The sequence below is a fragment of the Thauera mechernichensis genome (assembly GCF_029588855.1).
GTDB classification, from domain to species: domain Bacteria; phylum Pseudomonadota; class Gammaproteobacteria; order Burkholderiales; family Rhodocyclaceae; genus Thauera; species Thauera mechernichensis.
On record NZ_JARQZE010000003.1, the window covers coordinates 59,184 to 289,044 of the forward strand.

The 229,861-nt window shown below is 67.0% G+C and carries 203 protein-coding genes and 1 tRNA gene (2 of these 204 only partly in view); 100 read left to right on the forward strand and 104 right to left on the reverse strand.

Annotated features, from left to right (window positions below; genetic code table 11):
* From P7F68_RS05305 to P7F68_RS05365, 13 genes are all read right to left on the reverse strand, one after another.
* A protein-coding gene (locus P7F68_RS05305; RefSeq protein WP_002925759.1) for an NADH:ubiquinone reductase (Na(+)-transporting) subunit B crosses the window boundary here: on the reverse strand, positions 1-725 show its 5' portion. Its footprint begins 490 nt before the window's first position; the window shows 725 of its 1,215 coding nt (coding positions 1-725); its start codon is at positions 723-725; its stop codon lies beyond the left edge, outside the window.
* Between the two features lie 2 nt (positions 726-727).
* Positions 728-2,080 carry a Na(+)-translocating NADH-quinone reductase subunit A gene (locus P7F68_RS05310; RefSeq protein ID WP_002943124.1) on the reverse strand — a complete coding sequence of 451 codons (1,353 nt, stop codon included), beginning with the start codon at positions 2,078-2,080 and terminating at the stop codon, positions 728-730.
* 207 nt (positions 2,081-2,287) lie between these two features.
* Positions 2,288-3,487: an acetyl-CoA C-acyltransferase gene (locus P7F68_RS05315; RefSeq protein WP_002925752.1), complete on the reverse strand. Its 1,200-nt coding sequence runs from the start codon at positions 3,485-3,487 to the stop codon at positions 2,288-2,290.
* Between the two features lie 14 nt (positions 3,488-3,501).
* On the reverse strand, positions 3,502-5,883 hold the full coding sequence (locus P7F68_RS05320; RefSeq protein ID WP_277831320.1) for a 3-hydroxyacyl-CoA dehydrogenase/enoyl-CoA hydratase family protein: 2,382 nt from the start codon (positions 5,881-5,883) through the stop codon (positions 3,502-3,504).
* 85 nt (positions 5,884-5,968) lie between these two features.
* On the reverse strand, positions 5,969-6,376 hold the full coding sequence (locus P7F68_RS05325; RefSeq protein ID WP_002943131.1) for an acyl-CoA thioesterase: 408 nt from the start codon (positions 6,374-6,376) through the stop codon (positions 5,969-5,971).
* Between the two features lie 17 nt (positions 6,377-6,393).
* A complete protein-coding gene (locus P7F68_RS05330) occupies positions 6,394-8,400 on the reverse strand; it encodes a 3-hydroxyacyl-CoA dehydrogenase NAD-binding domain-containing protein (protein ID WP_002943134.1) in 2,007 nt (668 codons plus the stop codon).
* On the reverse strand, positions 8,400-9,680 hold the full coding sequence (locus tag P7F68_RS05335) for an acetyl-CoA C-acetyltransferase (RefSeq protein ID WP_002943147.1): 1,281 nt from the start codon (positions 9,678-9,680) through the stop codon (positions 8,400-8,402). Before P7F68_RS05335 ends, P7F68_RS05330 begins: the two co-directional genes overlap by 1 nt.
* Positions 9,677-12,163: an acyl-CoA dehydrogenase gene (locus P7F68_RS05340; RefSeq protein WP_002925745.1), complete on the reverse strand. Its 2,487-nt coding sequence runs from the start codon at positions 12,161-12,163 to the stop codon at positions 9,677-9,679. Before P7F68_RS05340 ends, P7F68_RS05335 begins: the two co-directional genes overlap by 4 nt.
* A gap of 60 nt (positions 12,164-12,223) precedes the next feature.
* Positions 12,224-12,922 carry a TetR/AcrR family transcriptional regulator gene (locus P7F68_RS05345; RefSeq protein WP_002943150.1) on the reverse strand — a complete coding sequence of 233 codons (699 nt, stop codon included), beginning with the start codon at positions 12,920-12,922 and terminating at the stop codon, positions 12,224-12,226.
* Between the two features lie 107 nt (positions 12,923-13,029).
* Positions 13,030-15,369 carry an efflux RND transporter permease subunit gene (locus tag P7F68_RS05350; protein ID WP_002943151.1) on the reverse strand — a complete coding sequence of 780 codons (2,340 nt, stop codon included), beginning with the start codon at positions 15,367-15,369 and terminating at the stop codon, positions 13,030-13,032.
* Complete coding sequence (locus P7F68_RS05355) at positions 15,369-16,346, reverse strand: WD40/YVTN/BNR-like repeat-containing protein (protein WP_277831328.1); 978 nt, start codon at positions 16,344-16,346, stop codon at positions 15,369-15,371. Before P7F68_RS05355 ends, P7F68_RS05350 begins: the two co-directional genes overlap by 1 nt.
* A gap of 84 nt (positions 16,347-16,430) precedes the next feature.
* Positions 16,431-17,762, reverse strand: coding sequence for a DUF1329 domain-containing protein (locus P7F68_RS05360; RefSeq protein ID WP_002925730.1), 1,332 nt, complete (start codon positions 17,760-17,762; stop codon positions 16,431-16,433).
* 29 nt (positions 17,763-17,791) lie between these two features.
* Positions 17,792-19,747: a DUF1302 domain-containing protein gene (locus tag P7F68_RS05365; RefSeq protein ID WP_002943155.1), complete on the reverse strand. Its 1,956-nt coding sequence runs from the start codon at positions 19,745-19,747 to the stop codon at positions 17,792-17,794.
* A 409-nt stretch (positions 19,748-20,156) separates the two neighbouring features.
* Here P7F68_RS05365 and P7F68_RS05370 point away from each other — a divergent pair, with 409 nt between their 5' ends.
* Positions 20,157-21,962: an ABCB family ABC transporter ATP-binding protein/permease gene (locus tag P7F68_RS05370; RefSeq protein ID WP_002943158.1), complete on the forward strand. Its 1,806-nt coding sequence runs from the start codon at positions 20,157-20,159 to the stop codon at positions 21,960-21,962.
* A 67-nt stretch (positions 21,963-22,029) separates the two neighbouring features.
* On the opposite strand, the gene xdp1 is transcribed toward P7F68_RS05370, so the two are convergent.
* Positions 22,030-22,773, reverse strand: a complete 744-nt coding sequence (gene xdp1, locus P7F68_RS05375) for an exosortase-dependent surface protein XDP1 (RefSeq protein WP_002943160.1) — start codon at positions 22,771-22,773, stop codon at positions 22,030-22,032.
* A 143-nt stretch (positions 22,774-22,916) separates the two neighbouring features.
* The gene (gene prsT / locus P7F68_RS05380; RefSeq protein ID WP_002943162.1) at positions 22,917-25,730 is read right to left on the reverse strand and encodes an XrtA/PEP-CTERM system TPR-repeat protein PrsT; all 2,814 of its coding nucleotides are present in this window, start codon (positions 25,728-25,730) and stop codon (positions 22,917-22,919) included.
* 189 nt (positions 25,731-25,919) lie between these two features.
* On the opposite strand from prsT, the gene P7F68_RS05385 reads away from it, so the two are divergent.
* On the forward strand, positions 25,920-26,930 hold the full coding sequence (locus tag P7F68_RS05385; RefSeq protein ID WP_277831330.1) for an asparaginase: 1,011 nt from the start codon (positions 25,920-25,922) through the stop codon (positions 26,928-26,930).
* Between the two features lie 20 nt (positions 26,931-26,950).
* On the opposite strand, the gene cysB is transcribed toward P7F68_RS05385, so the two are convergent.
* Positions 26,951-27,892: an HTH-type transcriptional regulator CysB gene (gene cysB, locus P7F68_RS05390; RefSeq protein ID WP_002940427.1), complete on the reverse strand. Its 942-nt coding sequence runs from the start codon at positions 27,890-27,892 to the stop codon at positions 26,951-26,953.
* 127 nt (positions 27,893-28,019) lie between these two features.
* Here cysB and P7F68_RS05395 point away from each other — a divergent pair, with 127 nt between their 5' ends.
* The 9 genes from P7F68_RS05395 to P7F68_RS05435 all read left to right on the forward strand — a co-directional run bounded on the left by P7F68_RS05395 (position 28,020) and on the right by P7F68_RS05435 (position 36,400).
* Positions 28,020-29,708, forward strand: coding sequence for a nitrite/sulfite reductase (locus P7F68_RS05395; protein ID WP_002940423.1), 1,689 nt, complete (start codon positions 28,020-28,022; stop codon positions 29,706-29,708).
* Positions 29,701-30,252: a DUF934 domain-containing protein gene (locus P7F68_RS05400; protein ID WP_002940420.1), complete on the forward strand. Its 552-nt coding sequence runs from the start codon at positions 29,701-29,703 to the stop codon at positions 30,250-30,252. The genes P7F68_RS05395 and P7F68_RS05400 overlap by 8 nt, the downstream gene beginning before the upstream one ends.
* Entirely contained in the window at positions 30,252-31,022 is a 771-nt protein-coding gene (locus P7F68_RS05405; protein ID WP_277831331.1) for a phosphoadenylyl-sulfate reductase, read from the forward strand. Before P7F68_RS05400 ends, P7F68_RS05405 begins: the two co-directional genes overlap by 1 nt.
* Before the next feature lie 4 nt (positions 31,023-31,026).
* Positions 31,027-31,179 carry a hypothetical protein gene (locus P7F68_RS05410; RefSeq protein ID WP_002925707.1) on the forward strand — a complete coding sequence of 51 codons (153 nt, stop codon included), beginning with the start codon at positions 31,027-31,029 and terminating at the stop codon, positions 31,177-31,179.
* 7 nt (positions 31,180-31,186) lie between these two features.
* On the forward strand, positions 31,187-32,101 hold the full coding sequence (gene cysD, locus P7F68_RS05415) for a sulfate adenylyltransferase subunit CysD (protein ID WP_002925704.1): 915 nt from the start codon (positions 31,187-31,189) through the stop codon (positions 32,099-32,101).
* A 38-nt stretch (positions 32,102-32,139) separates the two neighbouring features.
* A complete protein-coding gene (cysN, locus tag P7F68_RS05420) occupies positions 32,140-33,420 on the forward strand; it encodes a sulfate adenylyltransferase subunit CysN (RefSeq protein ID WP_002925703.1) in 1,281 nt (426 codons plus the stop codon).
* A gap of 82 nt (positions 33,421-33,502) precedes the next feature.
* A complete protein-coding gene (locus P7F68_RS05425; protein ID WP_277831332.1) occupies positions 33,503-33,910 on the forward strand; it encodes an RNA-binding S4 domain-containing protein in 408 nt (135 codons plus the stop codon).
* Between the two features lie 172 nt (positions 33,911-34,082).
* Complete coding sequence (locus tag P7F68_RS05430; RefSeq protein WP_277831333.1) at positions 34,083-35,627, forward strand: NfeD family protein; 1,545 nt, start codon at positions 34,083-34,085, stop codon at positions 35,625-35,627.
* A complete protein-coding gene (locus P7F68_RS05435) occupies positions 35,624-36,400 on the forward strand; it encodes a slipin family protein (RefSeq protein ID WP_277831334.1) in 777 nt (258 codons plus the stop codon). The genes P7F68_RS05430 and P7F68_RS05435 overlap by 4 nt, the downstream gene beginning before the upstream one ends.
* 205 nt (positions 36,401-36,605) lie before the next feature.
* Here P7F68_RS05435 and P7F68_RS05440 read toward each other — a convergent pair whose 3' ends face one another.
* Genes P7F68_RS05440 through P7F68_RS05455 form a run of 4 tightly spaced genes read right to left on the reverse strand, consistent with a single transcriptional unit; the run spans position 36,606 to position 40,590 of the window.
* Positions 36,606-37,487 carry an AEC family transporter gene (locus tag P7F68_RS05440; RefSeq protein WP_002925696.1) on the reverse strand — a complete coding sequence of 294 codons (882 nt, stop codon included), beginning with the start codon at positions 37,485-37,487 and terminating at the stop codon, positions 36,606-36,608.
* 18 nt (positions 37,488-37,505) lie between these two features.
* Positions 37,506-38,834, reverse strand: a complete 1,329-nt coding sequence (gene hslU / locus P7F68_RS05445) for an ATP-dependent protease ATPase subunit HslU (protein ID WP_277831335.1) — start codon at positions 38,832-38,834, stop codon at positions 37,506-37,508.
* Between the two features lie 10 nt (positions 38,835-38,844).
* Entirely contained in the window at positions 38,845-39,381 is a 537-nt protein-coding gene (hslV, locus tag P7F68_RS05450) for an ATP-dependent protease subunit HslV (RefSeq protein ID WP_002925693.1), read from the reverse strand.
* A 39-nt stretch (positions 39,382-39,420) separates the two neighbouring features.
* The gene (locus P7F68_RS05455; protein ID WP_277831337.1) at positions 39,421-40,590 is read right to left on the reverse strand and encodes an STAS domain-containing protein; all 1,170 of its coding nucleotides are present in this window, start codon (positions 40,588-40,590) and stop codon (positions 39,421-39,423) included.
* A 188-nt stretch (positions 40,591-40,778) separates the two neighbouring features.
* Here P7F68_RS05455 and ybgC point away from each other — a divergent pair, with 188 nt between their 5' ends.
* The 14 genes from ybgC to P7F68_RS05525 all read left to right on the forward strand — a co-directional run bounded on the left by ybgC (position 40,779) and on the right by P7F68_RS05525 (position 50,903).
* On the forward strand, positions 40,779-41,237 hold the full coding sequence (ybgC, locus tag P7F68_RS05460) for a tol-pal system-associated acyl-CoA thioesterase (protein WP_232431618.1): 459 nt from the start codon (positions 40,779-40,781) through the stop codon (positions 41,235-41,237).
* Positions 41,234-41,902 (forward strand): protein TolQ, encoded by a 669-nt coding sequence (gene tolQ, locus P7F68_RS05465; protein WP_277831340.1) that lies wholly within the window; start codon positions 41,234-41,236, stop codon positions 41,900-41,902. Before ybgC ends, tolQ begins: the two co-directional genes overlap by 4 nt.
* A 20-nt stretch (positions 41,903-41,922) precedes the next feature.
* Complete coding sequence (locus tag P7F68_RS05470) at positions 41,923-42,336, forward strand: ExbD/TolR family protein (RefSeq protein ID WP_002940407.1); 414 nt, start codon at positions 41,923-41,925, stop codon at positions 42,334-42,336.
* Positions 42,333-43,247, forward strand: coding sequence for an energy transducer TonB (locus tag P7F68_RS05475; RefSeq protein WP_277831342.1), 915 nt, complete (start codon positions 42,333-42,335; stop codon positions 43,245-43,247). Before P7F68_RS05470 ends, P7F68_RS05475 begins: the two co-directional genes overlap by 4 nt.
* A gap of 40 nt (positions 43,248-43,287) precedes the next feature.
* On the forward strand, positions 43,288-44,565 hold the full coding sequence (gene tolB, locus P7F68_RS05480) for a Tol-Pal system beta propeller repeat protein TolB (protein WP_002925684.1): 1,278 nt from the start codon (positions 43,288-43,290) through the stop codon (positions 44,563-44,565).
* Between the two features lie 66 nt (positions 44,566-44,631).
* The gene (gene pal, locus P7F68_RS05485; RefSeq protein WP_002925683.1) at positions 44,632-45,144 is read left to right on the forward strand and encodes a peptidoglycan-associated lipoprotein Pal; all 513 of its coding nucleotides are present in this window, start codon (positions 44,632-44,634) and stop codon (positions 45,142-45,144) included.
* 12 nt (positions 45,145-45,156) lie between these two features.
* A complete protein-coding gene (gene ybgF / locus P7F68_RS05490) occupies positions 45,157-45,876 on the forward strand; it encodes a tol-pal system protein YbgF (protein WP_277831345.1) in 720 nt (239 codons plus the stop codon).
* 5 nt (positions 45,877-45,881) lie between these two features.
* The gene (gene queE / locus P7F68_RS05495; RefSeq protein WP_277831346.1) at positions 45,882-46,553 is read left to right on the forward strand and encodes a 7-carboxy-7-deazaguanine synthase QueE; all 672 of its coding nucleotides are present in this window, start codon (positions 45,882-45,884) and stop codon (positions 46,551-46,553) included.
* A gap of 44 nt (positions 46,554-46,597) precedes the next feature.
* Positions 46,598-47,290 (forward strand): 7-cyano-7-deazaguanine synthase QueC, encoded by a 693-nt coding sequence (gene queC / locus P7F68_RS05500; protein ID WP_002925677.1) that lies wholly within the window; start codon positions 46,598-46,600, stop codon positions 47,288-47,290.
* Positions 47,291-47,369: 79 nt separating this feature from the next.
* Positions 47,370-48,479 (forward strand): YeeE/YedE family protein, encoded by a 1,110-nt coding sequence (locus P7F68_RS05505; RefSeq protein WP_002940402.1) that lies wholly within the window; start codon positions 47,370-47,372, stop codon positions 48,477-48,479.
* 88 nt (positions 48,480-48,567) lie between these two features.
* Positions 48,568-48,643 (forward strand) — tRNA-Lys (locus P7F68_RS05510).
* 62 nt (positions 48,644-48,705) lie between these two features.
* Positions 48,706-49,152, forward strand: coding sequence for a YaiI/YqxD family protein (locus tag P7F68_RS05515; RefSeq protein ID WP_002925673.1), 447 nt, complete (start codon positions 48,706-48,708; stop codon positions 49,150-49,152).
* A gap of 397 nt (positions 49,153-49,549) precedes the next feature.
* The gene (infA, locus tag P7F68_RS05520; protein ID WP_002925671.1) at positions 49,550-49,816 is read left to right on the forward strand and encodes a translation initiation factor IF-1; all 267 of its coding nucleotides are present in this window, start codon (positions 49,550-49,552) and stop codon (positions 49,814-49,816) included.
* 196 nt (positions 49,817-50,012) lie between these two features.
* Positions 50,013-50,903: a dienelactone hydrolase family protein gene (locus P7F68_RS05525; RefSeq protein WP_277831347.1), complete on the forward strand. Its 891-nt coding sequence runs from the start codon at positions 50,013-50,015 to the stop codon at positions 50,901-50,903.
* Positions 50,904-51,158: 255 nt separating this feature from the next.
* Here P7F68_RS05525 and P7F68_RS05530 read toward each other — a convergent pair whose 3' ends face one another.
* The 13 genes from P7F68_RS05530 to peaA form a co-directional block, all read right to left on the reverse strand.
* Positions 51,159-51,725, reverse strand: a complete 567-nt coding sequence (locus tag P7F68_RS05530) for a Gx transporter family protein (protein WP_232431617.1) — start codon at positions 51,723-51,725, stop codon at positions 51,159-51,161.
* Entirely contained in the window at positions 51,706-52,095 is a 390-nt protein-coding gene (locus tag P7F68_RS05535; protein ID WP_002925657.1) for a NusG domain II-containing protein, read from the reverse strand. The genes P7F68_RS05530 and P7F68_RS05535 overlap by 20 nt, the downstream gene beginning before the upstream one ends.
* Positions 52,092-53,036, reverse strand: coding sequence for an RNase adapter RapZ (rapZ, locus tag P7F68_RS05540; protein ID WP_277831348.1), 945 nt, complete (start codon positions 53,034-53,036; stop codon positions 52,092-52,094). Before rapZ ends, P7F68_RS05535 begins: the two co-directional genes overlap by 4 nt.
* A gap of 72 nt (positions 53,037-53,108) precedes the next feature.
* Complete coding sequence (locus P7F68_RS05545; RefSeq protein WP_002925655.1) at positions 53,109-54,563, reverse strand: alanine/glycine:cation symporter family protein; 1,455 nt, start codon at positions 54,561-54,563, stop codon at positions 53,109-53,111.
* A 93-nt stretch (positions 54,564-54,656) separates the two neighbouring features.
* Entirely contained in the window at positions 54,657-56,861 is a 2,205-nt protein-coding gene (gene ccsA, locus P7F68_RS05550) for a cytochrome c biogenesis protein CcsA (protein ID WP_277831351.1), read from the reverse strand.
* 1 nt (position 56,862) lies between these two features.
* Positions 56,863-57,876, reverse strand: a complete 1,014-nt coding sequence (locus tag P7F68_RS05555) for a U32 family peptidase (RefSeq protein WP_277831353.1) — start codon at positions 57,874-57,876, stop codon at positions 56,863-56,865.
* On the reverse strand, positions 57,873-58,739 hold the full coding sequence (locus P7F68_RS05560; RefSeq protein ID WP_277831355.1) for a hypothetical protein: 867 nt from the start codon (positions 58,737-58,739) through the stop codon (positions 57,873-57,875). The genes P7F68_RS05555 and P7F68_RS05560 overlap by 4 nt, the downstream gene beginning before the upstream one ends.
* Before the next feature lie 94 nt (positions 58,740-58,833).
* Positions 58,834-60,336 carry an aldehyde dehydrogenase family protein gene (locus P7F68_RS05565; protein WP_277831357.1) on the reverse strand — a complete coding sequence of 501 codons (1,503 nt, stop codon included), beginning with the start codon at positions 60,334-60,336 and terminating at the stop codon, positions 58,834-58,836.
* Positions 60,337-60,406: 70 nt separating this feature from the next.
* Positions 60,407-61,723 carry an alginate export family protein gene (locus P7F68_RS05570; RefSeq protein ID WP_277831359.1) on the reverse strand — a complete coding sequence of 439 codons (1,317 nt, stop codon included), beginning with the start codon at positions 61,721-61,723 and terminating at the stop codon, positions 60,407-60,409.
* Positions 61,724-61,835: 112 nt separating this feature from the next.
* Positions 61,836-62,972, reverse strand: coding sequence for a quinohemoprotein amine dehydrogenase subunit beta (gene peaD, locus P7F68_RS05575; protein ID WP_277831361.1), 1,137 nt, complete (start codon positions 62,970-62,972; stop codon positions 61,836-61,838).
* A gap of 10 nt (positions 62,973-62,982) precedes the next feature.
* Positions 62,983-63,309 carry a quinohemoprotein amine dehydrogenase subunit gamma gene (gene qhpC, locus P7F68_RS05580; protein ID WP_002925648.1) on the reverse strand — a complete coding sequence of 109 codons (327 nt, stop codon included), beginning with the start codon at positions 63,307-63,309 and terminating at the stop codon, positions 62,983-62,985.
* Entirely contained in the window at positions 63,306-64,736 is a 1,431-nt protein-coding gene (gene peaB / locus P7F68_RS05585; protein WP_002925647.1) for a quinohemoprotein amine dehydrogenase maturation protein, read from the reverse strand. Before peaB ends, qhpC begins: the two co-directional genes overlap by 4 nt.
* 70 nt (positions 64,737-64,806) lie before the next feature.
* Positions 64,807-66,390, reverse strand: coding sequence for a quinohemoprotein amine dehydrogenase subunit alpha (gene peaA / locus P7F68_RS05590; RefSeq protein ID WP_277831365.1), 1,584 nt, complete (start codon positions 66,388-66,390; stop codon positions 64,807-64,809).
* 322 nt (positions 66,391-66,712) lie between these two features.
* Here peaA and P7F68_RS05595 point away from each other — a divergent pair, with 322 nt between their 5' ends.
* Positions 66,713-67,699 (forward strand): helix-turn-helix domain-containing protein, encoded by a 987-nt coding sequence (locus P7F68_RS05595; protein ID WP_277831367.1) that lies wholly within the window; start codon positions 66,713-66,715, stop codon positions 67,697-67,699.
* Positions 67,700-67,763: 64 nt separating this feature from the next.
* Here the strand turns inward: P7F68_RS05595 and qhpG are convergent, their stop codons facing one another.
* From qhpG to P7F68_RS05655, 12 genes are all read right to left on the reverse strand, one after another.
* Complete coding sequence (gene qhpG / locus P7F68_RS05600) at positions 67,764-69,095, reverse strand: flavin-dependent monooxygenase QhpG (protein ID WP_277831369.1); 1,332 nt, start codon at positions 69,093-69,095, stop codon at positions 67,764-67,766.
* Positions 69,085-69,777, reverse strand: coding sequence for a subtilisin-like serine protease QhpE (qhpE, locus tag P7F68_RS05605; RefSeq protein ID WP_277831371.1), 693 nt, complete (start codon positions 69,775-69,777; stop codon positions 69,085-69,087). Before qhpE ends, qhpG begins: the two co-directional genes overlap by 11 nt.
* On the reverse strand, positions 69,778-71,499 hold the full coding sequence (locus P7F68_RS05610; RefSeq protein WP_277831373.1) for an ABC transporter ATP-binding protein: 1,722 nt from the start codon (positions 71,497-71,499) through the stop codon (positions 69,778-69,780).
* A gap of 3 nt (positions 71,500-71,502) precedes the next feature.
* The gene (locus P7F68_RS05615) at positions 71,503-72,423 is read right to left on the reverse strand and encodes an MBL fold metallo-hydrolase (protein WP_002925637.1); all 921 of its coding nucleotides are present in this window, start codon (positions 72,421-72,423) and stop codon (positions 71,503-71,505) included.
* Entirely contained in the window at positions 72,420-72,614 is a 195-nt protein-coding gene (locus P7F68_RS05620) for a DUF1289 domain-containing protein (RefSeq protein WP_277831376.1), read from the reverse strand. Before P7F68_RS05620 ends, P7F68_RS05615 begins: the two co-directional genes overlap by 4 nt.
* Positions 72,611-72,811: a DUF1289 domain-containing protein gene (locus tag P7F68_RS05625; RefSeq protein WP_083485734.1), complete on the reverse strand. Its 201-nt coding sequence runs from the start codon at positions 72,809-72,811 to the stop codon at positions 72,611-72,613. Before P7F68_RS05625 ends, P7F68_RS05620 begins: the two co-directional genes overlap by 4 nt.
* A 66-nt stretch (positions 72,812-72,877) precedes the next feature.
* Positions 72,878-73,819, reverse strand: a complete 942-nt coding sequence (locus P7F68_RS05630; RefSeq protein WP_277831378.1) for a hydroxymethylglutaryl-CoA lyase — start codon at positions 73,817-73,819, stop codon at positions 72,878-72,880.
* Positions 73,820-73,835: 16 nt separating this feature from the next.
* A complete protein-coding gene (locus tag P7F68_RS05635) occupies positions 73,836-75,527 on the reverse strand; it encodes an AMP-binding protein (protein ID WP_277831380.1) in 1,692 nt (563 codons plus the stop codon).
* A 210-nt stretch (positions 75,528-75,737) separates the two neighbouring features.
* Positions 75,738-77,741, reverse strand: a complete 2,004-nt coding sequence (locus P7F68_RS05640; protein ID WP_277831382.1) for an acetyl/propionyl/methylcrotonyl-CoA carboxylase subunit alpha — start codon at positions 77,739-77,741, stop codon at positions 75,738-75,740.
* 68 nt (positions 77,742-77,809) lie between these two features.
* Positions 77,810-78,601, reverse strand: coding sequence for an enoyl-CoA hydratase/isomerase family protein (locus tag P7F68_RS05645; RefSeq protein ID WP_002931260.1), 792 nt, complete (start codon positions 78,599-78,601; stop codon positions 77,810-77,812).
* Positions 78,602-78,610: 9 nt separating this feature from the next.
* Positions 78,611-80,218, reverse strand: a complete 1,608-nt coding sequence (locus tag P7F68_RS05650; protein ID WP_277831384.1) for a carboxyl transferase domain-containing protein — start codon at positions 80,216-80,218, stop codon at positions 78,611-78,613.
* A 14-nt stretch (positions 80,219-80,232) separates the two neighbouring features.
* On the reverse strand, positions 80,233-81,414 hold the full coding sequence (locus tag P7F68_RS05655; protein WP_002931264.1) for an isovaleryl-CoA dehydrogenase: 1,182 nt from the start codon (positions 81,412-81,414) through the stop codon (positions 80,233-80,235).
* A gap of 159 nt (positions 81,415-81,573) precedes the next feature.
* On the opposite strand from P7F68_RS05655, the gene P7F68_RS05660 reads away from it, so the two are divergent.
* Positions 81,574-82,620 (forward strand): AraC family transcriptional regulator, encoded by a 1,047-nt coding sequence (locus tag P7F68_RS05660; RefSeq protein ID WP_277831385.1) that lies wholly within the window; start codon positions 81,574-81,576, stop codon positions 82,618-82,620.
* A gap of 191 nt (positions 82,621-82,811) precedes the next feature.
* A complete protein-coding gene (locus P7F68_RS05665; protein ID WP_002931268.1) occupies positions 82,812-83,294 on the forward strand; it encodes an acyl-CoA thioesterase in 483 nt (160 codons plus the stop codon).
* A gap of 29 nt (positions 83,295-83,323) precedes the next feature.
* Here the strand turns inward: P7F68_RS05665 and P7F68_RS05670 are convergent, their stop codons facing one another.
* From P7F68_RS05670 to P7F68_RS05680, 3 genes are all read right to left on the reverse strand, one after another.
* Positions 83,324-84,439: a ComEC/Rec2 family competence protein gene (locus tag P7F68_RS05670; RefSeq protein ID WP_277831387.1), complete on the reverse strand. Its 1,116-nt coding sequence runs from the start codon at positions 84,437-84,439 to the stop codon at positions 83,324-83,326.
* Between the two features lie 11 nt (positions 84,440-84,450).
* On the reverse strand, positions 84,451-87,426 hold the full coding sequence (locus P7F68_RS05675) for a hypothetical protein (protein WP_277831389.1): 2,976 nt from the start codon (positions 87,424-87,426) through the stop codon (positions 84,451-84,453).
* A gap of 64 nt (positions 87,427-87,490) precedes the next feature.
* On the reverse strand, positions 87,491-88,606 hold the full coding sequence (locus P7F68_RS05680; protein ID WP_277831391.1) for a patatin-like phospholipase family protein: 1,116 nt from the start codon (positions 88,604-88,606) through the stop codon (positions 87,491-87,493).
* 255 nt (positions 88,607-88,861) lie between these two features.
* On the opposite strand from P7F68_RS05680, the gene P7F68_RS05685 reads away from it, so the two are divergent.
* Positions 88,862-89,245: a hypothetical protein gene (locus tag P7F68_RS05685; RefSeq protein ID WP_277831393.1), complete on the forward strand. Its 384-nt coding sequence runs from the start codon at positions 88,862-88,864 to the stop codon at positions 89,243-89,245.
* Between the two features lie 128 nt (positions 89,246-89,373).
* Here P7F68_RS05685 and P7F68_RS05690 read toward each other — a convergent pair whose 3' ends face one another.
* Together P7F68_RS05690 and P7F68_RS05695 are read right to left on the reverse strand one after the other, a co-directional pair.
* Entirely contained in the window at positions 89,374-89,796 is a 423-nt protein-coding gene (locus P7F68_RS05690; protein WP_277831395.1) for a hypothetical protein, read from the reverse strand.
* A gap of 142 nt (positions 89,797-89,938) precedes the next feature.
* Positions 89,939-90,619 (reverse strand): DUF3334 family protein, encoded by a 681-nt coding sequence (locus tag P7F68_RS05695; RefSeq protein WP_002931285.1) that lies wholly within the window; start codon positions 90,617-90,619, stop codon positions 89,939-89,941.
* A 309-nt stretch (positions 90,620-90,928) separates the two neighbouring features.
* On the opposite strand from P7F68_RS05695, the gene P7F68_RS05700 reads away from it, so the two are divergent.
* Positions 90,929-91,780 (forward strand): tetratricopeptide repeat protein, encoded by an 852-nt coding sequence (locus P7F68_RS05700; RefSeq protein WP_277831397.1) that lies wholly within the window; start codon positions 90,929-90,931, stop codon positions 91,778-91,780.
* Positions 91,777-92,271: a tetratricopeptide repeat protein gene (locus tag P7F68_RS05705; protein WP_277831400.1), complete on the forward strand. Its 495-nt coding sequence runs from the start codon at positions 91,777-91,779 to the stop codon at positions 92,269-92,271. The genes P7F68_RS05700 and P7F68_RS05705 overlap by 4 nt, the downstream gene beginning before the upstream one ends.
* A 34-nt stretch (positions 92,272-92,305) precedes the next feature.
* Here P7F68_RS05705 and P7F68_RS05710 read toward each other — a convergent pair whose 3' ends face one another.
* Positions 92,306-92,935 (reverse strand): response regulator, encoded by a 630-nt coding sequence (locus P7F68_RS05710; RefSeq protein ID WP_277831402.1) that lies wholly within the window; start codon positions 92,933-92,935, stop codon positions 92,306-92,308.
* On the reverse strand, positions 92,932-94,383 hold the full coding sequence (locus tag P7F68_RS05715) for a sensor histidine kinase (protein ID WP_277831404.1): 1,452 nt from the start codon (positions 94,381-94,383) through the stop codon (positions 92,932-92,934). Before P7F68_RS05715 ends, P7F68_RS05710 begins: the two co-directional genes overlap by 4 nt.
* 168 nt (positions 94,384-94,551) lie before the next feature.
* On the opposite strand from P7F68_RS05715, the gene P7F68_RS05720 reads away from it, so the two are divergent.
* A complete protein-coding gene (locus tag P7F68_RS05720) occupies positions 94,552-95,835 on the forward strand; it encodes a DUF3047 domain-containing protein (RefSeq protein ID WP_277831406.1) in 1,284 nt (427 codons plus the stop codon).
* Positions 95,836-95,916: 81 nt separating this feature from the next.
* Here the strand turns inward: P7F68_RS05720 and P7F68_RS05725 are convergent, their stop codons facing one another.
* From P7F68_RS05725 to P7F68_RS05745, 5 genes are all read right to left on the reverse strand, one after another.
* Complete coding sequence (locus P7F68_RS05725) at positions 95,917-97,050, reverse strand: acyl-CoA dehydrogenase (RefSeq protein WP_277831408.1); 1,134 nt, start codon at positions 97,048-97,050, stop codon at positions 95,917-95,919.
* A gap of 81 nt (positions 97,051-97,131) precedes the next feature.
* On the reverse strand, positions 97,132-98,340 hold the full coding sequence (locus P7F68_RS05730; RefSeq protein WP_277831410.1) for an acetyl-CoA C-acetyltransferase: 1,209 nt from the start codon (positions 98,338-98,340) through the stop codon (positions 97,132-97,134).
* 43 nt (positions 98,341-98,383) lie between these two features.
* Positions 98,384-99,526, reverse strand: a complete 1,143-nt coding sequence (gene can / locus P7F68_RS05735; RefSeq protein WP_002931298.1) for a carbonate dehydratase — start codon at positions 99,524-99,526, stop codon at positions 98,384-98,386.
* A 48-nt stretch (positions 99,527-99,574) separates the two neighbouring features.
* Complete coding sequence (locus P7F68_RS05740; protein WP_198291784.1) at positions 99,575-100,042, reverse strand: PaaI family thioesterase; 468 nt, start codon at positions 100,040-100,042, stop codon at positions 99,575-99,577.
* 91 nt (positions 100,043-100,133) lie between these two features.
* Positions 100,134-100,577, reverse strand: coding sequence for a MerR family transcriptional regulator (locus P7F68_RS05745; protein ID WP_002931301.1), 444 nt, complete (start codon positions 100,575-100,577; stop codon positions 100,134-100,136).
* Between the two features lie 171 nt (positions 100,578-100,748).
* Between P7F68_RS05745 and P7F68_RS05750 the strand changes: the two genes are divergently transcribed.
* Genes P7F68_RS05750 through P7F68_RS05760 form a run of 3 tightly spaced genes read left to right on the forward strand, consistent with a single transcriptional unit; the run spans position 100,749 to position 104,117 of the window.
* Positions 100,749-101,762, forward strand: a complete 1,014-nt coding sequence (locus tag P7F68_RS05750; RefSeq protein WP_002931305.1) for an MBL fold metallo-hydrolase — start codon at positions 100,749-100,751, stop codon at positions 101,760-101,762.
* Between the two features lie 33 nt (positions 101,763-101,795).
* Positions 101,796-103,619, forward strand: coding sequence for a class I poly(R)-hydroxyalkanoic acid synthase (gene phaC / locus P7F68_RS05755; protein ID WP_277831431.1), 1,824 nt, complete (start codon positions 101,796-101,798; stop codon positions 103,617-103,619).
* 60 nt (positions 103,620-103,679) lie between these two features.
* Positions 103,680-104,117: a putative toxin-antitoxin system toxin component, PIN family gene (locus P7F68_RS05760; RefSeq protein WP_277831433.1), complete on the forward strand. Its 438-nt coding sequence runs from the start codon at positions 103,680-103,682 to the stop codon at positions 104,115-104,117.
* On the opposite strand, the gene P7F68_RS05765 is transcribed toward P7F68_RS05760, so the two are convergent.
* Positions 104,095-104,931, reverse strand: coding sequence for a helical backbone metal receptor (locus tag P7F68_RS05765; RefSeq protein ID WP_277831829.1), 837 nt, complete (start codon positions 104,929-104,931; stop codon positions 104,095-104,097). The genes P7F68_RS05760 and P7F68_RS05765 overlap by 23 nt on opposite strands.
* 266 nt (positions 104,932-105,197) lie before the next feature.
* Between P7F68_RS05765 and P7F68_RS05770 the strand changes: the two genes are divergently transcribed.
* Together P7F68_RS05770 and P7F68_RS05775 are read left to right on the forward strand one after the other, a co-directional pair.
* Complete coding sequence (locus tag P7F68_RS05770; RefSeq protein WP_002931309.1) at positions 105,198-106,166, forward strand: TAXI family TRAP transporter solute-binding subunit; 969 nt, start codon at positions 105,198-105,200, stop codon at positions 106,164-106,166.
* A gap of 111 nt (positions 106,167-106,277) precedes the next feature.
* Complete coding sequence (locus tag P7F68_RS05775; RefSeq protein ID WP_277831436.1) at positions 106,278-108,884, forward strand: TRAP transporter permease; 2,607 nt, start codon at positions 106,278-106,280, stop codon at positions 108,882-108,884.
* 80 nt (positions 108,885-108,964) lie between these two features.
* Here P7F68_RS05775 and P7F68_RS05780 read toward each other — a convergent pair whose 3' ends face one another.
* The 4 genes from P7F68_RS05780 to argS form a co-directional block, all read right to left on the reverse strand.
* Complete coding sequence (locus P7F68_RS05780; RefSeq protein WP_277831438.1) at positions 108,965-109,420, reverse strand: PilZ domain-containing protein; 456 nt, start codon at positions 109,418-109,420, stop codon at positions 108,965-108,967.
* Positions 109,417-110,049, reverse strand: a complete 633-nt coding sequence (locus P7F68_RS05785) for a thiol:disulfide interchange protein DsbA/DsbL (RefSeq protein WP_002931313.1) — start codon at positions 110,047-110,049, stop codon at positions 109,417-109,419. Before P7F68_RS05785 ends, P7F68_RS05780 begins: the two co-directional genes overlap by 4 nt.
* A 74-nt stretch (positions 110,050-110,123) precedes the next feature.
* Entirely contained in the window at positions 110,124-110,723 is a 600-nt protein-coding gene (locus tag P7F68_RS05790) for an SPOR domain-containing protein (protein ID WP_277831442.1), read from the reverse strand.
* A 16-nt stretch (positions 110,724-110,739) separates the two neighbouring features.
* The gene (argS, locus tag P7F68_RS05795; RefSeq protein WP_277831444.1) at positions 110,740-112,503 is read right to left on the reverse strand and encodes an arginine--tRNA ligase; all 1,764 of its coding nucleotides are present in this window, start codon (positions 112,501-112,503) and stop codon (positions 110,740-110,742) included.
* A gap of 170 nt (positions 112,504-112,673) precedes the next feature.
* Between argS and ubiB the strand changes: the two genes are divergently transcribed.
* The 4 genes from ubiB (at position 112,674) to P7F68_RS05815 (ending at position 119,841) form a co-directional block, all read left to right on the forward strand.
* Positions 112,674-114,203: a ubiquinone biosynthesis regulatory protein kinase UbiB gene (gene ubiB, locus P7F68_RS05800; protein WP_270068563.1), complete on the forward strand. Its 1,530-nt coding sequence runs from the start codon at positions 112,674-112,676 to the stop codon at positions 114,201-114,203.
* A gap of 104 nt (positions 114,204-114,307) precedes the next feature.
* Positions 114,308-116,527, forward strand: a complete 2,220-nt coding sequence (gene rocD, locus P7F68_RS05805; RefSeq protein WP_277831448.1) for an ornithine--oxo-acid transaminase — start codon at positions 114,308-114,310, stop codon at positions 116,525-116,527.
* A 121-nt stretch (positions 116,528-116,648) separates the two neighbouring features.
* Positions 116,649-118,109 (forward strand): high affinity choline transporter 1, encoded by a 1,461-nt coding sequence (locus P7F68_RS05810; protein WP_002939799.1) that lies wholly within the window; start codon positions 116,649-116,651, stop codon positions 118,107-118,109.
* 46 nt (positions 118,110-118,155) lie between these two features.
* Complete coding sequence (locus P7F68_RS05815; protein WP_277831451.1) at positions 118,156-119,841, forward strand: hypothetical protein; 1,686 nt, start codon at positions 118,156-118,158, stop codon at positions 119,839-119,841.
* A 24-nt stretch (positions 119,842-119,865) separates the two neighbouring features.
* Here P7F68_RS05815 and P7F68_RS05820 read toward each other — a convergent pair whose 3' ends face one another.
* Both P7F68_RS05820 and pomA read right to left on the reverse strand, forming a co-directional pair.
* Positions 119,866-120,759, reverse strand: a complete 894-nt coding sequence (locus P7F68_RS05820; RefSeq protein ID WP_277831453.1) for a flagellar motor protein MotB — start codon at positions 120,757-120,759, stop codon at positions 119,866-119,868.
* Between the two features lie 10 nt (positions 120,760-120,769).
* Positions 120,770-121,528, reverse strand: a complete 759-nt coding sequence (gene pomA, locus P7F68_RS05825; RefSeq protein WP_002931341.1) for a flagellar motor protein PomA — start codon at positions 121,526-121,528, stop codon at positions 120,770-120,772.
* Between the two features lie 204 nt (positions 121,529-121,732).
* Between pomA and ubiU the strand changes: the two genes are divergently transcribed.
* The 15 genes from ubiU to ilvA all read left to right on the forward strand — a co-directional run bounded on the left by ubiU (position 121,733) and on the right by ilvA (position 135,555).
* Positions 121,733-122,749 carry a ubiquinone anaerobic biosynthesis protein UbiU gene (gene ubiU / locus P7F68_RS05830; protein WP_277831455.1) on the forward strand — a complete coding sequence of 339 codons (1,017 nt, stop codon included), beginning with the start codon at positions 121,733-121,735 and terminating at the stop codon, positions 122,747-122,749.
* A gap of 54 nt (positions 122,750-122,803) precedes the next feature.
* Entirely contained in the window at positions 122,804-123,715 is a 912-nt protein-coding gene (locus P7F68_RS05835) for a U32 family peptidase (protein WP_002939802.1), read from the forward strand.
* 31 nt (positions 123,716-123,746) lie between these two features.
* Complete coding sequence (gene ubiT / locus P7F68_RS05840; protein WP_002939806.1) at positions 123,747-124,283, forward strand: ubiquinone anaerobic biosynthesis accessory factor UbiT; 537 nt, start codon at positions 123,747-123,749, stop codon at positions 124,281-124,283.
* A gap of 81 nt (positions 124,284-124,364) precedes the next feature.
* Positions 124,365-125,324, forward strand: a complete 960-nt coding sequence (gene thiL, locus P7F68_RS05845; RefSeq protein ID WP_198291785.1) for a thiamine-phosphate kinase — start codon at positions 124,365-124,367, stop codon at positions 125,322-125,324.
* A gap of 79 nt (positions 125,325-125,403) precedes the next feature.
* Entirely contained in the window at positions 125,404-125,886 is a 483-nt protein-coding gene (locus P7F68_RS05850) for a phosphatidylglycerophosphatase A family protein (protein ID WP_198291786.1), read from the forward strand.
* A gap of 4 nt (positions 125,887-125,890) precedes the next feature.
* Positions 125,891-126,379 (forward strand): nicotinamide-nucleotide amidase, encoded by a 489-nt coding sequence (gene pncC / locus P7F68_RS05855; protein ID WP_277831459.1) that lies wholly within the window; start codon positions 125,891-125,893, stop codon positions 126,377-126,379.
* A gap of 142 nt (positions 126,380-126,521) precedes the next feature.
* Complete coding sequence (recA, locus tag P7F68_RS05860) at positions 126,522-127,553, forward strand: recombinase RecA (RefSeq protein WP_002939814.1); 1,032 nt, start codon at positions 126,522-126,524, stop codon at positions 127,551-127,553.
* A gap of 16 nt (positions 127,554-127,569) precedes the next feature.
* Positions 127,570-128,019 (forward strand): recombination regulator RecX, encoded by a 450-nt coding sequence (gene recX / locus P7F68_RS05865; RefSeq protein WP_002939817.1) that lies wholly within the window; start codon positions 127,570-127,572, stop codon positions 128,017-128,019.
* Positions 128,006-128,728, forward strand: coding sequence for an LPS export ABC transporter ATP-binding protein (gene lptB / locus P7F68_RS05870; protein ID WP_277831463.1), 723 nt, complete (start codon positions 128,006-128,008; stop codon positions 128,726-128,728). The genes recX and lptB overlap by 14 nt, the downstream gene beginning before the upstream one ends.
* A gap of 22 nt (positions 128,729-128,750) precedes the next feature.
* The gene (locus P7F68_RS05875) at positions 128,751-130,217 is read left to right on the forward strand and encodes an RNA polymerase factor sigma-54 (protein ID WP_277831465.1); all 1,467 of its coding nucleotides are present in this window, start codon (positions 128,751-128,753) and stop codon (positions 130,215-130,217) included.
* Positions 130,218-130,234: 17 nt separating this feature from the next.
* Positions 130,235-130,558 carry a ribosome hibernation-promoting factor, HPF/YfiA family gene (gene hpf, locus P7F68_RS05880; RefSeq protein ID WP_002933639.1) on the forward strand — a complete coding sequence of 108 codons (324 nt, stop codon included), beginning with the start codon at positions 130,235-130,237 and terminating at the stop codon, positions 130,556-130,558.
* Between the two features lie 136 nt (positions 130,559-130,694).
* A complete protein-coding gene (ptsN, locus tag P7F68_RS05885) occupies positions 130,695-131,180 on the forward strand; it encodes a PTS IIA-like nitrogen regulatory protein PtsN (RefSeq protein ID WP_002933632.1) in 486 nt (161 codons plus the stop codon).
* On the forward strand, positions 131,149-132,084 hold the full coding sequence (gene hprK / locus P7F68_RS05890; protein WP_002933626.1) for an HPr(Ser) kinase/phosphatase: 936 nt from the start codon (positions 131,149-131,151) through the stop codon (positions 132,082-132,084). Before ptsN ends, hprK begins: the two co-directional genes overlap by 32 nt.
* Positions 132,085-132,097: 13 nt before the next feature.
* Positions 132,098-133,951 (forward strand): AsmA family protein, encoded by a 1,854-nt coding sequence (locus P7F68_RS05895; protein WP_277831472.1) that lies wholly within the window; start codon positions 132,098-132,100, stop codon positions 133,949-133,951.
* Between the two features lie 74 nt (positions 133,952-134,025).
* Positions 134,026-135,555: a threonine ammonia-lyase, biosynthetic gene (gene ilvA / locus P7F68_RS05900; protein ID WP_002931530.1), complete on the forward strand. Its 1,530-nt coding sequence runs from the start codon at positions 134,026-134,028 to the stop codon at positions 135,553-135,555.
* Positions 135,556-135,572: 17 nt separating this feature from the next.
* Here the strand turns inward: ilvA and P7F68_RS05905 are convergent, their stop codons facing one another.
* Positions 135,573-136,166: a 5-formyltetrahydrofolate cyclo-ligase gene (locus P7F68_RS05905; RefSeq protein ID WP_277831474.1), complete on the reverse strand. Its 594-nt coding sequence runs from the start codon at positions 136,164-136,166 to the stop codon at positions 135,573-135,575.
* Between the two features lie 54 nt (positions 136,167-136,220).
* Here P7F68_RS05905 and P7F68_RS05910 point away from each other — a divergent pair, with 54 nt between their 5' ends.
* The 5 genes from P7F68_RS05910 to P7F68_RS05930 all read left to right on the forward strand — a co-directional run bounded on the left by P7F68_RS05910 (position 136,221) and on the right by P7F68_RS05930 (position 141,918).
* Positions 136,221-138,161, forward strand: a complete 1,941-nt coding sequence (locus P7F68_RS05910) for a lytic transglycosylase domain-containing protein (RefSeq protein ID WP_277831476.1) — start codon at positions 136,221-136,223, stop codon at positions 138,159-138,161.
* 51 nt (positions 138,162-138,212) lie between these two features.
* A complete protein-coding gene (locus tag P7F68_RS05915) occupies positions 138,213-139,169 on the forward strand; it encodes a complex I NDUFA9 subunit family protein (RefSeq protein WP_002931527.1) in 957 nt (318 codons plus the stop codon).
* A 66-nt stretch (positions 139,170-139,235) separates the two neighbouring features.
* Entirely contained in the window at positions 139,236-139,880 is a 645-nt protein-coding gene (locus tag P7F68_RS05920; protein ID WP_002939834.1) for a glutathione S-transferase family protein, read from the forward strand.
* A complete protein-coding gene (locus P7F68_RS05925) occupies positions 139,880-141,118 on the forward strand; it encodes a multifunctional CCA addition/repair protein (protein ID WP_002931524.1) in 1,239 nt (412 codons plus the stop codon). The genes P7F68_RS05920 and P7F68_RS05925 overlap by 1 nt, the downstream gene beginning before the upstream one ends.
* Positions 141,115-141,918 carry an alpha/beta hydrolase gene (locus P7F68_RS05930; RefSeq protein WP_002931523.1) on the forward strand — a complete coding sequence of 268 codons (804 nt, stop codon included), beginning with the start codon at positions 141,115-141,117 and terminating at the stop codon, positions 141,916-141,918. Before P7F68_RS05925 ends, P7F68_RS05930 begins: the two co-directional genes overlap by 4 nt.
* 13 nt (positions 141,919-141,931) lie before the next feature.
* On the opposite strand, the gene P7F68_RS05935 is transcribed toward P7F68_RS05930, so the two are convergent.
* On the reverse strand, positions 141,932-143,107 hold the full coding sequence (locus P7F68_RS05935; protein WP_277831482.1) for a class I SAM-dependent methyltransferase: 1,176 nt from the start codon (positions 143,105-143,107) through the stop codon (positions 141,932-141,934).
* A gap of 71 nt (positions 143,108-143,178) precedes the next feature.
* Between P7F68_RS05935 and P7F68_RS05940 the strand changes: the two genes are divergently transcribed.
* Genes P7F68_RS05940 through P7F68_RS05950 form a run of 3 tightly spaced genes read left to right on the forward strand, consistent with a single transcriptional unit; the run spans position 143,179 to position 145,817 of the window.
* Complete coding sequence (locus tag P7F68_RS05940) at positions 143,179-143,949, forward strand: pteridine reductase (protein ID WP_277831484.1); 771 nt, start codon at positions 143,179-143,181, stop codon at positions 143,947-143,949.
* 60 nt (positions 143,950-144,009) lie between these two features.
* Positions 144,010-144,945: a tRNA 2-thiocytidine(32) synthetase TtcA gene (ttcA, locus tag P7F68_RS05945; protein WP_002939848.1), complete on the forward strand. Its 936-nt coding sequence runs from the start codon at positions 144,010-144,012 to the stop codon at positions 144,943-144,945.
* Positions 144,945-145,817 (forward strand): FHA domain-containing protein, encoded by an 873-nt coding sequence (locus tag P7F68_RS05950; protein WP_002939853.1) that lies wholly within the window; start codon positions 144,945-144,947, stop codon positions 145,815-145,817. Before ttcA ends, P7F68_RS05950 begins: the two co-directional genes overlap by 1 nt.
* Before the next feature lie 48 nt (positions 145,818-145,865).
* Here the strand turns inward: P7F68_RS05950 and P7F68_RS05955 are convergent, their stop codons facing one another.
* Positions 145,866-146,264: a PsiF family protein gene (locus P7F68_RS05955; protein ID WP_002931518.1), complete on the reverse strand. Its 399-nt coding sequence runs from the start codon at positions 146,262-146,264 to the stop codon at positions 145,866-145,868.
* 141 nt (positions 146,265-146,405) lie between these two features.
* On the opposite strand from P7F68_RS05955, the gene P7F68_RS05960 reads away from it, so the two are divergent.
* Both P7F68_RS05960 and P7F68_RS05965 read left to right on the forward strand, forming a co-directional pair.
* Positions 146,406-146,759, forward strand: coding sequence for a RidA family protein (locus tag P7F68_RS05960; RefSeq protein WP_002931516.1), 354 nt, complete (start codon positions 146,406-146,408; stop codon positions 146,757-146,759).
* A 155-nt stretch (positions 146,760-146,914) separates the two neighbouring features.
* Entirely contained in the window at positions 146,915-150,796 is a 3,882-nt protein-coding gene (locus tag P7F68_RS05965; RefSeq protein WP_002931515.1) for a DUF3683 domain-containing protein, read from the forward strand.
* 67 nt (positions 150,797-150,863) lie between these two features.
* On the opposite strand, the gene P7F68_RS05970 is transcribed toward P7F68_RS05965, so the two are convergent.
* The 4 genes from P7F68_RS05970 to pyrE are packed head-to-tail and all read right to left on the reverse strand — an operon-like array spanning position 150,864 to position 155,083.
* Positions 150,864-151,649 carry an NAD-dependent deacylase gene (locus P7F68_RS05970; RefSeq protein WP_002939857.1) on the reverse strand — a complete coding sequence of 262 codons (786 nt, stop codon included), beginning with the start codon at positions 151,647-151,649 and terminating at the stop codon, positions 150,864-150,866.
* Positions 151,646-153,727 (reverse strand): molybdopterin-containing oxidoreductase family protein, encoded by a 2,082-nt coding sequence (locus P7F68_RS05975; protein ID WP_277831491.1) that lies wholly within the window; start codon positions 153,725-153,727, stop codon positions 151,646-151,648. Before P7F68_RS05975 ends, P7F68_RS05970 begins: the two co-directional genes overlap by 4 nt.
* A gap of 38 nt (positions 153,728-153,765) precedes the next feature.
* Entirely contained in the window at positions 153,766-154,458 is a 693-nt protein-coding gene (locus tag P7F68_RS05980) for a hypothetical protein (RefSeq protein ID WP_037982718.1), read from the reverse strand.
* Positions 154,439-155,083, reverse strand: coding sequence for an orotate phosphoribosyltransferase (pyrE, locus tag P7F68_RS05985; protein ID WP_002931511.1), 645 nt, complete (start codon positions 155,081-155,083; stop codon positions 154,439-154,441). Before pyrE ends, P7F68_RS05980 begins: the two co-directional genes overlap by 20 nt.
* 41 nt (positions 155,084-155,124) lie before the next feature.
* Here pyrE and P7F68_RS05990 point away from each other — a divergent pair, with 41 nt between their 5' ends.
* Positions 155,125-155,907, forward strand: coding sequence for an exodeoxyribonuclease III (locus tag P7F68_RS05990; RefSeq protein ID WP_277831499.1), 783 nt, complete (start codon positions 155,125-155,127; stop codon positions 155,905-155,907).
* A gap of 12 nt (positions 155,908-155,919) precedes the next feature.
* On the opposite strand, the gene rquA is transcribed toward P7F68_RS05990, so the two are convergent.
* Positions 155,920-156,624 (reverse strand): rhodoquinone biosynthesis methyltransferase RquA, encoded by a 705-nt coding sequence (rquA, locus tag P7F68_RS05995; RefSeq protein ID WP_277831501.1) that lies wholly within the window; start codon positions 156,622-156,624, stop codon positions 155,920-155,922.
* A gap of 269 nt (positions 156,625-156,893) precedes the next feature.
* On the opposite strand from rquA, the gene P7F68_RS06000 reads away from it, so the two are divergent.
* From P7F68_RS06000 to P7F68_RS06010, 3 genes are read left to right on the forward strand one after another with little or no spacing between them, the layout of a single operon-like run.
* Positions 156,894-157,205 (forward strand): ElaB/YgaM/YqjD family protein, encoded by a 312-nt coding sequence (locus tag P7F68_RS06000; protein ID WP_002931507.1) that lies wholly within the window; start codon positions 156,894-156,896, stop codon positions 157,203-157,205.
* Between the two features lie 11 nt (positions 157,206-157,216).
* A complete protein-coding gene (locus P7F68_RS06005) occupies positions 157,217-157,609 on the forward strand; it encodes a phage holin family protein (protein WP_002931506.1) in 393 nt (130 codons plus the stop codon).
* A 7-nt stretch (positions 157,610-157,616) separates the two neighbouring features.
* Positions 157,617-158,021, forward strand: a complete 405-nt coding sequence (locus P7F68_RS06010) for a YqjK family protein (RefSeq protein WP_002939868.1) — start codon at positions 157,617-157,619, stop codon at positions 158,019-158,021.
* On the opposite strand, the gene P7F68_RS06015 is transcribed toward P7F68_RS06010, so the two are convergent.
* Positions 157,954-159,201, reverse strand: coding sequence for a uracil-xanthine permease family protein (locus tag P7F68_RS06015; protein ID WP_270068578.1), 1,248 nt, complete (start codon positions 159,199-159,201; stop codon positions 157,954-157,956). The genes P7F68_RS06010 and P7F68_RS06015 overlap by 68 nt on opposite strands.
* A 106-nt stretch (positions 159,202-159,307) precedes the next feature.
* Positions 159,308-159,940, reverse strand: a complete 633-nt coding sequence (gene upp, locus P7F68_RS06020) for a uracil phosphoribosyltransferase (RefSeq protein WP_002931503.1) — start codon at positions 159,938-159,940, stop codon at positions 159,308-159,310.
* A 135-nt stretch (positions 159,941-160,075) separates the two neighbouring features.
* Here upp and P7F68_RS06025 point away from each other — a divergent pair, with 135 nt between their 5' ends.
* Both P7F68_RS06025 and P7F68_RS06030 read left to right on the forward strand, forming a co-directional pair.
* A complete protein-coding gene (locus P7F68_RS06025; RefSeq protein ID WP_002931502.1) occupies positions 160,076-160,633 on the forward strand; it encodes a hypoxanthine-guanine phosphoribosyltransferase in 558 nt (185 codons plus the stop codon).
* 21 nt (positions 160,634-160,654) lie between these two features.
* Complete coding sequence (locus P7F68_RS06030; protein ID WP_002939873.1) at positions 160,655-161,002, forward strand: DUF1840 domain-containing protein; 348 nt, start codon at positions 160,655-160,657, stop codon at positions 161,000-161,002.
* An 8-nt stretch (positions 161,003-161,010) separates the two neighbouring features.
* On the opposite strand, the gene P7F68_RS06035 is transcribed toward P7F68_RS06030, so the two are convergent.
* A complete protein-coding gene (locus tag P7F68_RS06035; protein ID WP_198291788.1) occupies positions 161,011-162,183 on the reverse strand; it encodes an alpha-hydroxy acid oxidase in 1,173 nt (390 codons plus the stop codon).
* A 149-nt stretch (positions 162,184-162,332) separates the two neighbouring features.
* Between P7F68_RS06035 and P7F68_RS06040 the strand changes: the two genes are divergently transcribed.
* Positions 162,333-162,728 carry a putative zinc-binding protein gene (locus tag P7F68_RS06040; protein WP_277831513.1) on the forward strand — a complete coding sequence of 132 codons (396 nt, stop codon included), beginning with the start codon at positions 162,333-162,335 and terminating at the stop codon, positions 162,726-162,728.
* On the opposite strand, the gene P7F68_RS06045 is transcribed toward P7F68_RS06040, so the two are convergent.
* From P7F68_RS06045 to P7F68_RS06110, 14 genes are all read right to left on the reverse strand, one after another.
* Positions 162,717-163,304 (reverse strand): NADPH-dependent FMN reductase, encoded by a 588-nt coding sequence (locus tag P7F68_RS06045; RefSeq protein ID WP_002939882.1) that lies wholly within the window; start codon positions 163,302-163,304, stop codon positions 162,717-162,719. The genes P7F68_RS06040 and P7F68_RS06045 overlap by 12 nt on opposite strands.
* Before the next feature lie 83 nt (positions 163,305-163,387).
* On the reverse strand, positions 163,388-164,029 hold the full coding sequence (locus P7F68_RS06050) for a cytochrome b/b6 domain-containing protein (protein ID WP_277831516.1): 642 nt from the start codon (positions 164,027-164,029) through the stop codon (positions 163,388-163,390).
* Between the two features lies 1 nt (position 164,030).
* A complete protein-coding gene (locus P7F68_RS06055; RefSeq protein WP_277831518.1) occupies positions 164,031-165,626 on the reverse strand; it encodes a tetrathionate reductase family octaheme c-type cytochrome in 1,596 nt (531 codons plus the stop codon).
* 88 nt (positions 165,627-165,714) lie between these two features.
* Positions 165,715-168,537, reverse strand: a complete 2,823-nt coding sequence (locus tag P7F68_RS06060) for a bacteriohemerythrin (protein WP_277831520.1) — start codon at positions 168,535-168,537, stop codon at positions 165,715-165,717.
* A gap of 131 nt (positions 168,538-168,668) precedes the next feature.
* A complete protein-coding gene (locus P7F68_RS06065; protein WP_277831523.1) occupies positions 168,669-169,673 on the reverse strand; it encodes an adenosine deaminase in 1,005 nt (334 codons plus the stop codon).
* A 122-nt stretch (positions 169,674-169,795) separates the two neighbouring features.
* Positions 169,796-170,380 (reverse strand): HupE/UreJ family protein, encoded by a 585-nt coding sequence (locus P7F68_RS06070; RefSeq protein WP_002939893.1) that lies wholly within the window; start codon positions 170,378-170,380, stop codon positions 169,796-169,798.
* A gap of 82 nt (positions 170,381-170,462) precedes the next feature.
* Positions 170,463-171,113, reverse strand: coding sequence for an urease accessory protein UreG (ureG, locus tag P7F68_RS06075; protein ID WP_002931490.1), 651 nt, complete (start codon positions 171,111-171,113; stop codon positions 170,463-170,465).
* 2 nt (positions 171,114-171,115) lie between these two features.
* Positions 171,116-171,814 carry an urease accessory protein UreF gene (locus tag P7F68_RS06080; RefSeq protein WP_277831831.1) on the reverse strand — a complete coding sequence of 233 codons (699 nt, stop codon included), beginning with the start codon at positions 171,812-171,814 and terminating at the stop codon, positions 171,116-171,118.
* 2 nt (positions 171,815-171,816) lie between these two features.
* Entirely contained in the window at positions 171,817-172,374 is a 558-nt protein-coding gene (gene ureE, locus P7F68_RS06085; protein ID WP_002939919.1) for an urease accessory protein UreE, read from the reverse strand.
* Between the two features lie 9 nt (positions 172,375-172,383).
* Positions 172,384-174,135 carry an urease subunit alpha gene (ureC, locus tag P7F68_RS06090; protein WP_002931487.1) on the reverse strand — a complete coding sequence of 584 codons (1,752 nt, stop codon included), beginning with the start codon at positions 174,133-174,135 and terminating at the stop codon, positions 172,384-172,386.
* Positions 174,135-174,440: an urease subunit beta gene (locus tag P7F68_RS06095; protein WP_002939921.1), complete on the reverse strand. Its 306-nt coding sequence runs from the start codon at positions 174,438-174,440 to the stop codon at positions 174,135-174,137. The genes ureC and P7F68_RS06095 overlap by 1 nt, the downstream gene beginning before the upstream one ends.
* Positions 174,441-174,450: 10 nt before the next feature.
* Entirely contained in the window at positions 174,451-174,753 is a 303-nt protein-coding gene (gene ureA / locus P7F68_RS06100) for an urease subunit gamma (protein ID WP_002939924.1), read from the reverse strand.
* Between the two features lie 66 nt (positions 174,754-174,819).
* A complete protein-coding gene (locus tag P7F68_RS06105; RefSeq protein WP_277831534.1) occupies positions 174,820-175,698 on the reverse strand; it encodes an urease accessory protein UreD in 879 nt (292 codons plus the stop codon).
* 265 nt (positions 175,699-175,963) lie between these two features.
* On the reverse strand, positions 175,964-177,553 hold the full coding sequence (locus P7F68_RS06110; RefSeq protein WP_277831555.1) for a sulfatase-like hydrolase/transferase: 1,590 nt from the start codon (positions 177,551-177,553) through the stop codon (positions 175,964-175,966).
* Positions 177,554-177,995: 442 nt separating this feature from the next.
* On the opposite strand from P7F68_RS06110, the gene P7F68_RS06115 reads away from it, so the two are divergent.
* From P7F68_RS06115 to P7F68_RS06135, 5 genes are all read left to right on the forward strand, one after another.
* The gene (locus P7F68_RS06115; RefSeq protein ID WP_002931482.1) at positions 177,996-179,456 is read left to right on the forward strand and encodes a 2-hydroxymuconic semialdehyde dehydrogenase; all 1,461 of its coding nucleotides are present in this window, start codon (positions 177,996-177,998) and stop codon (positions 179,454-179,456) included.
* A 40-nt stretch (positions 179,457-179,496) separates the two neighbouring features.
* Positions 179,497-180,279, forward strand: coding sequence for a 2-oxopent-4-enoate hydratase (gene dmpE, locus P7F68_RS06120; RefSeq protein WP_270068585.1), 783 nt, complete (start codon positions 179,497-179,499; stop codon positions 180,277-180,279).
* Positions 180,280-180,295: 16 nt separating this feature from the next.
* Positions 180,296-181,090, forward strand: a complete 795-nt coding sequence (dmpH, locus tag P7F68_RS06125; RefSeq protein ID WP_277831559.1) for a 2-oxo-3-hexenedioate decarboxylase — start codon at positions 180,296-180,298, stop codon at positions 181,088-181,090.
* Positions 181,091-181,195: 105 nt separating this feature from the next.
* A complete protein-coding gene (locus tag P7F68_RS06130) occupies positions 181,196-184,750 on the forward strand; it encodes an indolepyruvate ferredoxin oxidoreductase family protein (RefSeq protein WP_277831561.1) in 3,555 nt (1,184 codons plus the stop codon).
* A gap of 328 nt (positions 184,751-185,078) precedes the next feature.
* A complete protein-coding gene (locus P7F68_RS06135) occupies positions 185,079-186,542 on the forward strand; it encodes a diguanylate cyclase domain-containing protein (RefSeq protein WP_277831563.1) in 1,464 nt (487 codons plus the stop codon).
* 45 nt (positions 186,543-186,587) lie between these two features.
* Here the strand turns inward: P7F68_RS06135 and P7F68_RS06140 are convergent, their stop codons facing one another.
* The 4 genes from P7F68_RS06140 to P7F68_RS06155 all read right to left on the reverse strand — a co-directional run bounded on the left by P7F68_RS06140 (position 186,588) and on the right by P7F68_RS06155 (position 191,366).
* Positions 186,588-188,768: an acetate--CoA ligase family protein gene (locus P7F68_RS06140; RefSeq protein ID WP_277831565.1), complete on the reverse strand. Its 2,181-nt coding sequence runs from the start codon at positions 188,766-188,768 to the stop codon at positions 186,588-186,590.
* 4 nt (positions 188,769-188,772) lie between these two features.
* Positions 188,773-189,555, reverse strand: coding sequence for an enoyl-CoA hydratase/isomerase family protein (locus P7F68_RS06145; RefSeq protein ID WP_002928899.1), 783 nt, complete (start codon positions 189,553-189,555; stop codon positions 188,773-188,775).
* The gene (locus P7F68_RS06150; RefSeq protein WP_277831569.1) at positions 189,552-190,271 is read right to left on the reverse strand and encodes a class I SAM-dependent methyltransferase; all 720 of its coding nucleotides are present in this window, start codon (positions 190,269-190,271) and stop codon (positions 189,552-189,554) included. The genes P7F68_RS06145 and P7F68_RS06150 overlap by 4 nt, the downstream gene beginning before the upstream one ends.
* Positions 190,272-190,493: 222 nt before the next feature.
* Positions 190,494-191,366 (reverse strand): outer membrane protein OmpK, encoded by an 873-nt coding sequence (locus P7F68_RS06155; protein ID WP_277831571.1) that lies wholly within the window; start codon positions 191,364-191,366, stop codon positions 190,494-190,496.
* A 249-nt stretch (positions 191,367-191,615) separates the two neighbouring features.
* Between P7F68_RS06155 and dksA the strand changes: the two genes are divergently transcribed.
* Positions 191,616-192,050: an RNA polymerase-binding protein DksA gene (gene dksA, locus P7F68_RS06160; RefSeq protein ID WP_002937822.1), complete on the forward strand. Its 435-nt coding sequence runs from the start codon at positions 191,616-191,618 to the stop codon at positions 192,048-192,050.
* Positions 192,051-192,098: 48 nt separating this feature from the next.
* Positions 192,099-192,830, forward strand: coding sequence for a S1 family peptidase (locus tag P7F68_RS06165; protein ID WP_002937825.1), 732 nt, complete (start codon positions 192,099-192,101; stop codon positions 192,828-192,830).
* 30 nt (positions 192,831-192,860) lie between these two features.
* Here the strand turns inward: P7F68_RS06165 and P7F68_RS06170 are convergent, their stop codons facing one another.
* Positions 192,861-193,514, reverse strand: coding sequence for a response regulator (locus P7F68_RS06170; protein WP_002937826.1), 654 nt, complete (start codon positions 193,512-193,514; stop codon positions 192,861-192,863).
* Positions 193,486-196,956 carry an ATP-binding protein gene (locus tag P7F68_RS06175; protein ID WP_277831576.1) on the reverse strand — a complete coding sequence of 1,157 codons (3,471 nt, stop codon included), beginning with the start codon at positions 196,954-196,956 and terminating at the stop codon, positions 193,486-193,488. Before P7F68_RS06175 ends, P7F68_RS06170 begins: the two co-directional genes overlap by 29 nt.
* A 337-nt stretch (positions 196,957-197,293) precedes the next feature.
* Here P7F68_RS06175 and urtA point away from each other — a divergent pair, with 337 nt between their 5' ends.
* The 16 genes from urtA (at position 197,294) to P7F68_RS06255 (ending at position 211,472) form a co-directional block, all read left to right on the forward strand.
* The gene (gene urtA, locus P7F68_RS06180; RefSeq protein ID WP_002937837.1) at positions 197,294-198,544 is read left to right on the forward strand and encodes an urea ABC transporter substrate-binding protein; all 1,251 of its coding nucleotides are present in this window, start codon (positions 197,294-197,296) and stop codon (positions 198,542-198,544) included.
* A gap of 108 nt (positions 198,545-198,652) precedes the next feature.
* Complete coding sequence (gene urtB, locus P7F68_RS06185) at positions 198,653-199,567, forward strand: urea ABC transporter permease subunit UrtB (protein WP_002928878.1); 915 nt, start codon at positions 198,653-198,655, stop codon at positions 199,565-199,567.
* A 41-nt stretch (positions 199,568-199,608) separates the two neighbouring features.
* Complete coding sequence (urtC, locus tag P7F68_RS06190) at positions 199,609-200,826, forward strand: urea ABC transporter permease subunit UrtC (RefSeq protein WP_277831580.1); 1,218 nt, start codon at positions 199,609-199,611, stop codon at positions 200,824-200,826.
* 21 nt (positions 200,827-200,847) lie between these two features.
* On the forward strand, positions 200,848-201,591 hold the full coding sequence (gene urtD / locus P7F68_RS06195; protein ID WP_002928874.1) for an urea ABC transporter ATP-binding protein UrtD: 744 nt from the start codon (positions 200,848-200,850) through the stop codon (positions 201,589-201,591).
* 18 nt (positions 201,592-201,609) lie between these two features.
* Positions 201,610-202,299, forward strand: coding sequence for an urea ABC transporter ATP-binding subunit UrtE (gene urtE, locus P7F68_RS06200; protein ID WP_002928872.1), 690 nt, complete (start codon positions 201,610-201,612; stop codon positions 202,297-202,299).
* Between the two features lie 21 nt (positions 202,300-202,320).
* Complete coding sequence (gene fmdA / locus P7F68_RS06205) at positions 202,321-203,553, forward strand: formamidase (protein ID WP_002928869.1); 1,233 nt, start codon at positions 202,321-202,323, stop codon at positions 203,551-203,553.
* Positions 203,554-203,636: 83 nt separating this feature from the next.
* On the forward strand, positions 203,637-203,981 hold the full coding sequence (locus tag P7F68_RS06210) for an FmdB family zinc ribbon protein (protein WP_277831584.1): 345 nt from the start codon (positions 203,637-203,639) through the stop codon (positions 203,979-203,981).
* Between the two features lie 92 nt (positions 203,982-204,073).
* Complete coding sequence (locus P7F68_RS06215) at positions 204,074-204,325, forward strand: ribbon-helix-helix domain-containing protein (RefSeq protein WP_277831586.1); 252 nt, start codon at positions 204,074-204,076, stop codon at positions 204,323-204,325.
* Positions 204,322-204,654 carry a type II toxin-antitoxin system RelE/ParE family toxin gene (locus P7F68_RS06220; RefSeq protein ID WP_277831588.1) on the forward strand — a complete coding sequence of 111 codons (333 nt, stop codon included), beginning with the start codon at positions 204,322-204,324 and terminating at the stop codon, positions 204,652-204,654. The genes P7F68_RS06215 and P7F68_RS06220 overlap by 4 nt, the downstream gene beginning before the upstream one ends.
* A 696-nt stretch (positions 204,655-205,350) precedes the next feature.
* The gene (locus P7F68_RS06225) at positions 205,351-205,734 is read left to right on the forward strand and encodes a hypothetical protein (RefSeq protein ID WP_277831590.1); all 384 of its coding nucleotides are present in this window, start codon (positions 205,351-205,353) and stop codon (positions 205,732-205,734) included.
* 499 nt (positions 205,735-206,233) lie between these two features.
* A complete protein-coding gene (locus P7F68_RS06230; protein ID WP_002928853.1) occupies positions 206,234-206,482 on the forward strand; it encodes a type II toxin-antitoxin system Phd/YefM family antitoxin in 249 nt (82 codons plus the stop codon).
* Positions 206,479-206,892: a type II toxin-antitoxin system VapC family toxin gene (locus P7F68_RS06235; RefSeq protein WP_277831594.1), complete on the forward strand. Its 414-nt coding sequence runs from the start codon at positions 206,479-206,481 to the stop codon at positions 206,890-206,892. Before P7F68_RS06230 ends, P7F68_RS06235 begins: the two co-directional genes overlap by 4 nt.
* A 130-nt stretch (positions 206,893-207,022) precedes the next feature.
* Entirely contained in the window at positions 207,023-208,060 is a 1,038-nt protein-coding gene (locus P7F68_RS06240; protein ID WP_002928849.1) for an aliphatic amidase, read from the forward strand.
* Between the two features lie 84 nt (positions 208,061-208,144).
* Positions 208,145-208,942, forward strand: coding sequence for a CbbQ/NirQ/NorQ/GpvN family protein (locus P7F68_RS06245; protein WP_277831597.1), 798 nt, complete (start codon positions 208,145-208,147; stop codon positions 208,940-208,942).
* Positions 208,926-210,596: a nitric oxide reductase activation protein NorD gene (locus P7F68_RS06250; RefSeq protein ID WP_277831599.1), complete on the forward strand. Its 1,671-nt coding sequence runs from the start codon at positions 208,926-208,928 to the stop codon at positions 210,594-210,596. The genes P7F68_RS06245 and P7F68_RS06250 overlap by 17 nt, the downstream gene beginning before the upstream one ends.
* Positions 210,597-210,719: 123 nt before the next feature.
* Complete coding sequence (locus P7F68_RS06255) at positions 210,720-211,472, forward strand: flagellar brake protein (protein WP_277831601.1); 753 nt, start codon at positions 210,720-210,722, stop codon at positions 211,470-211,472.
* Positions 211,473-211,486: 14 nt separating this feature from the next.
* On the opposite strand, the gene P7F68_RS06260 is transcribed toward P7F68_RS06255, so the two are convergent.
* From P7F68_RS06260 to P7F68_RS06270, 3 genes are all read right to left on the reverse strand, one after another.
* Positions 211,487-212,884: an FAD-binding oxidoreductase gene (locus P7F68_RS06260; protein WP_277831603.1), complete on the reverse strand. Its 1,398-nt coding sequence runs from the start codon at positions 212,882-212,884 to the stop codon at positions 211,487-211,489.
* A 169-nt stretch (positions 212,885-213,053) separates the two neighbouring features.
* Entirely contained in the window at positions 213,054-214,076 is a 1,023-nt protein-coding gene (gene murB / locus P7F68_RS06265; protein ID WP_277831605.1) for a UDP-N-acetylmuramate dehydrogenase, read from the reverse strand.
* Position 214,077: 1 nt separating this feature from the next.
* A complete protein-coding gene (locus P7F68_RS06270) occupies positions 214,078-214,572 on the reverse strand; it encodes a PACE efflux transporter (RefSeq protein ID WP_002928841.1) in 495 nt (164 codons plus the stop codon).
* A 320-nt stretch (positions 214,573-214,892) separates the two neighbouring features.
* On the opposite strand from P7F68_RS06270, the gene P7F68_RS06275 reads away from it, so the two are divergent.
* Positions 214,893-216,275 (forward strand): MFS transporter, encoded by a 1,383-nt coding sequence (locus P7F68_RS06275; RefSeq protein WP_277831608.1) that lies wholly within the window; start codon positions 214,893-214,895, stop codon positions 216,273-216,275.
* Here the strand turns inward: P7F68_RS06275 and P7F68_RS06280 are convergent.
* Complete coding sequence (locus tag P7F68_RS06280) at positions 216,220-217,155, reverse strand: sodium-dependent bicarbonate transport family permease (RefSeq protein ID WP_002928837.1); 936 nt, start codon at positions 217,153-217,155, stop codon at positions 216,220-216,222. The genes P7F68_RS06275 and P7F68_RS06280 overlap by 56 nt on opposite strands.
* A gap of 184 nt (positions 217,156-217,339) precedes the next feature.
* Here P7F68_RS06280 and P7F68_RS06285 point away from each other — a divergent pair, with 184 nt between their 5' ends.
* Entirely contained in the window at positions 217,340-218,269 is a 930-nt protein-coding gene (locus P7F68_RS06285; RefSeq protein ID WP_002937887.1) for a LysR family transcriptional regulator, read from the forward strand.
* On the opposite strand, the gene P7F68_RS06290 is transcribed toward P7F68_RS06285, so the two are convergent.
* From P7F68_RS06290 to P7F68_RS06310, 5 genes are all read right to left on the reverse strand, one after another.
* Positions 218,172-221,621, reverse strand: a complete 3,450-nt coding sequence (locus tag P7F68_RS06290) for a transglycosylase domain-containing protein (RefSeq protein WP_277831615.1) — start codon at positions 221,619-221,621, stop codon at positions 218,172-218,174. The two genes, P7F68_RS06285 and P7F68_RS06290, sit on opposite strands and share 98 nt — an antisense overlap.
* 218 nt (positions 221,622-221,839) lie before the next feature.
* On the reverse strand, positions 221,840-223,150 hold the full coding sequence (locus tag P7F68_RS06295) for a tryptophan--tRNA ligase (protein ID WP_002937891.1): 1,311 nt from the start codon (positions 223,148-223,150) through the stop codon (positions 221,840-221,842).
* 282 nt (positions 223,151-223,432) lie between these two features.
* On the reverse strand, positions 223,433-223,840 hold the full coding sequence (locus tag P7F68_RS06300) for a hypothetical protein (protein WP_277831618.1): 408 nt from the start codon (positions 223,838-223,840) through the stop codon (positions 223,433-223,435).
* Between the two features lie 43 nt (positions 223,841-223,883).
* Positions 223,884-226,658 carry a bifunctional diguanylate cyclase/phosphodiesterase gene (locus P7F68_RS06305; protein ID WP_277831620.1) on the reverse strand — a complete coding sequence of 925 codons (2,775 nt, stop codon included), beginning with the start codon at positions 226,656-226,658 and terminating at the stop codon, positions 223,884-223,886.
* 82 nt (positions 226,659-226,740) lie between these two features.
* Positions 226,741-227,907, reverse strand: coding sequence for an MFS transporter (locus P7F68_RS06310; RefSeq protein ID WP_277831622.1), 1,167 nt, complete (start codon positions 227,905-227,907; stop codon positions 226,741-226,743).
* 282 nt (positions 227,908-228,189) lie between these two features.
* Here P7F68_RS06310 and P7F68_RS06315 point away from each other — a divergent pair, with 282 nt between their 5' ends.
* Together P7F68_RS06315 and P7F68_RS06320 are read left to right on the forward strand one after the other, a co-directional pair.
* Complete coding sequence (locus P7F68_RS06315) at positions 228,190-228,810, forward strand: DOMON-like domain-containing protein (protein ID WP_277831624.1); 621 nt, start codon at positions 228,190-228,192, stop codon at positions 228,808-228,810.
* A gap of 5 nt (positions 228,811-228,815) precedes the next feature.
* Positions 228,816-229,861, forward strand: partial view of an exo-beta-N-acetylmuramidase NamZ family protein gene (locus P7F68_RS06320; RefSeq protein WP_277831626.1) — the 5' portion only. 178 nt of this gene lie beyond the right edge of the window; 1,046 of the gene's 1,224 nt are visible here — the first part of the coding sequence; it begins with the start codon at positions 228,816-228,818; its stop codon lies beyond the right edge, outside the window.

The window sequence follows — 229,861 nt, forward strand, 5'->3', positions numbered from 1 at the left end:
GCCTCCAGGCCACCCGAGGCGCCGAAGGACAGCATGGTTGCGCCGGTGTAGCCATCGACCGCCGTCCATACCGCATCACCCGACATCTGCGCCGGGTAGGCGAAGTACAGGAAGGCACGACCGGTCAGCGCCGGATTGAGGAAGTTCTTGCCCGTACCGCCGAAGACCTCCTTGCCGACGACCACGCCGAAACTGATGCCGAGCGCGACCTGCCAGAGCGGCATGTCGGGCGGACAGATCAGCGCGAACAGCACCGAGGTGACGAAGAAGCCCTCGTTGACCTCGTGCTTGCGGATGGAGGCGAACAGCACCTCCCAGAAGCCGCCGACGATGAAGGTGGTGAGGTAGATCGGCAGGAAGTAGGCCGCGCCATGCAGGAAATTCGCCCACAGGCTGCCAGGGTCGAAGCCGGCAATGCCGCCCAGCAGCGCGAAGCGCCAGCCCTCCTGGGCCGCCATCAGTTCGGCGTTGGCCGCAAGGATGGTGTTGGCCTGGTAGCCGACGTTCCACATGCCGAAGAACATGGCCGGAAAGGTGCACAGCCACACCGTGATCATCATGCGCTTGAGGTCTAGACCGTCGCGCACGTGAGCGGTGGTGCGGGTGACACTGCCGGGCTTGAACAAGCCGGTGTCGATGGCTTCGTACAAGGCGTAGAACTTCTCGTACTTGCCGCCCTTTTCGAAATGATGCTCGATGCTGTCGAGCCAGGAGCGCAGACCCATTCTCAACCCTCCTTCTCGATGCGTGTGAGGTTATCCCGCAGGATGGGACCGTATTCGTACTTGCCCGCGCACACATAGGTGCACAGCGCGAGATCTTCCTCGTCGAGCTCCAGCGCGCCGAGCTTCTGCGCCGTATCGGTGTCGCCGACGATGAGCGCACGCAACAGCTGAGTGGGCAGTACGTCGAGCGGCATCACCTCTTCGTAGTTGCCGACCGGCACCATCGCGCGCGGACTGCCGTTGGTCGACGTCGTGAAGTCGAACAGCTTGCCCGCCGACAGTTTGGATATGTAGAGGTTGAGCACCGAATGCTTCTCCGCACCGGCGCGCAGGTAGTGCAGCATCTCGCGCTGCGTACCTTCCTCCAGGCAGGAGGCCTGCAGGTGATAGCGGCCGAGGTAAGCACAGGCGCCGCGCGAAGTGCGACCACCGAACACCGAGCCGGAAATCACGCGCACCTTCTTGCCGACCTTGACCTCGCCAGCGGTGAGCTCATCCAGGCTGGCGCCCAGGCGCGTACGCACCAGGCGCGGGTTCGAAACCATCGGCCCGCCAAGCGCGATCACACGCTCGGTCCACAGCCGGCCGGTGGCGAACAGCTTGCCGATCGCGATCACGTCCTGGTAGTTGAGGTACCACACGCTCTTGTGCGCACTGACCGGATCGATGAAATGGATGTGCGTGCCCGCCAGCCCCGCAGGGTGCGGACCGTCGAAAGTCTCGCCAGTGATGCCGCCCTGGCCCACGCCAGGCACCTGCGTGCCCTCGGCATGACAGACGACAACGCGGGCGATGCGCGCCAGCACGCGCAGGCCGCGCGCGAAGTCTTCCTTGTACTCGGCGATGACCACGGTGGGGTCGGCCGCGAGCGGGTGGGTGTCGATGGCGGTGACGAAGATCGACCGCGGCTTGGCGTCGATCGCCGGCACCTTGCTGTACGGACGCGTGCGCAGTGCGGTCCACAAACCGGATTCAATCAGGCTTTCGCGCACCTTGGCGTCGTCGAGGGCATCGATCTGCGCATCGCTGTAGCGTGCGAACTCGACGGCGCTGTCGGCAGCGTCCTCGCCCTCCAGGTCGATCACCACCGATTGCAGCACGCGCTGCTCACCGCGATGAATCGCACTGATCGTGCCGGCACCGGGCGCGGTAAACACCACGCCTGGCGTCTTCTTGTCGGAAAAAAGGACCTGCCCCAGCTTCACCCGGTCGCCGACCTGAACCGCCATGGTCGGCTTCATACCGTGGTAGTCGAAGCCGATGACGGCCACGCTGCGCACGGGACGACCGTCCTCGATACGCTGCGCAGGTGCGCCGGTGATGGGCAGGTCCAGACCGCGTTTGATTCTTATCATGCGCCTCTCGCCCAAAGACTCGTGGGAATGGACGAGACCGCCGTCTGGCCGTCACCGGGCCCCTCAGCCCGGCGACGTCGGGCCGGTCCCGCGTCTACAAACGCACGGATTATAAAAGATTGTTACCGCCCGATCACGCCGAACGATCAACAACTTGCTACCAATCCGTAGTTTCCACAACGCGAACCGGCCCGGTCGGAATGGGCATCACACGCGTTCGAACACCCCCGCGGCCCCCATACCCGTGCCAATGCACATGCTGATCATGCCGTAGCGCAACGCCGGATCGCGCTGCATCGCCGACATCAGCGTCGCGGTGCGGATCGCTCCGGTGGCGCCCAGGGGATGACCGAGCGCGATCGCCCCACCGAGCGGATTCACCCTTGCCGGGTCCATATCGAGCTGACGCATCACGGCCAGCGCCTGGGCGGCAAAAGCCTCGTTGAGCTCGGTCCAGGCGATGTCGCCAAGGCTGACACCGGCCAGGGCGAGCGCGCGCGGGATGGCCTCGACGGGGCCGATGCCCATCACCTGGGGGGGCACGCCGGCCACCGCATAACCGGCGAAGCGTGCAATGGGTTTGACGTCGTAGCGCTTGACCGCAGCCTCGCTCATCAGCAGCACGGCCCCAGCGCCGTCCGACATCTGGGAGCTGTTGCCAGCGGTCACCGAGCCACGCGCTGCAAACACCGGACGCAGCTTGGCAAGTCGCTCGAGGCTGGCGTCGGCGCGTGGCCCTTCGTCGTTCTCGAGCACACGCTCGACCATGCGCACCGTACCCGCCTCGCCCGGCACATGCGCACGCACGGCATAGGGCGCGATCTCGTCGGCAAAGTGCCCTGCCGCAATCGCCGCGCACGCGCGCCGGTGCGACTCGACCGCGAAGGCGTCCTGGTCCTCACGGCTCACCTGCCACTGCTGGGCAACCTTCTCCGCGGTCAGACCCATGCCGTAGGCAATGGCGAGATTTTCGTCGCGTGCGAAGATGTCCGGATTGAGGCTGACCTTGTTGCCCATGATCTGCGGCATCGCGCTCATGCTCTCGGTGCCGGCGGCGATCATCACGTCCGCCTCGCCGAGGCGGATGCGGCTGGCAGCGTCGGCCACCGCCTGCAGGCCGGAGGCGCAGAAGCGGTTGATGGTAATCCCCGGCACCGCATCGGGCAGGCCGGCCAGCAGCGCGCCGATGCGCGCCACGTTCATGCCCTGCTCGGCCTCGGGCATCGCGCAGCCGGTGACGACGTCACCGATCTGGCTGGCATCGAGGTTGGGCACCTTGGCCACCAGCGCGCGCAGCACCGTTGCCAGCATGTCGTCGGGGCGCACGTGGCGGAAGGCGCCATTGCGCTTGGCCACCGGCGTACGCACCGCGGCGACGACGTAGGCGTCCTGAATCTGCTTGCTCATTCTCATGTCCTCAATCAGTTACGCAGGGGCTTGCCGGTCTCGAGCATGTGCGCGATGCGCTGCTGGGTCTTCTCGGTCTTGAGCAGCTCGACGAACTGGGCACGCTCGACATCCAGAATCCACTGCTCGCTGACCCGGCTGCCCGAGTCCACCTCGCCGCCGCACAGCGCAGTTGCCGCTGCACGCGCGACACGATAGTCGTGCGCCGAGATGAAACCGCCTTCCGCCATGTTGATCAGCATCATCTCGCAGGTGGCAACGCCGTTGCGCCCTGCCACGGTGACCTGGGGATCGAGCAACGCCGGGCGCCAGGCAGACTCCGCCATCGCCCGCGCACGCCGGATCGCGGCAAACAGGATCTCGTTGGCGTTGAACAGCACGTCGTCGCTGCCGCGGCCGAAGCCCAGCTGTACCGCTTCCAGCGCGCTCTTGGCGACCGTCGCCATGGCGATGGTCTGGAAGGCGTTCTGGATGTAGGGGAACACGTCGCCGCCTGCCGCGCGCTGGGCCATGGCGTGCGCCTGCAAGGCGAATTCCTTGCAGCCGCCGCCCGCCGGAATGAGGCCCACGCCCGCCTCGACCAGGCCGACGTAGCTTTCGAGCGCGAACACACGATGCGCCGCATGCATGACGAACTCGCAGCCACCACCGAGCGCCATGCCCTGCACGGCCGCCACCACCGGCACCTGGGCATGCTTGATCGCCATCGAGGTGCGCTGGAACTTGGCCACCATCTTCTCCAGCAGGTCGAACTCGCCCGCACGGCAGGCCTCGCCGACCTGTTGCAGGTTGGCGCCGACCGCGAACGGCGCCGGCTGCCAGATCACCAGGCCGTCGAGTTCGCACTCTGCGCGCGCGACCGCCTCGAGCAAGCCGTCCATGACCTCGTCGCCGATCGCATGCATCTTCGAGGTGATCGACACGATGCCGATACGCGCATCCTGGTCCGCACGCCGCCACAAGCGCACACCGGCGTTTTCCCACAGCGTTTCGCCGCGGTCGTCGGGCGCCTCGCCGAGCACGCGATCGGGGTAGAGCTGACGCCGGTACACCGGCAGTGCTGCGCGGGCCTTCAGCGAGTTCTCGGCAGCGCTGTAGGAGCCAGCTGGTGCATGCACGCCCTCGCGCTCGAACACCCAGGCCGGCAGCGCCACCGCGGCCATTGCACGGCCATGGGCGATGTCGTCGCGGATCATCTCGGCCACCGCCTGCCAGCCTGCGGCCTGCCAGGTCTCGAACGGCCCCTGCGCCCAACCGAAGCCCCAGCGCATGGCGAGGTCGATGTCACGTGCGTTGTCGGCGATGTCGCCCAGGTGAACCGCGCAGTAGTGGAACACGTCACGGAAGATCGACCACAGGAACTGCGCCTGGGGGTGCGGGTGCGCTGCAAGCTGGGCGAACTTCTCCGCCGGGTTCTTCAGCTTGAGGATCGCCTCGACCTCGGGGAACACCTCACCGCCGCTGTCGCGATAGTCCTGCAGCTGCAGGTCGAGCACCTGGATCTGCTTGCCCTGCTTGCGGTAGATACCGCACTTGGTCTTCTGCCCGAGCGCGCCGCGGGCGATCAGCGCCTGCAGCCAATCGGGCGTGCGGAAGTGCGCGCTCCACGGGTCATCGGGCAGTGTCGCCTGCATGGTGCCCACGACATGAGCCAGCGTGTCCAGCCCAACGACGTCGCCGGTGCGGAAGGTGGCGCTCTTGGGACGACCGATGCGCGGCCCGGTGAGCAGGTCGACCTCGTCGAAGGCCAGGCCGAGGCGCTGCGTATGGTGCAGGACCGCGAGGATGGAGAACACACCGACGCGGTTGGCGACGAAGTTGGGCGTGTCCTTGGCGCGCACGATGCTCTTGCCCAGGCGGGTGGTGAGCCAGCCCTCCAGGCCGTCCACCAGCGCCGGTTCGGTGGCTGCCGTCGGGATGAGCTCCACCAGCGGCATGTAGCGCGGGGGGTTGAAGAAGTGGATGCCGCAGAACTGGCTGCGGCGCTCTGCCGGCATGCCCGCCGCCAGCGCCTCGATCGACAGGCCCGAGGTGTTCGAGGCGAAGATCGCCCCAGCCTTAAGATGCGGCGCCACCTTGGCGTACAGATCCAGCTTCCACTCCATCTTCTCGGCGATGGCCTCGATGACGAGGTCGCACTCGCCAAGCCGTGCAAGGTCGCTGCCGTAGTTGGCGGCCTCGACATGACGGACCCGGTCCTTGGCCGCGAACGGCGCCGGATCAAGCTTCTTCATGCCAGCGACCGCTTTGGCGACCACCCCATTGGCGTCACCTTCCTTCGCCGGCAGATCGAACAGGATCACCGGCACATCGGCGTTGGCGCAGTGGGCAGCGATCTGCGCCCCCATCACACCGGCGCCGAGCACGGCGACCTTGCGAATAATCAGTCTGCTCACTTCCACCTCCCTGAAGAGTCCATTCAATGCATCGGACCGGCCGCACGCGTGTCGCGCGACCAGCAAAACGGGGCCCCGCAGCCGCTCACTCGGGCGGGATCGGGCGCTTGCGGCCACGGTCATCGAGCGCGACATAGGTCAGACGCGCCTCGGTAACCTTCACCACTACCGGATTCTCCGGGTCGCGCTCGGCGTAAACCTCCACATCCACCGTCACCGAGCTCACGCCGACCGACACGATCTCGGCGTAGAAGCTGACCAGGTCGCCCACCGAAACCGGCTGCTTGAACGTGAATGAGTTCACCGCCACCGTGGCCACCCGGCTGCGTGCGCGCCGACGCGCGGGGATCGCGCCGGCGATGTCCACCATGGACATGATCCAACCGCCGAACACGTCACCGGCGGGATTGAGGTCTGCCGGCATCGGCATCACACGCAGCGCGGGCTGCTTGTGTTCGGGCAGCGCGCAAGGTGCGTTCGTGGTCTGTGACATCAGTCTTTCCTCCGTGGTCAGCCAGGCAAGGCCGACGCTTTCCCGCGCATGGCGAGCAGGTTGAGCGGGCCGCCGGTGTGAGGAGCGAAACCCGTCCCGAAGATGACACCCGCGTCGGCGAGATCCGTATCGCCCACCACCCCCTCGCGCACGCAGCGCTCGGTCGCCGCGAGCAGGGGTGCGAGCACGCGCTCGGCCAGGCCAGCAGGCACCGCAGGCGCGGGCGCGCCAGCGCGCTTGCCGCCCTCGGCAGCCGCCTTGACGACCTTGCCATCCTGCCAGCGGTAGTAGCCCTCGCCCGACTTGCGTCCAAGCTTGCCCGCAGCAACCAGCTTCAGCAGGCGCGCGGGTGGCTCCGCCCCGCTGCCGGCGAGCGCCTTGCCGGCAGCAACCGCTATATCCAGGCCGACGGTATCAACCAGCTCGACCGGCCCCATCGGCATGCCGAAGGCCGTGAGCGCGGCGTCCACCGCCTCGGGCGCAATGCCCTCCTCGACGCAGCGCAGGGCCTCAAGCATGTAAGGCCCGAGCACCGCATTGACGAGGAAGCCCGGCGCGCTCTTCACGGGCAGCGGCAGCTTGTCGATGCGGCGCACGAAACCGGTCGCACGGCGCAGCACCTCGGCCGAGGTGGCCTCACCTTCCACGACCTCGACCAGCGGCAGCATCGGCACCGGGTTGAAAAAGTGGATGCCGACCAGTCGCGACGGGTCCTGCAACGCACTGGCGATATCCTCCAGACGCAGGCTGGAGGTGTTGGTCGCGAGAACGGCCTCGGGCCGGGCGCGGCGTTCGAGCTCGGCGAACAGGCTGCGCTTGACCGCCAGATCCTCGAAGATGGCCTCGATGATGACGTCGGCGCGCGCCGCGCCATGGCCTTCGGGGTCGGCAATCAGGCGGTCCAGGGTGAAGCGCACCTGGCGTGCATCGCCCTTGTGGCGGCGCTCGAAGAGTCTGGCCGCACGCTGGATGGCCGGTGCGATGCGCTCGACGGACTGATCCTGCAGCGTAACCTTCATGCCGCGCAGCGCACACACCGCAGCGATGTCTCCGCCCATCACGCCTGCGCCGACGACATGCACATGGCGGGGCGCGAAGTCGCTCTCCTTGCCGAAGGCCTTCAGGCGCTCCTGCAGGAAGAACACCCGCACCAGGTTCTTGGCGGTGGGCGAATCGAAAATGGCCTCGAGCGAAGCAGGATCGCCCGCAGGCACGGCGAGTGCGTTGCCGCCATGCTTTTCCCAGATGTCGACGATGGCGAAGGGCGCCGGGTAGTGCTCGCGGCTGACCTTGGCTGCCGCCTGCTTGCGCGCCTTGTCGGCCACGACACGACGCAGCGGACCGTTCATCGCCAGGCGCAGCAAGCGCTCCTGCAGCGGCGGCCGGCGCGCCGGGGCCGCCGCCAGTGCCATGATGCGGGCCGCAGATTCCATCACCCGCGCCGGCACGCAGTCGTCGGCCAGCCCGATGCGCTTGGCCTTCCTCGCATCCACCGCCTTGCCGGTGAGCATGAGATCGAGCGCCGTCGCCGGCCCTACCGCCTGCGGCAGACGCAGCATGCCGCCCCAGGCCGGGACAATGCCGAGCATGACCTCGGGCAGGGCGAGCCGCGTGCCGGGCTCATCGACCACCAGCCGGTAACGGCAGGCCAGCGCGAGCTCGAGCCCGCCGCCCATGCAATGCCCGCGGATGAGCGCGAGCGTGGGGTAGCGCACCGCAGCCAGGCGGTTGAACAAGCCCCAGCCGCGCTCGACCAGCGCACGCGCGGCGGCCGGCGAGGCAATGCGGGAAAACTCCTCGATGTCGGCGCCGGCGATGAAGCCCGCAGGCTTGGCCGATGCGATCACGAGCGCCTTGGGCGGCGCCGCATCGAGGGCATCGAGCACGCGGCCGAACTCGGTCATCACCTCGGCCGACAGCACATTGGTACTCGCGTCCGCCTTGTCCAGCTCGAGCCAGGCCAGCCCGCCGTCTTCCCGGCGCAGACGCCAGTGTTTCCAGTCGTGTTGCATGTTCTCGCTCATCAAACCGTCTCCACCAGCATGGCGCCGCCCTGGCCGCCGCCGATGCAGATCGACGCCAGCCCACGCCCGCCGCCCTTGCGGCGCAGCACATGGAGCAGATGCAGGACGATGCGCGCACCGCTCGCGCCCACCGGATGTCCGAGTGCCACCGCGCCACCATCGAGGTTGAGGTGTCCGGCATCAGGGGCGCCGGGCGCGTCGACACCGAAGTGCTCGCGGCAGTAGGCGTCGTCGGCGAGCGCACGCAGGCAGGCGATGACCTGGGCGGCAAAGGCCTCGTTGATCTCCCAGGCATCCAGCGCCTGCGGCGCCAGGCCGTGACGCTGCAGGATCGGCATCGCCGCATGCACCGGCCCCAGGCCCATCTGGTCGGGCGCGAGGCCGGCCCACTGGCTATCAACGATGCGCCCGATCGGCTGCAGGCCATGGCGCGTCACCGCCTCCTCGGAGGCCAGCACCAGCCAGGCAGCACCATCGGTGATCTGGGAGCTGTTGCCCGGCGTCACGCGGCCGTATTTCTTGTCGAAGAAGGGCTTGAGGCGGGCGAGGTTGTCCATCGACGAATCGCGCCGCACGCCGTCGTCGGCCGAGTACACGGTGCCGTCGCGATCGATCAGCGGCACGATCTCGGCGCGCAGGTGGCCGGCATCCTGCGCCGCACACACGCGGCGGTGGCTTTCGACCGCGAAAGCATCCATGTCGGCGCGGGTGATGCCGAATTTCCAGGCCAGGTTCTCGGCCGTCTGACCCATCAGCTGGCCCACGATCGGGTCGGTGAGCCCCTTCATGATGCCGATCACCGGCGCGAGATATCCCAGGCGCAGCGCCTTCAGCGCGGCAAGCTTCTGGCCCACGCTGCGGGCGGCATACCAGCCCGCCAGCCAGCGCACCATCTTGTCCGAGAACAGCAGCGGCGCATGCGAGAGCGCATCGACACCACCGGCAAGAACGAGCTCGCTGCGGCCGCTGCGGATGTTGGTGAGCGCGGAATCGAGCGCCTGCATGCCCGAGGCGCAGTTGCGCATCACCGTCCAGCCTGGCACTGCGTTGCCGCAGCCCATGCGCAGCGCAACCACGCGGCCGATGTTGACCTCATCGGCCGACGGGCTGGCGCAGCCCAGGATGACCTCGTCAAGTTGGTCGGGCGCGAAGGGCTGGCGCACCAGCAGCGCACTGCCCGCCGCGGTGGCGAGGTCGGCGGCGGTGAAGGGGCCGGGTGCGTTCTTCGCCTTCAGGAAAGGCGTACGCGCACCATCGACGACATAGACCGTCCGGCTCATGCAGCCACCTTCAACGCAGGCGCCGAGCGCGGCGCCTCCTCGAGCGCGGCGCGCAGGCCGAAGTCATAAGGGAAGTCATCGACGCGGATCACCTTGTTGCGCAGCATGTTGCGGCGCTCGACGAGGCGGAACTCCTCATCGCTGATCACGCCGGCTTCGCGTGCGCGGCGCCACACCTCGTCGACATCGCCGCCAGTCATCAACCCGGGGGCGAAGCGGCCGTCGCGCTGCAGTTGCCTGAGCTTGGCCTCGACCGGCTCGGCGGCGATCGTCGCCGCGAGCGCGGCCTCGAGCGCGCCCACCGGCTCCTCGATGTCCTCCGGCAGGTAGACGTCCGCGGTGAGACGGTCGCGGGTGGCCGAAGGCTCGATGAGCAGCGCGGCAACCTGGTGGCCGAGCTTGTCCGAAGGCACGACATAGGGACGACCAAGCGGGAACACGACCAAGCGACGCAGCAGGAAGGCGAAGAGCTTGTTCGGGAAATTGGCGATCACGCCTTCGAAGGCGAGCTGGATGCGGAACATGCAGTCCCAGATCGCCCAGTGCATCAGCGGTGCATCCGCCGCCTGTCGGCCCTCGGCCTCGTAACGCTTGAGGGTCGCCGTGGCCAGGTACATCAGCGACAGGATGTCGCCCAGGCGCGCCGACAGCTTCTCCTTGCGCTTGAGCGCACCGCCCAGGGTGCCCATGGAGATGTCCGAGATGAAGGCGAAGGCGGCCGAGAAGCGGGTCAGCTGCTGGTAGTAGCGCCGCGTCTCGGGCGCCACGTCCGCCGGCACCTTGACGAAGTGCGAGCCGGTCAGCCCCATCGCCACCGCACGCGCGGCATTGGACACCGTGAAGCCGACGTGGCCCCACAGCGCCTTGTCGAAAGCCTCGAGGTCGTTCTTCTGCGCCGAGTGCATCTCGTCGAGCACGTAGGGGTGGCAGCGGATCGCGCCCTGGCCGAACAGGATCAGGCTGCGGGTGAGGATGTTCGCACCCTCGACCGTGATGCCGACCGGAATCTGCTGGTAGGCGCGACCGAGGAAGTTCTGCGGCCCCAGGCAGATGCCCTTGCCGCCAATGACGTCCATGCCGTCATTGACGACCTGGCGTGCACGTTCGGTAACGTGGTACTTGACGATCGCCGACACCACCGAGGGCTTCTCGCCGAGATCGATCGCACCGGCCGTCATCACCCGCGCGGCATCGCACAGGTAGGTGTTGGCACCGATCCGGGTCAGCGCCTCCTCGACGCCTTCGAAGCGGCCGATCGCGGTCTTGAACTGGTAACGCACACGGGCATAGGCGCCGACAGCGCGCGCAGTGAGCTTCTGCATGCCGGTGTTGGAACCGGGCAGCGAGATGCTGCGCCCGGCCGCCAGGCACTCCATGAGCATGCGCCAGCCCTGCCCCGCCATGCGCGGGCCGCCGATGATGAAGTCGAGCGGCATGAACACGTCCTTGCCGCGCACCGGCCCGTTCATCCACACCGCGTTGAGCGGGAAGTGGCGGTTGCCGATGTCCACCCCCGGGTGGTCGTGCGGCACCAGCGCGCAGGTAATGCCCAGATCCTCGTCGCCCCCCAGCAGGCGCTCGGGGTCATAGAGGCGGAAAGCGAGGCCGAACACGGTGCATACCGGCGCGAGCGTGATGTAGCGCTTGTCGAAGGAGACGCGCATGCCCAGCACCTCTTCGCCGTTCCATTCGCCCTTGCACACCACGCCCGCATCGGGGATGGAGGCTGCGTCCGAGCCCGCCCACGGGCTAGTGAGCGCAAAGGCGGGGATCTCGCGGCCGCTGGCCAGGCCGGGCAGGTAGTGCTGCTTCTGCTCCGGCGTGCCGTAGTGCAGCAGCAGCTCCGCCGGACCGAGCGAATTGGGCACCATCACCGTCACCGCCGGTGCCGAAGATCGCGTCGACAGCTTGGTGATGACCTGCGAGTGAGCGTAGGCCGAGAAGCCCTTGCCGCCATATTCCCTGGGGATGATCATGCCCAGGAAGCCTTTGTCCTTGATGTACTGCCAGACCTCGGCGGGCATGTCCTGCTGCTGGGTGCACGCCCAGTCGTTGGTGAGGCGGCACAGCGCCTCGGTCTCGTTGTCGAGGAAGGCCTGCTCCTCGGCGCTTAGCTTTGGCCAGGGGTAGGCACCGAGCTTGTTCCAGTCCGGGCGGCCGGCGAAGAGCTCGCCTTCCCACCACACCGTACCGGCCTCGAGCGCGTCGCGCTCGGTCTGTGACATCGCGGGCAGGGCCCCGCGGAAGGCCTTCAGGATCGGTGCGGTCACGCGCTGGCGCCGCAGGCCATCATGCATGAACACCCCCAGCACGGCAGCCAGCACCGCCATCGCGAGCAGGGTCCAGCCCACTGCCCAACCGGCCGCCCAGCCCATCGCCGCAAGCCAGGCCAGCCCTGCCCAGAGCCAGGCAAAAAGTGGCGCTCGCCCGTAGGCGAGCGCACCTGCCAAGGGAGGGAGGGAAAGCAGTAGCAACCAGGTCATCTCTGTCTCCAGAACAACATCAATCAGGTGTTGCAGCCGCGCCGAGACGCAGCTGCAGATTCATTCGGCATCCCGCGCCGCAGACTCCGCGCCAGTGACGAAGTCGGGGAGCGGTGCGCGCAAGCCGCCAAGCAGGAAGGACATCAGGCGCGGCAGCATGTGCGCGGGGTCCTCGTCGTCGAAGCGCCCGGCAAACAGCTGCAGGGCGTCGGTCCCGGCAATCGCGTACGAGGTCGCCCCCATCATGAAATGGAAGCGCCACAGGATTTCCTCGCGCGGCACGCCGGGCAGCGAGTCGTACAGCGCCTGCAGGAATCGCTGCAGGGTCTGCGCATACTCCTCGGCCAGGAACTTGCGCACGAAAGCGTTCGGCTCGGTATAGGTCCGACCGAGCAATTGCATGAAGGTGCGGCCGCCATGCACGGTATCGGTCGCCATCTCCAGCGAAGGGGTGAAGAAGGCCTCCAGCACCTGGCTCGGCTTGATCTGTGCCCCGTTCGCTCGCGCGCGCTGCTCGGCACGCTCGAGGGCAGCGAGGCGGGACTGGTTGAGCTCGCCGAGGCGGCGCCTGAAAACCTCGTGGATCAGGCTGTCCTTGGAGCCGAAGTGGTAGTTGACCGCGGCCAGGTTGACCCCCGCCTCAGTGGTGATCATGCGCATCGAGGTGGCATCCAGACCATGCTCGACAAACAGCGCCTCGGCCGCATCAAGGATGCGACCGCGTGTCTCGGGGCCCGACCGCGCTGAAGGACTGCTCATCATCATTCTCCTGAACGAGCACTGGATGGATCGAAGTTAACTCATTCAAACGTTCGTTTGAATTCTACGGCGATTACCGCCCGTGTCAAGAATATTGATGGATCGATTCAGGAAATCTTCTTTTCCTGTGCGGGCCCTGCCTTGAGCAGCAGGGCCGCAAGCGCCGGCAGCAGGAGCAGCGCACCGAGCATGTTCACGATGAACATGAACGCCATCAGCAACCCCATGTCGGCCTGGAACTTGAGCGCGGAAAAGACCCAGGTGCCCACGCCTACGCTCATCGTGGTGGCGGTGAACATCACCGCGGTGCCACGCTGGCAGAGTGCCTGATAGAAGGCGTCCGGCAACGCATCGCCTTTGCGGAAGCGGTCGGACATGCGTTCGTAGAAGTAGATCCCGTAGTCGACGCCAATACCGACCGCAATCGCGACGACAGGCAAGGTGGACACCTTCAGGCCGATGCCCAGCAGCGCCATCAGCGCATTGCAGAACACCGCGGCGATCATCAGCGGCAGGATGATGCAGAGTGTTGCGCGCCAGGAGCGGAACTCGAGGAAGAACAGTACGCTGATCACCCCGAACACCAGCACCAGGATGGTTACCGAGGCGGCATCGACGGCCTCGTTGGTCGCCGCCATCACGCCGACGTTACCGGAGGCGAGCAGAAAGTCGAGATGCTCGCTGCGGTTGGCATCGCGGAAGGCCTTGACCTCGCGGATGACGTGCGAAATCGTCGCCCCCTCGTGATCGCGGGTGAAGATGAGCACCTGCATCGCGCTGCAATCGGTGTTGAGCAGGCCGGTGCTGGTATCAACCGGGGTGACCGACTGCGCCAGTACCGTGGGGTTTCGCGACAGCACTCGCCAGGCCGGGTTACCCTCGTTCCAGCCGGCGTTGACCGTCTTCGCCACGCCGGGCAGGCCAACCACGCTCTGCACCCCGTGCACACCGCGCATGGTGGTCTCGAAGCGGTCGATCGTGTCCATGATGTCGAAGTTGGTGCAGGCACCATCGACGCCCCTGGACTGCACGATGACCGACAGCACATCGACGCCGATCGAGAACGACTCGACGATCGCGGCTGCATCCTGGTTGTAGCGCGCATCCTCGTGCAGCTCAGGAATGCCGTGGCCAAGATCGCCGGTGCGCAGATCACGCGACAACCACGTCGCGATGCCCAGCAGCAGCGCAGTGACCATCAGCACCACCGTCGCGCGCCGGGGTTCGGCCAGCGTGCGCAGGCGCGACCACAGCCAGTGGTCCTTCGACTCTGCGCCCATTGTGCGTCGCATCTCCGCCGCGTCGAGCCGCGTCCATGACAGCAGCAGCGGCAACAGCAACATGTTGGTGAGCAGGATCAGGGCGACACCGAGGCCGGCGGTGAGCGCGAGCTCGCGCACCATGTCGATCTCGATGCGCATGATCACCAGAAAACCGACCACCGTCGTGGTAAGCGCCATCGACCCGGGCAGGAACAGCCGCCTGAAAGCGTTCTGCGCGCCCGTCAGCGGTCCCGCCCCCTCCATGATCTCCAGACGCCAGGCGTGAGTCATCTGCACCGCGTGACTGACGCCGATGGCAAAGATCAGGAAGGGCACCAGGATCGACATCGGATCGATGCCGAAGCCGATGAGCGGCAGCAGACCCATCAGCCACACCACCGGCACCATCGCGCACAACAGCGTGAGCGCGGCCAGCTTTGCCGACCCGGAGTAGAAATACAGCAGCACCGCGGTGATCAGGAACGCCACCACGAAGAACATCAGCACGCCGCGTGCACCGTCGGTAATGTCGCCCACGGCCTTCGCGAAGCCGATGATGTGCACGTCCAGGCCATCGCCGGCATGACGCGTGCGCAGATCTTCAAGCTGCTTCGCCACCGCCAGGTAGTCCAGGCGGGCGCCGGTGTTGGGGTCGATCTCGAGCAGCTCTGCACTGATCATCGCCGCGCGATGGTCGTTCGACACCAGTCGCCCCACCCGCCCCGACTTGAGCACGTTCTCGCGCACGGTCTCGAGGTCTTCCGGCGTGCCCTCGAAGTCGGCCGGGATGACGTTGCCGCCGGCGAAGCCAGCCTCGACCACCTCGATGAAGCGCACATTGGGGGTGAACAGCGAGGTCACCGTGGCGCGATCCACCCCCGGAATGAAGAAGACCTCGTCCGTGGCGGCCTTCAGCTTGCTCATGAAGGCCTCGTTGTAGATGTCACCCTCATGCTGGCGCAGGGCGACGAGCACGCGATTGGCCCCACCGAAGGTGTTGCGGTAGGCCATGAAGGTCTGCATGTACTCGTGTTCGAGCGGGATCATCTTCTCGAAGCCCGCATCGACCTGCAGGCGCGAGGCCGAGGCGCCGAGCAGCAGCGTGATCACCACGAACAGCCCGAGGAAGACGCGCCGGCGGCGGAACAGCAGCAGGCCGAGAAACTCCACAAAGGCCTTCAGCATCAGGAACGTCCTCCCGCAGCGGGCACCAGCGACAGGCGCTCCACCCCCTCCTCACCCACCAGCAGCAGCGCATCCGGCTGTTCGCCCTGGGCAACCGCCGCGCGCGTGCGGCGGTCATCGTTGTCGACTCGCACGAAACTGTGCGCACCATCCTCGCTGATCAGCACGACGCCCGCCTGGCCCGCCAGTACCACACGCCCATCAGCGAGCACACGGCCACCGAAGAGCGAACTGGGAACACCCGGACCGACCTCCTGCCAGCTGTCGCCGCCATCATCCGAGCGGAACACATGGCCACGCATGCCGAACACCAGCGCCCCGCCGTCGGCCAAGGCCAGCGCACCAAAGAACGAACCTGCGTAAGGCGACTCGAGCGCTTCCCAGGAGTCGCCGTCGTCCCGCGAGCGCAGCAGCAGGCCGGCTTCCCCGGCGATCAGCAGGTCCCCGCCAGCCAGGCGGACCACCGCGTTCAGGTGAAGTCCGTCCTCATTGGCCTCGACCTCCTGACGCGCCCAGCTCGCTCCGCCGTCGGCCGTACGCTCCAGGCGCCCATAGGCGCCAACCGCAATCCCTTGGCCATCGGCATCGAACCAGGCGCCCAGCAGCGGCTCCTCGGCTTCGGGGTCGGACTGCACCTTAACCCAATGCTCGCCGCCATCCTCGCTGCGCACGATCACCGCGTCGTGACCCACAGCGACAACGCGCTGCGCATCCACAAAGCGCACCGCGACCAGCGTGGCACCCGCCGGCGATGCCACTGCGCGCCAGGCACCGCCATGGTCATCGGACACGAAGATGCGGCCGCGCTCGCCGACCGCGATCAGGCGACCGTCATCGCGCACGGCAAGGTCGAGCATCTGCAGGTGGTCGATACGCGTCTGCGTCGCCGGCATCGGCGGATCGCTGCGTTCGGAGAACGCAAACGCCACCGCTGCCAGTACGACGACGACGAAGAGGTTGCCGATCGCGCGTTTCATGGAACCCTGGGGAAAGGAGGAAAATGCGGGTATTGGCTCGGCCTCGCGCCCCGGAGGCGCAAGGCCGAGCCCTCATCTACAGGATCAGCGCGTACCGACGCCGCGCAGGCCCGAAGGCGTGAAGTCGGCCGGACGGGCGTCGATCACGCTATACACGCGAGGCTCGTCATTGCGCAGGCCCATGGCGATGTAGCGGCCGGACTGCAGGTCGTGGTGCACCTCGAGGCTGGGGTACAGCATCGGAATGTCGAACCAGTTGATGGTGTGCAGCTCGGAGACGCGCCACAGCTGGTCGCGGGCGTCGTACTTGTCGATGGCGAGAATCGACCACGAGTCCTCGTCGAGATAGAAGGTGCGGCGCTTGTAGCTGTGGCTGGTGCCGTCCTTGAGGGTCGCATCGACCACCCACACACGGTGCAGCTCGTAACGCGCCAGCTCCGGGTTGAGGTGCCCGGCCTGCAGCACATCGGCCATCTTCACCGTGTTGCCGACCAGCTTGTAGGCGTTGTAGGGGACGTAGATCTCCTTCTTGCCCACCAGCTTCCAGTCGTAACGGTCGATGGCGCCGTTGTACATGTCGAAGTCGTCGTTGGTACGCAGGCCATCGGCCGCCGTGCCCGGGTTGTCGTAGGCCACGTTCGGTGCCAGGCGCACACGGCGCTGGCCCGGGTTGTAGGTCCACGCCTGGCGGCGGTCGAGGAACTCATGCACGAGCAGGATCTGCCCCGCCAGGCGAGCGGGTGCGGTCACCGTCTGCAGGAAGTTGAACAGCTTGCCCTGCTCGATCTGCTCCGGCGACTTGCTCAGGCTGCCATAGTGGAAGTCGTACTGGTACTCGAAGCGCACCGGCGTGTAGGTGCCCTGTCGCGTCACCGCGGCCTGGCTCCAGTTCATCGCGTAGGACTCGCCGCGGTAGCGTGCAAGGTGGTTCCAGATCGCCTCGGCGCCATCCTGCGGAATCGGGAAAGGGATGCCGCCGGTCGTGCCTTCGATCGTGCGCCCACCATCGACCAGCTTGGCGCGACTGGCATTGGCGATGGTCTGGTCGTAGTGCCCCTGCGGGAAGGCCGCGCTGCGCCGCGTGGGGTAGACGTTCATCTTCCACGTCGAGTAGGTCTTGAGCATCGCCACCTGGCCCGGGGTGAGCTTGTCGGCGTGCTGATCGACGTTGGCCGCATCGATGGTGAATAGCGGCTTGTCAGCGGCGAAGGGGTCGGCATAGTGTCCGCCCGCCTGATGCCCGGCCGGCGCCGAGGCGAGGCCGCCGTCCCAGGCGGGGATGGTGCCCGCCGCGTTGCCCGCACGCTCCGCGCCCATCGGCGTCAGGTCCTTGCCCAGTCGTGAAGCGTCGGCCAATGCCGGCGCGGACAGCGCCACCGCGAGCGCCGCGCCGAGAATCGTGAAAGTCTTGCGCATGTCGTTTGTCTCCAGATCCGGTGTGGTGCTCAGAACGAATAGCTGACGCTGATCGACAGGAAGTCGCGGTCGTAGAGGGGGTTGGTGTGACTGGCGTAGGTACGGGGTTGACCAAGGGGGTTCGGGCTCGGGTCGACGCCTGTGACCTTCTTGCCGCCAAAGAAGGTGCTGTAGGCGATGTCGGCCTGCCAGCTCTGACGGTAGTTCATGCCGAGACCCAGCGTGACCGCTTTCGCACCTTCGTTGAAGGAAGGACCACGACCACTGACATCATGCGAGAACGCAATGCGCGGCGAAAGATTTACCCCGGCAACGGCATTCGGATATTCGAAACGGGCAAGCAGGCGATAGCCCCACGAGTTCTCGGTCAGGAAGCAGCCGGAGCTGGTCGCTCCGAACGACGTCGCCGTCGACGAGCCAACCTGTGGCAGATGGCAGCCGGACGCGGCGAACTTGAGGTTCGAAGGCAGATCCAGGTGCGTGTAGCCGATCTCGCCGATGACGACCATCTGCTCGGCCCCCATGACCTGAGGTACTGCCTTGGTACCCGTCAGCTGGACCTGATGCATCTTGACTCTGCGGTAGCCCGTGATTTCCTTGCCATAGGGCTGCTCGAGGAAAGCATTCGGAACAAACACACCCGGGGCAACCTGCGTCACACCGGTCCCGGTGATCTGGTTTGGCGCCCCTAGAGCAGCAAGGAGCAACTCTGCCGAGGGCAGCTGCACCGGCTGATTCTTCCGATACGAATATTCACCCTGCAGCGCAATGCCAGCGGGGCCCGCGGTATTGAAACTCAGGCCGAAGAGCTTGATGTTCTTCGGATAATCGACGAAGTACTCCCCACCCCGGCCGGCGGCATAAGCGCACCCACCGGCCAAGCCCGCAGCCCCTGCGGCGACAACGGGGTCGAACACCGTGCACCCGAAGGCCGGGTGCCCCGACGGGAACGGAGTGCCATAGGTGGTGTACCCGCCCCGATAGCCAGAGACAAACGGCGTCCGGCTGTGATAATTCACGTGGTAGAAGCCGAACTCGGTGTAGTTCCATTCCGGAAGCAGCATCCGCAGAGCGAGACCATACTCACCGCCATTCCCCGGCTCTCGATCCTTGGCCCGCGGGGCAAAAAGCTGAGCCGTGGTGCTCAAGGGCCCGAACGGACCGACCGCGAGAGGCGGCTTGTTCCCGTCGTCAAGCCTGCCGAAACCGGTGTACGCAATGTTCCCACCCGCGGACACAAAGTCATTCGTGCTGAAGAAGGTCCCCGCGGGCTCGATCTTGGTCTTCTCCCACTCCGCCATCCACACCACCTCGGCGGTGACGTTGTCGGTCAGCTCCTGCGACGCCCAAAGCATGCCGATCGGCGTCAGGCCTTCCTTGAGCTCGGAGCCCGGCACGCGCAGGCGGCTGACATTGACCGGGTTCAGGATGTTGATGCCGTTCTGGATGAAGGTACTTTCACCCCAGCTCACCACCTGGCGACCGGCGCGTACATTGAGCGCACGACCACCGACGTCGAAACGGCCACGCACATAGGCGTCGAGCAGTTCCGCATCGCGGCCGAGCTCGCTGCGCGCGGCGTTGGTCATGCCGCCCTTGTGCATGAAGGCATGGTCGTAAAAGTAAGTGCCGCGGAAGAAGGCGCCGAAATTCTGGTAGTTCAACTCGAGGTCGTGCGTGGCCTTGAACGCCAGCGAGACCATGTCGCCCTTGTCATACTTGAGGTTGCCGTCGTCAGAGTTGGGGTCACGCGAAGTGCCACCGTTGGCGATACTGATCAGCGAGGCTTCGCGGTTCTGCATCCGCCACAGCCCACCCACCGACAGGGTGGTATCGAAGCTGCCTGTCACCTCGCCGCTGGCGCTGGTGAATTCGAAGGCGTGCACGCTGGCAGGCGCAGCGAAGGCGAGCACGACGGCTGAGGCCAGCGTGCTCAGTGCCAGTGCGGGGCGATGCGATGCTGCTCGATGCTTGATCCGACTCATTTGACTCCTCCTCGGTGGCAACCCCGCACTCTGTAGCGGGCGGGTGTATCTGGGTGCTGCAATCAAATGCATCCGCAGACGGCATCCGGCCGTCTGCGGCGCCCAAGGGCAGAGCATGCGCAGAGGCAACCGCGCTGTCTCCTCGGGATAAACACTTATCTCTTTGGGGAAAGACCGCATCAACCGATTGATACCTGCTGATGGGCGCATCCATTTTTCTAATTCAAACGTTTGTTTGAATACTACAAACTCCTGCGCTCAAGTCAAGCGGGGAGAAGGAAATTTTCCACATGGCACGATCTGCTCAGGCACTCAAACCGCTGCGGATTTGACGCCGGCCGGCCCTGCCAACAGAATCCGCTGCCGGCATCCGCCCTTGCCCTGCGCCCAAGCCGAACTGGACCCCCTGATGAGACGCGCCCCCTCCGCCGCCCTGCCCGGCCCCGAACCCACCGAACGCCGCGACTGGCAGACCCTCAAGAGCCTGATCCCCTTCATCTGGGCCTACAAGGGCCGGGTGCTGTTCGCGCTCGCCTGCCTGATCGCCGCCAAGGGCGCCAACGTGTCGGTGCCGCTGGTCTTCAAGCACCTGATCGACGGCCTCACGATCACGCCCGAGCAGGCCTTCATCGTCGTGCCGGCCACGCTCCTGCTGGCCTACGGCGTACTACGCTTCTCGACCTCGCTGCTCACCGAGTTGCGCGAGGTGGTGTTCGCGCGCGTGACCCAGCAGGCGGTGCGCGAGATTTCGCTGCGCGTATTCCGCCATCTGCACGCGCTGTCGCTGCGCTTTCATCTGGAACGCCAGACGGGCGGGCTGACGCGGGACATCGAGCGCGGCACACGCTCGATCGGCTCACTGATCAGCTACACGCTGTACTCCATCCTGCCCACGCTGATCGAGATCGGCATGGTGATCGGCATCCTGCTGGTGAGCTACGACGCCGTGTTCGCGCTCATCACGCTCAGCGCGCTGACGATCTACATCACCTTCACCGTGAAGGTAACCAACTGGCGCACCGCGCTGCGACGCCAGGCCAACGAGCTCGACTCCGCCGCCAACGCGCGCGCGATCGACAGCCTGATCAACTACGAGACCGTCAAGTACTTCAACAACGAGGAATTCGAGGCCAGACGCTACGACGAGCAGCTGCAGAAATGGACCAAGGCCCAGGTCACCAACCAGTATTCGCTGTCGGCGCTCAACGTCGGCCAGGCGGCGATCATCGCGGTCGCGGTGACGGCGATGATGTGGCAGGCGGCGATCCGGGTGGCCAGCGGCGAGATGACGATCGGCGACATCGTGCTGGTGAATGCCTTCATGATCCAGCTCTACATCCCGCTCAACTTCCTCGGCGTGCTCTACCGCGAGATCCGCCAGGCGCTCACCGATATCGAGCGCATGTTCGGCCTCATGCACACCCAGCGCGAGATCGCGGACGCGCCCGACGCGCGCACGCTGCCAGCGGGCCCGGCGAGCGTGCGCTTCGAGAACGTGAGCTTCGCCTACGACGCCAAGCGGCCGATCCTGTTCGACGTCGATTTCGGCATCCCGGCCGGGCACACGGTGGCGGTGGTGGGGCACTCGGGCTCGGGCAAGTCCACCCTCGCCCGCCTGCTCTACCGCTTCTACGACGTACAGGGCGGCGCCATCCGCATCAACGGCCACGACCTGCGCAACCTCAGCCAGGACAGCCTGCGCGCAGCGATCGGCATCGTCCCGCAGGACACGGTGCTGTTCAACGACACCCTGTACTACAACATCCAGTACGGCCGTCCCGGCGCCAGTCGCGAAGAGGTCGAGGCCGCCGCACGTGCGGCACAGCTGGAAGACTTCATCCACCAGCTGCCCGACGGCTACGAGACGCGGGTCGGCGAGCGCGGCCTGAAACTGTCCGGCGGCGAAAAGCAGCGCGTGGCGATCGCGCGCGCGCTATTGAAGAACCCCGCCATCCTGATCTTCGACGAGGCCACCTCCGCGCTCGACTCGCGGACCGAAAAGGCGATCCAGGCGCAGATCGAGCTCGCCGCCCAGGGCCGCACCGCGCTGGTGATCGCCCACCGCCTGTCGACGATCATGGACGCCGACGAAATCATCGTGCTCGACAAGGGCCGCATCGTCGAGCGCGGTCGCCATACGCCGCTGCTCGCCAAGGGCGGCGCCTATGCGCAGATGTGGCTGCTGCAGCAGCAGGAGGACGCCGCACAGGATTGAGCGCGGCGCACCGCCAAACAAAAGAGGCGCCCGCGGGCGCCTCTTTTGTTTGTTGCTTGCAGACCGATCAGGCCGACTTCCAGCGCCGGCGCGTCGCGACCAGGCCAAGCAGACCCAGGCCGGCGAGGGCCAGCGAGCCGGGCTCGGGGACGCCCGGCGGCGGAGGCGGGGGCGGGATCTTGGTGACACCTGCAACGGATGCGATCTTGATGTAGTCGTGCCTGCCGTCACCGTTGGTGACGCCCGAAGCCGAGATCGCACCGGCACCGATGAGCCAGAAGCTCGAATACACCGAGGCGCCGGTGTTGTAAGTCCCGGTGGACGCACCGTTGGCATAGTTGCCAACCAGCGACCAGCCGCTACTCAAGAGATTCGCGTACGTGTTGTTGGCGAGACTACCGGAGAAAGGCGTGGCGCCAGTGTAGGCGAGCAGGAAGAAATCCGAGTCGTTCTGGACCCAGCCAATGCTCACCTTGTCGAGCTTGACCTCCTGCGGCCCGAAATTGAGCAGCAGGGACTCGAAGCGCCCATCAGTGTCCATCGCGTGCTGCGGGGAAGAGAGCGGTTCGTCGACGTTTCCGCTGCTACCACCGACTTTGCCGTCTGCGCCGAGATGCTGCACGCCGACACCGCCGTCCCACTTGGTAACCGCGCCGGAGCCGAGCTTTCCATCGTTCAAGTTGTACCACGCGCTCATTGCGGGCACGGTGGTCGACGTATTCAGATTCCACGTCGTCGAGGCGCTTGCCGCGCCCGAACCCAAGGCCAGGCCTGCAGTCACCAACGCACATGCGAGCTGTTTGTGATTCATCTTTTTTACCTTCTCACGTAGTTCTTTTCTACTGCTTTCACAACACTTAAGCACACTTCATGCCATAAAAAATAATTCCTTTAAAAACAATAACATGCTAAAAAACATTTGGCCTTACCGAGAGCAAGTGTAAAAACTTCCGACTATTTTGCGCCCAGTTCCGCAAGCAGTGCCCGCGCCTCGCCACGCCAGGAAAACTCACCCGGCATGGCAAGCGCAGCCTTCAGCTCATCCGCTGCCTCTCCCCGACGCCCCATCTTCGCCAGCACGTAGGCCAGGTGCCAGCGAATCTCGGCATTGTTCGGCGCGCGCAGGCGGGCATCGCGCAGGTAGCGCATCGATTCCTCGTAGCGCTGCAGCGAGGCCAGGACCCACCCCATGGTGTCCATCACCGCGGCGTCGCCCGGCGCAAGGCGCAGCGCCTCGCTGGCATGGGCGAGCGGATCGCCTTCGCCCAGCTCCAGCAGCACGATGGCGAGGTTGTTGCGCACGGCAGCGCTGGTACGGCCCGCCGCAACCAAGGCTTCATAGGTTTCGCGGGCCTCGCGCAGCTGGCCGCCGCGCATCAGCAGCTCGGCCAGCAGCTCGCGTGCGGCGATGTCGCCCGGCGCCTGCTGCACGCGCGCGCGCACCGGGGCAAGCGCCTGCGCCGGCTCACCCTGACGGACATGGACGTCCGCAAGCCGGTACAGCAATGCCGTGGATGGAGCACGCGCCATCGCCTCACGGAACAGGCGCGCAGCCTCTGCATGATCGCCACGCTCGCGGGCGAGATCACCCGCCAGGCGATAGCGCTCGAAGTGGTTCGGGTGCGCTGCAAGCACGCGCTCAAGATAGCCCGCTGCAAGCACGATGTTGCGCTCGGCGACCGCCGCCTCAACGGCAAGCACGAGCGCATCGAGATCATCTGGCCGGCCTTGCAGCGCCTTGTCGGCCGAGTAGCGCGCGGCAACAGGATCGGCCGCAGCCAGTTGCATGTACCCGATGCGTACCAGGTGTGCGGTATCGAAGCCGGCAGCGCGCACCATCTCGCGCAGCACCTGCTGAGCGGCGCGCTTGTCCCCGGCGTCGATCTCGGTCTGCGCGAGCGCCGCTAGCGCGACCAGGTCGCCCGCACGCCGCGCCGCCAGTGCTCGCGCCACCTCACGCGCGCCGTCGCGGTTACCGGCCGCCGAGCGCAGTTCGATCAGGGTGAGGCCGTACTGAAGGTTGTCGCTTGCCTCGGCAAGCGCCTTCTCCGCCCAGCGCTCGGCCTCTGCCAGCCGCCCCGCCCTGCGCTCGAGCAGCACATACTCGTACATCAGCCCGGCGTCGTGGCGATGCTTGCGCAACAAGGGGTCGAGCGCGCGCCGCGCCTGATCGAATGCGCCCGCACGCACATCCAGCCGCAAGAGGCCAACCTGCGCAGGCAGGAAATCGCCTTGCGACAACAAGGCAGACTCGAAGGACTTGCGCGCCGCAACCACATCACCGCTGGCCGCCTGCATCTGCCCGAGCAGGTGCAACGCCTCCGCCCCCTGCGCACCTGCGGCGACATGGCGACCAGCGACATCAAGCGCCCCCGCCACATCGCCGCTGCGCAGGCGCAGCGTGGCCAGCCCGGAAGCAAGGCCGAAGTCGGCAGGCAGCTTGTCGAAAGCCTGCGTGAGGGCTTCCAGCGCCGCCGCACGCTCGCCGGTGCGCAACAGCCCTTGACTGAGCGAAGCCAGCGCCCCTGCCCCCTGCTCGCCACCGGCGACAGCGCGCTCGAGCGCCTCCACCGCGCGCGCATTGCGCCCGAGTGCGAGATGGACACGTCCGATCAGGAACAAGGCTTGCGCATCGGCCGGACTGTCGCGCAGCACACTCTCGAGCAAGAGCTGGGCGCGCGCGTAGTCCTCGCCATCCATATGCACGGCAGCAAGCAGCTTGCGGGCGCCAGCGTTGCGCGGATAGCGCGCGACCAGCACTTCGAGGTACTTGCGCGCCTTCTCGAGCTGGCCGCTCGAGTAATGCGCGAGGCCACCGGCCATCAGCAGCTGCTCCTGGCTCGCCAGCCACTCGGCAGGCAAGGTATCGACGACACGCGCGACCTCTGTCAGCAGTGCAGCCTCGGCCTGACGATCGCCCCGTCGTCCCGCGAGCAGCGCACGCAGGAAGTTCGAGCGCGGCTCGGTGGGCACATCGACCGCCAGGCGCGCGAGATCTTCGGCCGCCGCCGCTTCATTGCCGAGGTCGATCTGGATGCCGGCACGTGCGATGCGTGCATCCACATGTTTCGGATCGAGTTCGAGCGCACGGCTGTAGTCGGCCAGCGCCTCAGCCAGGGCGCCGGTCGCGTGCGCCACCGATGCACGCATGTTGAAGGCCGCCGCGCTGCCCGGCGCAAGCGCGACTGCCGCATTGGCGAGCTCGCGCGCCTGATCGACGCGGCCAGCCGCGATCAGGACCGGCACTTCGGCGATGAGCGGCGCCGGCGACGCAGGATCGAGCGTACGCGCCTCGGCAAAGCTGCGCTGGGCCTCTGCGAACGAGCCTGTTGCCGCCAGCGCCCTGCCGCGCATGCTCAGCACCCGCACCTGGGCCTCACCGATCACGCGATCCGCACGCACACGCTCGAGCAACTCGGCGTGGCGCCCTTGCAGCAGATAGATCTCGCCCAGCGGAACCGTGACCTCGGCCGGATCGACCCCCAGACGCAGCGCTTCGTTGAAGGCGACCTCGGCCGGCCCGAGTTCGCCCTGGATCAGGTAGGCGCGGCCGAGCAGCAACTGCGCCGCAAGCATGTTGCGGTCCTGCTGCAACGCGTTCTTGAGCTGGATCACCGCACCGGCAACATCATCCTTTTCGAAGCGCTTGAGACCATCCTCGTAATAGCGGCTGGCCGCCGCCGGGTCTGCATGGGCCGGTGTCAGCGGCAGGGCGAGGGCAAGGGCGAGGGCAAGACAGCGGGCGAGCGGGCGGAGAGCGGGTGTCATCTGGGACCGGGACGGATAAGTGAATCGTAACTGGCACGAGTATACGAGCGCATTGCCGGGGCAAGCGTGCACTGCGTCATCCTCAGGGGCAGGTTGCCAGGCCACATCCGAGCGACCACCGTGCGCAAACCTGCAGATGTCTGCGATCCCGTAGAATCGCGCCTGTTCCCCACTCGCGCCGAGACTGCATTGAGCACAGCCCTCAGCCCCCGCAGACCCCGTATCGTCCTGCTCGCCACCGGCGGCACGATCGCCGGCACCGCCAGTTCGGCAACCGACACCCATGGCTACACCGCCGGCCAGCTCGGCGCCGAGGCCCTGGTGGCGGCGGTGCCGCAGCTCGCACGCCTGGCCGAGCTGACCTTCGAGCAGCTGTTCAATATCGACAGCAAGGACATGACGCCGCAGCACTGGCTGGTGCTGTCGCGCCGGGTACAGATGCTCGCTGCGCTCCCGGGGGTGGACGGGATCGTGATCACCCACGGCACCGACACCCTGGAAGAGACCGCCTACTTTCTCCAGATCACGGTGAATGCAGCCAAGCCGGTGGTGATGACCGCCGCGATGCGGCCGGCGACGGCACTGTCAGCGGACGGGCCGCTCAACCTCTACCAGGCGGTCGAACTGGCCTGTCGCCCGGCCGCGGCACGCGCGGGCGTGCTGGCCGTACTCGGCGACCGCATCCTGCCCGCGGCCAGTCTCGCCAAGCGCCACCCGACAGCGGTGGATGCCTTCAGCACGCCCGAGTCGCTCAGCGTACTGGCCAGCGACGCAGCGCTGCAGGCGCTCACGCCCAACCGCTACAGCCGCGTCGCCCTGCCCGCCGAGGTCGCCACCCTGCCGCCGGTCGAACTCCTGACCGTAGGTGCAGGGAGCTCGCCAGCGCTGGCCTCCGCCGTCGCGCGCGCGCTGGCGCGCGCCAGCCTGCTCACCGGCGGCGCCGGTCTGGTGCTGGGCCTGCCCGGCAATGCGAGCCTGCCCGAGAGCTGGAGACCGGCCCTCGATGCACTGCCCAGCGCAGTGCCCGTGGTGCTGGCCAGCCGCTGTGGCGGCGGCGTCAGCGCGCAGCGCGCCGGCACGCCCGGCAACTGGCTGAACGCAGGCGGGCTCGATCCGCTCAAGGCGCGCGTCCGCCTCATCGCGGGGCTGGCGGCAGGACTGCGCGGCGCCCGCCTGCGGCGCTGGTTCGAACGCGGCTGATGCGGCGCCAGCGCCGCAGTTCATAACCCCGGATCGGTCCCGCCGCCAGCCACGGCAGTCTCGACCATGCGTCGGGTCAGGTGCGGCGCGAAGCCTTCGATGAAGGCATAGACGTAAGCTCGCAGCCACGCACGCCTGCGCAGGCCAATGCGGGTGGTGCTCGACTCGAACAGATGCGAGGCGTCCGCCATGCCGAGCTTGCGATCCTCTTCGGGGTCATAGGCCATGCGCGCCAGGATGCCGACACCCAGGTCGAGCTCGACATACTTCTTGATCACATCCGAGTCGATCGCCGTGAGCACCACATTGGGCTTCAGCCCACGCCCGAGGAAGGCCTTGTTGATGTGGCTGCGGCCGGTGAAGGCGTCGTCATAGGTGATGATCGGATAGCGCGCGATGGCCTCGAGGGTGAGCGGCGACTCGCGCAGGATCGGGTGGCGCGGCGTCGCCACCACGCAGCGGTTCCACTGGTAGCAGGGCAGCATGACGAGGTCGTCGTAGTCGGCGATGGCCTCGGTGGCGATGGCGATGTCGGCCGTGCCGTCGAGCACCATCTCGCACACCTGGCGCGGATTGCCCTGGTGCAGCGACAGCCTGACCTGCGGATAGCGCTGCATGAAGTCGCGCACCACCCGGGGCAGCACGTAGCGCGCCTGCGTGTGGGTGGTGGCGATCGACAGGCTGCCGCTGGCCTCGTTGGCGAACTCCTCGCCCACCTGCTGAAGGTTGCCGAGGTCGTGCAGCACGCGCTCGGCAATGGCGAGCACCGCCCGCCCCGGCTCGGTGATATCGACCAGGCGCTTGCCGTGGCGCACGAAGATCTCGATACCCAGCTCGGACTCGAGCAGGCGGATCTGCTTGGACACGCCGGGCTGCGAGGTGAACAAGGCGTCGGCCGCATCGGACACGTTGAGCCCGCGCCGGGCAACTTCCTGGATATAGCGCAGCTGCTGGATGTTCATCGCGCACCTATATAACCAAATCTTCTTGAATACTAACTCAAAATGTCTTTTTGAAACTAAACGACAAAGATACGATGCAGCGCACAACGAACACGCCCCTCCGCACCCCCATATCGAGAGTCCAGCCATGTACCAGTACGACGAATACGACCAGCGCATCGTCGATGAGCGCGTCGCCCAGTTCGCCGACCAGACCCGCCGCTACCTGGCCGGGGAGCTCAGCGAGGACGAGTTCCGCCCCCTGCGCCTGCAGAACGGTCTCTACATCCAGCGCCACGCGCCGATGCTGCGCATCGCCGTCCCCTATGGCAACCTGAACTCGACGCAGCTGCGCACCCTGGGCCATATCGCCCGCACCTACGACCGCGGCTACGGCCACATCACCACGCGCCAGAACATCCAGTTCAACTGGCCGCGCCTGGAAGACGTGCCCGAGATCCTCGACCTGCTGGCAAAAGTGCAGATGCACGCCATCCAGACCTCGGGCAACTGCATCCGCAACGTCACCTCCGACCCCTTCGCCGGTGTCGCCCCCGACGAACACGTCGACCCGCGGCCGTGGTGCGAGATCCTTCGCCAGTGGAGCACCTTCCACCCCGAATTCGCCTTCCTGCCGCGCAAGTTCAAGATCGCGGTCAACGGCGCACGTGAGGACCGCGCCGTGATCCAGGTGCACGACATCGGGCTGGACATCGTACGCAACGCTGCCGGCGAGCTGGGCTTCCGCGTGCTGGTGGGGGGCGGCCTGGGACGCACGCCGATCATCGGCGAGGAAGTCGCCGCCTTCGTGCCCTGGCAGCAGATCCTCAACTACTGCGAGGCCGTCCTGCGCGTCTACAACCTGCACGGCCGGCGCGACAACGCCTACAAGGCACGCATCAAGATTCTGGTGAAGGCGCTCGGCGTGACCGAGTTCGCACGCCAGGTCGAGGAAGAGTTCGCCCACCTCAAGGACGGCCCGTCGACGCTGACCCAGGCCGAGATCGACCGTGTCGCCAGCCGCTTCAACGACCCGGTGCTGAGCGCGCTGGAGGCGGACGCCGGCTACCGCGCACAGCTCGTCGCGGACAAGGCCTTCGCCGCCTGGGCGCGGCGCAGCGTGCGCGGACACCGTGTGGCGGGCTACGCCAGCGTGGTGCTGTCGCTCAAGCCCTATGGCGTGGCACCGGGCGACCTCACGGCCGAGCAGTTCGACGCCGTTGCCGATCTCGCCGACCGCTACGCCTTCGGCGAGGTGCGCAGCACCCACGAGCAGAACATCGTGCTCGCCAGCGTGCGCGAGGCCGACCTGCATCAACTGTGGCAGGACGCCCGCGCGATCGGCCTGGCAACGCCCAACATCGGCCTGCTCACCGACATCATCGCCTGCCCGGGGGGTGACTTCTGTGCGCTCGCCAACGCCAAGTCGATCCCGATCGCCAACGCCATCCAGGACCGATTCGACGACCTCGACCATCTGTTCGACATCGGCGAACTGGAGATCAACATTTCGGGCTGCATGAACGCCTGTGGCCACCATCACGTCGGCCACATCGGCATCCTCGGCGTGGACAAGAACGGCGCCGAGTTCTATCAGGTGACCGTCGGCGGCGAACAGGGCAACCAGGCCGCGCTCGGCAAGGTGATCGGCCCCTCCTTTGCCGCAGCCGAGATGCCCGACGTGATCAGCTCGCTGATCAACAACTACATCGACAACCGCCAGGATGACGAGCGCTTCATCGACACCGTGCGCCGCATCGGGGTGGAATCCTTCAAGACCCGTGTGTATGCCGAACGCAGCGCACGCCAGCAAGCCGGAGAAAGCGCTCATGTCTGAGATCATCAAGAATGGCCGCGTCCAGGCCGACGAATGGACGGTACTGCGCCTGGCCGAGGGCGATGACCCCGCTGCCGTCGCCCTGCCCGCCGGTCGTGTGATCGTGCCGCTGGCGGTGTGGCTGGCGCGCCGCGACGCACTGCACGCCCAGGCCGAAGCCGGCGTGCTCGGCGTATGGCTGGCCGGCGACGAGGATCCGGCTGTCCTCGCCGGCGACCTGTCCGCACTGGCGCTGATTGCAGTCGACTTCCCCAAGTTTGCCGACGGGCGCGGCTACTCCATCGCCACGCTGCTGCGCACCCGCCATGGCTATGGCGGCGAATTGCGCGCGATCGGCGACGTGCTGCGCGACCAGTTCTTCTTCCTGCTGCGCTGCGGCTTCTCGGTGCTGCAGCCGCGCGAAGGCAAGTACAGCGCCGCCCAGCTCGAGGCAGCGCTCGCCAGCCTGCGCGACTTCTCCGAGCCCTACCAGGGCGCGGTCGATCGCCCGGAACCGCTGTTCCGCCGCCAGCCGCGCACCCCTTTGCACAAGGAAGCCGCCTGATGAACGCCAGCGTGTCCCTGTTGCGCCCGGCCGCCGCCAACCCGGCGACCCGCCCCGAGCTCACCGACGCGCTGCGTGCCACCGTAGGCGCCAAGGCCGCAGCAGCACAGGCCTTTCTGCGCGAGGCGGTGGCCGAGTTCGGTGCCGGCGGCGAGCTCGCCTTCGCCAACAGCTTCGGCGCCGAGGACATGGTGCTGACTGACCTGATCCTGGCGAACGCGCTGCCGATCGAGATCTTCTCGCTCGACACTGGCCGCCTGCCCGCCGAGACCTACACCCTGATCGGCGAGGTCGAGCAGCGCTACGACACCAGGCTCAAGATCTACTTCCCGGACGCGAGCGCAGTCGAGACCTTCGTGCGCAGCCAGGGCATCAACGCCTTCTACGACTCGGTCGAGCTGCGCAAGGCCTGCTGCGGCGTGCGCAAGATGGAACCGCTGCGCCGCGCGCTCGCCGGCAAGAAGGCCTGGATCACCGGCCTGCGCGCCGCCCAGTCGGTGACCCGCACGGGCCTGCCGGTGCGCGAGTTCGACAGCGCCAACGGCCTGGACAAGCTCAACCCGCTGTCGGACTGGAGCGAGACGGAAGTCTGGGCCTACATTCGCCTTCACGAGGTGCCCTACAACGCGCTGCACGACCAGTTCTACCCCAGCATCGGCTGTGCGCCCTGCACGCGCGCCGTCGCCGTGGGCGAGGACGTGCGCGCCGGGCGCTGGTGGTGGGAAGACCCCGCCTCCAAGGAGTGCGGCCTCCACGTCAAGAAGGGCTGAAGCGATGAACGGCAAGCACCCCGCCCAGGCCCCGCACGCGCCGGTCGTCGGCGCCGGTCGCCGCAGCCTGCAACACCGCCTCGGCGCCCTGCGCGCCGGCCTCAAGGCCGCCCTGCGCGCCTTGCGCTCGCACCCGATCAAGCATCCGCAACGGTAACCAAATCATGTCGACGCTCACCAAACAGACGCTGTCCCACCTCGACTGGCTCGAGGCCGAAGCCATCCACATCCTGCGCGAGGTCGCAGGCCAGTGCGCCAACCCGGTGCTGCTGTTCTCCGGCGGCAAGGACTCCATCTGCCTGCTGCGCCTGGCCGAGAAGGCGTTCCGCCCCGGCCGCTTCCCCTTCCCGCTGATGCACATCGACACCGGCCACAACTACAAGGAAGTGACCGACTTCCGCGACAAGCGCGCCGCCGAGCTGGGCGAACGCCTGATCGTGCGCTCGGTGGAAGACTCGATGGCGCGCGGCACCGTGGTGCTCAAGCACCCGGGCGAGTCGCGCAACAAGCACCAGTCGGTGACGCTGCTCGAGGCGATCGAGGAATTCGGCTTCGACGCCTGCATCGGCGGCGCCCGCCGCGACGAGGAGAAGGCGCGCGCCAAGGAGCGCATCATGAGCTTCCGCGACGAGTTCGGTCAGTGGGACCCGAAGAACCAGCGCCCCGAGCTGTGGAACCTCTACAACGCACGTTCGCACAAGGGCGAGAACATCCGGGCGTTTCCGATCAGCAACTGGACCGAGCTCGACGTGTGGCAGTACATCCAGCGCGAGCAGCTCGAGCTGCCGTCGATCTACTTCGCCCACACCCGCCCGGTGGTGCGCAAGAACGGCCTGCTGCAGCCGGTAACCGAGCTGACGCCGGCCAGGGACGGCGACGTGGTCGAGGACGTGCTGGTGCGCTTCCGCACCGTCGGCGACATCACCTGCACGGCGCCGGTGGAGTCCGACGCCGACACGGTCGAGAAGATCCTCGCCGAGACGGCAACGACGACGATCACCGAGCGCGGCGCGACGCGGATGGACGACCAGACCTCGGAAGCGTCGATGGAGCAGCGCAAGAAAGAAGGCTACTTCTGACCTGCACCCGAACACAGAGCATTGAAGGAATCATGACCATGTCCGCCCTTGAACACCTGCCCGAGATCGACAACGGCCTGCTGCGCTTCCTCACCTGCGGCAGCGTCGACGACGGCAAGAGCACCCTGATCGGTCGTCTGCTGTTCGACACCAAGACCATCCTCGCCGACACGCTGAACGCCATCGAGAAGACCTCGGCCAAGCGTGGCATGAGCGCGGTCGACCTGTCCCTGCTCACCGACGGCCTGCAGGCCGAGCGCGAGCAAGGCATCACCATCGACGTCGCCTATCGCTACTTCTCGACCGGCCGGCGCAAGTACATCATCGCCGACGCCCCCGGCCACGAGCAGTACACCCGCAACATGGTCACCGCGGCCTCCACCGCCAACCTGGCCATCATCCTCATCGACGCGCGCAAGGGCGTGCTCACCCAGACCCGCCGCCACTCCTACCTCGCCAGCCTGGTCGGTATCCCCCACCTGGTGGTCGCGGTCAACAAGATGGACCTGGTCGACTACGACCAGGCTGTGTTCGAGCGCATCAAGGCCGAATACCTCGCCTTCGCCGCCAAGCTCGGCATCAAGGACCTGCGCTTCATCCCGATCTCGGCACTCGAGGGCGACATGATCGTCGACCGTGGCGAGCGCCTGTCCTGGTACGACGGCCCGACCCTGCTCGACGTCCTCGAGAACGCACCCGCAGCCCACACCGAGCAGGCCGAGGACTTCCGCTTCCCGGTACAGTTCGTGTGTCGCCCGCAGGATTCCGCCAACCCCGAGCTGCACGACTACCGCGGCTTCATGGGCCGGGTGGAGTCGGGCGAGATCGCCGTCGGCGATGCGGTGACGGTACTGCCCTCGGGCGCCAGCAGCCGGGTGAAGGCGATCGAACTCGGCGGCGAGCGCCTGCCGCGCGCGATCCACGAGCAGTCGGTGACCTTGCTGCTGGAGGACGAGATCGACATCTCGCGCGGCGACCTCATCGTCAAGTCCGCGGAGGCGCCGGAGCCGGTCAAGCAGATCGACGCCACCGTGTGCTGGCTGGCGGAGACGCCGCTGTCACCCGCGCGCACCTACCTGCTGCGCCACACCACGCGCGAGGTGAAGGCCAAGGTCGCCCGGATCGACTACCGGCTGGATGTGAATACCCTGGCGCAGGAGGAGACCGCAGGCCTGGCCATGAACGACATCGCCCGCGTCAGCCTCAAGCTCGCGCAGCCGATCGTCGCCGACCGCTACGCCGACAACCGCGCAACCGGCGCCTTCATCATCATCGACGAAAGCACCAACAACACCGTGGGCGCGGGGATGATCGGCTGAGCGGATTGCCGGCCGACCCGCTTTGCGCACACTCGCGGCGCTGCCGATAATGTCGGCAGCGCCGTTTCCTTTTTGTCCGCCCATGCCCCAGACCACCACCAACCCTGCCGAAACTGCCCGTACCCGCCTCGACAAGTGGCTGTGGGCCGCTCGCTTCTTCAAGCATCGTACCGGTGCGACCGAGGCAGTCGAGGGCGGCAAGGTCAAGCTCAACGGCATCGCGGTGAAGCCCGCGCGTGACGTGAAGGCTGGCGACCGGCTCGACATCACCATCGGCGAGGACATCCGCACGGTCATCGTGCGGGCGATCGCGGACAAACGCGGCTCGGCCACCGTTGCGCAGACGCTCTACGAAGAGACGGCCGAGAGCGTCGCCGCCCGCGAGCGCGCCCGCGAGCTGCGCACGGTCGCAGCGGCCCCCGGAGCCGATCTGCATGGCCGCCCCACCAAGCGCGACCGCCGGCGCATGGACCGTTTCGGCGCGCGCTGAAGCCTGCGGCAGCCTTCCCTGCCGGCTGGCCACGAACGAGGCCGGCGTCGCCACCCGCTGCAAATGCTCCGTGCAAGGACGTTGATCGAGCGAACTTGTTCGGACCATCTACACTCGGACTGACACGGCCCACCGCACAAGCGCGCGGCACTGGACGACGGAGGACACGAGGATGGGTGCAAGTGCTCGCGGACATGCGCGCAGGCTGTTCGGACTTATGCTGGTCGTCCTTGCCCTGGCAATGACACTGGCAGGCACGCTGACCGCCCAGCAGGGCGGCGCTGCGCTGGTACTGCGTGTCGATGGTGCGATCGGCCCGGCGAGCGCGGACTACATCCACAAGGGCCTGGCGCGTGCGGCCGCGACCGGCGCGCAGCTGGTGGTGATCGAGCTCGATACGCCGGGCGGGCTCGACAGCTCGATGCGCACGATCATCAAGGATATCCTCGCCTCACCGGTACCGGTGGCGACCTTCGTAGCCCCCGAGGGCGCACGCGCAGCAAGCGCGGGCACCTACATCCTTTACGCCAGCCACATCGCGGCAATGGCGCCCGCCACCAACCTGGGGGCGGCCACGCCGGTGGCGATCGGCGTGGGCGGCCCTCAACCAGGCAGGACCGCGCCGCGCGAGGACTCGCCTGCGGCGGGAGCAGAAGCCGAGGAGCGTTCGCAGCGGGCCCCAGCCTCCGGCAAGGAAGCGGGCACGGCGGGTGATGACCAGGACGCCGACGCCCCCTCCCCAGCCCCGCCTGCGGCATCCGCACGCCCGCAGGCCGCCACGCCCGCCGACGCCATGGCAGCCAAGTCGATGTCCGACGCCACCGCCTACATCCGCAGCCTGGCACAGCTACGCGGGCGTGACGTGGATTTCGCCGAACGCGCGGTACGCGAGGCGGCCAGCCTGTCGGCGGAGGAAGCGCTCGCCCAGGGTGTGATCGACCTCATCGCCTTCGACACCACCGAACTGCTCAAGCAGCTCGACGGCCGCGAGGTCGCCGTTCTCGACGGCACACGCACGCTGGCCACCGCCAGCATCGCGCTCGAACGCCTGGAGCCCGACTGGCGCAACCGGGTGCTGGCTGCGCTCGCCAACCCGCAGGTGGCGCTGATCCTGATGATGATCGGCATGTACGGACTGTTCTTCGAATTCACCTCACCCGGCTTCGGCGTACCCGGCGTGGCGGGCGCGATCTCGCTTCTGATCGCCCTCTACGCCTTCCAGCTCCTGCCGGTGAACTGGGCCGGCGTGTTGCTGCTGGCGGTGGGCGCGGCCTTGATGCTGGCCGAGGCTTTCCTGCCCAGCTTCGGCGTCCTCGGCGTCGGCGGCATCATCGCTTTCGTGGTCGGCGGCGTGTTCCTGATGGATGCGGACGTGCCCGGCTTCGGCCTGCCCCTCGCGCTCGTGATCGGCATGGCACTGGCGAGCGCAGCCATCATCATCGCCATTGGTACCTTTGCCGCACGCAGCCACCGCCGCCCGGTGGTAAGTGGCAGCGAGGAAATGCTCGGCGCACTGGGCACCGTCGGCGCCGCGGCCGAAGGTGGCGGCTGGTGGATCCATGTGCACGGCGAGACGTGGCGGGCACGCTGCGCGCAGCCACTGGCCTCCGGCAGCCACGTCCGCATCGTGGCGATGGACGGGCTCATCCTCGACGTCACCCCCGCCTCCGCCCAATCCGATCCGTTCCAACCCCAACCAGGGAGCCTCCCGCCATGATCGACCTTCAACTCGGGCTCGGCCCGCTGATCCTGCTGCTGCTCTTCCTCGTCATTGCCGCGCTCAAGGTGCTGCGCGAGTACGAGCGTGGTGTCATTTTCATGCTCGGCCGCTTCTGGCGGGTCAAGGGCCCGGGCCTGGTGATCGTGATTCCTGGCCTGCAGCAGATGGTCAAGGTGGATCTGCGCGTGGTGACGATGGACGTACCCTCGCAGGACGTCATCTCGCGTGACAACGTCTCGGTCAAGGTGAATGCGGTGGTGTATTTCCGCGTGGTCGACCCACAGAAGGCCATCATCCAGGTCGAGGACTACTTCAACGCCACCAGCCAGCTCGCCCAGACCACGTTGCGCGCCGTACTCGGCAAGCACGAGCTCGACGAGATGCTGTCGGAGCGCGAGAAGCTCAACGCCGATGTACAGCAGATCCTGGACGCCCAGACCGATGCATGGGGCATCAAGGTGGCCAACGTCGAGATCAAGCATGTGGATCTCAACGAGACCATGGTGCGCGCCATCGCCCGCCAGGCCGAGGCCGAGCGCGAGCGGCGCGCCAAGGTGATCCACGCCGAGGGTGAAAAGCAGGCCGCGGAAACGCTGCTCGAGGCCGCGCAGATGCTGTCCCGCGACCCCGCCGCAATGCAGCTGCGCTACCTGCAGACGCTGACCCAGGTGGCAGGCGACAAGAGCTCGACGCTGGTGTTTCCGGTGCCGGTGGACCTGCTGGGCAAGCTGATGGGTGCGCCAGGCACAGCAAGACCGCCCCAGGGCTGAGCAAGCTCAGCCACGAGGGGCTAAAGGTGATCAGGCTTGGCGGGCATGCGATCAATGCTCGCGGCTGGCGCCGCTCCTACAGCGGGGGAAACGCGCACAGGGGGTGCTGCAGGAGCGGCACCAGCCGCGAGGGATTGAGGGCGAGTACGCCCTTGCACCGGAGGCACTCAAAAAGCAGCCACCATGGATTTTGCAGGCCCGGAGCTCAGGCCCAATCCAGCACCAACGCAAGCGCGAGTGGCAGGAAAACCACCGCGGCCACGTTGCCGATCAGCACCATCGAGGCGACCTTGTCCGGCTCCTGGTTGTAGCGCTCGGCAAACATGAAGTTGAGCACCGCTGGCGGCAACGCACCGAACACCAGCACCAGCGCCGCCTCACGAGGCGGCAGTTCGATGAGCTGCAGCACCATCCACGACAGCGCGAGCCCGACCAGAGGCCGCGCCACGGCGCCGAACACGCCCACGCCGATCGCGCCGATGCGTGCGTTCGCAAGCCGCACTCCAAGGCCAAAGAGCATGAGCGGGATTGCGATCTCGCCCAGCATCCGGATCGCGGTCAGCAATGGCGGCCAGACCTCGAAATGCGTCAGGCTGACACCAAGGCCGAGTGCAGTGGCAAGCACGGACGGCACACGCCACACCGTCAGCACGCTCACGCGGTGGTCCAGCAACCAGGCCCCGAAGGAGAAGTGAAGCAGGTTCGACACCATGAACATCACCACCATGGGCGCCAGCGCCAGCTCCCCGAACGCGAGCACGGCCAGCGGCAGGCCAAGGTTGCCGCAGTTGTTGAACATCATCGGCGGCACCAGCGTCTTGGGCTGCATGCCGGTGACGCGCGCCAGCACCCAAGCCGCCACCCCCGAGCCCACCACCATCACGATCGAGGCGGCGATGAGCGGCAGGAAGGCGCTGATGTCGAAGGCCTTGTTGGCCAGCGCGGCGAACACCAGCGCGGGCACGAACACGTCCATGTTGAGCTTGTTGGCCTGCGACAGGTCGGGCTTGACACGGCGACCGACGAAGTAGCCAAGCGCCGTGATCGAGAACAGCGGAAAGAGGATTTCGACGATGCGGATCAGCATGCTGGGCGCGGACGCGGATCAGAGCACGTAGCGCGCCAGATCCTCGCGCTGTGCGAGCATGTCGAGGCGGCCGTCAACATACGGCGCATCGACGACGACCGCTTCGAGCGTACCCTTGCCGGCCTCGAACGAGACCTCCTCGAGCAGCTTCTCCATCACGGTGTACAAACGTCGGGCGCCGATGTTCTCGGTCTTCTCGTTGACCTGGTAGGCGATCTCGGCGAGGCGGCGGATGCCGTCGGCGGTGAAGCTGAGCGTCACGCCATCGGTGGCCAGCAGCGCTTCGTACTGGCGGGTGAGGCAGGCGTCGGTGCTGGTGAGGATGCGCTCGAAGTCCTCCACCGACAGCGACTCGAGCTCGACGCGGATCGGGAAGCGGCCCTGCAGTTCGGGGATGAGGTCGCTGGGCTTGGAAAGGTGGAACGCACCGCTGGCGATGAACAGGACATGATCGGTCTTGATCATGCCGTACTTGGTCGAGATCGTCGTACCTTCCACCAACGGCAGCAGGTCGCGCTGCACGCCCTGGCGGGACACGTCGGCGCCATGCGCATCAGTACGCGCCGCAATCTTGTCGACCTCGTCGAGGAAGACGATGCCGTTCTGCTCGACAGCGCGCACGGCCTCGAGCTTGACCTCCTCGTCATTGACCATGCGCGCGGCCTCCTCGTCGGCGAGCAGCTTCAGCGCCTCTCGGATCTTGAGCTTGCGCTGCTTCTTCTTGCCACCGCCCAGGTTCTGGAACATGCCCTGGATCTGCTGGGTAAGCTCCTCCATGCCGGGGGGGGCGAAGATCTCGGCCTGCATCGAGGGCGCGGCAAGCTCGATCTCGATCTCCTTGTCGTCGAGCTCGCCCTCGCGCAGCTTCTTGCGGAATTTCTGCCGGGTGGCGGAGTCCTGCGGCTCGGCCTCGGCCAAGCCCACCGGGCGTGCCGGCGGCAGCAGGGCATCGAGCACGCGATCCTCGGCGGCATCGAGGGCGCGGTCGCGCACCCGCTTCATCGCGCGCTCGCGGCCGTCCTTGATGGCGATCTCCATGAGGTCGCGGATGATGGTGTCGACATCGCGCCCGACATAGCCCACCTCGGTGAACTTGGTTGCCTCGATCTTGATGAAGGGCGCGTTGGCCAGGCGCGCCAGGCGGCGGGCGATCTCGGTCTTGCCGACCCCCGTGGGGCCGATCATGAGGATGTTCTTGGGCGTGATCTCGCTGCGCAGCGGCTCATCGACCTGCGCGCGCCGCCAGCGGTTGCGCAGCGCGATCGCGACCGCCTTCTTGGCCTTGTCCTGGCCGACGATATGCTTGTCGAGTTCGGAGACGATCTCCGGCGGGGTCATCTGGGTCATGCGTTCGCTCTCAATCCAGCACTTCGATGGTGTGGTGGTGATTGGTGTAGATGCACAGGTCGCCGGCAATCGACAGCGCCTTGGAGACGACCTCCTTCGGGTCGAGCTCGGTGTTCTCGATCAGGGCCCGCGCCGCCGACTGCGCATAGGCGCCGCCGCTGCCGATGGCGACGATGCCCTGCTCGGGCTCGAGCACGTCGCCGTTGCCGGTGATGACCAGCGAATGATCGCGATCGGCCACCGCCAGCATGGCCTCCAGACGGCGCAGCATGCGGTCCGTACGCCAGTCCTTGGCGAGCTCGACCGCGCTGCGCAGCAGGTTGCCCTGGTGCTTGTCGAGCTTGGCCTCGAAGCGTTCGAACAGGGTGAAGGCATCGGCCGTGCCACCTGCAAAACCGGCGAGGATCTGGCCGTTGTAAAGCGTACGCACCTTGCGCGCCGAGGCCTTGATGACGATGTTGCCCAGGGTGACCTGGCCGTCCCCGCCGAGGGCGACGCGATTGCCGCGCCGCACCGACAGGATGGTAGTGCCGCGATATTGTTCCATGACGATTCCTCGCCGGCGCAGGGCCGGCGTTTCAAGTAATCACTGACGCAGGGTGACGTGCGCAACCTGATCCACGCTCATGACGCGCAGCAGCGCGCCGACCATGGCGTTGACGTCGAACAGGCTGACGAGTGTACCCTGAGCCTGCAGGTTGGCGAGAATGTTGAACAGTGTCCCGGCGCAGACGAAGTCGATTCGACGCAGGCGCGCGCAATCGACCTTGAGCACCCGGCGCTCGGTCGCAAACGCTGCCAGCCGCTTGATCGCATCATTGGCCGCGCCGCTCAACTCCCCTTCGAGCACCAGCACATCCGGATCGGTGACCGACGCCGGCGCCGAGGCCGCCTGGGGCAATGCGGCACGCGGCTCTGCGCCGCGGCACTCCCAGGACGGCGGCGACTCCTCGAAGGTCACGGCGTAGTCGACGGCGATGTCCTCGAAGCGTGCCTGGTCCCCGGCGTACTGCAGCAACTCGAGCATCATCAGCCAGGTATCGCGCTCCTCGGCCTTGCCCGGCGCCAGACGCCCCCCCAGGATGTCTGCCAGCGCAGCCACATTGAGCAGGGTGACCTTGACCCGATCTGCGGCCAGTTCGGCGAGCAGGCGCCGCCACACGCCACAGCCCGCGTCATCCACACCGCGGACGCGGCCGACGTCGATACGCACGGCGCCCGCCCTGCGCGCGATCGCCGCCACCTGCTCGAACTGCTTGCCGGCCTGGGCGCCAAGCTGGCCCGTGAGATTGACCAGAGGCGGCAGAGGCTGCCCGGGACGCACCAGCCGACCCGACAGGTCAAGCCACGCAGGCGGCGAGCGCTCGAAGCGGGTCGCGTAGTCGAGCACACTCGACTCGAAGCGCTGTTTGTGCCCCCCCAGGCGATAGAGATCGAGCAGCATCAGCCAGATGCCCTCGCCGACATTGGCGCGCTCATCGCCCACGGTGGCCTCGAGCAGAGCCAGCGCTTCGGCATCGCTGCCATTGGCGTAGAGCACTGCCGCCTCCTCGTAGGCAGCACCAATTCCCGCCCCCACTTCCTGCACTTCGACCAGGCCTGCGGCGCGCCCGAGCGCGCGACCGTGATCTGTTGCCGAAAAATCCAGGCCGGACAGCTCCGTCGGCGGCGGCAACTCGACCGCAGCCGGCGCCCGCTCGATCTCTGGCACAGGAGTCACGGACGGCACTTTCTTGCCGAAGAAGGAGAGAGCCACGTGCGGATTTCCTGCATTTCCGGAGCGCCCGCTCCACGCCCGAAAGGGTGCAAACGACGCGTCACCGGCAAAAACAATATTTAGGTAAAAAAGCTTTTCAAACAACTATTAAGGAGCACCTGCAGCGACAATCGCCAACATTTGCAACAGGCGCGCACCGTACGCTCGGGCTCGGCTAGAATGCTGCAATGCAACCGAATATCACTTGCAGCCCCGGCAGCTCAAGCGCGCCAGCCCGGGCACAGGCAAGCCATGTCCTACCCATCAGAGTCTATTACGAAGACACCGACGCCGGGGGCGTCGTGTACTACGCAAACTATCTCAAATTCTGCGAGCGCGGCCGCACGGAGTGGCTGCGCGCGCTCGGCGTCGGGCAACAGGCCTTGCTCGAAGAGAGCGGCATTGCCTTCATGGTGCGCTCGCTGCAGGCCGACTACCGCGGCTCGGCCAGGCTCGACGACACGCTGCAGATCGTCAGCCGCATCGGCACACTGCGCCGTGCCAGCATCCAGTTCGAGCAACAAGCGCTGCGCGACGGTGAACTTCTGTTCTCGAGCAGTGTCATCGTCGCCTGCGTAGACGTAAACCGCCACAAACCCACCGCCATTCCGGCTCCCCTGTACGCTCTCCTCGAAAGCCAAGCATGACCGTCACCCAAGACCTTTCCATCATCAGCCTCATCGCCGAGGCCAGCATCCTGGTGCAGCTCGTCATGGCGCTGCTCGCCGGCCTGTCGGTCATGTCGTGGTACTGGATTTTCCGCAAGCGCTTCCAGATTCGCCAGGCACGCATCGCCACCGACAACTTCGAGCGCGACTTCTGGAGCGGCGGCGACCTCAACAAGCTCTACGACTCGGCAAGCCGCGGTCAGGCCGAAGGCATGGAGCGCATCTTCGAGGCCGGATACCGCGAGTTTACCAAGCTGCGCGCCAAGGGCCACGACCACGGCGCCACCCTTGACGGCGCTCGCCGTGCAATGCGCGCGACCTACCAGCGCGAGGTGGACGACCTCGAGGCTCACCTGGCCTTCCTCGCCTCGGTGGGCTCGGTGTCGCCCTATATCGGCCTGCTCGGTACGGTCTGGGGCATCATGAACTCCTTCCGCGGCCTGGCCAGCGTCGGCTCGGCCACGCTCGCACAGGTGGCGCCCGGCATCGCTGAGGCCTTGGTCGCCACCGCGATCGGCCTGTTCGCCGCGATCCCGGCGGTCGTCGCCTACAACCGCTTCGCGCACGACATCGACCGCGTCGGCATCCGCTTCGAGAGCTTCATGGAAGAGTTCTCCAACATCCTGCAGCGCAACCTGCGCTGAACGGACCGGAGCAGCCTGCCATGCGCCAACGCCGCCTGATGAACCAGATCAACGTCGTGCCCTACATCGACGTGATGCTGGTCCTTCTGGTGATCTTCATGGTCACCGCCCCCATGGTCCAGACCGGAAACATCAACGTACCCTCGGCAGCCCCGGTGGCTGCACCGCTGAGCGAGGCCGTGGTGATCCAGGTGGACGACAAGGGCGCCTACTCGATCATCCGCACCGCCGGCGCCAAGCCTGAGGACGTACCCGCTGTACGTCTGCAAACGACACTGGCCGACCTGCTTGCCCAGAACCCGGAGCAGACCTTCCTCGTTGCCGCTCACCGCAGCCTGAACTACCAACAGGTGATCGACGTGCTCGAGACCGCACGCATCGCCGGCGTGCAGAAGATCAGCCTGCAGACCCAGTCGGGCACCAGCGGCCGATGAACGAACGCGTCGTCCGCACTCGCGAGCTCCCGGGCAAGTGGGCATCGCTGGCCCTGACGGTGGCCGTCCACCTCGGGCTGGCGCTGTTCCTGTTCTTCGGCGTGCGCTGGCAAAGCAGCCCGCCGGCCGCGCTTGAAGTTCAACTCGCCGCCGCGCCTGCGCCGGCTCCCCAGCCCAGGCCTGCGCCGCCGAAGCCTGAGCCTCCCAAACCGCAGCCGGCTCCCGAGCCGCCCAAGCCACAACCCGCTCCCGAGCCGCCCAAACCTCAGCCGGCTCCTGAGCCGCCCAAGCCGCAACCGGCCCCCAAGCCGGAGATCGCCACCAAGGCGCCGGAGAAGAAGCCCGAGCCCCCCAAGCCGGAACCCAAGCCGGAACCCAAGCCCGCGCCGAAGCCCGAGCCGAAGCCCGAGCCAAAACCGGAACCCAAACCTGAACCGCCAAAGCCGCAACCGAAGCCCGAGCCCCCGAAGCCCGCCCCCAAGCCCGAGCCGAAGCCTCAGCCAAAGCCGGAACCCAAGCCGGTGCAGGATGACTACATGGCCCAGCGCCTGGCGCAGGAAACCCGGCGCGCAGAGCAGGCGCAGCTGGACAACCTGTTGCGCCAGGAAGGCGCACGCGCGGCGGCAGCAGGCGATGTGGATCGCTACCGCGCAGCCATCGCGGCCAAGGTGCGCGGCAACCTCCTGCGTCCGCCCGGCCTGATCGGAAACCCCGAGGCGGTATTCGAGGTCGACCAACTGCCCAGCGGCGAGGTGCTGAACGTGCGCCTGAAGCGCTCGTCCGGCGTACCCGCGCTCGACGACGCCATCGAGCGTGCAATCCGGCGCTCGAGCCCCTTGCCTCTGCCCGACAACCGCAGTCTGTTCCAACGCTCGCTCGAACTGAAATTCCGCCCGCTGGCCGACGATTGAGCCCGCCTTGTCTATAATCCGCGGCTGGAGTCCGCCCGCCATGACGAAACTGCTTACCGCCTTCCGCCTCTTCCTCGCCGCCGCGCTGTCCAGCCTCGCGCTGGGCGCGCACGCCCAGCTCTCGATCGAGATCACCGGAGCCGGTGCCACGCGCTTTCCGGTGATCATCCCGATCTTCGAGAACGAAGGCCGGCTGCCGCAGAGCGTCACAGACGTCGTGCGCGCCAACCTCGAACGCAGCGGCCTGTTCAACCTGGTGGACATGGGGCCGCTGCCGATGCCCGAGTCGGTGATGCCGGATCTCGCCGCAGTGCGCGCGCGCGGCGCCGATGCCGTCCTCACCGGGAGCCTGATCCCGATGGCCGATGGCCGCTACGAGGTACGCTTCCGCCTCTTCGACGCCCAGAAGCAGCTCGAACTGGGGGCCATGGCGCTACCGATGAGCCCGGCCCAGAACCGCATTGTCGGCCATCGCATCGCCGACTTTGTGTTCGAGAAGCTCACCGGCCTGCCGGGCTACTTCGCCACCCGCGTGGCCTACGTCATCAAGTCCGGCCCCAACTTCGAACTCCAGGTCGCCGACGCCGACGGCATGAACGCCGCAACCGCGCTGCGCTCGCGCGAGCCGATCATCTCGCCGGCATGGTCACCCGACGGCCAGAGCCTGGCCTACGTGTCGTTCGAGCAGAAGAAGCCGATCGTCTATGTGCACACGCTGGCCACCGGCCAGCGTCGGGTCATCGCCAACTTCAAGGGCTCGAACTCGGCGCCGACATGGTCTCCCGACGGTAACCAGCTTGCCGTGGTACTGACCAAGGATGGCCAGTCCCAGCTCTACGTCATCAATGCGGATGGCTCCGGCGTACGCCGCCTGGCGCAATCCTCGGGCATCGACACCGAGCCCTTCTGGGGCAGCGACGGCCATATCTACTTCACGTCCGACCGTGGCGGCAGCCCGCAGATCTACCGTATTCCAGCCGCCGGAGGCAGCGCACAGCGCGTCACCTTCGACGGCAACTACAACGTCTCGCCGCGACTCTCGTTCGACGGCAAGCTGCTCGCGTTCATCACCCGCAATGCCGGCCGTTTCCAGGTCGCCGTGCAGGACCTCGCCACGCGGCAGACCACGATCCTCACCGATTCGGCACGCGACGAATCGCCCAGCTTCGCACCCAGCGGCCGCATGATCCTCTACGCCACCGACAGCGGTGGCAGGGGCGTGCTGTCCGCGGTGTCGACGGACGGGCGCATCCGACAGCGGCTGACGGTGCAGGCTGCGGATGTCCGCGAGCCCGCCTGGGGCCCGCAGATCCGGTAAACACAACGCGGCGCAAACGCCGCAATCCTCTCTGCTGTCTTCAACACAAGTACTGGAGCTATACCCATGAAGAAACTCGTCCTCCCCGCCCTCATCGCCCTGACGCTTGCCGCGTGCTCGAGCACCGGCACCGACACCGCCGGCGCATCGGTTGAAGATCGTGGCGCCGGCGTGGCCACCGTCACTGCCCCCGGCATGAGCGGCAGCGGCATCGCCGCGCTGACCGATCCGAACAACATCCTGTCCAAGCGCAGCGTGTTCTTCGACTTCGACAGCTACGTGATCAAGCCCGAAGGTCGCCCGCTGATCGAAGCCCACGCCCGTTTCCTGGTGCAGAACCCCGAGATGCGCATGCTCGTCCAGGGCAACACCGACGAGCGCGGCAGCCGCGAGTACAACCTCGCCCTGGGCCAGAAGCGTGCCGACGTCGTCAAGCAGGCGCTGATGCTGCTGGGCGCGCGCGAAGCGCAGATCGAATCGGTCAGCCTGGGTGAAGAGAAGCCGCGCTGCGACGACCGCACCGAGACCTGCTACGCCGAGAACCGTCGCGGCGACATGCTCTACTCGGGCGAGTTCTAAGAGAGAGACGTCATGAAACGCCTTCTGCCGCTCGCAGCATCGCTTGCCCTCGTCGCCGCAACACCGGCGCACGCCCAACTCTTCGGGGGTGACACCGAGGCACGCAACCAGATCATCCAGCTCAGGCAGGATGTTCAGGGCCAGCTCGAGACCGCCGGTCGCGGCCAGCTCGAACTGGCCATGCAGAACGAGCAACTGCGCGCCGAAGTGGCGCGCCTGCGTGGCCAGATCGAACTGCTGATGAACGAGGTCGAGACGCTCAAGCAGCGGCAGAGGGATTTCTACGTCGACCTGGACGCACGTCTGCGCCAGATCGAGACTGGCGGCGGCGCCCCCGGGGTGGCCGCCTCCGGCGATCCTGCCGCAGAGTCGGCCGACTACCAGGCCGCACTCGGCCTGCTCAAGGACGGCAAGCAGAAGGACGCCCTCGCCGCCTTCGAAACCTTCGTGACCCGCTACCCCGCGGGCGGCTTCACTGCAGGCGCCCATTTCTGGGCCGGCAACGCTGCGCTCCAGGCGCGCGATGTCGCCGCCGCGACCAAGCACTTCAATGCCGTGCTGCAGAAGTGGCCCAACGACGACGTCGCCCCCGACGCCATGCTCGGCCTGGCCAATAGCCAACAGGCACTGGGCGATGCAGCCGCCACCCGCCGCACCCTGCAGGGGCTCGTCGAACGGTACCCGCAAAGCAACGCCGCACAGGTCGCACGCCAGCGCCTGAACGCGCGCTGAGCGCAATGTCGCAGCAAGCCACGCGGACGGCCGCGACCGTCCGCCTTCGCATCACCGAAATCTTTGCCTCCGTTCAAGGCGAATCGAGCCGAGTGGGCCTGCCCACCGTGTTCGTCCGCCTCACCGGCTGTCCGCTGCGCTGCACCTGGTGCGACACCGCTTATGCCTTCACCGGTGGCCACACGCGCGCGCTCGATGACATCCTCGCCGAGGTGGCTAGCCATGGCCTGCGCCATGTCTGTGTGACCGGCGGCGAACCGCTCGCCCAGAAGGGTTGTCTGGCACTGCTGGAAGCGTTGTGTGACGCCGGCCACGAGGTCTCGCTCGAGACCAGTGGCGCGCTCGACATTGCCGGCGTCGATCGGCGCGTGTCGCGCATCATGGATCTCAAGGCGCCCGGATCCGGCGAGGTCGACAAGAACCGCTACGAGAACCTCGCCGAGCTCACCGCACACGATGAGCTCAAGATCGTGCTCGCCAACACAGGCGACTACGACTGGGCGCGCGAGCACATCGCACGCCATCGACTCGACCAACGCTGCAACGTGCTGCTGTCCCCGGTGGCGGGTGAGCTCGACCCGGCCGAGCTCGCCGAATGGATCGTCCGCGACCGCCTGCCCGTGCGCTTCCAGCTCCAGCTCCATAAGGTGCTGTGGAACGACGCCCGCGGGCGCTGAGCACTGCTCGCCCGCAGACCACCCCGTCTCGAACCGGATTGCCCATGACCTCCACCGCCCGCGCCGTCGTACTGCTTTCAGGTGGCCTCGACTCGGCCACCTGCCTTGCCATCGCCCGTGACATGGGCTTCGAGACTTACGCACTCTCGGTCGCCTACGGCCAGCGCCACGCGGCCGAGCTGACCGCATCGAAACGGGTCGCCGAAGCGCTTGGCGCACGCGAGCACCGCCTGGCACGGGTCAACCTGGGCCAGTTCGGGGGCTCGGCGCTCACCGACCCGGGCATTGCCGTGCCGGTCGATGAGGAGAACACAGGCATCCCGGTCACCTATGTCCCCGCCCGCAACACGGTGATGCTGTCCATCGCACTCGCCTGGGCGGAGGTACTCGGCGCCAATGACATCTTCGTCGGCGTCAACGCAGTGGACTACTCGGGCTACCCCGATTGCCGCCCCGAATTCATCCAGGCCTTCGAGACGATGGCCAACCTGGCGACCAAGGTCGGCGTCGAAGGCGCACGACTGCGCATCCACGCCCCGCTGATCGAACTCACCAAGGCCGACATCATCCGCCGCGGCATCGCACTGGGGGTTGATTACGGCCTTACCGTAACCTGCTATCAGGCCGACGATGGTGGCCGGGCCTGCGGCCGCTGCGAAGCCTGCCGCCTGCGTGCCGCAGGCTTCGAGGCTGCAGGCGTACCCGATCCCACGCCCTATCAGGCGCACGCGCACTGACGCCTCCCGCGGCGACAACCCGGCCACATCGCGCTTTGCAGTTAGAATTCGGCCTCCCCCTCGCCCCCTGGCCAAAATCATGGAAGAACCCCTGGTCTCCGCCTCGACCATCGTCTGGCTCGCCTTCGCCATCGGCGCGGTGTTCGGCTTCGTCGCCAACCGCACGAACTTCTGCACCATGGGCGCGGTAGCGGATGTCGTCAATATGGGCGACTGGGGCCGAATGCGGATGTGGGCACTTGCCATCGCCATCGCCATCCTCGGCACGACGGCCCTGCAGGCCCTTGGCCTATTCGATGCCAGCAAGTCCTTCTATACCGGCAATCGCCTGATCTGGCTGTCGAATCTGGTCGGCGGCCTGGCGTTCGGCATCGGCATGACCCTGGCGTCGGGCTGCGGCAGCAAGACACTGATCCGCATCGGTGGCGGCAACCTCAAATCGATCGTGGTCTTCGTCTTCCTCGCCATCGGGGCCTACATGACAATGCGGGGCCTGTTCGGTGTCTGGCGGGTACGCCACATCGACACCGTGTCCACCGTGCTGCCCCACACTCAGGATATCCCCGCATTCCTGAGCGCGGCTTCCGGCATGGCGCCCGCTTCAGCCTTGCTCGTGGGCGCGCTGGTGGTGGGCGGCGGCCTGCTGATTTGGGCGCTGGCCGACCGGGAGGCCTGGCGCAGCGACGTCCTGGTCGGCGGCGTGGTCGTCGGCGCAACGGTGGTGGCCGGCTGGTATGTCTCCGCCCATCTCGGCTATGTCGCCGAACACCCGGAGACGCTGGAGGAGGCCTTCATAGCCACCAACAGCGGGCGTGCCGAATCGTTGACCTTCGTAGCCCCCCTCGCTTACACGCTCGAGCTCCTGATGCTGTGGAGCGACACCAGCCGCGTGGTGACTTTCGGCATCGCCAGCGCACTCGGCGTAATCGTCGGCTCGGCGGCCCATGCAGTGGCGAGCCGCGGCTTTCGCATCGAAAGCTTCCGCGACAGCGGCGACCTGGTACGTCACATGACTGGTGGCTTGCTCATGGGTTTCGGAGGGGTCACGGCCATGGGCTGCACGATCGGCCAGGGCATCACCGGGCTGTCCACCCTCGCCCTGGGCTCGGTGCTCACCACGATCGCCATCATCGCCGGCTCGGCCGTCACTTTGAAGATCCAGTACTGGCTGCTGATGCGCGAAGCCTGAGTCACATGCCGCCCCGGGACAAACGCCACAACTGCGAGCCACTATTGACGCGACAGGCCAGCCGAACTAAAATTTTGCCTCGCTTTTCGGGTCGTTAGCTCAGCTGGTAGAGCAGCGGACTTTTAATCCGTTGGTCGCTGGTTCGAATCCAGCACGGCCTACCAAGAAAACGGGGAAATGCCTCAGCCACGGCTGGGGCATTTCCTTTTCTACAGGATGCGTTTCCATGCAGATCTGGGTCGATGCCGACGCCTGTCCTGTCGTCATCAAGGACATCCTGTTCCGTGCCGCCGAACGCACCCGGCTACCGCTGATCCTGGTGGCCAACCAGTTCCTGCGCACGCCCCCATCGCCGCTGATCCGCATGGTGCAGGTGCCGGGCGGCTTCGACGAGGCGGACAAGTACATCGCTGCGCATGTCGAACCCGGCGACCTCGTGATCACGGCCGACATTCCGCTTGCCGCTGCCGTGGTGGAACGAAACGCCGAGGCGCTCTCGCCACGCGGCGAGCGCTACAGCCGCGAGAACATCCGCGAGCTGCTGGACCTGCGCAATTTCATGGATACGCTGCGCAGCACAGGCATCGACACCGGCGGGCCTGCAGCATTCAGCAGCGCCGACAGCAAAGCATTCGCAAACCGCCTCGATCGCCTGCTGCAAGTACGACGTTGACGGAGCAGACGTCTGAACGATGGACGCCCCCCATCGAATCGCGTATAGTCTCCGATTGACGTTTCGCCGAATTTGCGCTCACGGTCCTTTAGTTCGCGGTCCTGATTCGGCACTCATGGGTCAGGAGCAGCACGCTTGCGTCCGGACAGGGGCTTTCCCCCGTCACCGCCGACACGCCTCCGCCCCCACGCCACGTACTCGCCCAGATCACTTCGCCCTGCGCGCAGGATCGTCACTGCGAGTTCCACCCACCGGTCCGCCGAACATCGCGCCGATTTCTCCAGGCCCTTGCGCACGCTGCGCGCTACGCCCTGGTCCCCGATTCGCTCCCGGCGGAGGCGAAACAGCCCGACCCTGCTCACCGTGCAGCGCCGGAACAACGACAAGGAGCCCGAACATGGCCAAAGAAGAACTCATCGAAATGCACGGATCCGTTACCGAGGTGCTGCCCGACGGCCGCTACCGCGTAACCCTCGACAACGGCCACAACCTCATTGCCTACTCCGGCGGCAAGATGCGCAAGCACCACATCCGCATCATCGCCGGCGATAACGTCTCGCTCGAGATGTCGCCCTACGACCTGTCCAAGGGCCGCATCACCTTCCGCCACCTGCCTGGCCGGCCGGCCGGCGCAGCGGCTGCGCCGCCTCCCCGTCGCCGCTGAAGCGCGACAGCGCATCGCACGACACGCCCGCTCCGTGCCATAAGGCCGCAGCGGGCGTTGTTGCATCTGCAGATGCGCTCGACCGTGCGGAACATGCCAGCTCGATGCGTTGTCTCCTTTCACCAGGCTGCGTAGCGCGGAGCCTCCTGCCCCGCCGCCCACCTGACAGCCCCCCCCGGACTCAGGAGACGAGAGCATGACGACGCCCGACACCCGACACGACAACCCGCAGTTCGACAGCCTGCTTCCGGCCGCCCGCCTCGACCGCCGCGGCTTCGTCACCACGCTTGCCGCGGCAGGCTTTGCGCTCGCGGTTCAGCCGGTGCACGCAAGCACGCTGATCACCACCGATGACAGCAAGCTCACGACCGGCGACGAAACCATCGACGTCAACGGTGACCGCCTTCCAATCTACTTCGCCCGCCCGGCGGAGGCCACTGGCAGGCTCCCGATCGTGCTCGTGGTGCAGGAGATCTTCGGCGTCCACGAACACATCCGCGACGTCTGCCGCCGGCTTGCACATCAGGACTACCTCGCCATCGCTCCCGAACTCTTTTTCCGCCAGGGCGATCCGAGCAAGCTCGAGAGCGTGGCCGAGATTCTCCAGGAAATCGTCGCAAAGGTCCCAGACGCCCAGGTCATGGCCGACCTCGACGCTTGCGCTGACTGGGCTGTTGCAGCTCAGGGCGGAGACCCTGAAAAGCTCGCGATCACCGGTTTCTGCTGGGGCGGCCGCATCACCTGGCTATACGCGGCGCATACCGCCCGCGTTCGCGCGGGCATTGCCTGGTACGGCCGCCTGGTCGGCACCCCGTCGTCAAATACGCCCCTGCAACCGATCGACGTCGCCGACAGGTTGAACGCACCGGTGCTGGGCCTCTACGGCGGACAGGACCAGGGCATTCCCCTCGAGGGCGTGCAGATGATGCAGGAAGCGCTGCGCAAGGCCGGCAGCCCGAGCACGATCCACATCTACCCGGACGCACCCCACGCCTTCCATGCCGACTACCGGCCGAGCTATCGCCGGGAAGAGGCGGAGGACGGCTGGAAACGGCTGCTCGAGTGGCTTTCCTCCCACCTCGGCTGAGCATCACACCCCACGGGCGGCAGCGGCCGCCCCATCGCAGCGCCGATTACGGTCCCGGACGGGTGATCGGCATGCGCGGCGGCATTCACCAGCCCCATGCCGGCAACCCAGCCGAAGGCAAGCCCGCATAGCGTCGCAAGCAGCGCACTCAGCCATCGCCACCAGCTTCCCCGCATCTCTCCTCCGCGCCCATGGTTTTCGCCCGCAAGGGGCTCAGACGCGATGTTGGACGCAAACGCGGCGGCAGCGTTCCGGCTATTTCTCCACGTCCTCGCCCGTCGCGCCGGCCCCACCCTTGCTCGAGCGCGCCTCCAGTTCCCTGAGCAATCGAGCTGCAATCAGGCCATTGACCAAGCCGAACACGACCGCTGCGAGCGCAAAGACGGGCAACAGATAGAACACACCATCATGGGGCACAAGCCACAGACGGGCCACGACGAGCTGGGCGCCAATATGGGCGAAAGCGGCAAGGATGCTCTGGCTCACCGGCCCGAACCACCGTTTGGGCAAGCGCACTGCAATGCCCAGCACCAGCAGGCTGGCGACTGCACCCGACAGGCTGAGGAAAAAGCCGGGTGCAAGGAACTGCCCGAGCAGCAGGCTACCGGCGAGCACGCGCAGCAAGGACACCCACACCGCCTCGCGCCAACCCCAGCGTGCCAGCACCACCAGGGTGACGATATTGGCCAGCCCTGGCTTCACACCCGGCAGGGGCAGCGGAATGGCGGCCTCGGCCACGGTGAGCACGATCGCGGCAGCAGCATGGCGCGCGATCCGTCGATCTTCCGGCGTCGGCGTCAGTTCAATAGTTGAGGGAGTCATAGTTTGCCGAGCGCCCCGTAAGGCTCAGGCTGACCTCGTTGGGCGCACAGATCGCAACAGCGCCGGCCTGGGTCAGCCAGCCCTGACGCACGCAGTACTGACGCGGCCCCGGGTCGGAAGCCACGCGGGCACGGCCGGGCTGGATCTCGATCACCGTCACTCCGAGCGGGCCGGGCACTTCAATCAAGCGCTCGCGCCCGAGGTCGACCTCGGCCACGACCCTTCCACCGGCGCGTACCACGGCGCCATCCGGCGCACCGCCCTGCCACAGGCTGCGCACTGCGAGCCCGCATACCATCAGGCCGGCAAGCACGACCAGCACATCGCCCGGACGCAGCAGCGCCCACCAGTCGCCAAGCTTGCGCTTCACACGCTGGCGCCGCGTACGGCCCCGGCCGCCCCGCCTCCCGGGGCATCGCCTGCGCCAGACGCCGCGTCATGGACACTGCCCGCCGCGCGATCCGCGGCGCGGCGCGCCGCCGAACGATGGCGCACGAGCACATCCACCTGGTCACGAAACTGTACGGCCAGCCACTCGGCAAGATACACCGAGCGGTGCTGGCCGCCGGTACAGCCGATCGCCACTGTGAGATAACTGCGGTTGTCACGCATGTATGCCGGCAACCAGTCGGCGATGAACCGACGGATATCACCCGCCATGCACTCGACCTCGGGCAGCTTCTCGAGGAAATCCACCACCGGCTGGTCACGCCCGGTGAGTGGGCGCAGCCTGGGATCGTAGTAGGGATTGGGCAGGCAGCGCACGTCGAACACCAGGTCGGCATCGAGCGGAATGCCGTACTTGAAGCCGAAGGACTCGAACATCAGCGTCATGCCCTCGCCCGCCGGCATCTGGATGAAATCCTTCACCCAGGCACGCAGGGTATTGGGATGCAGCTCGCTGGTATCGATACGATGACCAAGCGCGGCGATGGGCTCGAGGGCATCGCGCTCGCGCTGGATGGCCTCCTCGAGACTGACGTCGTCGATTGCCAGCGGGTGTCTGCGCCGCGTTTCGGAAAAGCGCGCGATCAAGGCATCGTCACGTGCCTCCAGGAAGATCACCCGCAGGTCGCGCACCGTGGCGCGCAGTGCCTCCACCTGCTGCGGCAGCGCCGCGATGCTGGCGCCGGAGCGCATGTCCACCGCGACCGCCACCCGCCGCCACCCTGCTCCGCGCAGGTGTGCCACCAACTGCGGCAGCAATGCTGCGGGCAGGTTGTCGACGACGTAATAGCCCGCATCCTCGAGTACGTTGAGCGCGATGCTCTTGCCCGAGCCGGACAAGCCGCTGATGAGTACGATCTGCATGGTCCTGCACATGTGAAAAGGCCCGCCGACACTATAGCGCAGTGAGGGCGGGCCTGAACCTGAGGCTGGGTGTCAGCCCTCGTGCTTGCGCCGCTCCGCACGCCGCACCCAGAAATCGGCATTCTCGATACCGAGCGGGCGCGGATCGAATTCGGGCACGAGCCGGCCCTTGGCCTGCTGCGACTCATAGTCCTTGAGCGCAAGCAGGGCCGGCTTCTGCAGCACCAGGATCGCAACGATGTTGAGCCAGGCCATGATGCCCACGCCGATGTCGCCAAGCCCCCAGGCCAGGTCGCTGGTGCGCACGCAGCCGTACAGGGCGGAGCCGATGAGCGCGACCCTGAGCACGAAGATCAGTGCATCCGAGCGCAGGTTGCGGGTGAGGTAGGCGAGATTGGTCTCGGCAATGTAGTAGTAGGCAAGCACCGTCGTGAAGGCGAAGAAGAACAGCGCCACGGCGACGAACACCGCGCCAAAGCCGGGCAGTACGGCTTCCATCGCGGCCTGGGTGTAGCCGGTACCGGCGGCGATGTTGGCAAGCCCGGTGAACACCGGTTGGCCGTCCGCTCCCATCACGTTGTAGGTGCCAGTCACGAGGATCATGAAGGCGGTTGCCGAGCATACGAACAAGGTATCCACATAGACCGAGAAGGCCTGCACCAGGCCTTGCGCCGCCGGGTGGGGCACCTCGGCCGCGGCGGCGGCGTGCGGGCCGGAGCCCTGGCCGGCCTCGTTCGAATACACGCCGCGCTTGACGCCCCACTGGATCGCCAGGCCGATCATGGCGCCGAACCCAGCCTCCAGACCGAAGGCCGAGGACACGATCAGGCGCACGACCTCGGGCACCTTCTCGACATTGAGTGCGACCACCACTGCTGCAGCGAGGATGTAGCCCAGCGCCATGAAGGGCACCACCACCTGGGTCACTTGCGCGATACGACGCACGCCACCGAAGATGATCAGGCCGAGCAGAATGACGATGATGGTGCCGGTCACTGCAGGCGCAACGCCGAAGGCGTTCTGCATGCCCGCTGCGATGCTGTTGGTCTGCACCCCAGGAAGCAGCACGCCGCAGGCAAAGAGCGTGGCGACGGCAAACACGATCGCATACACCCGCCAGCCCAGCCCCTTCTCGATGTAGTAGGCCGGTCCGCCGCGGTAGAGCCCATGCTGCTCGGTCTTGTAGATCTGGCCGAGCGCCGACTCGATATAGGCAGTCGCCGCGCCCAGGAAGGCTACCATCCACATCCAGAAGATCGCTCCCGGGCCGCCAAAACCGATCGCCGTCGCCACGCCGGCGATGTTACCGGTGCCAACACGGCCCGACAGCGCGATCGTCAAGGCCTGGAACGACGACACCCCGGCTGCAGAGCTCTTGCCGCGGAACATCGCCTGCACCATCTCACCGATATGGCGAACCTGCATGAAGCGCGTGCGGATCGAGAAGTAAAGCCCGACCAGAAGGCACAGATACACCAGGGCCGGGCTCCACACCCAGCCATTGATCCAATCGACGGATTCTTGCATGACCACGCTTGCCAAAAATTGAAGGCTCGATTGTATCCGCTTGTTGCAGGTCAATGAAAAGGCTTCTTATCGACGGCGCTTACGACGATGCGATCACCTCGGCCGCGCCTGTGGCGTCAGACCACCCCTGCCAGGGGTGCGGAAGGCGAGCCAGGCGCTGCCCGCCAGCATGATCAACAGCCCTCCCCACAGCAGCGACAGGAAGGGGAAGGTCTTCACCACGACGATGACCTCCCCGCCGCTGCCGCCCGCAGCCAGCGACTCGACCACCGCACCCGGGGCAATCCAGAACTGGGTCGTGCGCCACACGCCCTGGTCGACCAGGGGCTGCAACAGGTAACCCGGCGTTGCCGTATGGCGCGCATAGCGGTAGTCGAGCAATTCACAGACCTGGCGCAGGGGGCCATCGTAGCGCTCGGGCGGCGCACGACTGTCCCGATACAGCGTCTGCCCATCCACCAGCGTACCTGCCGGCTCGCGCAGCTCAATGCGGGTAAGCGCATGCACACCGCCAGTCGTTCCGACCCCGCCATCGCGCAGCGGTGCCATGTCAAGGCCGGTCAGGCGCAAGGCAAAGCCATGGCGATCCCGAACCCACTCCGTCGGCTCGCCAGCGAAGGCGATCTCATGCTGCGTGTAGCTGTTGAGCGCGGTTGCCAGCAGCCCGCCCCACAGTGCAAGTACCAGCCCGGCATGGATCGCGACCACGGGCAATGCTGCCGACACCCCCCTTGCCCCCTGCCGGCGCAGACTCGCCAGCAGCCAGGCGCCACACCCGAGCGCGAAGTAGGCGCCACTGGCCAATCCGGCATCGAGGAAGGGCAGGACGGCGACGATCTGCTGCGACAGGACACCCGTGCCCTGGTAGCCCCCCGTCAGCAGACCGCCAGACACTGCAGTTCCTGCCACCACCGCGACCGCAAGCGGCAAGGACACCGCAGCCACCCGCGCAGATGCCCGGCGGCAGAAGTACCAGCCGCCGATCAGCCCCACGGCCACGAGCGGGAGCGGGAGCGACAGCATGCGCCCAACGGCGTGACCGTCGACATCCCATTGCTCGAAGGCCGCGCGCAGGGCTGCGAGCTCGGCACCGGTAGTCAGGTTGGCAAGCATCGCGAGGAAGGGCTTGTGATGTTCCGCTCGTGGCAGATCAAGCGCGGTAGCGCCGAAGGCGAGCAAGAGTTGCGCGGCGGCAATCGCGGCCGCACCCAGAAAGCAGATCTGCACAAGCCACATTCCCAGCCGCTGCGTGCCACGGTCGGTAGCCGGCAGGCGGACGGCGCGGACCCGCCTGCCCGCAAACCCCGCCCCGACCGCCGCCAGCAGCAGGATCGAAGCGAGAACGACATGGCTGACCCACGAGTCTGCGCCCACGTAACGGTGCGAACTCGCAAGCAGCGGGTTGCGCGTCACGGCCATCGCAAGCGGTATCGTGACTGCGGCAAGCACCGCCGCCCACGGCATGACCTGCCAGCGCCGCCGTCCGACCGCCCAGCCGCCGAATCCATGGAGGTGAGCGCCCAGCAGGCACCAGGTGCAGAACACCGCAGTCTGCACCGGATCCCAGTGCCAGACCTGGCCATACATCGCATCCTCGAACGCCCACAGCATGCCGAAGCCAATGCCGGCGGTAAGCACCACCCACGCCCGCCGCGCCCGCGTTCTGGCCAGCATCGGCCATGGCGCCGGGCGACCGCACAGCGCCTCGAGCGCCGGCTCCGCGAGTGCGAGCGTCCAGGCGTAGGCCGCCAGCACCAGGGGCGCATGGAACAGCATCCACGGCTTCATCAGATGCGCATTCATGCCCTGCGATGCCGATTGCATCAACCATTCCGGGGGTGTCTCCGCAAAGGGCGCGAGCCACAGCGCGGTCAGCACAAGCCACGCCGCGATCGCCGCGGTCGGCGACAGGTTGGGCCCGACCCGCGCACGCAGCGCACCGCCTGCCGCGAGACTGATGCACAGGGCTGCGAGCAGCAGCGTCGTGCCCTCATCACCGCCCCACAGGTTGGCGAGCTTGAGGTGGAGCGGCAGTTCCGCGCTGCTGTACAGCCAGACATAGCGCACTTCGAAACGGTCGCTGGCAAAATGCCAGCCGAGGGCCAACACACACGCCCACGCCAGCGCCGCCGACAGCGTCAACGCAAGAGCCCGCCCACGCGGCCTCAGCGCGGCATGTACGACGAGCGCCACCACTAGTGCGAGAACCGGCTGGCCGAGTTCGGGCCAGATCGCGACCGCGAGCGCGGCCAGTGCCATGACCGCCCCGCTCGGCGTGTGGCGGGAGATGGCGTCCATCTCAGCGCCCCTCCGCGCGCAGCACTTCGGGGTAATAGCACATGTAGCCCGTTGCGCAGTGCGACTCGGAAGGCCGCAGCCCGATTGCGAACGCGCGCACCGCCGCATCGTCCTCGCCCGCACGCACGCGCTCGAGCACCGACCGGACCATGCGCACGCTCGCCAGCTTGCGCGCGGTGGGCGCTTCACGCCCCGCGATCTTGATCGCCGCCACCTGCCCGCGCCGCAGCACCGGCACCGCACACAGGCCGCACGGCCCGTAGGGCAGGCCTTCGGGCGTGGTGCTGAAGCCGCAGGAGAAGCGGTACCACAGCCAGCGCTCGTACTCTGCGTCATTCTGCTGCAGGCGCGCCGCCAGCCGCGGCGACACCGCCCCGCCATCGCGGCGGCGGTAGCGGTATTCGAAGCGGTCGAGACAGATCGGGCCGCCGAGCTGGCCAGGCAGGTGAATGGTGTGGCAAGCGCCTTCCTCGAAGATGCAGCCGTCGTTGAGCACGAAGGCCTCGATCTCGATGTCGGGGACCTCGGCGGCAATGCTGGCGGCCTCGGCCAGGGTGACGTCACGCGGCAGGATCAGGCGCTGCGCGCCGAGCTCGCGGCACAGCCGCGCCGCACCGGCGTTGCGGCAGGTCGCCACCGAGCTGACGTGCATGCGCAGCGCCGGAAAGCGCAGCGCCAGCGCATGGAGCAGGCCGAGATCGCTGACGATCAGCGCGTCGCCGCCCAGCGCCGCAAAGCGCCCGGCGATATCCTCCGCGGCGCCGATCTGGGCGGCGGAATAGTGCTGGGCGTTGAGCACGAGCGACACGGTGGCCTCATGGGCGTGGGCAATGTCGATCGCACGCGCCAGATCCTCGTAGCGCGTCAGGTTGCCCGACGGGCGACGATTGGCATTGATGGCATGAAAACGGCCGAGCCAATCGGGCGGCACCAGGCCGCAGTAGAACTCGCTGGCGCCCGCCTGCGCCAGCGGCTCGATCTCGGCGACGCGCGACACCGGGGCAACGATCCTCATAGCGGCGCTCCCGGAACGACCAGGCGGGCGACACGCTTGCTGTCGACCGCCTGCCGCAGACTGCTCGCCATCGCCGCCGAATGGCGGCTGAACAAGGTATTGCCAAGCTGCACGCTGGCAGCCGCATCCGCCCGCCCGGGCCGCGACGCCAGCGCCGAAAAGCGCAGGCATTCCTTCTGGCAGCGCCGCCCGACGGCGAAGCGCTCCGTTCCTGTCACCGACAGCGAACCCGCCCGGCACATCCGGCCCTTGGCCACATAGACGTAGGGCAGATGTACCGCGGCAGGCAGCGGCAGGTCGGCGAATACTCCCTCATCGGCGAACAAGGGCACGTCGATCTCCAGTCGCCGAATGCCCAGGCGCCAGAAAAGGGCGCGCATCGTCGGTGCGGCGAGGCCATGGCCGCAGCGCCCCGCCCAGCCCGCATCGACCCGGGGATCCTTGGTCATGCGGCACAGCACGCGCCCGGCCACCGGACGCAAGTCCCCGAACCGGCTCGCCAGCTCGTGTGCGACACCCCAGTCATTGACCACCACCTCGCTGCCGGCGGGCAGCGTCGGCAGCAGCACATCGAGCTGCGCCAGAACCTCGGGCGAGGCCACCGGAGTGAGCAGGACCAGACGCATCCCGGCGCTCCTAGCCTGGCTCAGGGCCTCACGCAACGCCCGTGCGGAGGGCAGCAGGTGCTCGCAGAACTCGCTGCCGAAATACAGATGGGTGGGCTGCAGCGGCGCCAGCCAGGTCGCAAGCTCCGCATCGCCATGGAGACGCTGCCAGTGCTCTGCGCGTTCCGCAGTCGCGGCCGCTGTCCACGCCAGGTCGAGCGCATGGCAGGCCGCCACCGCCAGTTCAGGGGCATTCATTCCCGTTCCTCCTCGCGGCCGCAGGGGTCGCGGGCCACCAGCCCGCAGGCCCCCGTCCTGTGCGCCGCGGCAAGGCCGACGGCGCACGGGGTGCTTACAGGGCCATGATCACCGACTTGCTCTCGGTGTAAAGATCGAGCACCGCGCGCCCCATCTCGCGACCGATGCCCGATTGCTTGTAGCCGCCGAAGGGCATGGAGGCGTCGAGGATGTTGTGGCAGTTGACCCACACCGTTCCGGCCTTGATCTTCGGCACCAGCCGATGCACCCGCGACAGGTCGTTCGACCAGATGCTGGCGCCCAGGCCGAACGGGGTGTCGTTGGCGCGGCGGGCGACCTCGTCGAGGTCGTCATACGGCATTGCCACCACCACCGGACCGAAGATCTCCTCGCGCACCACCTTCATGTCGTCGCGGGTGTCCACCAGTACGGTGGGCTTGACGAAGTAGCCCTCGCCCTCGCCTGCCGCTCCGCCCGCCAGGGCGCGCGCGCCCTGCTCGAAACCGCTGCGGATGTAGCCGAGCACACGCTGCTGCTGGGTGGCCGACACCAGCGGGCCGATCTGGGTCGTGGGGTCGATGCCGGCACCGAGCTTCATGCCGGCGGCGATCTCGGACAGGCCCTCGACCACGCGCTCGAAGCGGCTCTTGTGCACATACAGGCGCGAACCCGCGCAGCACACCTGGCCCTGGTTGAAGAAGATCGCCTGCGCCGCACCCGCCGCCGCCGCCGCCGGATCAGCGTCGTCGAGCACGATCACCGGGCTCTTGCCACCGAGTTCCAGCGACACCCGCGTCATGTTGTCGAGCGCCGCCTTACCCACCAGCTTGCCGATCTCGGTCGAGCCCGTGAAGGCAACCTTCTCGATGCCGGTGTGCGAGGCCAGCGCTGCGCCCGCGGTATGGCCATGACCGGTGACCACGTTGAACACGCCGGCCGGGTAGCCCGCCTCCAGCACCAGCTCGGCAAAGCGCAGCGCCGACAACGGGGTCTCTTCGGCCGGCTTGAGCACCATGGTGCAGCCCGAGGCCAGCGCCGGCCCCGCTTTCCAGGCCACCATCAGAAGCGGGAAGTTCCACGGGATGATCGCGCCCACCACCCCCACCGGCTCGCGCCGGGTAAAGCCGAAGAACTCGCGGTTGCGCACCAGAGGCACCGAGACTTCCATCGTCGAGCCTTCCAGCTTGGTCGCCCAGCCCGCCATGTAGCGCAGGAAATCCACCACCAGCGCCACGTCGACCGCGCGCGCCATGGTCACCGGCTTGCCGTTGTCGAGGGCCTCGATCTCGGCCAGCTCCTGCGCGTTCGCCTCGACCAGGTCGGCCAGGCGCAGCAGCAGGCGCTCGCGGTCCACCGGACGCATGCGCGGCCACTCCCCCTGCTCGAAGGCCTTGCGCGCCGCTGCCACTGCGCGGTCGATATCGGCCGCCTCGCCGGCCGGCACGCTGGCAAACACCTGTGCGCTGGCCGGGTCGACCACCTCCAGCACACCACCGCCGACGGCCTCCAGCCACTCACTGCCAATCAGCATGCGCTTGGGCTGGGCCAGGAAGCGGCGCGTGTTGGCACTCAGCAACTCACCCTTGTATCGATCCATCGTTCGTCTCCGTATGTAGGTTTGGGTCTGGTTTGATCAGGTATCGGTTTGGGCGCGAACTGCGGCGCGCTCAGAAGTTGAACAGCAGTACGGCCTGCAGATAGACATTGCGGCGGGCGTTGCCCTGCAGCGCCTTCACGTCCCCGCCGCGCGGCTCATAGAGGCCGAGCAGCGGCACAAAGGTGAAGTTGTCGTTGATCTGCCAGAAGGCGAAGAGGTCGATTTCGCGCCCGTCGAGCTCGGCTCCATCACCGATGGACTTGATGTCCCAGTACTGGAGGGTCACCGACAGATCGGCACGCGGCGACAGGGTCAGCTCAAGTCGGTCCACTTTGTTGCCGCTGTTGGCCGGTCCGGCATAGTTGGCGGCAACCTCGCCCTGGAACCAGGTCCCCAGGCCTCGGCTGAGACCGAAGAACAGCGGATCGAAGGCCTCGTTGCGGGCAGTCCCGGCCTTGTCGGCCGAGAAGCGCGCATGGCGGTAGTTGAGCGTCGGACTCCACGGCAGATCGGCAAAGGTCCACCCGCCCTCGACGGTCCACGCGTCGGCGTCGTTCTTCACATCCGTGCTGCCACCACGCTGGTCGACGTACTCGAAGGACAGGAACAGGTTCTCCACCCCCAGGCTACCCTGACCGCGAACGCTGGTGATGCGCATGCCATCGCGGCGGTCGAAAATGCCCAGCCCCGTGCCCTTGTCCACATCGAGCACCTTCATCCAGCTCAGGCCAAGCGTGCCGTGCGTCTCCGACACGTACTCCACGTTCACGCCGCCAAGCTCGGTGTCCTGGTGATAGGGGTTGTCCGACTGCAGCCAGAACGCGTCGCCGCGCAACGGGCCGTCGGGGTCGACACGCAGGATGGCGGTATTGCCGAAGCTCTTCTTCGCAGCAAGGTAGTAGGCGCCGCCGCGATCGACATCGACACCGAGCACGTCGAGGCCCTTGCCGAGGTTGATGCGGTCGCCCGCGATCAGAAAGCCGTCACCGAGCTGGAACTGCTGGCGGCCGAAGGAGAAGTCGAGCAGGCCGCCGGCGCTGCGCCAGCCGAGGTAGGCATCCTCGAGGTCGATGTCGCGCTCACGCCCGGTGGTATAGCCGCCAGCATCGCCGTCGCCCCAGGAGCCCTGGGCGATCGCGCCCAACCCGCCGTACAGTTCACCGTTGCCGGCGCGAGTCTTGCCGACCAGGACGCCGTGCACGAAGGCTTCTCGCCACTTCTTGCCGCCCTCGCCGAGGTAGTCCTCGCGTGTCGAGAAGGCACCCGCCATGCCGTCGACGTTGAAGCCCAGGGTGGTGCCGTCGCGCTCGTAGAAGTCGGCGGCCTGTGCGCTGCCCAGTGTGGCCAGCCCTGCGAGCAAGGCGACCACGGTCGTGTGAATGCGCATGATGTTCGTCTCCTGATTGATTGTTTTGGCGTGCGGGGCCCCTCAGGACCCGTAAGGTCCCGATGAACGCCCCGCCACGCGGATCAGCGGATCAGTGCTTGGGTGTGCGGACTCAGCGCACGAAGACCTGCCCGGTGCCGAGCGACATGTCGCCGCCTGGCAGCTTCACCTGGCCGACCTTCGCCAGCGTGTCGGCGTCGTGGATGGAGATATCGTTGAAGGTTCCGGTGAGATACAGCCGGCTCCCCGCCTGGTTGGTCAGCAACGTGTAGTAGGTGTGATCGAGCTCGGCCGCCTCCACCAGCTTCTGCTGCGCGATGTCGTACTTGGTGAGGCGATGGAGCAGGCCGTAGATGATGTTGCGATCCTTCGGCGAGCGGATCCCGGTGAAATAGATCTCGGTCAGCGGGCCGAATTCGCGCGCCTCGGTCTCGCCGCTCTTGAGGTCGACGTTGAGGAAGCCGTACTGGTACTCGGCCGTCTCCATGTCCTGCTTGTCATCCTGGAACTTCGCCGTGGTGTAGAGGATGGTGAAGTCGCGCGTAGGCGTCTGTACCGGCCACAGGTAGAGCACGTCGAGCGGGGCATGGGTGGGCCGCTGCCAGTCGCGGATCGGCAGCGCGACCGTCATCTCGCCCGTCTTCACATCCACCCTGTAGAGGTTGGGACCCGCCACATAGACGGCACCGTCGTCGCCTGCAAGCATGATGTTGAGCTGGCGCGGCGCCGGGAACGTACGTACCGGCTTGGCCTCAAGACCGGCCTGGGTGTCATAGGCGACGAAACGCGGCTCGCCGACGCGATAGTGGTCGCGGTTGATCCGGGTGGGGTTCTGCACCGCGTACAGCTCCTTGCCGTCGGGGCTGATGGTGAACGACCCGATCGACTTGGCGCGTTCGTTCTCGCCCTGCGACATCTCGGCGCGGAAAGTCACCTTGCAGGTATCGAGGTCTACGCCGTAGATCGTGCCGAAGCGGTTGTTGAGGACATAGGCCGTGCGGCGGTCAGGCGCGATCTGCGTGATCCCCGGCCCGAAGGCGTCGGGCAGCTTGCAGGTCTTGTAGACACTGTCGCTGGCCAGGTCGACCACGTTCAGGTTGTTCGGATAGTTCGCCACCATCAGGTACTCGTTGCCGGGCTTGAGCGCCAGCGCCTCGTTGCCTGCAGCCGCAGGCAGGGTGCTGGCGGCCAGGCAGGCGAGCGCGGCCGCGGTGCGGCGCAGCGCGCCGCCGGTCATCGTTGTCTTCATGTCCGCCCCCTTACAGCTTGTCGCCCGGGAAGACCGAGCCGAGATTGCGCCAGTCCTCGCGGGTGTTGGCCGCGTCCTTGTTCCAGTCCGGGTAGGTGTTCATCACATCGGGCACCTGGGCCGGCCACCAGCACGGATCAGCACAGCCGTAGAGGTCGGACTCCATCGGCTGGCACAGCGAGGCCACGCCGCCGAAGGCGTCTACTTCCCAGCCCGGGTCCACCGTCGCCGTGCAGCCGGCGAGGGCGCTCATCGCCACCACCTCCTCGATCCGGTCCTCCGCAACCGCCTTGTCCAGCAGCCGCGCCTTGTTATTGATCGCCTTGAGATGTTTCATGACGCCCTCCTCGGGGAAATATGCTGTTCGATGAAGGCCGGGTTGCCGGCCATGATGCGGCTGTAGACCTCGATGCCGAAGTCCACCCAGTCGCGCATCAGATCGCAGTAGTGGTAGGTGGGGTGTGCCGGATCGCCGTAGCGCGCGTAGCTCTCGTGGTAGCAGCCGCCCGAGCACAGGTTGCGGATGCGGCAGCTGGCGCAGCCGGTATCGGTGCGATCCAGGCGCTGGGACAGGAAGTCGCCGAGCTGCTCGCGCTTGATACCGTTCTTCACATCGCCGAAAGTCGGCAGCGTGGAGCCGGTGAAGCGGTGGCACAGGTTCAGTTCGCCCTTGTGATCGACCGCCAGCATCTTCAGCCCGGCGCCGCAGGGCAGCGCCTTCTTGTGGCCTTCGTGCAGGTCGGTGATCAGCTGGTGCATGTTGGAGAAGCCGATGTTGCGACCTTCCAGCGCTGCCTCCAGGTAGCGCTGGCCAAGCCGCTTGAGCCCAGCGAAGACCTCGACCAGCTCCTCGCCCGTGAGGTTGAAGGTGCTGATGTCGCCCGAGGTCACCGGCGCGAAGCCGACTTCGGCAAAGCCGAGCTCGTTGAACAGGTGATCCCAGATGCGCTCGACTTCGGTGGTGCCATGGGTCAGCGTGACACGCGCGCCGACCGGCCGCGCGCGATAGCGCGACAGCAGGCGCTCGGCCTTGCGGCGCACGGTCTCGTAGGTGCCCTGACCGCCGACCGTGAGCCGGTTGCGGTCATGGATCGCCTTGGGACCGTCGATGCTGATCGACAGGCCGAAGCGGTGGGCGTTGAGCCAGTCGATGGTGTCGTCTGCAAGCAGCGTGGCGTTCGTCGTCATGACGAAATCGACCTGCTTGCCGAGCTCGGGGAAGCGCGTCTCGCAGTACGCCACCACGTCCTTGATCAGCGGCAGGTTGCTGAGCGGCTCGCCGCCAAAGAAGACGACGGTGTAGCGGGGCTCGTCGGGCGACTCGCGCAGCATCATCTCGATCGCGTCGCGTGCGGTCTCGAAGGCCATCTTGCGACCCGCCGAGGGCTTGTCGAGATCTTCCTTGTAGCAATAGGTGCAGCTCAGGTTGCAGCCGGTGTTGACGTTGAGCACCACCGTGGTGAGCGGGAAACGCTCGAAGGTGTGCGCGAGCGCGGTGGCGCCGGCCGGGCGGCCGTCGTCGATGAGCTCGAGCGCGACCAGCTCGCGGATCGCCTCGGCCACCTCATGGGCCTCGAACTCCGTACGCAGGCCGTCGATCAGGGCCTCGGCACTCAGGCTCTGGCGGCGGATACGGTCGAGCAAGGCCGCGGTCAGCGTGTCGAGCGCGAACAGCGAACTGCTCGGGATATGGAACAGCATGCGCGTACCATCGACGCGCACTTCGTGCAGGTTGTCATGCACGAGATTCAGGACCGCACTCATGGGGAACTCCTCGTGAATCGCGAGTTTCGGGGTGCAGGCGAACGCCTGCAGGCACGGACAGCGGACCCGCTCACGGAATCGGCGGGTTGTTCCAGCGCGGCGGCGCCACGATCACCTGGCCCTCGCCGCGCAGGCGCTCGGCACCCTGAGCCACCTCGGCCACGACCTTGAGATTGCCCACATTGCTGGCCGACATCCGGCGCGCCGGATTGGGCCCGGCGTCACCCGGCACGAACACGCCGCTCGCCGCGTCCATCAGGCCGGCGAACTTGACGTCCTCGTCGCGCACGGCAACCTCGTCGAAGGGCTCGACCGACCAGTTCGCCGGCACGAAACCGATGCGGAAGTCGTCCTCGGTACCGATCTGTCCATCCGGCCCGGCCGCCCAGGCCTCGGCGTCGAAGCGGGCCTCCACCTTCGCCGTCGGTGTGCCATTACCACCGATGCGGGCCACCGCGAACGCCGGCATCACCTTCACCGCCGCGATGCTGTCATACACAGCGAGCGTGCCGCCACGCGCCTCACCCACTGCGACCTGGTGCACGCCACGCGCGTCATCCGCCGCCTCCACGCGCAACACGACTTCGGCATTGGAGCGCCGGATCGTCTCCAGCAAGCGCACCCCCGGGGGCAGGCTCACCTCACCCTGCAGGCCGGAACCGACGATGCGCAACTCGGCCGCCATGCCGGCCTTGAGGTGGGCCGGGTGCACCGCCAGCACACGGCTGTTGCCGGGTTGCTGCAGGCTGGCCACGACATCGGCGCCGATCTCGTCCTGATCCCGCAGGAACATGCGTCCGCGCAGCACGCCGTCCTCGAGCGCAAACACCTGGCGCATCGGCGTGCCATCGACGACCAGATCGCCGCGCCACTCATAACCGGTGTACAGCAGCGCCTGCCCCTTGCCGCTCATCGCACTGCCGTCATCCCAGCGCCCGTCGAAGCTCAGCGCGTACAGGTCCTTGCCCTTGGCGGCGCTGACCTTCATGACACCCGAGAAACCGCCGCGCCCGCTCATGTGGCCGCTCATGCTCCACTCGCCCTTCACCACCTGCGGTGCACGGGCCTGCCATTGCGTCCAGGCCTCCGCCTGCAAGGGCAGGGTGCGCGCCAGTTCGGGGACCATTTCCTTGAGCGCGATGCCGAACCAGTCGCGGTCACGCCCCAGCGCCTGGTACTCGGTAGTCGGGTACTGACCGAGATGGAAATGCACCAGATGCTCCCACTCTTCCGCAGGCCGGCGCTGCAGCATCACCCGGGCGCCGGAATGGCAGCGCGCGCACATCTGGGTGAACTGCTCGGATTCGAACTGCTCGACCGTATTCAAGCGTCGCTCGAGCGCGTAACGCACGCCGTCGGTCTCGGAGGGCGCCAGGCCCTGCGTGTCGGCGAGATACTTGACCACGGTGCGCCGCTCGTCGTCCGTGACCTTCAGGCCATGGACGATCTGCATGCGTGCCACCGACATCAACCACCCTTCGGGACTCTTGCGCTGCTGACTGATGCGACTGATTCCCTCATCGCCCTCGGTGTGACAGGGCAGGCACTTCGCACGTATCAGCGCCTCGGCCGATGCCAGGGCCGGCGCCGGCGCCAGCGCTGCACCAAGGGCCGCCAGGCTGCTCAGCGCAGCCGTAATCGTTTTGATCTTCAAGACCGGATCTCCTCTTGTGTCCTCTGATGAAGCCCTTGCCGCACCCGATCGCCGCCGGGCTCCTGTGAAGGGTTCGATTCATCCTAGGCGTCGGACCGCCGGTCCTGTTATCCGAAAACGGCAAGGGCAGGCTCGGGCTCCGGCTTGCCATCGCGGACACCGACGTGCCATGCTCCAGGCACAGACCGGGGGCAAGGCTGCGGTGAAGGCCACGCCCGCCCCTGACTGGATCACATAACGACAATGGCGATCGCACACCGATCGGACAAGGAAGAGACATGTTGGCCAGCACCACCGGGAGCCCCCCGGGGGAGTACCGGCAATGAGCCCGGCCGCCACCAGGACGGACCGCCTCCCCTACTCGCATTCCTCACGCGAAACGAAAGACGCGGACGATCACGCCGCATGCCTGAGCAACTGGCAACAGCGCTACGATCAACTGAGCGCCGGCAGCTTTTCCGGCGTGTTCGAGGAATTCTGCTTCGGCAACGTTCAGTTGTTCCGCGAGGGACTGAACCAGTCCGTTCACCAATCCGGGATCGCCTGGCCTGGGTCGCGCACCTTCGCGGTACCGGTTGCGATCGAAGGCACGGGCTGGTTTGGCGGCGAGGTCTATGACGCGCATTCGATGCTGACGCTGGGCGGCTCCGACGAACTGGACTTCCGCACTCCCCGCCGGCTCGAGATCCTGGCCTGTACGGCGGACGCCAGGGCACTGTGCGACTACGCGCAGCAGGTCGATCACCGCAACATCGAGGCCGAACTCGCGGCACGCAGCATTGCGCCCGCCAGCCCCGAGCAGGTCACCGCCCTCGGCAAGCTGCTGGCGACGATGATGGCAAGCCTGCGGGCCACGCCTGCGCTCCTCCACCACGCGCAGATGCGCAAGGCGATGGAGCAAGCCCTGTTCGCCACGCTGCTCGACACCCTTGCGTCCGCCACCACCGCATCGGCCAGCCCCGCATCATGTCGCACCCGCCAGCTCGTGGTCGCACAAGCACGCGCCTACATGGAGGCCCACATCGACGAGCCGATCACGGTGGCCGACCTGTGCATCGAGCTCGGAGTATCGCGCCGCACCCTGCAGTACAGCTTCCAGGACGTGCTCAACCTCAACCCGGTCAAGTTCCTGCGCGCGATCCGACTCAACGCCGTGCGGCGGGCACTCAAGAGCGCAGACGCGAACGGCCGCGAGACGGTCGCGGACATTGCCGCACGCTGGGGGTTCTGGCACCTGTCGCACTTCGCCGCCGAGTACAAGGCCATGTTCGACGAACTGCCCTCCGAAACGCTCAAGCGCCGGATCTGACTCTGGTTGCGCGTCAATTAGTTTTTTTGCTACGCCCATTAGCCCAAATTGGCAACGCGCAGCCTCAGGAAATCCACCCCTGACCCTTCATCCAGCCCACGATCTGCGAAGCCCGCGGCGCGGCAAGGCCCAGCCGGGCCTCCAGCACCGCCTCAGGAGACACCCCCGCGCCGGCCGCACGCAGCGCGCACAGCGCCGGCGCAAGCTCCACCCCGTCCAGATGCCACACGCCGAGCGGCTGCTCGGGCGTCACCACCACCGTCCGCTCGACGATGCGGCCGTCCTTGACCACCGGACGGCTGTCGATGCCCACCGTCTCCGGCGTCACCGCCGCGTGCACTGGTGCGGCGTCGGGCCAGCTGCGCCGCGCCGCCCAGAATGGCGCATCGGACCAGCGCGACTCCTGCGCGTAGAAGTCCCGGCCGATGCGGGCGAAGCGGTGAAAAAGGTGTTCGATGCGCTGCTGGTGGAAGCGCCGGGCAAGTCCGCCATGCTCGGGGTCATGGCGCAGCGTCGCCACCACCGCCGGCGCCTGCAAGGCGGAAGACAGCGCCTGGAAGATGCCGTTGCCCGATAGCGGATCGACCGCCATCGCCGCATCGCCGACGCGAAGCCAGTCGTCCCCGGCGACCTCGCCACCGAGCACGGCCGTGCTGGTACGCGCATGGGGCTCGCCGACCGGCGCCGCATCGGCCATGAAGGCTGCAGCCGCGTCGACAGCCTCGAAGCGCGCACGGCAGTAGTCGCCGAGCGCCTTCTTGGCAGGCAGGCCTGCGGTGGCGACATCCAGGGTCAGCTGCAGATAGCGCCGCCCATCTGCCAGTGCAGCCATCCACATCCAGCCATCCTCGCAGCTCTGCACCGTCGAACCCGGTGAGGTTTCCGGGCCTCTCCAGTACTGCAGCAGCGACACCGTCTCCACCCCGCGCAGCCGCGGCCGCCCGCCCGCAGGGGCAGCACGGCCACGGGCCTCGACCACGAAGTCCGCAGCCAGGGCAAGACGGCGATCGGCGGCGTCCACGCCGATCCGGTAGCGCCCCTGCTCCGCGTGCACGGCGGTAACGCGCCCGCGCACCACCTGCACCCCCAGGCGCTCCAGATCCACGAGCATGGCGCGATCGAAGCACTGCCGATCGACGAGGCTCTCGGAGTTGGCCTCGGCATGCACCCCGTTCCAGTTCGCTCGCCGCGGGGAGGGCGGCGCGAAGGCATCGAGCGCGCGCTCGAAACCCAGACTGCGGAGGGCCTCGATGACCCGCGACGACACCCCCTCGACAGCGGCAAACCGGCGCGGCTCACCGACCAGCACGACGGGCTCGCCGAGCCGGGCCAGCCCCAGCGCGGTCGCCGCACCCGCCGGCCCGGCGCCGATGACCACGATTCCCTCATTGCTCATGCGTCCTGCTCCCCGGATTGTCCGCACCATGGTGGCGAGCCTGCGCACGCAACCATGCATGCAGCTGGTCGGCACGGCCTGCCACCGCCAGATGACGGGCAGCGAGGCCACTCAGCCAGGCACAAGCCATGCTGGCGCCGGCGCCGGACAGTGTGCCGTCGAGCGGCCGCACATGGGAGCCGAAATCGGCATGCTCCGCGCCCAGGGCCGCGATCTCGGACGGCGCGCAGCGCGCATCGCCGGTCACCCGCAGCACGCCCGCGAAGCCCGCGGGATACACCGCCGGGCCCCGTGCCGGTGCAGCCGCACACAGCACCACGCCCGCGGCGCGCGCGCGCGCACAGGCGGCGGCGAGCACGGGGCGCGGCTCACGCAGGCCAAGGCTGAGGTTGATCAGGCCGGCACCGCACTCGACCGCCCAGTCGATCGCGGCAGCCACCTGCAGCGGCGTGGTACCGAGACGCTCGCGGAACACCTGGGCGACCAGGAGTTCGATCCGGGGTGCGCAATGCAGCAGGATATCGGCGACGCGGCTGCCATGTCCGAGCGCGTCGGGCGCAGCCTCGGTGCGCCGCACGCCGCGGTCATCGAGCACGAAGGCTGCCGCGGCCGCAACGCAATTCTGGTGTCTGGGGGCGCAGCCGCTATCGACGAACGCCACCCGCAGCGCCGCGGCCGCCACCTAGGCGAGCTCCGCAGGCAGGTCGAGGACGTCGATCCGGCCGCCCTCCAGGCGCAGGCGCAGATCGCACCCGCACAGCGTGGCTGCACGATGACTGATCAGGATGCGCGTACGCCCAGCGAACAGGGCATCGACCTCGGCGATCACCGCGGCCTCGGTCGCTTCGTCGACCGCCGAGGTCGCCTCGTCGAGGACCAGGACGCAGGGGTCCTGCAACAGCGCACGGGCGATCGCGATACGCTGGCGCTGGCCGCCCGACAACTGCTGGCCGCGCTCGCCCAAGGGCGTATCGAGCCCTTGCGGCAACTGCGCGATCAGCACATCGAGCTGCGCCCGCCGCGCCGCCTCGCGTACAGCGGCATCGTCGGCCTGCGGCGCGGCATAGCGGATGTTGGCCGCGAGCGAGCCGCGGAACAGCACGATGTCCTGGCTGACGACCGCCACTGCGCGACGCAGCTCATTGAGGGCGAGCGCGCGCAGGTCCACGCCGTCGATCCTGATTGCACCGGCGGCAGGATCGTAATGGCGATGCAACAGATCGATGAGCGTGGACTTGCCCACGCCCGAGGCACCGGTCAGCGCCACCTTGCTGCCGGCCGGAATGCTCACCGAAGCGCCATCGAGCACGGCCTCCTGACGCCCAGGGTGGCGAAAGACCACATCGTCGAGCTCGATCCCGCCCCGCCATGCGGCGTCCGGCGCATGCAGCCCGACGCGCATCTCGACGTCCACCGGCGCCTCGCGCAACTCGCTCACCCGCATCAGGCTCACGCTCATGCGCTGCACTGCCACGTACAGGCCGAGCAGGCTGTTGACCGGGCCGGTCGCCATGCCGAGGTAGGTCGAGAACGCAATCAGCGCGCCGAGCTGCCAGGCGTCGTTGATCACCCACCAGCCGCCGATCACGAATGCGGCAGCGCGTGTCAGCGAGGTCAGCGTCGCCGGCACGGCATGAGTCAGGAATTCGGTGCGCTGCAGGCGCAGCAGCCCGCCCAGGTAGTGCGCGCCCAGCGCGTCCAGGCGTGCGCGTTCGTCGGCCTCGCGGCTGGAGGCCTGGATGAACTTCATCGCCGGCAGGGTCTCGACCAGGAAGCTCGACACATCGGCAGCGCGCTCGCGTACGCACCGCGTATCGACCTCCACCTTGCGCCGCATCCAGCGCAGCCACACCACCTCGAGCGGCACCAGCACCAGAACAAGCAAGGACAGCTCCCAGGACAGGCTGAGCATCAGCAATACCGCCCCGGCGAGGCCGATCAGACTGCTGACGGCCGCGAACAGGCTATCGACCGCAAAGCGCTGGATCTCGGCGACGTCGCCATCGATGCGCGACATCAGGTCGCCCATGCGCTGACGACCATAGAATGCGGGCGACAGGCGCTGCAGGTGGCCGTAGAGATCACTGCGCAAGGCGAACAGGATGGTGCCGGAGAGCCGCGTGTGGAGCAGCCGGTTGATGCCGGCAAGGACGGTGCCGACGATGCCGACCAAGACCATCGTCCCGGCGACGGCCAGCAGCATGCCGTAGTCCCGCGCGAGCAGGCCTTCGTCGATGAGCAGCTTGATCAGCCAGGGCTGCAGCAGCACGAGCAGCGTCGCGGCGAACGACAGCAACAGCAGGCCCGCGATCGCGCGTCGCTGCGGCCGCACGAAACCGTAGAGCCAGCGCAGGCCGCGCTGCAGTTCGTCGGGCCGATCGGAGCGGATCAGGCGGGCAAGCATGGCTCAGTGCGCAACCAGCTCACCATGCTCACGACGGGCAACGCCGGCACGCTCCAGCTCCTTCACCAGCCAGGCAGCAAGCGCATCCGGGTCCAGTCCAAGAAAACGCGCATTGGCCTCGCGGTAGAGCGGCGTCTCGGCAAGATGCCGCGGCAACTCGTCGAGCGCCATGCTGCGCACCTCGAGCAGCTTGAAGGTCATGCATGCGCGGATGGCGTTGCGCGCCATGCGCGCGCTGTCGGCCTCGAAGGCGCGCAAGCGGGCGAAGGCGCGTCCGAGCGCATCGTCGAACTCGGCAAACGGTGCGCCATGGCCGGGGATGACGACATCCACCGCCAGCCGGCCTATCTCCTCCAACGTCCGCCGCGCCTCGCCAAGGCCGTCTCCGGTGCCGAGCACGTCCGCGAACAGGATGCCGAAGCCGTCGCGCCACAGCGCGTCCCCCGACATCAGGATGCGGCGCTCGGCGTTGTAGTAGGCCAGCGCATCCATGTCGTGCCCAGGGACTGCAATCGCCTCCCACTCGAGTTCGCCGGCGACGAAGCGCTCGCCCGGGCTGAGCGTGGCATCGGCATGGAAGCGCTCGCCCGATTGCGCTGCGGTGCTCAGCAGCAAGGCCTGCTCGTCCCACTCATTCACCGCCGGCGCCATGCCGACAGGCACGGTGATCGAGCAGCCGAAGGCACGCTGCACGCTGGCGTTGCCGCCAATGTGGTCCGAATGCGAGTGCGTGTTGAGCAGCCGACCCAGCCTGCGCCCATCGAGCGCGTCGCGCAGCAGTTCTACCGTCTGCGCGGCATGACTCACGTAGCCTGAGTCGACCAGCGTCGCCTCGTCGCCGTCGACCAGCACCACGTTGTTCGCCGACAGCCAGCCACGCTCGAGCACCTGCAGCGTACGCGGCAGACGGGGGCGCTGGGTCAATCGCTGCCCTCCCCGAGCTCGGCGGCGACATTGGCCGGCAGCGGCACCGCCGCGTCATCGGCCTTGAGTGCCGGCGGCGGCGGTGCGACCGGCACCCCGTTGATCTCGTCGGCGGTACGCCCACAACCGAGGCAGACGCCGGAATCCCAGTCGATCATGCACACGCCGACACACAGGGCGTCGCCGCTCATGCACGTGTCTCCGCTATCGGCGCAGTCGCACCCAGCCATTCACGGCGCTCGGCAACCGCGGCCAGGATGGTGCGGCGCTCGTCGTCGCTGCTGCGGCTCCAGCGCGTGATCTCGTCGATCGTGCGCTGGCAGCCCTCGCACCAGCCGGTGTCCGGACACATGCGGCAGATGTTGATACAGGGGGAAGGAACACTCATGCGAAGCTCTCTGTTGGCAGGTCGGCTGCCCGTGCGTGCGGGCAAGCTCATGATCCAAAGCCAGGATTATGGACCAGCCGGCGCGCGCTGGGCACGCTTGGCGAGCACCGCACGCGCCACGCGCGATGCCGGCTCGCGGCCGAGCTGAGCGCTGATCCAGGCTGCGGTGTCGACGAGGGCGTCGAGTTCGATGCCGGTATCGATGCCCAGGCCGTGCAGCAGCCAGACCACATCCTCGGTCGCAACGTTCCCCGATGCCCCCGCTGCATACGGGCAGCCGCCCAGGCCACCAACCGAAGCGTCGAACACCGCCACGCCCATCTGCAGCGAGGCATGCACGTTGGCGACCGCCATGCCGTAGGTGTCGTGATAGTGGCCGGCAAGCAGCTCGACCGGCACACGCATCGCCACGGCCTCGAGCATGCGCTGGATGCTCGCCGGGTTACCGACACCGATCGTGTCGCCAAGCGAGATCTCGTAGCAGCCCATGTCGCGCAGGGTGGCCGCGACCTCGGCCACCGCCTGCGGCGCCACTGCACCCTCGTAGGGGCAGCCGACCACGCAGGACACGTAGCCGCGCACGCGCACGCCGGCCGCGTGCGCCGCCTCGGTGACCGGACGGAAGCGCGCCAGCGACTCGGCGATCGAGCAGTTGATGTTCTTCTGGCTGAAGGACTCGGAGGCGGCGCCAAACACCGCCACCTCCTTCGCCCCGGCAGCAAGCGCCGCCTCGAAGCCCTTGAGGTTGGGCGTCAGCACCGGATACGCGACACCGGCCGCTGGCTGCGCGAGCACGCGCGCGAGTACCTCGGCGTTGTCACCCATCTGCGGCACCCACTTGGGCGACACGAAGGAAGTGGTCTCGATCGCCTTGAGCCCGGCACGCTCAAGACGACGCACGAGTTCGACCTTGGTCTCGGTGGGAACCAGTTGCTTCTCGTTCTGCAGGCCGTCGCGCGGCCCCATCTCGACAATGCGCACGGCGTTGGGCAGCTTCGGTGTGGTCATGTATGCATGCTCCTGGTCAGGCGGTCTTCGCTTCGTCGAGGCCGAGTTCCTCCTTCATCTTCTGACGGATCTGGAACTTCTGGATCTTGCCGGTCACCGTCATCGGGAAGCTGTCGACGAAACGGATGTAGCGCGGGATCTTGTAGTGCGCGATCTGCCCCTGGCAGTAGGCACGCACCTCGTCCTCGGTCAGGCCCTCGCCCTCGCGCACGATGATCCAGGCGCACAGTTCCTCGCCGAACCTCTGATCGGGAATGCCGACCACCTGGACATCGAGCACCTTGGGGTGAGCGTAGAGGAACTCCTCGATCTCGCGCGGATAGATGTTCTCGCCACCGCGGATCACCATGTCCTTGATACGACCGACGATGTTGCAATAGCCCTCGTCGTCGATGACCGCGAGGTCGCCGGTGTGCATCCAGCCGCCAGCGTCGATCGCCTCCCTGGTCTTGGCCTCGTCGCCCCAGTAGCCAAGCATCACCGAGTAACCGCGCGTGCACAGTTCGCCCGGCGTGCCACGCGGCACGATGCGGCCGTCGGTATCGACGATCTTCACTTCCAGATGGGGCTGGACGCGGCCGACGGTCGATACACGGCGGTCGATGGGGTCGTCGGTACCGCTCTGGAAGCTCACCGGCGAGGTCTCGGTCATGCCGTAGGCAATGGTCACCTCCGACATGTTCATCTTGCCGATCACGCGCTTCATGACCTCGATCGGGCACGGACTGCCGGCCATGATGCCGGTGCGCAGGCTGGAGAGATCGAACTCGGCGAAGCGCGGATGGTCGAGCGCGGCGATGAACATCGTCGGTACGCCGTACAGCGCGGAGCACCGCTCCTGCGCGACCGTCTCCAGCACTGCCAGCGGCTCGAAGGCCTCGGCCGGGTACACCATGGTCGCGCCATGGGTCAGGCAGCCGAGGTTGCCCATCACCATGCCGAAGCAGTGGTACAGCGGCACCGGGATGCACAGGCGGTCGCCCGGCACGAGCTTGATCGCCTCGCCGACGAAGTAGCCGTTGTTGAGGATGTTGTGGTGCGACAGCGTCGCGCCCTTGGGATGGCCGGTAGTGCCGGAGGTGAACTGGATGTTGATCGGGTCGTCGAACTGCAGCTTCTCGGACAATACAGCCAGCGCAGCGAACTCCTCGCGAGCGGGCGCACGCAGCAGCTCGTCGAAGTTGAGCATGCCGGGCGACCTGTCCGCGCCCATGCGAATCACCATCTCGAGCGCGGGCAGGCGGTGGCTGCGCAGCAGGCCGGGCTCGCAGTGGCCGAGCTCGGGTGCGAGGTCGGCGATCATCTCGAGGTAGTTGCTGGTCTTGAAAGCGGGCGACAGGATCAGCGCACGGCAGCCGACCTTGTTGAGCGCGTACTCGAGTTCGGAGCGGCGATAGGCCGGGTTGATGTTCACCAGCACCAGCCCGGCCTTGGCGGTGGCGAACTGGGTCAGCGCCCATTCCATGTTGTTCTGCGACCAGATCCCGATGCGATCGCCCGGCTCGAGGCCAAGCCGCATCAATCCGCAGGCCAGCGCGTCAACCTTGAGCTTGAGCTGGGCGTAGGTCAGGCGCACGTCCTGGTGGCGCACGATCAGCGCCTCGCGTTCGGCATGGGAGGCGCAGGCCTCGTCGAAGAAGCGGCCGATGGTCTGGCCGATCAGTTGCTTTTCGGATGCGCCGTGCACATAGCTTGCGGTGCTGCTCATCGTGTCGTCCTCGCTCCTGTTCTTGTGTGCGTACCACTTCGACTACAAAAGGCTCGCGGCTGGCGCCGCTCCTGCAGGGAGGGCGCAGGCGTGCGGGGCTTGCTGTGGGAGCGGCGCAAGCCGCGAACCTTTAAAGCATCTGACCCGCACGCCTGCGCCTTCACCCCCTCGCGGCTGTCGCCGCTCCTACAGCAATCGGCCTTGCGTGAATCAGGCCGCGGTGGCCTCGAAATCCACCAGCTCGGCGCCGTCGCCCACCTGGTCGCCGACGCCGAAGCGGAAGGCCTTGACCGTGCCGGCGGCGGGCGCGGTGATGGTGTGCTCCATCTTCATCGCCTCCAGGATCAGCAGCGGCGCGCCCTTCTCTACCTTGGCACCCTCAGCGGCAACGAGCGCGATGACCTTGCCGGGCATCGGCGCCAGCAGGCCGCCCTCGGCGCCGCCCCCCTCGCCGCCGTGGTGCAGCGGATCGACTGCAGCAAGCTGCCAGGCGCGTCCCTTGGCGAAGACGTGGCGGCGGCCGGCGGCGGCGATCACGGTGGCGTCCATGCGCGTGCCGTCGAGCTCGACGCGCAGCAGCCCGCGCTCGTTGAGCTCGCCGCGCGCCTCGACGCTGCGACCGTCGATGGAGAGCCGCCAGGCCCCCGGCAGGTAGGCGACATCGACGGCGTGGTCGGTATCCGCATGACGGAACAGCAAGGTGCGACGTGCAGTGGCGTTCATCCGCCAGCCGTCGCGCGCATGCCAGGGCGAGCGCGCATCCGCCGTGCGCTGCGCGCGCTTGTCGGCCAGGGCCGCTTCGCGCAGCAGCTCGGCGAGCGCGGCAATCTGCAGCACTTCGTCCGCCACCCCGGCGTCGGCGGGGAAGAGGTAGGCCTTCTCGCGCTCGATCAGGCCGGTGTCGAGGTCGGCGCCCGAGAACGCCGGGCAGGCCGTCAGGCGCGACAGGAACTCGATGTTGTTGGCGACACCCACCACGCGGTAGTCGGCCAGCGCCTGCAGCATGCGGGCGAGCGCGCGGTCGCGGTTGATGTCCCATACGATCAGCTTGGCGATCATCGGGTCGTAGTGCGGGCTGATCTCATCGCCCTCCTCGACGCCGGTGTCGACGCGCACATGCAGCGACTCGGCGGGCGGCGCCAGGTGCACCAGCTTGCCGGTGGAGGGCAGGAAGCCCTTGGCCGGGTCTTCGGCGTAGATACGCGCCTCGAGTGCATGGCCGCGGATCTGCAGTTGCTCCTGCTCCAGCGGCAGCTTCTCGCCCGAGGCGACGCGCAGCTGCCACTCGACCAGATCCAGCCCGGTGATCATCTCGGTGACCGGGTGCTCGACCTGCAGGCGGGTGTTCATCTCCATGAAGTAGAAGGAACCGTCCTGGTTGGCGATGAACTCCACCGTGCCGGCGCCGACGTAACCCACCGCCTTGGCCGCATCGACCGCCGCCTTGCCCATCGCCGCACGCCGCTCGGGCGTCATGCCGGGCGCGGGCGCTTCTTCCAGCACCTTCTGGTGGCGGCGCTGCACCGAGCAGTCGCGCTCGAACAGGTACACCACGTTGCCGTGGGTGTCACCGAAGACCTGGATCTCGATATGGCGAGGCTTGGTGATGTACTTCTCGACCAGCACATGGTCGTCGCCGAAGCTGGAGATGGCCTCGCGCTTGCAGGAGGCGAGCAGATCGATGAAGTCCTCCGACTTCTCGACCAGGCGCATGCCCTTGCCGCCACCGCCGGCCGCGGCCTTGATCAGCACCGGGTAGCCGATGGCGTCGGCCTGCTGGTGCAGGTAAGCCGGCGCCTGCTCGTCGCCGTGGTAGCCGGGGGTGAGCGGCACGCCGGCCGCGTCCATCAGCTTCTTGGCCTCTGACTTCGAGCCCATGGCGCGAATCGCCGACACCGGCGGGCCGATGAAGACGATGCCCTCGCGCTCGCAGGCGTGGCAGAAGTCCTCGTTCTCGGACAGAAAGCCGTAGCCCGGGTGGATGGCCTGGGCGCCGGTCTGCTTGGCCGCAGCGATGATCTTGTCGATGACGAGGTAGCTCTCGCGCGCCGCCGCGGGGCCGATCAGCACCGCCTCGTCGGCCAGGCGTACGTGGCGGGCGTTGGCATCGGCCTCGGAATACACCGCGACGGTCTTGATGCCCATGCGGCGGGCGGTCTTGATCACCCGGCAGGCGATCTCTCCACGATTGGCAATCAGGATCTTGTCGAACATGTTGTCTCCAGCGTGTCTTGTGTCGGTTCGGCGCGAGGCCAGGCGCAATTTCGGCCCAATTCCGGCATTCAGCCCTGCGCGATCCAGGCTGCAGGGCGCTTGTCGAGGAAGGCAGCCAGGCCTTCCTTGGCCTCCGGGGTTGCGCGCAGGCTGGCGATGCGGCCTGCGGTATCCATCACCAGCGCATCGCTCACCGGCCGGTTGGCCACCGCACGGATCAGATCCTTGGCCGCAGCCTGCGACTTGGGGCCGCCCTGCAGCAGCGCATCGACCACTTCCTCGACCTTGGCATCCAGCGCCTCGGCGGCGACTGCCTCATGGGCCAGCCCCAGCTCGGCCGCGCGTGTCGCATTGATGCGCTCGGCAGTCTGGAAGTAGCGGTAGGCCTGGCGCTCGCCGATGGCACGGATCACGTAGGGGCTGATCGCCGACGGGATGATCCCGAACTTGACCTCCGAAGTCGCAAACACCGCCTTGTCACCGGCAATGCAGATATCGCAGGCGCTCGCCAGCCCCATGCCGCCACCCAGCGCCGCACCATGCACGCGGGCGATGGTGGGCTTGTTCATCTCCGCCAGGGTGCGCAGCATGCCGGCGAGCTTCATCGCATCGGCGAAGTTCTCCGCCTCGCTCGCCTCGCCGGCAGCCCTCATCCAGTTGAGGTCGGCGCCGGCCGAAAAACTCTTGCCGCGTCCCGCCAGCACGACCGCGCGCACCGCGTTGTCGGCATCGAGCTCGATGCAGGCGGCGGTGAGGTCGGCGATCAGCTGCGCGTTGAAGGCGTTATGCACGTCCGGACGGTTCATCCAGATCGTCGCCACACCACCAGCGCGGACGATCTCCAGGGTCTCGTAGCTCATCTCGCCCCCTTACATCCGGAACACGCCGAACTTGGTCGGCTGGATCGGTGCATTGAGCGCGGCCGACAGCGACAGGCCGAGGATGCGACGCGACTGCGCCGGGTCGACCACGCCGTCGTCCCACATGCGCGCGGTGGCGTAGTAGGGATGGCCCTGGAACTCGTACTGGTCGCGGATCGGCGCCTTGAAGGCCTCTTCCTCCTCCTTGCTCCAGCTGCCGCCCTTGGCCTCGATGCCGTCGCGGCGCACGGTGGACAGCACGCTCGCCGCCTGCTCGCCGCCCATCACGCTGATACGCGAGTTGGGCCACATCCACAGGAAGCGCGGCGAGTAGGCACGGCCGCACATGCCGTAGTTGCCGGCACCGAAGGAGCCGCCGATGAGCATGGTGATCTTGGGCACCTGCACGGTCGCCACGGCGGTCACCATCTTGGCGCCGTCCTTGGCGATGCCGCCGTTCTCGTACTTGCGGCCAACCATGAAGCCGGTGATGTTCTGCAGGAACAGCAGCGGGATGCCGCGCTGGCCGCACAGCTCGATGAAGTGCGCGCCCTTCTGCGCCGACTCGCCGAACAGGATGCCATTGTTGGCGACGATACCCACCGGGTAGCCGTGGAGCTGGGCGAAGCCGCACACCAGGGTGGTGCCGTAGCGCGCCTTGAACTCGTCGAAGCGCGAGCCATCGACCACGCGGGCGATGATCTCGCGCACGTCGAAGGGCTTGCGGGTGTCGGTGGGGATGATGCCGTAGATCTCTTCCGGGTCGTAAAGCGGCGCCTCGCCCTGCCCGAGCGCCATGTTGATCGGCTTCGTGCGGTTGAGGTTGGAGACGATGCGGCGCGCGATGTAGAGCGCGTGGGCGTCGTTCTCGGCCAGATGGTCGGCCACGCCCGACAGGCGCGTATGCACATCGCCGCCGCCCAGGTCCTCGGCGCTCACCACCTCGCCGGTCGCCGCCTTCACCAGCGGCGGGCCGCCGAGGAAGATGGTGCCCTGGTTCTTGACGATGACGGTCTCATCCGACATCGCCGGCACATAGGCGCCACCTGCGGTGCACGAGCCCATCACCACCGCGACCTGCGGGATACCCTTGGCCGACATGTTGGCCTGGTTGAAGAAGATGCGACCGAAGTGGTCACGATCGGGGAAGACCTCGTCCTGTTTCGGCAGGAAGGCGCCACCCGAGTCGACCAGGTAGATGCAGGGCAGGTTGTTCTGCTCGGCGATCTCCTGCGCGCGCAGGTGCTTCTTGACCGTCATCGGGTAGTAGGTGCCGCCCTTCACCGTAGCGTCGTTGGCCACGATCATGCATTCGACGCCCTGCACGCGGCCGATGCCGGTAATCACGCCGGCGCTCGGCGCCTCGTCGTCGTACATGCCGTACGCGGCCATCTGGCCGACTTCGAGGAAGGGGGTGCCGGGGTCGAGCAGGTGACCGACACGGTCGCGCGGCAGCAGCTTGCCGCGCGCAGTGTGCTTGGCACGTGCGGCCTCGCCGCCGCCGAGGCTGACCTGGGCGGCCTTGGCGCGCAGATCCTCGACCTGGGCGCGCAGGCTTGCGGCGTTGGCCTGGAAGTCTTCGCTGCGGGTGTTGATGCTGGACTTGATCACGCTCATCGCAGACGCTCCGCTCAGCGGGTTTCGGAAAACAGCTCGCGGCCGATCAGCATGCGACGGATCTCGCTGGTGCCGGCGCCGATCTCGTACAGCTTGGCGTCGCGCCACAGACGGCCCACCGAATACTCGTTCGTGTAGCCGACGCCGCCCAGCGCCTGGATCGCCTCGCCCGCCATCCAGGTCGCCTTCTCGGCGGTGTAGAGGATGACGCCGGCGGCGTCCTTGCGCAGCGTGCGCGCGTGGTCGGCGCGGTCGCAGGCCTGGCCCACGGCGTAGGCGTAGGCGCGGCAGGCGCTCCAGGTGGAGTACAGGTCGGCGATCTTGCCCTGCATGAGCTGGAACTCGCCGATCGGGGTGTCGAACTGCTTGCGCTCGTGCATGTAGGGCACGACCGCGTCCATGCACGCCGCCATGATGCCGAGCGGGCCGCCCGACAGCACGGCGCGCTCGTAGTCCAGGCCCGACATCAGCACCTGCACGCCGCGGCCGATGTTGGCCTCACCGCCGAGCACGTTCTCGACCGGCACCTCGACGTCGTCGAAGAACAGCGGATAGGTGTTGGAGCCGCGCATGCCGAGCTTGTCGAGGTGGGTGCCGCAGGAGAAGCCCTTCATGCCCTTCTCGATGATGAAGGCGGTGATGCCCTTGGGGCCGGCGTTGATGTCGGTCTTGGCGTAGACCACCAGGGTGTCGGCGTCGCCGCCGTTGGTGATCCACATCTTGGCGCCGTTGAGCACGAAATGGTCGCCCTTGCGGTCGGCGCGCAGCTTCATCGACACCACGTCGGAACCGGCGTTGGGCTCGGACATCGCCAGCGCGCCGACGTGGTCGCCCGAGATCAGCTTGGGCAGGTATTTCTGCTTCTGCGCCTCGGTGCCGTTGCGGCGAATCTGGTTGATGCACAGGTTGGAGTGCGCGCCGTAGGACAGCCCCACCGAGGCCGAGGCACGCGAGATCTCTTCCATCGCCACGATGTGGGCGAGGTAGCCCATGTCGGTACCGCCGTACTCCTCGCTCACCGTCATGCCGTGAACGCCGAGGTCGCCGAGCTTTTTCCACAGGTCTGCGGGGAACTCGTTGACGCGGTCGATCTCGGCCGCGCGCGGTGCGATCTCGGCAGCGCAGAAAGCCTGCAAGGTGTCGCGCAGGGCGTCGATGGTCTCGCCGAGGTTGAAGTTCAGGCTGGGCACGTTCATGGGGTGTCTCCTTCTCGAGGTTGTCCTGGCGCGGCGGGCAGTGCGCAGATCCATTATGGACGGCGCATGCCCGAAGATAGGACGAGATTAAGCGCAGCGTGCGCCCGCCGAGTGCCATCGTGGTTGCAATTCGTGCCATGCCCGCTAGCATTCCAGCACATGAAGATCCTCGCCCCCTCACCCGCCGACCTCACTCGGGGCCGCGCCGCCACGCCGATCGCCTTTATCCGTGCGATCGTCCTCGGGTACCGGCTCCGGGGCATGGATCCGGCCAGCGCACTTGCGCAGGCGCAGATCCCGGCAGCAGTGCTGGAAGACCCTGCAGCACGGGTCACCGCTGCACAGATGGAACTGCTCTCGGGAATCGCCATGCAGGCGCTCGACGACGAAGCGCTGGGTTGGTTCTCGCGCCGCCTGCCCTGGGGCAGCTATGGCATGCTGTGCCGGGCGTCACTCACCTCGCCGACGCTGGAGGTGGCGCTGAAACGCTGGTGCCGCCACCACCGCTTGCTGACCGAGGACATCGTGTTCGAGCTCGTGCCCCAGCGCGGCGTGGCGACTATCCGGGTTGCCGAACACACCGAACTGGGTGAATTGCGCGAGTTCTGCCTGGTCAGCACGCTGCGCTACCTGCTCGGCTACGCCTGCTGGCTGGTCGACTCGCGTATCGCACTGACCGCAGCCGCCTTCCCCTTCGACGCCCCGGCGCATGCCGACGCCTACGCCTACCTGTTCGCCGGGCCTGCAAGCTTCTCGGCCCCTGCTGCAGCGATCAGCTTCGACGCCCGCTACCTCACCCTGCCGGTACGCCGCGACGAGAAGGCGCTGCAGACCATGCTGCAACGCGCGCTCCCGCTCACCGTGCTGCAATACCGCCGCGACCGCCTGCTCGTGCACAGCGTCGCCCAGCTCCTTGCTGCCACGCCAGCGGCCGCACACACCGCCGAGGACGTCGCTGCACAGCTGAACCTGTCGGTACGAACCTTGCACCGGCAACTGAAGGAGGAAGGCGTGTCGCTGCAACAGCTCAAGAACGAAGCCCGGCGCGAGCACGCGACCCGGCTGCTGCTGCAGACCCGCAAACCGGTCAAGCAGGTCGCGGCGGCCGTCGGTTTCGACAGCGAGAAGAGCTTTGCGCGGGCATTCCGCGAGTGGACAGGGGCTGCGCCAAGTGCCTATCGAACGGGCGCAGGCTCCGCAGCATAGCGGGCACGCAGCGCGCAGCCCATCTCGCCTCGCCTCGCCTCGCCTCACGAACAGCGTGGGCGAAAGCAGTGAGGGTCTTGTGCATCGGTGCGGACGAGCTGGCTCGGTGCACGCATTCTAGCCTTGCACCCTGTTTCGCCGAAGCCGACACTGCCCCTACCCGATCAGCCACTCAAGCGCGAGACATTGCAATGGACCTCCCCGCCCACCAGCTCACCATGACCGTCCTGATGACGCCCGACACCGCCAACTTCTCGGGCAAGGTTCACGGCGGCGCCATCCTCAAGCTGCTCGACCAGGTGGCCTACGCCTGTGCTGCGCGCTACGCCGGCCACTATGTCGTCACCCTCAGCGTCGACCAGGTGATGTTCCGCCAGCCCATCCAGGTTGGCGAACTGGTCAGCTTCCTCGCCTCGGTCAACCACACCGGCAACTCGTCGATGGAGGTGGGCATCAAGGTCGTTGCCGAGGACATCCGCGCCAAGGTCGTACGCCACGTCAATAGCTGCTTCTTCACCATGATTGCGGTCGACGACGAAGGCCGGCCGACCAAGGTGCCGGCGCTCGAACCCCATACGCCGGACGAACGCCGCCGCTTCGCCGAAGCCGAAGTGCGCCGCGCGATGCGGCGCGAGATGGAGCGCAAGTTCGCCGAGGTACGCGGCGGAGAGTGAGATCAGCCCGATCAGCGCCTGCTGCCCCCTCACAGCTCGATCACGTAGGGCTCCCCTGGGGTCGGGTTGTACTCGGCGATGTAGCCGAGCCCGGCCTGCCTTTCCGCCGGAGCCCAGCGTAGCGTCGTCTGGCTTTCGTAGTTGAAGCACAGCGTTGGCGGCTGATGCACCGAACGCGCAATGATGCGTTGCACGGCTTCGGCATCGGGGTGGCGGAACTGGCTGCCATTGGTGCTGAACAGGAAGCGCGGGCTGTCGATGAGGGCGAGCAGCTCGTCGCTGATGTTGCCCGCGCTGCCGTGGTGCGAGACCTTGACCGCATCGACGCGCAACACCGCTTCGCCGCGCTGCGCGAGCAGGCGACGAAGCGAGGCGGTGATCACATCATGATGGGCGTCGGCGAGAAACAGGCAGGACTTGCCGCCGAACTCGGCGAGAAAGGCAATCGAGCTGCCGTTGGCGGCAGCCTTGTCGACCTTGAGCTGGCGCCTGAGCACCGCGTCGAGCTCCGCGGTCGTGCCCAGCAAGCCTTGGCCAGGCAGGTAGGCCTTGCGCCTGGACAGGCTCGTCCACGCCGACTCGAGGTCGCCGGGGTTGATGTCGGCGCCGAGATCCTTCTTCCAGCGCTCCCGCATGCGGTCGAGCTTGGCCCGGGTGGGCGACAGCAGGGTAAGACGCATGCCGTGCGCGTCAGCCAGGGTGTATTCCGGCAACACCCCCGTATCGGGCACCACCACCGCATTGCCAGCAAACGCCCTGTTCCACTGTCCGGCGTCGAACCGTCGCACGATCAGCGCACTGAGGAACTCGCCCTGCTTGCCGCCCAGCACGCGGCCGCCTGCCTGCAGATGACTCCAGCCGTTGAACCAGATGTCGACCACGCGCACCGGTACGGGCTTGTTGGCGAACAGGCGCACGAGCCCCTCGACATGGTCGGTGTCGACGTGACTCATCACGACCAGCTCGAAGCGCCTGTCACCCTGCGGCAGCGCATCCAGGCGGGCCTCCAGGTGACGATAGGTCGCGATCGGGCCGCCATCGATCAACATGCGCCGTGTGCGCAACGCATCGCCGTACTCGACGAACAGGCAATCACCGTGTCGTGCCGGCAGCATCTCGATGCGAAAGAATGGTGCGGCGCTCATGGATTACAGGCTCACAAGCGCCAGTCGGCGTCGCCGAACGCCACCACGCAGAGCGCCATCGGCAAACTGTCGAGCAGAGCCTGGCGCTTGACCGCGCGCAGCACTTCACCAAGGCAGCGTGAGCCCTCGGCACCCCCGTCCTCATCCCGCCCTGCGGCCGCGGCCAGCAGGCCCTCGAGGATCTTCTCGCCCACCTTGACGGCATGCGGACCGAATACGGTAGCGATGGTGGACACGACGGCCGCCGCACCGGCCTGACGGAAATAGCGTATGTGGCTGGCGTATTGTTGCGCCGTACTGGCGACATCGCACCCCAGCAGCAGCACCAGCGGGTAGGGTCCATCGATGTGCACGTATTCGCGCGGCAGGCGCAAGGTCTTGAACGGCTTGCCACCAATCTCGAGCGCGACATCCTGCTTGTCGCCCGTGTTGTGAGGAAACGCCACCAGCAATGTTGGGTGTTCCCCGCCGACCGCAGCCCGCCACTCGTCCCAGTCCTTCACCTCGCGCACCGCGCCCTGCATCCTGCCCTCGAGCAGGCGGATGAGCGGCCCCACCTCTTCCTGCCGCAGCTCCGCGCTATAGCCCACCAGCGCCGAGCGGTCGAGCTGCAGGCGCAGGCGGTCACCCGCCGGTTCGGCCTGGACGAGCACTTCGGCATCTCCCGGCCGGCCCAGCGCGGGATTGAAGACATGGCGTTCGATCACCTTGCGCAGCCCCCAGAAGCCCATCGGGCATACATGCCGGCGGGGGTCCTGCTGGCCCGCGCAATGGCCCGGACAGGCGCCCGCGGCCAGGGCCTCGAGCGCGTCGGGGCAGAAGCGCACATCGCTCTCATCGTCCGGCGGCAGATACTGGTAGATGAACTCGAAGGGCACCACGGCATCTGCGCGCGTACTGACGATCTGGATGTGGGTCGCCTCGTCCACATCCATGCCACCGCTATTGAGGGCCTGCAGATGGTCGATGACCAGCGCGGAGTAGAGGTCGCCCCCGAGCCGCGCAAGCCTGAAGAACAGCGTGAGGTTGTCACCCGCGGTCAGTCCGGCGCTGTAGTCGGCCACGCTGTAGGCAACTTCGGAGAGTAGACGGTTGATGGCATCGACCGGCTCCTGGATGCCGCTGAGGTCGGTCGCCCATGCACGCCGGCCAGCGATGCCGGTGAGCAGCGGGCGTGCCCCATGCGCGTGGTTGAGCACGAACGACGCATCGAAGCGCCGCCGCGAACCGAGGTCGCTCCAATGCTCGCGCACCCGCGCCTCGACCTGTTGGGTGATTGCCGGGCGGGGACCGGCCAGCCCCCCCTGCTCGACCACCTGGGCATGGATCAGCACCGTCTGCAGCACACGCCCACGATGCAGCACGCTGATACGGCCTTCGAACGCCGCCGCCATGCGCGGCGTGAGCACGAACTCGAGCACGCTGCTCGGCCCGGAACGGGGCAACCAAAGCACACCCGTCAGCGGCGCATCGAGCTGGAGCGGCTCGTGAAAGACCACCTGCAGGCGGTGGCGCCGTCGCCGGGGCGGCAGCTCATGTGCGGGAAAGGCCTCGGAAGCGGTCTGCCAGCCTTCGCCCGGCGGGCCGATGCGCAGCCGCAGCAGCACCTGCTCGCCAACCCTGAGGCACTCGTGCTCCTCGACGAGAGCTTCACCCTCCCGGCGCCAGAAGCCGTGCTGGACGTAGCGTGTCTCGGGCTGCTCGGCCGCCTGCACGGCTTCCACGGCAGCCAGCGCAGCCACAGCTTCGGTGAGGGATGAAGCTTCGTCGGACTCACGGACGTAGCGGTAGCGCTCGCGCGACGCATCGATGCCACGCGCGAGCGCCCGTGGCGCCACGCTGCGCAAGTTCTCGCCCGCGCTCGCAACAGCCTGCGCCACCCGCCCCAGACCGCGGGCCTGGCTGGGGCGAACCTGCTCCAGCGCTTCGACCACGCCCGGCGTACCGATCAATTGGGCCAGCGTACGCTCGCTGAGCGCCAGCGAGGCCTGGGCGGGAGCCGCCTTCAGCCGCCCTGCAAGGCGGTCGACTGCGCTGGCAAGATGACTGAGTCGGATCAGGTCGCGATTGAGAAAGGCCAAGACATCGGCACCGAAGGCCTGCCGCAGCGCTACATCGAGCGGCAGGTTGTGGGTGAGCTCATCGCCCAGGCGTACCAGGGCATGCATGCGCTGCTCGACATCCACGCCGGCGGTGCCGAGCGCGCGCACGCAGGCGACCCCCTCGGCCGCCAGCACGTCCGCCACGACGCGCACCAGACGCTCGAGCTGGCCTCCGTCCTGTCCGCCCTCGACATCCGTGCCCCCAAGCACGAGCGCAAACGCCGCACGACAGGGCGCCCCCCGGGCCAGCAGTCGAGCCGCCACTGCACGCAGCGAGCCGCTGAAGACCATCACCTCCACCCTTGGTACGGCGCGATCCGCACGCATGAAACGGTAGGGCCACGGCTCCCTCCAGTGCGCGCGAAACGCGCCGAAGGCGTTGGCAAGCGGATCATCAGCCAGCACACAGAGGCGGAAGGGCAAGGCCCAGTCCACGCGGCCGTCGGCCGCGAAGGCGTCGGCCACGAAGACTGCCGCGGCACTCACCGCGGGCTGCTGCAGGACGCGCAGCAAGGGCAGCAGGGCTTGCCAGTTCCGTCCGCGGCCATACACCGCGAGCCGAGTACCCCAGGGCGCGTCGTCGAGGTAGCGTTGCCAGGCTTGCGCAAGCTCGAGCGCCGCCGGGAAGGCGGGCAGGCGTTGCAGGGCTGGCAGCTCCCACGCCACCAGCGGCGCACCGTCGCGGCGGTCCGCCGCCTGGGCAATCGACCATTCGGCCGCCCTCGGCCGCGCAAACGAGCCGCCCGCGGACACGCGCTGCGCCGATACGCGGCGACGCAAGCGGCGCTGCGCGGCGTTGAGCGCCCCGAGGGCCGCACACGCTCGCGCAAAGTCGTCGTCATCAAGCCCCAAGCCCCAGGCGGCAAGGCGATCGCGATCGATCATGGCGGCGCGCTCCTGTCAGTAACTGCAATGCGACCGGCGCCACCGGGCGCACCGGCCGCCGCGTTCAGCCCAGCGGCCACTCCGGTACGGGCCAGCCCTGCGCGGCGGGAATGGCGAGCCCTGCCCGCATGCGCAGGGCAACATCGGCCAGCGCATAACCCCAGTTGATCAGGCGGCCCTGGTCGCGAGGCTCGAACTTCTTGAGCCGGGTAGGAATGTGCTCGAGCGTCGTGGTGAGGGTGTTGTCGGCAACCAATGCCCTTGGATCCTTGTAATCGCCGATCCGGGTACCGATCCCCCAGTAGGCACCACGGCGGCGACCGGCCTGGAAATCTTCCACCAGCCAGCGCTTGCGCAGCGCGCGCGTCTGGTCGATGAGGATGTCGCGCACGCGACCGAGTTGCAGCAGATCGTCCTCGAACGGCGACTCGTCGATCTCGAACGGCGCCCCGGCATCACTCACGAGAATGAGGTCGATCTCGCGCAGCAGGGCCTCCAGCCCCATGTTGTCGTACACCCCGCCGTCTGCGAGCACAATTCGCCGCCGCAGTGCCTCAAGGTTCGGCAGCTCGCGCTCGGGCTGCACCCAGGTGGCAGGGTCGGACTTCAGCACCACCGGCGAGAAGATCGGCGGAAAGGCGCTCGATGCAGCAACGGCTTCCGCCAGTCTGACGTCGGTACTGCGCGACAGACCGAGGTAGTAGTCGGCGATGTAGTCCTGGCGAAAGCGGAAACTCCGCCCGGTCTGCATGTTGGTGGCGTAGAAGATGAAACGCGGCGCAGCCTCCAGCGCTGGATCCGGCAGCTCCCTGAGCAGCGTGTCGCCGAACAGGTCCTTGGCGTAGCGACGGGCGAGGAAGTCTCCCGAGGTGACGAAAGGTACGAGATGGCCCAGCGCGGCCGTCTTGACGTCGATGGACTGGCTGCAGAAGGCACGCACCGGCTGCGCGATCACGGCCTCGAAGTTGTCCGCGCGCCCCTCGCTGAACGCGAGCGCGCGCCAGCGGTGGGCAAGCACGCCCGCGAGGATCGACCCGCCCGAAACGCTCGTGACCCGCGCCAGGCGCCCGAGCAGGCCTGCTTCGTTGAGCCTCCACAGGCTGCCGAGGCCGAACAGCGTTGCGCGAAACCCCCCGCCCGATAGGGCGAGCCCCATCCTTGCTTCGTCTCCCCTGCTCATCTCCGTCCCCTCCTGGCTGCAGCGCTCGGCAGGCGCCCGCGCCTCGATCCAATATAGGCCCGCCCAGGCGCCGCGTCAGCACGAGCAGTAAGACGGCGCAGTGCAAAGCGGCCAGGCAATGACATGGGGCGACGGCAGGTCTATGCTGGACATGAGAGCTTAGGTATTTGCCGGCACGCCTGGGGGCCTTCTGGGCACGACCATGGCGTAGTGGCGGCCAGCGGTGTTTCCCATCGACCATGACAAGGAGTGATCATGAAAAGAGTCTTCCTCGCCAGCGCATTCGTTCTCGCCACCGGGACGGCGCAAGCCGATGTCGGGGCGTTCGTCGGCATCACCTATGCCTTCGGCTCGAATCAAGGTATTGGCTTTACCGTGCAGGCGACTTCGACGCGCAAGCAGGACCGCGGCATCCTGGCCGCCGGCCTCAGCTACCACCCGTTCGCCACCGGCAGCAAGGTTGGACTGCCGGTTGGCGTCGGCTATCAGTGGAAGGATGCGGCGGCAATCGTGGGCTATGACGTGCTGCTGCAATCGCCGGTCGTCAGCGGCGGCTATGTGGACACACGCAGCAAGCGCCGCAGCGCCGCGCCGAGTGGGGAAGGCTCGGGCGGCGAAGGCTCGGGCGGCCCCGTCTGAGGGACGCGCCAGCCTGATCGCAAGAATGCCGCGCCACCAAGGGCGCGGCATTGCGTTTCAAGCGTCTGCGGCGACGGGCAAAGGATGGCCGCACTCAGGGCCAGGCGTACCGCCCGGAGGCGCAGGAATCAGGTACGCAGCACGCTCGGGTCCTGCTGACCCGGCGCCGTCGTCTGCTCGGGCGGAGCCGGGCGCGCGGCCGCGTTTGCACCGACCTGCGCCATCGCTTCATAGCTGGACAACGCCCGCTGGGCCGAGTAGTTGTTGCGGATATCGGCATTCGCGGCGGCGGCGCGCGCCTGCTCAACCGCACGTGCCTCCTGGGTGCCGTTGTCCGGGCTGGGCGCCGACTGGCGAACAGCCTCGCTTCGTGCCTCGGCACTGAGGGACACGACGGCGCTTGGGGAACTGGCTCTGGCGGCATCTGCCAACGCGGCATCGGCGGCACGCCCAGCCTGCCCTTCCTGCGGCATAGCTTGCGCCTGGCGCAGTTCGGGTAGCCGTGCAGCATCGCGGACGGCGAGTCCCGTCGCAGTATTGATCGCATCCATGGCCTACCCCCTCCTGTGGTCTGCTTCCCTGCACTTCGAATGCCCGGCCCGCTCGTGGCAGGCGCGCGCCCAGGAACATGTGTTGCTAGTGTGACATATCGCGAACGCCCGTGACCGATAAGGGCGTCACGGTCACTGCGCACTACATGCCCAGCGACTTCAACAAATCGTCGTGATCATTCGCGGGCGCAACCGGAACGCGGGCAGGCTGCGCAGCCTGCTCGAGCAGCGCATCCGGATCAAGAACCTCGTGGGCATCGAAGTCGTTGAGCTGGATGAACTCCGCACGATCGACGGCAAGCTCGAGGTAGAAAACGTTGTGCCCACCGGTGTAGAAGGTGACCCGGCGTGCCTCCGGGTTGTCGAGCTTGGTGTCGACGCTGAGGATGACCTGCTTGTTGAGCACCAGCATCTTGGGCTGGTTCTGCGTGATATGGGTCTGGAGCTGGCGCCCCACCTTGCCGGTGAAGTCGCCGACGATCTGGTTCATGAGCTCACCCATGACATTGCTGACCTCGTCCGACGTGTGCGATGCGGCGAGTTCGCTCGACGCCATTCCCATGCTGAGCAGATACTTCTGGTACAGCTCCATGGCTGCCGGAGCCGAAAAATTAATGACGACCAAACCGGAAAAACCGCCATCGAAGAGCACGAAACAGCCGATGTCAGGCTTCAGGCAGGTCTTGGAAATGCGCTGGACCATCCCGGAGTAGCGGATCTCGCTTTGCGTCGCCGCCGTGAGCACCTTGGCGACCGAATCGCACAGGCTTTTCAGGAGGTCTTCGGTACCGAAAACGACGGCGTTGTCTCGAGATCTGCTCATCGGTGGCATCCTTGTGCGCATGGAATGGCGAAACCCACTCTATACCACACTGCACGAGCTGTCAGCGGTTCGGATGGGCGGCGTCACGGCGCTCACCAGGGACGCACTCCCGACCAGGTGTATTTCGACGCGATCGGCGAACAAATGCTGCTGGCGGCATGACGACGAAAAGGCTGGCTCCGTCAGGGCCATGACCTATCCACGCCATGAAGCGGGGCCAGAAGCCGGGAGGTATTGTGCGGGCGATTTGCCCGGGACGTGACGCGGTGCGGCTTCCTAGAATCGGTGCGTCGATCCAGGGAGGTGGCGATGAAGGCAATCAGGGTGGCAGGGGTGCTGGGTGCGATGTTGTCCATGCTGACGCAGGCGGTTGGCGCGGCAACGGTGGAGCGTACGCTGAGCGCCGGACCGGCGCGTGTGTGGACTGCGGTCCTGGGCAGCGGGGTGCCCGTGCTGGCGGTCGATCATGAGCGTTTTGAGGCAACCATTGTCCTGGACGACGCCTTGCCAGTAAGCGTATCGGTGGATTGGGATGAGGTGGACGGAGGCACGCGCCTGGCGGGGATGGGGGCGTCCGCAGATTCCGACGGATTCCGACGGTGGGTCGAGGGGGTTGAGCGGGTCGCGCTGGAGCAGGTGCAGCGTAACCGCTACTGTCGTGGTCTGCAGCCTGATCCGCGTCATGACGAGGTACCGGAACCGAGCCTCGAGGCCGCGACCGATTGCGGGCTGAGCACTGGCAATTTTTCGTCCGCATTGCTCGAACTGGAGAAATGTGGCGATCATGAGACCACGCTGAAGCTGCTCAGCCTGTGTTCGCATCAGAATCATGCAGGTGGTCTGGTGCGTATTTCCCAGCTATACGAGATCGGTGCCGCCGTGCCCCGGCGCGCGGAACGTGCGACGCATTTTCTGGCGCGGGCGGCCTCGGCGGACAATACCGAGTATCACATCAGTGCCAAGACGCTTTACGCCACGGCCTTGTATTTTGGTGTTGGCGTGCCGGTGGATCGGCCCCGCGCGCTGGCCTTGTTCCAAACGGCTGCAAGTCTTGGTGACAGTGCGGCGGACGAGTTTCTGCGAACCGGCACGCATTCAGCGTGGCGACGCATCGATGGACGCCTGTTCCGTGACCCGGATTTCGTAGAGCTGCGGCCATGAAAACCGCTGCCCTGCGTGGCGTGCTTGCGTGGTTGCTGTTGCTGTTGCTGCAGGGGCCCGTCGCACTGGCGGAGGATGAGGGGGATCTCAGCTACCGCCACTTCGTGGACAGCCCACGTCGGATCAAGTGTCTGTATGGCTACGTCGCTGAAAAAACGGGCGACCACGTATCTGCAGTCAGGATTTTCGAGGACTGCATTGCGCGCTGGAACGATGTGTATTCGATGATCTGGCTGGCACAGATGCTGGAATCGGGCGTAGGGGTCGCGCGCGACGAAGCCCGTGCCGCGCGGCTGATGGAGCGCGGGGCCATGAGCGATGAGGTCGGTGGCTATGCGACCCTGGCGCGCTATCACTGGGGGATGGCATTGGCGCAGGGACGAGGCGTGGATGCCGACCCGGCACGCGCAAGACATTGGCTGCAGCGCGCCGCGGACGAGGGCGATGTATTGGCCGCAGACGCCCTGCTGCGCTGGGGCGAAGCGGATTGAGCGCGGTCGGATCGGTATCCGCGTGATCTGCCCGTCAGTTGCCAAAGCCGATGCGGCGGGCGAGGCGGACCAATTCGAAGTCGTTGGCAGCGCCGAGCTTGGCCTTGATCTGATAGTGGGTGTTATGCACGGTCTTGGGGCTGAGTGACAGGGTGGTGGCGATGTCTGCAACCGACCGGCCGTCCAGCAGCAGGCGCAGTATCTCGCTTTCGCGTGGTGTCAGTTGGTCTGAAGGGCCGCGTTCGCCCTCTCCGCGCAGTTGGCGAACTTCCTGCGCAAGGTCGGGGCTGATAAAGGTGCGCCGTCCGGCCACGGTGTTGACGGCCTGCAGCAATACCTCTGGCGGACTGCTTTTGGTGACATAACCCAGAGCGCCGGCCTCCAGCGCCCGGAGTGCCCACAGTGCATCACGATGCATGCTGAAGCCAAGCAGGCGGGCTGTGTGGTCGCGCTGGCGGATACGCGCGATCACTTCCAATCCGCCAAGATCGGGCAGCGCCAGGTCGACAATACAGAGGTCGGGCTGGCGCTCACGCCACAGGCGCATGCCGTCTTCGCCGGTACCCGCCTCACCAATTACCGTCATCGTGCCTTGCAGCTCCAGCAAGCGGCGATACCCTTGCCGGACGACGGCATGGTCGTCAATCAGCAGCAACTGGATCATGTGGCGCCCCACGTGCCTGCCGGGAGTTCGACCCGCAACTGCGTGCCTTGTCCCGGCGCGCTGATCCATTCCACCGTGCCACCCAGCGCGGAAGCCCGTTCGCGGATACCCAGTCGCCCATGTCCCTCCGGTGCGGGAGCAGCGGTGTCGCCTTTGCCGTCATCGCGGATGGACAGGCGCAAGCGGCCGCCATTGCGTTGAAGATCGATCTCGATCTGGCTGGCATCGGCGTGACGAAGGGCATTGGTCAGCCCTTCCTGAACGATGCGGTACAGGTGGATGGTCAGCGTCGGTTCGAGCGTGTCGAACAGGCCCTGATGATGGAATTGAATGCTGGGCGTGCCACTGTGCATGCGTTTGCTGTCGGCAATCAGTTGCTCCAGTCCGGCGATCAGACCGAAGGCCTCCAGCCTTGGCGGGCGCAGACGGTGAACGATGTTCTGGATGCTCTCGTGCATGCGGGCGAGGGTTTCGCCCAGGCTGTCCAGCACGGACGTCAGCGGGGCGTGAGCGGTCGACGCGGCTAGCGACTGTCTGAGGTAGGCGGCGTCGGCACGCAGCGAGGTCAGGTGTTGCCCCATGTCGTCATGCAGTTCGCGGGCCAGGTAGTGGCGCTCGTCCTCGCGGACATCGAGCAGATGTGTTGCAAGCCTGCGCTCGGCGGCTCGGGTCGTGGCCAGTTGGGCGGCAAGACTGTTGAACTCGTTTGCGATCCGGCGGAATTCATCGAGCTCGAAGGCGGGCAGGCGCACCGTGGTGTCGCCGCCCTCGAGCCGGCCGATGGCGGCAAGGATCTGGTCGGCGGGGCGCAAGGCGCGGCGGACGGGGCGCACGATCACCGCTGCCAGCATCGCCAATGCCGCCCAGCCGACCAGCACCAGATACATCGACGACAGCCAGTGTGAGGCTTCGGTGTGCCAGTCCGGGCGGACATGGATATGGCCCACCGCGACGCCGGGCGCACGCAGCAAGGGGCGGACGCTGGTGTCGGCTGGTGTGTGCAGGGCCTCCAGCCAGCGGGCAACGACCCCGGCGCCTGAGCGAGGGGGTGCGGGGCGCACGCAGGCAGCACCAATCTGCCGCGACCACAGGTCTTCCACTTGCACACAGAACGCCAGCCGACGTGCGAGGGGTTCCAGCACGGCAAGATCCACCCGGATGGATTCTCGGTTGAACACGTCGGCCTGGCGGGGCTGATCCTGGTTCAGCAATTGCTGGATGACGGCTGCAGTGTCGGGTGTGTCCGCCAGCGCCTGTTGCCGGATCTGCCAGCCGTGCGCTGCCAGCAACAGCAGCGTCAAAAGGCAGGCGAAGGCCAGTAGCCGTTGCAGCAGGCTGCGCTGCAGATCGAGGGCCGCCCGGGTGGGGCCGACAAGCGGCCTGGCCGCATCAGGCGCAGGCGGCGGTGTCCTATCGAGTCGATTCGTGGATTCGGCTTCGGGCGGCATGGTGCGTCATTTTCCCCCTGATCGGCATCGGCGCCCAATGCCTCCGGCGCAGCACAGGCAAATTGCCCGCCCGCAGGCCGTGCGGGGCACGGTCCACCGGCCCGACGCTATGATCAGCGCCACCTCGGATGCATATCGACTAGGACCGAGCCCACGCCCAGGAGACACATGATGCCACTGCACGCGAACACCGCCCCGCCGTCAGCCGCCCAGACACATGGGCGCGCGCATGAGCCCTGCACTCACGACCATGCCCGCCACGGCCTCGTCAGTGCGAGCCGCCGCCAATGGGCGAAGGGGCTGGTCGCCGCGCCACTCCTGGCCGGGCCCTGCGTGCAAGCCTATGCTGGCAGCCTCGAGCCTCAAGAGGGGCCCGCCTTGAGCGCAGCGGCGATGGCGGCCCGCTTCACCAGCCTCGCCGAGGGTCTTTCCGCCGTAGCACGCATCGAGCCGTTCACCATCACGCCAGCCGATCTGCCCTGGACGCAGGCCTTGGGGCTGCTTGATGCCGGGCAACAGGTGTCCTTTTTCCTCGACGGGCTGTGGTGGTTCAGCAAGGATCATGGACGCTGGCTGGAGCCGGGCTTCGTGTTCTTCGCCCGCGTAGCTGGAACAACGGGCAACAGCGCCATCCACAACTGCATGCAGAACACTGGAACACTGACCGCGGACAGGGCCGGAACCTTGCAGATCGCGCGCTCCGTCGGCGAGTTTGCAAACCCGCAGGGCGAACTGTGGGTGCCGCTCGAACAGTACCTCGCGGCTCAAGGCCAGGTGGAAGGCGTCGCCATCGTATGGAGCGGCGACGCGCATGAAGGCCTGCTCGCCCTGTCTGCGCGCGGCGACGCGCATGGCATGATTCGTTCCGAATTGCAGCGCATGCGCCAGGAACGCCTGATGCCCAAGGGCTGGCACAACTTCTTCGCCTTTGGCGATGGCGGAATCTTCAGCGAGGCGCCAAGGGGCGACATCGCATGCGAAACACACAAGAACGTCGGCATCCTGCAATACCCGCTCGCCGACCAGCCTTTACGCCCCGGGCTGCAGCTGGAATGGACCTGGGTGGTCGACCGTCTGCCTTCGGCCCTGCCCGAGGACGCGTTGCTGAACCACGACTATCTGTCGATCGCCGTCGAGTTCGACGACGGCCAGGACATCACCTACATGTGGAGCTCGACCCTGCCGGTCGGCACGGCCTTCCGTTGCCCGATCCCGGGCTGGAACGCCATCGAGACGCACGTCGTGCAGCGCAGCGGGACGGACACGCTGGGACAGGAACTACACGAGCGCTGCGACCTGTTCCGCGACTATCAGCGCCTGGTCGGTGGCAAGGCCACCCGCGTCGTCAGGATCTGGCTGATCGCGAACTCGCTCTTCATGCGCCAACACGGTCAATGCGCATACCGCAAGATCGCGATCGGTCAGCCCGACCGCTTGCAGGTGGTGCTCTAGCTGGAATGGGGAGCGGGCAGCCGAGTCCCTCCGGGCCAGGCCTGCCCGCTCCCCTGCTCCGCGCCGCCGACGGCGCCGCGATCAGCTCGTCAGCGCGCGTCCGATCACCAGCTTCTGGATGTCGCTCGCACCTTCGTAGATCTGGCACACGCGCACGTCTCGGTAGATGCGCTCGACCGGGAAGTCGGTGACGTAGCCATAGCCGCCGTGCACCTGGATGGCATCCGAGCAGACGCGCTCGGCCATCTCGGAGGCGAACAGCTTGGCCATCGAAGCCTCCTTGAGGCAGGGGCGGCCGGCGTCCTTGAGGGTAGCTGCGTGCCACACGAGCTGACGCGCGGCCTCCAGTTGCGTCGCCATGTCGGCGAGGCGGAAGTTGACCGCCTGGTGCTCGAAGATCGGCTTGCCGAAGCTCTCGCGCTCCTGCGCATACTTGACCGCCGCCTCGAGCGCGGCGCGCGCCATGCCCAGGCACTGCGCGGCGATGCCGATGCGGCCGGCCTCCAGGTTGGAGAGCGCAATCTTGTAGCCCTCGCCTTCGGCACCGATCACCGAGTCGGCCGGGATGCGGCAGTTCTCGAACAGGATCTGGGTGGTGTCGGAAGCCTTCTGGCCCATCTTCTCCTCGATGCGGCCGACCTGGTAGCCAGGCGCATCAGCCGGCACCAGGAAGCAGGTGATGCCCTTCTTGCCGGCGCTCTTGTCGGTCACCGCGAACACGATGGCGACATCGGCATGCTTGCCGGTGGTGATGAACTGCTTGACGCCGTTGAGCACCCACTCGTTGCCTTCGCGGACCGCGCTGGTGCGGATCGCCGAGGCATCGGAGCCGACATGCGGCTCGGTAAGGCAGAAGCAGCCGAGCTTCTCGCCACGGGCGAGCGGCTTCAACCAGGCCTCCTTCTGCGCATCGTTGCCGAAGCGGTTGATGATCCCGCAGGGCAGTGAGTTCTGCACGCTGACGATGGTCGAGGTGGCGCCGTCGCCAGCCGCGATCTCTTCCAGCGTCAGCACCAGGCTCATGTAGTCCATGCCGGCGCCGCCCCACTCTTCGGGCACCACCATGCCGAGCGCGCCGAGTTCGGCGAGCTCATTCAGCGCCTCGCGCGGGAAGGTGTGGTTGCGGTCCCATTCGGCGGCGAAGGGGGCCAGGCGCTCCTGCGCAAAGGCGCGCATCGAGTCGCGGATGAGTTCCTGTTCCGGGGTAAGAATCATTGCACTGCTGTCCTTGTAGAAATCTCTGCTGGGAGCGCAGCAGGGCCACCTCGTGGGCGTCCCCACTGCCGCCGTTCGGAATCAGCCGCAGGCCACCGCGGCATCGACCTCGATCGCCATCGCCGTGGCCTCGCCACCGCCGATGCACAGGCTGGCCACACCGCGCTTGAGGCCGCGCTTGCGCAGCGCGCCGATCAGCGTGACCAGGATGCGCGCACCCGAGGCGCCGATCGGGTGACCGAGCGAGCAGGCGCCACCATTGACGTTGACCTTGTCGTGAGGCAGCTTCATCTCGTGCATCGCCGCCATGGTGACGACTGCGAAGGCCTCGTTGATCTCCCACAGGTCGACGTCGTCGGCGCTCCAGCCAGCCTTCGCCAGCACCTTCTGCATGGCCCCCACCGGCGCGGTGGTGAACCACTGCGGCTCCTGCGCATGAGTGGCATGGCCGACGATGGTGGCGACCGGCTTGAGGCCGAGCTTGTCGGCGGTGGACCGGCGCATCAGCACGAGGGCGGCGGCACCATCGGAGATCGAGCTCGAGTTGGCCGGGGTCACCGTGCCGTCCTTCTTGAATGCGGGCTTGAGGCCCGGGATCTTGTCGATCTGCGCCTTCAGCGGCTGCTCGTCCTTGTCGACGAGGACATCGCCCTTGCGGCCCGGCACGGTGACCGGTGCCACCTCCCAGGTGAAGTCTCCGTTGTTGATTGCTGCCTGGGCACGGGTGGTCGAGGCGATCGCGAACTCGTCCTGGGCCTGGCGGCTGAAGCTGAAGTGGCTGGCGCAGTCCTCTGCAAAGGTGCCCATCAGGCGCCCCTTGTTTTCCTTCGAGTAGCTGTCTTCCAGACCGTCGAGGAACATGTGGTCGAACATCTGGCCATGACCGAGGCGGTAGCCGCCACGCGCCTTCGGCAGCAGGTAGGGGGCGTTGGACATCGACTCCATGCCGCCGGCGACCATCACCTCGTTGCTGCCGGCGAGGATGAGATCGTGGGCCAGCATGGTGGCCTTCATGCCCGAACCGCACACCTTGTTGATGGTGGTGCAGCCGGCCGACAGCGGCAGCCCTGCACCGAGCACGGCCTGGCGGGCGGGCGCCTGACCGAGGCCGGCAGGCAGCACGCAGCCCATGATCACTTCCTGTACCTGCTCGGGTGCCAGGCGGGCGCGCTCCACCGCTGCCTTGATGGCGATAGCGCCGAGCTGCGGCGTGGTCAGGCTGGACAGCTCGCCCTGGAAGCCGCCCAGCGGCGTGCGGGCGACGGACACGATGACGACGGGATCGGACATGCAGTTCTCCTGTTGAGGCTGTTCGAATGAAGTGTGGATACGCTCAGCTACCGAGCGTCTCGAGCGCTGCCATGTAGCGCGGCAGCAGGTCTTCGCGACGACTGACGTTGAGGCCGAGATCTCGGATCAGGCCGTCCTTGAGGCCGTAGATCCAGCCGTGGACGGTGAGTGGCTGGCCGCGCTGCCAGGCGTCCTGCACCACCACGGTCTGGGCAACGTTGAGCACCTGCTCGAGCACGTTGAGCTCGCACAGGCGGTCGTGGCGCAGTTCGGGCGGCAAGGCGTTGACCTCGTCCAGATGGCGGACGTGGACGTCCTGCACGTGCCGCAGCCAGAGGTCGACGAGGCCGACGCGGGCACGCTCGAGCGCGGCCTTGACGCCGCCGCAGCCATAGTGGCCGACGACCATGATGTGCTTGACCTTGAGCACATCGACCGCGTACTGAACCACGGCAAGGCAGTTGAGGTCGGTATGCACCACCACATTGGCGACATTGCGATGGACGAAGACCTCGCCCGGCAGCAAGCCGACGATCTGGTTTGCCGGCACACGCGAATCGGAACAGCCGATCCACAGATAGTCCGGCGTCTGCAGATGCGACAGCTTCTCGAAGAAGCCGGGGTCGAGTTGCTGTACCTGACGTGACCAGGCCTGGTTGTAGTCGAAGAGGTGGAACAGGTTCTCGTTGCGGACCTCGTCCTCGGACCAGGTGGCAAGGTCGAGGGCGAGAAAGATCGTGCCTTCGATCGGTGAGGGGTAATAGGCAGGCGCCTCGGTGAAGCCGAGCTCGCGGTAAAGCTTCAGCGCAATGCGCATCGCCGGCTGGGTGTCGAGCAGGATGCGCCGGTAGCCCAAGGACTGGGCCGCCTTGATCGCCTCCATCGCGAGCTGGCGGCCAAGGCCATGACCACGCGCATCGGGATCGACATAGAGCCGCTTCATCTCGCACACGCCCTCCGAGAAGCGGCGAACGCCTACGCAACCGGCCGGCCGGCCATCGAGCTCGGCGTAGAACAGCCGGCCATCGGCTTCTCCATACGCCCCGGGCAGGTTGGCAACCTCGTCTGCAAAGCCCTGGTAGCTCAGGTCAACGCCCAGCCAGGCCGCATAGTTGCGGAAAAACTGGCGGACATGGCCGATTTCGACGGTATCCGACGCGCCGAGTGCGATGATGCGACTGCTCATTCAACTTTCCCCCTGGGTTTCTTCAGGCGGCGCTACGCCCGGCTGCCCTCAGCCAGATCGCTCGCTCTTGCCCTGCATGGCCATGATGGTCTGCTGCATGATCGCGCACAAGGTCCATTGCTCGTCACGGATGGCGAACACCTCGGCACGCGTGATGATCAGCGTGCGGCCCGGCTTGATCACCTCACCGCGTGCTACCAGGCGCTGGCCGTCTGCAGGGGCAACGAGGTTGAGCTTGTACTCAACGGTGAGCACGCTGGTATCAGCGGGGGTCAGTGTGTTGGCGGCATAGCCCGCGGCCGAATCGGCGATCATGCCGACCACCCCGCCATGGATATAGCCGTGCTGCTGCGAGATCTCGGCCTTGAACGGCAGATGGATCTCGGTGTAGCCGGGCTCGACGATCGCCAGCTCTGCACCGATCAGTTGCATTGCCTGCTGCAGGCCAAAGCTGGCACGCACACGCGCAGCGTAGCCCGGGTCCTTGGGCTGGAACTGGGGCATCTCCGGTCTCATGCGTCACCTCTTCAGTCGATTGGGGGCTCTTTCCCGTGCTTGACGTTTACGTTAACGTAAACTCCAGCGCAAAAAAAGCGGGCGAGCGCTTTCAGCTCACGCTTGCCCGCTGGATGCGACGCGCGAGTTCGGCGCGTGCAGCGGCGGCGCCCTCCGCGTTGTCGCCGAGCAATGCCTGGCACTGCTGCTCAAGCATGTCGATTTCGTCCAGCACTGCCTCGATGTCCTTGCGCTGCTGCTCGAGTGCAGCGCGGCGCACAGTAAGTACGCCCAGAAAGCGCTGCAGCTGCGTGCTCGAGTTGCGCACGCCGCCGTACATGTCGAGCAGTTCGCGGATCTCGGCAAGCGAGAGGCCGAGCCGCTTGCCACGCAAGGTGAGCTTGAGACGGGTGCGATCGGCCTTTGTATAGACGCGCGCCCGGCCTGCGCGAGCCGGGGTCAACAAACCCTGGTCCTCGTAGAATCGGATGGCACGCGGGGTGATGTCGAACTCGCGCGCAAGTTCGGTGATGGAATAGGTTTCTTCGTTACCCATGTTCAGTTAAGCCCGCGGCGCAGGCAACAGCTGCGCAGACCGACATCAAACCCTTGTTTTGTCTGAAAATAACAACACAATCGCAAAAGTTAAACAGATTCCGGGCCATTCTTCAATCGGCACCCACCGGCCACGCCCCCCGACCACAACCTGAGCGCAAGAACGCGAACCATGCTTAGCTACCCGATCGACCAACTTCCCGACGCCGGCCACACGCTCGAAATTGCACCCGGCGTGCGCTGGGTACGCATGAAGCTGCCCTTCGCCCTCGATCATATCAACCTGTGGCTGCTCGATGACGGCGACGCGCTCACCGTCATCGACTGCGGCTACGGACAGGACGACACGCGTGCCGCATGGACGGCGATCTTCGCTGCCGACCCGCGCCCGGTGCGCAGGGTGATCGTCACCCACCACCACCCCGACCACCTCGGCCTCGCGACCTGGCTGGCGGCGCGCGATGGTGCCACGATCCACATGACACAGGGGGAATTCCTCGCCGCCCACGCCATCTGGCATCAGCTGCCGGGCTACTGTGTACCGGACATGGTCGCTCAGTTCCGCCGCCATGGCCTCGACGCAGCACGGCTCGAAGCCCTTGGCGCACGTGGCAACGCCTACCGGCGCGGCGTGCCCGAACTGCCCGGCACGTTCAGCCGGTTGTTCGCCGGCAGCGAGCTGCAGATCGGCGGCCACAACTGGCGTGTCATCGTCGGCCACGGTCATGCCCCTGAACATGCCAGCCTGCACTGTGCCGAACTCGGCATCCTGATTTCAGGCGACATGCTGCTGCCGCGCATCTCGACCAACATCAGCGTCTACGCGGCCACGCCGGACGACGACCCGCTGGGCTGGTTCATCGACTCGCTACGGGCACTATGCACATTGCCCGAATACACGCTCGTGCTACCATCGCACGGCAAACCTTTCAAGGGCATCAGGGTCCGCGTGGACCAGCTCATCGAGCATCACCGCGAGCGCTGTGGCGCGCTGCTCAATGCTTGCAGCACGCCCAGCAGCGCGGGCGACCTGCTCGGGACGCTGTTTCCCCGCGAACTCGATACCCATCAGGTCATGTTCGCCATGGGGGAGGCCATTGCCCACCTCAACCATCTCGAGAGGCAGGGAGCACTCTCGAGAGAGGTCGATGCGAGCGGCCTGGTCCGCTTCACCACTTGCCGTTAGCCCGCCCCGCGCGACCACAGGAGCCCAAACAACATGGCTGCACCCAGCAACGACCCCCAGAAGGCAGAACTGCCCGATCCGCAAGAAGTCGCCAAGACCTACGCCGAGGTGGCGCGCCGCGCCTCGCACCTGATCAGCGACCATGTGCAACGCCAGCTCAAGAAAGGCGTCTCTGCGCCAGCCGACGAGCTCGGCATCGCCCAGGCCTTCATGGACATGATGGCCAAGCTGCTGTCGAACCCCTACAAGCTCGCCCAGGCGCAGATGAACCTGGTGTGGGACTACTTCTCGCTGTGGCAGCACTCGATGATGCGCTTCGCCGGCCTCAATGCCGCGCCGGTCGCCGCACCCGAGAAGTCCGACAAGCGTTTCAAGGACGAGGAGTGGGAACAGCACTTCCTGTTCGATTTCATCAAGCAGTCCTACCTCATCGCCGCCCGTCACATCCATGACACGGTGAGCTGTGTCGATGGTCTCGACGACCAGACGCAGAAGAAGGTCAACTTCTACACCCGCCAGTACATCGATGCCCTGTCGCCGTCGAACTTCGCGATGACCAACCCCGAGGTCTTCCGCGAAACGGTCAAGAGCCACGGCCAGAACCTGCTCAAGGGCCTCAACAACCTGCTGCGCGACGTCGAGGACGGCGGCGGCAACCTGCGCGTGAAGATGACCGACACCACGGCGTTCGAGCTGGGCAAGAACGTCGCCACCACGCCGGGCAAGGTCGTGTTCCAGACCGAGATGATGCAGCTGCTGCAGTACACGCCGAGCACCGACAAGGTGCTCAAGAAGCCGCTGCTGATCGTTCCGCCCTGGATCAACAAGTTCTACATTCTCGACCTGCGCGAGAAGAACTCCTACATCAAGTGGGCGGTGGACCAGGGCCACACCGTATTCGTGATCTCCTGGGTCAACCCGGACGAGCGCCTGGCCGAGAAGAGCTTCGACGCCTATGTGCAGGAAGGCGTCGTGGCCGCACTCGAAGCCATCGAGAAGCAGACCGGCGAGAAGGAAGTCAACGCCGCCGGCTACTGCCTGGGCGGCACCCTGCTCGCCACCACCCTGGCCTACCTTGCCGGCAAGCGCCAGAAGCGCATCGCCTCGGCGACCTTCTTCACCACGATGACCGATTTCACCGATCCGGGCGAGCTCGGCGTGTTCATCGACGAAGGCCAGGTCACCAGCCTCGAGAAGAAGATGTTCGAGCGCGGCTATCTGGAAGGTTCGGAGATGGCCGGCACCTTCAATATGCTGCGCGCCAACGACCTCATCTGGTCCTTCGTGGTCAATAACTACCTGATGGGCAAGGACCCGTTCCCGTTCGATCTGCTGTACTGGAACTCCGACTCCACGCGCATGCCGGCGACCATGCACAGCTTCTACCTGCGCAGGATGTACATGGAGAACCGCCTCATCGAGCCGGGCGGCATCGAGATCGACGGCGTGCCGATCGACCTCAGCAAGATCAAGGTGCCGTGCTACTTCATCTCCACGATCGAAGACCACATCGCACCGTGGAAGAGCACCTACATGGGTGCGCGCCGCTTCGGTGGCCCGGTGCGCTTCGTGCTCGGCGGTTCCGGCCACATTGCCGGCATCGTCAACCCGCCCGCCGCCAACAAGTACGGCTACTGGATCAACCCGGCTGCCAAGCTGGCCGAAACCGCGGACGCCTGGTTCGAAGGCACGCAGCAGCACCCGGGCTCCTGGTGGACCGACTGGCAAGCCTGGGTCACGTCGCATGACGGCGAACAGGTCGAGGCGCGCGATCCGGCCAAGGGCAAGATCAAGCCGATCGAGGACGCTCCTGGCAGCTTCGTGAAGATCCGCGTGGACGCCAAGGCTGCCGCCTGAGCCTTGCCTAGCCACTCCGGGGAGGGGAAACCCTCCCCTTTTTCGTTGACGATCGACCCGATGACGCATCCAGACGTCCGCCTGGTACTCGACACCAATACCGTGCTCGCACTGTGGATGTTCCGCGACCCAGCGCTCGCCGCGCTGCGCGACTGGATCGAACGCAGCCGGCCGCCTCTGCTGGCGTGCACAGACACGCTCGGCGAGTTGCGTGCCGTGCTCGGCTACGCCCAGTTCGGCCAGGGCCTCGAGGCCCGCGAAGCACTGCTGTCGGCCTACCGCGGACGGATTCGCGAGATCGCGATGCCGCCTGCCCCGACACTGCCGGCCTGCAAGGATCCCGATGACCAGAAGTTCCTCGAACTGGCCGTGGGCGCCGGCGCGACCCACCTGCTCACGCGTGACCGCGCACTGCTGAAGATGGCGCGCAGGCGCGGTATCTCGGGCCTTCTCGCCATCGTCACGCCCGAGGCGTTCAGCCGCCAGCTCGCTCCCTGAGGCTGCGGCGAAGGGCACACAGGTAGCGCAGCCCCTCCGCGGCCCGGCTGCCGTACCAGGAAACCATCTCGCCGTCGACGAGCTGGGCCGGGAGGGCGGACAGACCGGCAACTTCGGTCACATGCAGGTCGCGAAACCTGTAGGGCTCGCTCGACAGCAGCACGCGCTCCACCTGCGCGAGCCAGGGCTCACCCCACTCGAAGGCGGGGTAGCGCGCTGCGCCCTGCGCACCGCCATGGCGCGCCGGCAGGGTCTCCCAACCGACCTCGGCGAGCGTCGCCGCGATATAGGTGTCACGCGCCACCGTCATCCACGGCTCGCGCCAGATCAGATAAAGAACGCGCTCGTCATCGAGCTCCGCACGCAGCGCAGCGGCCTCGTCGAGGGCTGCGCGCAACTCGGCGGCAAGCAGCGCGGCACGCTGCGCGGCCGAGAACACCCCGCCCAGCAGATCGAAGAGGCGCAAGTTGTCCTGCGGGGAGCAGGGATGCGTGACGACGATGTGGGGCACGAAGGCGGCAAGCTCGTCCACCGTCTCACGCCTGTTCTCGTCGATGTTGACCAGCACATGGGTGGGCTCGAGCTCGCGAATTCGCTCCAACCGGACGTCCTTGGTGCCCCCTACTTTCGGCACCGCACGCAGCGCTTCGCGCGGGTGCACGCAGAACCCCGTGCGACCGACCACTTGCCCGCCAAGGTCGAGCGCAAACAGCAGCTCGGTGAGCGAGGGCACCAGCGACACGATGCGCGCATCACTGTCCGCCCGTTCATGGCGCTGCCCGCCATCGTCGTCCCAAGCCTCCCTCCCCGTCACTCCTGGCTGCTGTGCAATCAACGTATGTCCTCCACATCCGGCAGCGCATTGTAGTACGCCTCAAAGCGCGCTCCACTGCGCCCTGCGGGAAACCCGACTAGCGCCGACACGCAGGTTGTGAAAAGCTGTCGGCTCTTGCGTTGGCCGATCGACAGCCTGTCACGCCATGATCTGGTGTCCTGCCGCGCACGCCCTCGTGACGGACACCCCCGGCACGTGCGGGCGACCACGCTCTCACCCTCGTTGACACGACCCAGGAGGAATCCATGAAGAAACTGACCGCCATTGCCGCTGCCTTTGCCCTCGTCGGCACCCTCGGTGCCGCACCGGCCCAGGCACAGCAGAAGTTCGTCACCATCGGCACCGGTGGGGTCACAGGCGTCTATTACGCCGCAGGCGGCGCAATCTGCCGTCTGATCAACAAGGACCGCGCCCAGCACGGCCTGCGCTGCTCGGTGGAGAGCACCGGCGGCTCGGTGTACAACGTAAACACCATCAAGGCTGGCGAGCTCGACTTCGGCGTCGCCCAGTCCGACGTGCAGTTCAACGCCATCAACGGCAAGGCACAGTTCGCCGAAGGTGGCGCCGTGTCCGACCTGCGCGCGGTGTTCTCGCTGCATCCTGAGCCGCTCACCATCCTCGCCCGCAAGGAAGCCGGTGTCGCGAAGATGGAAGACTTCAAGGGCAAGCGTTTCAACGTCGGCAACCCGGGTTCGGGTCAACGCGCCACGATGGACATGCTGCTGCCCGCGATCGGCATGTCGACCTCGGACTTCTCGCTGGTGTCCGAGCTGCGCCCGGATGAGCATGGCTCGGCGCTGTGCGACAACAAGATCGACGGCTTTGCCTTCGTTGTCGGCCACCCGGCGGCGAACATCCAGGACGTGACCACGACCTGCGGCGCCAAGCTGGTGTCGATCACCGGAGCCGGCGTGGACAAGCTTGTGGCTGAGCACCCCTATTTCGCCAAGGTCTCGATTCCGGGCGGGATGTACGCCAACAACCCCGATCCGGCTGAAACCTTCGGCGTGGTGGCGAGCTTCGTGACCTCGGCCAAGGTACCGGCTGACACCGTCTACACGATGGTCAAGGCCGTGTTCGAGAACTTCGAGGATTTCAAGAAGCTGCACCCTGCCTTCGCCAACCTCGATCCCGCGCACATGATCAAGGACGGCCTGTCGGCCCCGCTGCACGAGGGTGCGGTGAAGTACTACAAGGAGAAGGGCTGGATGTAAGTCCGCCGGCCGGCACCCTTCGGGCGGTGCCGGATGCTCTTCAGACAACGGCGGCGGGCGCCCAGCCCCCCGCCGTTGTCGTCTCCGATCCGACTTCGAGGGGCGCTGCTCATGACCCGCAAAAATGACAACAAGGACAACTTCGAGCTGTCCGACGAAGAACTGCAGAAAATCGTTGCCGAAGCCGATACCGGCGGACGCAAGCCCACCGGCCTGACTGCCAACGTGCTGCTCGTGGTGGCGCTGGCATGGTCGCTGTTTCAGCTCTGGATTGCCTCGCCGCTGCCGTTCTCGCTCGGCATGTTCGTGTTCAACGACACCGAGGCACGTGCAATCCACCTCGCCTTCGCCGTATTCCTGGCCTTTGCGGCCTACCCCGCGCTCAAGCGCTCGCCACGCGACCGCGTGCCGATCCAGGACTGGCTCCTCGCCGGCGCAGGGGCCTACTGTGCGGCCTACCTGTTCCTGTTCTACCGCGAGCTGTCGACCCGCCCCGGCCTGCCCACCGACATGGACATTGCCACCGCCGTGGTCGGCCTCACCCTGCTGCTCGAGGCCGCGCGCCGCGCACTTGGCCTGCCGATGGTGATCCTCGCCGTCGTGTTCCTGTGCTACATCTTCTTCGGCCCGTACATGCCCGACGTGATCGCCCACCGCGGCGCCTCGCTGGCCAAGGGCATGAGCCACATGTGGCTGACCACCGAGGGCGTGTTCGGCGTGGCACTCGGCGTGTCGACCAGCTTCATCTTCCTGTTCGTGCTGTTCGGTGCGCTGCTCGAGACCGCAGGCGCGGGCGCCTACTTCATCAAGTCGGCGATCGCGCTTCTCGGCCACATGCGCGGCGGTCCGGCCAAGGCCGCCGTGGTCGCATCGGCCAGCACCGGCCTGATCTCCGGCTCGTCGATCGCCAACGTGGTCACCACCGGCACCTTCACGATCCCGCTCATGAAGAGCGTGGGCTACCGTGCCGACAAGGCGGCGTCGGTCGAGGTCGCCTCCTCGGTCAACGGCCAGATCATGCCCCCGGTGATGGGCGCCGCGGCCTTCCTCATGGTCGAGTACGTCGGCATCACCTACGTGCAGGTGATGAAGCACGCCATCCTGCCCGCGCTGATCTCGTACATCGCGCTGTTCTACATCGTGCACCTCGAGGCCCTGAAGATGGACCTGAAGGGCCTGCCGCGACGCGAGCCGCTGCCTTGGCAAAAGGCGGTGATCACGACGCTGATGACCTTCTCCGGGCTGGTGATCCTGTCCGCGGTGATCTACTGGGGCTTTGGCTGGATCAAGGACCTCTTTGGCGACGGCGCCTTCATCGTGGTCGGCGTGCTGATGCTCATTGCCTACATCTTCATTGTCCGCCATGGCGCGAAGTACCCCGAACTGCACCTCGAGAAGCCGGGCGAGACCATGGAGTACCTGCCCGAGATCGGCCCCACGCTCAAGTCCGGCCTGCACTTCCTGCTGCCGGTAGCAGCGCTGATCTGGAACCTGATGGTCGAGCAGCTCTCGCCCGCGCTGTCGGCATTCTGGGCGACGCTGTTCCTGATGTTCATTCTCGTCACCCAGCGCCCGCTGTTCGCGTTGTTCCGCGGCACCGGTGCGCTCGGCGCCGCAACCCGCCAGGGCTTCCACGACCTGCTGTCGGGTCTGGTCACCGGCGCGCGCAACATGATCGGCATCGGCATCGCCACCGCCACCGCAGGCGTGATCGTCGGCACAGTGACCCTGACCGGGATCGGCCTGGCGATGACCGAGCTGGTCGAGGTACTCTCGGGCGGCAACCTGATGATCATGCTGGTGCTGGTCGCAGTCATCTGCCTGATCCTCGGCATGGGGCTGCCGACCACGGCGAACTACATCGTGGTGTCGTCGCTGATGGCGCCGGTGATCGTCGAGCTGGGGGCGCAGAGCGGGCTGCTGGTGCCGCTGATCGCGGTGCACCTGTTCGTGTTCTACTTCGGTCTGATGGCCGACGTGACGCCGCCTGTGGGCCTGGCCTCTTATGCCGCGGCCGGCATCGCCAAGAGCGACCCGATACGCACCGGCCTCACCGCATTCGGCTACAGCCTGCGCACCGCAGTACTGCCCTTCATGTTCATCTTCAACACGCAATTGCTGCTGATCGGCATCGACAGCAGCTTCCAGCTCGTGCTGACGATCGTCACCGCCACGGTGGCAAGCATGATGTTCGCCGCGGCGACCCAGGGCTTCTTCATCGCCAGGAACCGCATCCACGAGACCATCCTGCTGTTGCTGGTCACCTTCACCCTGTTCCGGCCCGGGTTCTGGATGGACATGCTCTATCCGCCCTACGACGAGGTCGCGCCAACCGAGCTCAGCCGGCTGGTGGAGGAGGCACCGCGCAACGGCAAGCTGCGGATATGGATCGAAGGCATGAGCCTGGAAGGCCGCGACATCTCCAAGGGTGTGCTGCTACCGCTGGGCGAGCGCGGCCCGGCACGCGAACGGCTCAACGCGATGGGCCTGACCGTGATGTCCCTTGGCGACGATGTCCAGATCGCCGCGGTGCGCTTCGGCAGCCAGGCGGAGAAGCTGGGCCTCGAGCAGGGCTTCACCATCACGACGATCGAGCTGCCCTCGGGTGAGCGCCCCGCCAAGGAGTGGATGTTCGTCCCAGCCTTCGTACTCCTGGGCCTGGTCTATGCAATGCAGAAACCCAGACAGCGGCGCCGGGAAACCGAAGCCGAGGCCTGAGCCCGCTACGCAGAAAGGCCGCCCCTCCGGTTGGAGCGGGCGGCCTTTTCATGTGCAGTAAGCGCGCGCTGCGCGGGCGCTCAGATCAGCGAAGGGCCATCCACGATTGCCGCCGCATCCTTCTCGGTGATGCGCACGCTTGCGTTCATGATGACCAGGGCGATCAGCCAGTCGTGCAGGCGCTCACGATCCCCGCCCTCGAGCGCAACGAAGCGGCAACCCGCCTGCGCCGTCGCAGCGATGCAATTGACGACCTGGGCGCGCCCCCTGATCAGATCCGGCACCCCCTCTCGATGCAGCACGAAGCCGAACAGGGCGCCCTCGGCCAAGCCGGCTTCGGCACCGACCGAGAAGCCCTCGACCGAGATGTCGCGCAAGGCCCGGCGACCCAGGCCGTCGATATCGACCCAGAAGCAGGGCTCGCCACGGCGCAGCGCAAGGAAGCGCTGGATGCGCCTGCGCTCGCCGCTGTCCTCGCCGGACTCACCCGCCGACGGCTGAGCGGGACTGGGCACGCCCGACTGGACGACGCTCATTTACCCTTGCGCTCCTCGCGCACACGGGCGATGAGCTGGTCGGTCACCTTGAGCGTATTGACGTGGCTGCCACTGAGCGAGGCAGACGTCACATATGTGCCATCGATGACCACGGTGGGAACACCCTGGACCTTCATCGCCCGCGCGAGCTGGTCCGCGCGCTGCACCAGCGAATTCACCCCGAAGGACTTGTAGGCATCCATGAACTTGGCCGGGTCGGCCACCTTGCCACTCACCCACTCACGCACCTGCTCCTCGGTAAACAGCGGGCGCTTTTCCTCCTGAACAGCCACGAACACCGCACCGTGAATGGCGTCGAGCTGACCTGACACCTCGGCCGCGTAGTAAAGGCGCGCAAGCCCGGTGAGCTGTGCGTTGTTCCAGATCGCCGGCACTGCGCGGAAGGACACGTCCTCGGGGAGCTTCTTTTTCCAGTCGCTGATCAGCGGATCGAAATCACGGCAGTGCGGGCAGCCGTAGTGGAAGAACTCGACGACCTCGATCTTGCTCGGGTCATCCCCCTTCTGCGGCGGATTCAACACGGTGAACGGGCTCTGCGCCCAGCTCACGGATGCGGTCGGCAAGGCTAGGGCGAGGGCGCTGAGTTTGAGTGCATCACGACGATTCATGCTGTGCTCCGTTGGCTGTCAGGTCAATCAGACGCTGCGGTGTGCCGGGCGTTCCCGGCCGCCACATCTGGAGATCAAGGGTTGCCGCGGCTTACCGAGGCATTGAAGCCGGCCTCGGCCAGACGCGCGCGCATCGGGTTCATGTCCTCGGGACGCGCGAAGGGGCCGATCCGGACCCGGTGCACCACCCGCCCATCTTCGAGCTGGGCGCGCTGGGCGCTGGCCTGGATGCCGGACAGGGCCAGGCGGGCCTTCAGGTTGTCGGCCTCGCTCGGATTCTCGAACGCTCCGACCTGCAGGTACAGACGCTCGACCGGTCGCGCGACTGCATCCTCGACCGGCGCCTGGAGGGACGGCGGGGTGGTCGGGGCCTGGGCCTGGGCCTGGGCCGGCACGTTCTCACCCTGCGGGAGGATGCGGTAGAACTCGAAATCCTGCTTGACCACCGGGCGATCGCCCGGCTTGCCCGGCAAGGCCGCGGGGCCGTTGTCGGGCGCCTGCACGCGCGGCGCGACCGGCGCGGGCTGGAAAGGGTTGGCACGGGTGAAGTACCAGGCGGCACCGGCTGCGATCAGCGCACCGAAGACCAAGCCGATGAAAATGCCGATCAGCGTCCCGCCGGCGCTCCTGGCCGGCGCGCGGGCGGCACGCACCGGCTTGCGGTCTCGACTCACGATTGCGCTCCCCGCATCACATCGACTCGGGCGCGGACACGCCCAGCATCTTCAGGCCGGTGACGAGCACCTGGCGCACCGCGGCGGCAAGCGCCAGGCGGGCGAGCTTGAGCGCCTCGTCCTCGACCAGCATGCGCTCGGCGTTGTACCAGCTGTGGAAGTCGGCAGCGAGATCCTTGAGGTAGAAGGCGATCTGGTGCGGTGCGTAGTCCGCAGCCGCGTTCTGCACCAGCTCGGGGAAGCTCGCCAGACGGGCGCACAGGGCAAGCTCACGCTCGTTCTGCAGCAGGCCGAGATCGGCCGCGGCCAGCTCGGCCGCCTCGCCACCCCACTGGTTGAGCACCGAGCACACCCGGGCATGGGCGTACTGCACGTAGTACACCGGATTCTCGTTGCTCTGGCTCTTGGCAAGATCGAGGTCGAAATCCAGGTGCTGATCGGACTTGCGCAGCACGTAGAAGAAGCGGCAGGCGTCGTTGCCGACTTCGCGGCGCAGCTCGCGCAGGGTGACGAACTCACCCGAGCGGGTGGACATCGAGGTCTTCTGGCCGTTGCGGTACAGCACTGCGAACTGCACCAGCGCCACCTCGAGCTTCTCGGGCGGCAGGCCGAGCGCGGCGATGGCGCCCTTCACGCGCGGGATGTAGCCGTGGTGGTCGGCACCCCAGATGTCGATGACGCGATCGAAGCCGCGCTCGTACTTGTTGAGGTGGTAGGCGATGTCAGAAGCGAAGTAGGTGTACAGACCGTTCTCGCGCTGCACGACGCGGTCCTTCTCGTCACCGAAGGCGGTGGAGCGGAACCACTTCGCGCCGTCCTGCAGGTAGATGTGACCCTGCTTCTCGAGCTGCGCGACCGCGCGCTCGACCAGGCCGGTGTCGAACAGGCTCTGCTCGGAGAACCACTTGTCGAAACGCACGCCGAATTCCTGCAGGTCCTCGCGGCCATCGCCGAGCTGCTCGTTGAGCGCGAAGCCATGCACCCAGGGGTAATCCTCGCCCAGCAAGCGCTTGGCGTTGGCGATCAGCGCATCGAGGTGCTCCTCGCGCTGCTGCTTGGCCTCGTCGTCCTTGCGATCGGCCGGCGGCAGGCCGGGGGTGCCGGCGAGGACCTGCTCGGCGCTGACCCTGGCGAAGCGATCCTGATGCGCGTCGCGCATCTCACGGCCCATGTCGATCACGTAGTCGCCCTGGTAGGCATTCGGCGGGAACGGAATCTCGATACCGAAGAAAGCCAGGTAGCGCAGCCAGGTCGACAGCGCCAGGATGTCCATCTGGCGTCCGGCGTCGTTGACGTAATACTCGCGGGTGACGTCATAGCCGGCAAACGCCAGCACGTCCGACAACGAAGCGCCGTAGGCCGCACCGCGGCCGTGGCCGACATGAAGCGGGCCGGTCGGGTTGGCGGAGACGAACTCGACCTGCACCTTGACGCCCTTGACGTCGCCACGGCCAAACCCCGCGCCCTGGCCAAGCACCTCGCGCACGACCGCTGTCTTGGCGCTTGCGGCCAGGGTGAAGTTGATGAAACCGGCTCCGGCGACCTCCGCCTTCTCGACCAGCTTCGAGGCCGGAAGCTCGGCCAGCAGCAGGCCGGCGAGCTCGCGCGGATTGCGTTTGAGCGGCTTGGCCAGTTGCAGCGCGAGGTTGGTGGCGAAATCACCGTGGCTCGCCTGCTTCGGGCGCTCCAGCAGGATGGGCGTATCGACCAGGTCGGGCGCCACGCTCTTCAGCGCGGTCTTGAGCAGGTCGGTCAACAGGACTTTGGGGTCGGCGCTCATGGCACTCGGGATGGATTCGAAACGCGCGATTATAGCGGAAGGCAGCCTCGGGCCCGGTCGAGGATGTGAGCGCAGATTGCGCGCCGTGGCAGGCGTCACGCACAGGCGGCGTTCCCCCGCAGTCGCTTTCCGGCTAAAGTCCCGGGTTTGCGTCTGCCCGGCTTCCCAACGTGCGCCTCTTCCGCCTCGCCAAGATCGTCTCCGTGAGCCTGCGCTTCGGCCTCGACCGCATGGTCCTCGACGCCGACAGCAGCGGACGCCTTGCACGCATATGGCATACGTTCTTCTTCTGGCGGACGTTTTCCCAGCCGCGCGGCGCACGCCTTCGTCAGGCGCTCGAGTCGCTGGGACCGATCTTCGTCAAGTTCGGCCAGATGCTGTCCACCCGGCGCGACCTGCTGCCCCCCGACCTCGCCGACGAGCTGGCGCTGCTGCAGGACCGCGTCCCCCCTTTCCCCACCGAGCAGGCGCTGGCGGTACTGGAGGGCTTCTACGGCAAGCCGATCGACGAGGTCTTCGACGACTTCGAGCGAACCCCGGTAGCCTCTGCCTCGGTGGCGCAAGTGCACTTCGCCCGCCTGCCCGACGGCACCGAGGTCGCCGTCAAGGTGTTGCGCCCCGGCATCGAGCGCGTGATCGAGCACGACCTGGCGCTGCTCGAGGTCGCTGCCGTGCTGCTCGAGAAGATCTGGCCCGAGGGCCGTCGCCTGAAGCCGCGCGAGGTCGTCGCCGAGTTCAGCAAGTACCTGCACGACGAACTCGACCTGATGCGCGAAGCCGCCAACTGCTCGCAACTGCGGCGCAACTTCACGGAGTCCTCGCTGCTCATCGTGCCCGAAGTGCATTGGGACTGGTGCGGCAGCAAGGTCATGGTGATGGAGCGCATGCGCGGCGTGCCGATCTCGCAGACGCCCGCGCTGCTCGCCCAGGGCACCGACCTGTCGGCGCTGTCGCGCGCCGGCGTGGAGATCTTCTTCACCCAGGTGTTCCGCGACGGCTTCTTCCATGCCGACATGCACCCGGGCAACATCTTCGTGCACCGCGACGGGCGCTACATCGCGCTCGACTTCGGCATCATGGGCACGCTCAACGAGGTAGACAAGAACTACCTCGCCACCAACTTCCTCGCCTTCTTCAAGCGCGACTACCGGCGCGTGGCGCTTGCCCACATCGAAGCCGGCTGGGTGCCGGCGAAGACGCGCGTGGACGAGTTCGAGGCCGCGATCCGCACCGTGTGCGAGCCGATCTTCGACAAGCCGCTCAAGGACATCTCCTTCGGCAAGACCCTGCTGCGCCTGTTCCAGACCGCACGCCGTTTCGAGATGGAAGTGCAGCCCCAACTCGTGCTGCTGCAGAAGACCCTGCTCAACATCGAAGGCCTCGGCCGCCAGCTCGACCCCGAGCTCGACCTGTGGAAGACCGCCAAGCCCTTCCTGGAGCGCTGGATGGATGAGCGCATGGGCATGCGTGCGCTGGTGCGCGGCGTCAAGGAAGAAGCACCGGCCTGGGCCGGCACGCTGCCGCAGCTGCCTCGCCTGGTGCACCATGCGCTGACCGAATCCGGCCGCCAGCAGAGCGCGCAACAGCAGCGCCTGGACGACCTGGCAGCCGGCCAGCGGCGGCTCACCCGCCTGCTGCTGCTGGTCGGCGCGGTCGCAGCCACCCTGCTCGGCCTCGAGCTGCATCGCCTGCTGGGCTGAGCCGAGCGGAGGCTGAACGAATCGGGCGCCCCCGCATCCAACTCATGCACACATGATTCGGCCCGCCGCGTGCGGGCGCGACCAGGATGCATGGAGGTGCCGTAATGACGACGACACGCATGGATGGCATGGCGCCGCACGTACCTCACTCGATAATCCGGGTGATCGGCGCCGCGAGCGCGCTCGGCGCCCCTGCCCCAGGTACGGCGGCCAGCCCCGACAGTCTGCAAAGCGGTGGCCTTTGCGCCCATCTGCACGCAATCGGACTCGGCGTCGACTGGCTCGAGACCCTGCGCCCCCTCGCTGCCGGCGTACCTGCACAGGCGGCAGCTCAGACAGGAGCCGATCCGGCAAGCACTGCCGAGAACACGGAAGTCGCCGACATGGCCCGGCGCCTCGACGACAATGGCCGTTTTGCCCGTCGCCTCGCCGACCATGTGGCAGCAGTGCCACCCGGCAGCTTCCCGCTCGTGCTCGGTGGTGACCATGCAATCGCCGCAGGCACCTGGCGAGGCGTAGGCCGACGCTGCGGACGCTCCCCCGGGCTGCTGTGGATCGACGCCCACCTCGACAGCCACACCGACACCAGCACCCACTCCGGCAACATCCACGGCATGCCTCTGGCTGCGCTGCTGGGGGTCGGCCACCCGCAACTGTGCGACATCCCCGGGCCGACGCTGGATCCCGCGCGCACCTGCGTGCTCGGCGCACGCGCCTGGGAGGCCGAGGAGCGCGACCTGCTCAGGCGTCTGGGCGTGCGCATCTTCGACATAGAGGAGATTGCGCAGCGCGGTCTGGCGGCCGTGTTCTGCGATGCACTGAGCATCGTGCGCGCAGACGAACAGGCGGGCTTCGGCGTCAGCCTCGACCTCGACGCCCTCGATCCGGGCCATTTCCCGGCGGTGAGCTGCCCCGAGCCCGGCGGCCTGGCACCCCGTGCGCTCACCGACTGCCTGTTCAGTCTGCGCGCCTGCGCCGACTTCATCGCGCTGGAGATCGTCGAATACCGTCCCGAACTGGATGCCGACGGCAGCGGCCTGCGCTGGGTACGCGAGCTTGCCGCTGCTGCGCTCGGCCCATCGACCGCCTGGCTGCGCGAGAAGGAACGCCGCTACGGCGCCGCCAATTACGCCCCGCTCCCCGCCGTGTTCCAGCGTGGCGAGGGCGTCTGGCTGTGGGACACCGACGGCCGGCGTTACCTTGACATGATGAGCGCCTACTCGGCAGTGAGCTTCGGCCACAGCCACCCGCGCCTGGTCCAGGCCCTGACCGAGCAGGCCCAGCGCCTGGCGCTGACCTCGCGCGCCTTCTCCAGCGACCGTCTGCCGGTCTTCCTCGAGCGCCTGTGCGCGACCTTCGGCTATGAGCGCGCCCTGCCCGTCAATACCGGCCTGGAAGCCGTGGAGACGGCCTTGAAGGCGGCACGCAAATGGGGCTACCAGGTCAAGGGCATCGCCCCCGGAAAGGCCCGCATCATCGCCTGCGATGGCAACTTCCATGGCCGCTCCATCGCCATCGTCGGACTCTCCTCCAATGCGCACTATCGCGCTGGCTTCGGCCCCTTCCCGCCGGGGCTCGAGCGCATCCCCTTCGGCGACGCCGACGCCCTCGAAGCGGCAATCACCCCCGACACTGCTGCCTTTCTGGTCGAGCCGATCCAGGGCGAGGGCGGCATCGTGGTGCCGCCGGCTGGCTACCTGTCCCGATGCGCCGAGATCTGCCGCCGGCACAAGGTGTTGCTGATCGCCGACGAGGTGCAGACCGGCCTCGGCCGTACCGGGCGCCTGCTCGCCTGCGACCACGAGGGCGTGCGTGCCGACGGACTCATCCTGGGCAAGGCCCTGGGCGGCGGACTGCTGCCGGTATCGGCCTTCCTTGCCGATCGCGCGCTCATGGACGTGTTCGGCCCCGGCGACCATGGCTCGACCTTCGGCGGCAACCCATTGGCAGCGGCCGTAGGCACCGAAGTGCTGGCGCTGCTCGAACAGCTCCGGCCCTGGGAGCGCGCCGAGCGGCTCGGCACACACCTGGTCCAGTCCCTGCGCGCCGCGGACCTGCCCGGCGTGCGCGCGATCCGTGGCCGGGGCCTGCTGGTCGGGGTCGCCTTCGAGCCGAACTTCGCCGACGCCGGCGCCATTGCCGAGCGCCTGCTCGCACACGCCATCGCCACTCGCGACACCAACGGCAACGTGCTGCGCCTGGCACCACCGCTGATCATCGACGAAGAGACGCTGGAGCAGGCGATCACCACCATCGTGACCACGCTGCGTGCGTTCGCGGCGAAACGGACACGGCTCGCCGACAGCGTTGCAGATCTGCAATGAAGCAGGCGTGTTCGCGCACGGATCGACCACATTCGCCCCCCATCGCAACGCCTCCTGTTGCTAAACTCGCGCCTGTTTTTCCAACCGTGCGCGTGCGTGCGCCTCAACGAAGGGCTCCCTGATGCTGCTCTGGCTTGTCGTCGCCTATCTGGTCATTTCCATCGGCATCGGACTGTATGCCGCCACCCGGGTACACAATGCGCGCGACTACATCACTGCGGGTCGCAACCTGCCGATGTACATCGTGCTGGCGATGGTGTTCGCAACCTGGTTCGGCGCCGAGACCGTGCTCGGCATCTCGGCCACCTTCCTGGACGAAGGCTTCCGCGGGCTGATCTCCGACCCACTGGGCGCAGCAGCCTGCCTGGTCCTGTTCGGCCTCATCTTCGCCCGCCCGCTCTACCGCATGAACCTGCTCACGCTGGGCGACTTCTTCCGCATGCGCTACAACCGCACGACCGAGCTCGTGCTGTCGATCTGCATCGTGCTGTCCTACCTTGGCTGGGTAGCGGCGCAGATCACCGCGCTCGGACTGGTGTTCAATGTATTGTCGAACGACGTCGTGAGCATGAACGAGGGCATGCTGATCGGCGCCGCCGTCGTGCTGGTCTATACCTTGTTCGGCGGCATGTGGTCGGTGGCACTGACCACCTTCGTGCAGATGATCGTGATCGTGATCGGCCTGGTATGGGTCACCTGGCTTGCCGGCGACAAGGCTGGCGGCTTCGAACTCGTCATCGCCAAGGCCGCGGCCGAGGGCAAGTTCGAGTGGCTGCCTTCGCTCGACCTCATCGACATGATCGCCTGGTTCGCCGCCTTCGCCACCATGGCGCTGGGCTCGATCCCGCAGCAGGACGTCTTCCAGCGTGTCAACTCGTCAAAGAACGAGCGCGTCGCCGTATGGGGGACCACACTGGGGGGGGTGAGCTACTTCTTCTTTGCTGCGGTGCCGCTGTTCCTCGCCTATACCGCCAACATCATCGACCCCGGCATGGTCGAGCGCCTGATGGAGCAGGACTCGCAGCTCATCCTGCCCACGCTGATCCTCCAGCACATGCCCTTCTTCGCCCAGGTGATCTTCTTCGGCGCCCTGCTGTCGGTGATCATGAGCACCGCCTCGGGCACCCTGCTCGCGCCCTCGGTGACCTTCTCCGAGAACGTGCTGCGCGGCTTCATCCCGGGCATGAGCGACCGCGCCTTCCTGTTCAGCACGCGGGTCACCGTGGTGGTGTTCACCGTCCTCGTGACCTGGTACGCCACCACCACAGAGGCCACCATCCACCACATGGTCGAGAGCGCCTATCGCGTGACGCTGGCCGGCGCTTTCGTGCCCCTGGCCGCCGGCCTGTTCTGGAAGCGCGCCAACAACCTGGGGGCGGCGCTGGCCATCATCCTCGGCCTGTCGACCTGGCTGCTGCTGGAGATCTTCGTCACCGAGGGCGACGTCGAGCCCCAGCTCTACGGCCTGGCGGCAAGCGCGCTCGGCATGCTGGTCGGCGGCCTGATCGGACCCAAGACGCACCACAGGCCGCAGGTCGGTGGTCATCGCGCCGCCGCAGGCACCTACCACACCGCGCGTTGACCCCACGGCCAGCGCGTCCTGAGGCCAGGCCAAGGGGGCGGCAGTCATGAATGGCACGGCCAAGGGGCTGGACTACTGGCGGCGCGAGCTGGCTGCCGTGCGCATGCCTGTGCTGTCGACAGCACAGGCGCTCGAGACCCTGCTCGACCCCGGGATCGGCATGGACACGCTGCGCACCATGCTGCACGGCGACATCCCGCTTGCGCTCGAGGTCATCTTGCTCGCCGCCCGCGAACCGCGCATCGACGGCGAGGTGCAAGGCCTTCAGCATGCGCTCAACATGCTTGGCGTCGACAAGGTCCAGGCCCTGGCCAGACGGTGTGCCGACCAGGGCCTGAATGCAAGCGCCGCTGCCCGGCACGAGGCGGTACGGGCGATGGCAACCAGCCAGTTCGGCCGTGTCCTGCAGGCCGACTGGGCGCACCACCACGGCGGCGAGCATGCCGAGTATCTCGAATGGCTGACGCTTTTGCTCGGCGTGGCGCGCTGGAAGCTCCCCCTCGCCGCCCCCGAACTGCACCAGGAGATCGAGGCGCGCGCCGCGGCCGGCGAGCGGCGTGCGCGAGTGGAGGAGGCACTGCTGGGCTGCTCCCCCGTCGAACTGAACGCCGCCCACCTGCAGGATCTTGGCCTGCCGGCGAGTCCGGCGCTGACGACGATCATGGACAGGGCGGGCACCATGCTTGCGCACGCGGGCCGCTACGCCTGGCAAGGGGGCATGGCCCCCGAGCTGCCGATCGCACTCGCCCGCTATCTGCACCAGCGCGGCGCGGATGCCGTCCTTGCCCACCTAATCGCCTGGGCGACACATGACAACTGGTATGGTGGCCACACCGCGACACTGCTGCACGCTGCGTCGGCGATGACGAACCTGCCACTCGACGAAATCGTCGCAAGCACGCGTCGCGTCGCAGTAAGCATCAGCCATGCCGCTGCGTTCATCGACCATCGCCCGGTCGCATGCGAGCGCTTTTTCTGGCCGCCACCGCCACCGCGCAGCCCCGGCGCGCCGATGCCCGCAAGCCGAGCGGCCGCGCGACCGGCTGACAGCGACGCGCACACTGACGGATGGCATGCTCGCTCACAACACGCCGGCGACGACCGCACCCGACTGGTGACAACGAGGCTAGAAGGCGAGACACAGGCGGACGAGCCTTCAAGCGCAGCACCCAAGGCGACGCAGCCCAAGGCCCATGGCGGCATCGGCGGCGAGCCTGTCACCGAGATCATCGAGGCCTTCATGCAGAACTGCCAGCACGGCCGCTATCGCGACCTGCGCGCGTTCTTTGCCGACACGGCGCACACGCTCGAGCAAGGCCTTGGCCTTGCGCGCTGCCTGCTGTTCCTGAAAGCCTCTGCCGCAGACCGCCTGAGCTGCTACTTCGCCTACGGTTTTGCCCCCGAGGACAATGCGAAAGCCCTCTGGGTGCCTGCGGGTGACGACAACCTGCTCGCACGCCTGTTCCGCCACGCGGCGGGATCTACCTGCATCGACCGCACACGGCTCGCGGCCGGTCGCCGCCAACTCCCCGAGGTCCTGCGCGCACATGTGCGACCGGCGGGCTTCCTGCTTGGCGCCATCCACCTCGGTGATCGTCCGGTTGGCGTGATCTGGGCCGACGGCGGCGACGCCGACCCCGTGCTCGACGCCAACCGCCATGCGGAATTCAAGCACATGATTCGCCACTTTGGCGCCGAGTTCACCCGTCTGACTCAGGCCCTGCGGCGCTGAGCCCGGCCTCGGAGGGCGATAGGGCTATTCCGCCTGCCAGCCCATGAAGGGCAGCAACTCGGAATGGCCGCCACCGATCAGCTGGCGCGCCCGGTTCTCCAGCACCTCGATCGGCCCGGACATGTCGATCACGATCTCGACCCGCCGGTTCTGCGCGCGTAGGGCTGCCGACGTGTTCTCGACCCGCGGACGCGTCTCGGCAAAGCCATGCACACGCAGCCGTCCCGGCGCGACGGTGCTGGTCGCGAGCAGCGCGTTCGCCACTGATGAGGCGCGCGCTGCCGACAGATCCCAGTTGGAGCGGAAACGCGCAGTGCTGATCGGGATGTCGTCGGTATGCCCCTCGATCGCGATCTCCCCCGGGATATCGGCCAGCGACTCGCCGATCCTGCGCGCCACGTCGGCAAATGCCGGCGCGAGGTCAGCCGAGCCGGACGGAAAGGCGCCGCGCTCCTCGATACGGATGACGATGCGCTTCCTCTCCTCGTCGAGCTGGAGCGTGCCCTGGCCGAGCTCCTTCTCGAGCGTCTTGCGCAACTCGTCGGCACTCTTGCTGACCTGGCGCTCGGACACCTCGCGCACCATCGCCTCGTTGCTCGCGTTGGAGGTGTAGGTCTTGAGCTTGGGATCCTCCTTGGAGGTCTCCTGCCGCACGGTATCTATCGGGGTGGGCTTGGGCGGCCCCGGCGAGAACTTGTCGAAGATCGGCGTCGTCCCCATCGGCGACTCGATCGCCGGCACATCGCGCTGCACACCGAAGGCCTTGGTGAGCTCGCCGGCGATCTGCTTGAACTTCATCGCATCCATCTCGGCAAACGAGAGCAGGAGCACGAAAAAGCACATGAGCAGCGACATCAGGTCGGCAAATGTCATCACCCAGGCGGGGATGCCGGCCTTCTCCTCCTCGGGCATGTCCATGTGCGCGCCCTCAGCCGCCTTCGGACTTGCGCTTGGCGGGCGGCAGGTAGCTCGTGAGCAGGGTCTCGATCACGCGCGGATTGGTGCCGTTCTGGATCGCCGAGATCGCATCGATGAGCATCGCGTTGAGGCGTGCCTCCTCGGTCATGCGCAGGTTGAGCTTGTCCGCCATGGGCAGGAAGATCATCGTTGCCATCATCGCGCCATACAGCGTGGTCAGCAGCGCCACCGCCATCGCCGGGCCGATCGACTTCGGGTCTTCCATGTTCGACAGCATCTGCACCAGGCCGATGAGGGTCCCGATCATGCCCATCGCCGGGCCGACGTCACCCATGGCGCTGAACACCTTTGCCCCCCAGCGATGGCGCTCGAGCGTGAGAAGGCGCTCCTTCTGCAGGATCTCGCGCACCGTCTCGGGTGCCTGGCCGTCGATCATGAGCTGGATGCCCTGCTGGAAGAAAGGGATGGAAGAGGGCCGGCTCTCGAGCGCCAGCATGCCCTCCTTGCGCGCCACCTGCGCGACCTCCATCACCTCCTTGATGACCTCCTCGGTGTCGGGCAGGCGGAACTTGAACGCCTTCGCCGCCACCTTGAACGCGCCGAGGAACTGCTGCAGCGTGAACTTGCTGAGTACGACGAACAGGCTGCCGCCGACAACGATGAGCAAGGATGGTCCATTGAGGAAGATCATCGCCGACGCACCGAGCACGATGGCCGACACGACAATGCCCAGCGAGCCCAGCAGCCCGATCAGTGTTGCAAGATCCACGCACGCTCCATTGCGTTGAGCACACCGATGCGCGCCTGCACCACTTTGTGCAGACGCCATCGCGGCCGAATGTCATTGGCCCGAATCATAAGGTTTTTTTGCGCACCGCACGATGCTGCACAACGGGCGTTTGACACTCGTCAAAGCCACCTCCGCGACCACGCACTATGGTGCCCGGGTTCTTCCCTGCCCGCCCGGCCGCCAATGTCCGCACCCAATACGATCGAGCTCGTCTGCCCAGCCGGCAGCCTCCCCGCCCTGAAAACCGCCGTCGACCACGGCGCAGACTGCGTCTATCTCGGCTTCAAGGACGCCACCAACGCGCGCAACTTCACCGGCCTCAACTTCGACCCGCCGCAGATGCGCGAAGGCATCGCCTACGCCCACGCCCGTGGCAAGAAGGTGCTGCTCGCGCTCAACACCTATCCGCAGACCGGCAACTGGCCGAGCTGGACGCAGGCCATCGACCGCGCCGCGGAGTTCGGTCTCGATGCCCTGATCCTCGCCGACCCTGGCCTGATGGCCTACGCCGCCAGAACGCATCCGCAGTTGCGCCTGCACCTGTCGGTGCAGGGCTCGGCCACCAGCTACGAAGCGATCAACTACTACCATGAGCGCTTCGGCATCCAGCGCGCGGTGCTGCCTCGCGTGCTGTCCATGGCCCAGGTCGAGAGCGTGGTCGCCAACACACCGGTCGAGATCGAGGTTTTCGGCTTCGGCGGCCTGTGCGTGATGGTCGAGGGCCGCTGTGCGCTGTCGGCCTACGCCACCGGCGAGTCACCCAACTGCAATGGCGCCTGCTCGCCGGGCAAGCACGTACGCTGGGAAGACACGCCGCGCGGCATGGAGACGCGCCTCAACGGCATCCTCATCGACCGTTTCGCCGACGGTGAGCGCGCCGGCTACCCGACCCTGTGCAAGGGCCGCTTCGAGGTCAACGACGAGACCTACTACGCGCTCGAGGAGCCGACCAGCCTCAACACGCTCGAACTGCTGCCCGAGCTCGCTCGCATCGGCATCCGTGCGATCAAGATCGAAGGCCGCCAGCGCAGTCCAGCCTATGTCGCCCAGGTCACCAAGGTGTGGCGCGCCGCGCTCGACAAGCTCAAGGCCGGCGGCACCGAAGGCTTCGCAGTGCTGCCGGCGTGGATGGCCGAGCTCAACAAGGTCTCCGAAGGCCAGAGCCATACGCTGGGCGCCTACTACCGCCCGTGGAAGTGAGCGTCGCGCATGCCGCCTCGCACCGCATCACCCGAACGAACTGAGACCCGCCCGATGAAACTCGCCCTCGGCCCCCTGCTCTATTACTGGCCGCACCAGAGCGTGCTCGACTTCTACGCCGACATGGTCGAAGCACCGATCGACAGCGTCTACCTGGGCGAGACGGTGTGCTCGCGCCGCCACGAACTGCGCCTCGACGACTGGCTCGAGGTCGGCAAGGTGCTCGCCGCGGCCGGCAAGGAAGTGGTCATCAGCACCCAGGGCCTGATCGAATCCGAATCCGACCTCAAGGTACTGCGCCGCATCGTGCGCCAGCACAGCGAGGGCGAGACCGGCTTCCGCGTCGAGGCCAACGACATGGGCGCGGTGCGACTGCTCGCCGAGGCCGGCATCACCGACTGGGTCGCTGGCCCCACACTGAACATCTTCAACCCGAACACGCTGCAGCTGATGATCGACTCGGGCGCCACGCGCTGGGCCGTCGCCCCGGAGATGTCGGGTGCCGCGCTTGCCGAGGTGCGCGAAGCGCTCGCAGCCCCGATCGAAACCGAGGTCTTCGCCTACGGCCGCCTGCCGCTCGCGCATTCGGCGCGCTGCTTCACCGCCCGCCACTTCAACCTGCAGAAGGACACCTGCGAGTTCCGCTGTCTGTCGATCATGGACGGCATCACGCTGCGCACCCGCGAAGGCGAACCCTTCCTGACCCTGAACGGCGTGCAGACCCAGTCGGCACGGGTGCATAACCTGCTCGGCGACCTCGCCGCGGTACGTGGCAACGCCGAAGTCCTGCGCATCAGCCCACAGGGCGCCAACACGCGCGCCATCGTCGAACTGTTCCGCACCACCATCGATGCCCAGAGTTCGCCCGCCGAAGCCCTCGCGGCAAGCCGCGCACTGATGATCGAGGCGCCCTGCAACGGCTTCTGGCACGGCCGCGCCGGTGCCGAACAATACGTCGCGGCCTGAGCCAGCACACCCGCCTCCCCGGAGTACACACATGCCCGCCCTGCCCACCCTGCCGCGCCCGCCCCTGCCTGCCGAACTCCTGCCCGGCAGCCTGCGCCAGCGCATTGCCCAAAGCCTGGCAGACTTCCGCATTCCGGACTTCACGGTGCCAACGGCACTGGCCAGGCTGATCTCGCGCCTGCCGCAGCAGCCGCCGACGCATGCCCTGATCGCAGCGCTCAACCTCGCGCTCGGCCGCATCCTGCCGCGCGACACGCTGGCACCGCTCGGCGGACGCCACCTGCAGATGCGCGTGCTCGATGCCGGACTCACGCTCGATTTCGGCCTCGGCGAGCGCGGCTTCCGCCGCGCTGTTCCAGCTGCGGGACGCAAGCCGGACCTGGTGATCTCCGCCACCACGCGCGACTTCATCGCGCTCGCACTGCGCGAGGAAGATCCCGACACGCTGTTCTTCAGCCGCCGCCTGCGCATGGAAGGCGACACCGACCTCGGCCTGCTGGTCAAGAACACGCTCGACGCGGTGGACTGGGACAGTCTGAAGGCGCGCCTGGGTCTGCGCGCACGCTGAGCCCGGCAACGGCGCGCGCAGCGCACTTGTGCGCTAAGCTTGGCGCCCGCCCGCATGCGGGCAGCCGCCTCACTTCGCGTCATGCCTTCCGAATTCGACCTCATTCAGCGTCACTTCACTCGCGCCACACGGCACACCGCGCTCGCCGTCGGCGATGATGCCGCCTTGCTGCAGCCGCGCACAGGCATGCAGCTCGCCGTATCGACCGACATGCTCGTGTCGGGCACCCATTTTTTCGCCGACACCGACCCCGAAGATCTCGGCTGGAAGACCCTGGCGGTGAACGTCTCCGACATCGCAGCGATGGGCGCGGAACCGCGCTGGGCCTTCCTTGCGCTGTCCCTGCCAGCTGCCGACGAAGCCTGGATCGAGGCTTTCGCGCGCGGCTTCTTCGCCTGTGCCGATGCGCATGGCGTGGACCTCGCCGGTGGCGACACCACACGCGGGCCGCTCACGCTGTCGGTAACCATCATTGGCGAGACGGCCGCCGGCGAGGCCGTCACCCGCGACGGCGGTCGCGCCGGTGACGACCTGTGGGTATCGGGCCAGCCCGGCCTGGCTGCACTCGGGCTCGCCGCCCTGCAAGGGCGGACCAGGCTCGACGCCGACGGCCGGCGCGCCTGCATCGCCGCACTGCAACGCCCACAACCCCGGCTCGCCCTCGGCCGCGCGCTGCGCGGCGTGGCCAGTGCCATGCTGGACGTCTCCGACGGCCTGCTCGGCGATCTTCGCCACATTCTGGAACGCTCGCACACCGGTGCGCTGATCGAAACCGCGGCGCTGCCGCTCGCCCGCCTGCTTGCAACCGGCGCCGACCCGGTCTTGTGCAGACACTGCCTGCTCGCAGGGGGCGACGACTACGAACTGCTTTTCTGCGCCCCCGCTGCGCGACGTGACACCGTACGGGCGCTCGCCACAAAGCTCGAGTTGCCCGTGCACCGCATCGGCAGCCTCACCGCTGATAGCGGCAGCATCCACATGCGCGAAGCCGACGGCACGCTGGCCCCCCTCGCGCCCAACGGCTACGATCACTTTGCCTGATGCACTGCGAACCATTTCGCCCGAATCAATCCCTCCTGGTACGCAGGCACGCGTCGAACAACACAGATCGGATCACGAGATGCGCCCCACTCTTCGCCTGATGATGAGCCACCCCGCCCACTTCATTTCGCTGGGTTTCGGCTCCGGCCTGTCGCCCTGGGCGCCGGGAACCATGGGCACGCTGCTCGCATGGGCGCTTTACCCGCTGATCCGCGTCCCACTGTCCGAGTTCGTCTTCCTTGCCCTGCTCGCAGCCCTGTTCATCGCCGGCGTACTGGCCGCCGAGCGCACGGGGCGCGCACTCGGCGTGCCCGACCACGGCGGTATCGTGTGGGACGAAATGGTCGCCACCTGGCTGGTGCTGGCCTTCACGCCGCCAACCCTGCTCTGGCAGGCGGTCGCGGTGGCCTTGTTCCGCTTCTTCGACATCGTCAAGCCGCCCCCCGTACGCTGGGCCGATCGCAGTTTCAAGGGCGGCTTCGGGGTGATGTTCGACGACCTGGTCGCGGCCGGCTATACCCTGCTCGCACTCGCCATCCTGGTTGCCATCGTCGGCGCGTAAAGCCATGACCGACACCGAACTCGACACCCTCGCCCAACAGGTCGGCCAGGCGCTCGGCGCACGCGGATGGCGGTTGGCGACCGCCGAGTCCTGCACCGGCGGCTGGATCGCAGAGGCCGTTACCGCGATCGGCGGCAGCTCGGCCTGGTTCGACCGCGGCTTCGTCACCTACTCCAACGAAGCCAAGATCGACATGCTGGGCGTATCCGCCCACACCCTCGCAACCCAAGGTGCGGTCAGCGAGGCCACCGTTCGCGAGATGGCCGCCGGGGCACTTGATCGCAGCATCGCCACGGTCGCCGTCGCCGTATCCGGCATTGCCGGCCCCAGCGGCGGCAGCCCGGCCAAGCCCGTGGGCACGGTGTGCATCGGCTGGGCCTTGCGCGCCGGCGAGCAAAGCGCCCTGACCCTGCAATTCGCCGGCGATCGTCGCGCCGTGCGCAGACAGACCGTGATCCGCGCACTGCAGGGCGTACTTGCACTGACGCACTGACGCGAGCCTGCCCCGTCCGCTTCAGCAACTCCGCCGTTTGCTGTATTTCCATACACGTCTTAAACTAGCGGCATCAGGCGCGGCCGTCCGCATGCCTGCAATCTTTGTGCCATAATCCGCCAATCACACAGGACGCACCTCCATGGACGACAACAAGGCCAAGGCCCTCGCCGCCGCGCTCTCCCAGATCGAAAAGCAGTTCGGCAAAGGGTCGATCATGCGCATGGGCGACGGCAACGTCGAACGTGACATCCAGACCGTCTCCACCGGCTCGCTCGGCCTCGACATCGCGCTCGGCCTCGGTGGCCTGCCGCGCGGCCGGGTCGTCGAGATCTACGGCCCGGAATCCTCGGGCAAGACCACGCTGACCCTGCAGGTGATCGCCGAGATGCAGAAGCTGGGCGGCACGGCAGCCTTCATTGACGCCGAGCACGCGCTCGACGTCGGCTACGCGGAGAAGCTTGGCGTCAATATCCAGGACCTGCTTATCTCGCAGCCCGACACCGGCGAGCAGGCGCTCGAGATCGCCGACATGCTGGTGCGCTCCGGCGGCGTGGACGTGGTCGTCGTCGACTCGGTCGCCGCGCTCACCCCCAAGGCCGAGATCGAGGGCGAGATGGGCGACCAGCTCCCCGGCCTGCAGGCGCGCCTGATGTCGCAAGCGCTACGCAAGCTCACCGCCAACATCAAGCGCACCAACACGCTGGTGATCTTCATCAACCAGATCCGCATGAAGATCGGCGTCATGTTCGGTAGCCCGGAGACCACCACGGGCGGCAATGCACTCAAGTTCTATGCCTCCGTGCGCATGGACATCCGCCGCACCGGCACGATCAAGAAGGGCGACGAGGTGGTCGGCTCCGAAACCCGAGTCAAGGTCGTCAAGAACAAGGTCTCGCCCCCCTTCAAGGAAGCCCACTTCGACATCCTCTACGGCGAAGGCATCTCGCGCGAGGGCGAGATCATCGATCTGGGCGTGACACACAAGATCGTCGACAAGTCCGGCGCCTGGTATGCCTACCAGGGCGACAAGATCGGCCAGGGCAAGGACAACTCACGCGAATTCCTGCGTGCGAATCCGACGCTTGCGCGCGAAATCGAAAACAAGGTCCGCGTCGCCGTCGGCCTGCCCGAACTGCCGCCAGCGGCACCGGCAACGGCCACGGAAAGCTGAGCCTAGCCAGGACACCATGGGCGCCCCCAGCCTGCGCGAACGCGCGCTTCGCCATCTTGCCCGCCGCGACCACTCGCGCGCGGAGCTGGCGCGCAAGCTGGCCGCCCACGGCGAGGCCGACGAGGTGCAGGCAGTGATCGAGCGCATGGGCGAGCTCGGCCTGCAGTCCGACAGCCGCTACGCCGAAGCCTACGTGCGCACCCGTGCCAACCGCTTCGGCGGCAGCCGCCTGCGCAGCGAGCTGACGCGGCGCGGGATCGACCGTGAACTGATCGAGGCAACACTCGCCACGGAGTGCGTAGAATCGGAACTGGAGCGTGCCCGCGCAGTGCTGCGCAGCCGCTTCCAGGCGGCCCCGGCGGATGCGCGCGAATGGGCGCGCCAGGCCCGTTTCCTGCAAACCCGCGGCTTTGCACCCGAACTGATCCGCAAGCTGCTGAAAGAACCCCGCGATGAGTCTGCTTAAGGTCTCCAGCCTGCAAAAGCGCTACAAGGCGCGCACCGTGGTCCACGACGTCGGCTTCGAGGTCGGTTCGGGCGAGGTCGTCGGCCTGCTCGGCCCCAACGGCGCCGGCAAGACCACCTGTTTCTACATGATCGTAGGCTTGGTCCGTGCCGACGGCGGCCAGATCAACCTCGACGGCACCGACCTCACCCACCTGCCGATCCACGCCCGTGCGCGTCTGGGCCTGTCCTACCTGCCGCAGGAGATGAGCGTCTTCCGCAAGCTCACCGTGGCCGAAAACATCCGTGCCGTGCTCGAGCTCCAGGGGCTCGATGCGCACCAGGTGAAGACCCGGCTCGACGAACTGCTGCTCGAGCTTGGCATCAACCACCTGCGCGACAACACCGCCGTCTCACTCTCCGGCGGCGAGCGCCGACGTTGCGAGATCGCGCGCGCACTTGCAACCGACCCGCGCCTGATCCTCCTCGACGAACCCTTCGCAGGGGTCGACCCGATCGCGGTCATCGACATCCAGAAGATCATCCGCTTCCTCAAGGAGCGCGGCATCGGCGTGCTGATCACGGACCACAACGTGCGCGAGACGCTCGGCATCTGCGATCGTGCGTACATCATCAGCGAGGGCCGGGTACTGGCAAGCGGCGAACCGGCCGAGATCATCGACAACGAAAGGGTGCGCCAGGTTTACCTGGGCGAGCATTTCCGCCTGTGAATCCGCGCGCGCGTCGACAGCGATGAAACCAAGCCTCCAGCTCAAGCTCTCCCAGCACCTTACCCTGACGCCGCAGCTGCAGCAGTCGATCAAGCTGCTGCAGCTGTCGACCATCGAGCTGAACCAGGAGATCGAGCGCTTCCTGCTCGAGAACCCGATGCTCGAGCGCAGCGACGGCGACGGTGTCGAGTTCGTACCACCGCTACCACCGGGCAGCCCCCCCGAGCACGAGGCCAGACAGCAACAGGCAAACACCCCCGAGGCGCCAGCCAGCGCTGCGGACAGCGAGGCCGGCGACCATGCCGACCATGGCAGCGCCGACGAAGGCATGGACTGGTCCAATGTCGGCAGCGGCGCATCGAGCCGCAGCGAGGACGACGACGACGTCGATTACCAGGAACTGCAGGCGGCTGGCGTCTCCCTGCGTGACCATCTCGACCAGCAGGTGTCGCTGTCGCCGCTGTCAGACCGCGACCGCGCCCTCGTGCGCTTCATCATCGAAGCCTTGGATGACGACGGCTACCTTCACCAGCCGCTCGATGAGCTCCTCGAACTGCTTCCGGACGACGCCGACGTCGATGTCGATGACCTGAACATCGCGCTGCGCCACGTACAGAACCTCGAGCCCGCAGGCATCGGCGCGCGCAGCCCCAGCGAATGCCTGTCGCTGCAGCTCCGTACCCTGCCGGCTTCGGCGACGCGCACGCTCGCGCTCGAGATCGTCGACAAGCACCTCGAGCTGCTCGCCGAGCGCAACTTCGTCAAGCTCAAGAAGCTGACCGGCTGCGACGACGAAGCCCTGCGCGCCGCCCATGCCCTGATCTGCAGCCTCGACCCCCACCCCGGCTCGCGTTACTCGAACGCCGAGACGCGCTACGTACTGCCGGATGTGGTCGTACGCAAGCTGCGCGGGCGGTGGACGGTCAGCCTGAACCAGGAGGCAATGCCGCGTCTGCGCATCAACCGCCTGTATGCCAGCCTGCTGCAGCAGAACCGCGGCCAGGGTGGCGGCCTGAGCGGACAGTTGCAGGAGGCACGCTGGCTGATCAAGAACGTGCAGCAGCGCTTCGACACCATCCTCCGGGTGTCCCAGGCCATCGTTGACCAGCAGAGGCAGTTCTTCGATCATGGGGAGGTGGCAATGCGACCACTCACCCTCCGGGAGATCGCGGACCAACTCGAGCTGCACGAGTCCACCGTGTCGCGCGTGACCACGCAGAAGTACATGGCGAGTCCGCGCGGGGTGTTCGAACTCAAGTATTTCTTCGGTAGTCACGTCGCCACCGACACCGGTGGAGCGGCCTCGTCCACGGCGATTCGCGCGCTGATTCGCCAACTGGTCGACGCCGAGGACAGCAAGAAACCGCTGTCCGACGCCAAGATTGCCGAAGTCCTTGGCCAGCAGGGTATCGTGGTCGCACGGCGCACGATCGCCAAGTATCGCGAATCCCTCAATATCCCGCCGGTCAGCCTGCGCAAATCCATCTGACAAAAACAGGAGTCAACATGAATCTCAACATCACCGGGCGCCACGTCGAAGTCACTCCGGCCATTCGCGACTACGTCACCTCCAAGCTTGATCGCGTCATCCGTCACTTCGACAACGTCACCAGTGTCGCGGTGATCCTCTCGGTCGAGAAGCTCAAGCAGAAGGCCGAGGTCACCCTGCACGTGCGCGGCAAGGACATCTTCGTCGAAAGCGATGATGCCGACCTGTACGCGGCCATCGACGCGATGACCGACAAGCTCGACCGCCAGGTGCAGAAGTACAAGCAGAAACTGGCCGACCACAACCACGAGACGATCAAGCACCAGGCCCCCGAAGCCTGACGCTTTCGTTTCAGCCCCACGTCCGGGGTATGGTTATAATGCGCCCGTTTCCAAGACGCGGCGCCAGCATGCCCCGGGACGGCCGGTCGCACCCTGCGACCGGAATGCCTGCGATATTGCGCGAACCCTCCAGCGAATGAGCCTGATATCCCAACTCCTGCCACTGTCCAATGTGGTGGTCGACCTCGACGCGAGCAGCAAGAAGCGCGTCTTCGAGCAGGCGGGCCTGCTGTTCGAAAACAATCAGGGCATCGGGCGCAGCACCGTGTTCGACAGCCTGTTCGCGAGGGAGCGCCTCGGCTCCACTGGCCTCGGCCAGGGCATTGCGATTCCGCACGGGCGCATCAAGGGTCTCAAGGAGGCGGCAGGTGCGTTCCTGCGCCTTGCGAGCCCGGTGCAGTTCGACTCGCCCGATGGCCGCCCGGTGAACATGTTGTTCGTGCTGCTGGTCCCCGAGCAAGCCAACGAGACCCACCTGCAACTGCTCTCCGAGCTGGCTCAGATGTTCAGCGACCGCGGCTTCCGCGAAGCGCTGCAAGCCGCGCCGGATGCGGACCATATCCACCAGATGTTCATGAACTGGGGCGCCGATGCGGCAGACCAGCGTCGCGCGGCTGTATGAGGCGCATCGCGACAACCTGCAGCTGAACCACATCAGCGGCAACCTCGGCGCGAGCCTCGCGGTCGCCGAGGACCGCATGTGGCCGGCCGATCTCGTCGGCCACCTCAACCTCATCCACCCCACACGGCTGCAGGTCATGGGCGCGGCGGAGCTCGAATGGGCGCGCCGCCAGTCAAACGACAAGGTTGCTCACCACCTCAACGAGATCTGCTCCGCGCACCCGCCAGCCCTGATCGTCGCCGACGGCTGCGAAGTTCCCAATATCGTGCATGGGGTTTGCGTGGCACACGACGTCGCACTGTTCAGCGCAGCCCACCCATCGGCAAGCGTGATCGACCAGTTGCGGCTCTACCTGTCGCGCGAGCTGGCGGAGAAGACCTCGCTGCACGGCGTGTTCATGGATGTGCTCGGACTGGGCGTACTGATCACCGGCGACTCGGGTGCAGGCAAATCGGAGCTCGCGCTGGAGCTCATTTCCCGCGGTCACGGCCTGGTGGCCGATGACGTCGTCGAACTGTCGCGCATCGCTCCCACCGTACTCGAGGGGCGCAGCCCCGAGATGCTGCAGGACTTCATCGAAGTGCGCGGCCTGGGCATTCTCAACATCCGCACCATCTTCGGTGAAACGGCGTGCCGCCGGAAGATGCGCCTGCGCCTGATCTGCCACCTCGAGCGCCGCCAGCCGGGCCCCGGCGATCCCAGCCGCCTGCCCTTGCAGCAAGAGGTCCAGGACATCCTGGGCGTTGCAATTGCACGCGTCGTGCTGCCGGTTGCGGCCGGCCGTAACCTGGCCGTTCTGCTCGAGGCGGCGGTGCGCTCGACCATCCTGCAATTGCGTGGCATCGATTCGACCCAGGACTTCATCGAACGCCAGACGCGGGCGATGACGCCGCCGGAAGACTGATGCAGGCGGCGCGATGAGAACGCCGATACGCTATCTGCTGATCACGATCGGCATCCTCATCGCGCTCGTCGCTGCACTTGCAGCCTGGATCGCACTGCGCTTCGACGCCAACGACCACCGCGAGCGCATCACCGCCGAGTTCATGCGCCACACCGGTCGGTCGCTGCAGATCGATGGCACGCTGAATCTCTCGTTCTATCCATGGCTGGGCATCGAGGCAAGGGATGCCGTCCTTGCCGATGCGCCAGGTTTCGGCGACGCCCCCTTTGCCCGCATTGCCAGGCTGCAGGCCCGCGCACGCCTGTTGCCGCTGCTGCGCGGCGAACTCGACATCGACCGCATCGCCATCGACGGCCTCGCCCTCAAGTTGGTGCGTGCGGCCGACGGGCGTACGAACTGGTCGACGGCGGACGCGGACACTGCGGGGAGCGCGCCAGCCGCAGCGCCCCGGGGCGACACCGCGACGACGGCCGGCGCACTCGCACTCGCGATTGGGGGCATCGACATCCAGGGGGCGAGCGTGTCGTGGACCGATCTCCGCGACAACACCCAGCTGCAACTCACCAAACTCCAGCTTCAGGCAAGCGAGATCAGGCCGGGAGCCCCCTTCCCGCTGCAATCCAGCTTCACGCTGGGCAGCAGCGGGATGAGCGCGACCATGGACATCGCAATCGACTCGCGTGTCCGCATCAGCATCCAGGACGAGGTGGTCGAGCTATCGGACCTGTCGGTGCGCTTCGGCCGTAGCGACGGCATTCGGCCCCGGGGGCAGATCGAAGCGGCGCTGCGCGCAGACGCCGACTCGATCGTGTTCGAACGGCTGCATGCCATCGTCGACGACACCCGGATCGAAGGCCGCGTTGCCGTCACCGAGCCCACGCGCCCCGCAATTCAGTTCGATCTCGACATCGACAACCTCGACCTGGACGCCTACCTGCCCGCCGGCGCACAGGTCGCGCCCGCCCCGGCGGGCGCCGCAACCGCGGCAGCGCGCAACCCCAGCGCGCTCGTCACGCTCGCTGCCGACGGTCGCCTGCGTGTCGGCCGCCTGCGCGCGCACGGCCTGCAGCTGAGCGAGGTCGACCTCGTCCTGCAGGCCGAGGACGGACAGCTCAGGCTCGCCCCACTGTCGGCCTCGCTCTACGGCGGACGCTACAGCGGCAAGGTCGGCATCGATGCGCGCCGCAGCCCGCTTCGGCTCACGCTCGATGAGCGTCTCGAGGACATTCAGCTCGCCCCCTTCCTGCGCGACTTCAGCGGCACGGAAGCACGCATCGCAGGCCGCGCCACGGTGCAGGCCCGCCTGCAGGGCAACGCCGACAGCACCGACAGCCTGCGCCGCAGCATCACCGGCCAGGTGGACCTGCGCATCGTCGATGGCGCGCTGAAGGGCATCAACATCGCCCAGATGATGCGCGAGGCGTCCGCCCGCATACGTGGAACGGCAGCGCCCTCTCCGAGCGGGCGAAACGAGACCGACTTCACGGATCTGAGCGCGACACTTCGCATCGCCAACGGCCAGGTCCGCAATGACGACCTCGCGCTGCGCGCGCCCCTGCTCAGACTCACCGGCGCCGGCAGCGCCAGCCTGATCAACGAGACCATCGACTACCGGCTGCGCGCCAGCGCCGTCGCAACCCTGGCCGGACAAGGCGGTGACGAACTCGCCAGCCTGCGCGGACTCACCATCCCCATCCGCATCAGCGGCCCGTTTGCCGAGCCCAGGTTCGCACTCGACATCGAATCGCTGGTGGCGGACAGCTTGCGCGAACGCGCGGCCGAGCGCATCGATGAGCGTATCCGCGAGCGCGTACCCGAGGGCGTGCAGGACACACTACGCCGCGGCCTTCGCGACCTGCTGCGCTGAACGCTGCCGCCCCTTGCGAGCCAGCCGCCGCGGCTGATACCCTCGTTCGCTTTGCAGCAGGATTTCGGCCGCCCATGACCACCCCCTCGGATTACCTGGAACGCATCCTCAACGCGCAGGTGTACGACGTCGCCGTCGAGACCCCGCTTGACCTTGCTGCAAACCTGTCGGCACGCACCCATAACCGCATCTTCCTCAAGCGCGAGGACATGCAGCCCGTGTTCAGCTTCAAGATCCGCGGCGCCTACAACAAGATGGCCAAGCTCTCGCCCCAGGCCCTCAAGCGCGGCGTGATCTGTGCCTCCGCCGGCAACCATGCGCAGGGCGTGGCGCTTTCGGCGGCGAAGCTTGGCGTGCGTGCCGTGATCGTGATGCCGAGCACCACGCCGGCGATCAAGATCGATGCGGTCAAGGCGCGTGGCGGCGAAGTGGTGCTCGCCGGCGAGTCCTATTCCGACGCCTATGCGCATGCGCTCGAACTCGAGAAGAGCGAAAAGCTCACCTTCGTCCACCCCTTTGACGACCCCGACGTGATCGCCGGCCAGGGCACGGTGGGCCTGGAGATCCTGCGCGCGCATTCAAAGCCGATCCACGCGGTATTCTGCTGTGTCGGCGGCGGCGGCTTGATCGCCGGCGTGGCGGCCTACATCAAGCGCCTGCGCCCGGAGACGAAGATCATCGGCGTCGAGGCGGTAGGCGCCGACGCGATGACCCAATCGCTGGCGGCGGGCAAGCGCGTCACCCTGGAACAGGTCGGCATCTTCGCCGACGGCGCCGCAGTGAAGGAGGTCGGCGCCGAAAACTTCCGCCTGTGCCAGCAATATGTGGACGAAATGATCGTGGTCGATAACGACGCCATCTGTGCCGCGATCAAGGACGTGTTCGAGGACACCCGCTCGATCCTCGAGCCGGCCGGCGCACTCGCGGTCGCAGGCGCAAAGGAATACGCCCGCCGCCACAAGCTGCGCGACAAGAGCCTGGTCGCCGTAGCCTCAGGCGCCAACATGAACTTCGATCGTCTGCGTTTCGTGGCTGAACGCGCCGAACTCGGCGAACAGCGCGAAGCCGTGCTCGCCGTGACGATTCCGGAGAAGCCGGGCTCGTTCAAGAAGTTCATCAGTGTCCTCGGCAACCGCAACATCACCGAGTTCAACTACCGTTACGCCCACCCGCAGCAGGCACACATCTTCGTCGGCGTCACCGTACACAACCGCAACGAGGTCGCGCGCCTGGTCGAGATGCTGGAACGCCACGAACTGCCGGCCATCGATCTCACCGACGACGAACTCGCCAAGACCCATGTGCGCTACATGGTCGGCGGCCGCTCGCCACAGGCCGAGAACGAAGTGGTTTACCGCTTCATCTTCCCCGAACGCCCCGGCGCACTGATGAACTTCCTCTCCAACCTGCGCTCGGACTGGAACATCTCCCTGTTTCACTACCGCAACCATGGCTCGGACTTCGGCCGCGTCCTGGTCGGCATGCAGGTACCTCCGCAGGATAAGGCCGCCTTCGACGACTTCCTGCAGCGCCTCGGCTACGAATACGCCGCCGAGAGCGACAATCCCGCTTATCGCATGTTCCTGTCGGCCAGCACCGGCTGACCCCCACGGCGGAAGGCTCAGGGCAGCGCCCTGGCCGCCCCCGCCTCGGTGACGATCCACTCCATAGGCTTGTCGTGGGGCTGTGGCAGCGTACTCGGTACGCGCCCGAGTTCGAAACCGACACCGACTGCAACAGTGTCCATGCCAGCCAGGGTGCGGTCGAAGTAGCCGCCGCCGTAGCCCAGCCTGAAGCCGCAGTCATCGAAGGCGTTGAGCGGAACGAGGACGACATCGGGTATCAGGCTGTCGCCCGCGGCCGGGTGCGGGATGCCGTGGCGGTCCAGCACCATCGGCTGGTCCGGCTCCCATGCGCGGAACACCATCGCGGCATCGCGCTCCAAGACCACGGGCAAGGCGGCCACACGCCCGGGCGCGGCAACGCGCCAGCCGCACACCCACTGACGCAGATCGGGCTCGGCGCGATAGGGCCAGCAAAAGCCAAGCCGTCGGGGCTGGAGCAGCGCCATCAATCCATCGAGATGCGCCGCCAGGCGCAATGTCAGGCAGGCGCGCTGCGCCTCCGGCATTGCCTGCCGGGCACGCAATGCCGCCTCGCGCAGGCGTTTGCGCTGTGCAGCAGAGTCGACGTCGAGCGCGCTTGCGGGGGCCAATGGATGATCCGTCACTGTGGTATGTTCAGCCTTGAAATGGGAGCAGGCAACAGCATGAGAAAAGCATTCTGGGCAACATTGTTCAGCGCAGCATTCCTGCTGCCCGGAAGCGTGTCCGCACAGTCACCGGGCGAGACCGGAGCGGACCGTATCGTCGCCGCGCGCGAGGCGCTGCGCAAGGGGGATCAGGCACGACTCGAGCGCCTCGCTGCGATACGCGACACGCACGTGCTCGACCCCTACCCGCGCTACTGGCTGCTGGTGAACCGCCTCGCCCGCAGCGAGCCGCCGCCGTCCGATGCGCTGAACGCGTTCATCGCCGAGCATGACGGCAGCCACCTCGCCGAGCGCCTTCGCGCCGACTGGCTGCGCCGGCTGGCGCGCGACGGCGACTGGGCGGGCGCCCTACGCCTGCATGCAGCGCTGCAGAACCCGGACGCCGAACTGCGCTGCACGGGCTGGAGCGCGCGCCTCTTCACCGGCGACGACAGCGGCCTGCACGAGCTTGCTGCGCAATGGGACACCCTGCAGTCTGCGCCCGCGGCCTGCGAACTGCCGATGCGTGCCGCCGTCGAGCGCGGCGTCGTCAGCGAAGATCGCGTCTGGTGGCGCATCCGCCGCCAGATCGATACGCGCAGCCCGAACGACGCCCTCGCCAGCCTTGCGCTGCTGCCCGCGGGCGTGGCGCCTGCGCGCGCGGATCTTGACCAGGCCATCCGCTCGCCCTCGCAATGGCTGGACCGCCTGCCTGCCAACTTCGCCGTCACCCGCGCCGGGCGCGAACTTGCCCTGGCCGCGCTGGTACGCCTCGTGCGCGAGGATGCAGCAGCGGCCCAGGTCCGTCTGCTCCGCATCCAGGACCGCCTGGGCGCGGAGGAGCGCAACTACGTCCATCTGGTGATGGCGATGCATGCGGCGATCGGGCGGCGCCCGGACGCGCTTGCACTCTACGCCGCGGCCGGCAGCATCGAGACCACGCCGATGCAGCGCGCATGGCGAGTGCGCGCTGCACTGCGCGCCCAGGACTGGCGCGCAGTGCTCAGTGCGATCGAGGCCCTGCCCGCAGCCGAACGCGAAGCCCCGGAGTGGATCTACTGGCTGGGCAGGGCACACGCCGCCACAGGCAACCGTGACCAGGCCGAATCGCTCTACCTGCGCATCGCTGGCGAGGCACATTTCTATGGCATGCTCGCCGCCGAAGAATTCGGCCAGCCCTTCATGCCACCCCCCGCGACCGCAGCGCTGGCGCGTGCCAAGCTCGAGGAGGCCGAGCGCGACCCCAGCCTGAGGCGTGCGCTCGCCCTCTACCAGCTCGACATGCGCACCGAGGCGTTGCGCGAGTGGGTTTGGGGCGTGCGCAATCGCGACGAAGCCTTCCGCGTCGCCGCCGCGCATCTCGCACTGCGCCACGAACTGTACGACCGCACCATCAACACCGCAGAACTGGCCAACCCGAACAGCAACTTCGAGCTGCGCTTCCTGACCCCGTACCGCGATCTCATCGAACCCCAGGTGCGCGCCCAGGGCCTGGACCTCGGCTGGGTCTACGGCATCATGCGCCAGGAGAGCCGCTTCGTCATCCCGGCACGCTCGAGTGCAGGCGCCCAGGGGCTGATGCAGGTCATGCCGGACACCGGCAAGTGGGTGGCGAACCGCATCGGCATGGCGAACTACCATCCACGGCTGCTCACCGACCCGAACACCAACGTATTGCTCGGCACCAGCTACATGCGCCTGATCATGGAAGGCCTCGACGATCATCCCGTGCTGGCGAGCGCAGGCTACAACGCCGGGCCCGGCCGGGCACGGCGCTGGCGCGACAGCATGCCGATCGAGGGCGCGATCTATACCGAGACGATTCCCTTCGACGAGACCCGGGACTATGTCAAGAAGGTGCTCGCGAACGCAGTCATATACTCCGCGATGCTTGAGAAACGGCCACAATCGCTCAAGGCGCGCCTCGGCACGATCGCGCCCGGCACGATCAACGAGTAAGCTTGCCGACATGCGCCTGAATAAACAGTCCAAGCACAGACGAGTGGAACCATGAATCAAAGACGCATCGTCCTCATCGGCGGCGCCGGCTTCATCGGCAGCGCCCTTGCCAACCGCCTGTCCGCGGCAGACGCCAAGGTCATCATCCCGACCCGACGCCGCAGCCGTGCCGGCCATGTCCTGCTGCTGCCCAACGTGGAGGTCGTCGAGGTCGACGTCCATGACCCCGCAGCACTCGACGCCCTCCTTGCCGGCGCTGACGCCGTGGTCAACCTGGTCGGTGTACTGCACTCGCGGCCGGGCACGCCCTTCGGCCCCGACTTCGCGCGCAACCACGTCGAATTGCCACAAAAGATCGTCACCGCCTGCCGCAACGCTGGCGTGCGCCGCCTGATCCATATCAGCGCACTGGGCGCTGCTGCCGACGGCCCCTCCGAGTACCAGCGTTCCAAGGCCGCCGGAGAGACGGCAATCCGCGCTGCCGGCCCGGACGTAGCATGGACCATCCTGCGCCCCTCGGTCGTGTTCGGCCGCGGCGACAGCTTCCTCAATCTCTTCGCCGGGCTGGCCGCAGTGTTCCCGGTGCTGCCGCTTGCCGGCGCGGGCACGCGCTTCCAGCCAGTGTATGTCGAGGATGTCGCAGAGGCGGTGTGCCAGAGCCTTGCCCGCCCCGAAGCCGAAGGGCAGACCTACGAACTCGCCGGACCGACGGTCTATACCCTGCGTCAGCTCGTCGAATACGTTTCTGCGCTTGTCGACAAGCCGCGCCCGGTCATTGCGCTTCCCGACGGCCTCGCCATGGTCCAGGCCCGCTTGATGGAGCTTGCGCCGCAGCCGCTGATGAGCCGCGACAACGTGCGCTCGATGAAGGTGGACAACGTCGCCAGCGGCGAGCCCCTTCCTTTCGGGCTCCCCCCGACCGCACTCGAGTCGGTCGCCCCCGCCTGGCTTGGCCAGCAGGGCACGCGCGCGCACTACTACCCGTTCCGCCGCCTGGCGCGGCGCTGAGCGGTTGCGGCGCCGGGCACAGGCGCCGCTGCTGCCATTTTCCACCACCGTGACCCGGAGTCCGCGATGAAGCTCATCATCGGCAACAAGAACTATTCGTCCTGGTCCCTGCGCGCCTGGCTGGCGGCGCGCGAGGGCGGCTTCACCTTCGAGGAAATCCGCATCCCGCTGTTCATCCCCGGCAGCCGCGAGCGCATCCTGTCGCATTCGCCCTCGGGTAAGGTGCCCTGCCTGAACGACCATGGCTTCGCGGTGTGGGACTCGCTGGCAATCGGCGAGTACCTCGCCGAGAAGCAGCCAGCCCTGCTTCCCACCGACCCCACCGCACGCGCGATCGCCCGTGCAGTGACGGCCGAGATGCACGCCGGCTTTCAGAACCTGCGCAGCCGCATGCCAATGAACGTCCGCAAGGATTACACCGGCTTCGGCCACAGCCCCGAGGTCGATGCCGACATCGCCCGCATCGTCGCCATCTGGACCGATTGCCGCAGCCGCTTCGGCCATGACGGCCCCTATCTGTTTGGCCGCTTCAGCCTCGCCGACGCCGCCTACGCCCCCGTCGCCTTCCGCTTCCAGACCTACGGCGTCAAGCCTGAAGGCGATGCCGGCGCCTACCTCGCCACCCTGCTCGCCAATCCCCACATGCAGGACTGGGCCGCCGCCGCACGTGCGGAGACCGAGTCCATTCCCGAAGAGGATCTGTACGGTTGATGCAGGCCTATGTCGTTGGCGGGGCGGTACGTGACGCCCTGCTCGGGCTGCCGGTCAAGGATCGCGACTGGGTCGTCGTAGGCAGCACGCCAGAGGCGATGCTGGCCGAGGGCTTCAGGCCTGTGGGACGCGACTTCCCGGTTTTCCTGCACCCGCAGACCCAGGAGGAATACGCGCTCGCGCGCACCGAACGCAAGTCAGGCCACGGCTACGCCGGCTTCGTCTGCCACGCCGCACCCGATGTCACCCTCGAACAGGACCTGCTGCGTCGCGACCTCACCATCAACGCCATCGCGCGCGACCACGACGGTCGGCTGATCGACCCCTGCGGCGGCGTCGCCGACCTCGAGGCCCGCGTCTTCCGCCATGTCTCTCCGGCCTTCGCCGAAGACCCGGTGCGCATCCTGCGCGTCGCACGCTTTGCGGCCCGCTTCACCGACTTCAGCGTCGCTCCCGAGACGCTGGCACTGATGCGGCAGATGGTGGCAGCAGGTGAAGTCGACCACCTCGTGAGCGAGCGCGTGTGGCAGGAACTTGCCCGCGGTCTGATGGAACAGCGCCCCTCGCGCATGATCCGCGTACTGCGCGAGAGCGGCGCGCTCGCCCGCCTCCTCCCCGAACTCGACCGTTTGTTCGGCATTCCGCAGCCAGCGAAGTACCACCCCGAGATCGACACCGGCGAACACGTGCTGATGGTGATCGACCAGGCCGCCACCAGCGGCCAGCCACTCGCCGTGCGCTGGGCCTGTCTGCTTCATGACCTGGGCAAGGGCGACACACCCGCGCACGTCCTGCCGCATCACTACGGCCACGAGGCAGCGAGCACCCGCCGTGCGCGCGAAGTCTCAGAACGCCTGAAGGCACCGGCGGACTGCCGCGACCTTGCCGAGATGCTCGCCCGCGAGCACGGCATCCTTGGCCAGGCCGCAGTGCTGCGCGCAGACACCATGGTCAAGCTGATCGAGCGCTGCGACGCGCTGCGCAGGCCGGAACGCTTCCTGCTCATGCTCCAGGGCGCAGCCTGCGACCATAGCGGACGCGGTGCCGGCGCCGGCACCATCACAGCCCCTGCCGACTGGCCGCCCTTGTTGCGCTGGGAGGCAGTGCTTCACGCGGTCCGCAGCATCGACGCGGGTACAATCGCCCGCAACTGCCGGGACAAGGCATCGATCCCGCAAGCCCTGCACGCCGCCCGCGTGGCGGCCGTGAAGGCCCTCGACAGCAAGGATTCCGCATGAACGCCACCCGCTTCGGCGAACTCGAGGTGCTGTGCCACGCACCCGCGCGCCCCACGCATGACACGCCGCTGCTCTTCATTCACGGCGCCTACATATCGGCCTGGTGCTGGGAAGAGCACTTCCTGCCCTGGTTCGCAGAACGCGGCTGGGCCGCCTATGCGCTGTCGCTGTCCGGACACGGGGCAAGCCGCAAGCGCGCGCTGCTCGACTCGTACTCGATCGACGACTACGTGCGCGACGTCGCCGAGGTCGTCGCCCGCCTGCCCGCTGCACCCGTGCTGATCGGCCACTCGATGGGCGGCATGGTGGTGCAGAAGTACCTGGAGCAATACGACGCGCCCGCGACCGTACTGATGGCCTCTGTTCCGCCCCAGGGCCTGATGGGCTCGGCCTTCGGCCTCATGCTCAAGCGTCCGACGCTGCTCTCCGACCTCAACGCCATCATGACCGGCAACGACGTCAACATCGACAGCCTGCGCGAAGCCCTCTTCCACCAGCCGGTGGATGCGGCCGACCTGCGCCGCTACTACACGCTCAGCCAGCCAGAGTCCCACCGCGCGATCTGGGACATGTCGCTGTTCAACCTGCCCCAACCCGCGCGCATGCACCAGCCGCCGATGCTCATCCTGGGCGCCCGCCACGATGCACTCATCCCACCCGACCAGGTGCACATGACGGCATCCACCTACGGCCGCCAGGCAGAGATCTTCCCCGACATGGGCCACGGCATGATGCTGGAGCAGGATTGGGAGCAGGTCGCGCGCCGCGTCGAAGCCTGGTTGATCGAGCGCAGCCTTTAACGCCTGCGCACACTCACAGCGTGTGCAGGCGATCGCCGCGGACAAACCCCTGCAGTGGCGGCTCGACGCCGCGCCCGAGCGCGAGCACCTTGAACAGCTCGCCCATCTCATGCGGCGCCGTCAGCCGCTGCGCGGCACGTGCGGCGCGGATGTAGTCCGCGCTCTCGCGCGCACCGCGTCGCTCGAGGCAATCGAGCACACCGCAGTTGAACAGGAACTGCGCCTGATTGGCATAGCCGAGCACATCCAGGCCGGCCCCATACGCTGCCTCGGCGACTGCGGTGAAGTCGACGAAGGCGGTGATGTCATTGAGCCCGGGCCACAGGAAGGGGTCGCCGTGGGCGTGGTGGCGGTAATAGCACAGCAGCGTGCCGCCCGAGCGCGAGGGCAGATAGTACTCGGCGCGCGGATAGCCGTAATCGATCAGCAGCATCAGGCCACGCTCGATGCGCTCGGCCCAGGCCGCCACCCATGCGTTGCCGGCCAGGTTGAGTTCGGTCACGTACTCGCCCTGCTCCGGCACCGGCAGGTCCAGCGCCTGCGCACCTGCGAGCACGGCGCCACGGGCGGGGCGGTCCGCCCAGCACAGCCTGCTCGCGCCCGGGACGTCGGCGGCGAGCGCCACGCCACGCTCGAACAGGCCTTGCGCGCGCGAGACGACCAGATGCACCGGCATCACATCGAGCACCTCGTTGGCCACGACCACGCCTGCAAAGCGGTCGGGCAGCGCGTCCAGCCAGCGCACGCGGCCGGCCAGGTGGGGCACCCGCGTGGCCAGGGTATCGAACTGGCGTTCACGCAGCTCACCCGACAGCTCGAGGATCTCGTAGGTGTCGGGCAGGCAAGCGCGGCGCTCGAGCTCGAGCAGCATGTCCGCGGCGAGCAAGCCTGTGCCCGCTCCGACCTCGATCAGCGCCATCGCGCTCGCACGCATGCCCTGCTCGACCTGGGTCGCGAGCGCCTGGCCAAACAGCGGGGTCAGCTCGGGAGCGGTGATGAAATCGCCCCCGGGCCCGAACTTTCTCGCGCCGCCGCTGTAATAACCCTGGCCCGGCGCATACAAGGCCAGTTCCATGTAGCGCGAAAAGGGCACCCAGCCCCCGCTGCAGCCGATCTCGGCGGCAATCAGTTCGAGCAGGCGCGCACTCTGGGCACGCGCCTCGGCGGACGGTTCGGGCAGGGATGACATGACAGGCTTGATCCGGTGCGACTAAAGTTCGCGATTGTAAGCGCTGCCCGCACAACCCAGTTGACCGAGCGATGACCCCACCACAACACGCCCCCCACCACGCCGCAGAGACACCCCTCATCCTCGTCACTGGCGCTGCACGCCGCGTCGGCGCCGAGATCGCCCGCCAGTTGCACGCTGCAGGCGCGAACGTGGCGCTGCACTACCGCCACAGCGCGGACGCTGCAGAAACCCTCGCGGCTGCGCTCAACGCTGCGCGCCCCGACTCCGCATTCACTGTCGGCGGCGACCTTGCCCGTTTCGGCGCCGCCGAGGACATCGCCGCGCAAGTGCTTGCACGCGGCACGAGGGTGGACGGCCTGGTCAACAACGCTTCGAGCTTTTTCCCAACACCGCTTGGCAGCATCGACCGCGCGGCATGGGACGAACTGATGGGTTCGAACCTGATGGGCCCGCTATTCCTGTCCCAGGCGCTCGCTCCAGCGTTGCGAGCGACATCGGGCGCGATCGTCAACATCGTGGACATTCATGCAGAGCGTCCATTGCAGCGTTACCCGCTGTACTGCGCGGCCAAGGCCGGGCTGGCCGCGCTGACGCGCGCGCTGGCGATCGAGCTCGCACCGCAGGTGCGCGTCAACGGCGTCTCGCCGGGGCCCATCGACTGGCCGGAGGACGAACAGTTCTCGCCTGCGGAACGCCAGCAGATCATCGATCACACCCTGCTCAAGCGCGTAGGCAGCGCCGCGGACATCGCCCGCACGGTGCGCTTCCTGCTTTTCGATGCGCCCTACATCACCGGACAGATCATCGCCGTTGACGGCGGGCGGAGTGCACATCTTTGAGGCAGAACTTCTTGACAAGGGTATAATTTCGCGATCCTGAACCTTGATCGAGCTTCTGCCGTGACCGCTGCCCTTGCCCCCGTCGAATCCCGCCCTGCCAGCACCGGCGAGACAGACACCCGCCACTCCAATACCTTCCTGCGTCTCAAGAAGAAGCTCGAGCGCGGTGTGGGCGAGGCCATTGGCGACTACAACATGATCGGCAACGGTGACACCGTGATGGTGTGCGTTTCCGGCGGCAAGGACTCCTACACCCTGCTGTCATGCCTGCTCGCGCTGCGCGAGCGCGCCCCGGTGGATTTCCGCATCGTGGCGATGAACCTCGACCAGAAGCAGCCCGGCTTCCCGGACCACGTCCTGCCGCAGTACTTCGAGTCGATCGGCGTCGAGTACCGCATCGTCACCGAGGACACCTATTCGATCGTCAAGGACAAGATCCCCGAAGGCAAGACCACCTGTTCGCTGTGCTCGCGCCTGCGCCGCGGCATCATCTACCGCACGGCGAAAGAGATCGGCGCGACCCGCATCGCACTTGGCCACCACCGCGATGACATGCTCGAGACCCTGTTCCTCAACATGTTCTTCGGCGGCAAGATCAAGGCCATGCCACCCAAGCTGGTCAGCGACGACGGCAACCATGTCGTGATCCGCCCACTTGCCTACTGCACCGAGGCCGACATCGCCCGCTTCGCGCGCGCAATGGACTTCCCCATCATCCCCTGCAACCTGTGCGGCTCGCAGGAGAACGCGCAGCGCAAGCAGATCAAGACCATGCTGCAGGGCTGGGCACGCGAGCATCCCGGGCGCATCGAATCGCTGGCGACCGCACTCAAGAACGTCGTGCCCTCGCACCTGGCCGACTCGAGGCTGTTCGACTTCGTCGGTCTCACCCGCCAGACCGTGGTCGAGGAAGGCGACACCGCATTCGACCCCCTTGAACTGCCCCAGCCAGCAAGCGCAACGATCCGCCTGATGATGCCCGGGGCCGACGACTGATGTCGGAGCGCAAGAACCTCTGCGTCTTCGTTGCCCTTCATCCAAGCGATGGGCAACTGGCAGCCCAACTGGGCGAGCAGGAGGCCTTGCACGCGGCCGAACGCTGTGCGAACCGCATCGAGCGCGCACTCGCGGCTCACAGTGGGCAGATCCTGGTCGCCGAGACCGACACCACGGTCGCGGTCTTCGAACGCTGCGATTCGGCGGTACTGGCGGCCAGCGACGCCTTGCAGCGCATACATGGGCTGCCGCCACTGCGCGGCGCGCGACAACCGGTGCGGATCGGCCTGCACTACGGCGTGGTGGACCTTGACGGCGGGCGCACGGCAGGCGAAGGCATTACGCTCGCCACCCAGATCGGCAACCTGTGCGAACCCGAGCAAGCCCTCGCCTCTGCCGCCGTCACAATGCTGCTCGGCGGCGCCGCGCGTGCGCTGCTCGGCACGCGCGCACTTGGCGGGCCCGCCTTTGCACGGCTCGGCGTCCAGGTTTTCAGCATCGGCCTGCGCAGCCCGCTGATCACCTCCATCCCGGCGGCCGCACGCGTCTCCCAGCGCCTGCGCCTGCGTCACCAGCAGGACGTGCTGTTCGTAGAGGAGCATCGCCCAGTGCTGCTGCTCGGGCGCGAACTCGGTAACGACATCACCATAATGGACCCGCGCGCCTCCAGGCAGCATGCGCGCATCGAGCGCAGAAGAGAGGGGTTCGTGCTGTTCGACCAGAGCACGAATGGCACCTTCATCACCCTCGACAACGAAGCCGAACGCTGCATCAAGCAGGACCGCATCGTCCTCAACGGACAGGGCCGCATCGGCTGCGGTTTCTCCGCCAACGAGGTCGAACGTGACCTCGTCTTCTTCGACATCGTCTGAAGCGTCGCCCTGGCGGCACTGCGCCGGCGCAAGGCCGGCGCCCCGCGCTCACCCCTTCATGCACTCGCTGACGAAGGCCTTGCGCTTGGCCCCCTTGAGCGATTGCTCGGTTGCGGCCTGATTGCAGGCCTGGGTGCGCGCTTTTTCATCCACCGCCTCACCCGTTGCAGCCAGGGGCGCGCCCGAGCGCTCCACGGCCGCCTCATCACCAAGCGCCGGCTTGGCAGCCGGCGCCGCGGCGGACTCGGCATCCTCAGCGGCCGGACCGTGCCGACCCTTCAGGCAAGTGCTCATGAAGGCCTTGCGCTCATCACCCTTGAGCGCCTGCTCCTTGGCCTCGGCATTGCACCGCTTCATGCGTTCGTGCTGCGGATTGGCCATTGCCTCACCGACACTCAGGGACGTCAGGGCCAGGGCAACCAGGCCGGCAGAGAGAAGAGTCTTCATGGACAACGCTCCATAGTTGTACGCGAAATGCGTGCCATGATTCTGCGTTTGTCATATGCCTATGTCAATATCGGCGCTCAGCGAGCGCCCTCACCCGGGCTCGCATATACTTTGAGTTTGGCCAACTCAGCCGGGAGCCCTATGTCCGACATCGAACGCCACGGCGTCACCGCCCGCTATGCCGACGCCGTCATCTACGGCGACGTGATCCACCTCGTCGAGGTCCCGAGCAGTACCGGGCCGATCGAACAGCAGACCCGGGAGATCCTCGACAGTCTGGAGCGCCAGCTCAGCGCACATGGCAGCGACCGCTCGCGCATCCTGACGGCAACGATCTACATCACCGACCTTGCGGACGTAGCAGGCATGAACGCTGTGTGGGAGGCCTGGCTTCCAGCGGGCTCAGCACCCTCGCGCGCATGCGTCAGGGTCGCGGGCCTGGTCGATCCGGGCTGGCGCATCGAGATCGCACTCAGTGCTGCGCGCAAGCCTTGAAACAGCCACCACGATCCCGAGCCGCGGGGCGCGACGGGCTTGTCCACCCGCGTGCCGCTAAGCCACTTCAGCGATAAGGTCTTGTTTTTTGCTGCATGGTGCACTGCGGTTCGCTAGAATCTAAGGCCCCCTGCAGCAGCCCCTCCGGTAGCCCCATGACCCAACGCCTGCGCGAAATCCCCTATAACTACACCTCGTTCTCCGACCGCGAGATCATCATCCGGCTGCTCGGCACCGATGCCTGGGCCGTGCTCGACGAACTGCGTGCCGAGCGCGTCACGGGCCGCTCGGCGCGAATGCTCTACGAGGTCCTGGGTGACATCTGGGTCGTTCGTCGCAACCCCTATCTCGAAGACGACCTGCTCACCAGCCGGGAGCGGCGCGAGGCACTCATCGGCGCGCTCAACCATCGCCTGACCGAGGTCGACAAGCGCCGCCAGGGCAACGACCGCGTGGCGATGCTGATCGCGCGCGGCCGTGAAGCCGTGGCCGACTTCGAGCGCTGGTTCGACGATACCGCACGCCGGCGCAAGGCCGTGCTCAAGGCGCTGTCCAGGCACACCCGGCGCGACAACATCTGCTTCGACGGCCACGCCCGTGTCTCGCATGTCACCGATGCCACCGACTGGCGCGTCGAGTACCCCTTTGTGGTGCTCTACCCCGACACCGAAGAGGAAATGGCGCCGCTGGTGCGCGAATGCATCGCCCAGGGCCTGACCATCATCCCGCGCGGGGGCGGCACCGGCTACACCGGCGGCGCAGTGCCGCTCGACGCCAACTCGGTGGTCATCAACACCGAGAAGCTGATTTCCATCGGCACGGTCGAGGAGCTGACCCTTCCCGATGCCGACGGTCAGCCGATGGCCACGCCCTACGCCACCATCCGTACCGGCGCCGGCGTGGTCACCGAGCGCGTCTCCGAAGCCGCGGGGCTGGCGGGCCGCGTGTTCGCGGTCGACCCGACCTCGGCCAGCGCGTCCTGTGTGGGCGGCAACATCGCCATGAACGCCGGCGGCAAGAAGGCCGTGCTGTGGGGCACTGCGCTCGACAACCTGGCGTGGTGGAAGATGGTCACGCCCGACGGCAACTGGCTTGAAGTCGAACGCCTCGATCACAATTTCGGCAAGATCCACGAGCAGCACACCGCGCGCTTTCGCCTGCGCCGCTTCGACGGTCTCAGCTACAGGCCGCTGGGCGAAGAGCTGCTTTCGATGCCAGGCGCGCACTGCCGCAAGGACGGCCTGGGCAAGGACGTCACCGACAAGTTCCTGGGCGGCATTCCCGGGGTGCAGAAGGAAGGCACGGACGGTCTGATCGTCGCCGCCCGCTGGGTACTGCACAAGATGCCACCTGTCACCCGCACCGTGTGCCTGGAGTTCTTCGGCCAGGTGCGCGAGGCGGTGCCGGCCATCGTCGAAATCACCGACTACTTCAAACCGGGCGGCGCCGGCAACGCTGCCGGCGTGCTGCTGGCCGGCCTCGAGCACCTCGACGAACGCTACGTCAAGGCCGTCGGTTACGCCACCAAGGCCAAGCGCCATGGCCGTCCGAAGATGGTGCTGATCGGCGACATCGTCGGCTTCGACGAGAACGCGGTGATGAGCGCCGCCTCCGAGGTCGTGCGCATGACCAACAGCCGCGGCGCCGAAGGCTTCATCGCCGTCAGCCCCGAGCAGCGCAAGCGTTTCTGGCTGGAACGCAGCCGTACCGCGGCCATCTCGCGCCACACCAACGCGTTCAAGATCAACGAAGACGTGGTGATCCCGCTGCCGCGCATGGGCGAGTACTGCGACGGCATCGAGCGCATCAACATCGAACTGTCGACGCAGAACAAGATCCAGCTCTGCGACGCTCTCACCGAGTTCCTCGGCGGCGAACTGCCGCTTGACGTGAAGGACGCGGAGGTCGACAGCGACACCCTGATCGCCGACCACCGCGCCCAGGCGCTGGAACAGGTCGCCAAGGTGCGCCAGCGCTGGCAGTGGCTGCTCGACAACCTCGACATGCCGCTGGCCGAGGCCGAGCGCCACTTCGAGGCCTATGGCATCGAAGCCGCCGAGCTATCGAATCGCGCCGCCAACCCTGTGCTGTTCCACCGCCTCCAGGACTACTCGATTCGCGTGTCGTGGAAGACCGAACTGCGCCCGCTGCTCGAGCAGATCTTCGACGGCGCCCTGTTCGCCCGTATCCTCGCGCGCATCACCGAGATCCACCGCGAAATCCTGCGCGGTCGCGTCTTCGTCGCCCTGCACATGCATGCCGGCGACGGCAACGTGCATACCAACCTGCCGGTCAACTCCGACCACTACGAGATGCTGCAGACCGCCAACCGCGCGGTCGACCGCATCATGGCGCTGGCACGCAGCCTGGACGGCGTGATCTCCGGCGAGCACGGCATCGGCATCACCAAGCTCGACTACCTCACCGACGAGGAGATGGCGAGCTTCTGGGACTACAAGGCCAAGGTCGACCCGGACGGTCGATTCAACCGCGGCAAGCTCATGCGCAAGGGCCCGATCAAGGGCAACCTCGACAACGCCTACACCCCCAGCTTCAACCTGATGGGCCATGAGTCCATCATCATGGAGCAGACCGACGTTGGCGACATCGCCCACGACATCAAGGACTGTCTGCGCTGCGGCAAGTGCAAGCCGGTGTGCTCGACCCACGTGCCGCGGGCCAACCTGCTTTACTCCCCGCGCAACAAGATCCTGTCCACCTCGCTGCTGATCGAAGCCTTCCTTTACGAGGAACAGACCCGCCGTGGCGTATCGCTCGCGCACTGGGCCGAGTTCGAGGACGTGGCCGACCATTGCACGATCTGCCACAAGTGCGAGAAACCCTGTCCGGTGGACATCGACTTCGGCGACGTGTCGATCAAGATGCGCAACCTGCTGCGCAAGCAGGGCAAGAAGTCCTTCAACCCGGGCAAGGCCGCGGCGATGGCCTTCCTCACCATCAAGGATCCGGCGACCATCAAGGCGATGCGCGTCGGCATGATGGACTGGGGCTACAAGGCGCAGCGCTGGGCGCATGAGATGGGCAAGAAGTTCGGCCTCATCCAGCCGCAGGTGAAGACGCCGCCGGCCACGCTCGGCAAGGCGCCGATCAAGGCCCAGGTGATCCATTTCATCAACAAGCCGATGCCCGGCAACCTGCCCAAGAAGACCAGCCGCGCGCTGCTCGACATCGAGGACGACAAGGTCATCCCGGTGATCCGCGACCCGCAGAAGGCCAATGGCGACTCCGAGGCCGTGTTCTACTTCCCGGGCTGTGGCTCGGAGCGCCTGTTCAGCCAGGTGGGTCTCGCGACCCAGGCCATGCTCTACCACGTCGGCGCGCACACCGTGCTGCCGCCGGGCTACCTGTGCTGCGGGTATCCGCAGACCGCGGCCGGCGAAGAGGACAAGGGCCAGAAGATCACCACCGACAACCGCGTGCTCTTCCACCGCGTCGCCAACACGCTGAACTACCTCGACATCAAGACCGTGATCGTGTCCTGCGGCACCTGCATGGACCAGCTGCAGAAATACGAATTCGAGAAGATCTTCCCCGGCTGCCGCCTGCTCGACATCCACGAGTACCTGATGGAAAAGGGCGTCAGGCTCGAAGGCGTGAGTGGCGTGAAGTACATGTACCACGAGCCCTGCCACACGCCGATGAAGGTGCATTCCGGCATCAAGGTCGCCAACGAACTGATGGGCACGCGTGTCGACCTGTCCGACCGCTGCTGCGGTGAGTCCGGCACCCTGGCGGTGGCACGGCCGGACATCTCGACCCAGGTGCGCTTCCGCAAGCAGGAGGAGATCGAGAAGGGCGCCGCCAAGCTGCGTGGTGACGACCCGAACGCAAAGGTGAAGATGCTGACCTCCTGCCCGAGCTGCCTGCAGGGCATGCACCGCTACGCCAACGATGCGGGCGGCATCGAACCCGACTACATCGTGGTGGAGTTGGCCAAACACTTGCTGGGCGAGAACTGGTTGCCCGACTACGTCGCCAAGGCCAACAACGGCGGGATCGAGCGCGTGCTGCTCTAGGACAAACCAGGAAAGGAACGGACGGGCCGGGTGGGCGCGAGCCTCCCGGCCCGTTCCGCGTCCTGGCTCAGCCCTCGGCGGGCTCGCACGGGCGCATGCGCCGCCACAGTTCCGGCAGGGCTTCCGCGGCCCGCATGCGCAGGCGATGGGTAACGATGGCGCTGACCTCGGTATCGCCCGGATTGATCTCCACCGTAGGCACGCCCATGCGCCAGGCGTGCACCACCGGCCCCGCGATGTAGGGGAAGACGCTGGTCGTACCGATCGACACCACCAGATCGAGCCCATGCATCACCAGGGCCTCAAGCCGCTGCACCGCGCCTGTCGGCAGCGCCTCGCCGAAGAGCACGACATCGGGCCGCATCACGCCGCCACAAACCGGGCAGGCGGGTGGAATCTGCATGCCCTCGAAATCAGGCAGGCTGCGCGCGTGCGGGCACTCGGTGCAGCGCAGGCGGTGCAGGTTGCCGTGGATCTCGATCAGGTTGCGCGAACCCGCCAGGCGATGAAAGCCATCGACGTTCTGGGTCAGCACCCATACCCCGCCACGCTCGCGCTCGAGCGCGGCAATGATGTCATGGGCGACGTTGGGCCGCGCGCCACGGCAACTGGCCTCGATCTCGGCCAGGTATTTCCAGGTCAGCGCCGGTCGGGCAGCCATCATCTGGCCCGACAGCGCCTGCTCGATGCTCAGGCCATCCTCGGTAAGGCGCTCGTGGTAGAGACCGCCGATGCCGCGATAGGTCGGCAGCCCCGAATCTGCCGAGATCCCGGCACCGGTGATGAAGAGCACGCGCTGCGCTTCGGCAAGGCAGCCGGCGACGGCATCGAGCGCGTCCTCATGTGACCTCATGCGCAAGACACCTCCACCAGGCAATCGTAGAAGATCGGCCCGCCGCCCATGTCGGTGGCCGTGGACGCCGTCACCGCGTTAGCGTTGTTGCCGTCGCCGGACAGCTTGTGCCACCACACCGAGGGACTGACCACGACCCCCGGCCTGACCCCGGTCGTCACCACGGCGCGCGCATGGAATTCGCCGCGGTCATTATGGATGCGTAAGCGCTGACCGTCGCCGATTCCGCGCCCAGCGGCATCATCGGGGTGGATCTGGAGGACGGGACCGCCCTGCTCGTCGCGGAAGCGCGGCAGGTTGGCGAAGCTGCTGTTGAGAAAGTTGCGTGCCGGTGGCGTGATCAGGGCCAGCGGGTAGCGCGCCGCCAGCGCGGGATTGCTGACCACTGATTCGGCAGGCGGATGCCAGGCCGGCAAGGGGTCGAGCCCGAGGCCGGCAAGCAAGCCGGAATGGAACTCGCAGCGCCCCGACGGCGTACGAAAGCCGCCATTGGCGAACGGCACGAAGGGGCTCGCAAGGTTCAGTCTCGCCCAGCCGTGTTCGGCAAGCTGTTCGGGTGCGAGGCCGCGGGCACGCTCATCGTCTTGCCGGAAAGCCCTGGCGGCGATGCTGTCGTCGGACTCGAACAGAGCTGGATGGGCAAGCCCGAGGCGCGCCGCCAACAGGCGGAAGACCTCGGTGTTGGGCTTGGCCTCGCCCAGAGGTGCAATCGCCGGCATGTTCGCCACCACGTTGAGATGGCCGTAGCTGGTATGGACATCGCGATGCTCCAGCTGGCTCGTCGCCGGCAGCAGGATATCGGCATAGTCGGCAGTATCGGTCTGGAACAGCTCGTGAACGACGCAGAACAGGTCCTCGCGCGCGAAGCCGGCCTTCACCCGGTTACTGTCGGGCGCCACTGCCACCGGGTTGGCGTTGTAGACATACAGCGCCCGGATCGGTGGATCGGTGGCCTCGAGCAGCGCCTCGCCGATGAAGGCCATATTGACGGTGCGCGGCGGTCGCCCAGCGGCATGGGGATAAAGGTCGGGGCGCGCCAACGCATGGCCATCGACGGGATAGTTGCCCGAGGTCGACAGCAGGGCACCGCCCGCTGCATGACGCCAGGCCCCTGTGAGCGCAGGCAGGCAGGCGATATTGCGCACCGCCATGCCGCCGCCGGCGCAGCGGTTCAGGCCGTAGTTCAGCCGGATCAGGCTCGGTGTGGTCGAACCATACTCGCGTGCGAGGTCGCGGATCACGCTGGCGTCCAGCCCGGTCAGCGGTGCCGCCCATTCAGGCGTGAATGCACGCACGCGCTCGGCAAGCGCATCGAAGCCCAGGGTATGACGGGCGATGTAGTCGTGGTCGAGCCGGTCCTCCGCGATCAGCACCTGCATCATCGCCAGCGCGAGCGCACCATCGGTGCCGGGCCAGGGTGCGAGATGGACATCGCACTTGGCGGCAGTCTCCGAGCGCCGTGGATCGATGCACACCAGTTTGGCGCCACGCCGCCGCGCCTCCTGGATATGGCGCCAGCCATGCAGGTTGGACACCACCGGATTGCCGCCCCAGATCAGGATCAGCCTTGCGTCGGCGATCGCTTCCGGGTCCGTCCCGATCGAGGCCCCCACCGTCGCCTTCCAGCCCAATGCCCCCGCGGAGGCGCAGATCGTACGGTCGAGCAGCGACGCGCCAAGGCGATGGAAGAAGCGGCGATCGAGGCTTTCCCCCTGTACCAGGCCCATAGTGCCGGCATAGCTGTAGGGCAGGATCGAGCGTGGATCGTCCGCAGCGATGGCGCGAAAGCGTGCGGCGATGGTGTCGAGCGCCTCATCCCAGGAGATGCGCTCGAAACGCCCCTCCCCCTTGCGCCCGACCCGCTTCATCGGATGCAGCAAGCGTTGCTCGGAGTACACACGCTCGAGGTAGTGCGCCACCTTCGTGCATAGCACACCATCGGTGAAAGGCATGTCGGCAGCACCACGCACCTTGATGGCGCGTGCCCCCGACACGGTGACCTCCATCGCACAGGTATCGGGACAGTCATGCGGGCAAGCCGCACGCACGCGTGTTTCGGTGGCACCACCAGGAAGCATGCTGGACCTCGTTTTGCGACAACAGGCCGCGCCAACCCTCAGTCGTTCGAGCCTGGCACCACGCCCCTGCCATTGCGGGACACACCATTGGCAGAGGGCGCCCCCATCAACTCAACGTAGCGCTGCCGATGCTCCTCGAAGCGGTCGAGCACGGCGCTGCGCTCGCGCAACTTGGCGGCGATCACGCGCGACTGCGTGATGATCTCGCTATCCAGCGTGCGGATGTCTTCCTCGAGGCTGGCGGCAACCGCGCTGTCGTCGGTCTGGGTCGCATCCGAGATCAGTGCGCTCTGGCGCTTGACGAGTTCCGACTCGCGCTCGCGCAGTTCCCGGATGCTGCGGTCGAGATCGCGCAGTTCGCGGTCGCGCCGGCTATCGAGGTCGTCCAGACTGCGATAGGTTTCGAGCAGCGCCTGATCCAGGCGCAACTGGCGCTGGCGATCGGCCTCTGCAGCGCGGTGCTGGCGCTCGACCTCGGCACGGCGGGCGATCTCCTCCGGCGTCAAGGGCGCGGCTACCACGCGCCGCACCACGCCCGAAGGGCTCATCTCGCGATACGCCCGGCCATAGCAGGCTGCAGGCAGGATATCGCCGCACACCGGTTGGCCACCGACGTCGCAGCAATAGATCGTACGCCCGCCCGCCTGCGCTACGGACGCTCCCGGCACTCCGGCGAGGACGAGCGCGCAAGCGAGCAAGACGAGACCTGTCTCAGCGCGACGCGATTCCATACAAGTCCCGATAGGCCTTGACCGCATCCAGGTTCGCGGCCAGTTCGGGGCTGCCGGCAAGGTAGCCGATCAGGTCCTCGAGTGTCGCCACCGCAATGACAGGAATGCCGAAGGTTTCGCGCACTTCCTCGACGGCGGACAGCGCGGTCTTGCCGCGCTCCATGCGGTCGAGCGCAATGACGACGCCAGCCGGCGTCGCACCGGCAGCACGGATCAGTTCCACCGACTCACGCACCGACGTCCCCGCAGAAATGACGTCATCGAGGATCAGCACGCGGCCCTTGAGCGGCGCGCCGATGAGCGTTCCGCCCTCGCCGTGATCCTTCGCCTCCTTGCGGTTGAACGCGAACGGCAGGTCGACACCCTCCTCGGCGAGCCGGATCGCCGTGCCGGCCACGAGCGGGATGCCCTTGTAGGCAGGGCCGAACAGCATGTCGCAGGCGACGCCCGAGGCGCGAATCGTACGCGCATAGAATCCGCACAGCTCGCGAAAGGACACACCGTCGTCGAACAGGCCGGCGTTGAAGAAGTAAGGCGAGTTGCGCCCCGCCTTGGTGACGAAGGCGCCGAAGCGCAACACCCCCTTGCGGCAGGCGAGTTCGATGAAATCCCGGCTAAAATCCACGTTCTTCTGGCTGCCACGCAGCGTCATTCATAGAACCGCCCATGTTACGCATCATCTCACTCAACCTCAACGGCATCCGCTCGGCAGCGACCAAGGGGCTCTTCGACTGGCTCCCGGACCAGCAGGCGGACCTCGTCTGCCTGCAGGAGCTCAAGGCTCAGGCGGGCGACCTGAGCGACGCAATGCGGGCGCCGGCGGGGCTCAAGGGCTGGTTCCACCACGCCGAGAAGAAGGGCTACAGCGGCGTCGGCATCTACAGCCGCCACGCACCAGACCGTGTCATCGAAGGCCTGGGCATCGCCGACATCGACGCCGAGGGTCGCTTCCTGCAGCTGGACTTCGGCAAACTCTCCGTGGTGTCGCTCTACCTGCCATCAGGCTCGAGTTCGGAGGAACGCCTGCAAATCAAGTTCGCCTTCATGGAACGCTTCCTTCCCCATATGGCGACGCTGTTCGCCAGCGGCCAGGAGGTGGTGGTGTGCGGGGACTGGAACATCGCCCACCGCGAGATCGACCTCAGGAACTGGAAATCGAACCAGAAGAACTCCGGCTTTCTGCCCGAGGAACGCGCCTGGCTCAGCCGCCTGTTCGACGAGCAGGGTTGGGTGGACGTCTATCGCCGTCTGTACCCCGAGGCCACCGACGACTGCTACACCTGGTGGTCGAATCGCGGCCAGGCGTGGGCGAAGAACGTGGGCTGGCGCCTCGACTACCAGATCTCCACTCCGGAGTTGGCCGCCGCGGCCCTGAACGCCTCGGTCTACAAAGCACAGCGCTTCTCCGACCACGCCCCGCTGACGATCGACTACGACTGGTCTCTGTAGAGACCGCGACCGTCACTCCGAAACCTGGCGCCGGGTGGCGACGACGAGCTGATACAGCCCGCCGAAGCAGGTTTGCTTGCGCCATTCAAAGTCGGACGCCGCCTCAGCCAGGGATTCGATGGGTGTGTCGAGCAGCGACTGCGCAAACGGTTCGAGCCAGCGGAACACCAGGCCCATGAGCGGCCGCAGGGGGTGCCAGGCACTGGCGCGATGGTAGTCCACGAATACGACCCGCCCGCCCGGCCTAACCGCAGCCAACAGATTGGCCACGATCAGCCGGCGCTCGCGCGCCGGCACCTCATGCAGCAGGAAGAAGCAGCACGCCGCGTCGAAACACGCATCCTGCCGCTGGGTGAGATCGGCCACGCGTGCCTCGGCCTGCGGCAGGCCGACCAGCTTGCGGCGCACGTTATCAACCTGGATCGGCGCTACATCGAGGACCGTGAGACGGCCTTGCTCCCCCACCCGACGCGCCAGCATCGGCGAGAAGCCTCCATACACGCACGCGGCCTGTAGCACCGTTTCGCCGGGCACAAACTGCGCAACCGCCCACCGCATGAGGCGGGCCGCGTTACCCCACAGGATCGCCGACACGACCGGCGAGCGATCGAGCCAGGGCACGGTGCGCGGATCGAGATAAGCCCAGGAGTACGTCCGGCTGAGATAGTCGGGCAGCACCTCGACGGGCTGAGTGGCAATGTCGGACGAAGGAGGCATATCGATCTTGGTCTGTGATGGCAGCCGGGTAGGGGCGCTCGGCGCTGCAAGGGTCCGCCAGTCCCTCCACTGCAGCGACGGCCCTGAATCGCAAGCCGGCGTCTGACCTGATGCTACACGAATTGCTGCGACGCAACACCGCCGCATTCGACATGGCATGTGCGCCACGGGCTAGGGAAATTGCCATTACCCCGCAATCGGTCTAGCCTTGACGACGAAACCTTCGATCGTCCGCCATTGTCGTAGTCACTCAACTTCAGGAGGCCATCATGAGCACGACCACAGACACATCCAAGGACAAGCTGATCGAGGACCTCAGAACCCTCATCAACGACGCCGAAGAGCTCCTCGAACTGACCGCAGATGACGCCAAGGGCAAGGCAGCCGATGTCCATGGCCGCCTCGGCGCACGACTGACGCTCGCCAAAGAGCGCCTCAAGGATGCCGAAGACGCCATCGTCGACACCGGGCGCAAGGCGGCGCGTGCCACTGACGACTACGTACATGAGAAGCCCTGGCAGGCGGTGGGCATTGCCGCAGGCGTCGCCTTCCTGCTCGGCCTGCTTTCGAGCCGGCGCTAAGGCACGGCGCCATGGCCGAGCCACGTCGACCGCGCCTGGCCGAAACCCTGCGCGGCGCAATCGATGCCGGGCTGCAGACGGTGCAGACCCGGCTCGAACTACTGACGGTCGAGCTGCAGGAAGAAAAGCTGCGACTGAGCGCAGTGGCGCTCAACATCGTGCTATGCGGCCTGCTGCTCGGCTTCGGCCTGGTTTTCCTGCTCATCTTCCTCACCGTGCTGTTCTGGGAGGAACACCGCCTGCTGGCGCTCGGCGTGGCCACTGCGGCATGCCTGGGCGGCGGCCTGCTCGCCGCCACCAACGCCGCACGCGAACTGCGCCGCGGTAGCCAGCTGTTTGCCGCCAGCCTGGCCGAACTCAAGCGCGACCGCCAGGCAGTCCAGCGGCGCGACGAGGACGCCTGATCTTGTCATGAGGACGGATCCACGCACGCTCGAACTCGCACTGCGCAAGCAACGCCTGCAGTTGCGCGCCGCCAGCCAACGCGCAGACCTGTCCTGGCGGCTGGAGGGTGTCGACGCCACCCTCGACCGCGTCGACGGTGTGCGCGAACACTTCGCATGGGCCAAGGAACAGGCCCCGCTGCTGTCGCTCGGCGCCCTCGCCCTGCTCGCCGCCCGCCCCCGCCTCAGCCTGCGCATTGCCAAGCGCGCCTGGTTGGGCTGGCTGCTCTACAAGCGCCTGCGCGGCACACCGGCCGCGCTGCTACCGGTGCTTGCGCCGGCGCTTCGGCTGGTGCTTCGTGCGCTCAAGCGCGCCCTTGGCGATTCGGCAGGATCAGGTTCAACACCACGGCGACAACGCCGCACAGGCTGACGCCCTGCAGCGTGAGGCCGTCGAAGTTCAGCGCCAGGCCACCGATCCCCATCACCAGCACCGCGGAGACGATCACCAGGTTGCGCGGCTCGTCGAGGTCGGTACGCGCCTTGATCAGGGTGTTCAGGCCCACGCTCGCCACCGAGCCGAACATCAGCATCATGATGCCGCCCATCACCGGCACCGGAATCGAGGCCAGCAGCGCATTGAACTTGCCGAAGAAGGCCAGGATGATGGCCAGCACCGCAGCCCAGGTCATGATCGCCGGGTTGTAGTTCTTGGTCAGCGTGACCGCGCCGGTCACCTCGGAGTAGGTGGTGATCGGCGGCCCGCCGATCAGGCCGGAGAACAACACGCCTACGCCGTCACCGGCCAGCGTGCGATGCAGGCCGGGCTTCTCGGTGTAGTCCTTGCCGGTCACGCCGCCGATCGCGAGCACGTCGCCAACGTGCTCGATCGCCGGTGCCAGCGCAACCGGCAGCATGAAGAGGATGGCCGCCAGCTCGAAGCTCGGCGCCACGAACTGCGGCATTGCAAACCAGGGGGCTGCCGCCACCACGCCGAAATCCACCAGTCCGAACAGGATCGCCGCCACATAGCCGGCGCCGACGCCGCACAGGATGGGCACCAGCTTGAGGAAGCCGCGCGCGAACACGGCGACGATGACCGTCACCCCGAAGGCGATCGCCGCCACCGTCATTGCCGTCGCGTAGGGTACGAGTTCGATCTTGCCGTCGCCCGAGCGCCCCATTGCCATGTTCACGCCCACCGCCGCCAGCGACAGGCCGATGATCATGATGATCGGCCCCACCACCACCGGCGGCATGTAGCGGTGCACGATCTCGGCGCCGTGCCTCCACACCACCCCGGCGAAGAGGAAGTACATCAGCGACACGCAGGCGAGCGCACCCATGGTCGCCGGCAGCCCCCAGGTCTGGATGCTGAAGATGATCGGCGCGATGAAGGCAAAGCTCGAACCCAGGAAAATCGGCACCTGGCGCCCGGTGATGAGCTGGAACAGCAGGGTACCGACCCCGGCGCCTAGCAACGCAAGCGCCGGGTTGAGCCCGGTGAGCAGTGGCACGAGCACGAGCGCGCCGAAGGCGACGAACAGGATCTGGGCGCCTGAGATGGCCTGCCGCCACAGCGGATCGGCCGACTGGATGGGAATTTCACGCATGGAGGTTCTCCGCCGGACGTTCGCAGCAAACGCGCCGCGCCGCCGGCATGGTTGTCGTTATGGATGAAACGGCGATGACGGACGGCACCGGAGCGCCGCCGGGCGTTCAGTTGTGCCGGGTGCCGAAGATCTTGTCACCGGCATCGCCCAGCCCGGGGATGATGTAGCCGTGCTCGTTGAGGTGGCTGTCGATGCTCGCGGTGTAGATATCCACATCCGGATGCTGCGCGTTCATCAGCGCAATCCCCTCGGGCGCAGCCACCAGCACGAGCGCACGTACATGGGCACAGCCATTGCGCTTGAGCATGTCGACGGTCGCCACCATCGAGCCGCCGGTGGCGAGCATCGGGTCGATGATCAACGCCATGCGCTCATCGAGCTGGCCGACGAACTTCTCGAAGTAGGGCGCTGGCTGCAGCGTCTCCTCGTTGCGCGCGATGCCGACCACGCTCACCTTGGCACTCGGCACCATGTCGAGCACGCCGTCGAGCATGCCCAGGCCGGCGCGCAGGATGGGCACCACAGTGACCTTCTTGCCCTTGATCTGCTCGATCTTCACCGGCCCGGCCCAGCCCTGAATCTCCACGTCCTCGAGCGGGAAGTCCTTGCACGCCTCGTAGGCGAGCAAGCGTGCGATCTCGGCAGTCAGTTCGCGAAACTTCTTGGTGCTGATGTCCGCCTCGCGCATCAGGCCGATCTTGTGGCGCACGAGGGGATGGCGGATTTCGTGGATGGGCATGGCAGCATTCCAGGCAAGGGCGGAGACCCGCACCTTTTACCGCGGCGCAGGAGCGCGCACAAGCGTCCACGCGTGGTCGGCGCTAAAATGCGCGACCGGCCAGCCGATCGGTCACCGCCCACCAGGACCCCGAACATGTCTCTCGACCTCGAACAAATCAAGCGCGCCCGCGAAGAAGCCGACTGCCTGGCCGACGACGCCACCGTCGAAGCTGCACTCGACCGCATGGCAGCGGAGATCACCGCCCGCCTGGGGGAGCGCAACCCACTCGTTTACGCGGTGATGAATGGCGGCCTGATTCTCGCCGGTCGCATCCTGCCGCGCCTGCCCTTCCCGCTCGAAGTCGCCTACCTCCACGCCACCCGCTACGGCCACGCACTGCAGGGCACGCTGCTCGACTGGCGCGTACGCCCCACCCAGGACCTGCGTGGCCGCACCGTGCTGGTACTCGACGACATCCTCGACGAAGGCCACACGCTCAAGGCCATCATCGAGCACCTGCAGGAAGAAGGCGCCGCCGAGGTGCTGTCCGCCGTGCTGGTGCACAAGCTCCACGACCGCAAGGCTACGCCCGGCATGCGCGCCGACTTCACCGGCCTCGACATCGCCGACCGCTTCCTGTTCGGCTGCGGCATGGACTACAAGGGTTACTGGCGCAACGCGCCCGGCATCTACGCGGTCAAGGGTCTGTAAAACATCAGGAGAACGGATTCCATGCTGGTCACCTTCAAGTCCAATGCCAGTGCCGACGTGATCATGTTCGGCGACATCGCCAAGCGGCTCATCACCCTCCTCGGCAAGGACCCCGACGACGGCAAGGGCATCGTCACCGTCGATCAGATCCCCGAAGCCATCGCCCGCCTCAAGGCCGCGATCGAAGAGGACCGCCAGCGCCAGGCCGAACTCGAGCGCCGACGCACCGAGGACGATGACGAAGCCGACAAGGAAGCCGGCCGCAGCGGCATGAACGCCCCGGTCGGCCTCGCCCAACGCGCCTGGCCCCTGCTCAACATGCTGGAAGAGTCACTGCGCGAGGACACCCCCGTGGTGTGGGGCGTGTAGCACCGGCCTCAGCCGCGCCCGACGTAGCGCCCGTCCACCTCACGCATCTGCGCACAGCCGATCAGGCCGAGGGTGCGCGCCATTTCGCTGCGCAAGATCTCCACCGCCCGTGCAGCGCCGCCATGGCCGGCCGCCGCCAGGCCGTAGAGCGTCGCCCTGCCCGACATCGCGGCATCCGCACCCAGTGCGCGTGCCTTGACGAAATCGCTGCCGCGGCGAAAGCCGCTGTCGACGATCACCGTCATGTCGGGCCCCACCGCCTCGCGCACCGCGGCCAGCATCTCGATCGGGGCCGGCACGGTATCGAGCTGGCGCCCGCCGTGGTTGCTCACCACCACGCCATCCGCCCCGGCGTCGCGCGCGCGCAATGCGTCCTCGGGCATCAGGACGCCCTTCACCAACAGCTTGCGCGGCCACAGTGCACGCAGCCAGCGCACATCGTCCCAGGTCAGCGAGGTATCCATCTGCGCCGCAAGCCAGGTCGCCGCATTGCGCGCACTGTCCATGCCCGCAGGCAAGTTGCCCAGGTTGCGAAAGCGCGGCATGCCGCGCGGCACCAGCACGTCCCACACCCAGCGCGGATGCCTGGCCACATCGATGAGGTTGCACAGGTTCAGCTTCATCGGTGCGCGGTAATTGCGCCGGTCCCACTCGCGGTTGCCGAACACCGAAGCGTCGGTGGTAAGCACGATCGCCTCCGAGCCCGCAAGTTCAGCGCGCTTCACCACCGCAGCAACGTTGTCGCGGTCCTTGAACGGGTAGATCTGCATCCAGTGCCGCACCCCGGTAGCAACGATGTCCTCGAGGGCGACGGTCGACACCATGCTCTGACAGAAGGGGATCCCGGCCGCATGCGCAACCTCGGCCAGCACCCGGTCGCCCCCATCCGCAAGCAAACCGTTGAAACCGGTTGGCGCGATCACCATCGGCAGCGCACTGTCCTGGCCGAACAAGGGCACGGCAAGCTCACGCTGCGACACATCGACCAGGGTGCGCGGCAACCACAGCACCTCATCCAACGCCTTGCGGTTGCGCGACAGCGTGATCTCGTCATCGGCACCGCCCTCGAGATACTCGAGGCAGAAGTTCGGTAGCCGGCGTGCAGCCATTGCGCGCAACTCGGCGATGCTCTGAGCGCGGGCGGGGTTGGTGCCATGGTGGAAGCGGCGTCTGCAGGACACGTGTGGACTCGGCTCAATGCGTTGCGGGACGGCGCATTCTAACGGCTGAGCGGAGAGCGCCCGCAGTGGCTCGGCGCTGACGCCGCGCCCATCGGGCCGAAGCGGGGTAAACTGGCGGCTTCCGTCACCAGCACCTGCGAGGCTCCGCCATGGCCGGGCGCAAGAAGGACCTGCCCCTCGTCTACTCCTGTTCCGGCTGCTCCAGTGCCGCGCAGATGGCGAACCACGTCGCGCTGCGCCTGGACCGCGAAGGCGAGGCCGAGATGTCCTGCATCGCCGGGGTCGGCGGCAACGTACCGCACCTGGTGCGGATCGCGCAGTCCGGCCGCCCCATCCTCGCCATCGACGGCTGCGCACTCGAATGCACCCGCAGCAGTCTGGCCCAGCGTGGCGTGCAACCCGCTCGCCACATGCTGCTCAATGAACAGGGCGTCAAGAAACGCTACGCCAGCGATTTCGATGCGGACGAGGCCGAGCGCGTTTTGCAGCAGGCTCGACAGCTGCTGCAGGCGCTGCGGGAAGCGGACATGGGTTCAGGCGCGTAGCCGGCGCGCGCAGTCGGCCAGCGCAACCGCCAGCGCCTCGAGCATCGCCTGTTGCGCGCCATCCTTCAGCCGTCCGTCCTCGCCCACCGCATCGCCCGCCTTGGCGACCGCGAGCTGCTGCGGGATCACCTGCATGCCGAGATAGCCGAGGATGTCGCGCACATGGAAGAGCACGCGCATCCCGCCCAGCGCGCCCGGCGAGCTGCCCACCACCGCGGCCGCTCGTCCTGCGTACACCGCGCCGCCCGAGCGCGCGCGGTCCGCAGGATTGGGGCGCGAGCACCAGTCGAGCGTGTTCTTCAGCAGCGGCGTGACCGAGCCGTTGTACTCGGGATTCACCACCAGCAGGCCATCGCTCGCATGCAGGATGTGCTGAAGACGCACGATGCAGTCCGGCAGCCCTTGTGCCACCTCGAGGTCGCCATCGTAGAGCGGCGCCGGATAGTCGGCGAGCTCGACATGCTCGACTTCGGCACCGGCCGCCTGCAAGGCCTGTACGCAGGCGAAGGCGACACGACGGGACAGGGCCTCGGCACGGCGGCTGCCGGCCATCACGACGATGCGGGGGGGCTTCATCGGCGGACACTCCTCTGGGCTTGGGGAGACCATTAGACCTCATCCAAGGCAAAAGTTGGCCTGCTCAAACCGCCTCCACCGCCTCAGTGGCGGGCGGGTGCGGCCGGCTTGGCGGTGGCGCCGCCCTCGTCGTGCACGTCCTCCCAGCCGGTGATCATCGCCTTGATGTGGGCGAGCGGTGTGTGTCCGGCGGTGGCCAGATACACGTGGATGATCAGGAAAGCCAGCATCAGGAAGGCCCCCAGGGTGTGCAGCTGCGCCACCTGCTGCAGGCCGAGGCCATCGGGCATCAGCGGCTGCAGCCGCCCCCAGAACAGGTAGACCAGCCCCGAGACCCACACCAGCGGATTGATGAGCAGTTTCACACCGAGGTAGGCGATGCGCTGCAGCGGGTTGTGCTTGCGCTCGACCGTCACCTTGTAGGGGTGAGGCGCGCCGATGAAGATGCCGTAGGCGTAGTACTTCACCATGCGGTCGATATTGCTCAGCGTCGGTACGTAGTGCTTCCACTGCCCGGTGGTGAAGTGCCAGAAGATCGCCAGGACCCACAACCCAATCAGCAGCCAGGCAGCCAGCTCGTGCACTTCGACAGCGGTGCGGAAATCGAGCAGCCCATGGCTGCCGTGGATGGCGAAACCGGTGACCAGCAGCGTGATGATCAGCGCCGCCTGCATCCAGTGCCAGAAGCGCTCGAAGCGCGTGAACAGGTAGATGCGCTCGCTCATGTCAGTGCTCCTTGCGCTTGTTGCGGGTCAGGAAGCGCAGTCCGCCGTGGCCGATCGCACCAAGCAGCATCAAGCCAGCAAGGCCGAAACCGAAAGTGTCCAGCATCGCGTTGCGGTCGCGACCCGGCATCCACACTCCGGGCACCCCGGCGAGCCGCCCGTCGTTGGCGTGGCACTGGGCGCAGTCGAGCGCCTTGTCCTTGGGCGCGACCATGTGGGTGATCGGCCACAGCATGGAGGTCTCCACGAAGTCGAACTTGCCGCTGTAGGGCTGGCCGGTTGCGTCCGCACCGGCCTGAAGCGCCTTGGGCCAGTCGAAGTTGTACCAGAAGGCGGTGTCGTCCGGCGTCGCGGTGTGCGGCACGAGCAGAGTCAGGTGCTCGGTGTCATAAGGTTGCTTGCCGTGGAAGGTCTTGACCGGCCAGATGCGTGCATCGGACGCCCCAGGGGTGCCATGGAAGGTGTTGATCGCCACCCGGGTGGCGGGGTCGATGCGGGTATCGGGCTGGGTGTAGCTCACCTGGCCGTTGAACCACAGGTAGTCGGGCTGCACGTTCTCGCCGAGCACGAAATCGCCCTTCTTGCTGTCGTAGATGACGTGTCCCCTGTCGTCCTTGAGCTGGAAGGGCTTGCCCTCAGGTGTCAGCTTGCCGGCAGTGGACCAGTCCCAGCCCATCTTGGTGGGCACGCCACCGCGCGCAAACTCGGGGATGTGGCAGGTCTGGCAGGCCAGCGTGCGGGTATGGTCGTTGAGGCGCTCCGAGTGCTGGAAGTCACCCTTGTGCGGTCGGTCGCCATGGCAGGCCTGGCAGGTCGCGGGATTGCGGTCGGTCTTCTCGCCTCGCATGATCGCGCCGTGCGGGTCGGCGCCGGTCATGCTGATGCGGCTGCCGGCGACGGCATGCTTGTCCGTCTTGTGACAGCTCGCACAGGTGAAGTTGAGCCCGTCCGCCGCCATGTGCACGTCGAGCGCCTTGTCGGGCTTGTTGAGCGAGGAGTCAAGGTCGCCATGCTTGACGCCGTCGCCACCGCCGCCGAAGTAATGGCAGGCGCCGCAGGTGCGCCGCGAGGTGGCGCCGATGCTCTGTGCCACGCTGGCAAGATCGGTGGCCTCGACGAACTTGCCGGACTTGGGCGGGAACTCGATGCGCTCGTACGGTGGATGACCAGCGAAGCCGGCCAGCTTGCGGTAAGCGCCGGTGTTGTGACAAGCCAGGCAATCGACCTTGTTCTCGGCCGTGAAGTCAAAGGTCTCGTCCTTCCAGCCATAGCCGATATGACAGGACTGGCAGAAGGCCTCGTTCGAACGGTCGCCGATGCAGAAACCGTTTAGCATGGTCTTCTTGCCCAGCTTCTGGCCGGTGTCGGGATTGACGTACTCCCAGGTCCAGTGGCGTGTGGCCATGACCTGCTTTGCGGCTTCGGTGTGACAGGCGAGACAGGCCGCGGTGACCTCCTCACCCGACTTGAAGGGCCCCTGCAACGCCTTGAACTTGCTGTGATCAGCGGTGCCGGTGGACGCGATGGCCAGCGTGGCAAGCAGCAGCAGGCAGAAGCCCGCCAGCAGGCTGGCAACTCGGTTGGGTCGGACGCTCATGTCAGCACTCCGTGATCCGGGTCATCGAGCCATCAGTCTAACGCTCACCCCTATTTCAGTTTTTGATAATTATCTAAACAACACGTGATCATGGCAGCGCTCGCCAATCGGGCGCAGGCTTCCAACTGCGGATCCAGTCCGACACACTCGCCGCAGGCATCGGACGCGCGATTCCATAGCCCTGGCCTACATCGCAGCCCAGATCAAGCAGCACCGCACCCTGGCGGACAGTCTCCACCCCCTCTGCAACGGGCGTACGACGGAACGCCCGCGCAAGCCCCAATACGCCCTCGAGGATGGCGCGATCCTCCGAATCATCGAGCATGCCGCGCACGAAGCTGCGATCGATCTTGAGCGTTCCGGCCGGTAGCCGCTTCAGATAGGTCAGGGACGAGTAGCCGGTACCGAAATCATCGAGTGCGAAGCCGACCCCAAGCGCAGCACATTCACCCATCACCCGGATGACCAGCTCAATATCCTGCAGCGCACTCGACTCTAGTATCTCCAGTTCCAGCCAATCGGGAGGCACGCTCGAATGGCGCGCCAGCGCCTGCTCGAGTGCCGCGACGAAGCCAGGGTGTTGCAGCTGGCTGGCGCTCACATTAACGCTCACCGGCAATTCGAGCCCACCGCAGCGCCAGGCTGCCATCTGTGCGAGCGCCGTGTCGATCACCCAGTTGCCCAGCTCGAGCTCGAGCGGCTGCTCCTCTATCAGTGGCAGAAAATCGAGCGGCGGAACCAAGCGGCCGTCTGGGTGCTGCCAGCGGATCAGCGCCTCGAGGCCTAGCACCTCGCCGCTGCGCATATTGACCTTGGGCTGGTAAAACAGCACGAACTCGCCATCGGCCAGCGCCCTTGCCAGGCGGGCGAGGCTCTCGTGCCGTCCGCGCAGCGCACGGTCGCGGTCAACGTCGAACAGGTGGTAGCGGCTCTTGCCGGCGAGTTTGGCCTGGTACATCGCCTGGTCCGCCTGGCGCAGCAACTGGTCCGCGTCGATCGGCTCGGGCTGGGGGTAGAAAGTCACGCCCAGGCTCGCCGACACGCGCAAGGCGTAGCCGTCGTCGATCATCTCGGCGGCTGCGGCCTCGAGCAGGCGCCCGATCATCGGCAGGCAGGCATCGGGTCCGGGCAGATCGATGAGTACGGCCACGAACTCGTCGCCCCCCAGCCGAGCCAGGGTGTCCGTCTCGCGCAGGGCACGGCGCATGCGCTCGGCAATCGCCACCAGCAGGCGGTCGCCGGCGTCATGCCCATGGCGGTCATTGACCGCCTTGAAGCCATCAAGATCGAGGTAGGCGATCGCAAGCGTCGTCTCCCTCCGATGCGCGCTGGCCATTGCCTGCTGTAATCGGTCTGCCAGCAACACACGATTGGGCAGGCTGGTCAGCGCATCGTAGTGCGCGATACGCTCCAGCTGGCGCTGCTGGGCTTTCTGCTGGGTAACGTCGCGCACCGTGCCCTGAACGACGGTCTGGCCGCCAATCTCCGTGCGCGTCAGCGTCACCGTGCAAGTCAGCTCGCGCCCATCCAGTCGCCGATGGACCCACTCTCCGGACCAGACGCCGGCACGCAAGGTGTGGGCGATCAGCTCCCGCGCAGCCTCCGCAGACGCACGCCCATCCGGCTGAAAAGGCGGCGACACGTCGCCCGGCGTCATCGTCAGCAGCTGCTCGAGGTCACGCGCCCCGAATAGCGCAATCATCGCCGGATTCCCCGCCTGGAAACGCCAGTCGGGCGGAGCGACGATCATCAATGCGTCATGCGACTGCTCGAACAGGCGCCGGTAGCGCTGCTCACTGTCACGCAGAGCCTCGGCGACCGCGCAACGCTGGCGCAAGCTCACTAGCAGGTTGGCAAACAGCTTGAGAAGCTCGCTCTCGTCCTGGCCAAAGCTACGCCAGTCCTGAACGGAATCGAAGCCCACGAAACCAAGACAGTCCCTGCCATCCAACAACGGAGCGGTGAGCAGACTACGGATGCCCTGCGCCTCGAGCAAAGCGCGACCGCAGCCCGAGGGGAGGTCGGATACATCCGGCACCACCAGGGGCTCTCCTGCACGATGCGCCACAACCCAATCCGGGTTAAGACTGAGAGGCAACCGCTGCAACTCAGCAATCATCGGCGCCACGCCGGGGGCGCACCATTCGAAGGTGTTAGTGGCAGTCTGATCGACGAAGTCGTAGTCGAATACATAGGCGCGGTCGGCGGCGAAGAAGCCCGACATTTCGGCAAGCGCCTCCGCGATGGCGTTGTCCATGCGTTCAAGCGGCAGATTGACGAAGGAAATCGCGAGCCGGAGGATCAGGTTCCGGTAAGCCTGCTGGCGCTCCAGCGCGACGTCGGACTGGCGGTGCGCAGCCAGTTCGCGGATGAGACTCACGGTATTGTGCGAGTGCGCGGCATACATCTCGAGGATGATGTCGGTCAGCGCTCGGGCCGTACCGCTCATCTGTTCGCGCGCCCAGGCGTGGGCTGACTCGCCGGCCATCCCGCGCTGCCTGGCGCGCACGACAAGGGCCATGTAGCGATCAGCCTGCAGGATGTGCGCAGCGAGCCAGCGCACGAGGAATTCCAGTGTCTCGCTCGCGACCGCATCGACGCGGGAGGCGGCGAGCTCGCCGCGCAGACGGCACACCTCCTCGACGAAGGACTGATGTGTCTCGCGATGCTGGGCTTCTGCAGGCTCATCGGCAAGGCAATCGTGCCATACCGCCTCCTCGTACTCGAAGTGCTGCACGGCGTAGTCCGCCAGCGCGTCGAACACCTGCAGCATCGAGTCCACCGTTGCCGACAGCGCAACCTTGCCCGCGAGGCGGTTCAGCAGCTCGACCAGGCGGCGGTGCTGCGCGTCGATTCCCGCGATCCCGGTGTCGAAGTTCGAATGCCACGGAAAGATGTCGATCGACCGCATGCGCGCGCTCAGTGCCTTATGGGTAGGCCCCCTCGGCGGACCGTCGGCCCATTATATGTAGGCACTCGGACGTGCTTCCGTGACCAATTCCCGCGTGCTCGACTTCACCTCGCACGAATCGTCAGCCTCATTCAAGCCGGCATCGCGTCCAGCCGCAGCAGCCAGGGCGTACGCAAGGACTCCGGCACGAAGCTCGCTTCCAGGCTGTTGCGGGCGATGCGCTTGAGCTGCGCGCGGCTCAGGCCCAGCGCACGCGCGGTGTCGATGAAGTTGCGCGCGATGTAGCCGCCGAAATAGGCCGGGTCGTCGGAGTTGATCGTCACCTTCAAGCCGGCCTCAAGAAGCCGCTTCAGGTTGTGCTGCGCGAGATCGGGAAACACGCACAGCTTGACGTTCGACAGCGGGCATACCGTCAGCGCAACCTGCTCGCGCACCAGGCGTTCGACCAGCGCGGGGTCTTCGGCACAACGCACGCCATGGTCGATGCGCTCGACCTTCAGCACGTCGAGCGCGTCCACGATGTAGGCCGGCGGTCCCTCCTCACCCGCGTGCGCCACGATGTGCAGGCCCAACTCACGGCAGCGTGCGAACAGGCGCGCGAACTTGGCCGGAGGGTGTCCGCGCTCTGACGAATCGAGGCCGACGCCGTGGATGCGGGCGAGCTGCGGCAAGGCCTGCTCGAGGGTTGCGAAGCCCTCGTCCTCGCTCAGATGACGCAGGAAGCAGAGGATGAGCCGCGAACTGATCCCCCAGCGCACCTGGGCCTCGGCGCAGGCACGCTCCAGGCCATCCACGACGGTGGCAAAGGCGACACCGCGTGCGGTATGGGTCTGCGGGTCGAAGAACAGTTCGGCATGCACCACGCCATCGGCATGGGCGCGCTCGAAGTAGGCCAATGCGAGTTCGAAGAAGTCGCGCTCATGGATCAGCGCGGCCGCGCCGGCGTAGTAGAGATCGAGAAAGCTCTGCAGGTCGGTAAAGGCATAAGCCGCGCGAGTCTCTTCCACGCTCTTCCACGGCAGGGCCACACCGTTGCGGCGGGCAAGCTCGAACATCATCTCCGGCTCCAGCGTGCCTTCGATGTGTACGTGCAACTCGGCCTTGGGCAGGCTGCAAACGAAATGCTCCAGGTCCATGACGCCCTCCGTGCTGATACCTGCATGCTAGTCCCAATCGGGCAGCTACGCCTGCAACAGCTCGAGCGCGTCAGCGGCTGCGCCGGGTGCGTACGCGCCCAGCGCAGCCGCCGGAGTCAGGCTCAGGCGCCGAGCAGCAAAGCCCCGGTGCCGGCGATGGCTGCGCCGGCCGCGCGGTGGACACGGTCGCCGAGCAGCGTCTGCGGCGTCCACCGCGTCAGTGCATAGCCGGCGCCGTGCAACAGCGCGGTCGCGAGCGCAAAGCCCAGGGCGTAGGTCGCCAGACTGGCGCCCTCCATCTCGGCATGGTGGGCATGGCCATGGAAGAGCGCGAAGGCGGCGACGAGGGGCAAGCTCGCCGCCACGGGCAGACGCGCGGCAAGCGCGATCAACAGCCCCAGCACCAGCACCGAGGCAGCAATGCCGGCCTCTACCGCGGGCAGCGCGAAACCGAGGGCGCCCAACCCCGCGCCCGCCAGCATCGCCAGTACGAAGCCTGCAGGCAGCATCCAGCGCGTGGCGCCGGGCTGGCGCGCCGCGTACAGGCCGACGGCCAGCATCGCAAGCAAATGGTCGACACCGCCGAACGGGTGGGCGAAGCCGCTGAAGAAGCTCGCACCTTCGTGGCCGGGGTGGGCGAGCGCGGCACCGGAGACGGTGGCCAGCGCCACGGCGACGAGCGCCGCGCGAACGGGATGGGTGTTCATGATGGAGACTCCTGCACTTTCAAGAAATGAATATCAGATGAAGCTACCGGGATTGCGAAGCAGCGAGGCCGTCAGGCGCCTTTCAGGCCGCCACCAGCAAGCCCTGACGCTCGATGAAGTCGATGATATCGGCGAGTCCCTGGCCCGTCTTCTGGTTGGAGAACACGAAGGGGCGCGTACCACGCATCTTGCGCGCATCGCGGTCCATGACCTCGAGCGAGGCGCCGACCAGCGGTGCAAGGTCGATCTTGTTGATCACCAGCAGGTCGCTGCGGGTAATGCCCGGCCCCCCCTTGCGCGGGATCTTGTCGCCGGCCGACACGTCGATGACATAGATCGTCAGGTCCGACAGCTCGGGCGAGAAGGTCGCCGCCAGGTTGTCGCCACCGGACTCGACGAAGATGATGTCCAGCCCCGGAAAGCGCGCGTTGAGCCGATCGACTGCCTCGAGGTTGATCGAGGCGTCCTCGCGAATCGCCGTATGCGGGCAGCCACCGGTCTCGACGCCGATGATGCGCTCGGGTGCGAGCGCTTCGTTGCGCACGAGGAACTGGGCATCCTCGGCAGTGTAGATGTCGTTGGTGACCACGGCGATGTTGTACTTGTCGCGCAGCGCCAGGCACAGCGCAAGCGTGAGCGCCGTCTTGCCGGAGCCGACCGGACCTCCGATGCCGACTCGGAGCGGACCACGATGATGCCCGCGATCGCGACCGCAGCCTTCTGAGAGATTCATGCTCATGATCTGAACAGCCTCGTGTATTGGGTTTCATGCCGGCTGCTGGCAATGGCCAGGCCGGGGGTGTAGTTGCTCCAGCGCGCTTCGGGCAGCTCCAGCGCCTGCCCGACCAGCGCCGGAATGCGCTCGCCAAGCATGGCCAGCAGGCGCTGGCCTGCGCTCTGACCGAGCGGCACCGCCTTTAGCGCCGCCATCACCTGGTTCTCGGCCCAGGCCCAGAGGTAGGCGGCCAGGGCCTGATCGGCCGGCACCTGCCAGGCTGCGGCAGCGGCCGACCAGGCGGTCGGAAAGCAGGGCGTATCGAGCGCCAGCAGGCGCGCGCGCCAGCCCGGCAGCGCGGCGAAGGCATCCAGTTCGGTGAGCAGCCTGACCAGCGACCAGCCCATCTGCAGCGTCTCGGCACGCAGCTCGGCCGTCTCCCGGCTGGCGAGAAAGTCGTCGTTGAGCCGCGCCACCTCGCCGTCCTCGCCACAGGCCCAGGCAGCAAGCTGGCTCGCCAGCAACGGCGCCTCGAAGCGTGCCACGCTCCACTCGAGCAGATCGCCGATCCACGCCGCGGCATCCGCCTCTCTGGCGACCACGCCACTCTCCACCGCCCACTCCAGGCCTTGCGAGTAGGTATAGGCGCCCACCGGCAGCGCAGGGCTGGCCAGTTGCAGCAGGCGCAGCAGGGGCAGCAGGGGCACCGCCGGGTGCATGCTCACTGCCCTGCCATCAGATGGATGCGCGCGCCGCTGCCATCGCCCGGATGCTGGTGGCCGGGCGCATAGGCGCCAGCCTCGGGTTCGAAGGGTGCCCGCAGCGTGCTAACCAATGCCCCCAGGCCGACGAGCATGTCCTCGAGTACATGGTCGGCCTGCAGGCGCAACCAGTCGCCACCGCCATCGCGCCCGACCTCCACCGCGACATGGCGGTTGCCAAGATGAAAGGCTGCACGCGCGAGTTCGGTCGCGGTGGCGCAGCGCACCTCGAGCAGGTCTTCGGCTGCGGACACCACGGCGACCACCCGGCCATCGTTCGCCAGCAGCCGGTCGCCACCGCGCAGGATGGTGCCACGCGGCAGGAACAGGCCAACCTCGGCGCCGGAGGCCAGGCGTGCGCGCAGGCGGCTCTTGCTGCGGGTGTTGAAATCGAGCTCCAGATGGTCGCTCGCCGGCGCATCGCCGCTGTAGCGCGCCTCGATCAGGCACAGCGCGGAAGAAGCGGGGGGCGCCGACACCGTGGCGACCGGTGCGACGGTAGTGGAATCTGCTTGCATGATGTCGTCTCAGAACAGGAAGTAGCGCTGTGCCATAGGCAAGGCCGCAGCCGGCTCGCAGCTCAGGTGCTCGCCGTCGGCACGCACGACGTAGGTTTCGGGGTCGACCTCGATGGAGGGCGTAGCATCGTTCAACACCATGTCGGCCTTGCTCACCTTGCGGCAGCCCCGCACCGCCACCAGCGGCTTGTGCAGCCCGAGCGCGGCGATCTCGGGATTCGCCAGGGCTGCCGCCGAAACGAAGGTCACCGAGGTCTTCAGCGCCTTGCCGAAACTGCCGAACATCGGTCGGTAATGCACCGGCTGCGGGGTCGGGATCGAGGCGTTGGGATCGCCCATCGCCGCGGCGGCAATCATGCCGCCCTTCAGGATCAGGCTGGGCTTGACGCCGAAGAATGCCGGCCGCCACAACACCAGATCGGCGAGCTTGCCGGGCTCGATCGAGCCCACCTCGTGGGCGACGCCGTGCGTGATGGCCGGGTTGATGGTGTACTTGGCGATGTAGCGCTTGACGCGGAAATTGTCGTTGCGGTCGCTGCCCTCGATGGCCGCGACGGCCTCCGGCACCGCTGCGGCGGGGCCGCGCCGGGGCGCCAGCCAGCCGCGTTGCAGCTTCATCTTGTGCGCGGTCTGCCAGGTGCGGATCACCACCTCGCCCACCCGGCCCATGGCCTGGGAGTCCGACGACATCATCGAGAACGCGCCGCTGTCGTGCAGGATGTCCTCGGCGGCAATGGTCTCGCGGCGGATGCGCGACTCGGCAAACGCCACGTCCTCGGCAATCGACGGATCGAGGTGATGGCACACCATCAGCATGTCGAGGTGCTCATCGATGGTGTTGACCGTGTAGGGCCGTGTCGGGTTGGTCGACGACGGCAGCACATTGGGCCGGCTGATCGCCTTGATGATGTCCGGTGCATGACCACCGCCCGCACCTTCGGTATGGAAGGTGTGGATGGTGCGGCCCTTGAATGCCGCCAGTGTCGCCTCGACGAAACCGGACTCGTTGAGCGTGTCGGAATGGATGGCAACCTGGATATCCATCTCGTCGGCCACCGTCAGGCAGTTGTCGATCGCCGCCGGCGTCGTACCCCAGTCCTCGTGCAGCTTGAGCCCGATCACACCGGCTGCCACCTGCTCCTTCAACGGCGCCGGCAGGCTGGCGTTGCCCTTGCCGAAGAAGCCCATGTTCATCGGGAAGGCTTCGGCCGCCTCGAGCATGCGGTGGACATGCCACGGCCCCGGCGTGCACGTGGTGGCGTAGGTGCCGGTCGCGGGTCCGGTGCCACCACCGAGCATGGTGGTGACGCCCGACATCAGCGCCTCCTCGATCTGCTGCGGGCAGATCCAGTGGATGTGGCTGTCGATACCGCCGGCGGTCAGGATCATGCCCTCGCCGGCGATGACCTCGGTACCGGCACCGATGGGGATCGTCACCCCGGGCTGGATGTCCGGATTGCCGCCCTTGCCGATCCGCCAGATACGTCCGTCCTTGAGGGCGACGTCGGCCTTCACGATGCCGGCGACCGCATCGACGATGAGCGCGTTGGTGATGATCGTGTCCGCCACGTCGGCCGAGACGCCCTGGCCCTGGCCCATGCCGTCGCGGATCACCTTGCCGCCACCGAACTTCACCTCCTCGCCGTAGATCGTGAAGTCGTGCTCGACTTCGATCACCAGTTCGGTGTCGGCGAGGCGCAGGCGATCACCCACGGTCGGGCCAAACATTTCCGCATAGGCGCGGCGCGAGATCTCCGCCATCACAGTGCTCCCATGACCAGGCCGTTGAATCCATACACCTCGCGCTCGCCATCGAGCGCCACCAGTTCGACGGTACGCGACTGACCAGGCTCGAAACGCACCGCGGTACCCGCTGCAATGTTCAGCCGGAAGCCGCGCGCCGCAGCACGATCGAAGTGGAGCGCGGTATTGGTTTCGGCAAAGTGATAGTGCGAACCGACCTGGATCGGGCGATCGCCCGTGTTGGTCACCACCAGCGTCAAGGTGGTGCGGCCGACATTGATTTCGATGTCGCCATCGGCGACGAAGTATTCACCCGGAATCATCGCAAGGGCCTCACAGGATGGGGTTGTGCACGGTCACCAGCTTGGTCCCGTCGGGAAAGGTGGCCTCGACCTGGATATCGGGGATCATCTCGGCCACGCCGTCCATCACATCATCGCGGGTGAGCAAGGTTGCGCCGTAGCTCATCAGCTCGGCCACCGTGCGCCCGTCGCGCGCGCCTTCGAAGATGGCGCAGGTGATCAGTGCCACCGCCTCGGGGTAGTTCAGCTTCAGGCCGCGCGCGCGCCGGCGCTCGGCCAGCAGGCCGGCGGTAAAGATCAGCAGCTTGTCCTTCTCGCGGGGTGTCAGTTCCATTTCCGTCCTCTTCATGCGTAGCGCCCGGCTCCGCGGCAAACCTCAGGCCTGCCCGCAGGGCCGCCCTCAGGTACTCCAGATCCTCGGCCGCTGCATCGCCCGGCCGGCCACCGCCGGCCGCGCCGCGGCCCACAGCTGCGTCAGCCACGCCCGCCCCGGCTCGCAAGCCGGCCCCAGCCAGCGTGCAACCAGCAGCCCGGGCAGCAGCGTCACCGCCCCGCTGCCCCCCGCCGGCGTAATGGCGCGCCAGGCCTCGAGCAGCCCGGTGTCGCAGCCCGGCGCCGCCACCAGCAGGGTGGCGCTCACCGGCTGCCCCTGCAGACCGGGCGCTGCCTCGAGCAGCGCACTGCCGCCGCCGAGCACACCACGTTCGAACCACAGCGGCTGGCCGTCGCGCGTGATCCGCGTGCGCAGGGCAAGCTCGCCACGGGCGAAACGCTCGCCCGCGCCGGTGCGCCCGAGGCAGATCATCTCGGCACCGACGAAGACCGCCGAGCCGGCAAGCGCGACCTCGGTCTCGAGTTCGCCGAGCGCGGCGTCATGGACGATGCTTTCCTGCGGCAGGAACTCGCACACCGCGCCATCGGCCAGGCGCAGGCGCTGGCGGAAGCGGCCATGCGCACCCGCACTGCGGTACCACTTGCCCGCACCCGGGGTGGTCAACAGCACATGGGCATGCGGCCCGAGATCCAGCGACAGATCGAGACGATCACCCCCGGCGATGCCCGCGGGCGGATGGACCAGGATGACGTGGCACACCGCGTCGCCCTCTGGGTACAGCGGCCTCTGCACCACGAGCGGGCCGAGATGCGCACGCTCCGCGAGCACGCTGCGCCCGCCGCGATGCTCGAAGCGCAGGCGCAGCTCGGCCTGCCAACCGGCACGGGCGGCGGAATGACCCGAGGGAAGACCGTGAGGGGCGAGGGGCTCTGCAGGCGCGTTCATACGACAGCGCCTAGCAAGGCGCGGGCCAGGCGCTGCGCGAGCAGACTCAAGGTGCAGATTCAGCGCAGGCTTGTCGCAGCGGCGAGGCGCCAACGGCGCTCATTGAGAGGTCGGCAGGCTGCAGACCCGGTGGAGAGCCCACCGGCAGCGCACCACTGCGGTGCACGCATGCTCACGGGCACCGCAGTGGTGCATACGGGGCGAGCCCCCGCCCAAACCCTCACCCTCGAACGGTGGGCGGGCACGGTTCGGCCGCCCGCAGGCGTCAGCGCAGCACGGTGGGTGGCAGCCTCGGCGGCGTGCCGACGCGCAGCGCTGCCGCAGCCTCGCCCTCGGCGGGCGGCACGGGCAGGGGCTCCCACAGCGCACGGTAAGTCGCGCTGTAGTCGAGCAACTTCTCCGCCATGCGATCCACGCGGTCGGGCGCACGCGCGGCACGCACTGGCCCGATCGCCGAATAGCCCAGCCCGGCGCGGCCGTCCTTCACCTCCAGACCGACGAGGTCCAGCATGGTGGGCAGCATGTCGAAATGCGTGATCTCGCGCGTGTTGGCCTTGAGCCTGGGGTTGTCGTTGATCAGCAGGTTGAACACCCGGCGCTCGGGATTGCTCACCAGCTTGCCGTAGGACGTGTTGCCCATGGCAAGGTGGTCGCCCTGCACCACGATCGCGACGCGGTCGAGCCAGCCACGGGCGATGATGTACTCGACGAACTCGGCCACCATGTCCGCAGTGCACTCGACGATGCCCTCGAAGCCCTGATGGCCGCGGCGCGCACACTCCGGCGACAGATGGCCGTAGGGGTGGTGGGTGTCGATGGTGAGCACGGTGAGATTGAAGGGCTTGCGCGACTTCATGAGCTGGTCGAGCTCGGTGCGCGCGTGACGGAAGAGGTCGTCGTCACGCAGGCCCCAGCCGCTCATTCGCCCCTGCGGCTCGCCCGCGGCGATCCACTCCTCACGCCCCATCACCCGGCTGTAGCGGTGATCACTGAAGAACTTGCCCACGCCGGCGAAGGCCAGACTGGAGCCATTGAGGAAGACGTTGCGATAGCCGTGATCGGCCAGGATGTCACCGAGGCAGCGTGCGCGCGGCAGATAGCGCTCGATCTTCTCGCCCTGGACGTTGCCGCCGAACATCGCCACCGCCTTCAGCGGCAGGCCGCACTGGGTCGACACCAGGCTGGCGATGGTGAAATGCGCGCCCATCAGCTCGCGGTAGCTGTCGAAGGACACCACGCCGGGCCGCGCCTTGAGCGCATTGAGCCGATGCAGCAGGTCGCGGCCGAAAAGCGCCGGGTCGGAGTAGGTGTTCTCCAGGCTCTCGACGTAGATCAGCACGAGGTTCTTGGGCGGCTTGCGTCCGCGCTCGAGCGTGATGCGGGCGGGGTCTACATAGGCGTCGGCAAAGTAGTCCTCGCCGAAGTAGCCGCGCACGTAGCGCGCCACCGAGAAGCTGTCGACGAAGAAGGCGACGCCGGCGCCGAGCACCACCAGCGGCACGACACGCGGCAGCGTGTGATGGGCGGCGTGCCGCAACACCGCAAGCACGCCCTGCCAGGCCGCGCGCAGCCAGGGTCGGGGCCAGGCCTCGGGCTGGCTGCGCAGATAGCGCACCCAGCCATCGAGCCCCCAGAGCAGCAGAGCGAGGACGAGCGGCAGCGCCAGTCCACGCCAGGCGAAGCGATGGATGATCTCGGGGTCACTGGTGAGCACCCCCTCTGAGCCGAAGCGCAGGTGGTAGAGCACCTGGTCGATGCTGACGCGACCGAACTCTTCATGCAACCAGCGCGGGACCGCATAAAGCAGACAGCCGGTCAGGATGGCTAGGAATCTGAGCAGTTTTCCGACGCGCATGCAGTCCCCGTACAGGCAAGCCCCGGAGCGATCCGCGAGAGGGGCGCACGCAAAAGGTGCGCAATGTTACTGCTTCTTGGCTTTTGCCGCGCAGACTCCTGAGGCGCGATTGGCGGGTATCAGTATCCAGTTCCTGCAGCATCGATATCCACTGGCTGCAAGGCCCGTTCCAGCGCCCGGGAACTCGGCAAGCCTGAGCTTCGCCATTGGCAGACTTGGCCAGTCCGATCTCGACCGGGAAGGGCAGACACCGGGAAGTCGGGACTGACGCATGAAATTTTGTATCGCCCTTGCAGAAGGGCAAAATCTCGAGTATAAAATCTCGAGATTCACAATTTATCTCGCGACTCAAGCCGATGGACGAGTCGCACCCAGGCCGGCGGCAAGACCTACGAGAACCGCAACGGCAGACTGATCTACATCACTTGAGGACCGACTGAGCATGAAAGAGATCAAGAACTTCATCAACGGCGAGTACGTCACCAACGCCAGCGGCAAGACCTACGAGAACCGCAACCCGGTCGACAACGCGCTGATCGGCATGGTGTACGAAGCCGGCAAGCCGGAGGTCGATGCTGCCGTCGCTGCCGCCAAGGCCGCACTCAAAGGCCCCTGGGGCAAGCTCTCCGTGGTCGAGCGCTGCAACCTGCTCGACGAGGTCGTCAATGAGATCAACCGCCGCTTCGACGACTTCCTGCAGGCCGAAATCGCCGATACCGGCAAGCCCGCCCACCTCGCCTCGCACATCGACATCCCGCGCGGTGCCGCCAACTTCAAGATCTTCACCGACACCATCAAGAACGTGTCGACCGAGTCCTTCGAGATGCGCACCCCGGACGGCAAGACCGCGCGCAGCTACGGCGTGCGCACCCCGCGCGGCGTGATCGCGATCATCTGCCCGTGGAACCTGCCGCTGCTGCTGATGACCTGGAAGGCCGGCCCGGCGCTCGCCTGCGGCAACACCGTGGTCGTCAAGCCCTCGGAAGACACCCCCAGCACCGCTACCCTGCTCGGCGAGGTGATGAACAAGGTCGGCCTGCCCAAGGGCGTGTACAACGTGGTCAACGGCTTCGGCGTGGATTCGGCCGGCGCCTTCCTGACCGCGCACCCGGACGTCAACGGCGTCACCTTCACCGGCGAGACCCGCACCGGCACCGCGATCATGAAGGCCGCGGCCGACGGTATCCGCCCGGTGTCGCTGGAACTGGGCGGCAAGAACGCCGCCGTGGTGTTCGCCGACTGCGACTTCGACAACACCATCGCCACCCTCACCCGCTCCTGCTTCGAGAACGCTGGCCAGGTCTGCCTCGGCACCGAGCGCGTGTATGTCGAGCGCCCGATCTTCGACAAGCTGGTCGCCGCGATGAAGCACACCGCCGAGACCATGAAGCCGGGTCGCCCCTTCGACCCCGACACCAAGATCGGCCCGCTGGTGAGCAAGAAGCACCAGGCCAAGGTGCTGGGCATGTACGCCAAGGCCAAGGAAGAAGGCGCCAACATCGTCTGCGGCGGCGGCATCCCCGACATGCCGGAAGACCTCAAGGACGGCTGCTGGGTACAGCCCACGATCTGGACCGGCCTGCCCGAGACCGCGACCGTGGTCACCGAGGAGATCTTCGGGCCGTGCTGCCACATCCAGCCCTTCGACACCGAAGAGGAAGTGCTGAACATGGTCAACGCCAACCGCTACGGCCTGGCCACCTCGGTGCACACCCAGGACATCAGCCGCGCCATGCGCATGGCCAACGCCATCGAGGTCGGCCTGTGCTGGATCAACAGCTGGTTCCTGCGCGACCTGCGCACCCCCTTCGGCGGCTCCAAGCAATCGGGCATCGGCCGCGAGGGCGGGGTGCACTCGCTCGAGTTCTACACCGAACTGCGCAACGTGATGATCAAGTACTGATCACCGGCTCATCAACCAAACACCTCACCGGGAACACGACATGGACCAGAGCAAGATCAATCACTACGGCGACGAGCTGTACACCGCACTCAAGACCCTCACCCCGGTCGCGCCGCTGACCGACCGCGAGCCCGACATCACCATCGAGGACGCCTACAACATCCAGCTGCGCATGATCCAGCGCCAGCTCGACGACGGCCACAGCGTGGTCGGCAAGAAGATCGGCGTCACCAGCAAGGTCGTCATGGACATGCTGAAGGTGAACCAGCCCGACTTCGGCCAGCTGCTGTCGAACATGGTCTACAACGAGGGCGAGCCGATCGTCGCCTCGTCGATGATCGCCCCCAAGGCCGAGGCCGAAGTCGCCTTCATTCTCAAGAACGACCTCATGGGCCCGGGCGTGACTGCGGCCGACGTGCTGCGCGCAACCGACTGCGTGGTGCCCTGCTTCGAGATCGTCGATTCGCGCATCAAGGACTGGAAGATCAAGATCCAGGACACCGTGGCCGACAACGCCTCCTGCGGCGTGCTGGTGCTCGGCGGCGTGCGCAAGAGCCCGCGCCAGCTCGACCTCGCGCTCGCCGGCATGGTGCTGTCCAAGAACGGCGACATCATCAGCACCTCCACCGGCGCCGCCGTGCAGGGCTCGCCGGTCAACGCCATCGCCTGGCTGGCCAACACCCTGGGGCGCCTGGGGATCGGCCTCAAGGCCGGCGAGATCATCCTCTCCGGTTCGCAATCCCCGCTCGTCCCGGTCGTCGCCGGCGACAGCCTCATCTGCAACGTCGGCGGCCTCGGTGGCACGTCGGTCCGCTTCATCTGACAAGGAAACCGTACCCATGGCAATCACCCTCGACCAGGCCACCATCGCCAAGCTCGCCGAGCACCTCGAAAACGCCGAGCTGCAGGCCTACGACGTCACCAAGATCACCGACGACTACCCCAGCATGGACTGGGATGACGCCTATGCCATCCAGGACGAGATCCGTCGCCGCAAGGAAGCGCGTGGCACCAGGATCGCCGGCCTCAAGGCGGGCCTGACCTCGCGCGCCAAGATGAAGCAGATGGGCGTCGAGACCCCGGTGTTCGGCTTCATCGCCGACTACATGTCGGTGCCGGACGGCGGCGAAGTAAAGTTCGACGAACTCATCCACCCCAAGGTCGAAGCCGAGATCTGCGTGGTCACCAAGGCCCCCCTGCGCGGGCCCGGCTGCCACATCGGCAACGTCATGGCGGCGATCGACTTCGTGCTGCCGGCGGTCGAGGTGATCGACTCGCGCTACCGCGACTTCAAGTTCGACCTCAAGAGCGTGATCGCCGACAACACCTCGTCGGCCCGCTTCGTGATCGGCGGCAACATGCGCAACCTCGACGAACTCGACCTGCCGACGCTGGGCGTGGTGCTCGAGATCAATGGCGAGATCGTCTCCATGGCCGCCGGCGCGGCCGTGCTCGGCAACCCGCTGGTGGCGATCGCGATGATGGCCAACGAGCTCGGCAAGCGCGGCCAGGAGATCCCGGCCGGCACCTTCATCATGACCGGCGGCGTCACCGAAGCCATCCCGGTCAAGAAGGGCGACAACGTCAACGTCCGCTTCCAGGATCTGGGCAACGTGTCCTTCCGCTTCGCCTGATCGCATCCAAGCGCTGCTGACACGGGCTGGCAGCGCGCCATTTCGAGCGCGCGCCAGCCCGTTGCACATCCGGGGCGCACACCACATTCAAGAGGGGCAACACCGATGTCGTCCAAACAGGACCTGACGCGGCAATTCACGGCAGAAGAGGGGATCATCCACATCGGGGGCATCGAGGCGCTGGTGCGCCTGACGATGGACCAGATCCGCTTCGACCGCCGCCGCGGTCTGAACAACGCCATGTTCATCTCCGGCTACCGCGGCTCGCCCGTGGGCATGCTGGACGCCAACTTCATCAAGCAGCAGAAGCTGCTGATGCAGCACAACATCCAGTTCGTCGACGGCCTCAACGAGGACCTCGCCGCCACCGCCGTCTGGGGCACCCAGATGATGCACACGGTGGGCAAGCAGAAGTTCGACGGCGTGGTCGGCACCTGGTACGGCAAGGCGCCGGGCGTCGACCGCTCGGGCGACGCGCTCAAGCACGCCAACTACACCGGCACCCTGCGCAATGGTGGCGTGCTCGCCATCTTCGGCGACGACCCGAGCTGCAAGTCATCCTCGCTGCCGAGTCAGTCGGAGGCCATGTTCTACCACGTCGGCATCCCCTCGCTGTACCCGGGCAACGTGCAGGACATTCTCGACTTCGGCCTGCACGGCTACTACCTGTCGCGCATCTCGGGCCTGTGGGCGGGCCTCAAGATCGTCACCAACGTCGCCGACGGCAGCGGCAGCGCCATCGTCGACCCCGACCGCCTGAAGTTCGTCACCCCGGTGGTCGAGCTCGACGGCCGCCCCTACACGCCCGAGGTCAACCTCGGCATGAACGTACGCAAGGACGCGCTCGACATGGAGCGCACGCTGTACTACGCGCGCCAGGAACTCGCCCGCCAGTATGCGCGCGAGAACGGCCTCAACAAGGTCACGCTCCCCAACGCCGACGCCTGGCTCGGCATCATCACCGCCGGCAAGACCTACCACGACCTGCGCCAGGCCTTCATGGAGATGGGCCTGGACGACGACGCCCTGCGTCGCGCCGGCGTGCGCATCCTCAAGATCGGCATGCTCAACCCGCTGCAGCCGGACGACATCCGCGACTTCGCGCGCGGGCTCGAGGAGATCCTCGTCGTCGAGGAAAAGCGCCCCTTCATCGAGCTGTTCGCCAAGGAAATCCTCTACGGCACGGCCAACGCGCCACGCATCGTCGGCAAGCGCGACGAGGAAGGCCGCGACCTGCTGCCCTTCCACGGCGAGTTCGAGTCCGACATCATCGCCCGTGCGCTGCACGCCCGCCTGTCGCGCAAGACCCGGCTGGAGTCGGCCGAGGCCTGGATCCGCCGCCTGGACGAGATCCACAGCCGCAACGCGCTGACCACGCTGACGCGCTCGGCCTGGTACTGCTCGGGCTGTCCGCACAACACCTCCACCAAGGCCCCCGACGGCAGCATCGTGTCGGCCGGCATCGGCTGCCACACGATGGCGATGTGGATGAAGCGCGGCGTGGTCATGGGCACCCACATGGGCGCCGAGGGCGCGCAGTGGATCGGCATGCAGCCCTTCACCGACACGCAGCACATCTTCCAGAACATGGGCGACGGCACCTACGCCCACTCAGGCAGCCTGGCGGTGCGCTACTGTGCGGCGACCAACACCAACATCACCTTCAAGATCCTGGTCAACAGCCACACCTCGATGACCGGCGGCCAGGAGATCATGGGCGCCGAGCCGGTGCGCAACCTGGTGGCCGAGCTCGTGGCCAACGGCGTCAAGCGCATCATCGTCACCACCGAGGACCTGTCGCGCTACAACGCGGTCAACCTCATCGGCAACACCGAGGTCTGGCACCGCGACCGCATCATGGAAGCGCAGAAGCTGCTCGCCGAGACCGAAGGCACGACCGTGCTCATCCACGACCAGGAGTGCGCCGCCGAACTGCGCCGCCAGCGTGGCCGCGGCAAGGCCTGGGAGCCCGAAGCGGTCATGGTGATCAACGAGCGCGTGTGCGAAGGCTGCGGCGACTGCGGCGAGAAGTCCAACTGCATGTCGGTCGAGCCGGTGCAGACCGAATTCGGTCGCAAGACGCGCATCCACCAGCCTTCGTGCAACAAGGACTACTCCTGCGTGAAGGGCTTCTGCCCGTCCTTCCTCACCATCACGCCCAAGGCTGACCCCAACGCCGGCGAGGCGAAGAAAAAAAAGAAGAAGGGCCGCCTGCCCGCGCTCGAACGCGAACTGCCCGACCCCGTGTTCAAGGTCGACCCGGACAACTTCGGCGCCCACGTCATGGGCATCGGCGGCACCGGCTCGGTGACCGTGGCGGCGACCATCGCCAACGCCGCGCGCATCGACGGCAAATGGGCCGTGGGCCTGGATCAGACCGGCCTGGCGCAGAAGGGCGGCGCGGTGATCTCGGACATCAAGGTCACCGCCACCCCCTTCGACGGCGCGAACAAGATCTCCGACGGCAGCACCGACCTGTACCTGGGCTTCGACATCCTCAACGCCACCGACAACAAGAACCTGGACAAGTGCCACCCCGAGCGCACGATCGCGATCGTATCGACCGGCCAGGCGCCGACCGGCTACATGGTGTCGGACAAGTCGGTGCAGTTCCCCAACATCGACCGCCTGACCCAGGGCATCGACCGCGTCAGCCGCCGCAACGACAACGTCTATCTCGACGCGCAGACGCTGGCCGAGGGCCTCTTTGCCGACAGCATGGCGACCAACATGTTCATGGTCGGCGTGGCCTACCAGGCCGGCGCGCTGCCGATCAGCGCCGCCGCCTTCGAGACCGCGATCCGCCAGGCCGGCGTCGGGGTGGACATGAGCCTGCTGGCGTTCAAGTGGGGCCGCATGGCGGTGGTCGACATCGACTACGTCCACGCCGAGATCCGCAAGTACGAAGCCAAGGCGCCCAAGCTGCCCGAGCTGACCGCCGAAGCGCGCCAGATCGTGGATTCGGTCGGTGCCAGCGGCGAAGTGCGCCGCCTGCTCGAGATCCGCGTGCCCGACCTGATCGGCTACCAGGACGCCGCCTACGCCCGCCGCTACGCGGCCAAGGTGAAGCGCGTGATGGAGGCCGAACAGCGCGTCGCACCGGAAGGCTCAGCGCTCGCCGAGGCCGCCGCGCGCTACTTCCACAAGCTGATGGCCTACAAGGACGAGTACGAGGTCGCCCGCCTGCACTCCGACCCGGCCTTCCTCGCCGAGCTCGACGCGCAGTTCCCGCACGGCTACACGGTCGAGTACAACCTCGCCCCGCCGCTGCTCTCCAAACGCAACCCGGAGACCGGCGAGCCGATCAAGCAGAAGTACGGCCCGTGGGTGCTGAAGGCCTTCCGCCACCTCGCCAGGCTCAAGCACCTGCGCGGCGGCAAGTGGGACATCTTCGGCAAGACCGAGGAGCGTCAGCTGGAGCGCCAGGCAATCGAGGACTACGACCGCCTGCTCGACACCCTGTGCGACAAGCTCAGCCGCGACAACCTCGCCATCGCGGTCAAGCTCGCCAGCATGCCCGACGAGGTACGCGGCTACGGCCACGTCAAGGAGCGGCACATCGCGCTCGCCAAGGCCAGGCAGGCGCAGCTGATGGCCGACTTCAACAACCCGCAGGCCGCCAAGGCCCGCGGCGCGGCCCAGGTCGTGCAGTTCGTGTAAGCGTTACAGCCCCGGGCAATCAAACGTGAGCCGGCATGCACGTTGAAGCACACGGGGCGACGAAAGGCTCGCGGCTGGCGCCGCTCCTACAGAGGCAGCTCCCGCCGTAGGAGCGGCGCCAGCCGCGAGGGGTTGAAGGCGACGGGGCTCGTCGTAGCCGCCCGGAAAGGCTCGCGTCGCGAGCCTTTTCCTGGACAGCATCTCGACCCCAAAACGGGCAACTGCCCGTGGGACGATGCACGATCCGCGGATGTTCTCTCGGGGTTTATTCGTCATAATGCGGCCATAGACCGCCCCCCGCCATCGCTCTCACAACCAAGACCTCGAGATGAGTCAGGATGGGTCGCACCGCCTGTTGCCACGCAGCCCGCTGACTAAGGCCGCTGCCCTGTTCCTGTGCTACTGGCTGGCATGGAAAGCCGCCGCCGTGTTCGAGGTGCAGCCCCATGTCAGCGCCCTCTACCTGTCCGCCGGGCTGAGCACCGCCGTTGGCATGATCGGCGGCTGGCGCTACCTGCCGGCCGCCTTCCTGGCCATCTGCGTGGTACGTCAGCTCGACATGCCCGGACCGCTGCTCGATGACATCGACTGGGGCGGCGCCCTGCGCCAGGTGCTGGTCTATGGCGGCACCGGCCTGTTGCTGCGCCGGCGCTGGCTGGCGATGCCGGCGCGCCTGACGCTGGCCGACGCCCTGCATTTCGTGCTGCTCGCCTTCGCCGCGACCAGCGTGTCGGCAGCCGCCACCCTCTTCATCCCGCCTTTCGACCGCCTGCCGGCAAGCGAGCTCGGTGCCGTGTTCCTGTCTTTCTGGGGCGGGGATTTCGCCGGGCTGCTGCTCGGCCTGCCCGCGATCGTGCTCGGCTGGAACCGGCTCCACCGCCGTACGGCCGGTGGTCGGCGCGACGATACTCCCACGGCCCCGCTTCATGGCATCCGCTCCTCCGCCGGCCTGATCGGTCTCGCCCTCGGCGTATCGCTGCTGTCGCTGCTGCCGCCGCAGCTCACCCAGAGCGAGGCCAAGCTCGGCATCCTGGTGCTGTTTCCGGTGCTGCTCGCCGGCCTGATGCGCGGCGTGCTGATGGGCTACCTGGTGGCGACGCTGGTGTGCGCGATCCAGATTCTGGCGGGCCGGCTGCTGGGCCTGCCGGTAGACGGCGTGCTCGACCTGCAGCTGGTGCTGGCAATGAGCGCCGCCACCGCACTACTCGCTGGCGCGGCGCACGACGACAAGCACTTCGAATGGCAGCACGCCAACTTCGACCTGCTGACCGGGCTCGCAAATCGCCACCGCTTCCAGGATCAGCTCGAGCACGAACTGCAGCGGGCCGCCCGCAGCGGGCAGCCGATGGCGCTGATGTACATCGACCTCGACGGCTTCAAGGCGGTCAATGACCGCCTTGGCCATCATGCCGGCGACATGCTGCTACAGCAGGTGGCCGGCCGGCTGCGGGCGTGCGTGCGGGAGACCGACACGGTGGCGCGGCTCGGGGGCGACGAGTTCGCGATCATCCTGCCCGACCTGAAGGAACTGAGCATCACCGACCGCATCGGCCACACGCTCCTCGAGCGCCTGCAGCAGCCCTTCGATATCGACGGCGACACCGCCCACATCTCGGCCAGCATCGGCGTTGCCGTCTGGCCCAGGGACGGGCGAACGCCCACCGAGCTCATCCACCATGCGGACCGCGCCATGTACGAGGCCAAGCGCCTCGGCCGCAACCGGCTCGCCCACCACGCCCGCATCGCGACGCCGCCGCCCGCAGGGGCGGCAACGCAGGCCGCAGGCGCCTGAAACCCCGCATACGGCCCCGCCTGTGAAGCGGCGGGGCCGGGGTGCTCAGTTGCTGACCACCGAGCGGTTGGTGATGATGCGCGCATCGACCACGGCGTAGCCGTCGGGATAGGCGATCACCGGGTTGAGGTCCAGCTCGGACAGCTGCGGGTAGGCGCTGACGATGCTCGACACCTTCAGCAGCAGGTCGACCAGCGCCGCCTTGTCCACCGGCGGCTCGCCACGAACGCCGGCGAGGATCTTGCGGCCCTTGAGCTGCTCGACCATGGCCTCGGCGTCGTGGCGCGACAGCGGGATGGCGCGGAAGGCGACGTCTTCCAGGATCTCGACGAAGATGCCGCCCAGGCCGAACATCAGCACCGGCCCGAAGATCGGGTCGCGCACCACGCCGACGATGACCTCGGTGCCCTTCTTCGCCATCGGCGTCACCAGTACGCCGCGGATGTCGGCATTGGCGTCGTAGGCGCGGCAGCTGGTCATGATCTGATCATAGGCGGTACGCAGCGCCGCCTCGCCCACCAGGTTGAGCTTGACGCCCCCCGCGTCCGACTTGTGCAGGATGTCCTTCGACACCACCTTCATCGCCAGCGGCTGGTCGCCGAATTTCGCCGCCGCCGCGGCGAGCTCGTCGGCGTTGTGGGCGACGACTTCCTCGGCCACTGCGATGCCGTGCTCGCGCAACAGGGTCTTGGCCTCGAATTCGTAGAGGTCACGACCCTCGTTCTGGGCGCGGGCGAACATGGCCTGCATGCTTTCCAGCGGGGTGACGCCCACCTGCAGCGGCTGGCCGTGCTGGTGCTGCAGGTAGATGCCGCGCTCGGCCAGCGCCTGCAGCACCTTCACCGCATGCTCGATGGAGGAGTACACCGGCAGCCCGGCCTCGTGCAGGCGGCGCAGCGCCGGCGGCTTGACCGGCGCGTACAGGCTGTAGATGACCAGCGGTTTGGCGCGGCGGCGGGCGAGCTCGATCATGGCTTCGGCGGCGCGCATCTCGCCGCCGAGCAGGGACTCGGCAAAGCGGGTGTGGTAGCCGCCGAACATGCCGACCAGGAAGACCGCGTCGACGTTGTCATCGTCGGCCACGATCTCCATGCAGCGCGCGAGCACCTCGGGGTCGGCGTCCGACGTACCGGCGACGTCGATCGGATTGGCGAGCGAGGCCTGCGGGAACAGGATGTCCGCCAGGCGCTTGCGCGTGGCCGCAGACAGTTCGGCGAGTTCCAGCCCGGCGTCGGACAGGCGGTCGGAGGTGATCGTGGCCTGGCCGCCACCGTCGGCGATCACCGCCACCCGGCGTCCGCGCGCCTGCTGCATCAACGCCAGGCCTTCGGCCACCGGCAGGATCTGGTCGGAGTGGCGCACCACGCTGACGCCCACCTGCTTGAGCAGGTCCACCGTCATCTCGTAGCTGCCGGCGAGCGCGCCGGTGTGCGAACTGGCGGCCTTCTTGCCGAGTTCGGTGGCGCCGGACTTGTACACCACCACCGGCTTCAGCGGCGTGATCTCGCGTGCCGCCTGCAGGAAGCGCTGGCCGTCGCGGAAGCCTTCCACATACAAGGTGGCGACGCGGGTGTTCTCCTCCTCGCCGAGGTAGCGCAGGTAGTCGTTGAAGCCGATATCGGTCTGGTTACCGGGGCCGACGTAGGTCGAGAAGCCGACGTGGCCGTTGTTCTCCGCCTCGAGCACCAGCGCGAGCAGCATGTTGCCCGACTGCGAGATGAAGCCGATGTCGCCCGCCTTGACGTTGCGCAGGTCGAGCAGATTCACGTTCTTGTGCAGGTTGAACATGCCCGAGGTATTGGGGCCGATGATGCGTACGCCGCCGGCGCGGGCGGCATCGAGCACCTGCTGCTCGAGCTTCGCGCCTTCGGGCCCGGTCTCGCGGAAGCCGCTGGCGAGGATCACCGCGCCCTTCACGCCCTTGCGCCCGCACTCCACCAGCAACCCAGGCAGGGTCGCCGCCGGGGTGCAGATCAGCGCCAGGTCCACCGGGCCGGGAATGTCGTCGAGCGAGGCATAGCTGGGGACGCCGAGGATCTCGGGCACCTTGGGGTTGAGCGGGTAGATCCTGCCGCGGTAGTTGCCCTTGATGAGGCCGACCATGGCCTTGTAGCCGCGCTTGGTGGGGTCGGCCGAGGCACCGACGATGGCGATCGAATCGGGCGCAAGGAAATCGTGCAGCGGGCTCTTGTGGACAGGCATGCTCTGGGTCGTATTCTCGGTCATCGTGTCATTCCCCCTTGAAGACGGGTGCGCGTTTCTCGGCGAAAGCGTCCACACCTTCCTGCCAGTCCTTCGTGGTACCGACGAACATCATGCCTTCGAGCTCGGCGGTAAGGCAGGCATCCAGCGTGCGCTCGGCCGACAGGTTGAGTTGCTCCTTGGCGAGCTGCATCGAGAACGGCGCCTTGCTCGCCACCTTGAGCGCAAAGGCACGCGCCGCGTCGAGGAAACCCTCGTCGGCGAACACGCGGTTGGCCAGGCCGATGCGCACCGCCTCGTCGCCCTTGATGCGCTCGCCCAGGAACACCAGCTCGCGCGCCTTGGCCAAGCCCACAAGGCGCGGCAACAGCCAGGTCACGCCACCACCGAGGAAGTTGCCGATGGATATCTCGGGCAGGCCGATCTGCGCACTCTCGGCCATCAGCATGAAGTCCGAGGCGATCGCGATCTCGGCACCCGCACCCAGCGCGTAGCCATTGACCGCGGCGATCACCGGCGTCTTCATGTGCAGCAGGCGGTGGCAGACGTCCTGCTCGCCCTTGAGGTACTGGCGGCGATCGAAGGCGGTGCGTCCCGCCTTGTGCGCCTTGAGGTCGGCGCCGACACAGAAGGCGCGGCCCTCGCCGGTGATGAGCACGACGCGGGCGTCGCCATCGGCCTCGGCGCGGTTGAGAGCATCGTTGAGCTCGTCGTAGAGCTGCTGGGTGACGGCATTGAGGCGCTGCGGACGATTCAGCCGGATCTCGGCAATGCCGTCGGAGACGTGGTAGAGGATGGTTTCGTAGCTCATGGCGTGGTCTTGCCCTTCTCTGGGGTGGGGAGCGAGTCGGCAGGGTGTGCCGAAGAAGCGGAATGGTCGGCGGTGGCCGGCCGATTCTGGGTAAAGGGTGCGGCGCGGGCCGGTACAGCCGCGGCGCCAGGCTTGCGCAGGAGGACGACGTCCTTGCCCGGCACCTCGCACTGCCAGCCGAAGCGCTCCGCCAGGTGGCGGAAGGTGGATTCGCGATAGAACACCACATGGGTCGGATCGCGACGGTAGTGCCAGCGCGCAAAGCGCGCGTCGTCGGTCTGGAAGCAGGTCATGACGCCGAGCCAACCGCCCGGGCGCAGCATGGCGTTGAGACGGGCGAACTCCTCCGCCGGGCGGTGGAAGTGCTCGACCACCTCGGTACACGTGATGAAGTCGTACTGCGCGGACAGCGCAGCCTCATGCGCGGCAAAAAAGGGGTCGTACAGACTCACTGCATGCCCCGCCCGCTCCAGCAGCGCCGCCAGCGCAGGCCCCGGGCCGCAGCCGTAGTCGAGCCCCTTGCTGCCTGCATCCAGGCGGGCGATCAGCGGCTGCGCCAGCCGCGCCAAAAAACGCACATAGCCTGGGTCGGCGGGGTCGTTGCGATGCAGCAGGTACTCGGCGCGCTCGCGCGCTGCACCGGGGCGTTGCGCCGGCAACACGAAAGTCGCCTCGCAAACGTCACAGCGCTGGTAATCACGCCCATCCACATGCATGAAAGGGCGCGTAACGGGGTGGAGGCAGACCGGACAGCCGAATGCGGCTCCCGGGGCGTGCAGACTCATGGTCGGCATTCTAACCAGCCCTGGCCGTGCTGCCCATGATGGAAATCCCGCAATCGCAAGCCGCCTCAGGCGTCGACTCGCGGAACGACAAGCGGGCGGATGCGCGTGATCGGCATCCGCCCGCTTCGTGTCAGGCCCAGTCGTCGGGCAGGATCAGAAGTGCCACTCCAGCTGGAAGGTGGGCGCATCGGTGTCGATGCCGGGCTTCTCGACCCCGTTGCCGTAGGCATGGTTGCCAAACTTGTTGCGCCAGTACTCGTAACCGACGCCCATCAGGAAGGTGTTCTTCGTGCCCCAGGCCATCTGGCCGACATCGACCATCAGCGCGGCACGCATCAGCGTCTCGGTGCGCGTCTTCACGCCAGCGTAGTCGCGCCCCTTGTCGCTATTGACGTTGATGAAGCCCTGGAACTTCAACGGCACCGAGCCGGCGCTGAACGGGATGCCCCAGGCCGCGCTGATGATCCACTGCGGATCGAAGCTGATGTCGCTGCGTGGGCAGGCCGGCGCGCCCAGACCGCAGTGGTTCCACTCCTTGCCGTAGAGCAGGCTCACGTCAAGAAAGCCCGGGACGTCGAACTTGAGCGTCGGCCCGACCACCAGCAGGCGCTTGCGCGGCGCAAAGCGCGTGTTCTTGGTGTTGAGGTCGAACCCGGCGGTGATCCCCACCTCCTTGACCGGGCCGAAGGCCAAGCGCTTGTCCAGCAGCTTGCCCAGATGGACCTGATGGCGGTAGGTCAGGTAGAACTCGGTTGCACCGTTGGTGCTGCCGCTGGCGGGGTCGGCCTTGTCCGACTGCAGCATGTCGACGTTGATGAAGTTCTGCCCGACCGAGTAGCCGCTGGCGTGAGTGAGCTGCAGCACATGCTTCTCGACCGCCCTGGTGTTCGTCGGCTCGCGCAACTCCGTGCCGTAGCGGTAGCCGACGAAGGTGTCGCTCCAGGTCGCCGCCTGGCCGGTAGCCGGCACCGCCGCGAGCAGGCAGGCTGCGCCCACGGCCTTCAAACACGTGTCGAATCTTGTCATTTTCTGTCTCCGGATGATTCCCTGGGTGTGGCGTCCGTGCCGTCGCAGCGTTCGCGGCGCCAATGTATCGGGGACATCCGTCGACAAGCCTGAGCCGCATTTATAGTGCGCATAAGCAAACCCGATGCTCACCACACCCGGAGCATGTCATCAACCCGACCCGGGCGTTGCCGTGTATGGTAAGGGTCTTGCCGCATGCGCCGCACCATGGCGGCCCTCGGGGCCTGCCTCTGAATGAGGGGAATCACCATGAACGAAACGCTCACCGCCACCGAAGCCCTGCCGACCGAAGCCGAGATGCGGGCCGCGCCGGCAACGGAATACATGAGCGCCAGGCAGCTGGCCTTCTTCCGCGAAAAGCTGATCCAGGAACGCGACGCGCTGCTCGACTCGGCCCACCGTACCACCCTGCACCTGCAGGAGTTCGAGAGCACGCCCGACCCGTCCGACCGCGCCTCGCTGGAGGAAGACCACACGCTCGAACTGCGCGTGCGCGACCGCGAGCGCAAGATGCTGCACAAGATCGACGAGGCGCTGGCACGCATCGACAACGGCAGCTATGGCTGGTGCGAGGACAGCGGCGAGCCGATCGGCATCCCGCGGCTGCTCGCACGCCCGACCGCCACGCTCAGCGTCGAGGCGCAGGAGATCCACGAGGCCCGGCGCAAGATGCGCGGCGGCTGAGTGAACGCTGCAGCCAGAATGGCCGCGGGGAGGACCGCGAAGCAGGCAGTGATCGAATCGATCTTGCTCACCGCTGCGCGCGTATGCACCTTCGACGGTCAGGTAGCACTGACCAACGCGAGCGGTTTCTTCTTCGCACGCGGTCACCGCCTGTTTCTGGTCACCAGCCGCCACGTGCTGCACGATGAGGCGAGCAAGCACTTCCCCGACCGCATCGAGATCGAACTGCACGACGACGCCAACAACCTGGCGCACTCGACGGGCTTCTCCATCCCGCTCTACCGCAACGGACGCAGCATCTGGCGCCAGGGCACGGACTCTGCTGGAGAGATCGACGTCGCCGCGATCGAGCTGGAGCAGGGTGCCCTGCCCGCCGGTGCGGCCTACCGCGCGTTCACGCCGGCTCATCTGCTCGGCCGCTTCGATCAGGTCGAGGTCGGCAGCTCGTTGCTGGTCGTGGGCTTCCCGCTCGGCTTTCACGACACCCTGCACCACATGCCGGTGGTGCGCCAAGCGGCAATCGCCTCGTCCTTCGGACTGCGCTTTCAGGGCAAGGGTTACTTCCTCACCGACGCCCGCACCCACCGCGGCACCAGCGGGGCGCCGGTGGTGATGCGCTGCACCAGCGCGGATCCGCGCCACGGCGACCTGCCGTGGCTGTTGCTCGGCGTACATTCGGCCCGCCTCGACGTCGGTACGCGCGATCTCGAGCTTGACGAGGCCCTCGGCCTGAACTGTGCGTGGTACGCCGACATCCTGATGACGCTGACGGACATGTGACGCGCGCGGCCACAGGCAGTCGCGGAGCTCTCAGGGCCGTGCGAGCCTGGCAAACTGGGCGACCGCCGCTGTTCGCGTCTCCACCCCCAGCTTCTCGTAGATGTGCTCGAGATGCTTGTTAACCGTGCGCGGGCTCATGCCGAGGATCTCGGCCACATCGCGGTTGGTCTTGCCGCGGGCGACCCATCCGAGCACGTCCATCTCGCGCTGCGTGAGCGGGTTGGGCAAGGCCGGAGCGGCTGGCACGGGGGTCTCGCCGCGCCCCTGCATCGCGGCATTCATCTGCCGTGACACGCGCAGGTGCGCCTGCAGGCGCGCCACCAGCTCGTCCGGCACCACCGGCTTGACCAGGTAATCGACACCGCCGGCCGACAGCCCCTCGACCAGGCGTTCGGTCTCTGCCAGGCCGGTCATGAAGATCACCGGCACGGTCGCCATGCCTGCGGCCTGCTTGAGCCGGCGGCAGGTCTCGAAACCGTCCATGCCGGGCATGCAGGCATCGAGCAGTACGGCGTCGGGGGTGATGCGCTCGAGCCGCTTCAGCGCAGTGGCGCCGTCGGTGGCAACCAGGACGGTGTAGCCGGCCTCGTCCAGCGCTTCGGCGATCATGCGCACCGTATCGGGCGCATCGTCGATCAGCAGGATGACTTCGCGCTCAGGGCGCGATGGCGTCGGGGCAGTCATCGTCGGCTCCATCGAGGGTCTGGATGAGGGTGTCGAAACGCAACGCCAGTGTGAGCGCGCGCAGCACCTGCAGCGGGGCATGCAGTTCGGGGTGGCGGCGCTCGAGCTCGTCCAGGCGGCGCACCAGGCCCTGCAGGTGGCCCAGCTCGGCGAGGTCGCGCAGCTCGGCCCGCACCTGGGCGGACAGGGCCGACGCCGCCTCGGGGTCGCCTGCAGTGCCGGCAGGTGGCGGCAACACCGCCTCGGGCGCATTCGCCTGCGCAGCGCCCGCCTCGGGCGCAGGCGCCGCGCCGGCCGCTTCGGCGTAGATCCACGCCAGCCCCAGCCAGGTGCTCAAGCGCGCGAACAGCTCGGTTTCCAGCACCGGCTTGACGATGAAGTCGTCGCAACCAGCGGCCTTGCGGCGGTCGGGCAGGTTCTCGTAGGCATTCGCCGACACCATGACGATCGGGCCCGCATGGCCGGCATCGCGCAGCTGGCGACTCAGCGTCCAGCCGTCGGTCACCGGCATCGACACATCCAGGAACACCAGGTCGGGGGCAAAGTCGGCCAGCTTTCGCCGGGCGTCGTCGGGGTGGTCCGACTCCTCGACCAGAAAGCCGCGCGGGCGCAGCATGTCGGCGATCAGATGGCTTTGCGCAGGCTGGTCGTCCACCACCAGCAGCTTGCGGCGCGGGCCGAAGTAACCCAGGATCTCGCGCTCCGGCCGCGTCGCCACGCGCGGATGCGCCACCCGCGGCAGATGCAGCTTGACGCGGAACACGCTGCCCTGGCCCGGCGTGCTGCTGACGCTGAGCTGCCCGCCCGCGAGCTCGACCAGCAGGCGGGTGATGGTCAGCCCCAGGCCAGTGCCTGGCGCGCTCGGCGGCTGGTTGCCGGTGCCGCGCTCGAAGGGCTCGAAGATGCGCTCCAGGTCCGCCTCGGGAATGCCGCAGCCGGTGTCGCGGATCTCGAACACGGCGATCTCGCTCTGGTAGGTGATCTTGAGCACCACCTCGCCGCGCGCGGTGTAGCGCACCGCGTTGACCAGCAGGTTGATCAGCACCTGGCGCAGGCGGCTGGTGTCGCCCTGCACCACCTCGGGCATGCGACCGGCGAACTCGGTACGGAACGCCAGCCCCTTGCGCTCGGCCTCGAGGCGGATCGTCTTGTCGACATGGGCGAGAAATTCGGCGAAGCGGAACTCCTGGCGGTTGAACTGCAGGCGTCCGGCCTCGATGCTGGCGATGTCGAGCAGGCCGTCGATCAAGGCCAACAGGTGTTCGCCGCTGCGCTGGATGGTGGAGATGGCCTCGCGCCGGCGGCGCGGCAGGTCGGTGTCGCGCAGCATGATCTGGGAGTAACCGAGGATGGTGTTGAGCGGCGTGCGCAGCTCGTGGCTGATGCCGCGCACGTAGCGACTCTTGGCCGCGTTGGCGGCCTCGGCATCTTCCTTGGCGCGCTGCAGCTTGGCGTCGGTGTCGCGGTGGGCCTCGATCTCGCGCAGCAGCAGCTGGTTCTGGCGCTCGGACTCCTCCTGCGCCACACGTCGGCTCTCGTTGGCCAGCACCAGCCACCACACCCCCACCGCAGCGAGCAGGACGAGCACCGCGAAGATGCGCAGGAAGGCCAGGCCGAGGTCGGTCGCACCCACCTCGGCAGCGATCAGCTCCTGCTGGTACACCAGCGCGACCACCGCCGCGATCACCAGGGTGGACACGAAGAACACGAGCGCAAACTGGCTGACCCGGCGCGCCACCCGCGCCGACATCGACGACGGCATCCAGCCCGCAAGCCAGGGCGCGAGCCGCGCCAGCGGCCCGGGCTCAGGCTTGCAGCGGTCGCCGCAGCGCGCATCCAGCGTGCAGCACAGCGAGCAGATGGCGCCACCGTAGGCCGGGCACTGCGCCATGTCCTCGGACTCGAAGTGGTTCTCGCACACCACGCAGCGCAGCGGCTGGGCGGCCTGCCAGCGCATCTCGCGTGGCCGCGCCAGATAGAAGCGGCCGCGCGTGGCCCAGGCGATCAGCGGCGCCAGCGCGAAGGCGGTGAGCAGCGATATGAAGGGCGCGAACGCCTGCGCGAACGGCCCAAGCGAGCCGCCGAAGGCGACGATGCCGAGCACCGAGCCGGCAAGCATCGCCCCCACCCCGACCGGATTGACGTCGTACAGGGGCGCGCGCTTGAACTCGATGCCGCGCGGCGACAGCCCGAGCGGCTTGTTGATGACGAGGTCGGCCACCACCGCACCGATCCAGGCCACGGCGACGTTGGCGTACACGCTGAGCACGTGCTCGAGCGCCTCGAACACGCCCAGCATCATCAACATGAGCGCGATCAGCACGTTGAAGATCAGCCACACCACCCGCCCCGGATGGCTGTGGGTGAGGCGCGAGAAGAAGTTGGACCACGCCAGCGAGCCGGCGTAGGCATTGGTCACGTTGATCTTGACCTGGCAGATGATGACGAAGATCGCAGTGAGCATGATCGCCGCGCGCGGGTCGTCGATCACGTGCTGGAAGCCGGCCAGGTACATCTGGGTGGGCTGCACCGCCTTCTCGGGCGGAATCATCGACTGCAGGGCGACGAAGGCCAGGAAGGCGCCGCCCACCATCTTCACCGCACCGGGGATGATCCAGCCTGGCCCGGCGGCCACCACCGCGGCCCACCAGCGCACCCGGTTGCCCGGCACCGGGTGGGGCAGGAAGCGCAGGAAGTCCACCTGCTCGCCGATCTGGCAGATGAGCGCAAAGGCGACCGCGCAGCCGGCACCCACCGCGAGCAGGTTGAAGTCGTTGCCATGGCGCCCGCCGAAGGTGGTGAAGGTCGCATACAGCGCCGGGTCGGACACCAGCACGAAGAAGAACGGCGCCAGCAACAGCACCACGAACACCGGCTGCGTCCAGGCCTGCAGGCGGCTGATCCAGGTGATGCCGTGGGTGACGAACGGGATCACGATCAGCGCGCTCACCAGGTAGGCCCACATGATCGGCATGTCGAACCAGAGCTCGAGCGCGAGCGCCATGATCGCCGCCTCGATGGCGAAGAAGATGAAGGTGAACGAGGCGTAGATCAGCGAGGTGACGGTCGAACCGATGTAGCCGAAGCCGGCGCCGCGCGTCAGCAGGTCCATGTCGAGCGCGTAACGCGCGGCGTAGTAGGCAATCGGTAGCCCGGTGAGGAAGAGCACCAGCGCGACCAGCCCGACCGACCACATCATGTTGATGAAGCCCCAGTTCATCGCGATGGTGGCACCGATGGCCTCGAGCGCCAGGAAGGACACCGCCCCGAGCGCGGTGTTGGAGATGCGCGAGAACGACCACCTGCGGAAGGTCTGCGGCGCATAGCGCAACGCGTAGTCCTCCAGCGTCTCGTTGGCCACCCAGCCGTTGTACTCGCGGCGGATGTGGATGATGCGCTGGGACGCGATAGGGGCGGCGTCGGTGGCGGGGCTAGGGCTCATCCTTGACTATAAGCAAGGACCATTCCGACTGGACCCGACCGCGCCATACACAGACGCGACAAGGGCTGCCGCGCGCCGCCTGCGCCAGCAGTCACCACGGCCGTGCAGGCGGCGCACCATCACGGTGCATGGAAACCGCCTGCGCCCTGGATGCTGCAGCGCAGCACCCACCACCTGATACTCCTCCTCCGCCCTGCGCATCCCTATACGTCGTTTGACGTATTCGCACGCAGGGCCCGGCTCATTAGCTTGTGCACCGCAGCGAGACGAAACGTCGAGCCCCGCCCGACACGACCCGCTACCCCTGCCCATACGCCTACCGACCAAGGAGCGATCCATGTCCGACAAGCACCTGCAATCCTCCCAGCGCCGCAAGTTCATGCTCGGCGCCGCCGCCCTCCCGCTTGCCCTTGCGATGTCGCGCATGGGCCACGCTGCCGCACTGCCGACCGCCCAGGTCAACACCACCGGGCTCGCGATCACCGACACCGAGGTCGTGGTCGGTCAGCTGCACTCGGCCACCGGCACCATGGCGATCTCCGAAACCGGCTCGATCCAGGCCGAGCAGCTGGCCATCGACCAGATCAACCAGATGGGCGGCATCCTCGGCCGCACCATCCGCGTCATCAAGGAAGACGGCGCCTCCGACTGGCCGACCTTCGCCGAGAAGTCGCGCAAGCTGCTGGTCAACGACAAGGTCGCCGCGGTGTTCGGATGCTGGACCTCGGCCTCGCGCAAGGCGGTGCTGCCGGTGTTCGAACGCGAGAACGGCCTGCTCTACTACCCCACCTTCTACGAAGGCCTGGAGCAGTCGAAGAACGTCATCTACACCGGCCAGGAGGCCACCCAGCAGATTCTCTACGGCCTCGACTGGGCCAAGCAGGAGAAGGGCGCGAAGACCTTCTTCCTGGTCGGCTCCGACTACATCTGGCCGCGCACCTCGATGAAGATCGCGCGCAAGCACATCGAGGCCTTCCAGGGCGGCAAGGTGGTCGGCGAGGAGTACTACCCGCTCGGCAACACCAACTTCAACTCGCTGATCAACAAGATCAAGATCGCCAAGCCGGACTGCATCTTCGCCGCGGTGGTGGGCGGCTCCAACGTCGCCTTCTACAAGCAGCTCAAGGCCGCGGGCATCACCGCCAACCGCCAGTTCCTGCTCACGCTGTCGGTGACCGAGGACGAGATGCTGGGTATCGGCGGCGAAAACTTCGAAGGCTTCTATGCCTCGATGAAGTACTTCCAGTCGCTCGACAACCCCAACAACAAGGCCTTCGTCGAAGCGTTCAAGGCCAAGTACGGGCCGCGCGCGGTGATCGGCGACGTGACCCAGGCGGCCTACCTCGGCCCCTGGCTGTGGAAGGCCGCGGTGGAAAAGGCGGGCAGCTTCGACGTTGCCAAGGTCACGGCCGCATCGCCGGGCATCGAGCTGCCGACCGCGCCCGAGGGCTTCGTGAAGATCCACGACAACCATCACCTGTGGAGCAAGGCGCGCATCGGCATGGGCCAGGCCGACGGCCAGTTCAAGGTGGTCGCCGAGTCGCCCGAGCTGATCGAGCCGGATCCCTTCCCCAAGGGCTACCAGTAAGCCCGCCCCGCGGGGTCGCGACCTTCACCGGCCGCGGCCCCGGTACCCGGTGACCGACGCCGCCTGCCGGGCCCGCGCCACACCGCACCTTCCCTCCAGAGGTCCGTCATGACATTCGACGAAATCTTCCACATCACCCTGATGCAGGGTTTCGCCGGCCTGAGCCTGTTCGCAGTGCTGCTGCTGATGGGCCTCGGGCTCGCGATCATCTTCGGCCAGATGGGCGTCATCAACATGGCGCACGGCGAGTTCATGACCATCGGCGCCTACACCATCTTCCTGATGTCTGCACTCACCGAAGCCTACGCGCCCGGGCTGATGCAGGCCTATTTCCCGCTCGCCATCGTGTGCGCCTTCCTCGCCGCCTTCGCCTTCGGCTGGCTGGCGGAATGGGCGCTGATACGCCACCTCTACAAGCGCCCGCTCGACACCCTGCTCGCCACCTGGGGCCTGTCGCTGGCCATGCAGCAGACCTTCCGCTCGGTGTTCGGGCCGAAGGAAGTCAGCCCCACCCTGCCCGACTGGCTGATGGGGTCGTGGGAGATCACCGAGGGCCTCGACATCCCGATCAACGGCATGTTCGTGCTCGGCCTCACCCTGGTCGTCACCGGCGGCGTGCTGCTGGCCATGTACAAGTCGCGCTGGGGGCTGCGCGTGCGCGCCACGGTGTCGAACCGAACCATGGCCAACGCCATCGGCATCGACACGCGCAAGACCGACCGTCTCACCTTCGCCATCGGCTGCGGCATTGCCGGCGTGGCCGGCGCCGCCTTCACCACCATCGGCTCGACCGGGCCGACGAGCGGCTCGCTGTACATCGTCGACGCCTTCCTGGTGGTCACCTTCGGCGGTGCGGCCAGCCTGTGGGGCACGGTGGTCTCGGCCTTCGGCATCGCCCAGACGCAGTCGATCTCGGAGTTCTTCCTGTCCGGCTCGATGGCCAAGGTCCTCACCCTGCTGCTCATCGTCGGCATCCTGATGATGCGACCGCAAGGCCTGTTCGCCGCCAAAGTGCGTCGCTGAGCCTGGCTGCATAACCGCATACCCGTTCGGAGAGCCTGAAAATGGATGCAATCAAACACTGGCTGACACGAGGCGGCTACGGCAGCCTCCTGATTCTCGCCGTCCTGCTGCTGGTGGTGTTCCCGCTGGCGATGGACCTCTTCCGCCTGAACCTGGTGGGCAAGTACCTGACCTACGGCTTCGTCGCCATCGGCCTGGTGATGTTGTGGGGCTACGGCGGCGTGCTCAGCCTGGGCCAGGGCGTGTTCTTCGGCCTCGGCGGCTACGCGATGGCGATGTTCCTGAAGCTCGAGGCGTCCGACCCGGAGAGCACCAAGATCCAATCCACGCCGGGCATCCCCGACTTCATGGACTGGAACCAGCTCACCGAGCTGCCGTGGTGGTGGGAACCGTTCAACTACCTGCCCTTTGCGCTGTTCGCAGTGGTCGCGGTACCCACGCTGCTCGCCTTCATCATCGGCTACGCCATGTTCAAGCGCCGGGTGGGCGGGGTGTACTTCGCCATCATCACCCAGGCGGTGGCGCTGATCCTGACCGTGCTCATCATCGGCCAGCAAGGCTACACCGGCGGTGTAAACGGCATGACGGACCTGCGCACCCTGATGGGCTGGGACATCCGCACCGACGAGGCCAAGTACACGCTCTACTTCGTCACCGTGTTCCTGCTGCTCGGCTCGATCATGCTGTGCCGCTGGATCCAGCTCAGCAAGCTCGGCACCCTGCTGCTGGCCATGCGCGACAAGGAAGACCGCGTGCGCTTCTCGGGCTACGACGTGTCCATGTTCAAGGTCTTCGCCTTCTGCCTCGCCGCGGCACTGTCGGCAATCGGCGGCGCAATGTTCACGCTGCAGGTCGGCTTCATGTCGCCGTCCTTCGTCGGCATCGTGCCCTCGATCGAGATGGTGATCTTCGCCGCGGTGGGCGGGCGCATGAGCCTGGTCGGTGCGGTGTATGGCGCGCTGCTGGTGAATTTCGGCAAGACCTACTTCTCCGAGAGCTTCCCCGACCTGTGGCTGTTCCTGATGGCGGCACTGTTCATCGGCGTGGTGATGGCCTTCCCCAACGGTCTGGCCGGCCTGTATGAGAGCCACGTCAAGCCCTGGCTGACGAGGCGCAAGGCGGCGCCTGCCACGACCCCGGAACCGCCTGCACCCGGTGCGGAAACGACGGCCAACACAGCCAGCCCGACTTCCTCCGGCACCGCCAGCCCGACCAGCAAGATCAGTATCAGCACCAAGGTCAGCAGCCAGTCCGCCTGACGAACCAGGGAGCACCGCACCATGAGCAATACCGACTTCGTACTCGCAGTGGAAGGCCTGACCGTGTCCTTCGACGGCTTCAAGGCCATCGACGACCTCAACCTCTACGTCGATCGCGGCGAACTGCGCGTGGTCATCGGCCCCAACGGGGCCGGCAAGACCACCCTGCTCGACCTGATCTGCGGCAAGACCAAGGCCTCGGCCGGCAGCATCAAGTTCAAGAACACCGAGATGACCCGGCTGCCCGAGCACATGATCGTGCGCGCCGGCATCGGGCGGAAGTTCCAGACCCCGTCCATCTACGAGAACCTCAGCGTGTTCAAGAACCTGGAGGTGTCCTTCCCGCGTGGCCGCGGCGTGTTCGGCGCGCTCGGTTTCAAGTGCGACGACGCCGTGCAGGCCAAGGTCGACGAGGTCGCCGCAATGATCGGGCTGGCCGACCGCCTCGACCTCGAAGCCGGCCTGCTCTCCCACGGTCAGAAGCAGTGGCTGGAGATCGGCATGCTGCTGATGCAGGACCCCGAGCTGCTGATGCTCGACGAGCCCATCGCCGGCATGAGCGCACGCGAGCGCGAGCTCACCGCCGACCTGCTCAACCGCATCTGCCAGAACCGGTCGGTGATCGTCATCGAGCACGACATGGATTTCGTCGCCCGCATCGCCCACAAGGTCACGGTGATGCACCAGGGCAAGATCCTCGCCGAAGGCTCGATGGACAAGGTCCAGTCCGATCCCAAGGTCATCGACGTCTATCTGGGCCACTGAGTCCTACCGGAGAACACCATGCTCAAGGTATCCAACCTCGTCGTGAACTACGGCCAGAGCGAAGCCCTGCACGGCATCTCGTTCGCCGCCGAACGCAATGAAGCCGTCGCCATCATGGGCCGCAACGGCATGGGCAAGACCACGCTGTTCAAGTCGCTGATGGGCGTGCTGCCGCTGAAGTCGGGCAGCGTCGAGATCGACGGCCTTGAAGTCGGCAAGGACGAGAGCTTCCGCCGCGTGGCCAAGGGCATCGCCTACGTACCGCAGGGGCGGATGATCTTCCCCACCCTCACCGTCGAGGAAAACATCCAGACCGGGCTGGAGAACGCACGCTCGCGCCGGGTGCCGGACGAGATCTATTCGCTCTTTCCGGTGCTGTGGGAGATGCGCAAGCGCAAGGGCGGCAACCTCTCGGGCGGCCAGCAGCAGCAGCTGGCGATTGCGCGCGCGCTCGTCACCGACCCCAAGGTACTGCTGCTCGACGAGCCCACCGAGGGCATCCAGCCCTCGATCATCAAGGACATCGCCAAGGCGCTCAACGAGATCCGCAAGATCCGCAAGATCACCATCGTCGTGTCCGAACAGGTCCTCTCCTTCGCGATGGACGTGGCCGACCGCCTGTTCGTCATCGAAGGCGGACGCCTCGTCCATGAAAGCGCGCGCGCCGACACCGACGAGGCCCACATCAAGCAGTTCCTCTCCGTGTAACCCACCAAAAAGAGGTGTGCCATGCCTGAAACACTGATCAAGGTCGACCTGAAGCAGTCCCCCTACGAAAACGAGATGGTGCACAACCGCTGGCACCCCGACATCCCGATGGCGTGCTGGGTGAAACCCGGCGACGACTTCATCCTCGAGACCTACGACTGGACCGGCGGCGCCATCAAGAACGACGACGACGCAGCCGACGTGCGCGACGTGGACCTCTCCACCGTGCACTTCCTGTCCGGCCCGGTGGGCGTGGAAGGCGCCGAGCCCGGCGACCTGCTGGTGGTCGACCTGCTCGACATCGGCGCCAAGGACGACAGCCTGTGGGGCTTCAACGGCTTCTTCTCCAAGAACAACGGCGGCGGCTTCCTCACCGAACACTTCCCGCATGCGCAGAAGTCCATCTGGGACTTCGAGGGCATGTTCACCAAGAGCCGCCACATCCCCGGCGTGCGCTTCGCCGGCCTCATCCACCCGGGCCTCATCGGCTGCCTGCCCGACCAGAAGATGCTCGACATGTGGAACGAGCGCGAGGTCGACTTCATCGCCACCCAGCCCGACCGCGTGCCGCCGCTGGCCAACCCGCCCTGCGCCCCCACCGCGCACATGGGCAAACTCCAGGGCGAGGCCCGCGACAAGGCCGCGATGGAAGGCGCCCGCACCGTGCCGCCACGCGAACACGGCGGCAACTGCGACATCAAGGACCTCTCGCGCGGCTCACGCGTGTTCTTCCCGGTGTATGTGAAGGGCGCCGGCCTGTCGGTGGGCGACCTGCACTTCTCGCAGGGCGACGGCGAGATCACCTTCTGCGGCGCCATCGAGATGGCCGGCTGGGTGCACATGAAGGTCAGCCTGATCAAGGGCGGCATGGCCAAGTACGGCATCAAGAACCCGATCTTCAAGCCCAGCCCGATCACGCCCAACTACAAGGACTACGTGATCTTCGAAGGCATCTCGGTCGACGAACAGGGCAAGCAGCACTACCTGGACGTGCACGTCGCCTACCGCCAGGCCTGCCTCAACGCCATCGAATACCTGAAGAAGTTCGGCTACTCCGGCGCCCAGGCCTACTCCATCCTCGGCACGGCGCCGGTGCAGGGCCACATCAGCGGCGTGGTCGACATCCCCAACGCCTGCGCCACGCTGTGGCTGCCCACCGAGATCTTCGACTTCGACATCAACCCCACCGCCGAAGGGCCGACGAAGTTCATCAGCGGCGGCGTCGACATGCCCATCGCCTACGACAAGGTCTGAGCCCGCATCAACCGCGGCCCCTTCCACCGCAGCCCGCCCGCCGCCGTAGCCCGCGCGGCGGGCCCCGCCACCGGGATCCCACCATGCCGACCTACGAATACTTCTGCGAAGACTGCGGCGACTTCTCCGCCCTGCGCCCCATGAGCGCCCGCAACGAACCCTGCGCCTGCCCCCACTGCGGCGCCGCGTCCTACCGCGTCATGCTCAACGCCCCAACGCTGGCCACGATGGACGGCGCCACCCGCAGCGCCCACGCCACCAACGAACGCGCAGCCAATGCGCCAATGACCAGCGCGGAGTATGCGACGCGGCACAAGCACGGGCCGGGGTGCGGGTGTTGCAGCGGGAAGCCGTCGAAATCGACGGTCAGGGCGGCCGATGGGTCGAAGGCGTTTCCGACGAAGAGGCCGTGGATGATTAGTCACTGAGGGGGAAGGGAAGCGGTCGTGCAGCGTGACTGGCGGGGCCAAGTCGGATGCGCCGTCTTGGCAAATTTTGCCAAGCCAGCTAATCTGCGCCCATGAGCACGATGAACATTTCCTTGCCCGACAGTCTGAAATCCTTCGTGGATGAGCAGGTGGGCGAACGGGGCTATAGCACCAGCAGCGAATACGTTCGCGAACTGATCCGTAAGGATCAGGATCGTCAGCGCTTGCGTCGAGTGCTGCTGGCCGGCGCAGCCGCTGCGCCGGCATCGCCGGCTGATTCCGCTTACTTCGAAGGTCTGCGTGACCGGGTACGTAAGGCTGCCAAGCCGGTTTCTCACGGGTGAAGGTCAAACCCGTCGTTCCGCGTGATCAGGCCAACCAGGACGTCGACGACGCGATAGCCTACTACCTCGAAGAGGCTTCCTCATCTGTTGCGCTCGGCTTCATCGACGCACTGGAACAGAGCTATACCCACATCGCCCACCATCCTGGCACGGGCTCGCCGCGCTGTGGGCATGAGTTGGACCTTCCTGGCCTGCGCTCCTGGACGCTGTCGCCCTACCCCTACCTCGTCTTCTACGTCGAACGACCGGACCACATCGATGTCTGGCGCGTACTCCACGGCCAGCGCGACATTCCCGTCTGGATGCAGGACCCTGACGCCTTCGCCTGACGCAATCGCTCGGCCCTCCAAGGGCAAGTTCTCACGGTCCGCTTACCGGAGCTCCATTCCAGTGGCATGTCCTGGCCGGCAGTGTGAGTTTCCGGACTTCGCTGACAGCGGACCTTGGCCTGCTTGGCGCGCGTATCGAATGTCAGCTTCTTGGCGCGGCCTCGTACTCACGCTCACGGCCATGTGCGGTCATTGAATGCTTGCCCATGAAGCAGACGTCCGTGGCTGCATGTATGTTAAGTTCTTGGCTGCTGCTTTTCACGACTTTTTATTCGTCACCTTTTCAGGTCATCATCCGATGAAAGCTAGTAGCGGCGTGGGATTTCAGCGATATGGCAGTCCGAAGTTAGGGCGCAATACTGTCTCTCTAGATCGAAGCTGGGCATCTCGACATTGAGAGTTGCGTTTGTCGTCGTTGCGCTGGGGCTAGTGCTCACCCAGATGGGGTGCGCAACGAGTTCGGGGAACCCGCCATACCCGTCGGAGTGGGCCACGATAGAGTCCGTACCGACACCCGACGGATGTCCTGACCTTCAGGGTACGTACAGAAACGTGGGAGCGGCGTCGTTTCCGCCGGAGGTAGGTGAACCGCCTTCCTTAGCTGACATCTTCATGGCAATGGCGCGTTCGAAAAGCCCCACTGGCCCTGCAGCCTGGAAGCAAACGTGGCCGACGATTTCCGCAGACTCAGCTTCGGTGTCTATCAAGCAGGCACCTGATTCGATAACAATCACCTTTATTGACTCCGCCGGTCGCCGCACTTCGTTGAAATTCAGGCGCTATCGCTTTGCGTTATCCGAAGACCGTGTTGACGACCTCTTTAGTTGTCGTACGCTGTTCGACGAGCCGACTCTCCGGTTCTTCAATGAGCCTCATGCCCATTCCCGCGTCTCAATCCTGTTGATCGGAGGGGGCGGGACCAATGTAAATCTGCTGAAGTCCACTGATGGCTCATTGGTCGTTAACTGGCGTAGCGATGATGTCACTGTCACGCGTTTTATCCTGGGTTCGAACTACCATGTAGAAAACCTCTGGTATCGGTACTCGCGTCTTACCGCCGAGATGCCCGCCGAGGAATAGCGATACCCAACCACGCAATCGACCGGACCTTCGCCAGTGGTCTTCGGTCGCCAGCTTCGGCCGGTCATCGTGGACGTTGAAGGTCTGCTTTTCAGAACACTGACTGTCGCCTTTGGGTCGGGTCCGGCTATAGCCAGACACAGGAAGCGGTCGTTCACCGCCGAAAACAGGTGAGCGGCCGGTGACCGACGCATTGCCGCCCGACGTCGGCGTCAGACCCAAGGTCGGCCGAGGCCGACAACCCTCCGCCTGCGCCCCAGAGCATCACTCTACAAACGACGCCGCCGCAGACAGCGCCCCGACGGCGGGCGATTCAACGACCCGGACACCATCTGCAAGGGTCCGGAGGCACTCACCTCCTAGATCGTGGGCACGCTTGAGGAAGATGCTGGAGCCGCTCCACTGGGGCCATGCCGGGAAAGCGCCTGCGTCGCGACTTGAGTGTTGATCGGACCGCCACTAAAATCTGACCATACTAGTCAGAAAAGGGAGCGACACAATGCAGACTTGGCAGATGCAGGAAGCTAAGGCGCGCATGTCCGAGTTGGTCAAGCGCGCCCAGACCCAGCCCCAGGACATCACCCTGCATGGCAAGTCGGTCGCAGTGGTGATCTCGCGCGAAACTTTTGATCGGTTGTCACAGGCACAGGACTCGCTGGTGGACTTCATGCGACGCTCACCCTTGTTCGGAACAGACGACATCGCCCTCGAACGCGAGCAGAGCCTGACACGCGAGGTCTCGTTTTGAGCTATCTGATCGACACCAACGTGTTGTCCGACCTGCGGCGCAAGTCTCCAGACCCCGGCGTGGTCGCCTGGTTTTCGCAGCGGCCGCCCACCACCCTGCATCTCTCGGTGCTGACACTCGGCGAGATCCGCAAGGGCATTGAAGGCGTGGGTGACGAAGTTCGAAAGCAGACGCTGATCGATTGGCTCGAGACGGATCTCCCCACCTTCTTCACCGGGCGCATCCTCGACGTCAATGGCGCAGTGGCCGATCGCTGGGGGCGTCTGGTCGCTGCAGCCGGACGACCGCTGCCCACGATTGACAGCCTGCTCGCAGCGACCGCCCTGGAACACGATCTGGTACTGGTGACACGCAACACCAAGGATTTCGCGGGCCTGCCCGTCGAGGTCTTCAGCCCCTGGGCGAGCTGACACGAGATCTCTCAACGGCGTCGTCCCGCCCTGGCGCCCGATACGTCAAACAACGTATTTGTGCAGCGCACCACCCTCCCGACAATGAGGCCACATCCTTTGCAACCCGCCTCACCGGGAGACCCGATCCATGAGACACGGAGATATTTCGAGCAGCGCCGATTGCGTGGGCGTTGCGGTGGTCAACTACAAGATGCCGCGCCTGCACACAAAGGCCGAGGTGCTGGACAACGCGCGCAAGATTGCCGACATGGTGGTGGGCATGAAGCAAGGGCTGCCGGGCATGGACCTGGTGATCTTTCCCGAGTACTCGACCCACGGGATCATGTACGACGCCAAGGAGATGTACGACACCGCCGCCACGGTGCCGGGCGAGGAGACCGAGATCTTCGCCGCCGCCTGCCGCAAGGCCAAGGTGTGGGGCGTGTTCTCGCTGACCGGCGAGCGCCATGAAGACCACCCCAACAAGGCGCCCTACAACACGCTGATCCTGATGAACGACCAGGGCGAGATCGTGCAGAAGTACCGCAAGATCATGCCCTGGGTGCCGATCGAGGGCTGGTATCCGGGCGACTGCACCTATGTGTCCGACGGTCCCAAGGGCATGAAGATCAGCCTCATCATCTGCGACGACGGCAACTACCCCGAGATCTGGCGCGACTGCGCGATGAAGGGCGCCGAACTCATCGTGCGCTGCCAGGGCTACATGTACCCGGCCAAGGACCAGCAGGTGATGGTGGCCAAGGCGATGGCGTGGATGAACAACTGCTACGTGGCCGTGGCCAACGCCACCGGCTTCGACGGCGTGTATTCCTACTTCGGCCATTCGGCCATCGTCGGCTTCGACGGCCGCACGCTGGGCGAATGCGGTGAGGAGGAGATGGGCATTCAGTACGCCGAGCTCTCCACCAGCCTGATCCGCGACTTCCGCAAGAACGCACAGTCGCAGAACCACCTCTTCAAGCTGCTGCACCGCGGCTACACCGGAAAGATCAACTCCGGCGAGGAACCCACCGGCGTCGCCGCCTGCCCCTACAGCTTCTACGGCGAGTGGATCAACGACCCGGAAGGCACGCGCAAGAAGGTGGAGGCGATCACCCGTTCCACCGTAGGCACGCCGGAATGTCCGATCGAGGGCATCCCCAACCAGCCGTCGGCGCACCGCTGACCCAGGGCCAACGGGGTGGGAGCGCCCGCGCCCACCCCGTCCCTGCCCTCACTGCATCACCGGCGCCCCACCCGGATTCCTGCCATGGATCTCAGCCCCTACCGCATCACCACCGAGCCCTACTACCACCCCACCGGCCACGAGATCGCCCTCTACGAACACGCCTACGCCCACCGCCTGCCGCTGATGCTCAAGGGCCCGACCGGCTGCGGCAAGACGCGCTTCGTCGAACACATGGCCTGGCGCCTGGGCAAGCCGCTGATCACGCTGGCCTGCAACGAGGACATGACCGCCGCCGACCTCGTCGGCCGCTACCTGCTCGACACCGACGGTACGCACTGGCACGACGGCCCATTGACCACCGCGGTGCGCCACGGCGCCATCTGCTACCTGGACGAGATCGTGGAAGCGCGCCAGGACACCACCGTGGTGATCCACCCGCTCACCGACGGCCGCCGCATCCTGCCGCTCGACAAGAAGGGCGAGATCCTAAAGGCACACCCCGACTTCCAGCTCGTCGTCTCCTACAACCCCGGTTACCAGAGCCACGGCAAGCAGCTCAAGCCCTCCACCCGGCAGCGCTTCGCCGCACTCGAGTTCGACTACCCCGAGGCCGCGGTCGAGACCGACATCGTCGCCCATGAGTCAGGCATCGAGCGCAGCCTCGCCGCCCGCCTGGTCGACATCGCGCACAAGTCGCGCCGGCTGCGTGAGCGCGGGCTGGAAGAGGGCATCTCCACGCGCATGCTGATCTACGCCGGCACCCTCATCCACGACGGCCTGCCGCCGCGCGACAGCTGCCGCATGGCGATGACGGCCGCCCTCACCGACGAACCCGACATGGCGCAGGCGCTGGAGGCGATCCTTGACGCGGCCTTCTGAACGGCTGCCGCCTTGCCCGGCGCCCGCGCCGGACGATACCCGGCTGCGCGCGCTCGGCCACCTGCTGCACGCCTTCGGCGTCGACCAGGCGAGCGTGCAGACCCTCGACCGCCCACCGCAGGACGGCCCGCCGCCGCGCCCGGTGCTGCACGGCAAGGTGCTGCTGCTGCCGGACACGCTCACCACCCACCCGGACCCCGACCTCGCCCTGGCGGCAAGCGCCCATGCCCTGGGCCACCTGCTGCATTCGCCGCGCCGCCAGGCCACCGGCCGGCTCAAGCCCATCGGCCTGGCCATTGCCGCCGCAGTGGAGGACTGCCGCTGCGACCGCCTGCTCATGCGCAGCCACCCCGGCCTGGAGCGCCTGTTCCGCACGCTGCTCGCCCGCCACCCGGCAGCCGACGGCGTCGGCTTCGAGCACCTGGTCGAACGCCTGCAGCGCGCCCTGATCGACCCCGGGCTCGCCGACGACCACCCCTGGGTAACCAAGGCACGCGGGCTGTTCGAGGCCGCCCTCGGCGAGCTCGAACAGCCCGCCGTGTTCCGCCGTATCGCCGCCGTGCTCGCCAACGACCTTGGCCAGTTGCGCGTGCGCATGAACCTGCAGGCCTACGCGCCGCCGCTGCCCTGGCACGACGACAACAGCCACCTCTGGCAGCACCCCGAGGATGCGCACCAGGCCGAAACCCATGTGCGCCAGGAAGGGGTGCCGGCGGGGACGGCGGCACACCGCCCCGCCGGCGAAGGCGAAGCTGCGGCCGCAACGCCCGCGCGCAGCCTGCACGCCCATGCAGAATGGCATTACCGACTCGGGCGCTACCGCAGCGATTGGTGCACCGTGGCCGAGATCGCCCCGGCGCAGGCACGCACCACCTCTGCGGACGCCGACGACGACGGCCGCCGCGACGCGCCACTGCGCATTCACACTGCGCCGCGCCTGTGCCCTGCCCTGCGGCAACGCCGGCAGTGGGACGGCGAAGAGCTCGATCTGGATGCCGCCACCGCCGCTGCGCTCGACCTGCGCCTGGGGCGGGCGCCCGCCCCACGCCTGTTCCGCCGCAACCGTCCCGGCGAGCCGGCGCTGGACCTGCTCATCCTGCTCGACCTGTCCGCCTCCACCGCCGACCGCCTCGACGACGGCCGCAGCATTCTGGACGTGGAATGCGAGGCGGCACGCGCGCTTGTCGCGGCCCTGCATCGCCAGCGCGGCCGCATTGCCGTGGCCGGGTTCGACTCCGACGGCCGGCACGCGGTGCGCTACCACCGCCTGGTCGACTTCGGCACGGCGCACGCCCACGAGCACCCCAGCCCCCTGCAGGACCTGAGGCCCGGCCAATCCACCCGCCTCGGCGCCGCGATCCGCCACGCCTCCTCCATTCTGCGCAGCCGCCCGATGCCGGCCCTGATCGTGGTGTCCGACGGCAGCCCGGCCGACATCGACGTGTTCGACCCGCAGCACCTCGTCGAGGATGCACGTGTAGCCGTCAGCGAGGCGCGCCGGTCCGGCGTGCGTTGCGCCGGACTCATGCTCGGCGAGGACGGCCGCGAGGCCGCCCGGCGCATCTTCGGCATCAACGGCCACCGCATCCTCACGCGTACGGCCATGCTCGGCAGGGCCTTGCGCGCCTGTCACAGGGATCTGAGCATCAACTGAACATGCACCGCCGATACCGGGCCATGCAGTGCAATAGTGCACGGACGCAAGCATCATGCGGCCCTGCCACCTTCGGCACACGCTAGAATCCACGGCTACGTATCCCTGTCGGCCTGCAACCCCATGCGATTACAAACAGAAGAAGACGACGACGTAGGCACTGACGGCGCAGACCAGGAAGGCACTGCCGCCGAGCCCCGCGCAGCAAAGGGCTTCAGCTTCGATGACATGCGCCTGGGGGTTGGCGACCGCCTGCAGGTCGAATGCCCTGTCGCCACAGGGGGCCACCGCAGCTTCGTGCGCGTGGTGGGCTACATGCAGGACACCAGCCTGATCGTCACCACGCCCACCGCGGGCGGCAAGCGCATCGGCCTTGTCGAAGGCGACCTGCTGGTGGTGCGCGTGTTCTCGCGTCAGAGCGCGTTCGCATTCCGCGCCCATGTGCTGCGCGTATGCAGGCTGCCTTTCGAATACCTGCACCTCAGCTTCCCCACCCTGATCCAGGGCAGCATCATCCGCAAGGCAACACGTGTGCGCACGCAGCTCCCCGCGGACACGGGGCCCGAAGGTGCCGGGGCGGAAACGGTGCCCGGCGTGCTGCTCAACATGAGCGCCACCGGCGTGCTGCTGCACACCAAGACCGCACTCGGCGACAAGGGCGCTGCCGTGGTGCTGCGCTTCACGCTGAAGCTGCACGATGTCGACAATGAGCTCACTGTCGTTGCCGAGATACGCAATGTGGAACAGGCCATCGACGCCGACGGCATCGAGTACTACTACGGCCTCGATTTCCGCGACAACGTACCTAGAACGCGCATGCTGATCCGCAGTTTCGTCTACCAGACCATCATCGAGCAGCCGCGCCATGTGATCTAGGCGCGGCTGGCGGCTTACAGCACCTTGCCGGGGTTGAGCAGCCCCTTGGGGTCGAGCGCCTGCTTGAGGCTGTGCATGAGCGCGATCTCGGCCGCAGAGCGCGAATACCCCAGCCAGGGCTTCTTCAACAGGCCGATGCCGTGCTCGGCCGAGATCGAGCCGCCGTAGTCGCGCACCACCCCATACACCGCCTCTTCGATGCGCTCGAGGCTGTCGTGGTCCTGCGGCACCTTGCACACCACCACATGCAGGTTGCCGTCACCGACGTGACCGAAGAACAAGGCCTTCAGCTGCGGCCAGTCACGCTCGAGGTTTGCGCGCACGCGCTGCGCGCAGTCGCCGATGTGGGCGACCGGCACCGAGACGTCGAAGTTGAGCGTAGGCGCGTAGTCGCGCAGCACTTCGGCAACGCCGTCGCGGATCGACCAGAAGGCCTCGGCGTCGGCCACCGACTGGGCGATCGCCGCATCCAGGATCCAGCCCGCCTCGATCGCCTGCTCGAGCATGGCCTCGAAGCGGCGGGCGTCGGTATCGGGCTGGCCGCAGTGCATGTCGATGAGCACATAAACCGGGTAGTCACCCGCCAGCGGCGCACGCAGCCGCCCGGCCTCGACCGCGGTCTGCAGGTAGTCGCGCCACATGATCTCGAAGGCGCTGACCTGGCCCGACAGGCTCTGCTGCGCGTGACGCAGGAAGCGCAGCGCGGCGGCGTAGTCGTCGAGCGCGACGATGGCGGTGCTCACCCCGCGCGGCAGCGGCTGCAGCTTGAAGACGATGCGCGTCACCACGCCCAGCAGGCCCTCGCTGCCGATGAACAGGTGCTTGAGGTCCATGCCGGCGTTGTTCTTGACCATCTGGTTCATCATGCTCAGCACGGTGCCGTCGGCGAGCACCACTTCCAGCCCAAGCACCAGGTCGCGCGTGTTGCCGTAGCGGATCACGCGGTTGCCGCCAGCGTTGGTGGCGACGTTGCCGCCGGCCTGGCAGGAGCCGCGCGCGCCCAGATCCACCGCCAGCAGCGCGCCGGCCTCGCGGCAGGCCTCCTGCACGTTCTGCAGGATGGCCCCGGCCTCGACGGTGACGGTACCGGAGTCGATGTCGATGCGCTCGATGCGGTTCATGCGTTCCAGCGACACCACCACCTCGCCCGCGCCGGGCACCGCACCGCCGCACAGGCCTGACAGCCCGCCCTGCGGCACCACCGCCTGGTCGTGTGCATGGCAGATCGCCAGCATGCGCGACAATTCGTCGGTGCTGCGCGGGCGCAGGATGGCGAGCGGCAGGCCGCCGGCGACGCCGCTCCAGTCCTTGAGGTGACGGGGGCTGGCATCGCCCGCCAGCACCTCGTCGGCACCAAGAGCCGCACGCAAGGCGACGATGACAGGCGGGACGGCAGGCGCAGACTGGGACATGAGGGCTCCGGTGAGCTGAGGACGAGATCGGATTCTAATGCAGCCCGCAGGTCCGGCCGGCAAGACACGATGGACCTTGCAAGGCTCGCGGCTGGCGCCGCTCCTACAGCAAACCCAACGCGCGTCTACCCATGTAGGCGCGGCGCAAGCCGCGAGAGGTCGAAGGCGGCTAGGCGCGGACGAACACCGGCTCCGGCTCCAGGCGGACACCAAAGCGGGCTTCGACGTCGGCCATGATGGCGCGCGCGATGCGTTCGACGTCGGCCCCGGTTGCGCCGCCACGGTTGACCAGCACCAGGGCCTGGCGCTCGTAGCAGCCGACCGGCCCGAGGTCGCGGCCCTTCCAGCCGGCTTGCTCGATCAACCAGCCGGCCGCCAGCTTCTCGCTGCCGTCGGCTTGCGGGTAATGCGGCATGGCGGGGTATGCGGCAAGCAAGTGCGCGCACAGCCCCGCATCCACCACCGGGTTCTTGAAGAAGCTGCCGGCGTTGCCGAGCAACGCGGGATCGGGCAGCTTGCGGCGGCGGATGGCGACTACCGCATCGGAGATGTCGAGCGCATCGGGGGTGGCAATGGACCGCTCTCCCAGCGCCTGCATCACGTCCGCATAGCGGGTGACGGCCCGCCACGGCCGCGGCAGGCGGAACCGCACTGCGCTGACCAGCCAGCGCCCGGGGGCGCGCTTGAACACGCTGTCACGGTAGGCAAAGCCGCAGTCGGCCAGGCTGAAGGTGCGCACCTGACCGCTGTCGAGATCGATGGCATCGAGCGCGTCGAAGCGCTCGGCCAGCTCCAGCCCGTAGGCGCCGATGTTCTGGATCGGCGCCGCGCCTACCGTGCCCGGGATCAGCGACAGGTTCTCCAGCCCCGGCCAGCCGTGCTCCAGCGTCCAGCGCACGAAGGCATGCCAGTTCTCCCCTGCACCGGCCTCGACGACCCAGGCGTCGGCGTGCTCGGCCACCAGGCGGCGGCCGGCGAGTTCGACCTTGAGCACGGTGCCGGCGAAGTCACCGACGAGTACCAGGTTGCTGCCACTGCCGAGCACGAGGCGCGGTGTGGCAGCCCACGCCGGCTCGGCGATCAGGGCCTTCAGCTGCGCGGCACTGCGCACGTGGACGAGGCGCGCAGCGCGCGCCGGCAGGCCGAAAGTGTTGAGGCCTGCCAGGTCGGCATTGCGCACGTCCTCGCCCATCTCAGCGCTCCGCCGCGACGGCCGTGCCCATGTCCTCCGCCCCGGCACGCGGTGCGGTGGTGGGCTGGATGGGGAAGGCACGGTCGTAGCCGAGGTTGAACAGCAACGCATACACCGTATAGGTGATCGCCAGCACGATGTCCGCAATCAGGGCCTCGAGCCAGCCCATGCCGGTCCACCACATGATCACCGGCAAGGTCAGCATCAGCAGTCCGGTCTCGAAGCCAACCGCGTGCGCGCAGCGCAGGCGGAACGGCCGGCGGTCTGCGGTACGGCCGGTGAGCCGGCCCTCGACCCAGTCGAAGCTCGTGTTGTAGCACCCGTTCCAGATCGCGGCGATGAGTGCCAGGAGGGCGAGCAGGCCGATCGACTCGGTCACCGGCACGCCGCTCAGCCAGGCAAAGGGCGGGGTGATCAGGAGCAGGCCGCCGACCTCGAACAAAGCAATCTGACGCAGGCGGTCCCGGAAGGAGCGAAGCTTGGGTTTGGCAGACACGGTGGAATCCTGCGGCCCGCCGCGCTGAGGCGACAGACCTGAAGGGCGGGTCGTCCCGCCGTTCATCGACGGTCGCCATGCAGGACGCACGGCGGGCGGGGTCGTCCCCGCGTCGAATGGGTTTCGGGCGCTATTAGACTCGGCAGCACCGGCCTTGGCAAGCGCGCCAAGCTGATATGCGGGATCAGCTTGGCGCGACATGCTGTGGGACGGACAGGCAGCGCCACCCGCGCGAGGCTGGTAGACTATTTTGTCCAAATGCAAACGGCAGGCTCCGGCGACTGCACCCATCCGGCGCGGACAGTCGAGCCTGTGCTGCCATGCTCCCTACCCTCGTTCCCATCGGCGCCCTGCTGTCGGGCATTGCCCTGCTGCTGCTCGGCTCGGGCCTGGTCAACACGGCCATCCCGCTGCGCGGAAGCCTGGAAGGCTTCTCGGCAAACACCCTCGGGCTCATCGGCTCGACCTACTTCCTGGGCTTCTTTCTCGGCACCTTCATCGCGCCACGCCTGATCCGCCGCATGGGCCACATCCGCGCTTTCGCCTTCTTCGGCGCGACGGTGGCGAGTTGCATCCTGCTCCACACCCTCATTGTCGATGCCGGGGTATGGATGGGTCTGCGCGTGCTGACCGGCGTCGGCCTGGTCGGCTTCTATGCCGTGATCGAGAGCTGGCTCAACGACCAGACCGCGGCCGAGCGCCGCGGCCAGGTGTTCGCGATCTACATGGTGGTCAACCTCGCTGCGCTCGCCGGCGCCCAGCAGTTGCTGCACCTGGACACGCCGGCGGCGTTCACCCTGTTTGCGGTGGCGGCCATCTTCGTCTGCCTGTCGCTGCTGCCGGTGACGATGACACGCTTGCCACAGCCGCAGATCGGCGCCCGACCGCGGCTCGACCTGGGCCTGATCTGGCGTGCGGCGCCCGCCGCTTTCGTCGGCGCGCTGTCGTCCGGGCTGTCGATGGGGGCGTTCTGGAGCCTGACCCCGCTGTACGCCGAAGGCATCGGCCTGGACGCGGCCGGGGTGGGCCTGCTGATGAGCACGGCGATCATCGGCGGCGCCCTGCTGCAGTGGCCGATGGGGCGCTTCTCGGACGCCGGCGACCGCCGCCTGGCGCTCGCGGTAGCGGCCATCGGCGCAGCCTCGGCCGGGCTCGTGGTCGCCCTGCTCGGCCACCTCGAGCATGTATCGCTGGCAGGCCTGTTCGTGTTCGGCGGGGCAGCGTTCGCCGTCTATCCCATCGTGGTCGCGCACCTCGTCGACCACCTGCACAAGGACGAGATACTCGCCGGCAACACTGGCGTGCTGTTCCTGCATGGGCTCGGCGCAGCAGTCGGACCTGCCGTCGCCGGCGCCCTGATGGGGGTGTTCGGCAGCATCGCCCTGCCCCTGCACCTGGGCCTGGCCTTTGTCCCGCTGGCGATCTACGCCCTGCTGCTGTACCGCCGCACCCGGGACGAGATCGTCGATGAGCCCGCCCAATTCACTGCCATGATGCGCACCTCGCCCACCGTGCTCGAGATGGTGGCCCCGGAGGAGCGTTCAGCCACCGCGGAGAACCGGAACGGAGATCCGGGCGAGGGCGGCGCGGACGGCGCCGAACAGGCCCCTGCTGCGGACCTGCCGTCGGCAACCGGCGCCGAGGACCTCACGCCATCGCCTGCGCCCACCACAGATACAGCGGAATCCCGACCAGCAGGTTGAAGGGGAAGGTCACCGCCAGTGCGGCGGCGACGCCCAGTGCCGGGTTGGCCTCGGGCACGGCGATGCGCATTGCGGTAGGCGCGGCGATGTACGAGGCGCTGCCGGCCAGCGTCATCATCAGCACCGTACCGCCCACGCCCAGGCCCATCAGCTGGGCAACACCCCAGCCACCCAGGGCCAGCACCGGCGGCAGGGCAAGGCCGCAGCCGACGAGGAAGAGACCGGCCTTCTTCAGGTCGGGCAGGCGGTCGGCCGCGATCAGGCCCATCTCGAGCAGGAACAGGCAGAGCGCGCCCTTGAACAGATCGACGAACAGCGGCGACATCGGCTCCAGACCCTGGGGACCGGCGACCCAGCCGATGATGATGCCGCCGCCGAGCAGCACGACGCTCTTGTTGGCGAAGACCTCGTGCACCAGCGCCGCGGTCGTCGTGCGCCCGTCCGCACCCTGGGTGCCGAGACGCGCCATCAGGGTGGCGACGATCAGCGCCGGCGCCTCCATGAGGGCGGCGAGCAGGGCGAGGTGACCCTCGACCTCGATGCCGCGGCTGCCGAGGATCGACGCGCCGACGGCGAAGGTGACGATGCTTACCGAGCCGTAGTGCGCCGCCAGCGAGGCCGAATCGGCGCGACCGAAGCGCAGGCGAAAGAGCGGGAAGACGAAGAGCGGGATCACCGCGCCGAGTCCGATCGCGAGCAGCGCATCGACCCACAGCGTGGCGCTCTCGGAGCGCGCGATCTCCATGCCGCCCTTGAGGCCGATGGCCAGCAGCAGGTAGATCGACAGCGTCTCGAACACTGCCGCCGGCAGGCGCAGCCCGCTGCGCACCAGCGAGGCGACAACGCCGAGGGCGAAGAAGAAGGGTACGGCATCGACCATATTGAGGCTTCCTGTGGAGATGCTCGCTGCGCGTGCATCCTGGTGATCTGGGCTGCGGCCCGCCTCACCTGGCGAGAGGCAGCGAGCGGACACATTCTGCCGCAGTGCACACATGGATAAAAATCGTATCTTTTTAGGTTTAACATAGTGTTTTATCTATGCTACTGCGCCGGTCACCTCAGCCATGCGTCTCACCCTCCACCAGCTCCGCCTGCTGCTCGCCGTGTCGCGCGAAGGCAGCGTCACGCGTGCGGCCCAGCGCCTGCACCTGACCCAGCCCACGCTGTCGGGGCAGCTTCGCCAGTTGTCCGAGCAGGTCGGCTTGCCCCTGTTCGAGCGTGTCGGACGCCGCCTGCACCTGACCACAGCGGGCGATGCCGTGGTGGGTGCCGCGCAGCGTGTCGAGCAGGAGCTGGAAAACCTCGACGAGACGCTCGCCGAACTGCGCGGCGACGTGGTCGGCCGCCTGCGCCTGGCCGTGGTGAGCACCGCGGAGACCTTCATCCCGCGCCTGCTGGGCGACTTCCGCCGCGAGCGGCCGGCGGTCGAGGTGTCGCTGGTGGTGCTCAACCGCGATGCGGTGGTCCGCCGCCTCGCCGACAACCTGGACGACCTCTACATCATGAGCCGGCCGCCGGAGGTGCCCGTGGTGGTGGCGACCCCTTTCCTGAGCAACCCGCTGGTGGTGATCGCCCCGACCCACCACGCTCTTGCCGGGCGCATCGACATCGCCGTGCGTGCGCTGGAGGATGAGGAATTCGTGCTGCGCGAACAGGGTTCGGGCACGCGGCAAGCGGCGGAACACTTCTTCGCTGCACACGACATGGCGCTGCGCCCCCGCCTCGAGCTGGGTAGCAACGAGGCGGTGAAGCAGGCCGTCGCGGGCGGGCTGGGGCTGTCGGTGCTGTCAGCCCATGCGCTGGCACACGCTGCGGACGAAGGCATCGCCGTGCTACAGGTCGTCGACACACCGGTGATGTCGCAATGGCAGGTGGTCTACCCTGCCGGCAAGCGCCTCAGCCCCCTCGCTGCAGCCTTCCTGCGCTTCCTGCAGGCGCGGGCGCCGGAGCTGAACCGGACGGCGCAAGCCCGGCTGACTGCGGCGCGGCGCTGAGCTCGGCACCTCCGATGCGACCGACGCGCAGGCGGGTGGGTTCGTAGTCGGCGGCATCGGTGAGGCCTGGCGCCGCAGTCACGCCCTCGTCCCCCTCGGGGGCGAGCGTCGGCGGGTCGGGCTCGGGCGCCTCGTAGTCGGCGGGCGGCGCCGTGTCATCGCCATTGACGGGCAGGCTCGAGTCATCCTCCCGCAGCCCATCCTCATCGTGCAAAGCCTCCCCGTCCAGCGCCTCACTTTCGCGGGGCGCAACGCTGTCCGCTGTCGTGGCGTCATCGGGCGCAGGCACGGCAGGAGCCGGCAGCGCCAGATCGTCGACAGGCGCGCACGCCAGTTCGGGCTCAGACTCCAGGTGAGGCAGCAGCACCGGTGCCATCGACTTGAGGATCTGCACCGGCAGCGCCGACGTGAAACGGTAGGACGCCGCGTTGGGCCCGATCACGTAGGCGGTGAGCGAGCCGAAGTGGCGCGGCCCCAGGTAGAAGACGAAGGTGGCCGTACGATTGAGCGCCACACCGGCACGGCCGCCGACGACGATGCGGTTGTCGCCGGTGCCGGTCTTGCCACCCAGCGCGAGCTCGCTGCCGTCGGCGAGGCGGAAGGTGCCCGCCAGGCGGCGCGCCGTGCCGCCCTCGACGACCTCGGACAGTGCGCCGCGCAAGGCCGCGGCGACTTCCACCGGCATGACCTGGTCCCCTGCCGAGGGCCGCACCGCAAAACCGGTCTCGTAAGGGGTGTCGACGGCGAAGCGCACGCGGTCGATGCGCTGCGTCGGCAGCCGCACACCATCATTGACGATGATGCCCATGAGCTCGGCGAGCGCCGCCGGACGGTCGCCCGAGCTGCCGAGCGCGGTGGCCAGCGAGGGCACGAGGTGGCCGAAGGGGTAGCCCAGCCGCGCCCAGCGGCGATGAATGTCGAGGAAGGCCTCGACCTCGAGCATGGTGAAGATGCGCACGTCCTGGGCGCTGCGCGAGCGCGTGCGGAACAGCCAGCGGTACACCTCCTGGCGCTCTTCGGCGCTTGCGGCCACGGCCTCGGCAAAGGTGCCGTCCGGGTTGCGCAGGCGGTGGGCGACCAGCCACAGCTCGAGCGGATGGACACGGGCGACGTAGCCGCGGTCAGGCAGGTCCCAGGCCTCGGGCGCATGGCGACTGTAAAGCTGGGCGACCCGTCCCTCGGTGAGGCGGGCATCGCCCAGGCGCTGGGCGAGGAAGGTCGCCAGCGCCTCGGGCGGCGCCTCGGGCTCGAGATAGCGGTACACCGCGGCCAGGCGCTCGGCGGTGGGACGCAGGCCGTCGAGCAGCATCGTGCGCATTTCCTCCGGCGTACGGCCCTGGTACTTGCGCCAGAAGCGGCGCAGGAAGGTCTGCCCCTCGCGATCGGCAAAGCGGGCGAGGTATTCCATGCGGCGCGGGTCGTCATTGTCCTCGAGCAGGCGCGCGGTACTGCCGGGCACCTGGTACATGGTGTGGCGCACGATCTCGCGCATCAGGCGCACGAAGGGCAGGTTGATCGAGGCCTGCAGCGCTTCGCGCAAGGTGGGCTCGCGCAGGTTGTCGCTGCTGTTGAAGTTGCCGAAGGTATGCCGCCCGCCGCCGGTGAAGAAGCCCTCGCCCGGATTGGCCGAGAAGCGGCGTTCGAGCGCGGCCTCGAGCATCAGCGGCAGGCTGCGGTCTGGGGCCGTGGCGAGATAGTCGATCGCCCAGCGCGTGAGGTTGTCCTGGCGGTCAACCTCGACACGGCGCAACGCCGGCACATCGAGCTCGGCCAGGCGGCCATGCAGCTCAGCAACGATTTCGAGATAGGTGGTGAGCACGCGCAGCTTGGCGGTGGAGCCAAGCTCGAGCTTGCTGCCTTCGTTGATGTCGAGGGGCTGGTCGGTGGTATCGGTCTGCACGCGCACACGGTTGCCACCGGGTGTGCGCTCGACCAGGGTGAAGCTGTAGCGCACGGCGCCGAGCGTGGCGGGGTTCAGCATGCGGTCGGCAAGCAGGCCCTGGCTGCGCGCGAAGGCCGGTTCGGACAGGCGGCCAAGGTAGCCGCTGACGGCCTGCTGCAGCCCGGCGTGCAGCGTGGTATCCACCTCGGCATCGAGCCGGTCCAGGCTGTACAGCGAGGTGCCGAGCATGCCGGCCAGGCGCGCGCGGACGGCGGTCGTGCCCTTGCCCGGGTTGGCCGGGCGCAGCGGTGGGTTGGCGCGCAGGTCGCGGTACACCAGGGGCTGCGCCAGCGCCGCGTCGCGCAGTGCGGCGCTGATCGTGCCGGCCTCGGCGAGCAGGCGCAGGTAGGCGTCGGTGGTGCGGGTGAGCACCTCGCGCCCACCCATCAGGTACCACGACGGGCGACGATGGGCGATCATCAGCGCCACCATCTGGCGCAGCGCCATGCCCTGGGCTTGCAGTGTCTCGGGCTCGTCCAGCGCCTCAGGCGCGGACAGCAGCGCATTGACGCGCTCGAAATCGCTCGCGAACCACACCCACAACCCATCGCCCACGCCGTTGACCTCGCCATGGCCGGGCGCCGCCGACAGCGGCACGGTGTTGAGGTAGTCGAGCACGAGCTGGCGGCGCACCGGCAGGGTGTGCTCACCCTCGCGGTAGGCGCGCACACTGGCCGACACCATCTGGCGCAGCTTCTCGCGCGCATCGTGGGTGATGCCGTCGGGCGAGTGGCGGTACTTCTCGATCTGCGTCGCCAGCGTGCTGCCGCCAGGCGCGTCGAGGTCGGCGCTGACCATGCGGCCGAGCTGGCCGAGGGCGGCACGCGCAAAGCGCACCCAATCCACCGCCGGATTGAGCAGCGGCCGCGACTCGTCGAGCAGGCCGCGGTTCTCGATGAACAGCAGCGCCTCGGCGACGACTGGCGGCACCGCCTCGAAGCTGGCGTAGCCACGGTAGGGATAGCGGAAGTCGTACAGCGCGTCGCCGCGGCAGTCGAGCACGTCGAGCCCGGCGCGCGCCTTCTCGCGATAGGGCGGGAAGAAACCCTGGCCGACGTAATCGAGCAGGGCATCGCTGAAGCGCGTCTGTGTGGTGAGCGCGAAGCCGCGCGCACCCAGGCGTTCGATGAAGCGTGGCAGTTCGGTGTAGCCCAAGCGCTGATCGAAGGGGCCATGCTGCGGATACAGCACGGCCTCACTCGGCCCCGCAATGCGTTCGTAGTCCAGGCGGGCGGCAAAGCGCGCGATCTCGCGTGCCTGCAGGCGGGAGGTGTCGAGCTCGTGGCGAAGCAGGATGCCGCCCGCGACCAGGGCGACGACAAGCAGCAGGAAGGCCGCCGCACCAAACAAGCGCCAGGGGCGCCGCCGGCGCGCGGCGGGCGCCGGTTCCTGCGCCGGCGCGGACGACATCGGCGCTGGCGCCAGGGCGGGTGCGCGTGCGGACTGAGGGGCTTTGTTGGCTTTCGGTGGGCGGCGCTTCACGGCTGAGGGGCAGGATATTGCATCGCACCAATTATCCCGATTTCAAGGCCGGGAAAGCACACTGTTACAGCTGCGCCACACCGCCCATGGCCACCAAACCACCGCTTCTGGACAGCCCCCTCACCCGAGCGCCGCCGCGCTACGTATCACTCGGCGAAGCTCGCGAGCACAGCACGCAGCCCGGTCGCCGCGCAGCCGCCGACAAGCGCGGCCACGCGCTCACCGCTGACGAACACGCCGTCGCCTGCGACCTCGAACTCGCCCCCCTGCTTGAGATAGGTCACGAGCGCGCCGGCCTCGCGCGGCGTTGCGAAACCCTCGCTGACGACCAGGGTGGCGCCGTCGGCAGCGACGAGCTTGAAGTGGAAGCGGCCGTCGCCCTCGCGGTACTGCTTGAACTGGGGCTGGGTAGTCGCCTTGGCCTTGGCGGCCTTGGCGGGCTGGGCCATCGTCGTGAGCCGGCGCAGGCCGACGGCGTGACGCAGTTCGGCGATGAAGGGGGTGGCGATCGCGCGCGCCTTGGCGGCGCCCTCGAGCAGGTGCTTCTCGATCTGTGCCGGGTCGGCGATCAGCTCCTCGTAGCGTGCACGCATCGGCGCCACCGTGGCCTCGATCTTGTCGAACAGCGCCTGCTTGGCCTCGCCCCAGGCGATCCCCTCCTCGAAGGCCGTGCGCATCGCCCGCGCCTCCTCTGGCCGGGAGAAGGCCTGATAGAGCTCGAACAGGGCGGAGCCGTCAGCGTCCTTCGGTTCGCCGGGGGCCCGCGAATCGGTGACGATCGAGAACACGAGCTTCCTGAGCTCGGCCGTGGGCGCGAACAGCGGGATGGTGTTGTCGTAGCTCTTGCTCATCTTGCGCCCGTCCAGGCCGGGCAGCGTCGCCACCGAGGCATCGATCGCCGCCTCGGGCAGCACGAAGTGCTCGCCGTAGAGGTGGTTGAAACTGCCGGCGATGTCGCGCGCCATCTCGATGTGCTGGATCTGGTCGCGGCCGACCGGAACGGAATGCGCCTTGAACATCAGGATGTCTGCCGCCATCAGCACCGGGTACATGTAGAGACCCATGTTGACGCCGGCATCGGGGTCCAGGCCATCAGCGGTGTTCTTGTCGACTGCGGCCTTGTAGGCGTGGGCGCGGTTGAGCAGGCCCTTGCCGGCAATGCAGGTGAGCAACCAGGCCAGTTCGGGGATCTCGGGGATGTCCGACTGGCGGTAGAACCACACGCGATCGGTGTCGAGCCCGGCGGCGAGCCAGGTGGCGGCAATCTCCAGGGTCGAGCGCTGCACGCGCAGCGGGTCGGTCGTCTTGATCAGCGCATGATAGTCGGCCAGGAAATAGAAGCTCTCCACCCCCGGGTGGCGGCTGGCGGCGATCGCCGGCCTGATGGCGCCGGCGTAGTTGCCGAGGTGGGGGGTGCCCGAGGTGGTGATCCCGGTGAGGACGCGCTGCACAGTCATGGCTGGCTCCGGCTGAAACTGGACAAAGGACGCGAGTTTAGCGGCTTGGCGCGCATTGCATAAGGCGCTTGCGGCTCAACACGCGGCAATCGCGTGGCGCATCCCGACATCGAGGGCGCCACATGGAGCGCCGCCTTGGGAGGCTCGCGGCTGGCGCCGCTCCCACAGCGAGGGCAGCAGCGCGGGGTTCTGCGTAGGAGCGGCGCCAGCCGCGAGGGTCTGAAGGCGGCACGCCACAACCCTCCCCAAGCAGACTCACAGCGGCTGCACTTTCCCGGCGTCTCAATCCACCCAGCGCAAGGACAGGGTTGCACCGCCGCCCGGGCGCAGTTCCACCCAATGCTCCTGGCGCACCCCTTCATGGGTGGCGATGACACGGTAGGTCCCGGCCTCGGGCACGCTCACCTGGCCAACAGGGCCGCAGGGGGCCTCGACACTACGGCCGCCCAGAGGCTCCTCGATCCGCGTATGGACATCGGCAAGATAAGCGCCACCCGCGGTGGCGTACAGCAAGGTGAGGGTGTACATCGATACTTCGGCGCGCATGCGCGTGGACTCGTCGGCACCGATCCCCCCACAACGAAGGACGATGGCTTCGCCATCCACCAGCGACGGCTGCGCCCAGCAGGCGGGTACGCCGGCAAGCCCCGTGAGCAGGCAGGTCCCGGCGATGACGATGCGGTGTTTCATGACGCTCCTTGAGACAGGCGGTTCGGGGCGGCGTGCGTACGACTCAGTCGCCGGCGCAGCTGTCCAGCCAGTGCGCGGGCCAGGCTGCAAGCGGCAAGGGCTTGCCGAGCAGGTAGCCCTGAAAGCGCTGGCAGCCATGTTCGAGCAGAAAGGCGTGCTGCGCCTCGGTCTCCACGCCCTCGGCGATCACTTCCAGGCCGAGCGAGCGGCTCATGCCCAGGATGGCAAGTACGATCGTCTCGCTGCCGGCATTGTCGAGCATGTCGCGCACGAAGGACTGGTCGATCTTGATCTGGTCGAGCGGCAGGCGGCGCAGGTAGGACAGCGAAGAGTAGCCCGTACCGAAGTCGTCGAGCGAGAAACGTACGCCCAGCGTCCGCAGCTGCGCCATGCGCGCGACCGTCTCATCAATATCGCCAAGGATCACGCTCTCGGTCAGCTCGAGCTTGAGTGCCGAAGGCATGATGCCATGGCGCTGCATCGCAGACGTGACCTGGAGCACGAAGTCCGGCTGGTGGAACTGGCGCGCGCTTACATTGACGGCGAGACTCAGCGTGCGCGTACCCGGCTGCGCCTGCCACGCCGCCAGCTGCCGGCAGGCGGTGTCGAGCACCCAGCCGCCGAGCGGCACGATCAGGCCAGTGTCCTCGGCAACAGGGATGAAATCCGCCGGCGACACCATCCGCCCGCCCTCGACCGGCCAACGCGCCAGCGCCTCGGCGCCGACGAGTTTGCCGTCGCGGCAGAACTGAGGCTGGTAGAACAACTGGAAGACGCCCTCGTCCAGGGCCTGGCGCAGCGCAGCTTCCATCTCGGCGTGGGCCTGCACCCGTGCCTGCATCTGCGGGCTGAAGAAGCGCGTCGTGTTGCGCCCCTCTTCCTTGGCCATGTATAGCGCCACCTCGACCTGCTTGAGCAGGTTCTCGATCGCCCACTGGCGCCCCTGGAACAGCGTGATGCCGATGCTGAAGGACATGTAATGCGGACGACCGCTGTCGTCGAGGTCGTCATAGGGCGCCCCGAGGACGGCCTGAATCTCCTTGGCAATGCCCTCAGCCCGCATCAGCGCCTCCTCCTTGCCGCGGCCGAGATGCTCGACGATGACGGCAAAGTCGTCATCACCCTGGCGGGCAGCAGTGTCTTCCTCACGCAAGACCTGTCTCAGGCGCCGCGCCACCGCCTGCAGCAGACGGTCTCCCGCAGCATGGCCCTGCGTGTCGTTGAGCTGCTTGAAGCGGTCGATGTCGAGCAACAGCAGCATCGCATAGTCACCGGTATGCGCACTCGACAACACGGCGTGCTGCAGGCGGTCACGCATCAGCGCCCGGTTGGGCAGTTCGGTGAGCGCGTCGTAATAGGCGAGCCGGTGCACCAGGGCCTCGGACTGCCGGCGCAGGGTGATGTCCTCCTTCACCGCAACGAAATGGGTGATGACGCCGTCGGCACTCTTGATCGGTGCGACCGTGGCAAACTCGGTGTAGCTGGAGCCGTCCTTGCGTACGTTGTCGAACTCGCCGCGCCACACCTCGCCACGCAGGATCGTCGCCCACAGCTCGCGGTAGGTATCCTCGGACGTCCGCCCCTTGTTGAGAATGCGAGGGTTCTGGCCGATGAGTTCTTCACGCGCATACCCGGTCACGCGACAAAAGGCGTCATTGACGTATTCGATCCGGCCGTGGGGGTCGGTGATCACCACACTCTCGGGACTTTGCTCGACCGCCATCGACAGCCGGCGCAGTTCGGCCTCGCGGCGTGCGAGCTCGACGGCCATGCGCTCGATGCCCTCCTCGACCGCCCTCAGCTCGAACACGTCCGATGGCTGCGGTATGGAGCTTGCCGGCGCGCCTTCGGCGATGCGCGCGAGCACTTCGCGGGTACTGCCGGCCCAGCGCTCGATCAGGGCGCGGATGGCGTAGCGCGCCGCCAGCGCCGAGATCAGGGCGACCAGGGCAAGCAGCGCAACCCGTGTCGAGAAGGCGCGATCAACGTCGGCCAGGGATCGCCCCAGAGGCGCCCCGATCACGACATCGACCATGTCACCGGCGAAACTCACGCCCCGCACGCCATACAGGCGCAATGCGCCTTCGAGCCCTTCCACCTCGCCGACCCCACCTGCTGCGGTCTTGATGCCGAGGAAAGCGGCATGCTTCTCCTCCGGCAGGCGCACGCCCTTCCAGGGGTGGCCATCCGGATAACGCGCAATCACTTCGCCGGCGTTGCTGAGCAGGATGGCCTCCCAGCCCTCAGGAAGTCGGTAGGCCGCAACCAGGCGGTCGAACCAGGCCAGTGAGAGCGATGCGAACAACACCGCGCGCAACTCCGTCCCGTCACGCAGCGGATAGCCGAATACCATCGAAGGCCGCCCCGAGATACGACCGACGGCATACTCTCCAGCGCTGATGTCGCTGCCGGCGGACGCGTCCTTGAACCACTGGCGATCGTCGAGCCGGACCCCGCCCTGCAGCGGCAAGCCACTGCAGAACAGCGTGCCATCAGGCAGTGCAGCCCCCAGATTGTTGAAATCGGACAGTGTCGACAGCAGCCGCGAGGCAATCCCGCTGCACTCCTCGGTATCGAGGCTGGCGAGGTTGTCGGAGTTCGCCATGATGCCGAGCGTGCTGCGCACCGCGCGCAGGGCCATTGCCTCTTCCTGCTGCACCGCCTCGAGCATGCGCGCCATGTCGCGCTCGGCCTGACTGACCGTCAGATCACGCTGACCGAGGTAGTCGAACACGAACATGACGAACAGCGGCAGCACCGCCAGCGCGATGACGAGCCACAGTCGAGAACTCAAGGAGCTCAGGTGATGGGGATGCATCTCTCAGCAAGCATATGTGCGCCGGTCCGGCCTGTCGGAGTTCGAACCATAGCGCGAAACATACCCAGAATGGGGCGTTCGTTCATCGCAATGCTCCGCGTCGCCACAACGGCCGGAGCGCCAGCAGGCCGAGCAGCGGCCCGGGCAGGAGCAGCCACGCGACGCGATCGCCAAGCAAGGGCCACAAGCGCGTCGCAAGCTCGATGGACACCATGGTAAATGCATAGCCTACCGCATTCTGGAGCGCAAGCACGCTGCCCACGATCTGCTGCGGGCAAGCCTGCGCAGAAAGTGCGGAGAAGTGCGGTGAATCGGCCACCACGCTCGCCCCCCAAACCAGCATCAGCGCGCCCACCAGCACGGCCGGCGCGGTGCTCGCCAGCGGATAGAGCGCACAGCACAGGGCCGATATGGCCAATGCCAGCGCAGCCACGCGTGCGCTGCCGACACGGCGACTGAGCATGCCGCCGAGCACGCAACCCGCAGCGCCGATGCCGATCACCACGAACGCGAACGCCGACCCGCCGCCCTTGCCGTCCCATGCCGCCGTCACCAGCAGTGGCACCAGCGTCCAGAACGCGTAGAGTTCCCATTGATGGCCGAAATAGCCCAGCGCAGATGCGCGCAGGCGCGGCGCACGAAAGGCGAGGACGACCTCACCCAGGCGCAGGTGCGGCATGCCGCGTCGGCGCACGAGATGAGGCCCGTCGCCAAGTCGCCAGATCATGAGCGCTGCCGCCACCGCCAGCAGCGATGACACGAGGATGGTGGGCTGCCAACCCCAGCCGGCGTCGAGCGCGCGCACGCCATGCGGCAGCGCGGTCCCCAGCGTGAGCATGCCGACCAGCCAGGCCAGCGCGGCACCAGCCTGTTCCGGCACCCAGCTCACCACCAGCTTCATGCCCAGCGGATACACCCCGGCAAGTGCCAGGCCGACGACAAAACGCCATGCGAGCCCCTCGTCCAGACCCTGCGCCAACAACGCAAAACCCGCATTGGCCGCGGCGCCGATGAGCGCGCTGCACGCAAAGATGCGGCTGGCGGCAAAACGGTCGGCCAGGCCGGTGAGCGCAAACACGAGCGTGCCGACGATGAAGCCGAACTGGACCGCGTTGGTCAGGCGGCCGATGTCGGCGCTGTTCAGGCCCCAGGCCAGCATGAGATCGCCGCCCGCGCTGTTGGCGGAAAACCAGAGCGAGGTGCCGAACAGCTGGGCAAGGACGATGATGGCAAGTGGCGACGCGGGCATGAAACGGAGTCTGCCGCGAGAACAGGCGTCTTCTCAAGCGGGGAAACCCTCTGCCCGGGCGTAAAAAAAAGGCCCAGGCACTTTCGAGCCTGGGCCTGAATCCACATCACGAGGAGAGTGGAGGAGACAGGTGCGATATTACACAAGGGATTTGTGCGTTGCAACATCCAGGCCATCGAAAAGTGTTTCCGAGCGTGATCGATGACACACCCGGAGCGGGCTGTATCCGTGCGCAGGCCCAGCGGCTAACATTGCGCCTTTGCCGCCCACTGCCCGAAGACCGTGTCCCACAGCCCCTCAGAGCGCCCCAAGGTTCCGACCATCACGGTAGGCCTGCGCCCCCACCCCAGCAGCCCAGATGCAGCCGTTGCCGGCAGCGGCCCGGTCGGCCGCCTGCTCGCCACCATGTATGCCGCACCGGAAGGCGGTGCAGTGTTCGAGTTCCGTCTCGACGACAGCCGCATCGACCGCCTCGTCGTTCCCGCGCCGCAGCCTTCCGTCGCGGCCGACGGCCTATGGCAGCACACCTGCTTCGAAGTCTTCCTCGGGGTGCCCGGAGAGCCGACCTACCGCGAGTACAACTTCTCGCCCAGCGGCCAGTGGGCGGTGTACGCGTTCCAGGGCTGGCGCCAGCGCGTCGACGGTTTTGCCGCCGAGCAGGCACCCGAAATCCAGTGCGCCCACGACGCGGGCAGCCTGGTGCTGGAGGCACGCGTCCCGGCCGGACTGCTGCCGGCGGTGCCGCCGGGCACCGACCTCCAGGTCAGCCTGGCTGCCGTCATTGAACGCAAGGACGGTCAACTCGAGTATTGGGCGGTACGCCACGCCCCCGCTCAGCCCGACTTCCACGCCCGCGACACGTTCGTCCTCACGCTGGCCACCGCAACGCGCTCCCAGCCCTGATCCGCATGCCCCAATTCATCCAGTTCGGCCTCGATCGCTTGCTCGCCGAGCCGGCGCTACGCCGCCCGCTCGCCGGCCGTCGCATCGCCCTGCTCGCTCACCCGGCATCGGTGACCCGCGACCTCAAGCACTCGCTCGACGCCCTCGGCGCCTTGCCCGACATCACGCTATCGGCCGCTTTCGGCCCGCAGCATGGCCTGCGCGGCGACAAGCAGGACAACATGGTGGAGTCGGCCGACTATCGCGACCCGCTGCATGGCGTCCCGGTGTTCAGCCTGTACGGCGAAGTGCGCCGGCCGAACGCGGCGATGATGGACAGCTTCGACGTGCTGCTGGTCGACCTGCAGGACCTCGGCTGCCGCATCTATACCTTCATCACCACCCTGCGCTACGTGCTGGAAGAGGCGGCGAAGCATGGCAAGTCGGTGTGGGTGCTCGACCGCCCCAACCCGGCCGGACGGCCGGTCGAAGGCACGACGCTACAGCCTGGATGGGAGAGCTTCGTCGGCGCCGGTGCCTTGCCGATGCGTCACGGCCTGACCATGGGCGAACTCGCCAACTGGTTCGTGGCCACCCTGGGCCTCGACGTCGACTGCCGCGTGATTCCGATGCAGGGCTGGCAGCCCGAGGCAGCGCCCGGCTACGGCTGGCCGCTGGGCGAACGCAGCTGGATCAACCCCAGCCCGAACGCGCCCAACCTGTCGATGGCGCGCTGCTATGCCGGCACCGTGATGCTCGAAGGCACGACCCTGTCCGAAGGTCGCGGCACGACACGCCCGCTGGAGATCTTCGGCGCCCCCGATCTCGACGCACGCGCACTGATCGCCGAGATGCGTACCCTCGCACCCGAGTGGCTGCGCGGCTGTGTGCTGCGAGACTGCTGGTTCGAGCCTACCTTCCACAAGCATGCGGGCCGCCTGTGCAACGGCGTGCAGATCCATGTCGAGGCGCCTGAACACTACGCGCACCATGCCTTCCGCCCGTGGCGGCTGCAGGCGCTGGCCTTCAAGGCCATTCGCAGGCTTCAGCCCGACTATGCGCTGTGGCGCGA

Excerpts from the sequence above, each read along its gene's own strand:
- cysB (WP_002940427.1), bottom strand. The coding sequence starts at position 27,892 with ATGAACATCCAGCAGCTGCGCTATATCCAGGAAGTTGCCCGGCGCGGG.
- P7F68_RS05625 (WP_083485734.1), bottom strand. The coding sequence starts at position 72,811 with ATGAGTGTTCCTTCCCCCTGTATCAACATCTGCCGCATGTGTCCGGAC.
- P7F68_RS06135 (WP_277831563.1), top strand. The coding sequence starts at position 185,079 with ATGAGTCAGGATGGGTCGCACCGCCTGTTGCCACGCAGCCCGCTGACT.
- P7F68_RS05325 (WP_002943131.1), bottom strand. The coding sequence starts at position 6,376 with ATGTCACAGACCACGAACGCACCTTGCGCGCTGCCCGAACACAAGCAG.
- hslU (WP_277831335.1), bottom strand. The coding sequence starts at position 38,834 with ATGACCCAGATGACCCCGCCGGAGATCGTCTCCGAACTCGACAAGCAT.
- P7F68_RS06240 (WP_002928849.1), top strand. The coding sequence starts at position 207,023 with ATGAGACACGGAGATATTTCGAGCAGCGCCGATTGCGTGGGCGTTGCG.
- P7F68_RS05525 (WP_277831347.1), top strand. The coding sequence starts at position 50,013 with ATGACGACGCCCGACACCCGACACGACAACCCGCAGTTCGACAGCCTG.
- P7F68_RS05330 (WP_002943134.1), bottom strand. The coding sequence starts at position 8,400 with ATGAGCGAGAACATGCAACACGACTGGAAACACTGGCGTCTGCGCCGG.
- dksA (WP_002937822.1), top strand. The coding sequence starts at position 191,616 with ATGAACGAAACGCTCACCGCCACCGAAGCCCTGCCGACCGAAGCCGAG.
- rquA (WP_277831501.1), bottom strand. The coding sequence starts at position 156,624 with ATGCCTCCTTCGTCCGACATTGCCACTCAGCCCGTCGAGGTGCTGCCC.
- P7F68_RS05335 (WP_002943147.1), bottom strand. The coding sequence starts at position 9,680 with ATGAGCCGGACGGTCTATGTCGTCGATGGTGCGCGTACGCCTTTCCTG.
- P7F68_RS05815 (WP_277831451.1), top strand. The coding sequence starts at position 118,156 with ATGAATGGCACGGCCAAGGGGCTGGACTACTGGCGGCGCGAGCTGGCT.
- P7F68_RS05365 (WP_002943155.1), bottom strand. The coding sequence starts at position 19,747 with ATGAGTCGGATCAAGCATCGAGCAGCATCGCATCGCCCCGCACTGGCA.
- P7F68_RS05565 (WP_277831357.1), bottom strand. The coding sequence starts at position 60,336 with ATGGATCGATACAAGGGTGAGTTGCTGAGTGCCAACACGCGCCGCTTC.
- P7F68_RS06110 (WP_277831555.1), bottom strand. The coding sequence starts at position 177,553 with ATGCGCGTCGGAAAACTGCTCAGATTCCTAGCCATCCTGACCGGCTGT.
- P7F68_RS05515 (WP_002925673.1), top strand. The coding sequence starts at position 48,706 with ATGCAGATCTGGGTCGATGCCGACGCCTGTCCTGTCGTCATCAAGGAC.
- urtA (WP_002937837.1), top strand. The coding sequence starts at position 197,294 with ATGTCCGACAAGCACCTGCAATCCTCCCAGCGCCGCAAGTTCATGCTC.
- P7F68_RS05965 (WP_002931515.1), top strand. The coding sequence starts at position 146,915 with ATGACCCAACGCCTGCGCGAAATCCCCTATAACTACACCTCGTTCTCC.
- P7F68_RS06150 (WP_277831569.1), bottom strand. The coding sequence starts at position 190,271 with ATGCATGTGGATGGGCGTGATTACCAGCGCTGTGACGTTTGCGAGGCG.
- peaB (WP_002925647.1), bottom strand. The coding sequence starts at position 64,736 with ATGAGTGCGGTCCTGAATCTCGTGCATGACAACCTGCACGAAGTGCGC.
- P7F68_RS05595 (WP_277831367.1), top strand. The coding sequence starts at position 66,713 with ATGAGCCCGGCCGCCACCAGGACGGACCGCCTCCCCTACTCGCATTCC.
- P7F68_RS05655 (WP_002931264.1), bottom strand. The coding sequence starts at position 81,414 with ATGAACGTGCCCAGCCTGAACTTCAACCTCGGCGAGACCATCGACGCC.
- P7F68_RS05835 (WP_002939802.1), top strand. The coding sequence starts at position 122,804 with ATGAAACTCGCCCTCGGCCCCCTGCTCTATTACTGGCCGCACCAGAGC.
- P7F68_RS05940 (WP_277831484.1), top strand. The coding sequence starts at position 143,179 with ATGACCCCACCACAACACGCCCCCCACCACGCCGCAGAGACACCCCTC.
- P7F68_RS05750 (WP_002931305.1), top strand. The coding sequence starts at position 100,749 with ATGCTTAGCTACCCGATCGACCAACTTCCCGACGCCGGCCACACGCTC.
- P7F68_RS05425 (WP_277831332.1), top strand. The coding sequence starts at position 33,503 with ATGCCCCAGACCACCACCAACCCTGCCGAAACTGCCCGTACCCGCCTC.
- upp (WP_002931503.1), bottom strand. The coding sequence starts at position 159,940 with ATGCCCATCCACGAAATCCGCCATCCCCTCGTGCGCCACAAGATCGGC.
- P7F68_RS05560 (WP_277831355.1), bottom strand. The coding sequence starts at position 58,739 with ATGAATGCCCCTGAACTGGCGGTGGCGGCCTGCCATGCGCTCGACCTG.
- hpf (WP_002933639.1), top strand. The coding sequence starts at position 130,235 with ATGAATCTCAACATCACCGGGCGCCACGTCGAAGTCACTCCGGCCATT.
- ureE (WP_002939919.1), bottom strand. The coding sequence starts at position 172,374 with ATGCAAGCAGATTCCACTACCGTCGCACCGGTCGCCACGGTGTCGGCG.
- P7F68_RS05410 (WP_002925707.1), top strand. The coding sequence starts at position 31,027 with ATGAACGGCAAGCACCCCGCCCAGGCCCCGCACGCGCCGGTCGTCGGC.
- P7F68_RS06115 (WP_002931482.1), top strand. The coding sequence starts at position 177,996 with ATGAAAGAGATCAAGAACTTCATCAACGGCGAGTACGTCACCAACGCC.
- hslV (WP_002925693.1), bottom strand. The coding sequence starts at position 39,381 with ATGGAACAATATCGCGGCACTACCATCCTGTCGGTGCGGCGCGGCAAT.
- P7F68_RS05785 (WP_002931313.1), bottom strand. The coding sequence starts at position 110,049 with ATGAATCGTCGTGATGCACTCAAACTCAGCGCCCTCGCCCTAGCCTTG.
- P7F68_RS06040 (WP_277831513.1), top strand. The coding sequence starts at position 162,333 with ATGGCCGGGCGCAAGAAGGACCTGCCCCTCGTCTACTCCTGTTCCGGC.
- P7F68_RS05820 (WP_277831453.1), bottom strand. The coding sequence starts at position 120,759 with ATGGACATGCCCGAGGAGGAGAAGGCCGGCATCCCCGCCTGGGTGATG.
- P7F68_RS06175 (WP_277831576.1), bottom strand. The coding sequence starts at position 196,956 with ATGAGCCCTAGCCCCGCCACCGACGCCGCCCCTATCGCGTCCCAGCGC.
- ccsA (WP_277831351.1), bottom strand. The coding sequence starts at position 56,861 with ATGGACGCCATCTCCCGCCACACGCCGAGCGGGGCGGTCATGGCACTG.
- P7F68_RS06130 (WP_277831561.1), top strand. The coding sequence starts at position 181,196 with ATGTCGTCCAAACAGGACCTGACGCGGCAATTCACGGCAGAAGAGGGG.
- urtD (WP_002928874.1), top strand. The coding sequence starts at position 200,848 with ATGAGCAATACCGACTTCGTACTCGCAGTGGAAGGCCTGACCGTGTCC.
- ybgC (WP_232431618.1), top strand. The coding sequence starts at position 40,779 with ATGCAACCGAATATCACTTGCAGCCCCGGCAGCTCAAGCGCGCCAGCC.
- pncC (WP_277831459.1), top strand. The coding sequence starts at position 125,891 with ATGACCGACACCGAACTCGACACCCTCGCCCAACAGGTCGGCCAGGCG.
- P7F68_RS05700 (WP_277831397.1), top strand. The coding sequence starts at position 90,929 with ATGAAGGCAATCAGGGTGGCAGGGGTGCTGGGTGCGATGTTGTCCATG.
- P7F68_RS05770 (WP_002931309.1), top strand. The coding sequence starts at position 105,198 with ATGAAGAAACTGACCGCCATTGCCGCTGCCTTTGCCCTCGTCGGCACC.
- P7F68_RS05705 (WP_277831400.1), top strand. The coding sequence starts at position 91,777 with ATGAAAACCGCTGCCCTGCGTGGCGTGCTTGCGTGGTTGCTGTTGCTG.
- P7F68_RS05990 (WP_277831499.1), top strand. The coding sequence starts at position 155,125 with ATGTTACGCATCATCTCACTCAACCTCAACGGCATCCGCTCGGCAGCG.
- P7F68_RS05920 (WP_002939834.1), top strand. The coding sequence starts at position 139,236 with ATGAAGCTCATCATCGGCAACAAGAACTATTCGTCCTGGTCCCTGCGC.
- P7F68_RS05505 (WP_002940402.1), top strand. The coding sequence starts at position 47,370 with ATGGAAGAACCCCTGGTCTCCGCCTCGACCATCGTCTGGCTCGCCTTC.
- urtC (WP_277831580.1), top strand. The coding sequence starts at position 199,609 with ATGGATGCAATCAAACACTGGCTGACACGAGGCGGCTACGGCAGCCTC.
- P7F68_RS05710 (WP_277831402.1), bottom strand. The coding sequence starts at position 92,935 with ATGATCCAGTTGCTGCTGATTGACGACCATGCCGTCGTCCGGCAAGGG.
- urtE (WP_002928872.1), top strand. The coding sequence starts at position 201,610 with ATGCTCAAGGTATCCAACCTCGTCGTGAACTACGGCCAGAGCGAAGCC.
- P7F68_RS05570 (WP_277831359.1), bottom strand. The coding sequence starts at position 61,723 with ATGCGCATTCACACGACCGTGGTCGCCTTGCTCGCAGGGCTGGCCACA.
- infA (WP_002925671.1), top strand. The coding sequence starts at position 49,550 with ATGGCCAAAGAAGAACTCATCGAAATGCACGGATCCGTTACCGAGGTG.
- P7F68_RS05545 (WP_002925655.1), bottom strand. The coding sequence starts at position 54,563 with ATGCAAGAATCCGTCGATTGGATCAATGGCTGGGTGTGGAGCCCGGCC.
- qhpG (WP_277831369.1), bottom strand. The coding sequence starts at position 69,095 with ATGAGCAATGAGGGAATCGTGGTCATCGGCGCCGGGCCGGCGGGTGCG.
- P7F68_RS06070 (WP_002939893.1), bottom strand. The coding sequence starts at position 170,380 with ATGAACACCCATCCCGTTCGCGCGGCGCTCGTCGCCGTGGCGCTGGCC.
- P7F68_RS05555 (WP_277831353.1), bottom strand. The coding sequence starts at position 57,876 with ATGAGGATCGTTGCCCCGGTGTCGCGCGTCGCCGAGATCGAGCCGCTG.
- P7F68_RS06210 (WP_277831584.1), top strand. The coding sequence starts at position 203,637 with ATGCCGACCTACGAATACTTCTGCGAAGACTGCGGCGACTTCTCCGCC.
- P7F68_RS06155 (WP_277831571.1), bottom strand. The coding sequence starts at position 191,366 with ATGACAAGATTCGACACGTGTTTGAAGGCCGTGGGCGCAGCCTGCCTG.
- dmpE (WP_270068585.1), top strand. The coding sequence starts at position 179,497 with ATGGACCAGAGCAAGATCAATCACTACGGCGACGAGCTGTACACCGCA.
- murB (WP_277831605.1), bottom strand. The coding sequence starts at position 214,076 with ATGGGCGAGGACGTGCGCAATGCCGACCTGGCAGGCCTCAACACTTTC.
- fmdA (WP_002928869.1), top strand. The coding sequence starts at position 202,321 with ATGCCTGAAACACTGATCAAGGTCGACCTGAAGCAGTCCCCCTACGAA.
- P7F68_RS05670 (WP_277831387.1), bottom strand. The coding sequence starts at position 84,439 with ATGAGCGCCGCACCATTCTTTCGCATCGAGATGCTGCCGGCACGACAC.
- P7F68_RS06275 (WP_277831608.1), top strand. The coding sequence starts at position 214,893 with ATGCTCCCTACCCTCGTTCCCATCGGCGCCCTGCTGTCGGGCATTGCC.
- P7F68_RS05620 (WP_277831376.1), bottom strand. The coding sequence starts at position 72,614 with ATGAGCGGCGACGCCCTGTGTGTCGGCGTGTGCATGATCGACTGGGAT.
- P7F68_RS06230 (WP_002928853.1), top strand. The coding sequence starts at position 206,234 with ATGCAGACTTGGCAGATGCAGGAAGCTAAGGCGCGCATGTCCGAGTTG.
- P7F68_RS05975 (WP_277831491.1), bottom strand. The coding sequence starts at position 153,727 with ATGCTTCCTGGTGGTGCCACCGAAACACGCGTGCGTGCGGCTTGCCCG.
- P7F68_RS05955 (WP_002931518.1), bottom strand. The coding sequence starts at position 146,264 with ATGAAGACTCTTCTCTCTGCCGGCCTGGTTGCCCTGGCCCTGACGTCC.
- P7F68_RS05350 (WP_002943151.1), bottom strand. The coding sequence starts at position 15,369 with ATGCTGAAGGCCTTTGTGGAGTTTCTCGGCCTGCTGCTGTTCCGCCGC.
- P7F68_RS05370 (WP_002943158.1), top strand. The coding sequence starts at position 20,157 with ATGAGACGCGCCCCCTCCGCCGCCCTGCCCGGCCCCGAACCCACCGAA.
- P7F68_RS06000 (WP_002931507.1), top strand. The coding sequence starts at position 156,894 with ATGAGCACGACCACAGACACATCCAAGGACAAGCTGATCGAGGACCTC.
- P7F68_RS06255 (WP_277831601.1), top strand. The coding sequence starts at position 210,720 with ATGCGATTACAAACAGAAGAAGACGACGACGTAGGCACTGACGGCGCA.
- P7F68_RS06005 (WP_002931506.1), top strand. The coding sequence starts at position 157,217 with ATGGCCGAGCCACGTCGACCGCGCCTGGCCGAAACCCTGCGCGGCGCA.
- P7F68_RS05960 (WP_002931516.1), top strand. The coding sequence starts at position 146,406 with ATGTCCGACATCGAACGCCACGGCGTCACCGCCCGCTATGCCGACGCC.
- rapZ (WP_277831348.1), bottom strand. The coding sequence starts at position 53,036 with ATGCAGATCGTACTCATCAGCGGCTTGTCCGGCTCGGGCAAGAGCATC.
- P7F68_RS05675 (WP_277831389.1), bottom strand. The coding sequence starts at position 87,426 with ATGATCGATCGCGATCGCCTTGCCGCCTGGGGCTTGGGGCTTGATGAC.
- P7F68_RS05530 (WP_232431617.1), bottom strand. The coding sequence starts at position 51,725 with ATGACTCCCTCAACTATTGAACTGACGCCGACGCCGGAAGATCGACGG.
- P7F68_RS05850 (WP_198291786.1), top strand. The coding sequence starts at position 125,404 with ATGCGCCCCACTCTTCGCCTGATGATGAGCCACCCCGCCCACTTCATT.
- P7F68_RS05720 (WP_277831406.1), top strand. The coding sequence starts at position 94,552 with ATGATGCCACTGCACGCGAACACCGCCCCGCCGTCAGCCGCCCAGACA.
- thiL (WP_198291785.1), top strand. The coding sequence starts at position 124,365 with ATGCCTTCCGAATTCGACCTCATTCAGCGTCACTTCACTCGCGCCACA.
- P7F68_RS05395 (WP_002940423.1), top strand. The coding sequence starts at position 28,020 with ATGTACCAGTACGACGAATACGACCAGCGCATCGTCGATGAGCGCGTC.
- P7F68_RS06215 (WP_277831586.1), top strand. The coding sequence starts at position 204,074 with ATGAGCACGATGAACATTTCCTTGCCCGACAGTCTGAAATCCTTCGTG.
- qhpC (WP_002925648.1), bottom strand. The coding sequence starts at position 63,309 with ATGAAACATCTCAAGGCGATCAATAACAAGGCGCGGCTGCTGGACAAG.
- P7F68_RS05440 (WP_002925696.1), bottom strand. The coding sequence starts at position 37,487 with ATGCTGATCCGCATCGTCGAAATCCTCTTTCCGCTGTTCTCGATCACG.
- P7F68_RS06025 (WP_002931502.1), top strand. The coding sequence starts at position 160,076 with ATGTCTCTCGACCTCGAACAAATCAAGCGCGCCCGCGAAGAAGCCGAC.
- P7F68_RS06145 (WP_002928899.1), bottom strand. The coding sequence starts at position 189,555 with ATGAGCTACGAAACCATCCTCTACCACGTCTCCGACGGCATTGCCGAG.
- P7F68_RS05745 (WP_002931301.1), bottom strand. The coding sequence starts at position 100,577 with ATGGGTAACGAAGAAACCTATTCCATCACCGAACTTGCGCGCGAGTTC.
- queE (WP_277831346.1), top strand. The coding sequence starts at position 45,882 with ATGTCGCAGCAAGCCACGCGGACGGCCGCGACCGTCCGCCTTCGCATC.
- P7F68_RS05780 (WP_277831438.1), bottom strand. The coding sequence starts at position 109,420 with ATGAGCGTCGTCCAGTCGGGCGTGCCCAGTCCCGCTCAGCCGTCGGCG.
- P7F68_RS06245 (WP_277831597.1), top strand. The coding sequence starts at position 208,145 with ATGGATCTCAGCCCCTACCGCATCACCACCGAGCCCTACTACCACCCC.
- P7F68_RS05810 (WP_002939799.1), top strand. The coding sequence starts at position 116,649 with ATGCTGCTCTGGCTTGTCGTCGCCTATCTGGTCATTTCCATCGGCATC.
- P7F68_RS05430 (WP_277831333.1), top strand. The coding sequence starts at position 34,083 with ATGGGTGCAAGTGCTCGCGGACATGCGCGCAGGCTGTTCGGACTTATG.
- P7F68_RS05930 (WP_002931523.1), top strand. The coding sequence starts at position 141,115 with ATGAACGCCACCCGCTTCGGCGAACTCGAGGTGCTGTGCCACGCACCC.
- P7F68_RS05925 (WP_002931524.1), top strand. The coding sequence starts at position 139,880 with ATGCAGGCCTATGTCGTTGGCGGGGCGGTACGTGACGCCCTGCTCGGG.
- P7F68_RS05645 (WP_002931260.1), bottom strand. The coding sequence starts at position 78,601 with ATGAGCTACGAGACCCTGGAGATCGTCCGCGCTGGTGGTGTGGCGACG.
- P7F68_RS06045 (WP_002939882.1), bottom strand. The coding sequence starts at position 163,304 with ATGAAGCCCCCCCGCATCGTCGTGATGGCCGGCAGCCGCCGTGCCGAG.
- ubiT (WP_002939806.1), top strand. The coding sequence starts at position 123,747 with ATGCCCGCCCTGCCCACCCTGCCGCGCCCGCCCCTGCCTGCCGAACTC.
- urtB (WP_002928878.1), top strand. The coding sequence starts at position 198,653 with ATGACATTCGACGAAATCTTCCACATCACCCTGATGCAGGGTTTCGCC.
- P7F68_RS05405 (WP_277831331.1), top strand. The coding sequence starts at position 30,252 with ATGAACGCCAGCGTGTCCCTGTTGCGCCCGGCCGCCGCCAACCCGGCG.
- P7F68_RS06010 (WP_002939868.1), top strand. The coding sequence starts at position 157,617 with ATGAGGACGGATCCACGCACGCTCGAACTCGCACTGCGCAAGCAACGC.
- P7F68_RS06050 (WP_277831516.1), bottom strand. The coding sequence starts at position 164,029 with ATGAGCGAGCGCATCTACCTGTTCACGCGCTTCGAGCGCTTCTGGCAC.
- P7F68_RS05685 (WP_277831393.1), top strand. The coding sequence starts at position 88,862 with ATGAAAAGAGTCTTCCTCGCCAGCGCATTCGTTCTCGCCACCGGGACG.
- P7F68_RS05340 (WP_002925745.1), bottom strand. The coding sequence starts at position 12,163 with ATGACCTGGTTGCTACTGCTTTCCCTCCCTCCCTTGGCAGGTGCGCTC.
- P7F68_RS06015 (WP_270068578.1), bottom strand. The coding sequence starts at position 159,201 with ATGCGTGAAATTCCCATCCAGTCGGCCGATCCGCTGTGGCGGCAGGCC.
- P7F68_RS05760 (WP_277831433.1), top strand. The coding sequence starts at position 103,680 with ATGACGCATCCAGACGTCCGCCTGGTACTCGACACCAATACCGTGCTC.
- P7F68_RS05665 (WP_002931268.1), top strand. The coding sequence starts at position 82,812 with ATGGACCTCCCCGCCCACCAGCTCACCATGACCGTCCTGATGACGCCC.
- P7F68_RS05875 (WP_277831465.1), top strand. The coding sequence starts at position 128,751 with ATGAAACCAAGCCTCCAGCTCAAGCTCTCCCAGCACCTTACCCTGACG.
- P7F68_RS05730 (WP_277831410.1), bottom strand. The coding sequence starts at position 98,340 with ATGTCCGATCCCGTCGTCATCGTGTCCGTCGCCCGCACGCCGCTGGGC.
- P7F68_RS05895 (WP_277831472.1), top strand. The coding sequence starts at position 132,098 with ATGAGAACGCCGATACGCTATCTGCTGATCACGATCGGCATCCTCATC.
- P7F68_RS06095 (WP_002939921.1), bottom strand. The coding sequence starts at position 174,440 with ATGATTCCGGGTGAATACTTCGTCGCCGATGGCGACATCGAAATCAAT.
- P7F68_RS06280 (WP_002928837.1), bottom strand. The coding sequence starts at position 217,155 with ATGGTCGATGCCGTACCCTTCTTCTTCGCCCTCGGCGTTGTCGCCTCG.
- ureA (WP_002939924.1), bottom strand. The coding sequence starts at position 174,753 with ATGGAACTGACACCCCGCGAGAAGGACAAGCTGCTGATCTTTACCGCC.
- cysN (WP_002925703.1), top strand. The coding sequence starts at position 32,140 with ATGTCCGCCCTTGAACACCTGCCCGAGATCGACAACGGCCTGCTGCGC.
- P7F68_RS06305 (WP_277831620.1), bottom strand. The coding sequence starts at position 226,658 with ATGCATCCCCATCACCTGAGCTCCTTGAGTTCTCGACTGTGGCTCGTC.
- ybgF (WP_277831345.1), top strand. The coding sequence starts at position 45,157 with ATGAAACGCCTTCTGCCGCTCGCAGCATCGCTTGCCCTCGTCGCCGCA.
- P7F68_RS06310 (WP_277831622.1), bottom strand. The coding sequence starts at position 227,907 with ATGCCCGCGTCGCCACTTGCCATCATCGTCCTTGCCCAGCTGTTCGGC.
- P7F68_RS05635 (WP_277831380.1), bottom strand. The coding sequence starts at position 75,527 with ATGAGCAGCACCGCAAGCTATGTGCACGGCGCATCCGAAAAGCAACTG.
- queC (WP_002925677.1), top strand. The coding sequence starts at position 46,598 with ATGACCTCCACCGCCCGCGCCGTCGTACTGCTTTCAGGTGGCCTCGAC.
- P7F68_RS05470 (WP_002940407.1), top strand. The coding sequence starts at position 41,923 with ATGCGCCAACGCCGCCTGATGAACCAGATCAACGTCGTGCCCTACATC.
- P7F68_RS05970 (WP_002939857.1), bottom strand. The coding sequence starts at position 151,649 with ATGAGGTCACATGAGGACGCGCTCGATGCCGTCGCCGGCTGCCTTGCC.
- P7F68_RS06170 (WP_002937826.1), bottom strand. The coding sequence starts at position 193,514 with ATGACTGCCCCGACGCCATCGCGCCCTGAGCGCGAAGTCATCCTGCTG.
- P7F68_RS05915 (WP_002931527.1), top strand. The coding sequence starts at position 138,213 with ATGAATCAAAGACGCATCGTCCTCATCGGCGGCGCCGGCTTCATCGGC.
- P7F68_RS06060 (WP_277831520.1), bottom strand. The coding sequence starts at position 168,537 with ATGCGGTCGATCGACATCTTTCCGTGGCATTCGAACTTCGACACCGGG.
- P7F68_RS06140 (WP_277831565.1), bottom strand. The coding sequence starts at position 188,768 with ATGACCGAGAATACGACCCAGAGCATGCCTGTCCACAAGAGCCCGCTG.
- prsT (WP_002943162.1), bottom strand. The coding sequence starts at position 25,730 with ATGACACCCGCTCTCCGCCCGCTCGCCCGCTGTCTTGCCCTCGCCCTT.
- P7F68_RS05610 (WP_277831373.1), bottom strand. The coding sequence starts at position 71,499 with ATGCTTGCCCGCCTGATCCGCTCCGATCGGCCCGACGAACTGCAGCGC.
- P7F68_RS06285 (WP_002937887.1), top strand. The coding sequence starts at position 217,340 with ATGCGTCTCACCCTCCACCAGCTCCGCCTGCTGCTCGCCGTGTCGCGC.
- P7F68_RS05690 (WP_277831395.1), bottom strand. The coding sequence starts at position 89,796 with ATGGATGCGATCAATACTGCGACGGGACTCGCCGTCCGCGATGCTGCA.
- P7F68_RS05660 (WP_277831385.1), top strand. The coding sequence starts at position 81,574 with ATGAAGATCCTCGCCCCCTCACCCGCCGACCTCACTCGGGGCCGCGCC.
- P7F68_RS05360 (WP_002925730.1), bottom strand. The coding sequence starts at position 17,762 with ATGCGCAAGACTTTCACGATTCTCGGCGCGGCGCTCGCGGTGGCGCTG.
- ptsN (WP_002933632.1), top strand. The coding sequence starts at position 130,695 with ATGAGCCTGATATCCCAACTCCTGCCACTGTCCAATGTGGTGGTCGAC.
- ureC (WP_002931487.1), bottom strand. The coding sequence starts at position 174,135 with ATGGCGGAGATCTCGCGCCGCGCCTATGCGGAAATGTTTGGCCCGACC.
- recX (WP_002939817.1), top strand. The coding sequence starts at position 127,570 with ATGGGCGCCCCCAGCCTGCGCGAACGCGCGCTTCGCCATCTTGCCCGC.
- P7F68_RS06105 (WP_277831534.1), bottom strand. The coding sequence starts at position 175,698 with ATGAACGCGCCTGCAGAGCCCCTCGCCCCTCACGGTCTTCCCTCGGGT.
- ilvA (WP_002931530.1), top strand. The coding sequence starts at position 134,026 with ATGACCACCCCCTCGGATTACCTGGAACGCATCCTCAACGCGCAGGTG.
- dmpH (WP_277831559.1), top strand. The coding sequence starts at position 180,296 with ATGGCAATCACCCTCGACCAGGCCACCATCGCCAAGCTCGCCGAGCAC.
- ubiU (WP_277831455.1), top strand. The coding sequence starts at position 121,733 with ATGTCCGCACCCAATACGATCGAGCTCGTCTGCCCAGCCGGCAGCCTC.
- P7F68_RS05695 (WP_002931285.1), bottom strand. The coding sequence starts at position 90,619 with ATGAGCAGATCTCGAGACAACGCCGTCGTTTTCGGTACCGAAGACCTC.
- P7F68_RS05315 (WP_002925752.1), bottom strand. The coding sequence starts at position 3,487 with ATGAGCAAGCAGATTCAGGACGCCTACGTCGTCGCCGCGGTGCGTACG.
- P7F68_RS05355 (WP_277831328.1), bottom strand. The coding sequence starts at position 16,346 with ATGAAACGCGCGATCGGCAACCTCTTCGTCGTCGTCGTACTGGCAGCG.
- P7F68_RS06030 (WP_002939873.1), top strand. The coding sequence starts at position 160,655 with ATGCTGGTCACCTTCAAGTCCAATGCCAGTGCCGACGTGATCATGTTC.
- P7F68_RS05935 (WP_277831482.1), bottom strand. The coding sequence starts at position 143,107 with ATGTCATCCCTGCCCGAACCGTCCGCCGAGGCGCGTGCCCAGAGTGCG.
- P7F68_RS06295 (WP_002937891.1), bottom strand. The coding sequence starts at position 223,150 with ATGACTGTGCAGCGCGTCCTCACCGGGATCACCACCTCGGGCACCCCC.
- cysD (WP_002925704.1), top strand. The coding sequence starts at position 31,187 with ATGTCGACGCTCACCAAACAGACGCTGTCCCACCTCGACTGGCTCGAG.
- P7F68_RS05715 (WP_277831404.1), bottom strand. The coding sequence starts at position 94,383 with ATGCCGCCCGAAGCCGAATCCACGAATCGACTCGATAGGACACCGCCG.
- P7F68_RS05310 (WP_002943124.1), bottom strand. The coding sequence starts at position 2,080 with ATGATAAGAATCAAACGCGGTCTGGACCTGCCCATCACCGGCGCACCT.
- lptB (WP_277831463.1), top strand. The coding sequence starts at position 128,006 with ATGAGTCTGCTTAAGGTCTCCAGCCTGCAAAAGCGCTACAAGGCGCGC.
- P7F68_RS05630 (WP_277831378.1), bottom strand. The coding sequence starts at position 73,819 with ATGACCACACCGAAGCTGCCCAACGCCGTGCGCATTGTCGAGATGGGG.
- rocD (WP_277831448.1), top strand. The coding sequence starts at position 114,308 with ATGACGACGACACGCATGGATGGCATGGCGCCGCACGTACCTCACTCG.
- P7F68_RS05980 (WP_037982718.1), bottom strand. The coding sequence starts at position 154,458 with ATGGAATCGCGTCGCGCTGAGACAGGTCTCGTCTTGCTCGCTTGCGCG.
- P7F68_RS05740 (WP_198291784.1), bottom strand. The coding sequence starts at position 100,042 with ATGAGACCGGAGATGCCCCAGTTCCAGCCCAAGGACCCGGGCTACGCT.
- P7F68_RS05725 (WP_277831408.1), bottom strand. The coding sequence starts at position 97,050 with ATGATTCTTACCCCGGAACAGGAACTCATCCGCGACTCGATGCGCGCC.
- argS (WP_277831444.1), bottom strand. The coding sequence starts at position 112,503 with ATGAGCGCCGACCCCAAAGTCCTGTTGACCGACCTGCTCAAGACCGCG.
- P7F68_RS06055 (WP_277831518.1), bottom strand. The coding sequence starts at position 165,626 with ATGAGCGTCCGACCCAACCGAGTTGCCAGCCTGCTGGCGGGCTTCTGC.
- P7F68_RS05950 (WP_002939853.1), top strand. The coding sequence starts at position 144,945 with ATGTCGGAGCGCAAGAACCTCTGCGTCTTCGTTGCCCTTCATCCAAGC.
- tolQ (WP_277831340.1), top strand. The coding sequence starts at position 41,234 with ATGACCGTCACCCAAGACCTTTCCATCATCAGCCTCATCGCCGAGGCC.
- P7F68_RS05680 (WP_277831391.1), bottom strand. The coding sequence starts at position 88,606 with ATGAGCAGGGGAGACGAAGCAAGGATGGGGCTCGCCCTATCGGGCGGG.
- P7F68_RS05910 (WP_277831476.1), top strand. The coding sequence starts at position 136,221 with ATGAGAAAAGCATTCTGGGCAACATTGTTCAGCGCAGCATTCCTGCTG.
- P7F68_RS05475 (WP_277831342.1), top strand. The coding sequence starts at position 42,333 with ATGAACGAACGCGTCGTCCGCACTCGCGAGCTCCCGGGCAAGTGGGCA.
- P7F68_RS05640 (WP_277831382.1), bottom strand. The coding sequence starts at position 77,741 with ATGTTCGACAAGATCCTGATTGCCAATCGTGGAGAGATCGCCTGCCGG.
- P7F68_RS05435 (WP_277831334.1), top strand. The coding sequence starts at position 35,624 with ATGATCGACCTTCAACTCGGGCTCGGCCCGCTGATCCTGCTGCTGCTC.
- peaD (WP_277831361.1), bottom strand. The coding sequence starts at position 62,972 with ATGAAGACAACGATGACCGGCGGCGCGCTGCGCCGCACCGCGGCCGCG.
- pal (WP_002925683.1), top strand. The coding sequence starts at position 44,632 with ATGAAGAAACTCGTCCTCCCCGCCCTCATCGCCCTGACGCTTGCCGCG.
- recA (WP_002939814.1), top strand. The coding sequence starts at position 126,522 with ATGGACGACAACAAGGCCAAGGCCCTCGCCGCCGCGCTCTCCCAGATC.
- hprK (WP_002933626.1), top strand. The coding sequence starts at position 131,149 with ATGCGGCAGACCAGCGTCGCGCGGCTGTATGAGGCGCATCGCGACAAC.
- can (WP_002931298.1), bottom strand. The coding sequence starts at position 99,526 with ATGAGCAGTCGCATCATCGCACTCGGCGCGTCGGATACCGTCGAAATC.
- P7F68_RS05400 (WP_002940420.1), top strand. The coding sequence starts at position 29,701 with ATGTCTGAGATCATCAAGAATGGCCGCGTCCAGGCCGACGAATGGACG.
- tolB (WP_002925684.1), top strand. The coding sequence starts at position 43,288 with ATGACGAAACTGCTTACCGCCTTCCGCCTCTTCCTCGCCGCCGCGCTG.
- xdp1 (WP_002943160.1), bottom strand. The coding sequence starts at position 22,773 with ATGAATCACAAACAGCTCGCATGTGCGTTGGTGACTGCAGGCCTGGCC.
- P7F68_RS05650 (WP_277831384.1), bottom strand. The coding sequence starts at position 80,218 with ATGAGCGTGATCAAGTCCAGCATCAACACCCGCAGCGAAGACTTCCAG.
- P7F68_RS06300 (WP_277831618.1), bottom strand. The coding sequence starts at position 223,840 with ATGAAACACCGCATCGTCATCGCCGGGACCTGCCTGCTCACGGGGCTT.
- phaC (WP_277831431.1), top strand. The coding sequence starts at position 101,796 with ATGGCTGCACCCAGCAACGACCCCCAGAAGGCAGAACTGCCCGATCCG.
- P7F68_RS06080 (WP_277831831.1), bottom strand. The coding sequence starts at position 171,814 with ATGCACCCGGCGGTGCCCCTGCTGCCCCTGCTGCGCCTGCTGCAACTG.
- P7F68_RS05345 (WP_002943150.1), bottom strand. The coding sequence starts at position 12,922 with ATGAGCAGTCCTTCAGCGCGGTCGGGCCCCGAGACACGCGGTCGCATC.
- P7F68_RS05775 (WP_277831436.1), top strand. The coding sequence starts at position 106,278 with ATGACCCGCAAAAATGACAACAAGGACAACTTCGAGCTGTCCGACGAA.
- P7F68_RS06065 (WP_277831523.1), bottom strand. The coding sequence starts at position 169,673 with ATGGACCTGGAGCATTTCGTTTGCAGCCTGCCCAAGGCCGAGTTGCAC.
- P7F68_RS06290 (WP_277831615.1), bottom strand. The coding sequence starts at position 221,621 with ATGTCGTCCGCGCCGGCGCAGGAACCGGCGCCCGCCGCGCGCCGGCGG.
- P7F68_RS06260 (WP_277831603.1), bottom strand. The coding sequence starts at position 212,884 with ATGTCCCAGTCTGCGCCTGCCGTCCCGCCTGTCATCGTCGCCTTGCGT.
- ureG (WP_002931490.1), bottom strand. The coding sequence starts at position 171,113 with ATGAATCTCTCAGAAGGCTGCGGTCGCGATCGCGGGCATCATCGTGGT.